Annotated in this window: 200 protein-coding genes, 4 tRNA genes and 5 pseudogenes (1 of these 209 running past the window's edge); 97 read left to right on the top strand and 112 right to left on the bottom strand. The window is 61.2% G+C overall.

The window, feature by feature from the left end:
- Positions 1-682, top strand: partial view of a bifunctional 5,10-methylenetetrahydrofolate dehydrogenase/5,10-methenyltetrahydrofolate cyclohydrolase gene (locus AC3EMP_RS11180; RefSeq protein WP_023804489.1) — the 3' portion only. It extends 239 nt beyond the left edge of the window; only the last 682 of its 921 coding nucleotides appear in the window; its start codon lies off the left edge, out of view; it ends in the stop codon at positions 680-682.
- A 4-nt stretch (positions 683-686) separates the two neighbouring features.
- On the opposite strand, the gene glcF is transcribed toward AC3EMP_RS11180, so the two are convergent.
- The 4 genes from glcF to AC3EMP_RS11160 form a co-directional block, all read right to left on the bottom strand.
- Positions 687-2,012 (bottom strand): glycolate oxidase subunit GlcF, encoded by a 1,326-nt coding sequence (gene glcF, locus AC3EMP_RS11175; RefSeq protein ID WP_352712742.1) that lies wholly within the window; start codon positions 2,010-2,012, stop codon positions 687-689.
- Positions 2,013-2,016: 4 nt separating this feature from the next.
- The gene (locus AC3EMP_RS11170; protein ID WP_023681833.1) at positions 2,017-3,228 is read right to left on the bottom strand and encodes an FAD-binding protein; all 1,212 of its coding nucleotides are present in this window, start codon (positions 3,226-3,228) and stop codon (positions 2,017-2,019) included.
- A gap of 217 nt (positions 3,229-3,445) precedes the next feature.
- A complete protein-coding gene (locus AC3EMP_RS11165; RefSeq protein WP_023701295.1) occupies positions 3,446-4,942 on the bottom strand; it encodes an FAD-linked oxidase C-terminal domain-containing protein in 1,497 nt (498 codons plus the stop codon).
- Positions 4,943-5,201: 259 nt separating this feature from the next.
- The gene (locus AC3EMP_RS11160; protein ID WP_352712744.1) at positions 5,202-6,524 is read right to left on the bottom strand and encodes a DUF3422 family protein; all 1,323 of its coding nucleotides are present in this window, start codon (positions 6,522-6,524) and stop codon (positions 5,202-5,204) included.
- Positions 6,525-6,729: 205 nt separating this feature from the next.
- Between AC3EMP_RS11160 and AC3EMP_RS11155 the strand changes: the two genes are divergently transcribed.
- Genes AC3EMP_RS11155 through AC3EMP_RS11145 form a run of 3 tightly spaced genes read left to right on the top strand, consistent with a single transcriptional unit; the run spans position 6,730 to position 9,499 of the window.
- Entirely contained in the window at positions 6,730-7,527 is a 798-nt protein-coding gene (locus tag AC3EMP_RS11155) for an FCD domain-containing protein (protein WP_023692349.1), read from the top strand.
- A gap of 12 nt (positions 7,528-7,539) precedes the next feature.
- On the top strand, positions 7,540-8,676 hold the full coding sequence (locus AC3EMP_RS11150; RefSeq protein ID WP_023815110.1) for an alpha-hydroxy acid oxidase: 1,137 nt from the start codon (positions 7,540-7,542) through the stop codon (positions 8,674-8,676).
- Between the two features lie 55 nt (positions 8,677-8,731).
- Complete coding sequence (locus tag AC3EMP_RS11145; protein ID WP_023686824.1) at positions 8,732-9,499, top strand: metallophosphoesterase family protein; 768 nt, start codon at positions 8,732-8,734, stop codon at positions 9,497-9,499.
- On the opposite strand, the gene AC3EMP_RS11140 is transcribed toward AC3EMP_RS11145, so the two are convergent.
- The gene (locus AC3EMP_RS11140; RefSeq protein WP_006206855.1) at positions 9,496-9,636 is read right to left on the bottom strand and encodes a hypothetical protein; all 141 of its coding nucleotides are present in this window, start codon (positions 9,634-9,636) and stop codon (positions 9,496-9,498) included. The two genes, AC3EMP_RS11145 and AC3EMP_RS11140, sit on opposite strands and share 4 nt — an antisense overlap.
- A gap of 276 nt (positions 9,637-9,912) precedes the next feature.
- Positions 9,913-10,611: a type 1 glutamine amidotransferase gene (locus AC3EMP_RS11135; RefSeq protein WP_023686823.1), complete on the bottom strand. Its 699-nt coding sequence runs from the start codon at positions 10,609-10,611 to the stop codon at positions 9,913-9,915.
- Between the two features lie 86 nt (positions 10,612-10,697).
- Between AC3EMP_RS11135 and AC3EMP_RS11130 the strand changes: the two genes are divergently transcribed.
- The 4 genes from AC3EMP_RS11130 to AC3EMP_RS11115 all read left to right on the top strand — a co-directional run bounded on the left by AC3EMP_RS11130 (position 10,698) and on the right by AC3EMP_RS11115 (position 14,754).
- A complete protein-coding gene (locus tag AC3EMP_RS11130) occupies positions 10,698-11,345 on the top strand; it encodes a hypothetical protein (RefSeq protein ID WP_023686822.1) in 648 nt (215 codons plus the stop codon).
- Positions 11,346-11,376: 31 nt separating this feature from the next.
- Positions 11,377-12,111, top strand: coding sequence for a 16S rRNA (uracil(1498)-N(3))-methyltransferase (locus tag AC3EMP_RS11125; protein ID WP_352712747.1), 735 nt, complete (start codon positions 11,377-11,379; stop codon positions 12,109-12,111).
- A gap of 114 nt (positions 12,112-12,225) precedes the next feature.
- Complete coding sequence (locus AC3EMP_RS11120; protein WP_023681841.1) at positions 12,226-13,599, top strand: glutamate--cysteine ligase; 1,374 nt, start codon at positions 12,226-12,228, stop codon at positions 13,597-13,599.
- A 90-nt stretch (positions 13,600-13,689) separates the two neighbouring features.
- Positions 13,690-14,754: a DUF937 domain-containing protein gene (locus AC3EMP_RS11115; protein ID WP_352712748.1), complete on the top strand. Its 1,065-nt coding sequence runs from the start codon at positions 13,690-13,692 to the stop codon at positions 14,752-14,754.
- 224 nt (positions 14,755-14,978) lie between these two features.
- Here the strand turns inward: AC3EMP_RS11115 and AC3EMP_RS11110 are convergent, their stop codons facing one another.
- Complete coding sequence (locus tag AC3EMP_RS11110) at positions 14,979-15,269, bottom strand: DUF1127 domain-containing protein (RefSeq protein ID WP_023670560.1); 291 nt, start codon at positions 15,267-15,269, stop codon at positions 14,979-14,981.
- 178 nt (positions 15,270-15,447) lie between these two features.
- Between AC3EMP_RS11110 and AC3EMP_RS11105 the strand changes: the two genes are divergently transcribed.
- Positions 15,448-16,404, top strand: a complete 957-nt coding sequence (locus AC3EMP_RS11105) for a LysR substrate-binding domain-containing protein (protein WP_023695095.1) — start codon at positions 15,448-15,450, stop codon at positions 16,402-16,404.
- A 6-nt stretch (positions 16,405-16,410) separates the two neighbouring features.
- Here AC3EMP_RS11105 and AC3EMP_RS11100 read toward each other — a convergent pair whose 3' ends face one another.
- A complete protein-coding gene (locus AC3EMP_RS11100; RefSeq protein ID WP_352712750.1) occupies positions 16,411-18,609 on the bottom strand; it encodes a bifunctional diguanylate cyclase/phosphodiesterase in 2,199 nt (732 codons plus the stop codon).
- Between the two features lie 91 nt (positions 18,610-18,700).
- Between AC3EMP_RS11100 and xseA the strand changes: the two genes are divergently transcribed.
- Positions 18,701-20,362: an exodeoxyribonuclease VII large subunit gene (xseA, locus tag AC3EMP_RS11095; RefSeq protein WP_027049002.1), complete on the top strand. Its 1,662-nt coding sequence runs from the start codon at positions 18,701-18,703 to the stop codon at positions 20,360-20,362.
- A gap of 8 nt (positions 20,363-20,370) precedes the next feature.
- Positions 20,371-21,489, top strand: coding sequence for a DmpA family aminopeptidase (locus tag AC3EMP_RS11090; protein ID WP_352712752.1), 1,119 nt, complete (start codon positions 20,371-20,373; stop codon positions 21,487-21,489).
- Positions 21,490-21,522: 33 nt separating this feature from the next.
- Here the strand turns inward: AC3EMP_RS11090 and AC3EMP_RS11085 are convergent, their stop codons facing one another.
- The 7 genes from AC3EMP_RS11085 to AC3EMP_RS11055 all read right to left on the bottom strand — a co-directional run bounded on the left by AC3EMP_RS11085 (position 21,523) and on the right by AC3EMP_RS11055 (position 29,051).
- Positions 21,523-21,765 carry a DUF768 domain-containing protein gene (locus AC3EMP_RS11085; RefSeq protein WP_023670565.1) on the bottom strand — a complete coding sequence of 81 codons (243 nt, stop codon included), beginning with the start codon at positions 21,763-21,765 and terminating at the stop codon, positions 21,523-21,525.
- A 621-nt stretch (positions 21,766-22,386) separates the two neighbouring features.
- On the bottom strand, positions 22,387-23,280 hold the full coding sequence (locus tag AC3EMP_RS11080; RefSeq protein ID WP_023692360.1) for a sugar phosphate isomerase/epimerase family protein: 894 nt from the start codon (positions 23,278-23,280) through the stop codon (positions 22,387-22,389).
- 66 nt (positions 23,281-23,346) lie between these two features.
- Positions 23,347-24,285 (bottom strand): ABC transporter substrate-binding protein, encoded by a 939-nt coding sequence (locus AC3EMP_RS11075; RefSeq protein ID WP_023710138.1) that lies wholly within the window; start codon positions 24,283-24,285, stop codon positions 23,347-23,349.
- 77 nt (positions 24,286-24,362) lie between these two features.
- On the bottom strand, positions 24,363-25,355 hold the full coding sequence (locus tag AC3EMP_RS11070) for an ABC transporter permease subunit (RefSeq protein ID WP_023740485.1): 993 nt from the start codon (positions 25,353-25,355) through the stop codon (positions 24,363-24,365).
- Positions 25,352-26,848: a sugar ABC transporter ATP-binding protein gene (locus AC3EMP_RS11065; RefSeq protein ID WP_050587408.1), complete on the bottom strand. Its 1,497-nt coding sequence runs from the start codon at positions 26,846-26,848 to the stop codon at positions 25,352-25,354. The genes AC3EMP_RS11070 and AC3EMP_RS11065 overlap by 4 nt, the downstream gene beginning before the upstream one ends.
- A gap of 44 nt (positions 26,849-26,892) precedes the next feature.
- Entirely contained in the window at positions 26,893-28,272 is a 1,380-nt protein-coding gene (locus tag AC3EMP_RS11060; RefSeq protein WP_023695088.1) for an FGGY-family carbohydrate kinase, read from the bottom strand.
- The gene (locus tag AC3EMP_RS11055) at positions 28,269-29,051 is read right to left on the bottom strand and encodes a DeoR/GlpR family DNA-binding transcription regulator (RefSeq protein ID WP_023686810.1); all 783 of its coding nucleotides are present in this window, start codon (positions 29,049-29,051) and stop codon (positions 28,269-28,271) included. The genes AC3EMP_RS11060 and AC3EMP_RS11055 overlap by 4 nt, the downstream gene beginning before the upstream one ends.
- Positions 29,052-29,243: 192 nt before the next feature.
- Here AC3EMP_RS11055 and AC3EMP_RS11050 point away from each other — a divergent pair, with 192 nt between their 5' ends.
- Genes AC3EMP_RS11050 through AC3EMP_RS11040 form a run of 3 tightly spaced genes read left to right on the top strand, consistent with a single transcriptional unit; the run spans position 29,244 to position 32,408 of the window.
- Entirely contained in the window at positions 29,244-30,287 is a 1,044-nt protein-coding gene (locus tag AC3EMP_RS11050; protein ID WP_352712755.1) for a class II aldolase/adducin family protein, read from the top strand.
- Positions 30,271-31,560, top strand: coding sequence for an FGGY-family carbohydrate kinase (locus tag AC3EMP_RS11045; RefSeq protein WP_352712757.1), 1,290 nt, complete (start codon positions 30,271-30,273; stop codon positions 31,558-31,560). The genes AC3EMP_RS11050 and AC3EMP_RS11045 overlap by 17 nt, the downstream gene beginning before the upstream one ends.
- Positions 31,557-32,408 carry a TIGR01459 family HAD-type hydrolase gene (locus tag AC3EMP_RS11040; RefSeq protein ID WP_352712759.1) on the top strand — a complete coding sequence of 284 codons (852 nt, stop codon included), beginning with the start codon at positions 31,557-31,559 and terminating at the stop codon, positions 32,406-32,408. Before AC3EMP_RS11045 ends, AC3EMP_RS11040 begins: the two co-directional genes overlap by 4 nt.
- A 75-nt stretch (positions 32,409-32,483) precedes the next feature.
- Here the strand turns inward: AC3EMP_RS11040 and AC3EMP_RS11035 are convergent, their stop codons facing one another.
- The 4 genes from AC3EMP_RS11035 to AC3EMP_RS11020 are packed head-to-tail and all read right to left on the bottom strand — an operon-like array spanning position 32,484 to position 36,417.
- On the bottom strand, positions 32,484-33,665 hold the full coding sequence (locus AC3EMP_RS11035) for a hypothetical protein (protein WP_352712761.1): 1,182 nt from the start codon (positions 33,663-33,665) through the stop codon (positions 32,484-32,486).
- A 30-nt stretch (positions 33,666-33,695) separates the two neighbouring features.
- A complete protein-coding gene (locus tag AC3EMP_RS11030; RefSeq protein WP_352712763.1) occupies positions 33,696-34,706 on the bottom strand; it encodes a succinylglutamate desuccinylase/aspartoacylase family protein in 1,011 nt (336 codons plus the stop codon).
- Between the two features lie 2 nt (positions 34,707-34,708).
- On the bottom strand, positions 34,709-35,053 hold the full coding sequence (locus tag AC3EMP_RS11025; protein WP_023804501.1) for a RidA family protein: 345 nt from the start codon (positions 35,051-35,053) through the stop codon (positions 34,709-34,711).
- 38 nt (positions 35,054-35,091) lie between these two features.
- Positions 35,092-36,417 carry an alanine racemase gene (locus AC3EMP_RS11020; protein ID WP_031201232.1) on the bottom strand — a complete coding sequence of 442 codons (1,326 nt, stop codon included), beginning with the start codon at positions 36,415-36,417 and terminating at the stop codon, positions 35,092-35,094.
- Positions 36,418-36,485: 68 nt separating this feature from the next.
- Here AC3EMP_RS11020 and AC3EMP_RS11015 point away from each other — a divergent pair, with 68 nt between their 5' ends.
- On the top strand, positions 36,486-37,427 hold the full coding sequence (locus AC3EMP_RS11015) for an amidohydrolase family protein (RefSeq protein WP_352712764.1): 942 nt from the start codon (positions 36,486-36,488) through the stop codon (positions 37,425-37,427).
- Here AC3EMP_RS11015 and AC3EMP_RS11010 read toward each other — a convergent pair.
- Genes AC3EMP_RS11010 through AC3EMP_RS10995 form a run of 4 tightly spaced genes read right to left on the bottom strand, consistent with a single transcriptional unit; the run spans position 37,401 to position 41,910 of the window.
- Positions 37,401-38,372 carry an ABC transporter permease gene (locus tag AC3EMP_RS11010; RefSeq protein WP_352597394.1) on the bottom strand — a complete coding sequence of 324 codons (972 nt, stop codon included), beginning with the start codon at positions 38,370-38,372 and terminating at the stop codon, positions 37,401-37,403. The two genes, AC3EMP_RS11015 and AC3EMP_RS11010, sit on opposite strands and share 27 nt — an antisense overlap.
- Entirely contained in the window at positions 38,369-39,334 is a 966-nt protein-coding gene (locus tag AC3EMP_RS11005) for an ABC transporter permease (RefSeq protein WP_352712766.1), read from the bottom strand. The genes AC3EMP_RS11010 and AC3EMP_RS11005 overlap by 4 nt, the downstream gene beginning before the upstream one ends.
- Positions 39,331-40,830 carry a sugar ABC transporter ATP-binding protein gene (locus AC3EMP_RS11000; RefSeq protein WP_198031475.1) on the bottom strand — a complete coding sequence of 500 codons (1,500 nt, stop codon included), beginning with the start codon at positions 40,828-40,830 and terminating at the stop codon, positions 39,331-39,333. The genes AC3EMP_RS11005 and AC3EMP_RS11000 overlap by 4 nt, the downstream gene beginning before the upstream one ends.
- Positions 40,831-40,857: 27 nt before the next feature.
- A complete protein-coding gene (locus AC3EMP_RS10995) occupies positions 40,858-41,910 on the bottom strand; it encodes an ABC transporter substrate-binding protein (RefSeq protein ID WP_023723360.1) in 1,053 nt (350 codons plus the stop codon).
- Between the two features lie 228 nt (positions 41,911-42,138).
- Here AC3EMP_RS10995 and AC3EMP_RS10990 point away from each other — a divergent pair, with 228 nt between their 5' ends.
- From AC3EMP_RS10990 to AC3EMP_RS10970, 5 genes and pseudogenes are all read left to right on the top strand, one after another.
- A complete protein-coding gene (locus tag AC3EMP_RS10990) occupies positions 42,139-42,945 on the top strand; it encodes an IclR family transcriptional regulator (protein WP_023723361.1) in 807 nt (268 codons plus the stop codon).
- Between the two features lie 1,095 nt (positions 42,946-44,040).
- Entirely contained in the window at positions 44,041-44,340 is a 300-nt protein-coding gene (locus AC3EMP_RS10985) for a hypothetical protein (protein WP_156939228.1), read from the top strand.
- A 91-nt stretch (positions 44,341-44,431) separates the two neighbouring features.
- A complete protein-coding gene (locus AC3EMP_RS10980) occupies positions 44,432-44,749 on the top strand; it encodes a hypothetical protein (RefSeq protein WP_031195897.1) in 318 nt (105 codons plus the stop codon).
- A gap of 68 nt (positions 44,750-44,817) precedes the next feature.
- A pseudogene (locus AC3EMP_RS10975) lies at positions 44,818-44,931 on the top strand (SDR family NAD(P)-dependent oxidoreductase); the annotation flags it as partial.
- A 181-nt stretch (positions 44,932-45,112) separates the two neighbouring features.
- A pseudogene (locus tag AC3EMP_RS10970) lies at positions 45,113-45,241 on the top strand (glutathione-dependent formaldehyde dehydrogenase); the annotation flags it as partial.
- 469 nt (positions 45,242-45,710) lie between these two features.
- Here the strand turns inward: AC3EMP_RS10970 and AC3EMP_RS10965 are convergent.
- Both AC3EMP_RS10965 and AC3EMP_RS10960 read right to left on the bottom strand, forming a co-directional pair.
- Positions 45,711-45,787, bottom strand: a tRNA-His gene (locus tag AC3EMP_RS10965).
- 346 nt (positions 45,788-46,133) lie between these two features.
- Positions 46,134-46,592, bottom strand: a complete 459-nt coding sequence (locus tag AC3EMP_RS10960) for a phasin (RefSeq protein WP_023834051.1) — start codon at positions 46,590-46,592, stop codon at positions 46,134-46,136.
- 324 nt (positions 46,593-46,916) lie between these two features.
- On the opposite strand from AC3EMP_RS10960, the gene AC3EMP_RS10955 reads away from it, so the two are divergent.
- The gene (locus AC3EMP_RS10955) at positions 46,917-50,921 is read left to right on the top strand and encodes a PAS domain S-box protein (RefSeq protein WP_023834052.1); all 4,005 of its coding nucleotides are present in this window, start codon (positions 46,917-46,919) and stop codon (positions 50,919-50,921) included.
- Positions 50,922-51,186: 265 nt separating this feature from the next.
- On the opposite strand, the gene AC3EMP_RS10950 is transcribed toward AC3EMP_RS10955, so the two are convergent.
- The gene (locus AC3EMP_RS10950) at positions 51,187-53,151 is read right to left on the bottom strand and encodes an acetoacetate--CoA ligase (RefSeq protein WP_023834053.1); all 1,965 of its coding nucleotides are present in this window, start codon (positions 53,149-53,151) and stop codon (positions 51,187-51,189) included.
- Between the two features lie 363 nt (positions 53,152-53,514).
- Here AC3EMP_RS10950 and AC3EMP_RS10945 point away from each other — a divergent pair, with 363 nt between their 5' ends.
- A complete protein-coding gene (locus AC3EMP_RS10945) occupies positions 53,515-55,368 on the top strand; it encodes an AsmA family protein (RefSeq protein ID WP_352712769.1) in 1,854 nt (617 codons plus the stop codon).
- Positions 55,369-55,410: 42 nt separating this feature from the next.
- Here the strand turns inward: AC3EMP_RS10945 and AC3EMP_RS10940 are convergent, their stop codons facing one another.
- The 7 genes from AC3EMP_RS10940 to AC3EMP_RS10910 form a co-directional block, all read right to left on the bottom strand.
- Positions 55,411-56,229, bottom strand: coding sequence for an ABC transporter permease (locus AC3EMP_RS10940; protein ID WP_352712771.1), 819 nt, complete (start codon positions 56,227-56,229; stop codon positions 55,411-55,413).
- Complete coding sequence (locus AC3EMP_RS10935) at positions 56,226-57,191, bottom strand: ABC transporter permease subunit (RefSeq protein WP_352513151.1); 966 nt, start codon at positions 57,189-57,191, stop codon at positions 56,226-56,228. The genes AC3EMP_RS10940 and AC3EMP_RS10935 overlap by 4 nt, the downstream gene beginning before the upstream one ends.
- Positions 57,192-57,200: 9 nt before the next feature.
- The gene (locus AC3EMP_RS10930; RefSeq protein WP_023697298.1) at positions 57,201-58,340 is read right to left on the bottom strand and encodes an ABC transporter ATP-binding protein; all 1,140 of its coding nucleotides are present in this window, start codon (positions 58,338-58,340) and stop codon (positions 57,201-57,203) included.
- Between the two features lie 82 nt (positions 58,341-58,422).
- Complete coding sequence (locus AC3EMP_RS10925) at positions 58,423-59,520, bottom strand: polyamine ABC transporter substrate-binding protein (RefSeq protein WP_023669323.1); 1,098 nt, start codon at positions 59,518-59,520, stop codon at positions 58,423-58,425.
- A 425-nt stretch (positions 59,521-59,945) separates the two neighbouring features.
- Complete coding sequence (locus AC3EMP_RS10920; RefSeq protein WP_023681873.1) at positions 59,946-60,899, bottom strand: DMT family transporter; 954 nt, start codon at positions 60,897-60,899, stop codon at positions 59,946-59,948.
- 161 nt (positions 60,900-61,060) lie between these two features.
- On the bottom strand, positions 61,061-61,960 hold the full coding sequence (locus tag AC3EMP_RS10915; protein ID WP_031199417.1) for a DUF2167 domain-containing protein: 900 nt from the start codon (positions 61,958-61,960) through the stop codon (positions 61,061-61,063).
- Between the two features lie 149 nt (positions 61,961-62,109).
- Entirely contained in the window at positions 62,110-63,537 is a 1,428-nt protein-coding gene (locus AC3EMP_RS10910) for a helix-turn-helix domain-containing protein (RefSeq protein ID WP_352712774.1), read from the bottom strand.
- 249 nt (positions 63,538-63,786) lie between these two features.
- Here AC3EMP_RS10910 and aceA point away from each other — a divergent pair, with 249 nt between their 5' ends.
- From aceA to AC3EMP_RS10895, 3 genes are all read left to right on the top strand, one after another.
- The gene (gene aceA / locus AC3EMP_RS10905) at positions 63,787-65,076 is read left to right on the top strand and encodes an isocitrate lyase (RefSeq protein ID WP_488494616.1); all 1,290 of its coding nucleotides are present in this window, start codon (positions 63,787-63,789) and stop codon (positions 65,074-65,076) included.
- 52 nt (positions 65,077-65,128) lie between these two features.
- Positions 65,129-65,371 carry an SMc00767 family acetate metabolism repressor gene (locus tag AC3EMP_RS10900; protein ID WP_023669318.1) on the top strand — a complete coding sequence of 81 codons (243 nt, stop codon included), beginning with the start codon at positions 65,129-65,131 and terminating at the stop codon, positions 65,369-65,371.
- A 276-nt stretch (positions 65,372-65,647) separates the two neighbouring features.
- Positions 65,648-66,109 carry a response regulator gene (locus AC3EMP_RS10895; RefSeq protein WP_488473750.1) on the top strand — a complete coding sequence of 154 codons (462 nt, stop codon included), beginning with the start codon at positions 65,648-65,650 and terminating at the stop codon, positions 66,107-66,109.
- A 30-nt stretch (positions 66,110-66,139) separates the two neighbouring features.
- Here AC3EMP_RS10895 and AC3EMP_RS10890 read toward each other — a convergent pair whose 3' ends face one another.
- Positions 66,140-66,847, bottom strand: coding sequence for an HAD family hydrolase (locus AC3EMP_RS10890; RefSeq protein WP_352498572.1), 708 nt, complete (start codon positions 66,845-66,847; stop codon positions 66,140-66,142).
- A 147-nt stretch (positions 66,848-66,994) separates the two neighbouring features.
- On the opposite strand from AC3EMP_RS10890, the gene AC3EMP_RS10885 reads away from it, so the two are divergent.
- From AC3EMP_RS10885 to AC3EMP_RS10875, 3 genes are all read left to right on the top strand, one after another.
- Positions 66,995-68,431, top strand: coding sequence for a glutamine synthetase family protein (locus tag AC3EMP_RS10885; protein WP_023669313.1), 1,437 nt, complete (start codon positions 66,995-66,997; stop codon positions 68,429-68,431).
- 127 nt (positions 68,432-68,558) lie between these two features.
- Positions 68,559-69,845, top strand: a complete 1,287-nt coding sequence (locus tag AC3EMP_RS10880) for an NAD(P)/FAD-dependent oxidoreductase (protein WP_352712776.1) — start codon at positions 68,559-68,561, stop codon at positions 69,843-69,845.
- Positions 69,846-70,120: 275 nt separating this feature from the next.
- Entirely contained in the window at positions 70,121-70,966 is an 846-nt protein-coding gene (locus AC3EMP_RS10875; RefSeq protein ID WP_023697306.1) for an SH3 domain-containing protein, read from the top strand.
- Positions 70,967-70,988: 22 nt separating this feature from the next.
- On the opposite strand, the gene AC3EMP_RS10870 is transcribed toward AC3EMP_RS10875, so the two are convergent.
- Positions 70,989-72,284, bottom strand: coding sequence for a Mur ligase family protein (locus AC3EMP_RS10870; RefSeq protein WP_023701813.1), 1,296 nt, complete (start codon positions 72,282-72,284; stop codon positions 70,989-70,991).
- Positions 72,285-72,369: 85 nt separating this feature from the next.
- Entirely contained in the window at positions 72,370-73,512 is a 1,143-nt protein-coding gene (locus tag AC3EMP_RS10865) for a Mur ligase family protein (protein ID WP_488494728.1), read from the bottom strand.
- On the opposite strand from AC3EMP_RS10865, the gene AC3EMP_RS10860 reads away from it, so the two are divergent.
- Positions 73,501-73,746: a hypothetical protein gene (locus AC3EMP_RS10860; protein WP_352638757.1), complete on the top strand. Its 246-nt coding sequence runs from the start codon at positions 73,501-73,503 to the stop codon at positions 73,744-73,746. The two genes, AC3EMP_RS10865 and AC3EMP_RS10860, sit on opposite strands and share 12 nt — an antisense overlap.
- A 99-nt stretch (positions 73,747-73,845) precedes the next feature.
- On the opposite strand, the gene AC3EMP_RS10855 is transcribed toward AC3EMP_RS10860, so the two are convergent.
- Positions 73,846-74,592: an SDR family oxidoreductase gene (locus AC3EMP_RS10855; protein WP_027049416.1), complete on the bottom strand. Its 747-nt coding sequence runs from the start codon at positions 74,590-74,592 to the stop codon at positions 73,846-73,848.
- 322 nt (positions 74,593-74,914) lie between these two features.
- Between AC3EMP_RS10855 and zwf the strand changes: the two genes are divergently transcribed.
- The 3 genes from zwf to edd all read left to right on the top strand — a co-directional run bounded on the left by zwf (position 74,915) and on the right by edd (position 78,970).
- The gene (zwf, locus tag AC3EMP_RS10850) at positions 74,915-76,384 is read left to right on the top strand and encodes a glucose-6-phosphate dehydrogenase (RefSeq protein ID WP_023669307.1); all 1,470 of its coding nucleotides are present in this window, start codon (positions 74,915-74,917) and stop codon (positions 76,382-76,384) included.
- The gene (pgl, locus tag AC3EMP_RS10845; protein ID WP_023701816.1) at positions 76,366-77,082 is read left to right on the top strand and encodes a 6-phosphogluconolactonase; all 717 of its coding nucleotides are present in this window, start codon (positions 76,366-76,368) and stop codon (positions 77,080-77,082) included. The genes zwf and pgl overlap by 19 nt, the downstream gene beginning before the upstream one ends.
- Positions 77,083-77,146: 64 nt before the next feature.
- Positions 77,147-78,970: a phosphogluconate dehydratase gene (edd, locus tag AC3EMP_RS10840; protein WP_023747208.1), complete on the top strand. Its 1,824-nt coding sequence runs from the start codon at positions 77,147-77,149 to the stop codon at positions 78,968-78,970.
- A 77-nt stretch (positions 78,971-79,047) separates the two neighbouring features.
- On the opposite strand, the gene AC3EMP_RS10835 is transcribed toward edd, so the two are convergent.
- The 4 genes from AC3EMP_RS10835 to AC3EMP_RS10820 all read right to left on the bottom strand — a co-directional run bounded on the left by AC3EMP_RS10835 (position 79,048) and on the right by AC3EMP_RS10820 (position 85,421).
- Positions 79,048-80,712 carry a vWA domain-containing protein gene (locus AC3EMP_RS10835; RefSeq protein WP_023697312.1) on the bottom strand — a complete coding sequence of 555 codons (1,665 nt, stop codon included), beginning with the start codon at positions 80,710-80,712 and terminating at the stop codon, positions 79,048-79,050.
- A gap of 149 nt (positions 80,713-80,861) precedes the next feature.
- Positions 80,862-81,860 carry a GlxA family transcriptional regulator gene (locus AC3EMP_RS10830; RefSeq protein ID WP_032888631.1) on the bottom strand — a complete coding sequence of 333 codons (999 nt, stop codon included), beginning with the start codon at positions 81,858-81,860 and terminating at the stop codon, positions 80,862-80,864.
- A gap of 17 nt (positions 81,861-81,877) precedes the next feature.
- Positions 81,878-82,777 (bottom strand): bifunctional methylenetetrahydrofolate dehydrogenase/methenyltetrahydrofolate cyclohydrolase FolD, encoded by a 900-nt coding sequence (folD, locus tag AC3EMP_RS10825; RefSeq protein ID WP_023669302.1) that lies wholly within the window; start codon positions 82,775-82,777, stop codon positions 81,878-81,880.
- Positions 82,778-83,132: 355 nt separating this feature from the next.
- Entirely contained in the window at positions 83,133-85,421 is a 2,289-nt protein-coding gene (locus tag AC3EMP_RS10820) for a GumC family protein (RefSeq protein ID WP_023692390.1), read from the bottom strand.
- 198 nt (positions 85,422-85,619) lie between these two features.
- Between AC3EMP_RS10820 and AC3EMP_RS10815 the strand changes: the two genes are divergently transcribed.
- Positions 85,620-86,915, top strand: coding sequence for a lipopolysaccharide biosynthesis protein (locus tag AC3EMP_RS10815; RefSeq protein WP_023669300.1), 1,296 nt, complete (start codon positions 85,620-85,622; stop codon positions 86,913-86,915).
- Here the strand turns inward: AC3EMP_RS10815 and AC3EMP_RS10810 are convergent.
- From AC3EMP_RS10810 to AC3EMP_RS10800, 3 genes are read right to left on the bottom strand one after another with little or no spacing between them, the layout of a single operon-like run.
- Positions 86,912-87,835: a DUF6492 family protein gene (locus AC3EMP_RS10810; RefSeq protein ID WP_023669299.1), complete on the bottom strand. Its 924-nt coding sequence runs from the start codon at positions 87,833-87,835 to the stop codon at positions 86,912-86,914. The two genes, AC3EMP_RS10815 and AC3EMP_RS10810, sit on opposite strands and share 4 nt — an antisense overlap.
- Positions 87,832-88,626 carry a WecB/TagA/CpsF family glycosyltransferase gene (locus AC3EMP_RS10805; RefSeq protein WP_023715617.1) on the bottom strand — a complete coding sequence of 265 codons (795 nt, stop codon included), beginning with the start codon at positions 88,624-88,626 and terminating at the stop codon, positions 87,832-87,834. Before AC3EMP_RS10805 ends, AC3EMP_RS10810 begins: the two co-directional genes overlap by 4 nt.
- On the bottom strand, positions 88,623-89,795 hold the full coding sequence (locus AC3EMP_RS10800; protein WP_023832762.1) for a glycosyltransferase family 4 protein: 1,173 nt from the start codon (positions 89,793-89,795) through the stop codon (positions 88,623-88,625). The genes AC3EMP_RS10805 and AC3EMP_RS10800 overlap by 4 nt, the downstream gene beginning before the upstream one ends.
- Positions 89,796-89,967: 172 nt before the next feature.
- On the opposite strand from AC3EMP_RS10800, the gene AC3EMP_RS10795 reads away from it, so the two are divergent.
- From AC3EMP_RS10795 to proC, 3 genes are all read left to right on the top strand, one after another.
- Positions 89,968-90,966 (top strand): glycosyltransferase family 2 protein, encoded by a 999-nt coding sequence (locus tag AC3EMP_RS10795; protein ID WP_352446451.1) that lies wholly within the window; start codon positions 89,968-89,970, stop codon positions 90,964-90,966.
- The gene (locus AC3EMP_RS10790) at positions 90,935-92,254 is read left to right on the top strand and encodes an O-antigen ligase family protein (RefSeq protein WP_352446449.1); all 1,320 of its coding nucleotides are present in this window, start codon (positions 90,935-90,937) and stop codon (positions 92,252-92,254) included. Before AC3EMP_RS10795 ends, AC3EMP_RS10790 begins: the two co-directional genes overlap by 32 nt.
- Before the next feature lie 88 nt (positions 92,255-92,342).
- Positions 92,343-93,158: a pyrroline-5-carboxylate reductase gene (gene proC / locus AC3EMP_RS10785; RefSeq protein WP_023669294.1), complete on the top strand. Its 816-nt coding sequence runs from the start codon at positions 92,343-92,345 to the stop codon at positions 93,156-93,158.
- A 22-nt stretch (positions 93,159-93,180) separates the two neighbouring features.
- Here the strand turns inward: proC and AC3EMP_RS10780 are convergent, their stop codons facing one another.
- From AC3EMP_RS10780 to AC3EMP_RS10750, 7 genes are all read right to left on the bottom strand, one after another.
- Complete coding sequence (locus AC3EMP_RS10780; protein ID WP_023827899.1) at positions 93,181-94,080, bottom strand: MBL fold metallo-hydrolase; 900 nt, start codon at positions 94,078-94,080, stop codon at positions 93,181-93,183.
- Between the two features lie 258 nt (positions 94,081-94,338).
- Complete coding sequence (locus AC3EMP_RS10775) at positions 94,339-94,731, bottom strand: type II toxin-antitoxin system VapC family toxin (RefSeq protein WP_023751972.1); 393 nt, start codon at positions 94,729-94,731, stop codon at positions 94,339-94,341.
- On the bottom strand, positions 94,731-94,973 hold the full coding sequence (locus AC3EMP_RS10770) for a type II toxin-antitoxin system VapB family antitoxin (protein ID WP_023689347.1): 243 nt from the start codon (positions 94,971-94,973) through the stop codon (positions 94,731-94,733). Before AC3EMP_RS10770 ends, AC3EMP_RS10775 begins: the two co-directional genes overlap by 1 nt.
- 71 nt (positions 94,974-95,044) lie before the next feature.
- Entirely contained in the window at positions 95,045-96,367 is a 1,323-nt protein-coding gene (locus AC3EMP_RS10765; protein WP_023751971.1) for an NAD(P)H-dependent oxidoreductase, read from the bottom strand.
- A gap of 153 nt (positions 96,368-96,520) precedes the next feature.
- Positions 96,521-97,915 (bottom strand): multicopper oxidase family protein, encoded by a 1,395-nt coding sequence (locus AC3EMP_RS10760; protein WP_023751970.1) that lies wholly within the window; start codon positions 97,913-97,915, stop codon positions 96,521-96,523.
- Between the two features lie 177 nt (positions 97,916-98,092).
- Positions 98,093-101,962: a caspase family protein gene (locus tag AC3EMP_RS10755; RefSeq protein ID WP_352597383.1), complete on the bottom strand. Its 3,870-nt coding sequence runs from the start codon at positions 101,960-101,962 to the stop codon at positions 98,093-98,095.
- A gap of 363 nt (positions 101,963-102,325) precedes the next feature.
- A tRNA-Thr gene (locus tag AC3EMP_RS10750) sits at positions 102,326-102,400 on the bottom strand.
- Positions 102,401-102,550: 150 nt separating this feature from the next.
- Here AC3EMP_RS10750 and AC3EMP_RS10745 point away from each other — a divergent pair.
- From AC3EMP_RS10745 to AC3EMP_RS10700, 10 genes are all read left to right on the top strand, one after another.
- Entirely contained in the window at positions 102,551-102,745 is a 195-nt protein-coding gene (locus tag AC3EMP_RS10745; RefSeq protein WP_023669287.1) for a hypothetical protein, read from the top strand.
- 142 nt (positions 102,746-102,887) lie between these two features.
- Positions 102,888-104,180, top strand: a complete 1,293-nt coding sequence (gene murA, locus AC3EMP_RS10740) for a UDP-N-acetylglucosamine 1-carboxyvinyltransferase (protein WP_352712780.1) — start codon at positions 102,888-102,890, stop codon at positions 104,178-104,180.
- A gap of 167 nt (positions 104,181-104,347) precedes the next feature.
- Complete coding sequence (locus tag AC3EMP_RS10735) at positions 104,348-104,782, top strand: DUF2948 family protein (RefSeq protein ID WP_023692404.1); 435 nt, start codon at positions 104,348-104,350, stop codon at positions 104,780-104,782.
- 134 nt (positions 104,783-104,916) lie between these two features.
- Positions 104,917-106,209: a histidinol dehydrogenase gene (gene hisD / locus AC3EMP_RS10730; protein WP_023729049.1), complete on the top strand. Its 1,293-nt coding sequence runs from the start codon at positions 104,917-104,919 to the stop codon at positions 106,207-106,209.
- Positions 106,210-106,215: 6 nt separating this feature from the next.
- A complete protein-coding gene (locus AC3EMP_RS10725; protein ID WP_023669283.1) occupies positions 106,216-106,701 on the top strand; it encodes a UPF0262 family protein in 486 nt (161 codons plus the stop codon).
- Positions 106,689-107,153 carry an arsenate-mycothiol transferase ArsC gene (locus tag AC3EMP_RS10720; RefSeq protein ID WP_081725519.1) on the top strand — a complete coding sequence of 155 codons (465 nt, stop codon included), beginning with the start codon at positions 106,689-106,691 and terminating at the stop codon, positions 107,151-107,153. The genes AC3EMP_RS10725 and AC3EMP_RS10720 overlap by 13 nt, the downstream gene beginning before the upstream one ends.
- A 185-nt stretch (positions 107,154-107,338) precedes the next feature.
- Complete coding sequence (infA, locus tag AC3EMP_RS10715; protein ID WP_006200926.1) at positions 107,339-107,557, top strand: translation initiation factor IF-1; 219 nt, start codon at positions 107,339-107,341, stop codon at positions 107,555-107,557.
- 19 nt (positions 107,558-107,576) lie between these two features.
- Positions 107,577-108,203 carry a Maf-like protein gene (locus tag AC3EMP_RS10710; RefSeq protein WP_352712782.1) on the top strand — a complete coding sequence of 209 codons (627 nt, stop codon included), beginning with the start codon at positions 107,577-107,579 and terminating at the stop codon, positions 108,201-108,203.
- Positions 108,200-108,391 (top strand): DNA gyrase inhibitor YacG, encoded by a 192-nt coding sequence (gene yacG, locus AC3EMP_RS10705; protein WP_023669280.1) that lies wholly within the window; start codon positions 108,200-108,202, stop codon positions 108,389-108,391. Before AC3EMP_RS10710 ends, yacG begins: the two co-directional genes overlap by 4 nt.
- A 214-nt stretch (positions 108,392-108,605) precedes the next feature.
- Positions 108,606-108,681, top strand: a tRNA-Phe gene (locus AC3EMP_RS10700).
- Positions 108,682-109,443: 762 nt separating this feature from the next.
- Here the strand turns inward: AC3EMP_RS10700 and AC3EMP_RS10695 are convergent.
- Positions 109,444-109,636 (bottom strand): annotated as a pseudogene (locus AC3EMP_RS10695) (class I SAM-dependent methyltransferase); the annotation flags it as partial.
- A 348-nt stretch (positions 109,637-109,984) separates the two neighbouring features.
- Positions 109,985-110,911 carry a class I SAM-dependent methyltransferase gene (locus AC3EMP_RS10690; protein WP_352712784.1) on the bottom strand — a complete coding sequence of 309 codons (927 nt, stop codon included), beginning with the start codon at positions 110,909-110,911 and terminating at the stop codon, positions 109,985-109,987.
- A 153-nt stretch (positions 110,912-111,064) separates the two neighbouring features.
- On the opposite strand from AC3EMP_RS10690, the gene AC3EMP_RS10685 reads away from it, so the two are divergent.
- The 4 genes from AC3EMP_RS10685 to AC3EMP_RS10670 all read left to right on the top strand — a co-directional run bounded on the left by AC3EMP_RS10685 (position 111,065) and on the right by AC3EMP_RS10670 (position 118,038).
- On the top strand, positions 111,065-114,442 hold the full coding sequence (locus AC3EMP_RS10685; protein WP_488494615.1) for a glycosyltransferase: 3,378 nt from the start codon (positions 111,065-111,067) through the stop codon (positions 114,440-114,442).
- Between the two features lie 359 nt (positions 114,443-114,801).
- Entirely contained in the window at positions 114,802-115,908 is a 1,107-nt protein-coding gene (locus AC3EMP_RS10680; protein WP_352712787.1) for an IS5 family transposase, read from the top strand.
- On the top strand, positions 115,905-116,231 hold the full coding sequence (locus AC3EMP_RS10675) for a hypothetical protein (RefSeq protein ID WP_352712789.1): 327 nt from the start codon (positions 115,905-115,907) through the stop codon (positions 116,229-116,231). Before AC3EMP_RS10680 ends, AC3EMP_RS10675 begins: the two co-directional genes overlap by 4 nt.
- 79 nt (positions 116,232-116,310) lie before the next feature.
- The gene (locus tag AC3EMP_RS10670) at positions 116,311-118,038 is read left to right on the top strand and encodes an adenylate/guanylate cyclase domain-containing protein (protein ID WP_352712790.1); all 1,728 of its coding nucleotides are present in this window, start codon (positions 116,311-116,313) and stop codon (positions 118,036-118,038) included.
- A 231-nt stretch (positions 118,039-118,269) separates the two neighbouring features.
- Here the strand turns inward: AC3EMP_RS10670 and AC3EMP_RS10665 are convergent, their stop codons facing one another.
- A complete protein-coding gene (locus AC3EMP_RS10665) occupies positions 118,270-119,295 on the bottom strand; it encodes a class I SAM-dependent methyltransferase (protein ID WP_352712792.1) in 1,026 nt (341 codons plus the stop codon).
- Positions 119,292-120,281 carry an acyltransferase family protein gene (locus AC3EMP_RS10660; RefSeq protein WP_032996874.1) on the bottom strand — a complete coding sequence of 330 codons (990 nt, stop codon included), beginning with the start codon at positions 120,279-120,281 and terminating at the stop codon, positions 119,292-119,294. The genes AC3EMP_RS10665 and AC3EMP_RS10660 overlap by 4 nt, the downstream gene beginning before the upstream one ends.
- 594 nt (positions 120,282-120,875) lie before the next feature.
- On the opposite strand from AC3EMP_RS10660, the gene AC3EMP_RS10655 reads away from it, so the two are divergent.
- The 5 genes from AC3EMP_RS10655 (at position 120,876) to AC3EMP_RS10635 (ending at position 122,969) form a co-directional block, all read left to right on the top strand.
- Positions 120,876-121,313: a Ros/MucR family transcriptional regulator gene (locus tag AC3EMP_RS10655; protein WP_352712794.1), complete on the top strand. Its 438-nt coding sequence runs from the start codon at positions 120,876-120,878 to the stop codon at positions 121,311-121,313.
- 29 nt (positions 121,314-121,342) lie between these two features.
- Positions 121,343-121,573 carry a DUF6894 family protein gene (locus AC3EMP_RS10650; RefSeq protein ID WP_488494727.1) on the top strand — a complete coding sequence of 77 codons (231 nt, stop codon included), beginning with the start codon at positions 121,343-121,345 and terminating at the stop codon, positions 121,571-121,573.
- A gap of 505 nt (positions 121,574-122,078) precedes the next feature.
- On the top strand, positions 122,079-122,282 hold the full coding sequence (locus tag AC3EMP_RS10645; RefSeq protein WP_023673385.1) for a CsbD family protein: 204 nt from the start codon (positions 122,079-122,081) through the stop codon (positions 122,280-122,282).
- Between the two features lie 159 nt (positions 122,283-122,441).
- Entirely contained in the window at positions 122,442-122,621 is a 180-nt protein-coding gene (locus tag AC3EMP_RS10640) for a hypothetical protein (RefSeq protein WP_023697507.1), read from the top strand.
- 54 nt (positions 122,622-122,675) lie between these two features.
- Positions 122,676-122,969 (top strand): helix-turn-helix domain-containing protein, encoded by a 294-nt coding sequence (locus AC3EMP_RS10635; protein ID WP_352712799.1) that lies wholly within the window; start codon positions 122,676-122,678, stop codon positions 122,967-122,969.
- A 529-nt stretch (positions 122,970-123,498) separates the two neighbouring features.
- On the opposite strand, the gene AC3EMP_RS10630 is transcribed toward AC3EMP_RS10635, so the two are convergent.
- A complete protein-coding gene (locus AC3EMP_RS10630) occupies positions 123,499-123,696 on the bottom strand; it encodes a hypothetical protein (protein ID WP_352712796.1) in 198 nt (65 codons plus the stop codon).
- A gap of 249 nt (positions 123,697-123,945) precedes the next feature.
- Between AC3EMP_RS10630 and AC3EMP_RS10625 the strand changes: the two genes are divergently transcribed.
- A complete protein-coding gene (locus tag AC3EMP_RS10625) occupies positions 123,946-124,179 on the top strand; it encodes a hypothetical protein (RefSeq protein ID WP_352907298.1) in 234 nt (77 codons plus the stop codon).
- A gap of 69 nt (positions 124,180-124,248) precedes the next feature.
- Here AC3EMP_RS10625 and AC3EMP_RS10620 read toward each other — a convergent pair whose 3' ends face one another.
- Both AC3EMP_RS10620 and AC3EMP_RS10615 read right to left on the bottom strand, forming a co-directional pair.
- Positions 124,249-124,494, bottom strand: coding sequence for a hypothetical protein (locus AC3EMP_RS10620; RefSeq protein WP_023670916.1), 246 nt, complete (start codon positions 124,492-124,494; stop codon positions 124,249-124,251).
- A gap of 80 nt (positions 124,495-124,574) precedes the next feature.
- Positions 124,575-125,348 (bottom strand): DUF2062 domain-containing protein, encoded by a 774-nt coding sequence (locus AC3EMP_RS10615; protein ID WP_488494614.1) that lies wholly within the window; start codon positions 125,346-125,348, stop codon positions 124,575-124,577.
- Between the two features lie 25 nt (positions 125,349-125,373).
- Here AC3EMP_RS10615 and AC3EMP_RS10610 point away from each other — a divergent pair, with 25 nt between their 5' ends.
- On the top strand, positions 125,374-125,625 hold the full coding sequence (locus AC3EMP_RS10610) for a GlsB/YeaQ/YmgE family stress response membrane protein (RefSeq protein ID WP_023699159.1): 252 nt from the start codon (positions 125,374-125,376) through the stop codon (positions 125,623-125,625).
- An 87-nt stretch (positions 125,626-125,712) separates the two neighbouring features.
- On the opposite strand, the gene AC3EMP_RS10605 is transcribed toward AC3EMP_RS10610, so the two are convergent.
- From AC3EMP_RS10605 to AC3EMP_RS10580, 6 genes are all read right to left on the bottom strand, one after another.
- Complete coding sequence (locus AC3EMP_RS10605) at positions 125,713-126,105, bottom strand: DUF4112 domain-containing protein (protein ID WP_352713168.1); 393 nt, start codon at positions 126,103-126,105, stop codon at positions 125,713-125,715.
- A gap of 55 nt (positions 126,106-126,160) precedes the next feature.
- Positions 126,161-126,655, bottom strand: coding sequence for a YidB family protein (locus tag AC3EMP_RS10600; protein ID WP_488492009.1), 495 nt, complete (start codon positions 126,653-126,655; stop codon positions 126,161-126,163).
- Between the two features lie 651 nt (positions 126,656-127,306).
- Positions 127,307-127,942: a hypothetical protein gene (locus tag AC3EMP_RS10595; RefSeq protein ID WP_023699163.1), complete on the bottom strand. Its 636-nt coding sequence runs from the start codon at positions 127,940-127,942 to the stop codon at positions 127,307-127,309.
- A 4-nt stretch (positions 127,943-127,946) separates the two neighbouring features.
- On the bottom strand, positions 127,947-128,357 hold the full coding sequence (locus tag AC3EMP_RS10590; RefSeq protein ID WP_023713090.1) for a phage holin family protein: 411 nt from the start codon (positions 128,355-128,357) through the stop codon (positions 127,947-127,949).
- Positions 128,358-128,374: 17 nt separating this feature from the next.
- On the bottom strand, positions 128,375-128,932 hold the full coding sequence (locus tag AC3EMP_RS10585; protein ID WP_245260344.1) for a hypothetical protein: 558 nt from the start codon (positions 128,930-128,932) through the stop codon (positions 128,375-128,377).
- A gap of 716 nt (positions 128,933-129,648) precedes the next feature.
- Positions 129,649-129,999 carry a hypothetical protein gene (locus AC3EMP_RS10580; RefSeq protein ID WP_352713161.1) on the bottom strand — a complete coding sequence of 117 codons (351 nt, stop codon included), beginning with the start codon at positions 129,997-129,999 and terminating at the stop codon, positions 129,649-129,651.
- Positions 130,000-130,384: 385 nt separating this feature from the next.
- Here AC3EMP_RS10580 and AC3EMP_RS10575 point away from each other — a divergent pair, with 385 nt between their 5' ends.
- Positions 130,385-131,422 carry a UDP-glucuronic acid decarboxylase family protein gene (locus AC3EMP_RS10575; protein ID WP_027049395.1) on the top strand — a complete coding sequence of 346 codons (1,038 nt, stop codon included), beginning with the start codon at positions 130,385-130,387 and terminating at the stop codon, positions 131,420-131,422.
- Entirely contained in the window at positions 131,422-132,501 is a 1,080-nt protein-coding gene (gene galE, locus AC3EMP_RS10570) for a UDP-glucose 4-epimerase GalE (RefSeq protein WP_488494613.1), read from the top strand. Before AC3EMP_RS10575 ends, galE begins: the two co-directional genes overlap by 1 nt.
- A gap of 64 nt (positions 132,502-132,565) precedes the next feature.
- Here galE and AC3EMP_RS10565 read toward each other — a convergent pair whose 3' ends face one another.
- From AC3EMP_RS10565 to AC3EMP_RS10550, 4 genes are all read right to left on the bottom strand, one after another.
- Complete coding sequence (locus AC3EMP_RS10565; RefSeq protein WP_488494612.1) at positions 132,566-133,135, bottom strand: DUF995 domain-containing protein; 570 nt, start codon at positions 133,133-133,135, stop codon at positions 132,566-132,568.
- A 229-nt stretch (positions 133,136-133,364) separates the two neighbouring features.
- On the bottom strand, positions 133,365-135,851 hold the full coding sequence (locus AC3EMP_RS10560; RefSeq protein WP_023699169.1) for a sulfatase-like hydrolase/transferase: 2,487 nt from the start codon (positions 135,849-135,851) through the stop codon (positions 133,365-133,367).
- Between the two features lie 275 nt (positions 135,852-136,126).
- Positions 136,127-136,645, bottom strand: coding sequence for a hypothetical protein (locus AC3EMP_RS10555; protein WP_352713158.1), 519 nt, complete (start codon positions 136,643-136,645; stop codon positions 136,127-136,129).
- A gap of 609 nt (positions 136,646-137,254) precedes the next feature.
- Positions 137,255-137,689, bottom strand: coding sequence for a hypothetical protein (locus AC3EMP_RS10550; protein ID WP_488494611.1), 435 nt, complete (start codon positions 137,687-137,689; stop codon positions 137,255-137,257).
- On the opposite strand from AC3EMP_RS10550, the gene AC3EMP_RS10545 reads away from it, so the two are divergent.
- Both AC3EMP_RS10545 and AC3EMP_RS10540 read left to right on the top strand, forming a co-directional pair.
- A complete protein-coding gene (locus AC3EMP_RS10545) occupies positions 137,678-139,546 on the top strand; it encodes a DUF6212 domain-containing protein (RefSeq protein WP_352713181.1) in 1,869 nt (622 codons plus the stop codon). The two genes, AC3EMP_RS10550 and AC3EMP_RS10545, sit on opposite strands and share 12 nt — an antisense overlap.
- A 201-nt stretch (positions 139,547-139,747) precedes the next feature.
- Positions 139,748-139,987 (top strand): hypothetical protein, encoded by a 240-nt coding sequence (locus tag AC3EMP_RS10540; protein WP_023670631.1) that lies wholly within the window; start codon positions 139,748-139,750, stop codon positions 139,985-139,987.
- 36 nt (positions 139,988-140,023) lie between these two features.
- On the opposite strand, the gene AC3EMP_RS10535 is transcribed toward AC3EMP_RS10540, so the two are convergent.
- Complete coding sequence (locus tag AC3EMP_RS10535) at positions 140,024-141,037, bottom strand: glycosyltransferase family 2 protein (RefSeq protein ID WP_027049390.1); 1,014 nt, start codon at positions 141,035-141,037, stop codon at positions 140,024-140,026.
- A gap of 128 nt (positions 141,038-141,165) precedes the next feature.
- Here AC3EMP_RS10535 and AC3EMP_RS10530 point away from each other — a divergent pair, with 128 nt between their 5' ends.
- Positions 141,166-144,468 (top strand): DUF6212 domain-containing protein, encoded by a 3,303-nt coding sequence (locus AC3EMP_RS10530; protein ID WP_023746382.1) that lies wholly within the window; start codon positions 141,166-141,168, stop codon positions 144,466-144,468.
- An 85-nt stretch (positions 144,469-144,553) separates the two neighbouring features.
- The gene (locus tag AC3EMP_RS10525; protein WP_023728133.1) at positions 144,554-145,330 is read left to right on the top strand and encodes an OmpA family protein; all 777 of its coding nucleotides are present in this window, start codon (positions 144,554-144,556) and stop codon (positions 145,328-145,330) included.
- A 342-nt stretch (positions 145,331-145,672) separates the two neighbouring features.
- Here the strand turns inward: AC3EMP_RS10525 and AC3EMP_RS10520 are convergent, their stop codons facing one another.
- The 5 genes and pseudogenes from AC3EMP_RS10520 to AC3EMP_RS10500 all read right to left on the bottom strand — a co-directional run.
- Positions 145,673-146,029 carry a M20/M25/M40 family metallo-hydrolase gene (locus tag AC3EMP_RS10520; protein WP_352713153.1) on the bottom strand — a complete coding sequence of 119 codons (357 nt, stop codon included), beginning with the start codon at positions 146,027-146,029 and terminating at the stop codon, positions 145,673-145,675.
- Positions 146,030-146,598: 569 nt separating this feature from the next.
- Positions 146,599-146,844 (bottom strand): hypothetical protein, encoded by a 246-nt coding sequence (locus AC3EMP_RS10515; protein ID WP_352713150.1) that lies wholly within the window; start codon positions 146,842-146,844, stop codon positions 146,599-146,601.
- A gap of 978 nt (positions 146,845-147,822) precedes the next feature.
- Positions 147,823-148,032, bottom strand: coding sequence for a hypothetical protein (locus AC3EMP_RS10510; RefSeq protein WP_352713148.1), 210 nt, complete (start codon positions 148,030-148,032; stop codon positions 147,823-147,825).
- Positions 148,033-148,284: 252 nt separating this feature from the next.
- Positions 148,285-148,473, bottom strand: coding sequence for a hypothetical protein (locus tag AC3EMP_RS10505; protein ID WP_352670758.1), 189 nt, complete (start codon positions 148,471-148,473; stop codon positions 148,285-148,287).
- Between the two features lie 249 nt (positions 148,474-148,722).
- Positions 148,723-148,980 (bottom strand): annotated as a pseudogene (locus AC3EMP_RS10500) (methyltransferase domain-containing protein); the annotation flags it as partial.
- A gap of 309 nt (positions 148,981-149,289) precedes the next feature.
- On the opposite strand from AC3EMP_RS10500, the gene AC3EMP_RS10495 reads away from it, so the two are divergent.
- The 3 genes from AC3EMP_RS10495 to AC3EMP_RS10485 all read left to right on the top strand — a co-directional run bounded on the left by AC3EMP_RS10495 (position 149,290) and on the right by AC3EMP_RS10485 (position 152,033).
- A complete protein-coding gene (locus AC3EMP_RS10495) occupies positions 149,290-150,555 on the top strand; it encodes an alpha-hydroxy acid oxidase (RefSeq protein WP_352713145.1) in 1,266 nt (421 codons plus the stop codon).
- A gap of 167 nt (positions 150,556-150,722) precedes the next feature.
- Positions 150,723-151,112, top strand: a complete 390-nt coding sequence (locus AC3EMP_RS10490; RefSeq protein WP_352713142.1) for a cupin domain-containing protein — start codon at positions 150,723-150,725, stop codon at positions 151,110-151,112.
- A gap of 348 nt (positions 151,113-151,460) precedes the next feature.
- Complete coding sequence (locus AC3EMP_RS10485; protein WP_023756171.1) at positions 151,461-152,033, top strand: recombinase family protein; 573 nt, start codon at positions 151,461-151,463, stop codon at positions 152,031-152,033.
- 24 nt (positions 152,034-152,057) lie between these two features.
- On the opposite strand, the gene AC3EMP_RS10480 is transcribed toward AC3EMP_RS10485, so the two are convergent.
- Entirely contained in the window at positions 152,058-152,210 is a 153-nt protein-coding gene (locus AC3EMP_RS10480; RefSeq protein ID WP_245263608.1) for a hypothetical protein, read from the bottom strand.
- Positions 152,211-152,408: 198 nt separating this feature from the next.
- Here AC3EMP_RS10480 and AC3EMP_RS10475 point away from each other — a divergent pair, with 198 nt between their 5' ends.
- Genes AC3EMP_RS10475 through AC3EMP_RS10465 form a run of 3 tightly spaced genes read left to right on the top strand, consistent with a single transcriptional unit; the run spans position 152,409 to position 155,756 of the window.
- A complete protein-coding gene (locus AC3EMP_RS10475) occupies positions 152,409-153,413 on the top strand; it encodes an ABC-three component system protein (RefSeq protein ID WP_352713139.1) in 1,005 nt (334 codons plus the stop codon).
- Positions 153,401-153,892, top strand: coding sequence for an ABC-three component system middle component 2 (locus AC3EMP_RS10470; protein ID WP_352713137.1), 492 nt, complete (start codon positions 153,401-153,403; stop codon positions 153,890-153,892). Before AC3EMP_RS10475 ends, AC3EMP_RS10470 begins: the two co-directional genes overlap by 13 nt.
- Positions 153,885-155,756, top strand: a complete 1,872-nt coding sequence (locus AC3EMP_RS10465) for a zinc ribbon domain-containing protein (RefSeq protein ID WP_488494610.1) — start codon at positions 153,885-153,887, stop codon at positions 155,754-155,756. The genes AC3EMP_RS10470 and AC3EMP_RS10465 overlap by 8 nt, the downstream gene beginning before the upstream one ends.
- A 1,168-nt stretch (positions 155,757-156,924) precedes the next feature.
- Here the strand turns inward: AC3EMP_RS10465 and AC3EMP_RS10460 are convergent.
- From AC3EMP_RS10460 to AC3EMP_RS10445, 4 genes are read right to left on the bottom strand one after another with little or no spacing between them, the layout of a single operon-like run.
- Positions 156,925-157,164 carry a DUF6074 family protein gene (locus tag AC3EMP_RS10460; RefSeq protein WP_352713178.1) on the bottom strand — a complete coding sequence of 80 codons (240 nt, stop codon included), beginning with the start codon at positions 157,162-157,164 and terminating at the stop codon, positions 156,925-156,927.
- Positions 157,165-157,192: 28 nt separating this feature from the next.
- Positions 157,193-157,804 (bottom strand): BRO-N domain-containing protein, encoded by a 612-nt coding sequence (locus AC3EMP_RS10455; RefSeq protein WP_352713133.1) that lies wholly within the window; start codon positions 157,802-157,804, stop codon positions 157,193-157,195.
- Between the two features lie 50 nt (positions 157,805-157,854).
- Positions 157,855-158,022 carry a hypothetical protein gene (locus AC3EMP_RS10450; protein WP_352713131.1) on the bottom strand — a complete coding sequence of 56 codons (168 nt, stop codon included), beginning with the start codon at positions 158,020-158,022 and terminating at the stop codon, positions 157,855-157,857.
- Positions 158,022-158,231 (bottom strand): hypothetical protein, encoded by a 210-nt coding sequence (locus tag AC3EMP_RS10445; RefSeq protein ID WP_352713130.1) that lies wholly within the window; start codon positions 158,229-158,231, stop codon positions 158,022-158,024. Before AC3EMP_RS10445 ends, AC3EMP_RS10450 begins: the two co-directional genes overlap by 1 nt.
- A 130-nt stretch (positions 158,232-158,361) precedes the next feature.
- On the opposite strand from AC3EMP_RS10445, the gene AC3EMP_RS10440 reads away from it, so the two are divergent.
- The 7 genes from AC3EMP_RS10440 (at position 158,362) to AC3EMP_RS10410 (ending at position 165,201) form a co-directional block, all read left to right on the top strand.
- A complete protein-coding gene (locus AC3EMP_RS10440; RefSeq protein WP_352713128.1) occupies positions 158,362-158,970 on the top strand; it encodes a hypothetical protein in 609 nt (202 codons plus the stop codon).
- 3 nt (positions 158,971-158,973) lie between these two features.
- A complete protein-coding gene (locus AC3EMP_RS10435) occupies positions 158,974-160,221 on the top strand; it encodes a tyrosine-type recombinase/integrase (protein ID WP_352713125.1) in 1,248 nt (415 codons plus the stop codon).
- A 43-nt stretch (positions 160,222-160,264) separates the two neighbouring features.
- Positions 160,265-160,325: transfer RNA gene (locus tag AC3EMP_RS10430), tRNA-OTHER, on the top strand.
- Between the two features lie 209 nt (positions 160,326-160,534).
- Positions 160,535-161,827 carry a tyrosine-type recombinase/integrase gene (locus AC3EMP_RS10425; protein ID WP_023727934.1) on the top strand — a complete coding sequence of 431 codons (1,293 nt, stop codon included), beginning with the start codon at positions 160,535-160,537 and terminating at the stop codon, positions 161,825-161,827.
- A gap of 330 nt (positions 161,828-162,157) precedes the next feature.
- The gene (locus tag AC3EMP_RS10420; RefSeq protein WP_352713122.1) at positions 162,158-162,985 is read left to right on the top strand and encodes a hypothetical protein; all 828 of its coding nucleotides are present in this window, start codon (positions 162,158-162,160) and stop codon (positions 162,983-162,985) included.
- Between the two features lie 273 nt (positions 162,986-163,258).
- Positions 163,259-164,344 carry a type IV toxin-antitoxin system AbiEi family antitoxin gene (locus tag AC3EMP_RS10415; protein WP_023727932.1) on the top strand — a complete coding sequence of 362 codons (1,086 nt, stop codon included), beginning with the start codon at positions 163,259-163,261 and terminating at the stop codon, positions 164,342-164,344.
- Positions 164,332-165,201, top strand: coding sequence for a nucleotidyl transferase AbiEii/AbiGii toxin family protein (locus tag AC3EMP_RS10410; protein WP_023727931.1), 870 nt, complete (start codon positions 164,332-164,334; stop codon positions 165,199-165,201). Before AC3EMP_RS10415 ends, AC3EMP_RS10410 begins: the two co-directional genes overlap by 13 nt.
- Positions 165,202-165,517: 316 nt before the next feature.
- Here AC3EMP_RS10410 and AC3EMP_RS10405 read toward each other — a convergent pair whose 3' ends face one another.
- The 21 genes from AC3EMP_RS10405 to AC3EMP_RS10305 form a co-directional block, all read right to left on the bottom strand.
- Positions 165,518-166,216 (bottom strand): helix-turn-helix domain-containing protein, encoded by a 699-nt coding sequence (locus AC3EMP_RS10405; protein WP_023727930.1) that lies wholly within the window; start codon positions 166,214-166,216, stop codon positions 165,518-165,520.
- Between the two features lie 277 nt (positions 166,217-166,493).
- The gene (locus tag AC3EMP_RS10400; RefSeq protein ID WP_023727928.1) at positions 166,494-166,844 is read right to left on the bottom strand and encodes a hypothetical protein; all 351 of its coding nucleotides are present in this window, start codon (positions 166,842-166,844) and stop codon (positions 166,494-166,496) included.
- A 105-nt stretch (positions 166,845-166,949) separates the two neighbouring features.
- On the bottom strand, positions 166,950-167,903 hold the full coding sequence (locus AC3EMP_RS10395; protein WP_023727927.1) for a ParB/RepB/Spo0J family partition protein: 954 nt from the start codon (positions 167,901-167,903) through the stop codon (positions 166,950-166,952).
- The gene (locus AC3EMP_RS10390) at positions 167,900-169,516 is read right to left on the bottom strand and encodes a DUF2130 domain-containing protein (RefSeq protein ID WP_084629728.1); all 1,617 of its coding nucleotides are present in this window, start codon (positions 169,514-169,516) and stop codon (positions 167,900-167,902) included. The genes AC3EMP_RS10395 and AC3EMP_RS10390 overlap by 4 nt, the downstream gene beginning before the upstream one ends.
- Positions 169,517-169,962: 446 nt before the next feature.
- Positions 169,963-170,223, bottom strand: a complete 261-nt coding sequence (locus AC3EMP_RS10385) for a DUF2274 domain-containing protein (RefSeq protein ID WP_023727925.1) — start codon at positions 170,221-170,223, stop codon at positions 169,963-169,965.
- A gap of 12 nt (positions 170,224-170,235) precedes the next feature.
- On the bottom strand, positions 170,236-171,453 hold the full coding sequence (locus AC3EMP_RS10380; RefSeq protein WP_352713116.1) for a TraB/TrbI/VirB10 family type IV secretion system protein: 1,218 nt from the start codon (positions 171,451-171,453) through the stop codon (positions 170,236-170,238).
- Between the two features lie 11 nt (positions 171,454-171,464).
- Entirely contained in the window at positions 171,465-172,493 is a 1,029-nt protein-coding gene (trbG, locus tag AC3EMP_RS10375; RefSeq protein ID WP_023727923.1) for a P-type conjugative transfer protein TrbG, read from the bottom strand.
- Positions 172,483-173,214: a conjugal transfer protein TrbF gene (gene trbF / locus AC3EMP_RS10370; RefSeq protein WP_023727922.1), complete on the bottom strand. Its 732-nt coding sequence runs from the start codon at positions 173,212-173,214 to the stop codon at positions 172,483-172,485. The genes trbG and trbF overlap by 11 nt, the downstream gene beginning before the upstream one ends.
- Positions 173,215-174,537: a P-type conjugative transfer protein TrbL gene (trbL, locus tag AC3EMP_RS10365; RefSeq protein ID WP_023727921.1), complete on the bottom strand. Its 1,323-nt coding sequence runs from the start codon at positions 174,535-174,537 to the stop codon at positions 173,215-173,217. It abuts the gene before it with no gap.
- Between the two features lie 36 nt (positions 174,538-174,573).
- On the bottom strand, positions 174,574-175,299 hold the full coding sequence (trbJ, locus tag AC3EMP_RS10360) for a P-type conjugative transfer protein TrbJ (RefSeq protein WP_023727920.1): 726 nt from the start codon (positions 175,297-175,299) through the stop codon (positions 174,574-174,576).
- A complete protein-coding gene (gene trbE, locus AC3EMP_RS10355) occupies positions 175,296-177,746 on the bottom strand; it encodes a conjugal transfer protein TrbE (protein WP_023727919.1) in 2,451 nt (816 codons plus the stop codon). The genes trbJ and trbE overlap by 4 nt, the downstream gene beginning before the upstream one ends.
- On the bottom strand, positions 177,740-178,012 hold the full coding sequence (locus tag AC3EMP_RS10350) for a VirB3 family type IV secretion system protein (protein WP_023727918.1): 273 nt from the start codon (positions 178,010-178,012) through the stop codon (positions 177,740-177,742). The genes trbE and AC3EMP_RS10350 overlap by 7 nt, the downstream gene beginning before the upstream one ends.
- Positions 178,009-178,320, bottom strand: coding sequence for a TrbC/VirB2 family type IV secretion system protein (locus AC3EMP_RS10345; protein ID WP_023727917.1), 312 nt, complete (start codon positions 178,318-178,320; stop codon positions 178,009-178,011). The genes AC3EMP_RS10350 and AC3EMP_RS10345 overlap by 4 nt, the downstream gene beginning before the upstream one ends.
- A gap of 11 nt (positions 178,321-178,331) precedes the next feature.
- A complete protein-coding gene (gene trbB / locus AC3EMP_RS10340) occupies positions 178,332-179,300 on the bottom strand; it encodes a P-type conjugative transfer ATPase TrbB (protein ID WP_023727916.1) in 969 nt (322 codons plus the stop codon).
- Positions 179,297-179,710 carry a hypothetical protein gene (locus AC3EMP_RS10335; protein WP_023727915.1) on the bottom strand — a complete coding sequence of 138 codons (414 nt, stop codon included), beginning with the start codon at positions 179,708-179,710 and terminating at the stop codon, positions 179,297-179,299. The genes trbB and AC3EMP_RS10335 overlap by 4 nt, the downstream gene beginning before the upstream one ends.
- A gap of 119 nt (positions 179,711-179,829) precedes the next feature.
- On the bottom strand, positions 179,830-181,860 hold the full coding sequence (locus tag AC3EMP_RS10330; protein ID WP_023727914.1) for a conjugal transfer protein TraG: 2,031 nt from the start codon (positions 181,858-181,860) through the stop codon (positions 179,830-179,832).
- Between the two features lie 255 nt (positions 181,861-182,115).
- Positions 182,116-182,970, bottom strand: coding sequence for a hypothetical protein (locus AC3EMP_RS10325; protein ID WP_023727913.1), 855 nt, complete (start codon positions 182,968-182,970; stop codon positions 182,116-182,118).
- Between the two features lie 368 nt (positions 182,971-183,338).
- Positions 183,339-184,559, bottom strand: coding sequence for a phosphorylase family protein (locus AC3EMP_RS10320; protein WP_023727912.1), 1,221 nt, complete (start codon positions 184,557-184,559; stop codon positions 183,339-183,341).
- Positions 184,556-185,023: a response regulator gene (locus AC3EMP_RS10315; RefSeq protein WP_023727911.1), complete on the bottom strand. Its 468-nt coding sequence runs from the start codon at positions 185,021-185,023 to the stop codon at positions 184,556-184,558. Before AC3EMP_RS10315 ends, AC3EMP_RS10320 begins: the two co-directional genes overlap by 4 nt.
- A complete protein-coding gene (locus AC3EMP_RS10310; RefSeq protein ID WP_488494609.1) occupies positions 185,001-188,408 on the bottom strand; it encodes a hypothetical protein in 3,408 nt (1,135 codons plus the stop codon). The genes AC3EMP_RS10315 and AC3EMP_RS10310 overlap by 23 nt, the downstream gene beginning before the upstream one ends.
- A gap of 863 nt (positions 188,409-189,271) precedes the next feature.
- Positions 189,272-189,661 carry a phage integrase N-terminal SAM-like domain-containing protein gene (locus AC3EMP_RS10305; protein WP_023727909.1) on the bottom strand — a complete coding sequence of 130 codons (390 nt, stop codon included), beginning with the start codon at positions 189,659-189,661 and terminating at the stop codon, positions 189,272-189,274.
- 378 nt (positions 189,662-190,039) lie between these two features.
- Between AC3EMP_RS10305 and AC3EMP_RS10300 the strand changes: the two genes are divergently transcribed.
- From AC3EMP_RS10300 to AC3EMP_RS10280, 5 genes are all read left to right on the top strand, one after another.
- On the top strand, positions 190,040-191,191 hold the full coding sequence (locus AC3EMP_RS10300; RefSeq protein WP_023727908.1) for a PIN domain-containing protein: 1,152 nt from the start codon (positions 190,040-190,042) through the stop codon (positions 191,189-191,191).
- 433 nt (positions 191,192-191,624) lie between these two features.
- Positions 191,625-192,359 (top strand): AlbA family DNA-binding domain-containing protein, encoded by a 735-nt coding sequence (locus AC3EMP_RS10295; protein WP_084629725.1) that lies wholly within the window; start codon positions 191,625-191,627, stop codon positions 192,357-192,359.
- 109 nt (positions 192,360-192,468) lie between these two features.
- Positions 192,469-192,657 (top strand): hypothetical protein, encoded by a 189-nt coding sequence (locus tag AC3EMP_RS10290; protein ID WP_023727906.1) that lies wholly within the window; start codon positions 192,469-192,471, stop codon positions 192,655-192,657.
- Between the two features lie 20 nt (positions 192,658-192,677).
- Positions 192,678-193,142, top strand: coding sequence for a hypothetical protein (locus tag AC3EMP_RS10285; RefSeq protein WP_023727905.1), 465 nt, complete (start codon positions 192,678-192,680; stop codon positions 193,140-193,142).
- A 98-nt stretch (positions 193,143-193,240) separates the two neighbouring features.
- On the top strand, positions 193,241-193,429 hold the full coding sequence (locus AC3EMP_RS10280; protein ID WP_352843173.1) for a hypothetical protein: 189 nt from the start codon (positions 193,241-193,243) through the stop codon (positions 193,427-193,429).
- Positions 193,430-193,643: 214 nt separating this feature from the next.
- Here the strand turns inward: AC3EMP_RS10280 and AC3EMP_RS10275 are convergent, their stop codons facing one another.
- Positions 193,644-193,793: a hypothetical protein gene (locus AC3EMP_RS10275; RefSeq protein ID WP_023727903.1), complete on the bottom strand. Its 150-nt coding sequence runs from the start codon at positions 193,791-193,793 to the stop codon at positions 193,644-193,646.
- A gap of 367 nt (positions 193,794-194,160) precedes the next feature.
- Between AC3EMP_RS10275 and AC3EMP_RS10270 the strand changes: the two genes are divergently transcribed.
- From AC3EMP_RS10270 to AC3EMP_RS10255, 4 genes are all read left to right on the top strand, one after another.
- A complete protein-coding gene (locus AC3EMP_RS10270) occupies positions 194,161-194,457 on the top strand; it encodes a DUF2604 domain-containing protein (protein WP_023727902.1) in 297 nt (98 codons plus the stop codon).
- A gap of 22 nt (positions 194,458-194,479) precedes the next feature.
- On the top strand, positions 194,480-195,067 hold the full coding sequence (locus tag AC3EMP_RS10265) for a putative metal-binding protein (protein ID WP_245274146.1): 588 nt from the start codon (positions 194,480-194,482) through the stop codon (positions 195,065-195,067).
- Positions 195,068-195,165: 98 nt separating this feature from the next.
- Positions 195,166-195,552 (top strand): hypothetical protein, encoded by a 387-nt coding sequence (locus tag AC3EMP_RS10260; RefSeq protein WP_245261414.1) that lies wholly within the window; start codon positions 195,166-195,168, stop codon positions 195,550-195,552.
- A 3-nt stretch (positions 195,553-195,555) separates the two neighbouring features.
- On the top strand, positions 195,556-197,112 hold the full coding sequence (locus AC3EMP_RS10255; RefSeq protein WP_023727900.1) for an E2 ligase fold family C protein: 1,557 nt from the start codon (positions 195,556-195,558) through the stop codon (positions 197,110-197,112).
- A gap of 198 nt (positions 197,113-197,310) precedes the next feature.
- Here AC3EMP_RS10255 and AC3EMP_RS10250 read toward each other — a convergent pair whose 3' ends face one another.
- The gene (locus AC3EMP_RS10250) at positions 197,311-198,726 is read right to left on the bottom strand and encodes a mannose-1-phosphate guanylyltransferase/mannose-6-phosphate isomerase (RefSeq protein WP_352713174.1); all 1,416 of its coding nucleotides are present in this window, start codon (positions 198,724-198,726) and stop codon (positions 197,311-197,313) included.
- A gap of 202 nt (positions 198,727-198,928) precedes the next feature.
- Positions 198,929-199,915, bottom strand: coding sequence for a nodulation protein NodZ (locus tag AC3EMP_RS10245; protein ID WP_352713102.1), 987 nt, complete (start codon positions 199,913-199,915; stop codon positions 198,929-198,931).
- Between the two features lie 972 nt (positions 199,916-200,887).
- Between AC3EMP_RS10245 and gmd the strand changes: the two genes are divergently transcribed.
- The 3 genes from gmd to AC3EMP_RS10230 all read left to right on the top strand — a co-directional run bounded on the left by gmd (position 200,888) and on the right by AC3EMP_RS10230 (position 204,671).
- Positions 200,888-201,958 (top strand): GDP-mannose 4,6-dehydratase, encoded by a 1,071-nt coding sequence (gmd, locus tag AC3EMP_RS10240; protein WP_023692482.1) that lies wholly within the window; start codon positions 200,888-200,890, stop codon positions 201,956-201,958.
- A complete protein-coding gene (gene fcl, locus AC3EMP_RS10235; RefSeq protein ID WP_023704110.1) occupies positions 201,958-202,902 on the top strand; it encodes a GDP-L-fucose synthase in 945 nt (314 codons plus the stop codon). The genes gmd and fcl overlap by 1 nt, the downstream gene beginning before the upstream one ends.
- Before the next feature lie 347 nt (positions 202,903-203,249).
- Positions 203,250-204,671, top strand: a complete 1,422-nt coding sequence (locus tag AC3EMP_RS10230; RefSeq protein WP_352514719.1) for a phosphomannomutase — start codon at positions 203,250-203,252, stop codon at positions 204,669-204,671.
- 163 nt (positions 204,672-204,834) lie between these two features.
- On the opposite strand, the gene AC3EMP_RS10225 is transcribed toward AC3EMP_RS10230, so the two are convergent.
- The 4 genes from AC3EMP_RS10225 to pdxR form a co-directional block, all read right to left on the bottom strand.
- The gene (locus tag AC3EMP_RS10225; protein WP_352713098.1) at positions 204,835-207,231 is read right to left on the bottom strand and encodes a transketolase; all 2,397 of its coding nucleotides are present in this window, start codon (positions 207,229-207,231) and stop codon (positions 204,835-204,837) included.
- A gap of 51 nt (positions 207,232-207,282) precedes the next feature.
- Complete coding sequence (locus AC3EMP_RS10220; RefSeq protein WP_352713095.1) at positions 207,283-208,233, bottom strand: PDR/VanB family oxidoreductase; 951 nt, start codon at positions 208,231-208,233, stop codon at positions 207,283-207,285.
- 6 nt (positions 208,234-208,239) lie between these two features.
- Positions 208,240-208,731: an MOSC domain-containing protein gene (locus tag AC3EMP_RS10215; RefSeq protein ID WP_023704114.1), complete on the bottom strand. Its 492-nt coding sequence runs from the start codon at positions 208,729-208,731 to the stop codon at positions 208,240-208,242.
- Between the two features lie 159 nt (positions 208,732-208,890).
- Entirely contained in the window at positions 208,891-210,387 is a 1,497-nt protein-coding gene (gene pdxR, locus AC3EMP_RS10210; protein ID WP_023704115.1) for a MocR-like pyridoxine biosynthesis transcription factor PdxR, read from the bottom strand.
- A gap of 83 nt (positions 210,388-210,470) precedes the next feature.
- On the opposite strand from pdxR, the gene AC3EMP_RS10205 reads away from it, so the two are divergent.
- Together AC3EMP_RS10205 and AC3EMP_RS10200 are read left to right on the top strand one after the other, a co-directional pair.
- The gene (locus AC3EMP_RS10205) at positions 210,471-211,703 is read left to right on the top strand and encodes a trans-sulfuration enzyme family protein (RefSeq protein ID WP_023697828.1); all 1,233 of its coding nucleotides are present in this window, start codon (positions 210,471-210,473) and stop codon (positions 211,701-211,703) included.
- A 52-nt stretch (positions 211,704-211,755) separates the two neighbouring features.
- Entirely contained in the window at positions 211,756-212,658 is a 903-nt protein-coding gene (locus tag AC3EMP_RS10200; RefSeq protein ID WP_352713091.1) for a dihydrodipicolinate synthase family protein, read from the top strand.
- 565 nt (positions 212,659-213,223) lie between these two features.
- Here AC3EMP_RS10200 and AC3EMP_RS10195 read toward each other — a convergent pair.
- Complete coding sequence (locus AC3EMP_RS10195; RefSeq protein ID WP_023704117.1) at positions 213,224-213,376, bottom strand: hypothetical protein; 153 nt, start codon at positions 213,374-213,376, stop codon at positions 213,224-213,226.
- Between the two features lie 444 nt (positions 213,377-213,820).
- Between AC3EMP_RS10195 and AC3EMP_RS10190 the strand changes: the two genes are divergently transcribed.
- The 4 genes from AC3EMP_RS10190 to AC3EMP_RS10175 all read left to right on the top strand — a co-directional run bounded on the left by AC3EMP_RS10190 (position 213,821) and on the right by AC3EMP_RS10175 (position 219,691).
- Complete coding sequence (locus tag AC3EMP_RS10190) at positions 213,821-214,279, top strand: (2Fe-2S)-binding protein (protein ID WP_023689394.1); 459 nt, start codon at positions 213,821-213,823, stop codon at positions 214,277-214,279.
- Between the two features lie 3 nt (positions 214,280-214,282).
- On the top strand, positions 214,283-216,490 hold the full coding sequence (locus AC3EMP_RS10185) for a xanthine dehydrogenase family protein molybdopterin-binding subunit (protein WP_352713089.1): 2,208 nt from the start codon (positions 214,283-214,285) through the stop codon (positions 216,488-216,490).
- A 355-nt stretch (positions 216,491-216,845) separates the two neighbouring features.
- Positions 216,846-217,298, top strand: a complete 453-nt coding sequence (locus tag AC3EMP_RS10180) for a hypothetical protein (RefSeq protein ID WP_352713086.1) — start codon at positions 216,846-216,848, stop codon at positions 217,296-217,298.
- A gap of 329 nt (positions 217,299-217,627) precedes the next feature.
- Positions 217,628-219,691, top strand: coding sequence for a carbamoyltransferase family protein (locus tag AC3EMP_RS10175; protein ID WP_352713171.1), 2,064 nt, complete (start codon positions 217,628-217,630; stop codon positions 219,689-219,691).
- A 642-nt stretch (positions 219,692-220,333) separates the two neighbouring features.
- Here the strand turns inward: AC3EMP_RS10175 and AC3EMP_RS10170 are convergent.
- Both AC3EMP_RS10170 and AC3EMP_RS10165 read right to left on the bottom strand, forming a co-directional pair.
- Positions 220,334-220,972: an FMN-binding negative transcriptional regulator gene (locus AC3EMP_RS10170; RefSeq protein ID WP_352713083.1), complete on the bottom strand. Its 639-nt coding sequence runs from the start codon at positions 220,970-220,972 to the stop codon at positions 220,334-220,336.
- Between the two features lie 49 nt (positions 220,973-221,021).
- On the bottom strand, positions 221,022-221,666 hold the full coding sequence (locus AC3EMP_RS10165; RefSeq protein ID WP_023704120.1) for a helix-turn-helix domain-containing protein: 645 nt from the start codon (positions 221,664-221,666) through the stop codon (positions 221,022-221,024).
- A gap of 88 nt (positions 221,667-221,754) precedes the next feature.
- Here AC3EMP_RS10165 and AC3EMP_RS10160 point away from each other — a divergent pair, with 88 nt between their 5' ends.
- The 3 genes from AC3EMP_RS10160 to AC3EMP_RS10150 all read left to right on the top strand — a co-directional run bounded on the left by AC3EMP_RS10160 (position 221,755) and on the right by AC3EMP_RS10150 (position 226,568).
- Positions 221,755-222,900, top strand: a complete 1,146-nt coding sequence (locus tag AC3EMP_RS10160) for a trans-sulfuration enzyme family protein (RefSeq protein WP_023685532.1) — start codon at positions 221,755-221,757, stop codon at positions 222,898-222,900.
- A gap of 548 nt (positions 222,901-223,448) precedes the next feature.
- Positions 223,449-225,095 carry an MFS transporter gene (locus AC3EMP_RS10155; RefSeq protein WP_352713080.1) on the top strand — a complete coding sequence of 549 codons (1,647 nt, stop codon included), beginning with the start codon at positions 223,449-223,451 and terminating at the stop codon, positions 225,093-225,095.
- 276 nt (positions 225,096-225,371) lie between these two features.
- Positions 225,372-226,568 (top strand): IS256 family transposase, encoded by a 1,197-nt coding sequence (locus AC3EMP_RS10150; RefSeq protein ID WP_488362089.1) that lies wholly within the window; start codon positions 225,372-225,374, stop codon positions 226,566-226,568.
- A 284-nt stretch (positions 226,569-226,852) separates the two neighbouring features.
- Here the strand turns inward: AC3EMP_RS10150 and AC3EMP_RS10145 are convergent.
- Both AC3EMP_RS10145 and rlxS read right to left on the bottom strand, forming a co-directional pair.
- Positions 226,853-227,070, bottom strand: a pseudogene (locus AC3EMP_RS10145) (nodulation factor fucose acetyltransferase NolL); the annotation flags it as partial.
- A 649-nt stretch (positions 227,071-227,719) separates the two neighbouring features.
- Positions 227,720-229,687 (bottom strand): relaxase/mobilization nuclease RlxS, encoded by a 1,968-nt coding sequence (rlxS, locus tag AC3EMP_RS10140; protein WP_352713650.1) that lies wholly within the window; start codon positions 229,685-229,687, stop codon positions 227,720-227,722.
- Between the last annotated feature and the right edge of the window lie 68 nt (positions 229,688-229,755).

The raw sequence follows: 229,755 nt of genomic DNA, 5'->3' as shown, positions 1-229,755 counted from the left end.
CGAACTCGAGGCGGCGATCCATGGCCTGAACGCCGACCCGCGCGTCACCGGCATCATCATCCAGCGGCCGGTGCCGGCGCATATCCCGATCAAGACGCTGCAGGCTGCGGTGCATCCGCTGAAGGATGTCGAGGGCATGCATCCGGCGTCGATCGGCAATATCGTCTACAACCAGCTCGACCTCGCGCCTTGCACGGCTGCGGCCTCGGTCGAGCTGCTCAAGGAAACCGGCCTCGACCTCAAGGGGCTCGAAGTTGTCGTCGTCGGCCATTCCGAGATCGTCGGCAAGCCGATTGCCTTCCTGCTGATGAGCGAAGGCGCAACGGTGACGGTGTGCCATCACATGACGCGCTCGGTGGCGGCACATGCGCGCCGCGCCGATGCGCTGTTCGTCGCCGTCGGCAAGCCGCGGTTGATCAAGGCCGACATGGTGAAGCCCGGTGCGGCCGTCATCGACATCGGCATCAATTCCGAGATCGGCCCGGACGGCGCGAGCCGCATCGTCGGCGACGTCGACACCGAGAGCGTGAAGGAAGTCGCGTCCTGGATCACGCCGGTGCCCGGCGGCGTCGGTCCGATCACCGTGGCGATCCTGCTGCGCAACACAATGGTAGCGCTCAGCCGCCAGCGCGCGCGCTACCAGGCGACGTATGGCGTGGTGGACCGGCTGGCAGCGGAATAGCTGCTTACTCGGCGGCGACCAGGTTTCCTTCGGAGACGCCCTCCGGCTTCGGACCACCATAGGCCCAGTCGAGCAGCTTGATCGTGTGCACCACCGGCAGCTTCGCGGCGGAAGCGATCTGGGTGATGCAGCCGATGTTGCCGGTGGCAACGATCTCCGCGCCGGTCGCCTCAATGTTCTTCACCTTGCGGTCACGCAACCTTGCGGAAATCTCCGGCTGCAGGATGTTGTAGGTGCCGGCGGAGCCGCAGCACAGATGCCCCTCGCGCGGTTCGCGCACGACGAAGCCCGCCTTGGACAGCAGCTCCTTCGGCTGGCGGATGATCTTCTGACCGTGCTGCATCGAGCAGGCGGAGTGATAGGCGACGACGGTGCCGGGTTTGCGCACCGGCTCGGGCAGGTCGAGGCTTGCGAGATATTCGGTAATGTCCCTGGCCAGCGCCGAGACCCGCGCGGCCTTGTCGGCATAGGCCGGATCGAGGCGCAGCATGAAGCCGTAGTCCTTGATCGTTGTGCCGCAGCCGGACGCGGTGATGACGATGGCATCGAGCCCGCCCTGGTCGATGGCACGCGTCCACGCATCGACATTCTGCCGGGCCGAGGCAAGGGCTGCTGCCTCGCGGCCCATATGATGGACCAGCGCGCCACAGCAGGCTTCGCCCTGCGGCACCACGACCTCGACGCCAAGCCTGGTCAGCAATGCAATCGTCGTCTCGTTGATGGCGGGGTCGAGTACCGATTGGGCGCAGCCGGTGAGGATGGCGACGCGACCTTTCTTCGTCCCCTTGCCAGCATGGACGCCGGGAGAGGCCATTGGCGAGACCGTCGGGATCGAGGCCGGTGCCAGCTTCAGCATCGCGCTGAGCGGCTTCAGGGCCGGCACCTTTTCGAACAGACCAATGAACGGCTTGCCCAGTCTCGCCAATTTCAGCGCGGCGCGAAAGCGCGCGGGATAGGGCAGCACGAAGGCCAGCATGGCGCGGGTGAGCCGGTCGAGCAGCGGCCGCTTGTAAGTTTCCTCGATATGGGCGCGGGCATGGTCGACCAAGTGCATGTAATTGACGCCCGACGGGCAGGTCGTCATGCAGGCGAGGCAGGACAGGCAGCGGTCGATATGGGTGACGATCTCCTTGTCGGCCGGGCGGCCGTTCTCCAGCATGTCCTTGATGAGATAGATCCGCCCGCGTGGCGAATCCAGCTCGTTGCCCAATGTCACATAGGTCGGGCAAGTGGCGGTGCAGAAGCCGCAATGCACGCATTTGCGCAGGATCTTCTCCGATTCCGCGACATGCGGATCAGCAAGCTGGGCAAGGGAGAAGTTGGTTTGCATTATCTTAGCCTTGGGCCATGCGGCCGGGATTGAGGATGGACTTGGGATCGAACTCGGCCTTGAGCCGCGCCGACAGTGCGGCCAGATGCGGCGCCTGCGGCTCGAACACCGGAACGGCGGCGCGATACGAAGGGGTGGCGCGCACCAGCGTCGCGTGGCCGCCGCGATGCTTTCTGATCAGCCCGCGCAGCAGGGCGGCCTCGGGATCGCCCTCCTCCATGCGCAGCCAGACCAGCCCGCCCTGCCAGTCGTAGAAGGCGCTGACACCGATCTGCATGCGCAGCGTCAGCACCATCTGATGGGCCTGAGACGGCGCCATGGAGACGCGCCAGACCGGCTTTTCGCTACGGTCGGCGAATGGCGTGCAGTCCCTTATGTCACGCCAGAGGGTATGCGATGTCTCACCTGCGATCTCCTGCAGCGGGCCGGCATTTTTCAGCAGGGTCTTCAGCGCCTCAATGCGATAGGCGACCGATGGGCCAAACCCTTCGACGCGCAGCAGCGTTGCAGCGTCAGTGCCTAGACTGCCCCCGGCAATGCGCGCGGCGATGCGTTCGGGCAGATGGGCCGCGCTCGACACTTCGGCGCTGGAGCCGAGCGCCAGCGCCATGGCGGCAGAGGCGGCATCGTCGAGTAGGCCGCGCATGGCAAGCGTCACCTCGGTCTCGGCCGCCGGCAGCACCTTGAAGGTGACATCGGTGAACACGGCCAGCGTGCCCCAGCTGTTGGCCATCAGCTTCGACAGATCGTAGCCGGTGACATTCTTGACGACGCGGCCGCCGGACTTGAAGGCCTCGCCGCGTCCGGCAACCGCATTGATTCCCAGAATATGGTCTCGTGCAGCCCCCGCCTTCAGCCGGCGCGGGCCGGACAGGTTCGCGGCGAGCACGCTGCCGATCGTGCCCTTGCCGGGCTCGCCGCCGAGTAAAGGACCGTAATCCATCGGTTCGAAGGCGAGTTGCTGGCCGCTTTCGGCGAGCAGGTTTTCGATCTCGGAAAGCGGCGTGCCGGCCTTGGCCGACAGTACCAACTCGGCCGGCTCGTAGAGGGTGACGCCGGTGAGCTTCGAAAGATCGAGCGTGTGTTCGCTCTGCTGTGGCCGGCCGATGCCGCGCTTGGAGCCGTGGCCGATGATTTCCAAAGGTGACTCTTCCGCCGCCGCCCATTGGACGGTGGAGAGGATCTCGGCCGATGTGGTGGGGGTGAAGGTCGTCATGGCGAAGATGGGTCGAGTTCCTTCGCGCCCCCCTCTGTCCTGCCGGACATCTCCCCCACTTGGGGGGAGATTAGCAGCTTTGGCGACCGCGCCTCTCTAGCAACGTCGAAGGTTGGCGAAGGCAGAGATGACTGGTGATCTCCCCCCTTGTGGGTGAGATGTCCGGCAGGACAGAGGGGGGCGCGAAGGATCGCCGACGTGAGACATTCCGCCCCCATCAAAACCTCGGAATATCCGGAAATGCCAGCTGCCCCCGATGCACGTGCATGCGCCCAAGCTCCGCACAGCGGCGCAGTTGTGGAAACACTTTTCCCGGGTTAAGCAGATGGTTGGGATCGAAGGCGCATTTGACGCGCATTTGTTGGTCGAGGTCGATCTGGTTGAACATCTCCGGCATCAAATCGCGCTTCTCGACGCCGACGCCGTGCTCGCCGGTCAAGACGCCGCCGACCTTGACGCAGAGCCGCAAGATGTCGGCGCCAAAACTTTCCGCCTTGTCGAGTTCGCCCGGCACGTTGGCGTCGTAGAGGATCAGCGGATGCAGATTGCCGTCGCCGGCGTGGAAGACGTTGGCGACGCCGAGGCCGTATTTCTCCGACAGTTCGCGCATGCCGGCGAGCACACCCGGCAATTCCTTGCGCGGGATGGTGCCATCCATGCAGTAATAGTCGGGCGAGATGCGGCCGACCGCCGGGAAGGCCGCCTTGCGGCCAGCCCAGAAACTCAGCCGCTCCTGTTCGGATTGCGAGATGCGACAGGTGGTGGAGCTGTTCCTATAGGCGATCGCTTCGACGAGACCGATCAGGTGATCGACCTCGACGCCCGGCCCGTCGAGTTCGACGATCAGCAGCGCCTCGACATCAAGGGGGTAGCCAGCATTAACGAAATCCTCCGCGGCATGGATTGCCGGCCGGTCCATCATCTCCATGCCGCCGGGGATAATGCCGGCGCCGATGATGTCGGCGACGCACTGGCCGCCCTGCTCGCTGGTCGGAAAGCCGATCAGCAGAGCGCGGGCCGTCTCCGGCTTTTTCAGGATGCGCACGGTGACCTCGGTGACGACGCCGAGCAGGCCTTCGGACCCCGTCATGACGCCGAGGAGATCATAGCCTTCCGAGTCCAGATGATTGCCGCCAAGCCGCACCACCTCGCCGTTCATCAGCACCATCTCGATGCCGAGCACATTGTTGGCGGTCAGGCCGTATTTCAGGCAGTGCACGCCGCCGGAATTTTCCGCGACATTGCCGCCGATCGAGCAGGCGATCTGGGAGGATGGATCGGGCGCATAGTAGAAGCCCTCCTGCTCGACGGCGGTGGTGATGCCGAGATTGGTGACGCCGGGCTGAGCGACGACGACGCGATCGGGATAGTCGATGGCAAGGATGCGGTTGAAGCGGCTCATGACCAGCAGCACGGCATCCTCGAGCGGCAACGCGCCGCCCGACAATGAGGTTCCGGAGCCGCGCGGCACGACACGGATGTTGCGGTCGTTGCAGTATTTCAGCACCCGCGACACCTGCGCCACCGTTTCCGGCAGCACCACGACCAGCGGCAATTGCCGGTAGGCGGTGAGGCCGTCGCTTTCGAAGGCGCGCATCTCATTGGTGGCGTCGACGACGCCCTCGCCCGGCACGATGATGCGCATGTCGGCGACGATCTCCGCCCGCCTTCGCATAGTGGCGTCGTCTGGCTTGGGCATGACAAGGCCGGACATCGGCGGCGTTCTCCGCTTGGCTGGTAAAAATCTTTTACCAATTACATTCGGATGTTGCAAACACCGCGTCGGGCAAAGAGCGTACTGCCCGCCTTCCGCAGCGGCAATCTGCCGCTATTCACCCTCCCCCTTGTGGGGAGGGTCGCGAACGCAGTGAGCGGGGTGGGGGTCCGCGCGACGAAAGCTCTTTACGAGCACCCCCACCCCGATCCGCTATGCGGATCGACCCTCCCCACAAGGGGGAGGGTAAAGTGCGCTCCTACTCCCCCGGATGTTTCGCCGGCTCGGAGTGCATCCGCCTCACTCGCCGCACGCCCCACCAGACCAGCACGATGGCGACCGGCACCGCCGCGGCAGTGACGATTTCGGGTGCAAAGGCATGGCCGAAGATCGATGCGCCCTTGGCGAGATAGGAGATCAGGCCGACGACATAGTAGGACACTGCTGCCACCGACAGGCCTTCCACCGTCTGCTGCAACCGCAGTTGCAGCCGGGCGCGGTTGTTCATCGACGCCAGCAGATCGCGGTTCTGCTTCTCGACCTCGACATCAACCCACGTGCGCAGCAGCGTCGTGGCGCGGGTCAGTTTTCGCGACAGGTTGGCCTGGCGCTCCTCGACCGAACGGCAGGTGCGCATGGCGGGTGCCACCCGCCGCTGCAGGAAGCCGCCCCAAGTCTCGTAGCCGGGCACGGCTTCTTCGTCCAGCGCTTCCAGCCGCTCGACAACGATGCCGTCATAGGCGCGGCTGGCGCCGAAGCGATAGAGGCTGGAGGCGGCATCGGCTTCCAGCTCGGCGGCAAGCTCGGTCAGGTCGGCGAGCAGCGTCTGGCTGTCGCGGGTTTCAGTGACCTTCATTTCCAGCGTGGTCTGCGCCAACCGGTCTTCGATGCGGCGGGCGCGGCTCGACAGGGTCAGCGCCAGCGGCAGGCCGAGCATGGCAAGCGTGCGGTAGGTCTCGACGTCGATCAGCCGCTGCGACAGCGCCCCGGTCCGCGCCGGCGTCAGGCCGCGATCAAGCACCAGGATGCGGGTCAGGCCGTCGCCGTCCTGGCGGAAATCGGTGACGATGGCCGCATTGCCGCGCTCGACCAGCGAATAGCAGAGGCTCGTCGGGTCGAAGGCCGCAATCAGCTTCTCGCTTGCCGGCGTCCATTTGCGGATCTCCAGCCTTATGCCTGAGATCACCGTTCCCGGCGGCGAGAACCCGTTGCCGAAAGGAGAATCCTCCTGCGCCCTGCCGCTTTCGGCAAGCGGCCCTTCCCAAAGATAGGTCGAGAATTCCGTATGCCGCTCCCAGCGCAGCGTGCCCTTGCCCCACTTCATGGCGTGGTGGCGGGCATGACGGTCGGGCGCCGCGATGCCGAGGCGCCGCGACAGTTCGGAGAGCACGGCCATGTCGACGCCGGAGCCGCCCTCGGTCATGAAGGCGAGTTGCACAAGCACGCGCGGCTTCTCGATCAGCGGATGCGGCCGGGCATGGACCTCGCCGATCGCGCCGGGCCGTCCCTCATGCGCGGGAAAGCCCATCACGCTGCCCTGGGCGCGCGGCTGGAATTCGAGGTTGGACGTCTCGTCCGACACGGTGGTCCCCCTGTTCTCGACCCTTCGTGTGATGGCGTCCTCTAAAGGCAATCCATGAGGCGCGTAAACACCAAAGTCTAGCATCGTAGGTCCTGCCGGCGCGACGCGCAGACCGACCCGATTGGGCAAATTGGATAAATAATTTGACCAGTTGGCGACGCTGGCTTTATCTTGCGCGACGCCGGTTCAATTTCCCAGGCCCCCGTTGAGCGATATTTTCTCCAGGATCGAGCATTCGCGCACCGCCGACGAGGTGGTGCAGCAGATCGAAAGCCTGATCCTTGAAGGCGTGCTGCGCACCGGCGACCGGCTGCCGGGCGAGCGCGAGCTGGCGCGCCAGTTCGACGTGTCGCGGCCGATCCTGCGCGATGCGCTGAAGGCGCTGGAAGGGCGCGGGCTGCTGATCACCAAGGCCGGCGGCGGCACCCATGTCGCCGACGTCATCGGCCAGTTGTTCACCAAGCCGGTGACCGACCTCATCTCGATGCACCGCAAGGCGGTGACCGACTATCTGGAATACCGCCGCGAGATCGAAGGTGTTGCGGCCGAATATGCGGCGCGGCGCGCGACAGCGGACGACATTGCGCTGCTCGACCGCATCGTGGCGCGCATGGACGAGGCGCACCGCACCGGCGATTTCGACGACGAGGCGGAAATCGACGTCGAGTTCCACCATGCTGTGTGCGAATGCGCGCACAACATCATCCTCTTGCACACGCTGCGCTCCTGCTACCGGCTGCTGTCTGAAGGCGTGTTCCAGAACCGGCTTCTGGTGTTCAGCGTGCCCGGAGCGCGCGAGGCGCTGCTGGCCCAGCACGGCGCGATCTACAAAGCCGTGAAGGCCGGCGATCCCTCAGCTGCCCGCCAAGCGGCGATGGACCATATCTCCTATGTCGAGCGCTCGATGCTCGAGGCCGAACGCAGCGGCGACTGGCAGCGCGTGTCGCGGCTCAGGCTTAAGCAGCGCTCCGACGCCGACGACGGCTTCAAGACGACTGGCTAACGAGGAACCACCATGAGCGACATCCTCACCATTGCCGATCTCAAGGACCTGGCGCGCCGGCGGGTGCCGAAGATGTTCTACGACTATGCCGATTCCGGCGCCTGGACCGAAAGCACCTACCGCGCCAACGAGGAGGACTTCCAGAAGATAAAATTCCGTCAGCGCGTGCTGGTCGACATGAGCAACCGCTCGCTGGAATCGACCATGATCGGCGAGAAAGTGGCGATGCCGGTGGCGCTTGCCCCAACTGGAATGACCGGCATGCAGCATGCCGATGGCGAGATGCTGGCGGCGCAGGCGGCAGAGGAATTCGGCGTGCCGTTCACGCTGTCGACGATGAGCATCTGCTCGATCGAGGATGTCGCGTCGGTGACGAAGAAGCCGTTCTGGTTCCAGCTCTACGTGCTTCGCGACAAGGATTTCGTGCTCGACCTGATCGACAGGGCGAAGGCTGCAAAATGCTCGGCGCTGGTGTTGACGCTCGACCTGCAGATCCTGGGGCAGCGCCACAAGGATGTCCGCAACGGGCTGTCGGCGCCACCCAAGATGACGCTGGCCAACATTGCCAACATCGCCATGCGGCCGCGCTGGCTGATGGGCATTGCCGGCACCAAGCGCCGCACCTTCCGCAACATTGTCGGCCATGCCAAGGGCGTCGGCGACGTCGCTTCGCTGGCATCGTGGACGACGGAGCAGTTCGACCCGCACCTGTCGTGGAAGGACGTCGCCTGGATCAAGGAGCGCTGGGGCGGCAAGCTGATCCTGAAAGGTATTCTCGACAAAGAGGACGCGCTGATGGCGGTCGAGACCGGCGCCGACGCCATCATCGTTTCCAACCATGGCGGGCGCCAGCTCGACGGCGCATCGTCGTCAATCATGGCGCTGGAGGAGATCGCCGATGCCGTCGGCGACAGGATCGAGGTGCATATGGACGGCGGCATCCGCTCGGGCCAGGACGTGCTGAAGGCGCTTTGCCTCGGCGCCAAGGGCACCTATATCGGCCGCCCGTTCCTGTACGGGTTGGGCGCCATGGGCAAGCAAGGCGTGACCCTGGCGCTGGACATCATCCGCAAGGAGATGGACATCACGCTGGCACTGTGCGGCAAACGGCTGGTGACCGAGATGGGCAAGGACCAGTTGCGGCGATAGGGTCTTGTTCACCGATTAGACCCTAGCCTCGCTGGATCACGGAGACGAAGCCGCCTTGACCGAGACCGGCATCCACTACCTCGACGCGCGCGCGCCCGATGGCATGCGCCTCTATGCGATCGGCGACGTGCATGGCCGGCTCGATCTGCTCGCCGCCATGCATCGCCGCATCGAGAGCGAACTCGAATACAAGCCGACCAGCGATTGGCGCGTCATCCACCTCGGCGACTATGTCGACCGCGGACCAGAGTCCAAGGGCGTCATAGACTTCCTGATCGAGGCACAGAAACGCGATCCACGGCATCTGATGCTCGCCGGCAACCACGATATCGGCTTCCTCGATTTTCTCGACGAGCCTGACCCGGAAGGGCTGTTCATCCGCTATGGCGGCGTGCAGACGGCACAATCCTATGGCGTCGACCTAGCGGGACACGCAAGCTGGTTCGGCAAGGCCGAGGCGTTACGGCGGGGACACCAGGCACTGGTCAATGCTGTACCGCAAGCCCATGTCGACTTCCTGCGGTCGCTGCAATTGTCACTGATATCAGGTGATTTCTTCTTCTGCCATGCAGGCGTCAGGCCTGACGTGCCGCTGGAGAGCCAGAGCCCGCAGGATCTGGTCTGGATACGCGACGTCTTCCACAACCATCCAGGGCTTTACCCGAAGGTGATCGTGCACGGCCACACACCGGTGCCGGAGGCGGAGGTGATGCCGAACCGCGTCAATGTCGACACGCTCGCCTGGCAGTCAGGCATGCTCAGCGCGCTCGCCGTGGACGGCGCGGACAAGCGTATCCTGACTGTGCAGGGAAAAGCGTTTTAGCGAAGCGCGGCGGTGACGCCGTAGCCGTCGACGGCCTGATGGTTGTTGGCTGCATCGGCGGAATAAATGCCGAGACCGCACAAAACGATGGCAGACAGCATGACAAAGGACAGAAGCGCTGCTTTCACGGACGTCATCTCTAGTTGAGCTTCCTGCATCTGGGCACGAGGCGGTTACCAATGGGTTGAAACCGAGAATTCGTCTCAAAGTTTCGACGATTTCGCGCTTGTAGGTCGATTCTGTATCGGCGGTGTGTCGCGCGGATCACACAAAGGTTCATCGCGGTTGCATTGCCGATGCATAGCGCGCGCCTTGTAGGATAGCGTTCGGCCACAAACCAAGGACGAAAGAAGTTGTCCCCGGCAGATTCCCCGCCGCGTGCCAATTATGCAACGGCCGCGCGTTGGCTGGGCTCAGATCGTCGCCACCCAGGCGCGGGCAATGGCCAAGCCCGCGGCGTCGGCCTCGGGGCCGTTGCGTGCCATTTCGCTGTCGAGGCGATCCTGCCAGTCGGGATGGCGATCGGCAATCAGCGGCGCGAAGGATGCGCTCCAGTCCCTCACCATCGGCTGGTCGGCCTCGAAATGGAACTGGAAGCCGTAGACGGCGCGGCCGATACGGAACGCCTGGTTCTCGGCAATTTCGCTGCCGGCAAGCCGCACCGCATTTGACGGCAGCGCGAAAGTGTCGTCGTGCCATTCGAAGATGGGGAAATCCTGGGGAAGTGCGCCAAGCACCGGATCGGTTCTGGCGTCCGGCGTCAGCGATACCTTGTGCCAGCCGAATTCCGAGGCGCCGCCGATCTGGTTCTCACCGCCGAAAGTGCGGGCAACCAACTGGCTACCCAGGCAGATACCGAGAACCGAGCGATCCTTGGCGGCGAAATCGCGGGTCAGTTCGAGCAGCGCCGGGAAATACGGGTAGTCATCGTCGGCCAGCGCATTCTGGCCGCCGCCCAGCATCACCATGGCATCGTGTCCGGTCGCGTCGTCCGGCAGCGCATCGCCCTTGTAGGGCCGGCGCAGGTCGAGATCGGCGCCGGCTTCGGCGAGCGCGGCACCAACCTGGCCAAGGCCGGTGTTGTCGTAGTTCTGGACCACCAGCACCCGCATCGCAAAACCCTGCTGACATGAAATGACGCGACGAGCGATATCATGTCGCCCGTATTGCAGCCAAGATGCGTATTCGGGAGAGAGCTATGCCACTGCAGAACCGGGTCGATCCGTTCGGCGCCATCCATGCCATATCCGAGCGCGGCCTGTTCACCGGCAATCGCGGCATCATCCACGATCCTGAGACCAAGACGCTGCTGAAAAAGCGTTGGGCCTTGCCGGCCTGGATCATCTGCGTCTGCCAATTCCGCAATGCGCGGCGCGAGCCGATGGGCAGGAACAGGCCGGGCGGCAGGGCCGGCTGGACCGAGTTGTTCTTCCTCGACGAGGTGACGGCGCTGGCCGCCGGGCACCGTCCCTGTTTCTATTGCCGGCGTGAGCGAGCCACGGATTTTGTCGGGCGTTTCGGCAAAGTCTTCGGTGTAAACGAACCGCGCGCGCCAATGGTGGACAAGCGGCTGCACAAGGAGCGGCTGGCTTCCGGCGGCAAGCCACCTGATGTCACCATGGGAGAGCTTGCCGAATTGCCGGACGGAGCGATGATCGCGGATGGCGGCTCGGCCTATGCGCTGCGCGGCGGCAACGCGCTGCCCTGGTCGTTCGCAGGCTATGGCGATGCGGCGGCCTTCGACAGCCTTGCCGGCCGGTCGCTGCGCCTGCTCACACCGGCCACGACCGTTTCGGTGCTGCGGCACGGTTTTGAACCGGTGTGGCATCGTTCCGCCGAGACTTGACGCCAGGCACCGCCTCGCCCATTCCTCGGCGATGCGCGCCAATTACAAGATGCAGCGGCTGTTCGTGCCGGACGACCTCGCGGCAGGCATCGAATTCGATGCCGGCCAGCAGCAGAGCCATTATCTCACGCATGTGCTGCGGCTCGGCGAAGGCGCCGAGATCCTGGTCTTCAACGGCCGCGACGGCGAGTGGTCGGCGGCGATTGCCACCAGGTCGAAAAGGGCGGTGCGGCTGAAGGTGCTGGCCTCGCAGAGACCGCAACCGCCCCTGCCTGACCTGATCTATTGCTTCGCGCCGCTGAAACAGGGCCGGCTAGACTATCTCGTGCAGAAGGCGGTCGAGATGGGCGCCGGCATCCTGCAGCCGGTGATCACCCAGCACACGCAAGTGGCAAAACCCTCCATCGACCGGCTGCGCGCCAATGTCGTCGAGGCGGCCGAGCAATGCGGCATACTGGCGGTGCCGGAAGTGCGAGAAGCCGAGAAATTCGAGCGTCTGCTCTCCGGCTGGGACAAGGAGCGGCGACTGATCTTCTGCGACGAGGACGCCTCGACCAACAACCCGCTGCCGGCATTGCAGGCGGTGCCGGAGAAGAAGCTGGCGCTGCTGGTCGGACCGGAAGGCGGCTTTTCCGACGACGAACGCAAGATGCTGCGGGCGCTCCCCTTCGTCACTGCCATCCCGCTCGGACCGCGCATCCTGCGCGCTGACACAGCAGCTGTAGCGGCGCTTGCGGTGATGCAGGCGACGGTCGGAGACTGGTAAGAAGCGTAGAGATCAATTCCTGTTGACCTGTGGCTCAGGATTTTTCGCTTGATCGGCTGCTGACATTTCGTCCATTTAGCGCCGGCGGGCTCCGAGAGCCGCAGAGGGGGCCCCATGGCGCGCGACACAACCGATTTCCGGCCAATCGAAGACATCGACGAACTGGTCGAGCATCTGGCCGAAGGCAACAAGCCGCGCGACAAGTGGCGCATCGGGACCGAGCACGAGAAGTTTCCCTTCTATGTCGACGGCAACGCGCCGGTGCCTTATGGCGGCGAGCGCGGCATCCGCGCCATCCTCGAAGGCATGCAGCAAAAGCTCGGCTGGGACCCGATCATCGATGACGGCCGCATCATCGGCCTGGTCGAGCCGACCGGCCAGGGCGCGATCTCGCTCGAGCCGGGCGGCCAGTTCGAGCTGTCGGGCGCGCCGCTGGAAACGATCCACCAGACCTGTCGCGAGGGCAATGCGCATCTGGCGCAGGTACGCGAGATCGCCGAGCCGATGGGCATCCGCTTTCTCGGCCTCGGCGGCAGCCCGAAATGGTCGCTGGCCGAGACGCCGAAAATGCCGAAATCGCGCTACGAAATCATGACCCGCTACATGCCCAAGGTCGGCACCAAGGGTCTCGACATGATGTATCGCACCTGCACCATCCAGGTGAACCTCGACTTCGAAAGCGAAGCCGACATGCGCCGCAAGATGCAGGTGTCGCTGAAGCTGCAGCCACTGTCGACGGCGCTGTTTGCCAACTCGCCCTTCACCGACAGCCGGCCGAACGGACTGCAGAGCTGGCGCGGCGACATCTGGCGCGACACCGACAACCAGCGCTCGGGCCTGCTCGAATTCTGCTTCTCGCCCGAGTTCGGCTTTGCCGACTATGTCGAATGGGCGCTCGACGTGCCGATGTATTTCGTCATCCGCGACGGCCACTATCACGACATGACGCACATCACCTTCCGCCAGTTCATGGCCGGCGTTGCCCGCAATGAAGTACCGGACGGACTGCCCACCATGGGCGACTGGGCGAACCATCTGTCGACCCTGTTCCCTGACGTCAGGCTGAAGCGCTTCCTCGAAATGCGCGGCGCCGATGGCGGGCCGTGGCGCCGCATCTGCGCGCTGCCGGCCTTCTGGGTCGGGCTGCTCTATGACGAGGCCGCGCTCGACGCCGCCGAGGCGCTGACTTCGAGCTGGACCTATGAAGAAACGCTGGCGATGCGCAATGCGGTGCCGGAACAAGGCATTTCCGCGCCGTTCCGCAACACGACGCTGCGTGAGATCGGCCGCGATGTAATGACGATTTCGCGCCTTGGGCTGAAAAATCGCGGCAGGAAGAACCGCGACGGCTATGACGAGACCTCGTTCCTCAACACGCTGGACGAAGTCGTGGCGCGCGGTACCACCAGTGCCGAGGAAATGCTGTCGGCCTACCACACGCGCTGGGGCGGCTCGATCGAGCCGGTGTTCATGGAATATGCGTATTAGCGTCGCGCCTTGAGCAGCGGCAAAAGCCGCTTCAATCGAACATCGAAACGAACTAGGTTCTCCCTCGAGGATTTCCCGGAGGAGAAACCGATGCCTACCTTGTTCGACATATTGGCGCAGGCGCAGAACGGCAACGGCATGCAGGCGCTTGCCCAGCAGTACGGGCTTTCCATGCAGCAGACGCAGGCGGCTGTCGCCGCTCTGCTGCCGGCCTTCTCGCAAGGGCTGCAACGCAACACCGCCGATCCCTATGGGCTAGGCGCCTTCATGACGGCGATGGCGAGCGGCCAGCACGCCAAATACTTCGAGGACGCGACCAGGGCTTTCTCACCGCAAGGCGTCAATGAGGGCAATGGCATTCTGGGTCATCTGTTCGGCTCGAAGGAGCTGTCGCGCGCGGTGGCCAGCCAGGCCGCGCAGGCGACCGGCGTCAGCCAGCAGATCCTGCAGCAGATGCTGCCGGCCATCGCTTCGATGGTGATGGGCGGATTGTTCAAGCAGACGACAAACCAGTTGACCGGGGGTCAGATGCAGGCCGCCGGTGGCTTCGGCGGCGGCGGCAGCAATCCGCTCGGCGAGATCATCGAACAGATGATGCGGCAGGCGGGCGGCGGGGCACAGCCTGCGCCGCAGCCAGCACCCAATCCTTACGGTGAGAACCCGCTGGGCAAAGTGCTGCAGGACATGTTCGGCGGCGGCGCCCAACAGCCGCAAAGCCAGCCGCAACAGGCGCCCAACCCATATGGCGACAATCCGCTGGGCAAGGTGCTGCAGGATATGTTCGGCGGTGGCGCGGCACAGCAACCGCAGGGCCGGCCGCAGCAGCCAACACAGCCGCAACAGACGCAGAGCCCTTACGGCGACAACCCGCTGGGCAAGATTTTTGAAGAGATGATGCGGCAAGGCGGTGGTGGCGGCTTCGGCCTGCCCGGTGGGCAGCCGGCGCCGCAGCAGCCGCAAGCACCCCAGCCGCCACAGGCACCGCAGGAGCGCCAGGCGCCGCAACCGCAGGCCAATCCGAGCGGCAGGCCACGCAATCCGTTCGACGATATTTTCGGCAAGATGTTCGAGACCGGCGCCCAGCAGCGCGACGACTATCAGAAGGGCGTGGAAACGATCTTCGACCAGTTCAAGCGGGACATGGACCGGCGGTAGTTGGCGGTAGTTGGGCGCTGACCTTCGCGGCTTCGGAGCAAGGAACGAAGCGACGCGGCGCAGACCGCACGATGACGACGGAGCTTTAAAAGAAAAGCCCGGTCCTGGAGGAGGACCGGGCCAGTGTGCAGGCTGGCCGGCGGGGAACCGGCAGGGAGTGGGGAGCCTGCTATACTCGTTGGTCGTAGCGAGCCTGAGAAAGGTTCACGGCAATGCGCCCGATATCACGCTATCTGGCGGGCGAGATCTTCGATTGTATCGGCGCGATCGCTCGCAATCGCACGCAGCTTCACGGTCGGATCGGCGCCGAACGGCACATCGATGGCGACATGGAGATCCGCGCGCGTCAGGCCGATATCGGCGAGTTCGGCGTCCGACATCTCGCCGAGGCGATAGAAGGCCCGGCGATTTTTCCAGGCCTGGTAGGCATTGAGAAGGGTGTTGGCCACGCGCGTCGCAACGGCCGGACGCGAGGTGATGCGCGAGGTCTCGGTGGCGAAATCAAACGTGGTCATGTCGGTCTCCTTCAGACTCGAACTGGACAAGACCAGGCGATCGGCGCTGGGGACAGCGGCCGTTCCGGTCTCGATTCACATGCCTTCATGTGGACAATGTGAATTTGCCACGCACCGATTGATTAATCCAACGAATGTTTCTAATCTTTAGCATCAACGCTACTGATGGATTGGACCGATGAAAGCGCCACTCGATCTCGACCAGTTGCAGACCTTCATCTCGATTGCCGATACCGGCAGCTTTACCCGCGCGGCCGAGGAAGTGCTGCGCACGCAATCGGCGGTGTCGATGCAGATGCGCCGGCTGGAAGAGCGGATCGGCAAGCCGCTGTTCGAAAAGGACGGCCGCACCAACAGGCTGACCGAGGAAGGCGACAAGCTGCTCTCCTACGCGCGCCGCCTGCTCTATCTCAACCGCGAAACGCTGGCCGCCTTCGATGACCAGCGGCTCGAAGGCACCATCCGCATCGGCACCCCCGACGACTATGCCGACCGGTTCCTGCCCGAAATCATGGCACGCTTCACGCGCTCCAACCCACGCGTCGAGCTGACCGTCATCTGCGAGCCGACACCAGGCTTGGTCGAGCATATCAAGCGCGGCAATCTCGATCTTGCGCTGGTGACGCACAACGACACGCGCGGCCAGTCGGAAGTGGTGCGGCGCGAGCCGCTGCTATGGGTGACCTCGGCCAACCATGCCACGCACGAACAGGAAGTGCTGCCGATGGCCTTCGGCCGGCCGAACTGCATCTGGCGGCGCGCCGCCGTCGATGTGCTCGACCGGCAAAACCGCGACTATCGAATCCTGTTCACCAGCTTCTCGGCCACCGTCATCACCGCCGCGGTGCTGTCGGGGCTGGCGATCTCGGTGCTGCCGGAATGCGCGCTGCGGCCCGGCATGCGAGTGCTGGGCGAAGCCGACGGTTTTGGCGCCCTGCCCGACTGCCGCATCGGCATCATGCGCGGCCAGACCTCGCGTCCCGAAATCGTCGACGCGCTGGCCCGGCACATCTCGGAAAGCCTCGACAATATTTCCGTGCCGCTCGGCGAAGAAACGGGAAGCTTCGATTTCGCCTCGCTCGCCTTCGCCAAGATGAAGCGGAGCAAGCCGAACCAGATCCTGCCTGGCTGGTAGGAACGATCAGGCCGACGCTGCCGCCTCCGTCGTTGCGTTGGCCGACGACAGGCCGGGCAGCGCCACCAATTGCGCCGGCTCCAGCGGCGGCGACAAGAGGTAGCCCTGCAGCTGCTGGCAGCCCATGGCGACCAGCAGCGCCTTTTGCACCTCGGTCTCTACGCCCTCGGCGGTGACCTCGACCTTGAGCGCGCCGGCGAGATCGATCAGCGCCTTGACGATGGCGCCCGAATTGCCGTCGCCGTCGAGAAGCCGCACGAAGGAGCGGTCGATCTTGAGCTTGTCGATGGCATGGCGGCGCAGATAGCTCAGCGACGAATAGCCGGTGCCGAAATCGTCGAGCACAATGCCGACGCCCGACTGGCGCAAGGCTGCCAGAGCCGCTCTGGTGGTGTCGTTGTTTTCCAGGAGAACGTTTTCGGTGATTTCGAGCTGCAGGCGCTTCGGCGCCAGTCCGGTTTCGGCGAGGATCGAGGCAACCTCTTCGGCAAAGCCGGCGTCGCGCAATTGCAGCGGCGAGACATTGACGGCGAGCCACGGCAGTTTGGTCTTTACGGCGAAGCGGCAGGCTTCCAGCAGGGACCATGCGCCGAGCTGCCCGATCATGCCGCGTTCCTCGGCGATGGCGATGAACTGCGCCGCCGGCAGTGCGCCATGGACCTCATGCGCCCAGCGGATCAGCGCCTCGGCGCCGACAATGGTCTTGCCGTCGCTGGCAAAGACCGGCTGGTAGGCGAGCTTGATACCGGTGCCGCCATTTAGCGCGCTGCGCAGCTCGCTCTCGACCTTGCGCTTGCGCAGCAAAAGGTCGTCCATGTCGCCGGCGAAGACCTGGTAGCGGCCACGGCCGTTCTTCTTGGCTTCGTAGAGCGCGATGTCGGCCTTGCGCAGCAGATCGTCTGCATCGGCATCAGGGCCTGTCGACAAGGCTATGCCGATGCTGGCGCTGATAAAGACCTGATCGTCCATCAGTTTGAACGGCTCCTGCAGTTTCTGCAGCACCCTCTCGGAAATATCCTCTGCGTTCCTGACGTCGCGGACATCGATCAGGATTACCGCGAATTCGTCGCCACCCAGTCTTGCCACCGTGTCGACGTCGCGAACAGTATGGTGAAGCCTGGCCGCCGTCTGGCGCACGAGTTCGTCGCCTGCCGGGTGACCAAGCGTGTCGTTGACATGCTTGAAGCGATCTAGATCGAGATAAAGCAGCGCGACCTTGCTTTCATTGCCGGAGGTAAGCAAGGCACGCCGCAACCTGTCCTCGAACAGTGCCCGGTTGGGCAGGCCGGTGAGCGTGTCGTGAAAGGCGAGATATTGCGCCTGGGCCTGGCTGGTCTGCAGCGCCGATGACGCACGGCGCAGACGCCGGAGCAGAAAGGCGAGCACGCTCGCCGCAACCAGCGCGGCCAGAGCCAGGGCCGGGCTGGCCTTGCCCACCAGCGTCAGGCCGGGCCGTTCCTGGTCCCAGGCAATATAGCCGAGGATGACACCCTGTTTGTCGATAAGCGGAATGGCAGCCGAGCCAAGCGGCTGAGCCATCGGCAGGAGATGCGCCCCCGCCAGAAGATATTTCTGCGCGATCTTGCCGATCACCGCGTCGTTGATGAACTCTATGGAGACATGCAGATATTCGCTGCCGGATGCCTGGGTGACGCGATCCGAACTCGGCACCAGAGGCATGACGCTGAGTATGGCAGGCTGACCGCCAAGCGAGACCAGATCGTCGGCAACGAATTTTGCGCCGGCCTGGCTTGCGTCCTTGCTCATCATCTGGCGCAACCTGGCGATTGTCGGCCGCAAAGCGGGTTCGTCCTCGCCAAAGACGGCAGGCGACACGACCTTCCCTTCGCGCATGGCGTGGACCGGCCGGTTGGCGTCGTCCAGCACATAGACCCGGTTGTGGCCGTAATACGAGGACATCCAGACGCTGAGATTCTCTGCCATCCAGGTCTGGTTGCCGGCCTTGGCGTTGATAACGGAATCATCCCAGACGGCGACGCTTTCCTGCTCGCGCTTTACCGCGGCGACCTGGTCCTGCAGGCCGTTGGCCAGGAAAACCTTCTGCCGCTCGAGCGAGACCCGGTCGGCCTGCATGGTGGCGTAAAGGCCGAAGCCGACAACGATGGCCAGTGCAAAAACGGCAAGCGTCAGCACCGTCAGGGTGACCTGGAACGTCAACGGGCTGCGTTGTCTGCGGGCGCTCATGCGTCCTCCTTGGCCCAGAGTCAATCAGGACAGGCTTAAGATCAAGTTATGGAATCTTGACGCGGAGCGACAACAGCCGCTCAATCGGCCGATGAGCGACGCAGAATCCGAATCACGAACCAATGCCACCGAATACACGGTGAGCGAGATTTCCGGCGCGCTGAAGCGTACGGTCGAGGATGTCTTCGGCCATGTGCGGGTGCGCGGCGAAATTTCCGGCTATCGCGGGCCGCACTCTTCCGGCCATGCCTATTTCACACTGAAGGACGACCGCGCGCGGCTCGATGCCGTGGTCTGGAAAGGCACGATGAGCCGGCTGAAATTCCGCCCCGAAGAGGGGATGGAGGTGATCGCCACCGGCAAACTCACCACCTATCCCGGCAAATCCAACTACCAGATCGTCATCGACAATCTAGAACCCGCCGGCGCCGGGGCGCTGATGGCGCTTTTGGAAGAGCGCAAGCGGCGACTGCAGGCCGAAGGGCTGTTCGATGCCGGCCGCAAGCGGCGGCTGCCCTTCATGCCGCGCACCATCGGCGTCGTCACCTCGCCGACCGGATCGGTCATCCGTGACATCATCCATCGCATCAAGGACCGCTTTCCGCTGCATGTGCTGGTCTGGCCGGTGAGAGTGCAGGGCGAGACGGCGGGGGCGGAAGTGACGGCGGCCGTCAACGGCTTCAACGCGCTGGCCTGGGATGGAGCGATTGCCCAGCCCGACCTTCTGATCGTGGCGCGCGGCGGCGGCAGCCTCGAGGACCTCTGGGGGTTCAACGATGAAGGGCTGGCGCGCGCCGTCGCTGCCTCGCGCATCCCGGTGATTTCGGCCGTCGGGCACGAGACCGACTGGACCTTGATCGATCTCGTCGCCGACATGCGGGCACCGACGCCGACAGGCGCGGCGGAGATCGCGGTGCCGGTGAAAGCGGACCTCGAAGCGACACTAGCCAGTCTTGGCGCACGGCTCAAAGCAGCTACCTTGCGCAATTTCGAACGCAAGCGGCAGGCCTCGCGTGCGGCCGCCCGCGCGCTGCCCTCGCCCGACCAGTTGCTGGCGCTGCCGCGACGGCGGCTGGACGAGGCGGCCAGCCGGCTTAGCCGGGGGCTGATGGTCTCCACCGAAAGAAAGCAAGCTCGGTTCTTCGCCGTGAAGCTCACTCCGGCAACGCTGTCGCGGCGAATTGCCGAGGCGCGACGCACCAACGACCGCAACCTTTTGCGCGCCCAGGGGGCGCTGCGCGCATTGGCGAGAGCCCGGCGCGCGGAGTTGAATCGTGCGGCGGATCAGTTGCCAAAATGTGCGAAAGCATCCCTGCAACGGCACAGGCAGCAACTGGCTTTGCTGCAAGGCCGCATTACGATCGAGCCAACGGCACGGCGGCAAACCGTGCAGAGGGATCTGCTGACAGCTTTGACGAGACGCGGCACGCAAGCGGTACTGCTCAGGCTGGAGCGACTGCGCGGCCGCATCGTCCAATCCGAGAGGCTGATGGCAACGCTGTCGCACAAGGCTGTGCTGGCCCGCGGCTTCGCGCTGGTCAAGGATGCCGACGGCGCGGTGATCAAACTGGCAGTTGATGTGGCGCCGGGCGCTGGCCTGCAGCTGGAGTTCGCCGACGGCATCGTAAATGCAGTCGCGACCGGCGACGCCGAGCGGGTGCAGGCCGTTGCCAAACCAGCGGCCAGCAAACCCGCCGCAAAGCCGACGGCCAGCAAACCGAAAGAGCCGGGCAATCAGGGCTCGCTTTTTTAGAGGACCGCATGACCGGACATGACCCGCATCTTCAAACGCCGGCGGGCAAGCCGCGCGCGCGTGCTTTCGGCATTGCCTTCGAGGGCACGCCGGGCGGCTTCAACGCCATCACCGATGTGCTCGGCGTATCGGTCGGCTATGCGACGCTGATTTCCGGCGAGGGTCTGCTCAAGGTTGGCACGGGGCCGGTGCGCACCGGCGTCACCGCCATCCTGCCGCGGCCGTTGGCTGAGCTCGCCACGCCGGTGTTTGCCGGTGTCTTCAGCCAGAACGGCAATGGCGAGTTGACGGGGTCGCACATTATCGAGGAAGTCGGCGCCTTCAACCTGCCGGTCACGATCACCAACACGCATTCCTGCGGCGTTACCCGCGACGGCACGCTGCGCTGGATGCAACGCGTGCTGTCGGCGGCGCTCGACAGCGGCTGGGGCCTGCCGGTTGCGGCGGAGACCTATGATGGTTTCCTCAACGACATCAACGGTCATCACGTCGGCTTCGAACATGTCGAAGCCGCGCTCGACGGTGCCGCCGGTGGAGCGATCGAGGAAGGCAGTGTCGGCGGCGGCACCGGCATGATTGCCTTTGGCTTCAAGGCCGGCTCGGGCACGGCATCGCGCATCGTCGAGTGGCAGGGCATCAGGCATACGGTCGGCGTATTCGTGCAGGCGAATTTCGGCAAGCGGCGCAATTTCACACTGCGCGGCGCCCGCGTCGGGCCCGATCTGGTGGAGCCGGCGATGCGCGAAGGCACGCCGCGTGCCGAAAAGGGCTCGATCATCGCCATCGTCGCCACCGATGCGCCATTTCTGCCGCACCAGATGAAGCGGCTGGCAAAGCGCGTGCCGCTCGGCATCGCCATGACAGGCGGCTTCGGCTACCACAGTTCGGGCGACATTTTTCTGGCCTTCACCACCGCCAATCCGCAAGCAGCACTTGCACCGTCGGGACGAACCGCAAACGCCGCTTACATCCCGGACGTCGATATCGATCCGTTCTTCGATGCGGTGGCGCAAGGCGTAGAGGAGGCGATCCTCAATGCAATGGTCGCCAATGAGGATATGAGCGGACGCGACGGCAATTTCGTGCCGGCGCTGCCCAAGGCCTGGCTGAAAGATCGATTTGGATAGAGGACAAGGCCTGGCGGCGCCAGGCCTGTTGCGTCACGGCTTGGCCGCGTTGCTCTGGTCGGCCTCGGCCGCCTCTTCGAGCCGCGATGCGATCAGTTCCTGGATGTCGCCGACTTCTTCCTGGATATCTTCCAGCGGAATGCCGACCTCAGCGGCCTTGGCCGCGCACTCCTTGGCGAGGGTCTCGGCCTGCTTCTCGATCTTTACCGGCGAGTGCTGGCAGTGGACCTTTTCACCGATCCATCCGCGCAAGAACTCGATCGCATGTTCACTCATACTGCTTTTCCCTGGCGGCTATGCCGGTTGGTAACCGTAAACGTCCGCACCCGGTAAAGGATGCATGCTGCCATTCGAACCGAGTCGGCTTCGCCCGGCAAGTTGATCTTGTCGGAGGTCCGAAGAGCCGAATGAAGGGAAGGGTTCAATGAGCACGTTCTGATTGTTTGATAGAGTGGTACGTTGGCCGGGATCGGCTTCGGCTCTATGCTGTTGTTCTTACGATCTTTTCCTGCTGTCGACGGCCGATTTGTATCACAATAGGGATCACAACGCGTAACACATTTTCTGCTGCTTCGTGGTACACCGCCACAGCTACACGGTCGAAGCCGCCGCTATATAGTGACATCATTATGCGATGTCGACTCTATCAGCCATCCTGCTTCTTTCCGCCGCGCTGTGTCAAACGTCATCCCCGTCCAGTATGGAGATTGGATGGCCCCGGAAGGCGTATGAAGATGTTGATTTTATTGCGTTTCGTGAGCCAAAATCAGAAAGCTCTCGTCAGCGTCACCCCGCTCGACTGCCTCCGCCACACTCAGCGCCTCCGACGTCGATTCCTTGCACGTAACGCGCGGGCCGGATGAACGACAACATTGGCGCTTTGGCAGCGCGCTCCTGCTAAGGACGATGTCTCGATGCGACAAGCTCTGCCTTGCGCTGCGCCGTCTCCAGCCCGATTGAGATGAAGGCGCGCGCATGCCGGGCCAGTTCCATATTGTCGGCCCACAGATTGCGCCAGATCGCGGTCTTCCGTGACAGGTTCTCGTCGACGATCTTCGACGAGAAGGATTCAAAGCTGAGGTCGTCCCTATAGCCGATTGCGGTCAGCGCATCGAAGATAGCGGCAAAGTCGATATTGCCGGTGCCGAGGAAACCGCGATGGCTCTCGCCGATATGGACATAGCCGATCTTGTCAGCGGCATGGCGGATAGCCAGTCCGACATCGGCCTCCTCGATGTTCATGTGGAAGGTATCGAGATGCAGGAAGATGTTGTCGGAGCCGGTGTCCGCGATGAAGGCCAGGCCTTGTGAAGCGGTGTTGAGCAGATTGCTTTCGAAGCGGTTGACGATCTCCAGATTGAGCGTGACGCCGGCGGACTTGGCCGTCTCCGCAACCTTCGCAAGTGTCCCCGCGCTGCGGTTCCACTGATCGCGCGTCGGCGCCTGCGTCTGCAAGCCGTGGCTGGTGCTGAGGATGCCGCCAATCTTCTGGCCGCCGAGATCGCGGGTGAGCGCGATCGTCTCGTTGAGGATCTCGACGCCGCGCGCGGCAACCGCCTTGTCGGCACTCGAAATGTCGCCGTCGGCCGGCAGGCCGATGCTGATCGCGACGCCGAGCTTGAGGTCGGCGATGCGCCTGGCCAACCCGCCAACGTCGACATTGGCCGGGTCAAGATAGGAGAACTCGATCAGGTCGAAGCCGGCCTCTCTGGTGTTGGCCAGCGTGCGTTCGAGGTCGCCTTGCGCCGAACTCGCCGACCAAACGAAGGAATGAATACCGATGCGCGACATGATCGTCTCCCGTTTCTGGAATTGAGATGCGGCCGGGTTGCCCCGGCCGCATCGGCCTTGGGAGGCTTAGCGGGCCGCGGTCCAGCCCTTGTAGTCTTTCAGGTTCTCGGCCGTGATCAGCTTCGGGTCGAGCAGCACGGTCGGCTCCGCCGGCTTCTTGCCGGCAAGCAGCTCAGCCGCCATCGTCAGCGACTGGCCAGCCATCACGTAGGGATCCTGCGAAGCCGAGGCCTTGATCATCGAGGTGCCGGAAGCGAGTTCCTTCTCGATATCGGGAGCGCCATCCACTGCGGTGAAGATGAACTCCGAGCGATTGAGCTGCTTGGCCGCAAGCTGGGCGCCGATCGCCGTCGGATCGTTGATGGCAAACACCGCATCGATCTTGTCGAAGCGGGTGAGCAGCGACTGGAAGACCTTCAGGCCGCCGTCGCGCGAGCCTTCGGCATTCTGGTCTTCGGAGAGGATCTTGATGTCGGGGTGTTTTGCAAGGACGTCCTTGCAGCCCTTCACCCGCTCCAGGATCGACGACGACGCCGGGCCGTTGAGGATAACGTAGTCGCCCTTGCCGCCGGTGTGGTCGACCAGATACTGGCAGGCCTCTTCGCCGGCCTTGACGTTGTTGGTCATCACGGTGACGTCGGCGCCTGGCGCCGAGACGTCGAAGGCGGCAACGACGATGCCCGCTGCTTGCGCCTTCTTCACCGCCGGGCCGATCGCCTTGGCATCGACCGCATTGAGCATGATCACGTCGACCCCGGCGGCGATGAAGGAATCGACCTGAGAGACCTGCTTGTTGAGGTCGTAGTCGGCCGACACTGACGTCACCTCGACCTTCGGGTTGATCTTCTTGGCCGCGTCCTCGATGCCCTTGATGGTGGCGACGAAGAAGGGGTTGCCGAGCAGGCCGACCGAGATGCCGACCTTGTTGAGGTCCTTGGCCGATGCGGGCGCGATGGCGGCAGCCGCGAGTGCGACGCCGCAGAGCAGTTTAGCGATGGTCTTCATTGCTTTCCTCCAATTGCCCCGCGCCTCTCACGGTGCGTTACCACAAACCGGTCGTTTACGCCGGCGACCAAGGTCAATCACGTTCTCGCTCCTGCCTGGAGCCTGTAGCGGTCGAGGGCGACTGCCACGATGATGACCAATCCCTTGATGATGTACTGCCAGATGTCCGAGACACCGGCTAAGATAAGCCCGTTGGAGAGCACCGCTATGATCAGGCCACCGATCAGCGTACCCCAGATCGAGCCGACGCCGCCGACGAAGCTGGTGCCGCCGAGAATGACCGCAGCAATGGCGTCGAGTTCGTAAGACTGCCCAAGCTGCAGCCCGTTGGCCGCATAGAGCCGGGCCGCTGACATGGCGCCGCCAAGGCCGGCCAGCAGGCCGGAAACGCCATAGACAAAGAGCAGCACCAGCGGCACCTTGATGCCGGTCAGCCGCGCCGCTTCGGCATTGCCGCCAACGGCATAGATCCAGGTGCCGAGCACGGTGCGCTTGAGCACCAGCCAGGACAGCACCACGACCGACAAGGCGATGATGACCAGCCACGGAATGCCGAACAGCGAACCGTTGCCGATGAAGTCGAACGGCAGGTCCGAGTTGAACACCGTGGTGTCCTGGCCGAGCAGGCGGGCGACGCCGCGCACAGCGGTCAGCGACCCCAGCGTGACGATGAAGGGCGGCAGTCTGATATAGGCGATCAGCAGCCCGTTGATGACGCCGAAGCCGAGGCCGACGAGAATGGCCGCCGGCACGCCCAGCAGTCCCCAATCAGGCACCAGCGACACCATCACCGCCACCATCGCCGAGGCGGCAAGTATCGAGCCAACGGACAGGTCGATCCCGCCGGTCAGTATGACGAAGGTCATGCCCGCTGCCAGCACGATGTTGATCGACGATTGCTGCATGACGATCAGCAAATTGGTCTGGGTGAAGAAGCGCGCGTTCATCAACTGAAAGCCGACCGCCAGCAGGATCAGGATCGGCAGCATGCCAAGGGCGGCGAAGGCGGTGCGCAACCGCCGGCTCCTGCCGACAGCCTGGCCACTGATCTCGGTCGCCTTGTCGGTCATCCCTTGGCCGCTCCCGTTGCAAGTTCCATGATTGCTTCCTGGCGCAGCGGCTGGTCTTTGGACGCCGTCACCTCGCCGGCGATCGTGCCGTCGCGCATTACCAGCACGCGGTCGGCGACGCCGATCACCTCCGGCAGTTCGCTGGAGATCATCAGGATGGCGATGCCCTTTTTGGCGAGATTGTCGATCAGCCGGTAGATTTCCGACTTCGCTCCGACATCGACGCCGCGCGTCGGTTCATCCAGGATGACCACTTGCGGCTCGGTCTCGAGCAGGCGGGCAAGCAACACTTTCTGCTGGTTGCCGCCCGACAGCGAACCGGCATTGGCCTGTACCGACCTGGTGCGGATGGAGAGATCCGAAACGGCCGTGGCAGCACGTCTCTCGGCGGCTTTGAAATCCCGCAAGCCGCCGGGCCGCGCATCCCTGGCCAGCACGCCCATGCTGATGTTGTCGGATATCGACATGTCGAGGAACAGGCCGAGCTCCTTGCGGTCCTCGGTGAGATAGGCGATGCCGGCATTCAGTGCCTCGCTTGGCGAGCCGATGGTTACTGGCTTGCCGTCGAGTTCCAGCGTGCCGGCGATGCGTCTGTCGGCACCGAAGATCAGTCGCGCGAGTTCGGTGCGGCCCGAGCCGACAAGGCCAGCCAGAGCCAGCACCTCGCCCTTGTACAGTTCGAAGGAGCAGTTCTTCAGGAGATTGCCGTCCGCCATGCCGCGCACCGACAAGGCGACCGCGCGCTTGCTATCCGGCGGGCGATGATCCTTCCTGTAAAAAGCCGACAGGTCGCGGCCAACCATCATCGAGACGAGGCGCGAGGCGTTCAGCTCGGCGCGCTCGAGTGTGCCGACATAGCCGCTGTCGCGCAGCACGCTGACACGGTCGGCCAACTGGTAGACCTCTTCCATGCGGTGGCTGATGTAGATGATGGCGATGCCTTGCGACTTCAGCGTCGCGATGACCTCGAACAGACGGTCGGTCTCGCGCGAGGTCAGCGAGGTGGTTGGCTCGTCCATGACAATGATGCGCGCGCTGGTCGAAAGCGCGCGGGCGATTTCGACCAGCTGACGCTCGCCGAGCGACAGGCTGGAAACCTGGGCCCGTGCGGAGAAGGACACGCCGAGACGCTTGATGATCTCATTGCTGCGCCGGTAGCACTGGTCGCGGTCGACGATGCCGAAACGCCTCGGCTCATTGCCGAGGAAGATGTTCTGCGCGACCGTCAGGTTGGGCGCCAGCGACAGTTCCTGATAGATAACCGCAATGCCGTGAGCCCGCGCCTTGATCGGGTCGCCGGTGGCGACCGGCACGCCGTCAATCAGTATCTCGCCGCCGGCATCAGGCCGATAGGCGCCGGACAGCACCTTCATCAAAGTCGACTTGCCGGCACCGTTTTCACCCATCAGCGCATGGACTTCTCCGGCATGGACGGTCAGCGACACGTCCTGCAAGGCGCGGACTGGCCCGAACGTCTTCGAGATGTGCCGCATTTCCAGCACTGGCTGGCGCGTGACTTCGGCCTGAGCAGCGACGATCACCGTGCGCCTCCCGCTGCCGCGCGGGGGATGCCCTGCTCGCCGATGAGGCCACGCCATGTGTCGCGATATCGGGCAAGTCCGGTGAAGCTTGCGGCACGCACGGGCTCCGGCACTTCCGCGGCAAATTCGCGGCCGACGGTCTCGAAGGCCAGCGCCGCCGCCCCGGTGGCGCTGCCCTCCAGTGTGGCCCCTTGCAGGAAGGCTTGGCTGGGACGCAGTTGCGCCACTAGCCCGGCGAGCAGGCCGCCAGCGTTCAGTCCGCCATCGACGATCACGGTGTTGTCCGAATGGATCTGGTCGAGGCAGAGGTCGACCATCAGCGCGACGTAGAGCAGCGCCACGGCTGCGCGTTCCTCGGCGCTTGGCATGCGGCCGACCAATTTGCCGGCGCGGCCGGGCATTGGGCCGCCCGGCGCGAAGCTCGGCAGCGCCATGCTGCCGGCGTTGATCACCCGCTGCACTGTCGCCGGCGCGATCGCGCCTTGCCAGCCGTCGCTGATCGTGGCGAATTCGCGCCCGCCCATAAAGCGGATGGTCGGCACAGGGCCGCCGTCGACATCGACATTGACCAGCATGTCGCGCTGGCCATCGAGCGCGTCGAGCAGGCAATCCGGATTAAGCACGACCACCCAGGTGCCGGTCGAGACGACGGTGACCGGGCCAAGCTCCTGCCGGCGATAGGCATGGAGCGCGGCATTGCTGTCATGGACACCATTGTGGATGGCGATCCGCCGCTTCGTATCGCCGAGGCGTTGCTCGCCGACAACCGAGCCCGCCCGCTCGAAAGCGGGCATCCGGTCGCGCCAGCCCTCAATGTCGACCAGCGAACTGAAGTCGCGCTTGCGCGGCGCCCATAAATGCGAGTGGCAGCCGAGATAGGACACTTCCGAGACCGCCCGGCCGCCAAACCGCCAGCTCCAGTATTGTGGATAGCCGAGGATCGATTTCGCGGCCGTGAATGCACCGGGTTGCACCGCCTGTAGCCACAGCATGTGGCGACCGTAGTTGAAGCCGAGCGGCAATCGCGGCGAGAAGGTCTCGGTGAAATCCGGAACGAGGCGATCAATTTGCGCGGCAATATCAGCCGGCGGCTCTTGCTCGTAATCGAGTATCGGATGCGTCAGCGCCGCCTCGTCGACCAGGGCAAAGGTGCAGCCATGGCCCGACACCATCACGCCCTCTACGCCATGGATGTCGGCGGCCTCGCTTACGGCGCGAACCGCCCAATCGTGAAGTGCTGCCTCATCAAGCACGCTGAAGCCATCTTTGCGCATCCAGTTCGGCCGGGTCCGGCGCTCGTCGACGATGCGCCCGTCCTGAGCGAAGACGAACAGCTTCGAATTGGTCTTGCCGAAATCGAGGACGGCCATCTTCACTGGATGGCTCCCGAAGCCGAGGCGACGCGCACCATGACGCCCGCGTCTTCCAGCATGCGCGCGTCGACGTCGGACAGGCCGTCATCGGTCACCAGCGTGCCGATGCGCGACAAGGGCAGCGCGATGTTACGGGCGTGGATCGACAGTTTGCGGCTGTCGGCCAGCACCACGATCTGGTCGGCACACAGGCTGAGATCGGCGATGGAGCGGACCAGCAGCGGGTGCGATTCCAGCACGCCCTCCTGGCCAAGGCCTTGCGCGCCGAGAAAGAACTTCGATGCGTAGAACGGCTCCGCCTGGGTCGGTGAATGGATGATGCCCGGCTCACGATGCAGATCGCCGCCGGCAACGGTCAGGCTGCAATGGCCGTGGTCGCTCAGATAGGCCGCGAGCGGCATCGAATTGGTATAGAGACGGATGCTGCGCTCAGCCAGCTTGACCCCAAGGTGGAAGCAGGTCGAACCGCCATGCACGATGACCGCATCGCCGTCGCGCACCATCGTGGCCGCGAGAGCGGCGATCTGCCGCTTGGCCTCGACCGCGAGGTCGCGGTTCTCGTCATAGGGTCTGGCATAGGCAACACCCGCCTGTGAAGCGCCGTCGAGCGCCGAGATGCCGCCATAGACCTTCCGTGCTTCACCGGCCTCGTCGATCTTGTCGATGTCGCGCCGCACCGTCGCCGCCGACACGCCGAGCTGCTCCTGCAGTTCGCGCACCGACGCGAAGGGACGATCCCGCAGCAACTCGACGATCTGACGCTGGCGGCCGGAGTCGCTCAATCGTTTTCCTCCCGGAAGCCGTTTTTGCCACGGCATTTGACGTAACTTACTCAACATCTTTCCGATTGCAAGAACCTTTGATGACATTAGATCACTATTGACGTAAGTCGCTCGCATCTGCGATACACATCAACATCCCACGACGGGTATCCGAAGCTGCGAGGCTGGCGGGGCTGATAGAGGAAATGCGCCATGGCGACCTATGCGGATGCGCAGGAAATGGCTGCCTTGCGGGCGCTTTCGGCCAGCATCGGGCGCAGCCCAAACCTGACCCAGGCCGCCGGCGGCAACACCTCGCTGAAAGCCGGCGACACGCTGTGGATCAAGGCTTCCGGCACATGGCTGAAGGATGCGCTCTCCGAAGACATCATGGTGCCGGTGGGGATGGCGCCGCTGCTCAGGGCTGTCGAACAGCGCGACAGCGCCGCCGACCAGCCGCAGATCTTCGCTATCGAGACGCTCAACGCCCGGCGCCTGCGCCCTTCGATTGAAACCACCGTTCACGCGCTGATGCCGCAGCGCGTCGTCCTGCATGTCCATTGCGTCGAAACCATTTCGCTGGCGGTACAGGCCAATTGCGAGGTGGAAGCCGCCAGACGCCTTGATGGTCTCAAATGGGCGTATGTTCCTTATTTCCGGCCAGGCCTGCCGCTTGCCCAGGGTATTGCCGAGCGGCTTCAGGCTGGGGTCGACGTGCTGATCCTTGCCAATCACGGGCTGGTCGTCGCGGCCGATACCGTCGCCGAGGCCGAAGTGCTGCTGCGCCGCGTCACGCTGCTTCTGGCGCGGCCGGCGCGCCAAGTGGCGGAACCGGATGTTGCGGGATTGGCGGCGCTGGCCGGGAAAACCGGTTACAGGCTGCCGGCGGAAATCGAGGCGCACGCGGTCGCCATCGATCCCGAAAGCCGCCGCATGGCGTCGGGGGGCAGCCTCTACCCCGATCACGTCATCTTTCTGGGTCGGGGGTCGGTGGTGGCAAAGCCCGGTGAGGATGTGCCGCGCGTCATCGAGCGGTGCGGTGCAAAGCCCGTGGCGATCCTGTTTCCCGGGCTGGGCGTGCTGATGCGCGGCGACGCCAGTGCCGGCGCCGACGCCATGCAACGCTGCCTTGCCGACGTGACGGCACGCATCGACATTGCAGCGCGGCTGAACTACCTCACCGCCGCCGAGAACGATGAACTGGTCAACTGGGACGCCGAGAAGTATCGCCAGAAACTCAATGCCGCCAGCCGCTGACACGCCGCTTGCCATAGGCATCGACATCGGCACGTCCGGCGCGCGCGCGGTCGCCATGCGTCCGGATTTTTCCATCGCCGCGCGTTCGGCCGTTTCGCTGGAGCGCTTTGGCCCGAACGCCCGCGACCCCGCGGCGTGGTCGTCAGCGGTTGGCGCAGCGCTGACGGAACTGCTTTCGGGTGTCGATCGCACTGCGGTCAGGGCGATCGCCGTCGACGGCACCTCGGGCACATTGCTGCCGGTCGACGGCACTGGCCGGCCATTGGCCGAGCCGCTGATGTACAACGACACCGTCGCCGACAACGCCATTCTGGCCACGATTGCCCGCCAAGCCCCAGCGACGAGCGCCGCGCTGAGTGCGACCTCGGGCCTCGCCAAGGCGCTGTGGTTCCAGCGCACGCCCGGCGTCGCCGCGGTGCTGCATCAGGCTGACTGGATCGCGGGAAGATTCAGCGGCCGCTTCGATGTCGCCGACGAGAACAATGCTTTGAAAACCGGCTACGATGTCGAGGCCCGCTGCTGGCCGGACTGGATTGCGGCGACCGGGATGCACATGGAATTGCTGCCCGGCGTCGTCAGGCCGGGCGACGTCGTCGGCAGGCTCACCGTGGATAGTGCCGATATGTTCGGCTTGTCGCGCGAAATGGCCGTGGTCGCCGGTACCACGGATGGCTGCGCCTCGTTCCTGGCGACAGGGGCGGCGGCGATAGGCGACGGCGTCACTGCGCTTGGGTCGTCGTTGACCATCAAGATCCTGTCCGATCGGCCTGTCTCGGCGCCACGCTTCGGCATCTACAGCCACCGGCTGGGCGATGCCTGGCTGGCCGGCGGCGCGTCGAACTCCGGCGGCAAGGTGCTGGCGCAGCATTTTTCGCTGGCGCGCATCATCGAGCTCAGCGCCGCGATCGACCCGGCGACCGCGACCGGCCTCGACTATTATCCGCTTCCCGCGACAGGCGAGCGATTTCCAGTCGCCGATCCCGCCCTGCCGCCGCGCCTTGCGCCGCGCCCGGCGAACGACGCCGACTATTTGAAAGCAATGTTCGAGGGCATCGCCGCGATCGAGGCGCTCGGCTATGACAGGCTTGCCGAACTCGGAGCGCCTGCGCTGACATCGGTCAGAAGCGTCGGCGGCGGTGCGGCAAATCCTGCCTGGACGGCGATTCGGCAGCGCCGGCTGGGCGTTGAATTCCTGCCGGCGCTTTCGGACGAGGCGGCTGCCGGCACGGCGCGGCTGGCGCTGATGGGCGCAAGCACGGCGGGACTTCTATGAGCGCGAAACCAGTCGAACACCTCAACGGCGTCAACCAGCTGGCCGAGCGCTATGATGTTTTCCTGCTCGATCAGTTCGGCGTGCTGCATGATGGCACCAGCCCCTATCCAGGCGCGGTGGAAGCGCTGTCGGCCCTGAAGCGCGCCGGCAAGACCATTGTGCTGATCTCGAACTCCGGCAAGCGGGCAGGCCCCAACGAGAGCCGGCTGCTAAAGCTGGGCTTCGAACCGGGAAGCTGGGACCATTTTGTCTCTTCCGGCGAGATAGCGTGGGAGTTCTTCCACGACATGGCGGCATCCGGAAGGCTGCTGCGAAACACGAAATGCCTGCTTGTAAGCCGCGACGATGACCGCTCGGCGATCGAAGGTCTGCCCTTCGCATTGACCAAGGACAGTGACGATGCCGGGCTGGTGCTGATTTCGGGCAGCGAGGGCGACCGCTACGATCTTGAACACTATCGCAGGCTTCTTGCACCGGCTGCAGCGCGGCAGGTGGCATGCTTCTGCACCAACCCGGACAAGATCATGCTGACGGAGGTGGGGCCGCGCTTCGGCGCCGGCCAGCTGGCGGATCTCTACGAGAGCCTCGGTGGCAGCGTCACGCGTATCGGCAAGCCTTACCCCACTATATTCGGCGCTGCGCTAGCGCTGGCAGGCAATCCAGACCGCAGCACTGTGGTCTGCATCGGCGACAGCGTCGAACACGACATCGCCGGCGGACTTGCTGCCGGCGTGGCCACGGTGCTGGTTCTGTCAGGAATATTGGCGGACACACCTGACCTGTTCGACCTGTTCGACACGATGGACGCATACCCGGATTACACCATGGATGGCTTCAGGTTTCGCTGATTTGATTCACCTGAAAGCGCTCGCGCCCGAATCCGTCCTAAACGCATTGTGGCCGACGAGCATTGGCCCGCTGGCTCAAGACCGCCGAACAGCGCCGATCCAGTCGAGCCGCGCGGCTGGAATGAGGCCGTAATTGTAGAAATTGACGCCGTCGACACCGGGCGCCAGCGCCGGCTTCACCTTGGCCGCAAGGATGTCGGGGCGGGCCATTTCCGGATAGAACAGCCGGTAGCCGGCGCCGAGGAATTTGTCCGCGCCCAGTGCCGCACGGCCGGCCGCCATCAGGCTGGCGACATCGCCGGCCTGCATGTCGTAGGCGCACAGGATCGCCCCGTCGCAGACCTTGCCCAGCGCTGCCAGATCGCAACCGCCAAGCCAGCCGTCTTTCAGATCGATAATGACGACCCGCGTCGTGGGATCGGCTACCTCGCGCAGTTCGGCGACCAGGCTGGTCACTGGCTCGAATCGCCACAAGAGATAGGCATGGAGCTCCGGCCACGGCGCAAAGGCGTCGAGGCCGCAGGCGGGGAAATCGGGAAAGCGCCGCTCAGGCACCGCGCGCTCGCAGGTCTCGACGATCCATTGCCTGGTGAGCTTGCGCGCCGCCTCGGCATCGATGCCGGCTTTTGCCGCACGGGCGACGCAGGACGGACAGAAGCACAGAGACAAAAGAAAATCGTCTTCCGGCGTCAGCCCGACACCGTCCTTCTCGTGATGGTATTCATGGGCAAAGCCCATGAAGGACGGGCTTTCAAGTTCTATCCGGTCCGGCCGGTAGCTGTGCGAGATGTCGGCGATCAGCGTGCGGACATAGGCGCGCGCATCGGGATGGGACGGGCAGAGATTGTAGTAATTGGCATCGCCGAAGGCGTTGCGGGTGACGGCCTGCGGATGCAGCATGCCCAGGCGGGTGTTGTGCAGGCAGACCGTCCAGCACGAAACGCCTAGTCCGCCCGCGTCGCGACGGCGGATGAGCTGACCGAGCACGTCGCCGCCCTCGGTGATCACGTCAGCCACCTTGGGCTGGATGGCTAGACTTCCCCAGCGCGCTGCGGTCGGCTTGAAATAGATGGTGCCGTCCTCAGGGAAATAGGCCTTGCGGCGCGGACTGCGCGGCTGCAGGAAGCGCCCGGCATGATAGGATGTCGCCAGGCTGATCATGTTGAGCCCGGCGCGCCCGACAAGATCACGTTCGACCGTCTCCAGGCCGAGATCCTGGATGTCCCAGGGATAGGTCCACATGGACAGTTGCTGCATGGAATATCCTCTGCCTGATCCGGGTTTGGCTCAGCCGTCGACCGGCTCTGCGATCTGCATTAGGCAGTCGCCCGCCTCACACATCGTGTGCAGCCGGCGCGACAGCACCAAGCCGCTTTCGGCGAAATGTAGGGCCTCCTCGGCAACATCGAGCCGCTCGAGATCGTGGTACCAGCCGGCCAATTGTCCTGAAGTGACACTGTCGCCGAGCCTGGCGGCGGGCTCGAACCAGCCGCGGCGGGTGGCATAGAGGCCCTGGCTGTGCCTGGACAGGGACAGCAGCCTTGTCGGCGCCGAATGCTTTTCGCTAGCGCCAAGAACCGGCGCGCCGACCACACCCATTGCTATCATCAGACGGTCGAGTGCGCGGGCCGTGATCGCCATCGAATCGACCGTTGCGGTGCCACCGCCGCCGAACTCACCGCTGACGCCGATGGCGCCGGCGCGGCGCGCTGCGCCCATCGAGGTCGGCGAGGCCTGGCCGTTGTCAGCGATAAAGCCGTAGGGCATGCCGAGCGTGCGCATCAGCTCGACGCCACGCCGGTGGCGCTCGGGATCGGCGTTGCGTTCGACCAGCGCGGTCGGCAGATGCTCCATCGACGTGCCGCCCGAATGGATATCGAAGACGACGTCGTGACGAGGAAACAGCTCCGTCTCAAGGAAATTGGCGAGCCGGCTTGTCGGCGTTCCCGAGGGATCGCCGGGAAACGCCCGGTTGAGATTGCCGCCGTCGAGCGGCGAGCAGCGCTTGGCGGCCATCACCGCAGGGGCGTTGGCCATCGGCATGATGGTGATGCGGCCCTTGATCCGCTTCGGATCGAGCCGGCGCGCCAGTTTTGCCAGCGACAGCTCGCCCTCATATTCGTCGCCGTGATTGCCGGCCATCAAAAGCAGTGACGGGCCGTCGCCATTGCGGATGAGGCAGATCGGCACCTTGACCTGAAAGTAGGGCGAGCGATCGATCGAGAACGGAATGCTTAGATGGCTGAGCGTCTTGCCGTGGCGGTCGAAATCGAGCGTGTGGGCGAGGCCGGTGTGCATGGTCAGACCGCCGCGACGGCGGTGATTTCGATGCGCAGATCAGGGTCGGCAAGCCGCGCCTCGACGCAGGCCCGCGCCGGCAGGCGGGCAGGATCGACCCAGGCATCGTAGATGCTGTTCATGGCCTCGAAATCACCGATCTGCGGCAGGAAGATGTTGACCGCCACCAGCTTCGACTTGCTGCTGCCGGCCTCGACCAGCAGCGCCTCGACTTTGGCCAGCACGTCGCTGGTCTGGCCTTCGATGCCGGCCTTGCGATCGTTGGCCACCTGGCCGGCTATGTGAACGAGGCCGCCATAGACGACTGCCTGCGACATGCGCGAGCCGGACTGAAAATACTTGATCATATCGGATCCTTTCGAGGTTCTCTTTTTGGGGGATCTGGTCAGCCGAACCAGGTGGGGAAAGCGTGGCGGACGTGGCCGGTCGCGTCGACGCCGAAGATCACGCGATAACGGTCGAGGCAGGTGCAGGGATGCGAGATGCCGAATTCGACGACGTCGCCGACGGCGATGTCGTCGCTCGGCGCAATCGACAGGAAGGAATGCTGGTCGTTGAGCTTGACCACCTCGGCGCGCGCCGCCGGCATCGGCAGCGGCTTGCAGGCACGAAAGACGGTGAGCGGCGTTGGAAAGCCCTGGTCGAACGACACGTCGCGCATGCCCATGCCGCAGATGACAAGGCCCGGCTCCGGACGCGACAGCACTTCGGCCCAAAGGCGTAGCGCAGGGCGAAAGGAATGCCGCGCCGAAGCGCTGATGCCGCCTATGGCAAAACCCTTGCGGGTATCGAGGGCGCCGAGCGAACGGTCATAGGTGCCGTGGTCGTGGAAGAAGATGGCGCCGCTGCGCAGCACCAGCGTTGCGTTGCCGTCGCTGGAAACGAGGGGTGCAAGCGCCGCGACCACCTGGTCGAAGAAGGCGGAGCCGCCGGCTGTGACGATCAGCGGTGCGTCGCCGCCGACGCGGGCACGCAGCCGCAGGAACATGTCGGCGGTCATTGCCAGCAGGCCGGATATCACCTCATCGGTGCGACCGGGCTCGGGTTGCGCCGCCGCCCCTTCATAGGTCGCAACGCCGGCGATCAGCAGCCGCCCGCCGGCAGCCGTGATCGCATCGGCGATGGCCTCGGCTTGCGCGGTGGTGCGGGCGCCCGCCCTGCCCGCACCAAGTTCGACCAGCACATGCAAAGGCGGCAGTGCCGCATTGGCGCGCCAAGCCTCGGAAAGCGCGTTCACGGCGTCGACCGAGTCGGCAAAGACATAGAGCTCGGCATCCGGCCAGGCACCAGCAAGCACGGCCAGCCGGTTGGCGCCGCCGGCTCCGCCAACCTCATTGGCGATGATCAGCCGTGTCAAGCCGGCCTTCAGCATCACTGTCGCTTGCCTGATGTCGGCGACCGTCGTGCCCCATGCGCCGGCCTCGACCAGCGACCGGGCAAGGTCGGGCGCCATCGGCGTCTTGGCATGCGGAGCGATCGCGACATTGTGTTCGCGCGCATAGCGCAGGAACAGGTCGCGATTGGCGGAGAAGGCCGCCTCGTCGAGGGTCAGCACCGGAAGCGCCATGCGTCCATCGGCCGGATGCCAGCGCTCGGCCGCGACAAGGCTGCTGTCAAGCCCGGTTGTGCCGGGAGGCACGCCGCGGATGCGGTCGTCGAGCCGAAAATTTTCGTGCACCGAAAGGGCTGGAACCGGTGAGTTTTCAGTCATCCGATGCTAACCCTTTCACCGTCGCAACGAAGCCAGATCGATCGCCGGTCACAGCCTGAGAGAGATACGTGCCAGAACCTTACGCCGGACCGATCATCGACGCCCATCATCATCTTTGGGATCTCAGCCTGGGACGGCATCCCTGGCTCGCCGCCACGGCCGGCGAGCGCGGCGGCCTGGGCGAGCTTGGCCCCTTGCGGCGGAACTATCTGCCTGGGGATTATGCGCGCGATGCCATAGGGCATAAAGTCCTCGCCACCATCCATGTCGAAGCCGGCTGGGCGAGTGGCGACTGCATCGGAGAAACGCGCTGGCTTGAAACACTCGACAAATCGCGCGGCGTCGCCGCTCGCTATGTCGTTCACGTGCCGCTCGCCGATCGCCAGGCGCCGGCGCTGATCGAAGCGCAAGCCGCGTTCGAGCGTGTCGTCGGCGTGCGCGACATATTGAGCTGGGATCCCGACCCTGCCCGCCGTTTTGCGACCCGTGACGGCATCATGGAGGAGCCGGCCTGGCGTGCCGGGCTTGCCTTGCTTGGCCAGCATCGGCTGGCCTTCGACCTGATGGTGTTTCCGCGCCAGCTCGCCAGCGCGGCTCGCCTTGCGGCTGCCTTCCCCGATCAGCAATTCGTGCTCAACCATTGCGGCAGTCCAATCGACCGCGACGCCGATGGCATGCAGGTGTGGCGCGACGGGCTGCGGCTTCTGTCGCAATGCGACAACGTCGCCATCAAAATATCGGATCTGGTCGCCTACGATCATGACTGGACGCTCGACAGTCTGGAGCCCGTCGTCCTGCATTGCATCGATTGTTTCGGCACCGGTCGCGCCATGTTCGGCAGCGACTTTCCGGTCGCCGGCCTGCATGCCTCGTTCGATGACATATATGACGGCTTCAAAACCATCACAGCGGACTTTTCCGCCGACGAGCAGACGGCGCTGTTCTTCGGCAACGCAAGGCGCATCTATCGGCTCGACGATGTGTCATCGGCGCGCCTGCTCCCGGCCTGAGAGCAGCAGCAGGCCGAGGATCAGCGAGCCGAACAGGATGCTGCGCCAGCCGGGCGATGCGTTGACGACGGTGATCAGCGCGGTGATGGTGACCAGCAGGATGGCGCCGGGGATGGTGCCGGCATAGGTGCCGAGCCCGCCGAGGATCGAGGTGCCTCCGAGGACCACAGCGGCAATCGAGGCGAGCAGATAGGGATCGCCGATGCCGACATAGCCCTGTCCGTTCATGCCCAACACGAGCACGCCGGCAAGTCCCGAGCAGAAGCCGCTGATGCCGTAGACCGCAAGCGTCGTGGACGTGACCGGAACACCGGACAATGCCGCGGCAAGTGGGTTGGCGCCCATGGCGAAAATCCGGGCGCCGAGCGATGTCGCATGCATCGTGGTCAGCACGATCACCGAGACGACCACCCACAACAATACGCCAGCGGGAATGCCGGCCGGCCGGCCATTGCCGAGCCAGTGGACCAGCGGGTTCTCGGCGGTCACGGCGCTGCCGCCGGCGATGATGATCAACAGACCCTGCAAGAATGTCGCCATGGCCAATGTCATGATCATCGGGTGGACGCGCAGCAAAGCGACGCCGAGCCCGTTGACCAGGCCGATTGCCGTGGTCAGCACCAGAACGGCAAGAATGGCGGTGATGCCGGTCGGATCCACCTGCCACGACAGCAGCGGCAGGCTGACGGCGCTGACCGTGACGATGGCCGCGACGGAAAGGTCGATGCCGCCGGCGATCACCACAAAAGTCTGGCCCGCGGCAACCAGGCCGATGACGGCGCCGAGCTCCACCAGATAGCGCAGATGGCCATAAGCGCCGAAGCCGCGCGAAACGAAGCTCGCCACGATCCAGACCGCGGCAACGATGGCAACGGTGAGAAACGGCCGGCTGAGCAGGACCGTCAGGGCGCGTTTGCCGCCCGCGCTGTCATTCCATGCTGTCATTGCTGTGCCTTGCGGAATTGCGGGATGGCGACCGCGCCGATGATGATCAGGCCCTGGGCCACATATTGTGCGACCGGCGTGAAGCCGAGGAAGAACATGACGCTGATCATCAGGCTGAGCAGCAGGCTGCCGGCAAGCGCGCCGCGCATCGTGCCCTGGCCGCCGAGGAAGCCGATGCCGCCGAGCACCGCAGCGGCAATCGAGTTCAGGGTAAAGGCGGCGCCGATGACCGGGTCGCCCGAACCGGTCTGTGCGGCGACGAACAAGCCGGCGCCGGTGGAGAGCAGACCGCTGATCGCATAGGCCGCAATCCGCGCGCCGTCGACCGGCACGCCGGAGCGATAGGCGCCGACCGGATTCTCGCCGGCGGCATAGAGGCTCAAGCCAAGCGGCGTGGCGAGATAGAGCTTCCACAGGAGAATGATGACCACCAGCAGCACGAATGCCGCCGGTGTGTTGCCGGCAAGCAGGTCGGACAGCCACGCCGGGATTGCGCCGCCGGGCCGCGGCAGGATCAGCAGTGCGGCGCCGCCGATGATGAACGACCCGGCAAGCGTCACCACGATCGCCGGCAGGCGAAGCCGTATCACGATGAAGCCGGTTGCCGCCCCGATGCCGAGGCCCGTCAGCGCCACCGCGGCAGTGCCCCCGGCGACGCCCAGCGGCCCGGCCATCGTCGTCGCGGCGATGACCGCGCCCAAGCTGACCGTCGCGCCGATGGCTAGGCTGATGCCGCCGGTGAGCATCAGGATCGCCTGCGCCATGGCGACCAGCGCCAATGGAAACCAGCTCTGGGTGAATTTGGCGAAGCCGGACGCCGTGAACAGGCCCGGAAAGAGGACGCCATAGGCGATGAGAAACATCAGGACGACGGCAAACAGGCTGCGCACGCCGACATTGCGACGCATCTGCACCGGCCAGTAGAGCGCATCGGTCTGCCGGGCGGAGGAAGATGTGTTCATGCCGCAACCTTCCGCTGTTCGGCGCCCATCGCCGCGGAGACGATGGCTTCCTCGCTCAGCGCTCCACGCGCCAGCATGGCGACGATGCGGCCTTCGCGGACGATGGCTACACGGTCGCAAAGGTGCACGAGTTCGGGCGTGTCGGAACTGAGCAGCACGACCGCCTTGCCGGCGGCGGCGAAATTGCGAAGCATCATGTAGATCTCACGTTTTGTTTCGACGTCGACGCCGCGCGTCGGATCGTTGAGCAGAAGCACCAGCGGGTCGTGCGGCATCCATTTCGCCAGCGCCACCTTCTGCTGGTTGCCGCCCGATAGAGCCTGCGCCGCCCGGCCGAGGTGACCCTTGATGCCGAGTTGGGCGGCAAGGCTTTTGGCCGTCTCGCGCTCTGCGCGGCGGCTGCGCAGCTTCAGCGCCGGCAGCCTGGCAAAGGCGGGCAGCATCATGTTGGTGATGATGGGATGGATCAGGTGCAGGCCCTCGCGCTTGCGATCCGCGGGCACATAGGCCAGCCCCAGCGCGTTGGCTTTCGGCACGCCGCCGGGCAGGCCGGAGGCGCCGTTGACGGTCGCCGACGCCGTCCGTGCCGGAATGGCGCCGTAGAGACCGAGCAGCAGATCTTCCTGCCCTTGCCCGACCAGGCCGCCAATGCCAAGCACTTCGCCCGTTTTGATATCCAGATCGACGTCGCGCATCAGGCCGGCCGAAAGATTTCGGACAGAGATAGCGTCGGCAGGCAAATTGGAAGGCTGCCATTGCGGAAAAAGATCACCGGGATCGCGGCCGACCATCAGCCGAACCAACCCGGCGGCGTCGGTGCCTTCCAGGGTGCGGTCGGCCGTGCAGGTGCCGTCCTTCAGAACGGTGACGTGCTGGCACAGCGCCATGACTTCGTTCAGTCGGTGCGAGATGTGGAGAATGGCGATGCCTTCGCCGCGCAACCGCTGCAGCAGATCGGTGAGAATTTTGGTTTCGGTTGCCGATAGCGACGATGTCGGTTCGTCGAGAATGAGCACGCGCGGCCGGCGGTAGAGCGCCTTGGCGATCTCCACCATTTGGCGGCGGCCGAGCGACAGATGCCCGACCGGCGTCGACAGCGGCTCGTGCAGCCCGACAAGTTCGCATGCGGTCCTCGCCCGCGCAGCGAGTTCGCGGTAGTCAATCAGGCCGAACCGTTTGGGATAGGCGCCGAGACCAATATTTTCGGCGATGGAAAGACTGGCCGTCAGGCTGAGTTCCTGCTGGACGACGGCGATGCCGGCCTGCCGCGCAACAGCCGGCGTCATGCGTGAGACCGCGCGTCCATCGACCTCGATCGTCCCGCCATCCGGTCTCAAGGCGCCGGACAAAAGGTTGATCAAGGTCGACTTTCCGGCGCCGTTCTCGCCGAGCAGCGCATGCACGCGGCCCGGCTGGAGAGCGATTGAAACGTCGCGCAGGACGGGGTTGCCGAAGAAAGACTTCGACACACCCCGCGCCGCGAGCAGCGGAGCCATGGTTGTCAACGCTACAACCCTTCAGGCTTATTTCTGAGCCAGCAGCTTCTTGAACAGCTCCTCATCGTAAGGAGAAAAGATGTAGCCGTCAGCCGGGAAGTCCTTGGCCCGGGCGAGGTATTCGTCGATGTTGGAATTGTCGATTACCGGCAGCGGAATCTTGACGAAAGCCGGCACATCCTTGCCTTCCAGCGCCTGGACGGCAGTGTAGGTGGCGAAGGCGCCGAGCCAGTTCGGCTGCATCGTCGCCCAGCTCTTCAAGCCCTTTTCTTTCCAGAGTTCCAAAAACTGCCGGGCGTTCTCACCGGTGATCGGCACCTGTTCACGGCCCTGCTTGTCGAGGGCCAGCACGGCGCCTGCCGACAGAGCGCCGCCGAGCGACAGGATGCCGTCGATCTCGGGGTTGGCGAAGAGCAGGCTGGTGACGGCTTCCTGTGCCGGCGCGACGTTGTAGGGCGTGTTGGTCTCGGCAAGCACCGTCACGTCGGGATGGGCCTTGAGCTCAGCGTCGGCGCCTTTGCGCCTGTCATCGCTGACCGAAACCCCGGCGGGGCCATTGAGGATCAGGATCTTGCCCTTGCCGCCGATGGCGTCGATCAGGAACTTGGCGGCCTGGTCGCCCCATTGCGAAGAATCGGTGTTGACCTTGGCGGTGACCTTGTCGGTATCGACGAGGCTGTCGAAGTTGATGATGGCGATGCCCTTGGCGCAGGCGTCGGCCAGAACGCGTGCCGGTGCGGTCGACGAACCGGCGATCAGGATGATGGCGTCGACATCGGAATCGATCATCGACTGGATCTGCTGGATCTGGACGTTGGCATCGCCCTGAGCGTCGGTGACGACGAGCTTGTCGACCAGTCCCTGCTTTTTCAGGGTCTCGACTTCGGCTTCGATCGTGCCTTGGGTCTGCTTCATCCAGGTCGGCACGGAATAGATGTTGGCCCAGCCGATCGTGTACGGCGCCTTGCGGTCGCCCTTGATGCAGTTGGCGGCGGCATTGGCTGCCGAGCCGGCGCCAAAGCTCAGCACGAGACCGAGGCAAAGCGCGCTGGCGGATGCGAAAAACGGTGATTTCATCATGACTGTTCCCTTCAGAGGTTGTGGCCTCGACGTGCAGAACAAGGGCGAGGAAACCCGTCGGTCCCGGATCTTGGGAACCGTGTGTCGCCTCGGGATTTGTCTGCGTCAGGCTCGTTAGTTTGTCTGGTATTTCAGACAATGTGTCTGTATATCGGACAAATTGGATGCTAGACCGAGCCTTGACATCTTTCAAGCGCCTTGAGACGAGAACCGAAATGATTTTGGCGGATGGTCATGAGCGACGGCACTAACGATGCGATCGGGAAGGAAGCCGGCGCGGAGCCGCGCAACGGCGAACGACGACGCGGCATTGACCGCGTCATCATGCTGCTCGAGGCGTTGCTGCGGCACCGCGCGCCAATGCGCGTCGGCGACATCGCCAAAATGATCGGCGCGCCGCGTTCGACCACCTACGAGATCGTCAACAGCCTGCTCGACGCCGAAATGCTCGAAAACGTCGGCGGTGAAGGTTACGTCTATTTCGGACGCGCCATGCATCTGTTCGGCTGGGCCTACTCACATCACAATGCCCATTACCGTCGCATCATCGAGACCTTGGATAAGTTGGCCGCCGAGACAGGCGAGACGGTCCAGCTATGCGGCCTGCGTGGCAACAAATACGTCGTTCTTGACTGCCGAGATTCCCCAGGCCCGTTCCGGATCTCAAGCGATGTTGGGGTTGAGGTGCCGATCCCATGGACGGCATCCGGACGGCTGCTCCTCGGCCATATGAACGAGCAAGAGTTGAGGGATTTCATCCCATCTGGCGACTACAGGCTTCCCGACGGCCGCATCATTGCACCAGCCGAATTCTTTGCCGATGTTGCCTTGGCCCACCGGCAGGGTTTCAGCGAGACCACAGCCTTGGCCGACCGTTTCACCTGGTGCATGGCGGCCCCCATCCGTGACGGCCACGGCGCCATCAAAAGGACCTTGTGTTTGGTGTTACCCGTCGACACGCCGGAGCCACGGCGCGACGAACTGCTTGCGTTGCTGCGCGAGCGCGCCCGTGGACTGTCTCTGGCGGGAGGCTGACGATCAGCCGTCGTGCCCTCAGGTTGAAGCCTCTTAAAGGCACATGGATTCCGCTCTTCCCCATTGGTTCCATTTAGGTTCCGGACCTTAGTCCCATAGTCGGTGGATAAGGTCCAAACCAGGGAACACGCAACCGGAAGCCACATTAGGAGAAGACCGTCGATCAAAGTCCCTTCATCGCCGGTTGAGGATCCCGCCGCTCTTACTGTCGAGAGCGCGGCGGGATCCTTACGCGCGGAGCGAGCACATGAGATTTGTCGAGATTTTCACAGATGTGCTTACGGCCCTGCTTCTCGCTTTATTCGTGTGCGGGATATTCGCTGTTTTCGGAGGCCATCTGGTTCCTCCACGCTACGCAAAGATGGTGTTGCTGCCGGACCTCGATAAGATGACGACTGCATCATCTACACCCAGCTTGCCCGATTCCATCGACTTGCAAGTTCAAAAGCGCCCAGAGGTGCAAAGGTCTACCGGCGTGACACAGCGCGCAGTCGGTCTGGAGCCGCCAGTGCCATCCAGCAAGCGGTAAGAATCAGCGGAGGTTTTGTGGCTCCCCAGCTATCAGAGAGCGCCGGCGATTATTGACAGACCCGGCTCTTGAAATTGGCTGAAATCGCCCTCCACATTTCCGCATCTGTTTGAATTGTGTTTATCAACTAGCGCGAACGCTATGGCGAAGCAGGTTGAGCTGGCGGCGTTCCTGGCTGATCCCCGCCAGTGCTTGATCGCGGCGTGGGATCCTTGTCGAGCTTGGGATTCCGGTCCACCGGTTCGCCATTCACATCGTCGGCCTTGGAGTTTGCAGGGTCCGTTTGGCCAGGATTTGGGCTGTAAGTATCTGGCGATGGAACCCGGCTGTTTTGCTGTGTCGCCGGTGTCTTAGCCTGCTCGCCATAGATTTCAGCGATCCCCCAGGCAACGAGCGCCAAGACAAGGCCTGCCAAGAGCACGCCAAGGACCGGTCGCCCCAAGCCACCCTGCCTGGCCCGCTTTTCCGGAATGTTTCTGCTCATGATCGCAACCTTGGGCTAAGAGGAGTGGCCCGCGCTCCAGGAGCGAAGACGCGGGCAGTCAAGAGCTCCGGATGTTGGCCATGTGGCGAACAGGGAACTCGCTGCACATACCGAACTCGCTGGCGCTGTTGATGTTCCCACGGAATCCAAACAGCGCGCCGCCGGGAGCCGGACTGGCAATTTGGGTTGGAGTGGCTGGAACGAGCCAGCTCAAGGTCAACGAGCGGCGGTGTGCGTAAGCGGGCATTGCGAGCCAGACTGGAACTTTGCCGAATCTGCCGCGTTGCCGACCATGGCCGACTACAACGAGACCACCAATCCGGTGCTGACCGGTTGCATGGCCCGCGTTGCCACCAGGGACATCTGTTTGAAGGCTATCTGAATTTGCTCCTCGTTGTTGGCGATTCCGCCCGATGGAACATCCTGATCCGCTCGCGGTTGGGGAAGCCCGGGCCAGCGGCAGGAGCATCATCATGAACGTCGAACGTAACCCGGCCGAAGACAGAGGCGATATTCAGTCTGGGGTGACAGAGGACAAGACGCCGGGATTCGACCCGGCGGCGGCGCCTATGGAAACCGATGCCGAAGCAGCAGACACCTGCGCCGTGCCGGTTCCCGCAGCGACGGGCACGCCGGCTTTCGCTAATCAAGCAAGCTTCGCCAATGCGATGCGGCGGCCGGACGACGAGCGCGCCCCGGCCCCGAGTAAAAACGGCCCGGTGCTGGCCATTGTCGCGCTTGTCGTCGTTGCCGCCGTCGTGTTCGTTGTCGCCGCGATTCTGGCGCGATAGCAGATCCTGCGCTTGCGCCAAACCTCTGCCCTGCGAAGCGATCAGGGATGCGGTCGTGGCAGCAGGCGATCAGCGGCTGGAAAAACAAGCTGCAGGTTGCAGCGGCGCATGGCACGCCGGCCGGCACCCTGACCGAGCAGCATTGCGGCATGGCCGAACCCGGCTCGGCCGCCAAGGGTTGAGGCCGGATGCTCGTTCGAAGCGGGAACATTTCACATCAAGCCAAGTTCGGGCTCGCAGAGCTTGTCGTCAAGGAACAGCACATGAAGGCCCTGACATGGCACGGCAAAGGCGACATACGTTGCGAACAGGTGGCCGATCCGACGATCCAGGATGAACGCGACATCGCTGCAGAAAGTTCACAACGGCGATATCGACCCGTCATTCGTGATCACCCATCGGGCTGGCCTCAAGGCCGGGCCCGCACTTTACAAAACCTTCCGCGACAAGGAGGACGGCTGCATCAAAGTCGTGATGCGCCCGCACGGCTGACCGTTCTGTCCAATGGCCCGACTTTGTTGTCCGGCCGTCTGCATGCTGAAAAGGCGAGAGTTGAAAATGGCCAAGGACAAACCCGCATCGACAAACCCGGCCGCCACACCTTCGGTCAGATCGCCTGAGGCCGCCGGCCTGCCACATCCCCCTCGCGATGCTGAAGACAGCGATTCCGGCGCCAGGCCGACGGCGCCCAAGACCGCTGGCGCCCAGCAAGCGTCCAGATCGCCGCTCGACAGCCGCGTTGCAAATCGCAATGCCGGCCGTCCTCGTCAGGCAGGCACGACGCCTCGGCCGACCGACGAACCGCTGGAGTAAGATGAAACCTAAGCTGCGGCGCGGGTATCCGCACCGCGGTGTGTGTGCGCAGTCAGGGTCTTCCTGCCCTGCCGAAAGGGCCATACAGGTGTCTTGATCTCTCGTGGATCGTCGGGATCGGCAATCAATACTTTAGCGGGAAATTCGGTGGTACCGTTGGCTGGGATCGAACCAGCGACCTCCGGATCCACAATCCGGCGCTCTAACCATCTGAGCTACAACGGCACGTTCGCCTGAGCCAGATCGTGGTGAAAATTCATTCTCCGAGATCCGCTCTGTCGTTCGGCGATGCGTCCAATACGGTCTATCAGAGACTAATTCAAGGCCTTTGATAAGGCAAAGCCGGTTCCGCCAACAGGCGCCGGTTTCTTCGGCAAAAGAAAAAGGCCGGCGGGAGGAGGTGCCGGCCTTTTCCTGTTACGAGCCAGCGGGAGGAGGTGCTGGCTGGTCACCCCGGAGAGCAGAGGGAGGAGGTTCCACTCGCCGGGTATTCATTTGGACAACTCTATCGCACACCTATTTGTCTGACGAAATGCGACGTTTTGATGCATCGCAGAGTTGTGCGCAATTATTAGGCGGCCTTGATGTCCTTCAGGGCCTTCTCGAAAGCGGTCTTGACCGGCTTGGAGACGTCTTCGGCAGCCTTCGAAGCAACAGCCTGGAAGTCCTTGGCCTGCTCGACCGTGGTCTCGACGCGCTTGCGCAGGAAGGCGGTCTGCAGTTCGACCACTTCCGACAGCGACTTGGCGCCGATGAGGGCCTCGAGATGCGAGAAGCCGGCTTCGGCATTGGCGCGCAGAGCGGCGATGGTCTTGAGCGACAGGTCGCTGGAAACGGTCTTGGCAGTCTCGAAGGTCGATTCCAGGACTTTCTGGGTCTCTTCGGCGCCGGTCTTCAGCTTGGAGTAGGCTTCCTTCGACTGCTCGACGCCCTTTTCGGCGAAAGCGCGGATCTGGTCGGTTGCCTTGGAAGCGTCGAAGCTCGGGAATTCGACGCTTTCGATGGTCTCAGCGGTCTTGGCCTTGGTCATTTTCCATCCTTTCGGGGTAGCGGCTTTGACAAAAAGCCGTCTCGTTCATGTATGATGGCAATATAGCGGTTTTTTTGTGCGATGCAATATGTTTGTTGCAGTGCACCATAAATTTCTTCCCATGCGTCACCCAAGAGGTTATCCAGGGACATTCCGAGAGGCTGTTAACCAAGTGGCCAGAGATTCCACCTGCTTCCCGCCATGGCTTGTGGACCTTCGCCGCGCGGGCTTTTATTAACAAAGCGTTAACTGCAAATTGCCCGCCTTGTAGGTTCGCCAAGAGGGGTTCGCCAAGAGGTTTCACCGAAAGGGTCCGCCAAGCGCATGCCTTCCGAGAACTACTCTTTCCTCGATGTCACCGTGCTTGATGCGGTTCGCCAGCGCTTCGCCGCCGGCGACGCGATCGCGATTCTGTCGGCCGACCTCGAACAGGTGATCTGGGCCAACGGCCCGGGCGCTGCGGTGTTCGGCTATCCCGATATCGAGGCCATCATCGGCGCCTCGGCTCAGCTGCCGCTGATCGCCAGGCGCCAGATCATGGCGACCGCGGGCTTCCCGCAGATCGGCAGCGACCGCGCCATTACGGTACGGCTGGCGACCGGCATCACCAGCCGCGCCGTCGGCTTCCTGGCCAGTGCGGTGACTATGCCGGACGGCGAAAGCGCCATTATGCTGGTGGTGCCGGCAGCGCAGGCCGGCTCGCGCAGTGCTGCCGACATTGCGGCCCGCGCCATCAGCGGCTTTACCGAAGACGGCCATTTCATCGCCTTTGTCGACGCCGCCGGCACTGTCGAGGCGGCTTCGGATGGCTTTGGCGCGCTCGCCATCCGGCCTGAGACGCTGGCCGCGCTTGTCGCCGACGTGGCGAGCCAGGACGACCGCATCGTCAAGCGGCTGGTCCCCGGCGGCGCCACGTCCTATCCGGCCGGCTTCGCGCGCCTGACCGAGTCCAGGCATCTGCTGGTGGTCATCGACGAGGATCAGCTCGGCGAGGAAAATCCTGTCGGCGAGCTGGATGCCGAACCTGCTGCAGCGCAGGTCGACGATGGCCCGGCGCAAGCCGCCGCGGAGAACGCGGTAACGGTGGATGCGGTGGCTGACCACCCCACCGCAAGCGGGAATCAGGGCGCCCCACTCGCGGCCGCGCCTGATGTCGGGGAGACAGGTCCGGCTGCCACCGAGCATGATGCTTCGGCGTCAACCGATACAAAGGCGGACCATCGCGAGCAGACGACCGGCCGCGAGCAGGCGGCGAATGACAGCGCGCCGGCGCAACATGATCATTGGTACTTCCATGCCGGTGAAGAGCCGCAGGCGGGCGAGCCGGACAGCCCGGCGCAGGCCGAGCCGGACTCTGTTTCCCCGGCCGAGAGTGCGCAGTTGGACAGCAGTGCCGCTGCGCCCGCCCTGCCGTCTGACGCAGCCCCACCGGCTACGCCTCCCGCCAAACGTGAGGTCGACCGCTCGGCGCCGCCGCTGCGCTTCGTCTGGCGCACCGACGCCGACGGCAAGTTCAGCGCGCTGTCGCCGGAATTCGGCGACATTGTCGGCAAAGCCGCCGCCGACGTGATCGGGCGCCGCTTCAAGGACGTCGCGACAACTTTCGGCCTCGACGCCTCGGGCGAGATCGCGGGCCTGCTTGAACGGCGCGACACCTGGTCGGGCCGCTCGGTACTGTGGCCGGTTGCCGGCTCCGACCTGAAGATACCGGTCGATCTGGCAGCACTGCCTGTCTATGGCCGCAGCCGCGCCTTCGAAGGTTTTCGTGGTTTCGGCGTCGCCCGCGCCGGCGATGCGGTGGTCGATCCGGAAGCAATCGGCATGGCGCTGGTCCCCAATGGCGCGCCACCGGCAGCAGCCGAGCCGGCCCCGGAACAGCCCGTGGCGGAAGCTCCCAAGGCGGCCGATCCGTTCGAGGGCGAAGTGCCGGCACTGACCATCGTGCCGAAGCAGGAACGTCGTTTTGCCGACAAGGTCATCCGGCTGGCCGAGCATCGGCAGCCCGCCAACGACAAGCAGCCGACAAGCGAGAGGGGCCTGTCGACGCTGGAGCGCAGCGCTTTCCGCGAAATCGGCGAGCGGCTGAAGAAGGACAATCCCCCGCCGGAGCAGCCGGAGACTGCCAAGCAGGCCGAACCGGCCAATCCGGATCAGGTAACGCCAGACCAGGCCAAGGCAGATGAGCCCAAGCCGGATCATGTCGAGGCGGACCAGCCTGAAACAGCCGCGCCAGCCCGACAACCCGCCGAGGTCTCGAGTCCGGACGAAGCCGGTCCGGCTGCCGTGGCTGAACCATCGGCAGCCGCACCCGAAAGCGAAACGGCTGTGGCCGAACCGCCGGAAAGCGATGCCGAGGACGAAAAGGACCTGACGCGGCTTGACGGCGAGCAGCCGGACGACGGCCTTGCGGACAGCGAAGCAGGCGAGGCGAAGGCGCCGACAGTGTCGCGCTCCCTGCTCGACTATGCCGATCCCGAACCAGGCTCCGTCACCGAAGACAGTACGGAAGCAACGTCGTCCAACGACGAACTTGCGCCGGCTTCCGAACCGGATGATACGCAAGCCCAAGAGATCGTCGAGGCCGCAGAGCCACAGCCGGTTGTTGCCGAGACGCCGGCCAATGCCGGTGAAGACGACAGCATGACGTCGGCCGACTTCCGCGATGCCGAGGACAATGAGGATTGGGCGCCGTCCGACGAGGCGACCGATTCCGCCGTGGAAGACGGGGACAAGGCCGGCGATGCGGACACAGTGCCGGCAGAACCACAGCGCCTGAAAGTGCCGCCGCTCAAGCTTGAGGGGTTCATGCCTTCGGCATTCTCGGCCGGAGATGAACACAAGGCCCCTGACACGTCGATCCTCGGCAAGCTGCCGGTGCCGCTGCTCATCCATTCGGGCGACGAGCTTCATTACGCCAATGAGGAATTCCTCGGCCTGACCGGCTATGACACGCTTGAGGACCTGAGCGACGCCGGCGGGCTCGACGCGCTGTTTGCCGATCCCTATTCAGAAATGGCCGGCGAAAGCGACCACACACTCAAACTGAAGACGCGCGAGGGCCAGGAATTTCCGATCGAAGCCATTTTGCGTTCGGTGCCGTGGCGCGCCGGCAAGGCGCTGATGCTGGTGGTGCGACGTACCGGCGACAACGAGCCGCCGATGGTTGCGCATCTCGCAGCCGACGAGCAGACGCAGCCCGATGTCTCCGAACTCAAAGCGCGCATTGCCGAGATGCGCACCATCATCGACACCGCGACCGATGGTGTGGTGTTGATCGGCCGCGACGGCGACATCCGCTCGATCAGCCGGCCGGCCGAGGCGCTGTTCGGCTTCGACAGCGACGACGTCACCGGTAAACCGTTCGCCTCCCTGTTTGCCATCGAAAGCCAGCGCGCGGCGCGCGACTATCTGAACGGCCTGTCCGAGCCCGGCGTGGCGAGTGTGATGAACGATGGCCGCGAGGTGATCGGGCGCGAGGCGCAAGGGCGCTTCATCCCGCTGTTCATGACCATCGGCAGGCTGCCCAATGACAGCGGCTTCTGCGCCGTGGTGCGCGACATCACGCAGTGGAAGCGGGCCGAAGAGGATCTGACCCAGGCGCGCGCGGTGGCCGAGCGCGCCTCCTCGCAGAAGACCGATTTCCTCGCCCGCATCAGCCACGAGATCCGCACGCCGCTCAACGCCATTATCGGCTTTTCCGAGCTGATGGTGGACGAGAAGTTCGGCCCGGTAGCCAATGACCGCTACCGCGACTATCTCAGAGACATCAACCGCTCGGGCAACCATGTGCTCGATCTCGTCAATGACCTCCTCGACATTTCGAAGATCGAGGCCGGCCAGCAGGAAATGGACTACGAGGCGGTGTCGCTCAACGATACGCTGGCCGAGACGGTGGCGATGATGCAGCCGCAGGCCAACCGCGAGCGTGTCATCATTCGCTCCAGCTTCGCCTCGCGACTGCCGGAAGTCGTCGCCGACCTCAGAAGCGTGCGCCAGATCGCGCTCAACATCCTGTCCAACGCCATTCGCTATACGCAAGCCGGCGGACAGGTGATCGTGTCGACCGCCTATGAAACCTCCGGCGACGTTGTCATGCGGGTGCGCGATACCGGCATTGGCATGAGCCATGCCGAGATCGAGCAGGCGCTGAAGCCATTCAAGCAGATCAATGCGCTGAAGCGCGGGCGTGGCGACGGCACCGGTCTCGGCCTGCCGCTGACCAAGGCGATGGTGGAAGCCAACCGCGCCCGCTTCACCATCACCTCGACGCCGGGCGAAGGGACGCTGGTCGAGGTCGCCTTCCCGTCGACGCGGGTGCTGGCCGAATAGAGCCGGCCATTCCCGGGCGAGAATCCCGGACAAAGAAAAGGCGTCCAACAGGACGCCTTAAATGGGATTTGCTGTCACAACGGGGGCTTGAGCGAATCTGATCCTCAGGGGACGAGGAACGGGATTTCTCCCTCAAGTTACGTGCGACTATCGACGCCGGGCCTTAACAACTCCTTACCGGCCGTCCAAAAAATTTACGAATGTGTACCACTCATGAAATCTAGGTAAATTCGACCGACATATCTGGTTAACCATCCCGGCCGCGTCACTCAGCCAGCTGCGGCAGGTTCCTGAACAGCTCCAGCGCCTCTGGATTGGCCAACGCTTCCTTGTTCTTGATGGCGCGGCCATGCACCACGTCGCGCACTGCAAGCTCGGTGATCTTGCCCGATTTGGTGCGCGGAATGTCGCTGACGGCGACGATCCTTGCCGGCACGTGGCGCGGGCTGGCGCCGCTGCGGATCTTGGAACGAATGCGCTTTTCCAGATCCTCGTCCAGCGTCACGCCGGCGGCCAGCCGCACGAACAGCACGACGCGCACGTCATTGTCGAAATCCTGGCCGATGCACAGCGCCTCAAGGATTTCCGGCATCTGTTCGACCTGATTGTAGATCTCCGCCGTGCCGATGCGCACACCGCCCGGATTGAGCGTCGCGTCGGAACGGCCGTGGATGATCATGCCGCCATGCGCGGTCCATTCGGCGAAGTCGCCGTGGCACCAGACATTGTCGAAGCGCTCGAAATAGGCCGCATGGTATTTCTTGCCCTCAGGATCGTTCCAGAAGCCGATCGGCATCGACGGAAACGCCTTGGTGCAGACCAGCTCACCCTTTTGCTCGCGGATCGGCTTGCCGTCATCGTCCCATACATCGACAGCAAGGCCGAGGCCGGGACCCTGGATCTCGCCGGTCCAGACCGGTTGCGTCGGTACGCCGAGCACGAAACAGGAGACGATGTCGGTGCCGCCGGAAACCGAGGCCAGATGCACGTCCTTCTTGATGCCGTCAAAGACGAAGCGGAAATCCTCCGGCGACAACGGTGAGCCGGTCGAGGAAATCGCCCGCACACTCGACAGATCATGGCTGCGGATAGGCTTGAGCCCGGCCTTGCGTACGGAATCGATGAATTTGGCCGAGGTGCCGAAAAAGGTCATCTTCTCGGCATCGGCGAAGCTGAACAGCACATTGCCGTCGGGGTGGAAGGGTGAGCCGTCATAGAGCAGCAGCGTGGCGCCCGAGGCCAGGCCCGACACCAGCCAGTTCCACATCATCCAGCCGCAGGTGGTGAAGTAGAAGAAGCGGTCGCCTTCGACGAGCCCGGCATGCAGCCGGTGTTCCTTGACGTGCTGGACCAGCGTGCCGCCGGCCGAATGGACGATGCATTTGGGAATGCCGGTGGTACCTGACGAGAACAGGATGTAGAGCGGATGCGCGAACGGCAGCCGCTCGAACGTGACCGCTTTGGCGGTAAAGGGTGACAGCGCCTCTTCGAGCGCCACGGCCTTGTCGATGATCGCTGCGATATCGCGCGAGGTACCGAGATAGTCGACGATCAGGACCTTGCGGACGGTTTCGAGCTTCGCCGCAACGGCAGCGATCTTGTCGGCTACCTCGATTGCCTTGCCATTGTACCAATAGCCGTCCGGCGCAATGAATATGACCGGCTCGATCTGGCCGAAACGGTCGAGCACGCCCTGCTCGCCGAAATCGGGGGAACAGGACGACCAGACCGCGCCGATGGAGGCGGCCGCCAGCATGGCGGCGACGGTTTCCGGCATGTTGGGCATCATCGCCGCGATGCGGTCGCCCTTTTTCACCTTGAGCGACAGGAAAAGCTGCTGAAAGCGCGAGGTCAGTTGGTGCAGTTCGCTCCACGACAGCCGCCGCTCGATCTTGTCCTCGCCGCGAAAGACGATCGCGTCACCGGAACCGGTCTTCTTCAGCAGGTTCTCGGCGAAGTTCAGTGTCGCATCGGGAAAGAACGATGCGCCGGGCATCTTGTCGCCATCGACGAGCACCGTCCCATCGGTCCCTTTGTCGCCGACAATGCCGCAAAAGTCCCACAGCAGGCTCCAGAAGCCTTCGCGATCCTCGACCGACCAGCGGTGCAGTTCGGCGTAGGAAGCGAAGGATGTGCCGCTTTTGGCCGCTGCTGCCTTCATGAACGCGGTCAGTGGTGCTGCGTCGATCTGGTCTTGCGTCGGGGTCCAGAGCGGTGCTTCGGCAGCCATGATCGATCCTCCTTGAAGCCCGTCGCGTCGCAAGATAGATATGCTTTTGTTTTGATGCACGTCGTTGTCCCGGAACCGCTGCACTCTTCCGGGCGACATGCACTAGCCTCAGCTTTACAGGCGTCGCTGCCCCAAAAACGCCGCGCCTCGTAGCAGGCTGAAGCTGCATCGCTTATGCCTACCACCGTGCGGCAGAGCAAGATTTTGTTCCGCTAAACTCGGCCATATGTGCGCAATTGCCATCGCCGGGCCATAAAGACTTGAAATGCCTCAGCCCTAAGTCGTAGTGACGGCTGGAAGGCGTGGTGACGACTGGCGGTTACACCCGTCAGGCGTTATCGGAATGAAAGCAACCGGGGCAATATGCCATCACCTTTGATCCGGCGCGGAATATGGGCGATCGGCGTTGCCGTGCTCGTCATCGCGCTGGTCGTCGCCGCTCTGCCGCTGTTTGCCTCGACCCGGATCGTGCGCGATCGCATCGCCTGGGAAATGAGCGCGTGGAGCGGTTTCAGGGTCACCATCGCCGGTTCGCCGCGCATCGAGGTGTGGCCGAAGTTCCGCGCCATACTGAGCGACGTCACGCTGTCGCAGTGGACCGAGACCGACGCGCCGCCGGTGATCGAGGCCGAACGGGTCGAGGTCGACCTTTCGGCCATGGCGGCGCTGCAGGGCGATGTGGTGTTTTCGACGGCGCGGCTGGTGCGGCCGACGATCCGGGTCCAGCGCGCCGCAAACGGCATATTCCTGCCCGCCATACCAACGGGCGGACGCATCACCCGCTCCATTGACACGGCGCGCGGCGTGGTCAACGCCGATCCGACGAAGCCGGATCTGAGCAAGCTGCCCGCCGATCCGTTCGGCACCGTGGAATTCAGGGACGGCCGCATGGTCGCCTCCGTCGGCGGCAAGGACGTCGAATTGCTGACCAGCCTGTCCGGCCAGGCGAGCTGGGCAGCGATGAACAGCAACGCGACCTTGTCGGCGACCGGAATCTGGCGCGGCGAGAGCGTCACCGTTGATGCCGCCTCGCCCAAGCCGCTGGTGCTGTTTGCCGGCGGCGCCGCACCGGTCACGTTTTCGTTCAAGGCAGCGCCGGCCAGCTTCTCGTTCGACGGCACGGCCAGCATGTCGCAAAACGCCTATTTCGATGGCCAGGCGAAATTCGCCGCGCCCTCGCTGCGGCGCGTGCTGGAATGGTCGCAGGCCGGCATTGCTCCTGGTACGGCGATCGGTTCGGTCTCGATTTCGAGCAAGATCACGGCGACCGCCGGCCGCGTCAAATTCGAAAACACCGCGGTGACGCTCGACAACAACCCGGGAATGGGGGCGCTGGATTTTTCGTTCGGCGACGCCTTGCCGGTGATATCAGGCACACTCGCCTTCGACACGCTCGACCTCAGGTCGCTGTTTTCGGCCTTCACGCCGCTGGGGCCGACCGGCGAGACCGGTCCCGGCGAAATCGACACCAGCTTCGCCGACCGGATCAATCTCGATCTGAGGCTGTCAGCGGCGCATGCCTCGGCCGGCGCAATCCAGCTTGCCGACGTCGCCGCCACGGCGCAGGTGAAGAACGGGCTTGCCGTCTTCGATATCTCCGATGCGTCGGCCTTTGGCGGCAACGTGCAAAGCAGCCTGCGTTTCGACCGTAAACCGGAGGGCTCGCAGGTCGAGATCCGGCTGCTCGCCTCCGACATTGACGGCGCCGCTTTCGGCACCGCGGCCGGAATGACGCGGCTGGTGCCGGCCAGCACCGGCACTGTCTCGGTCATTCTCAAAGGGCCGGGCAAATCCTGGGACTCGATCTTCGAGAACGCCGACGGCTCGGTCTCTGCGACGTTCGGGCCGGGCGCGCTGAGCGGGCTCAATTTGCCGGCATTTCTGAAGCACACGGAACAGGGCGGCTTCTTCGCGCTCGACGACGTCTCGGACGGGACACTGCCGATGGACGGCGCCGAGCTCAAGGCCACCATCTCGAAGGGTGTGGCAAGGCTGGACAAGGCCGAGGCCAATTCGGCGAAATACAAGGTCTGGCTGTCCGGCATCGCCTCTTACGGCGGACGCGGGCTGGCGCTTTCGGGGGGTGTCACCCAGGCCGACCCGGCAGCGGCACCGGTCAATGGCCAGCAGGGATCCAACCAGTCGTCATTCTTCGTCGGCGGCACCTGGAGCACGCCGTTCATCTCGCCGATCAGCCGCGGCGTCTCAGGCGAATAGGCGGACCCTTACCGGGACCGCCCTATCCCTCGTTTGACGCAATCAACCGCGCTGCGCGGCCTGTTCGTCGAGCTGGCGTTGCACCTCACGCCGCTTGTTGGCGACCGAAGCGATGATGACGCCTACCGCCACGACGGCGATCAGGATGGTGCAGGCGGCGTTGATTTCCGGCGTCACGCCGAGACGCACCTGGCTGTAGATCTTCATCGGCAGCGTGGTGGCGCCAGGCCCGGAGGTGAAGGAGGCGATGACCAGGTCGTCAAGCGACAGGGTGAAGGCCAGCATCCAGCCGGAGACGATGGCCGGCATGATGACCGGCAGCGTGATCTGAAAGAAGGTCTTTACCGGCGTTGCGCCGAGGTCCAAGGCAGCTTCTTCCAGCGAACGATCGAACGACACCAGGCGCGACTGCACGACGACAGCCACGAAGCACATGGTCAAGGTGATGTGAGCAAGCGTCACGGTCAGGAAGCCACGGTCGAGACCGACGGCAACGAACAGCAGCAACAGCGACAGGCCGGTGATGACTTCCGGCATGACCAGCGGCGCAAACACCATGCCGGAAAACAGGATGCGGCCGCGGAAGCGGGTGTAGCGGGTCAAGGTCAGTGCTGCCAGCGTGCCGAGCACGGTTGCCACAGTGGCGGAGATGACACCCACACGCGCGGTCACCCAGGTGGCGTCCATCAGCCCCTGATTGTGGAACAGCGAGGCATACCATTTGGTCGAGAAGCCGCCCCAGACGGTGACCAGCTTCGACTCGTTGAAGGAGAAGATGACGAGCAGCACGATGGGCAGATAGAGGAAGGCAAAGCCCAGCACGACCGAGGTGACGTTGAAGCGGCTCCAGCTGGTGTTCATTTGTCTTGCTCCTGGGCGCGCGCCTGGGCTCGCTGGAATAGCATGATCGGCACGATCAGCAGCAATAGCAGGATCACCGCCACCGCCGATGATACTGGCCAGTCGCGGTTGCTGTTGAATTCGTTCCAGAGCGTCTTGCCGATCATCAGCGTCTGCGATCCGCCGAGCAGGTCGGGAATGACGAACTCGCCGACCGCGGGAATGAACACCAACAGGCAGCCGGCAATGACACCGGGCAGCGACAGCGGGAAGGTGATTTTCCAGAAGGCTGATGTCGGCGGGCAGCCGAGATCCTTGGCCGCCTCGATCAGCGAATAATCCATTTTTTCCAGCGAGGAATAGAGCGGCAGCACCATGAATGGCAGGTAGGAATAGACGATGCCGATGAAGATCGCATAGTAGGTGTTGAGAATGATCAAGCGTTCGTCGATGATGCCGGTGGCGAGCAGCAGCTGGTTGAGCAGGCCTTCAGGTTTGAGGATGCCAATCCAGGCGTAGACGCGGATCAGGAACGACGTCCAGAACGGCAGGATCACCAGCATCATCAAGGTCGGGCGGATCGTTGCCGGCGCACGCGCCATGCCATAGGCGATCGGGTAGCCGACGAGCAGCGTAAGGACCGTCGATATCGCGGCGATGATGACGCTGGTCACATAGGCTTTGAAGTAAAGCGCGTCCTGCGCCAGCAAGGTATAATTGTCGAAGTTGAGTTCGCGGAAGCCGGCGAAGAAACCGGACATGCCGTCCCTGAAATCGAGCACGGGCGTGTAGGGAGGCATGGCGATCGCCGTCTGCGACAGCGAGATCTTGAAAACGATGATGAACGGGATGAGGAAGAAGAACAGCAGCCAGAGATAGGGCACGATGATGACGAGCCGGCTGACGAAGCCGGCGCCGAGCCGTGTCAGAAACGGTTTGGCCGCTGTCGATGGGCCGGTGCCGGTGATGGCGATGTTGGACATGCCCGCCCCCTACCGCGTCAGCACGACGCCGGCATCCGGCCGGAAGGAGACCCAGGCGCGGTCGTTCCAGGTCAGCGGGTCCTCGGTGACTCGCGCCGCGTTGAGCGCGCTTGCCCTGATGATCTGCCCGTCATCCAGCCGGATGTGGTAGACGGTCATGTCGCCGAGATAGGCAACGTCGTAGACCTCGCCCTCAAGCGCATTGACTGCGTCGGCCGGTTTCTTCGACGACACCTTGATCTTCTCCGGCCTGATGGCGAAGACGATGTCGGAACCGGCCTTTGTATCGGTGCTGTTTTCGACGACGATCTGGGCCCCTGTCGCGCCGGTAATGCGCGTGGTGTTTGCCGCACGCTCGGCGACCTTGCCTTCGAACATGTTCACATTGCCGACGAAGTGGGCAACGAAGCGTGAGCTCGGCGCCTCATAGACTTCCGCCGGCGTCGCCACCTGCATCACCTCGCCCTTGTCGATGATGGCGATGCGGTCGGCCATGGTCATCGCCTCTTCCTGGTCGTGGGTGACGACGACGAAGGTAAGGCCGAGATTTTGCTGCAGGTCCATCAGCTCGAACTGCGTTTCCTCGCGCAGCTTCTTGTCGAGCGCGCCGAGCGGCTCATCGAGCAGCAAGACTTTTGGCCGCTTGGCAACCGAGCGGGCGAGCGCGACGCGCTGGCGCTGGCCGCCCGACAATTGGTGCGGCTTGCGCTTGGCGAACTGCTCTAGCTTCACCAGCTTCAGCATCTCGGCGACGCGCTTTTCGATATCCGGTCCCGGCATGCCTTCCTGCTTGAGGCCGAAGGCAATGTTCTTTTCCACGCTCATATGCGGGAACAGCGCATAGGACTGGAACATCATGTTGACCGGGCGGCGGTAGGGCGGGATGCCGCGCAAGTCCTGGCCGTCGAGAAGGATACGGCCGGCGGTGGGCTCCTCGAAGCCGGCAAGCATCCGCAGCAACGTCGACTTTCCGCAGCCCGACGCGCCGAGCAGGGCGAAGAACTCGCGCTCGAAAATGGTCAGCGACAGATTGTTGACGGCGGTGAAGTCACCGAACTTCTTGGTGACGTTCTCGAATTGGATATATGGCTTGGCGTTCGGGTCGTTCCATGGCGCGAAATCCCTGCGGATGCTGCCAAGCGATTTCATGTCCCACTCCGTCCTATTTTTTGCTTCTTGCCCCAGAGAAGAATGGTCCCGGCAGGTGGCTGCCGGGACCATGTCGCATTGCTTACTGGCCGGTGACGATCTTGGTCCAGCTGCGCGTGATCAGGCGCTGGGTCTTGGGATCGTAGGGCTGGACCGTATAGAGTTTCTTCAGGGTCTCGGCGTCCGGATAGACAGCCGGGTCATCCAACAGTGCCTTGTCGACGAACTGCTGCGAAGCCTTGTTGCCGTTGGCGTACAGCACATAGTTGGACGACTTGGCGATCACTTCCGGCTTCATCATGTAGTTGAGAAATTCGAGTGCCTCGGCGGCATGCGGCGCATCGGCGGGAATCGCCATCTGGTCGAACCACATCTGGGCGCCTTCCTTGGGCACGGAATAGCCGATCTCGACGCCTTGCTTGGCCTCGACCGCGCGGTTGCGCGCCTGGAAGACGTCACCCGACCAGCCGACCGCCAGGCAAATATCGCCGTTGGCGAGCGCGTTGATGTATTCGGACGAATGGAATTTGCGGATATACGGCCGCACCTTCAGCAACGTCTCCTCGGCCTTGGCGATGTCGTCAGGTGAGGTGCTGTTCGGATCGAGGCCGAGATATTTGAGCGCCGCCGGGATGATGTCGGCCGGCGAGTCCAGCACATAGACGCCGCAGTCCTTCAGCTTGGCCAGGCTGTCGGGATTGAAGAAAACATCCCAGCTGTCGATCTTGTCGGTGCCGAGTGCAGCCTGCACCTTCTTGATGTTGTAGCCGATGCCGACCGTGCCCCACATGTAGTTGATCGAGTATTCATTGCCCGGATCGTATTTGGCGGTGCGCTCCGAAACCGTGTCCCACATGTTGGAAATGTTGGGCAGCTTCGACTTGTCGAGCTTCTGGAACACGCCGGCCTGGATCTGGCGGGCCAGGAAGTTGCCGCTGGGCACGACGACGTCATAGCCGCTGCCGCCGGCAAGCAGCTTGGTCTCGAGGATTTCATTGGAATCGAAGGTGTCGTAGACGACCTTGATGCCGGTCTCCTTGGTGAAGTCGTCAATGATCGAACTGTCGATGTAATCCGACCAGTTGAAGACGTTGACGACGCGATCCTCGGCATGGCCGCCAACGGCGAAAAGCGTCAGAAATGCCGAGGTTGCCGAAAGCCAGAGCGCTTTGCGGATCATGCTGTTCTCCTTTGATGAGTGTTCCTTCGCCAAGTCGTCGCTGTTCGAGCGCGATTGGGCATTTGCTTCAGAGTATTGAGCTTTCCGGGCAGCCACAAGCATGAACTGCCAGCGCCGTCCGGGCGGTTCGACGAGCGGCAGATGATGGCTCTGTGTGCCCGCATGGCGGGCGCGCTGACGCCGTCAGAGGCTTTCGCCGCGGCGCTGGCAGGGATACGACGCTGTGGTCCGGTCTTGGTCCGACCGGCGGGGACACTTGGCAAGATAAGCCTGTCTTGTTGTTGCCGTGCCCCAGCCTGCCCGTGCCGCAGTAAGGTTGTCAATGGCCCGCGCGGGGAAGCTCGGTCAATAGGGCGTGCGGCTTCGCTAATTGGGGAAAGACGGGCGTTATTAGGGAAGACGGGCTCAACCAAGGGAAAGGCGGGTCAATTAGGGGATGGCAGGCCAGTGGTCCCCGGCCGTGCAGGCCTCGCCTGGCGCTTGAATTCAAGCGCGATATGGACGAGCAGCGCGGCGACCACCACCGCGCCGCCGATGATGGTGCGCACCGAGGGCACCTCGCCATGAACGAGCCAGACCCAGATCGGTCCGAGGATCGGCTCGAACGTGCCGAGGAGTGCTGCGATCGCCGCCGGAACCAGCCTCGCGCCGGTGGCGAAGAAGGCAAGGCCCAGGCCGAGATTGATAACGCCGAAGGCAAACAGGAAAGCCATGTCGTGGGTCGACGTGGCAAACTGCGTGGCTTGCGATGCGGCGAAAGCCGCTGCCAGCATCGTGCCGAGGCACGTCGCCGGCGTCATGCGCACATGGGCGAAGCGCCGGGTGATGACGGTGGCAATCGAGAACATGACGGCGATCAGCAGCGACAGCCCGTCGCCGATGGGCGATACGGCGCCGTCGAGCGATTCCGACACCATGATGGCGACGCCGGCGATGACGGCGGCGATCGCCACCCAGGTCGCGACGGCGACGCGTTCGCGAAACAGCACCCAGGCAAGCAATGCCGCCAGCAGCGGCACACCGGCCTGCATCAACAGGATATTGGCAACGGTGGTGTAGGCGAGCGCGACAACGAAGCACGTCGATGCCGTGGCGAAACAGACGGCCACGGCAAGGCCGGGCAGGCCCATGTCGCGAAACAGCCGCAACATGCCGCGCCAGCCGTCGCGCCAGGCCATGAAGCAAATCAGGAACAAAGCCGCCCACAGCGAGCGCCAGAACACCACCGTCCAACTGTCAGCGGTGTCGATGAAGCGGGCGATGGTGCCGCCAAAGCTCCACATCAGCGCCGACAGGAACACCAGCAGCAAGCCGACCCGCTCTTCGCGCGGCGAGACGATCGGCGGTGCGGCGATTGGAGAAGATGCGGTATCGGTCATGAGGTGCGACTGTCGGCTATCTCGGGGCGGCATGATGCACAATGGACGACAGAAACGTGCCGTATTCGCCTAGCGCATAGGCTACCCCCGGACGTGATCCAGCCCGGCATTCCCTTTGGCGCACCGCCAACCGGCAGCCATACGGGCAAACACCGCCGTTTCTAGGACATGCCCTTGTTGCCGCGGATAAAGCGCCAAAGACCGGCCAACGGTACCAGCAGCAGAATGCCGAACTTTTTCAGGGCGATGAGCGCGACCGCAATCAGGCCGGCCTTTGCCGCGAGTTTTCCGGCGATGAGGCCGCCAATGCCAACCGCGGCGACCGTGTCGGTGCCTGGCAGAAAATCGGTGTATTTCTTGCCGGTGTTGAAGTCCGCCACGCCCAGCACTTCGTCCAGGCTCTGCTTGATCTCCGGCAATTGTTCGACCGTAGCGATGTAGCTCATCACGAAGACGCCTTCCCGGCCGAGGAAACGGACGTCGTAATTGAGCGTGTGGACGGTATCGTCTCCGAACTGCAGCTCCTTGGCCCAGTGCAGCCGCTTGTGGACGAAATCATAGACCGGCGGCGAGGCCCAGCCGATCAGCTTGATCGGGGGAAAGCCGCCCTTCACCCGCTGATCGTTGGCCGACAATGTGTCCGCCTGCATGCTGCTCAGCAATTCGGTGTAGTCGATGGATGCGGCGTCGGCGTCATCGACATGGCCGATCTTTTCATAGCGCAATTCGATGCCCCAACCGTTGCCGGCGATGGGCTCGTACTTGGCCGGGAAGATCATGCCGATTGCTTCGGACGCGGTATCAGGCGGATTGCCCCAGGCCTCGGTCAGGACGGACGTCGCGTCCTTCTTGCCCAGAAAATAGAACTTGTCCTTGAGATCGAGATGGATGCCTTCGGGAAGGTCGACCGCGCCGGTCTTTGGATCGATTTTGTCCAGGAATGCCTTGCCGTCGTCACTATACTGTTGATAGTCCTTGAAGAATTCCGAGGATTTTTCTGCCAGAACAGGCCCCGCCAAAAGGGCAAGCGCCACGCCAAGCCACAAAGCTTTCCTGTTCATAAGCCGTCCCCCCTTGGCTGCCCTGCAGCTCACTTTCGATAGCGCAGCGCCGATGCTTAATCAATATTTGGTTCGGCGATGGTTCGGGCCGCGCTGTATTGCTTAGCGCAAACAGCTGCAGTCTTCCGCGACCTCCAGCCCGAGAAGCATCACTGGAAATCGAAGGCGCTCAGGCCCGTCACCATCTCGTCGAGGCCCAGCGGACGGGTCACCGGCGGCTCGGCGCGGGCGAGGCAGCCGATGCGTTCGCACAGCCGGCAAGCGGGACCGACCGGCGTGGCGGCGCCCTGTCCGGCCTTTGCCGGCAGCCCGGCGCCATAGACGATCTCGTCGCGAAAGCCGATATCGCAGCCCAACAGCAGCGCAGTGCGGCGCGGACGCTCGGAGAACGAACCCTGCGGTCCCTCGAGCGTGCGTGCGATGCAGAGGAACTCGGCGCCGTCGGGCATTTCAACCGCCTCGACCAGGATTTGGCCAGGCGAAGCGAAAGCGGCATGGACCGGCAGTTTCGGGCAGCCGCCGCCAAAGCGGCTTTGCGGAAAGCCCTGGCCGCCGGCCTTGCGGAAGCGGTTGCCGGCATTGTCGACCTCGAGCATGAAGAACGGGACCCCGGACAAGCCAGGACGCTGCAGCATGGTCAGGCGGTTCGCCGCCTGTTCGAAGGAGACGCCGAAACGCGAGCGCAGCACATCGATGTCGTAACGAGCCCGCACGGCGGCGGCATGAAATGCCTGATAGGGCATCATCAAGGCATTGGCGGCGTAGCGGCCGAACTCGAAGCGGGCGAGCCGGCGGGCTTCGTCCGTACCGAGCTTCAGCGCCTGAATTTCGCCCGCGACAGCGACCGTCATGCGGATCAGGCAGGCCTCCATGGCGACTTCGCGCAACTGGTCGAACGGCGACAGCCGCTCCGATAGAAAAAGACGCTGCGAATGACGGTCATAACGGCGGCGCCAGTTCGGCATGGTGGCGACCGGCAGCACCTTGACGACGATGCCATACTCGCGCTTCAGCCACGCCTTCAGCGCGCCGAACAGATCGTCGCCGGGGTCGAGCACCGAGGTGAAGGCCTCGGCCTCCTCCTCGAGTGCTGCAAAATGGTTCGGCCGGCGCTCGAAAATCTCGTGCACTTCGTCGATCGGCAGCCGCGCACCGGACAGCGCCGTGGCGCGGCCCTCGCGCGCCAGAAGCTCGTTGAGATCGGACAGCCGCTCGGCCTGCTCGCGGTAAGCGCGAAACAGTTTTATCATCGCAGCCGATGCGTTGGGGGCTGCCTCGGCCAGTTCGATCAGTTCCTGGTCGCCCGGCAGCTCACCGGCAAGCAGCGGGTCGCCGAACACTTCCTTCAAGGCCGAGATCGACCCTCTCGCCTCACCCTGCAATTCATGCGGGTCGACCTTGTAGACAGAGGCCAGCTTCAGGATCAGCTGCACCGTCAGCGGGCGCTGGTTGCGCTCGATCAGATTGAGATAGGACGGCGAGATGCCGAGCCCCTCGGCCATCGCCGTCTGGGTCAGGCCTTTGGCGATGCGGATGCGGCGGATGCGCGGCCCGGCGAATATCTTCTGGTCGGCCATCGGCTTTCCTTGACAGGAATTTACACGACTTGCGAGCGATGAACGGCGCACCATCTTTTTACAATCATGACAGATTTACAGCGGCAAGCAGTCAAACACAACACAGGTTTTCTCTTATTTTCTACCGGAAATGGCGGTTTTCCTCGCTCTCGTCGCGGCGCAATGTAAATGATGTCACACACAGACGACGCACACCCTCCCAGGGTGCGGCATTTCAAGACACTGGCATCGATTGATCTGGAGTGACCAATGACTGATTTTTACAATCTTGTCCCATCCGCACCCGAAGGCCGCTTCGACGGCATCGAACGAGCCTATTCGCCGGACGATGTGAAGCGGCTGCGCGGGTCGGTCCAGATACGCCAGAGTCTTGCCGAAATGGGCGCCAACCGGCTGTGGAAGCTCATCCACGAGGAAGACTTCGTCAATGCACTCGGCGCCATGTCGGGCAACCAGGCGATGCAGCAGGTGCGTGCCGGGCTGAAGGCAATCTATCTCTCGGGCTGGCAGGTAGCCGCCGACGCCAACACCGCGTCGGCCATGTATCCGGACCAGTCGCTCTATCCCGCCAATGCGGCGCCCGAACTGGTCAAGCGCATCAACCGCACGCTGCAGCGCGCCGATCAGATCGAGACCTCGGAAGGCAACGGCCTGTCGGTCGACACCTGGTTCGCGCCGATCGTCGCCGATGCCGAGGCCGGCTTCGGCGGACCGCTCAACGCCTTCGAGATCATGAAGGCGTTCATCGAGGCCGGCGCTGCCGGCGTCCACTATGAGGACCAGCTGGCCTCTGAGAAGAAGTGCGGCCATCTCGGCGGCAAAGTGCTGATCCCGACCGCCGCGCATATCCGCAACCTCAACGCGGCGCGTCTGGCGGCCGACGTGATGGGCACGCCGACGCTAGTCGTGGCACGCACCGATGCGGAAGCGGCAAAGCTTCTGACCTCCGACATTGACGAGCGCGACCAGCCTTTCGTCGACTACGATGCCGGCCGCACGGTTGAAGGCTTCTACCAGGTCAGGAACGGCATCGAACCGTGCATAGCGCGCGCCATTGCCTATGCGCCGCATGCCGACCTGATCTGGTGCGAAACATCCAAGCCCGATCTGGCGCAGGCCAAGAAATTCGCCGAAGGCGTGCGCAGGCATCATCCGGGCAAGCTGCTCGCCTATAATTGCTCGCCGTCGTTCAACTGGAAGAAGAACCTCGACGACGCGACGATCGCCAAGTTCCAGCGCGAGCTCGGCGCCATGGGCTACAAGTTCCAGTTCATCACGTTGGCCGGGTTCCACCAGCTCAACTTCGGCATGTTCGAGCTGGCCCGCGGCTACAAGGCGCGGCAGATGGCCGCCTATTCCGAGCTGCAGGAAGCCGAGTTCGCGGCCGAAGTCCACGGCTACACCGCGACCAAGCACCAGCGCGAGGTCGGCACCGGCTATTTCGACGCCGTCTCAATGGCGATCAGCGGCGGCCAGTCCTCGACCGCCGCCATGCATGAATTGACTGAGCACGCCCAGTTCAAGCCGGCAGCGGAATGAACCGATCGACATAACCAACAGAGGAAACGCCCGAAGGGCAAGGGAGAAGAAAATGGCATCCATAAGCCGCGTCAAGGAACGTGCAGAAGAGCAGTCCACCACGATGAGTGTCGACCAACAGGCGACCATCCGCATGCTGGCCAACGACCTGCACCGGCTCAATCAATCGGTGATGAAGGCAGTGGAGGCCGGCGTCTCGGTGGAACTGGTGCGCTCGGCCCGGCATCATGGCGGCGACGGCAATTGGGGCGACCTGCTGATCCCGGTGATCGTCACGCAGAAGAGTCACGGCTGATCTTCCCTAACGGAAGCTTTGTGCTTGTGGAACCTATGGACCCCGCCGCTCACTGGCCGATTTCAACGTCACCCGCGGGTTTTCAGCGCGGGTGACTTTTGCTTTTGAGCGTAAACTTAACTACAGTTCGAAAACAGACCTTGTCTCCGGGGTTTAATATTTCCGGCTATATTTCGCAGGTCCGTCATTTCAGCTTGACATGGCGGGCGATCTCACGCCAATTGGCTCTCGGATTTCAACCCTGCATTGAAGCAGCGCCGAGTGCCCGCCCCGCCCATGTGCCCTGTGAACCGCGAGACCGACACCGCCAAACATCTGAATTCGTCAAGCAGGGACGCGAACTCCGAGATATCAACGGATTTCTCCCACGTGCTGGTCGTTGGAAAATCGCCGATCAACCGGGTGGTGGTGTCGAAGATCGTCGAGAAGTCCGGACTGAAGCCGATCTCCGAGTTGCCCGAAATGGCGGCCAAGACATTGCGAACCCTCATTCCGGGCGCCGTCGTTCTCGATGGCGGCCCCGACAACGAGGACTGCCGCGCGCTGATGGCGGCCATCGACGCCTTGCGGCGGACATCTGGGCGGTCGCTCCCCAAGGTGATCCTGCTTTCAACCAAGACCGGCACGCCCGACAGCCTGGGCCTGTCGAGCGTGGTCGATGTGGTGGTAACCAAGCCGATCACCACCGAAAGGCTGCAGCCGGTGGTCGACCGGCTGATCAGTCTCGGGCGCGGCTGATCGCAATCCGCCCGAACGCGTGCGGGGCGGTCAGCCTTCCTTGCCGATGCTCTCGATCAAAGCCGGCAGTTCGCCAAGATCGACAATCTGGCGGAAGCGCGGTGCTGCCACCGGCGGTTCGACATGTTCGAGCACCCAGGTCAGTTCGTGCGGGACGTACACACCCCAGCTCCCGGCCTCGATGGCCGGCACCACGTCCGACTTGAGCGAATTGCCGACCATCATGCTGTCCTGCGGGCTGCCGTGGCGGCCAAAGATCCTGGCATAGGTGGCGGCGCTCTTGTCGCTGACGATCTCGACGGCATCGAACAGGTCGCCAAGGCCGGACGCCGCCAGCTTGCGCTCCTGGTCGAACAGATCGCCCTTGGTGATCAGCACCAGATGGTAGGCGCCGGCGAGCTTTTCGACTGTCTCGCGCGCATGCGGCAGCGCCTCGACAGGATGGCCGAGCATGTCGCGGCCGGCGGCAAGGATTTCGGCGATCGTCGAGGCCGGCACGCGGCCCTCGGTCACTTCGATGGCCGTCTCGATCATCGACAAGGTAAAGCCCTTGATGCCGAAGCCGTAGACGGCAAGGTTGCGCTTCTCGGCCTCGAGCAGCCGTGCCGAGATGTGCTCGGCCTCGCCATGGTCGGCGAGCAGGGTTGCAAAATGCTTCTCGGTCAGGCGGAAGAACTGTTCGTTCTGCCATAGGGTATCGTCGGCGTCGAAGCCGATAGTGGTCAATTTGCCTGGCATACGGTGTCTTCTGCTACTCGATCTGCGGGAGTTTGACCCTAATCTGCGTGGCGCGATTTTCAACCGGGAAGGTGAAGACAGGCAGCTCCCCTTCCCTTCCATCACCGGCAGCAGCTATACTGTGAAAATTGCAACCCAAACTGGTGAATGATGCCGCCTGCGAAAAAGGAAGTCCGTCCGTCGACCCGCGGAGGACGCGTCCGAACGCCTGCCTTCGTGAAAAATCAACGCGGCGTGAAGAACTGGAAGGAAGTCAGCGCTTGGCTGGAATGGCGCGGCATCGAAGACATAGAATGCATCACGCCTGATCAGGCTGGCGTCGCGCGCGGCAAGATGATGCCGTCGAAGAAATTCACTTCCAACACCTCGCTGGCGCTGCCATCGGCAGTGTTCATGACGACGATTTCGGGCGGCTATCCCGAGGATGGCAACGGTTTCCACTATCCGGAGGATGATGGCGACCTAAAGCTGATGCCGGATCTGTCGACGTTGACCGTCGTGCCGTGGGAAGAAGACCCGACGGCCGCCGTCATCTGCGACCTCGTCCATCAGGATGGCCGTTCGGTCGAGTTCACGCCGCGCAACGTCCTGAAGCGCGTGGTAGCAGCCTATGACAAGCGCGGGCTGAAGCCGGTGGTGGCGCCCGAGATCGAATTCTATCTGGTGCGCAAGAACCCCGACCCGGATTATCCGCTGACCCCACCCGTCGGGCGTTCCGGACGGGCAATCGGCGGCGGCGCCGGCTATTCGATCGCCGGCGTCAACGAGTTCGACGAACTGATCGACGACATCTACCATTTCTCCGAAAGCCAGGGCCTGGAGATCGACACGCTGATCCACGAGGAAGGCGCCGGCCAGCTCGAGATCAATCTGCGTCACGGCGATCCGGTCGAGCTCGCCGACCAGGTGTTCATGTTCAAACGCACCATCCGCGAGGCAGCGCTGAAGCATGAGATCTATGCCACCTTCATGGCCAAGCCGATCCAGGGCCAGCCAGGTTCTGCCATGCACATCCACCAGTCGATCATCGACAAGAAGACCGGGCTGAATATCTTTTCGGCGAAGGACGGCTCGGAAACCGACGACTTCTTCCATTTCATCGGCGGCATGCAGAAGCATGTGCCGAACGCGCTGGTGATGTTTGCCCCTTACGTCAATTCCTACCGCCGGCTGACGCAGTCGGCCTCGGCGCCGGTCAACAACAAATGGGGCTATGACAACCGCACCACGGCGTTCCGCGTGCCGCGCTCGGATCCGGCGGCGCGGCGTGTCGAAAACCGCATCCCGTCTTCCGACGCCAACCCCTATCTGGCGCTGGCGGCCTCACTTGCCTGCGGGCTGATCGGCATCACCAACAAGATCAAGGCCGAGCCTCCGGTGCTGACCACCGCAAACGCCGATGAGATCGACCTGCCACGCGGCCTGCTCGAAGCCGTCGATCTTTTCGAAGGCGACGAGGAACTATGCGCTCTTCTGGGCAAGTCCTTCGCCGCAACCTATGCAGCGATCAAGCGGGCGGAGTTCGAGACCTTCATGGAAGTGATCAGCCCGTGGGAGCGGGAGTATCTGTTGCTCAACGTGTGAGCGGCGACTTCGTCGTGTGAATGGTGAATAGTGAATGGTGAGTAGTTTCATATTGGATGGATGAGCGCAGACGTCGTGCGTCTCGCAGCCATTCACCATTCACCATTCACCATTGGCTGGTGTCCCCATGCCTTACCAATCACCTATCTCCCCCGGTCGCTCCTGGTACGAAGACACAGCCGGACCACGCCCTGAGTACCCTGCCCTGGACGGCGACCGCAGCTGCGACGTCGTCGTCGTCGGCGGTGGCTTCACCGGGCTGTCGGCGGCCGCTCATTTGGCGAAGGCGGGAGCCCACGTCGTTCTGATCGAGGCGCATCGCTTCGGCGACGGCGCTTCAGGGCGCAATGGCGGCCAGCTCGGCACGGGCCAGCGCGCCTGGGCCGAAGAGATGGAGGCCGAATACGGCTTCTCCCGCGCCAAGGCGCTGTTCGACCTTGCCGAGGAGGCGAAAGCGCACCTGCTCGAATTCGCCGCCGTCAACCAGATCGACATCGACTATATGCCCGGCCAGTTGTCCGTGGCGCACAAGCCGCGTTATCTCGACGACTACAAGGCGCATGCCGAGATCATGGCGGGCCGCTTCAATTATCCGCACATCGCCTTCATGGATGCCAGGGAAACGGCCGAACGGCTGGGCTCCACACGCTACTTCGGCGGCACCCGCGACACCGGCACCGGACACATCCACCCGATGAAGCTGGTGATCGGCACGGCAAAGGTGGCGGCAGCGGCCGGCGCGCACCTGTTCGAGCAGACACTATCGACCGGTGTTACCTCCAGCGGCGGCAAGGTCAGGGTGACGACTTCGAGAGGAACCATCACCGCCCAGAAATGCCTGATCGGTGTAAATGCCTATGGCGGCACGCTCGAGCCGGTGAGTGCCGCGCACATCATGCCCATCGGTTCCTTCATCGGCGCGACGGTGCCGCTGGGCGTCGATTCGAAAGTGCTGCCGGACGGCGAGGCGGTCGACGATTCGCGTTTCGTCGTGCGTTATTTCCGCAAATCCACGGATGGAAGGCTGCTGTTCGGCGGGCGCGAGGTCTATGGCGTCAACGATCCGAAGGACATCCATGTCCATATCCGCCGGCAGATAGCCGAGCTTTATCCGGAACTGAGCGATGTCGAGATCACCCATGGCTGGGGCGGCTATGTCGGCATCACCATGCCCAGGAAACCGTTCGTGCGCGAGGTGATGCCCAATGTGATCTCGGCCGGAGGCTATTCCGGCCACGGCGTGATGCTGTCGAACTTCTTCGGCAAGCTCTATGCCCAGACCGTCGCCGGCAACCGCGACAGACTGAAGCTGATCGAGGACCTGAACATCCCGGCTTTTCCCGGCGGCCGGCGATTTAGAACGCCATTATTGTTCTTGGCACTGAACTGGTTTGCCCTGAGGGACCGAATATAGAGAAAGTATCTCATATCGGCCGTGGCTGGTACTGAGCTGATTCTATTGAGCTGTTGGTTGCCGCAGCGAGACGTTGCAGAATCCTTAACAAGAGCGCACAATTCCCCTGAGGGCGCACTGATGCCACAATCAAGGGCAAAGGATGCCGGTTCTGGGCGATTGAACGGGGATTTCTGCGGGCCTGCCCGCTTTGTTGTTGGGACCGATGCCGATCGAATGCCGGGCTGCCGGCGCCGATCGAAAGAACACCGGCTCATCTTTTGGAGGTGGCAAGAGTGAACGAGCCCTTCAGTTTCGGCGCGCCGGAACGTCGGCGCTTCGCCATGCAATTCGGCTATGACATGCGGCCCTCCTTCTGGCAGGGGGTGCGCACGAATTCGCATCTGGTGATCGCCGCGGTCGGCACCGCAGCGCTGCTTGGCGTGGCGGGCATAGCGCTTTGGCTGGCGTTGCCGGCCAGCGACCGGCAAGCGATCGCCAGCACACAGCAGAACGTTCCGACTTTTCCGGTCAAGACGACCAAGATTGCCCCGGTCGCGGCCACGGCTGCCGCGGTAGCGGCGCCACAAGCCGCGCGCAAGGGCGATGCGGTTTCATCGACGGTCGCTGCCGGTGGGGCTGCCATGCCGCCGCTGTCGGCGAACGATCCGCGCTGGACTGCGGCGCAATCCAACAGCGACCCTGCCGCGACGCCATCCGATCAGGCGCCTGCCGAGCAGGCTGCCGCCAAACCGTCTGATGCCGCGGCATTCGAAGAACCGGCGGCGCAGAGCGACGCCACGACGCAGCTGTCAAAGGTCGCTGCTCCCGCCAATGACGACGACGCCGAGACCGCCGCCATACCGACGCCAAAACCGCAACTTCCAAACGAGCAATCTTCCGCCGCAACGGACGATACCCAGGCCAAGGCCAAGCCACAGAAGGTGGCTGCTGCCGCCGGCACCGGACGCATCCTCAGGGCGGTGACAATGCGCAGCGGTCCGCAGAAAAACGCCGCCGCCATGGGGACCGTGCCCGCCAAGTCGTCGGTGCAGGTGATGAGTTGCAAGAAATGGTGCCAGATCGTCTACAACGGCAAGCGCGGCTGGATCTACAAGAGCTACATCAAGACCGGGGATTGAGACGCAAGCCGCCAAATTCTGGTCAGCCGCCGAGCAGCCATCTGAAACGGTGTCTTCTGCGAGCAAGTTTGCGCTTCGCCAGGAAATCCCTCTGTTCCTCGAACGGCACCTCGTAGAGGCCGCACATTTGGCAGCTTTCCGACTTGCGGCATATCGGGACCCAGCATTTGACGTCGTGTGTCCAGGCGAGCGCGATCCTTTCCAGATGAAGGTTGGACGAACTTTTCAGCAGAATCAGTTCTCCTGGGACTGCCGTCCGTTTGATATGATCCGAAACTTCCTTGGCAGTGCGAAGCTCAATGAAACGGCCGCTGTCGCGGTCGGCCTGGCTGGCGCGCGAGCGATGCGCATTGTCGCCGGTATAAATGACCTCATCGGCGATTTCGCGCGCGATGTTGTAGGCGGCGCCGTATTTCCTCGACGAGCCGGCGTAGTCGGATATCTGCCCCAGCACAATGCGCTTGCGAGCACCCTTGGCCTTTGCAATCATCTCCAGAGCAATGTTGAGCGAATGCCAGGGCGCTTTGGCCGTATCGACCAGGAATTTCGGACCCGCGGATACCTCTTGCACCGTAGAGCGGTTGGGCAGTGGTGCAAACGATGCCGTTCTCGCTACGACTTGCTCTGGCGGGACGCCAAGTTCCAAGGCGGCGGCAACAGCCGCTGCAGTCGGCAGCCAGAATTGCTCGCCGGGAAAAGGCGCTTGAATATTCAGGCTGCCATCGCGCCAATGAAGGGTGAACCGCAGCAATTCCGGATACGCGGCATGCACGTCACTCACGCGGTAGTCTGCCTCGCCGGACTGGCCGAAGGTCGCAATCCGGCATTTCGCGCCAGACGCCATGCCGATCACCAGTGGGTCATCGCAATTGAGAACCGCAAGTCCATCAGGTTGGAGTGCCCCGACCAGCGCCCGCTTCTCTCCCGCCACAGCTTCCAGAGTCTTGAACTTGCCGAAATGCTCCAGACGGATCATCGTAACCACCGCCACACTCGGCTTCAGCATCTGCGCCATGGCGCTGATCGTGCCGAAGTCGGAAGCGCCGGCTTCGAAAACGACGTAATCGACTTTGCCGGCCTTCCTCAGGCGCTTGTAAAGCGTTCGGATGAGCGCAGGCATTGTATTGGCCTGGGCCTGTAGATGCACCTTGCCTTGGGCGGCCAGTATGTGTGCAAGCAGGCTGGTGGATGTGGATTTGCCGGAGCTGCCGGTAATGCCGATGAACGTCGCCTTGTTACGCGCCCGCACCCAGCGCGCCTGCAGCCGTCGCAGCGCCCAGCCCAAGTCCTTGCGAATTTTCAGCAATTCCAGTTTCACACCCCGCCAGCTTTTAGCCCAGCCTAATATGCGTCGTGCCAAGTTCCAGAGTCAAACGGGCGCTGGCGTGCTTCAGCCAAAGATTCTAGCGGCCGAGGAGCCGCAGCAGTCTGTGCTTGCGGCGCTTCGATTTTCTCTGCGCCACAAACTCACGGTGCTGCTCAAACGGCACTTCATAGAGGCCGCACTGCTCGCATCCCTCGGTTTTGCCGCATACCGAAACCCAGCACTTGACGTCGTGGGTCCAGGCAAGTGCGACACGCTCGAGGTGCAGATTGGACGAGCTCTTGAGCAGGATCAACTCGTCAGGCTGCGCGGTTTGGGCGATGTAGTCCGACACTTCCCTGGCCGTGCGCAATTCGATGAAGCGGCCGCTGTCGCGATCTGCCTGGTTCGCCTTGGAGCGATGGGCATGATCGCCGGCATAAATCACCTGGTCTGCAATCTCGCGCGCGCTGCTGTAGGCTTGGGCATATCTGTTATTCGAGCCGGAAAAATCCGATAGCTGGCCAAGAACGATACGTTTTCGCCCGAATGTCGATCCGGCTACCATGTCGAAGGCAAGGCTCAGCGAATGCCAGGGCGCCTTTGCGGCATCCACGATGAAGTGGGGGCCACCCGCGGGGACGAGCACCTGGCCGCGATTTTCCAGAGGCTGGAACGTCGCGATCCTGTGCTTGACCATCTGCGCAGGCACGCCCAGCTCAAGAGCGGTTGCCACCGCCGCTGAAGTCGGCAGCCAGAAATGCTCGCCGGGGAACGACGTCTCGATATCGAGCACACCGCCGCGCCAGTGGAGCGAGAACCGCAACGGCTTGGGATAGGAGGCCTCGATATCGCTGACGCGATAATCCGCCTGCTCCGATGTGCCGAATGTGACGGAACGGCAATCGCTCGCCGAGGCCATGCCCATCACAAGTGGGTCATCGGCATTGAGCATCGCGAAGCCGCCCGGCTCCAGCGCCGCGACCAGGGCGCTTTTTTCTCGTGCGACGTTTTCGACAGTCTTGAAACTGGCGCGATGCTCCAGCCGGACCATTGTGACAACAGCCACGTTGGGGCGAAGCAATTCGGCCATGGGCTTCATTGTATCCGGGCCGAATGCAGCAGCCTCGAAGACGACGTAGTCGGTTTTGCCGCCCTTTCCCATTCGCCTGGATAGCGTCGAGACCAACAGTTTCATCGTGTTGGCCAGAACCTGTGTATGGACCGAACCATGACCGGCCAGGATGTGTCCAAGCAGGCTTCCCGCCGTGGTCTTGCCGGAGCTTCCGGTAATGCCGATGAAAATTGCCTTGCTTCGCGCCCGCGCACGCGTGGCCAGGTAAAGCCGCAGCCGCCATCCCAGATCATAGCGACTTTTCTGCTGCCTGATCTTCATCACCCGCCAACACTATCCACGATCCCGTTATGCCTTTCGGGTGATCGAGAAGTCAAACTGGGGTCCGGCGTGACGACGTGAACTGTTCGTTCCTCGGCCGGCCGGCGCGCCGATGCGAACTTTTGCCGACGTTGCTCTGTCTGCCGTGCATTGCGAACAGCGAGGTACTTCCCGAATTGCTCAAATGCAGCGGCCGCCGTCGACCTCCAGCGCCACACCGGTGATGAAGGCGGCTTCGTCCGACGCAAGCCAAAGCGCAGCGTTGGCGATATCGAGCGGCGTCGACAGACGGCCGAGCGGTATCGAGGCACGGAATTTCTCGCGAATCTCGGGCGTGTCAGTGCCCATGAATTTCTCCAGCATGCCGGTCTCGCCGGCGACCGGGCAAAGGCAGTTAACGCGAATGTTCTTGGGCGCGAGTTCGACCGCCATCGACTTGGTCGCGGTGATCGCCCAGCCCTTCGAGGCATTGTACCAGGTGAGCCCCGGCCGCGGCCGCAGACCGGCGGTCGAAGCCGTGGTCAGGATGACGCCGCCGCCCTGCCGCTCCATGATCGGCACCACGGCAAGTGCGGCGTGGTAGATCGCCTTCATGTTGACTGAAGTGATCAGGTCGAAGGTCGCCTCGTCGACGTCGAGCATGTCGCCATTGCGATGGGTGTAGCCGGCATTGTTGACCATGATATCGATGCGGCCGAAGGCGCTTTTTGCGGCATAGACCATCTCGTCGAATTCGGAACGCTGCGAAACGTCGGTCTGGGTCCAGATCGCGGCCTGGCCGATCTCTGCTGCAACGCGCTCCGCGCCCTTGGCGTTGAGGTCGGCGACGACGACCTTGGCGCCCTCTTCGGCAAAGCGCCTGGCCATGCCTTCGCCGAAACCTGACGCAGCACCCGTGATGACGGCAACCTTGTTTTCCAGACGCATGCTTTTTCCGCTCATTGAAGACCCACCTCGCAAGCGCATTTTTCTTTTTTGTTTGATGCGTGTCTGTCTCCCAGAACCGCTTCGCACTTCTGGGCGACACGCATTAGCTTTCGTCACATTCCCGCTTTATGTTGCAGGCGCGAAAGCCCCGGGACCATCGCTTGACGAAAAGCCTCCGGGTGGCAGCCAGTGTCAAGGCACATTTGGAGCGAATCAATATGCAGTGATTTGGCCTTGATGTGACACCATGGCACTGGATAGTTTAAATCGATTAGATTATATCCTGCCGCGTCACAGCGAGCGGCGTCAAAGCGGACAGACCATGACCAGCCAGATCATTCCCGTCGAGCCTTTCGACTTCATCATTTTCGGTGGCACCGGCGACCTGTCGGAACGCAAGCTGCTGCCCTCGCTCTACCACCGCCAGCGCGACCACCAGTTTTCCGAGCCGACCCGCATCATCGGCACCTCGCGCTCCAAGATGAGCGACGAGGAATTCCAGGCTTTCGCCAAGCAGGCGATTTCCCAGCATGTGAAGCCGGCCGACATCGACGCCGAGGAACTCAAGACATTTCTTGCCCGGCTGTCCTACGTATCGGCCGACGCGACGACGGGTGCCGGCTTCGACAAGCTGAAAAAGGCGATCGGCGAAAGCGACCGCATTCGCGCTTTCTATCTGGCGGTTGCGCCGGCGCTGTTCGGCGACATCTCGCACCAGCTGAAAGCCCACAATCTCATCACGCCGAATTCACGCATCGTGCTGGAGAAGCCGATCGGCCGCGACCTCGATTCGGCGCGCAAGCTCAACGACGTGGTTGGAGACGACTTCCACGAAAGCCAGATCTTCCGCATCGACCACTATCTCGGAAAGGAGACGGTGCAGAACCTGATGGCGCTGCGCTTTGCCAACGCGCTCTATGAGCCGCTTTGGAATTCTGCCCATATCGACCATGTGCAGATCACGGTGGCCGAGACCGTCGGTCTTGAAGACCGCGTCACCTACTACGACAAGGCCGGCGCGCTGCGCGACATGGTGCAGAACCACATGCTGCAGCTGCTCTGCCTGGTTGCCATGGAGGCGCCATCGTCGATGGATGCCGATGCCGTGCGCGACGAGAAGCTGAAGGTGCTGCGGGCGCTGAAGCGCATCAACGGCAATGAGGCACCCAAGCACACCGTGCGCGGGCAGTACCGCGCCGGCGCCTCTGCAGGCGGCGCGGTGAAAGGCTATGTCGAGGAACTCGGCAAAGACAGCTCCACCGAGACCTTCGTCGCCATCAAGGCCGAGATCGGCAATTGGCGCTGGGCCGGCGTGCCGTTCTATCTCCGGACCGGCAAAAGGCTGGCGACCCGCGTTTCGGAAATCGTCATCGAGTTCAAGCCGATCCCGCATTCGATCTTCGGCGACAGCGCCGGGCCGATCTCAGCCAACCAACTGGTGATCCGGCTGCAGCCCGACGAAGGCGTCAAGCAGTTCATCATGATCAAGGATCCAGGCCCGGGCGGCATGCGGCTGCGCCAGATCCCGCTCGACATGAGCTTTGCAACATCTTTCGACGGTCGCGCGCCGGACGCCTATGAACGGCTGATCATGGATGTTATCCGCGGCAACCAGACGCTGTTCATGCGCCGCGACGAAGTCGAGGCGGCATGGAAGTGGATCGACCCGATCCAGAACGCCTGGGAAAGCGCCAGGCAGGAGGCGCAAGGCTATACGGCCGGCACATGGGGTCCCTCGGCCTCGATTGCGCTGATCGAACGCGACGGACGGACATGGCACGAAAGCAATTGAGCGAGCCCGTCTATAACTGGAACGGCTTTGCCGGGCGCCAGGATCTGGCGGCAGCCCTTGCCGGCAATGTCGCGGCGCGCCTGACCAAGGCCATCGACGAGCGCGGCACGGCCCTGCTTGCCGTTTCCGGCGGCACCACGCCGGCAAAGTTCTTTGCAGCACTTTCGGCCATTCCGATCGCCTGGAACAAGGTGACGGTGACGCTGGTCGACGAACGGTTCGTGCCGGCCTCCTCGCCGCGCTCGAATGCGGGGCTGGTGGCGGCCAACCTGCTGCAGAACAAGGCGGCTGCCGCGCACTTCGTGCCGCTCTACCATGAGGCGGCAAGCATCGAGACCGCCGCGGCGGCCGACGATGCGGCGCTGAAGGCTCTGCCCTGGCCCCTCGATGTCGTCGTGCTCGGCATGGGCGGCGACGGCCACACCGCCTCGTTCTTTCCCGACGCCGAGAATCTCGGCGATTTGCTCGACCCAGCCTCATCAAGGATCGTGCTGCCGGTTCACGCGGCAAGCGCCGGCGAACCCCGGTTGACGCTGCCGCTGGCGCGGATCGTCGACGCCGGCTTCATCGCGCTGCATATAGAAGGCGAGGACAAGCGCACCGCCTTCGACGATGCGATGGGACCGGGCGCGAAAAAGCCCATCCGCAAAGTGCTCGAAGCGGCACCCACCCCGGTAGAGGTGTTCTGGGCACCCTGATTTCACGCAAAGTAGTCCCGGCAGACGGTGGAGGACGTTCTTCCGGGGCTCGAAAGGACCGACCATGACAGCCAGACGCGACATCGAAGCCATCACGGAACGCATCCGCCAACGCTCGAAAGCCGGCCGCGAGCGCTATCTCGGCCGCATCGCCGAGGCCTCCAGCCGCACCGCCAACCGCGGCGTCCTGTCTTGCGGCAACCTCGCGCATGGCTTTGCCGTCTGCAGCCCGTCTGAAAAGCTGGCGCTCGGCGCCGACAAGGTGCCGAACCTCGGCGTCATCACCTCCTACAATGACATGCTGTCGGCGCATCAGCCCTTCGAAACCTTCCCGGCGCTGATCAAGGAAGCCGCGAAGGAAGTTGGCGGCATCGCGCAAGTGGCCGGCGGCGTGCCCGCCATGTGCGACGGCGTGACCCAGGGACAGCCCGGCATGGAGCTGTCGCTGTTTTCGCGCGACGTCATCGCCATGTCGGCGGCGATCGGCCTGTCGCACAACATGTTCGACGCCGCCGTCTATCTCGGCGTCTGCGACAAGATCGTGCCGGGGCTGGTGATCGCGGCTCTCACCTTCGGCCATCTGCCGGCGGTGTTCGTGCCGGCCGGGCCGATGACGACGGGCCTGCCCAACGACGAGAAGGCCAAGGTTCGCCAGCTCTATGCCGAGGGCAAGGCCGGACGCGCAGAACTGCTCGAAGCGGAGTCCAAATCCTATCACGGGCCGGGCACCTGCACGTTCTATGGCACCGCCAATTCCAACCAGATGCTGATGGAGATCATGGGCCTGCATACGCCCGGCGCGTCCTTCGTCAATCCAGGCACGCCGCTGCGCGACGCGCTGACGCGCGAGGCGACCAGGCGAGCCCTGGCGATCACCGCGCTCGGCAACGCCTACACGCCGGTCGGCCGCATGATCGACGAGCGCTCTTTCGTCAATGGCGTCGTCGGCCTGCACGCCACCGGCGGCTCTACCAACCACACCATCCATCTCATCGCCATGGCCGCGGCGGCCGGCATCACGCTTACCTGGCAGGACATTTCCGACCTGTCGGAAGCGGTGCCGCTTCTCGCGCGCGTCTATCCGAACGGGCTTGCCGACGTGAACCATTTCCATGCCGCCGGCGGGCTCGGCTTCCTGATCCGCGAATTGCTCGACGAAGGCATCCTGCATGAGGATGTGCAGACGGTATGGGGCGAAGGCCTGAGGCCCTATGCGGTCGAGGCCCGGCTCGGCGAAGATGGCGGCGTCGTGCGTGAAGCCTCGCCGCTGCAGAGCGGTGACGAGAAGGTGCTGGCGCCGTTCAAGAAGGCCTTCCAGCCGACCGGCGGCCTGAAAGTGCTCGCCGGCAATCTCGGCCACGCCGTCATCAAGACGTCCGCCGTGAAGCCGGAACGCCGCGTCATCGAGGCGCCGGCCAAGGTGTTCGACAGCCAGCAGGGACTGAACGAAGCCTTCAAGGCCGGCACGCTGACCGGCGACTTCATCGCCGTCATCCGCTTCCAGGGCCCAAAGGCAAACGGCATGCCGGAACTGCACAAGCTGACCACCGTGCTCGGCATCCTGCAGGATCGTGGCCAGCGCGTCGCGCTGGTCACGGACGGGCGCATGTCTGGCGCTTCCGGCAAGGTGCCGGCGGCGATCCATGTAACGCCGGAAGCGGTCGAGGAAGGGCCGATCGCCAGGATCCATGACGGCGACATCATCCGGCTCGACGCCGATGCCGGCACGCTGGAAGTGCTGGTGCCGGGGCCCGAGCTCGCGCTGCGCCGCACGGCCGACATTGATCTCATCGGCAACGAGTTCGGTTTCGGCCGCGAGCTGTTCGCCGGTTTCCGCCAGCTGGTCGGCCGCGCCGACCACGGCGCCAGTGCTTTCGGCACGGCCTGAGGCATCATTGCCTATTTTGTAAAAAGGGCGGCTCGAGCTCGGTTTGAGGCCGCCCTTTGGTGAGGGATGGATGGCGATTACGGCTGAACCGTAATCTCGCTCCGTTCGCCGGCCTTGACCGTCACCGGCATTTCCTTGTCATGGCCTTGATCGGGCATGTGGCGGAGGACGACATAGTCGCCGGCCGGGATAGTCTGCTGCCAGGTGTCGCCATAGTTCAGGCCGAGCGCCTTGCGGTTGCCCTGGATATCCTTCTTCGACGACAGCACCTCGATCGAATAGGCGCCCGGCGCCGACATCACCAGCACGCCGGCATCGAGCGTCACCTTGACGTCCTTGACGTCGCCAACCTTGACGCTGAAAGGCTGCTCGACGGTTGCGAGCTCAAGCGAGGTGACCGCGACATAATCGTCCGGCGGCAGCCAGAATTTGCTGTCGGGCCCATAGGAGTGGGCGACATCGTCACGCGAGCCGTCGATCTTTTTCTTGGCCTTGACGATCTGGACGCTGATTCCCGAGGAGTCGGCCTTGTCGCCACCTGCAGTGTAGTAGGCGTTGACGGCGGCATGGCCGACGCCGACGACTATGTCTTTTTCCACAGTCTGCCCGGCGGCGAGCTGGATGTTCTCGGTCACCGAGCCGCTGCCGATCGCAACCGTCACCTTCTGCTCACCAGCCGGCACGATGATCCTGGTGTCGCCATAGTGGGTGGTGCTGCCGCCCGGGAAGGCGAAGTCGACATCGGCTTCGTCACTGATCTCGGCGCCCTGGCTTGGCTTCGGATGGATGAGCATGGTGCCGGCGTTCAAGGTGAAGAGCGGCTTGTAGACCTGGCCCGCCTCGATCTTGACCTTCTGTTCCGCCCGAGCTTCGTCGGCGCGCGCGACGACGACATAGTCGCCCGGCTCGAGATTGGCCTCGTAGTTGTTGTACTGGGTGGTGACGGCCTCGCCGTGCGTGCCATCGGCCTTGGCCTTGTAGACCTCCCAGGCATTGCCGTCGGTGATCGGATCGCCGCCTTCGGCCATGACCACGCTCGGGATGAAATTGAATTCGGGCTTTGCCGGTTCAGGGGCTGGAGCTGGGGCTGGCGCCGGTGCGGGTTCAGGTGCCGGAGCCGGCGCGGCGACGGTTTCGACCAGTGCTTCCTGCAGCGCCTTCTCGTCCGAGGCCTGGATATATTTGCCGCCGGTGTTGTCGGCAAGGCAGGCGATCTGCTTGCCCTCGTCAGCGGTCAGGCCGAAGCCGACGACGTCGACTGTGAAATCGACGCCTGAGGCCTCCAGTTCCTTGCCCAGCGCGCACGGGTCACCTTCGCAGGTTTCAAGCCCATCGGTGATGAGGACCACGGTCGCCTTGTCCTCGGTGTATTTCAGAGCTTCGGCCGCCTGCTTGACGGCTGCGGTCAGCGGCGTCTTGCCGAGGAATTTCAGGCTGTCGGCAGCGGCCGAAATGGCGCTAGCCGAGCCGGCTTGCGGCGGCACGATCAGTTCGATGTCGTCGCAGCTGCCCTTTTCGCGGTGGCCATAGGCCATGAAGCCGATCTCGTCGTCGCCCGGGACCGACTGCAGCACGGTCCTCAGCGATTCGCGCGCGATCTCGAGCTTCGGCTTGCCGTCGATCTGGGCCCACATCGAGCCCGAAGCGTCAAGAATGATGATGACCTTGTTGGCGGCAAAGCCGAGCGAAGTCATCGACAAAAGGAGCAGCGCCGCAGCGACGCTCCGCAAAAGTCCCGCCATGGAAATCTCCTTGAGACCGCCCTCTGATCCGCGCCGGAAGCTATTTGACGGCGCGTCCGGGCACAAGCCCCGGAGCGGGTTACGAACGGTTGCCGTGTAACAGGATCGGCGCCGGCCGAGGCCTGTTCCGAGGCCGGCTCAGCACCGCGTCAGTACGTGGTGCGCCGCTCTTCGGAAGGCGGACGGCCGAACTGCAGCCGATAGCTCTGCGCGAAATAGGAGTGCGAGGTAAAGCCGGTGGCAATGGCCACGTCGAGGATCGGCATGTTGGTCTGGCGCAGCAGTTCGCGCGCCCGCTCAAGCCTGAGCCGCATGTAGTAACGACCGGGCGTGACGCTCAAATGGCGCAGGAACAAGCGCTCGACCTGGCGCACCGACAGGCCCGCCGATTTGGCAAGCTGCACGGCTGATAGCGGCTCGTCGAGATGGTCGGCCATCAGTTCGACGATGCGCCTTAGCTTCTCCGACTTGCCGGTCAGGTCGCGCTCCGGCCCGACGCGCTGGCGGTCGCCGGCGGAGCGGATGCGCTCATGCTGGAACTGGTTGGCAACGCCGTTGGCGAGGTTCGAGCCGAAGTCGCCACGCACGATCTCCAGCATCAGGTCGATCGAGGTGGTGCCGCCGGCGCATGTGTAGCGCTTGCGGTCGATCTCGAAGACGTTGCCGGTGCAATTGATGTCGGGAAAGCGCTCGACGAAGCCGGCGCGGTTTTCCCAATGGATGGTGCAGCGATAACCTTCGAGCTGACCGGCTTCGGCCAGGAGGTAAGAGCCCACCGACAGCGCGCCGAGCGCATTGCCGCGCCGGCCCCAGCTGCGCAGCGCCGCCAGCACCTTGCTCTTGCCGGGGAACTCGACCGACAGGCCCACCGACACGAACAGGATATCGACCGGCGGCAAATCGGCGACGGCATAGTCGATCTTGAGCGGCAGGCCGTTGGAGGCCATGACGGGATCGCCGTCGGCCGAGACCGTCGTCCAGCCATAGAAATCGCGGCCGAGCAGGCGGTTGGCCGAGCGGAAGGTATCGATCGCCGCTGCCAACGAAAACATCGAAAACTTGTCGACCAGCAGGAACGCGAATTGCCGGCCCCCTTGAACGGGATCATCCACGACCGGCCGTTCAGAGGGAATAGTAAGGTTCGGCAAAGAAGCTGCTTTCTGGGTCAGAAGGAAGGCCGCTTCAAGCCGGCCGCAAGGTAGGCTGAGGCTAACGTATTGGCCATCAGCATGGCAATGGTCATCGGTCCGACACCGCCGGGCACGGGGGTGATGGCGCCGGCGGCCTTGGCCGCTTCGGCATAGGCTACATCGCCGACGAGGCGGGTTTTGCCTTCGCCTTTCTCGGGTGCGGCAATGCGGTTAATCCCGACATCGATCACGGTGGCGCCGGGTTTGACCCAGTCGCCCTTGATCATTTCGGGCCGGCCGACGGCGGCAACCAGAATGTCGGCTGTGCGGGCCAGCGCCGGCAGATCCTTGGTGCGGCTGTGGGCAATGGTGACGGTGCAGTTGGCGGCAAGCAACAGATTTGCCATCGGCTTGCCGACGATGTTGGAGCGGCCGACGACGACCGCGTTGAGGCCGGAAAGATCCTTGCCGCGCACGCGTTCGATCAAAAGCATGGAGCCAGCCGGCGTGCAGGGCACGAAGGCTGTTTCGAGTTCGCCGGTGCCGAGCTTGCCGACATTGATGAAATGAAAGCCGTCGACATCCTTTTGTGGCGCGATGGCCTGGATGATCTTGCCGGCATCGATATGGGCGGGAAGCGGCAGCTGCACCAGAATGCCGTTGATGGCCGGATCGGCGTTGAGTTCGCCGATGATCTTCAGCAGTGCCGCTTCGGACGTGTCGGCCGGCAGTGTGTGCTGCAGCGAATGAAAGCCGCATTCCTTGGCGGTGCGCGACTTCGACGCGACATAGACCTGGCTTGCCGGATCCTCGCCGACGATGACCACCGCCAAGCCGGGCTGGGCCTTTCCCTTGGCGACCAGGTCCTCGGTCAAGGCCTTGACCTTCTGAACCACGTCTGCGGCGACGATCTTTCCGTCAATCACTTCGGCCATGAACCATCCTCGACATCATTCCAGCCAAGGCGCGGCGCGCGCCTTGAACGTTGCTTCGTGCATGTCGTTGTTCCAAACGTTCCGCCCATTCGGGTAAAGCCCGACGGCAGCGTTTTTTGGGCGCCATGCTGCGCGGCATTGTCACGAAATTTGGCCTAAGCAATCCCGTCAAAGCGCCGTCACATGCCGTAAACTCGAAACCGGCAGCTTTTATTCTGTGCTGACGGGCTCAGAGCGACTCATCCTTTCACGGAAAGGCTGAACCGCTCTATTTCTTGTTTTGACGCAATTCCCAAGGGAAAGCGCGCTACGCGCTTTTCCCGGGAAAACCGTTTCACACTTTTCCTGGAATTGCTCAGAAATAGCGGCGGTGCGAACGGCTTTCGGTGAGTTCGCGCACCGCTTCGCGAAATTCGCGCAGGCTGGCGCGGATATCGTCGATTTGCGCCTGCTGGTCTTCCGGCGCCGCCCCAGCGGGCTGCGGAGAAGACCACGGCCCGGACGCCGCGGGCATCGGCTGAGCCTGCGAATAGGCATAGTCAGCCGGCTGACGAGGCTGCGCGTAGCCAGGCTGCTGCGCAGGGGAATTGGCGTGCGGAACCTCGTTCCGGAAGTCCGGCTGGCGATAGCCCACAGGCTCCTGCACCGGCCTTGTATATTCGGCGGCTGGTTGGGCGCGGTAGGTCTCGACGGGTTCGCCTGACGTCCCGCTACCCGGCGCGGCTTTGCGCATCGCCGAGAACAGTCCGTCGAACAGACCTGGGCTCCGGGCGGGAGCGGCCGCGGTCGGCAACACCGGAGGTGCTGCCGGTGGCGGCGCCACAGGCAGCGGCGCGCGATAGACCTTGTCCTCGACCGGAGGGGGGCGCTCGTCCATTCTGCCGCGCGAACGCGAATTGGCAGCGCCGCGCAGGCTGGCAAAGGCGCCGCGCATGGCGCCGACACCGATGCCCGAAGCAAGCCCGAGCAGCAGGCCGGCCATCGCTATTACAGCCCGCGACGGTCCGTTGGGTTCGAGCGGCGGTTGCGCGGGGGTCATCAGATTGATGTTGGTGGTGTTGATGTTTTGCTGTTCGCCGGTCTCCTTGGCGCGCAGAAGGTACTGTTCGTAGACGGAGCGTTTGGCCGTGGCGTCACGCTCCAGTTCGCGCAGGCTGACCAGATCGCTGTTGACGTCGCCGCTCTGGACCTTTGCCTGAGCCAGGCGGGAAGCGAGATCCTGCTCAAGCTGAACCGAGCGCTTCAAATCGACCTGCAGCGACGAGGCGATGCGGCGCAGTTCGCCTGCGATGCGCTCGCGCGAGCCGTCGAGCTGGGCGTTGAGCGCCTGGTATTCGGGATGACGCGGTCCCAGACGCACGGCGGCGCGGTCGGCCTCCTGCTTCAAAACTGCATATTGCGCGCGCAGTTCGCTCATCGTGTTGGAATTGATTTCTTCCGGCAAGGTGCCGTTGATGACCGAATTGACGTCCAGCGAACGCGCCGACGCGGCCCGGGCATTGAGTTCCAGCGTACGGGCCCGGGTGACTGAGAGCTGCTCGTTGAGCTTCAGCATCTGGTCGTCGCTGATCAGATGGCCCTGCGCGTCGACGAGATCATGCGTGGCCCTGAAATCCTCGACCTTGCGCTCCGCTGTCTCGACATTCTTGCGCAGGTCATCGAGCTTGGCCGTCAGCTGGTCCGTCGCGCGCCCGGCCATCCCGAACTGGTATTGGGCCGCCTCCTGCTGGAAAACGTCCCTGGTCGTATTGGCTATCTTCGCCGATTTGTCGGCGCTTTGAGTGGTGGCGCTGATGGAAACGACAAAGCTCTTGCCGCTGCGCTCAACCGACAGGCTCTTGGCCAGATTGCCGACCGCCAGCGCCTGGCGGCGCACTTCACCGCCGCCGCCAGGGCCATCCTGGCGCGACAGTATCGAGCGAATGAGCGACAGGACGCCAAGGCCGCCAGAGCCCTGTCCGTTGAATTCCGGATCGTCGACGAGATTGAGATCGGCCACGACCTTGTCGAGGACCTTGCCGGATGTCACCATCTTGATGCGGGTTTCGACAACAGCCAGCGCCGCATCGGGCTGCCCGACCGGTTGGGTGAGATCGTTGTCGGAAAGCTTCAGGTCGCCTGGCTCGATGACCATCTGTGTGGTGGCTTCGTATTTCTTCGGTGTCGAAACGGCGACGGCGACGCCGAGCACCGTGCCCAATATCGTAGTCGAGACGATCAGCAACTTGGAACGACTAATGCCGCGGACGACCTGGAGCGGATCGATCAGCGGCTTCCATTCCTGCCCGTCATCGTCGTCGCGGTCCGGTCGCTGCTCGTGGAAAGAGCGGAGCTCATAGGCGGCGTGCTGCTGACGCCGGCCGGAAACAGGCTCCTCACGCGCGCTGGCGGCCGAAACGGGTTCGCCGTCGGCCTGGAACTGCGGCGGCTCGGGCGGTGACGTTGGCGCCGGATTCGACCGCGCCTCGCGTTGCGAGCGGGCTATGCGGTGACGCGTGGCGGCGTCCTCGCGCCATGACGGATCCACCCGGTCACCGATCGAGACCGCCGACGCATCCGCCGCCTCATCGCCGCGCACGGCTTTGCCGAGCGCCAGGAGGGAGCGCTCGCGCCTCCAGTCTTCACGGTTTTCCCTGTCGACCATTGTCTCGAAACTTTACCTTCGACGGCGCAGGAGCGGCGGTCGGCCAATCGTTAAGTCACGCTAAACAGGCATGGGAAACAAAAGGTTAATTTCCGAAGTCTGCAAGTGAAAGTTTCTCGCTTCGCCACGCATTGCCGGGATCTGTAAAATGGCGTCAGAACCGCACGTTAAGCTTTGCGGCTTACGGCTTTCCTCGATATGACGCAGGCCAGCGACATACCGCAAAGGCGGACACTCGCCCGCATCGGCACCTTCCTCGCCGAAAGACGGGGGCTGGTTCGCGACTATCTTTCAGCCATCAGCGGCGCCGGCGGGCGGCTGGTGTTCTCGCTTGCCTATTTCATCGCACTTGCCAACACGCTGTCGATTGCCGAGTTCGGCATGTTCGCCACCGCCTCGGCGGCCGGCGTCATGCTGTCGCGCATCCTCGCTTTCGGCTTCATCTCGGCGCTTTACCGCACAGCCACCATCCGCCCCAATCTGATCGGCACCTTCACCGCCGGCTTCCTTTTGCTTGGCGCCGTGTCCTTACCACTGCTGGCGGCGGCCTCCTGGGGCGTCTACCTGATCTTCTTCGCCAGCACCGTTCCGCTGGCCGTCTTTGCCGCAATCGTCTTTGCAGAGGCGCTTTTGTGGCGGCCGGTCGAGGTGGTGCTGATCGTCAACAACGGGCTCGGCAAATTCGGCCGCGCCGCCGTGCTGTCGATCGTGGCCACGGCGTTCCGCGCGCTGGGCGCCGTGCTGTTCATGCTATCGGGCCAGCACAGCGTCTGGATCTGGTCGTTGTTCTACATCGGCGCCAACGCCGCCTCGCTGCTGCTGGCCTTCGGCTTCTATTATCCACGCCAGCGGCTGAGGCTGCGCACCGAGCTCTATCTCAGGCGGCTTGCCGATTCGATCTATGTTGCAGGAGCCGAAGTGCTGTTCTACCTGCAGTCGGAATTCGACAAGCTGCTCGTGCTGGCGATCGGCGGGCCGCATCTGGCCGGCATCTATGCCATCATCATGCGGCTGGTCGACCTGACGGCAATCCCGATCCGCACCTTCTCGATGATGCTGGTGCAGAGGATGATGCGGGCGCCGGAGCTGTTGTCGCGACTGCGGGTCAAGAGCGGTATCGAAGCCGGCGTGTTCCTGGTGTCGACATTGGCACTGGCCGCACTCGGCATCGTGCTGCATTTCTTCCCCAATGCACTTGGCCGGAATGTCGCCGAGGCGGCGCCCTTGGTGGCGTTGGCAATCGGCGTGCCGGGACTGCGCAACCTGGTCGAATACCAGGCCGAGCTGCTGTTCGCGCGCGGCCAGACCGCGCTCAGGGCGCTCAACCTCGGCCTGCTGGCGGGGCTGAAGGCGGTGCTGTTGACCTATGTGCTGACCACGATTGCCGACACGCCCAGGCTTGTCGTATCGCTCAATGTCGTCTTCCTGCTGCTCTATCTCGCCTCGGCGCTGCTAACCTATTCGGCGCTGCGCAAGCCCGCCAAGGCAATCTAAGCCAATCCGATCAGGCGGCGGATGCGGCCGATATCGGTGCCGATGAAGGATTGCATGCCGATCGCCACCTGCCCCGGTGCCATAGCGGCGACGAAGCTGCGGAATTCGTCATCCGACAGCGCCTCCCCGGTCCAGTGCACGCGGCAGAATTCCTCCGAGCCGTGGAAATGGCCGGCGCCCCCCAGCACATCGTCGACATAGCGGCCATAGATCATGCATTCGGAGAACCGGCGCACTGAAGCGATGACCTCGACCCAGCCGCGCGCGTGCACCTTCTCGATCTCGGCGCACATCGCCGTCACGGTCTGACGGCGCCAGGCGATCAGCGTCGAAATATAGTCGTGGTTCGAAACCTCGGATGCATCGATACCAATCGCCGAGGCCGCATTGCGCGACCAGATGCGATGCTCGTCGTGACCGTCGCTCGACAGCACGCCGTCGCGCCGGAACAGCCGCACCTTGCCGTCGCGCCAGAAGGCGCTCAGATCGAATGGCTTGAGGAAGGCGACGTCGGAATCGCAGAAGACCAGCACGTCTTCTCCAGCATGCGCAGCGATGGCGATGCGGCGCAGCTGCTGCACATGCCAGCCGCGCAGCGGCTGGGTCTTGAGACTGAGCCAGATGCGACGGCGAAAGAGGCTCATCGGATCGTCGAACACACGCAGCCAGCGCGGCAGCAGGTCGCGCTCGTCGACAACGCTGCGGCGGTCGTTTTCCAACTGGCGAAACAGCGCCACGTCGCGGTGCTCGACCAGAATGTAATGATGCGCCAAGCCGGAGACATGGCGGTCGAGGGTCTCGCACAACAGGCGGCAGCGTTCGAAATCCGGCGCATAGCTGGCGGTCACCACCGCCGCCGTCGGCGTTTGCGGCAGGGCACCGGTCTCGGCTGCAGGGCTCGGCACGACGCGGCTGTTCACCGCAACTCTCCGGCGGGCTCGGGCCGACGCGAGAATTTCTGCCTGACGACACGCAGCAGGAACACCGGATTGCCGACGACGTAGCGGCGCCACAGCCGGCCGGGCTCGATGCACAGACGGAACAACCATTCGAGCCTCAGCTGGCGCATCCACAGAGGCGCCCGCGGCACCGTGCCGGAGAGAAAATCGAGCAGCGCGCCGACGGCGATCGGCAGCGTGCAGTGGCGGGCATCGATATGACGGGCGATCCACAATTCCTGGCGCGGCACGCCCATGGCCACAAGCAGCACGTCGGGCCGCAATGCCTCGATGCGATCGACGATCGCCTGCTCTTCGGCGGGGGAGAAATAGCCGTCATGGATGACGACGAATTCGTGCTGCACCGCCAGAGCGGCTAGCCTGACCGACGCCGCCTCGGCGTTGGCGCGGGTGGCGCCAAGCAACCCGACGGTCAGCGGCCTCGCCGATGCCTGCAGAAAGGCCGGAATGAGATCAGTGCCGTTGAGATTGTCCGGGAACGGCGCGCCGTAGAGCAGCTTTGCCGCCAGATCGACGCCAACGCCGTCAGGCAGGATGAGGAAATCGTCGAGCGCCTCGGCAAAGACCGGATCGGTAGAGGCGATGTTGGCGTTGTGAGCGTTGAGAAAACTGACCTTGGTGAAGCGCCGCTCGGCAATCAGACGAGTGAGCAGCGCGATCGCGTCATCCCAGCCGATGGCAAGGACCGAAATGCCAAGGATCGTCTTCAGCGTATCGAGCCCGAAGGCGGCGCGGGCGGTGTGCATGTTCATGCAAACACCTCCTCCCCCACCGGCCCGAGCTTTTCCAGGCCGAGCCTGATGGCGGCATCCAGTGCCTTGATCTGCCGGCGATGGAAGGCGCTGCCATCGACATCCCTGACATCGGCCGCCGCTGCCTCCAGCGCGCCGGCGAAGGCGGCCGGATCGTCGGTGACGAAACAATTTGCCGGGCGATGATCGATGCCGCGCAGCGAACGGCTGGTGGCGACCGACGGCAGGCCGAGTTCGAAGGTTTCGATGGTCTTGAGCTGAACGCCGCTGCCCGCGGTTCTGATCAGTGGGATGACGGCGGCGCCGCGCACGAAATCCTGGGCGTCGGGCACGCGGCCGACAAATTCGACACCGGGATGGGCAGAGGTGATATCCGACGGCATGTTGCCGGCGACCCTGATGCGAAAGCTCCGGCGAAGATGCGGCACGACTTTTTCCAGGAACCAGTCGAGGCCGATGCGGTTCGGCTGCCAGGTCCAGGTGCCGATCAGCGCCGCGTCGCAATCGATGCGGCGCGGCTTGACCGGCTTTGGCGCCGTGGCAGTGGTCACCAGCGGCAGCACCGCCGAGCGGTCGTCGCTGGCAACGCCGAGTGCGGCGCGGTCTTCCTCGGCCAGCGTGAAGACGAAGCGAGCCCGGCGGCAGAGCCGCTCCTCCATGGTCTTGAGCAGCCTGGCCTCGCGGGCAAACAGCAGGCGCTGGAAGCGACTGTTTGCTGCTGCCGCATTCTCTTTGGCCGAACCATGTTCGACATTGTGGGCGACGAAAATCGAGGGACGGTCGGCGAACAGTTTTTCAAAGGCGCCGGCGAACTGCACCGAATTCAGGACATAGCCGTCGAAGGGACCGGCGCGCTCGATCGCGGCACGGACTTCGCTGTCGGAAACCGCGCGCAGCTTCACGGAAGCGAAGGTGAGCCCTGACAGCACCGCCTTGCCAAGCCAGGCGAGCTTCTGCCGCGCCGAGGCGCTTTCCGTGCGCACGTCGACGGCGCCGAGCACGAAGGTGTTTTCGGGGTCGCTGGGCGCCTTGCCCGGCCAGATGAAGCCAATGACGGTGACGCGCACGCCGGCGCGCCGCAAGGCGGCGATGATCGCAGCATTGGCGATCTCATAGCCCGAAGCGAGAGCGCCGTCGGGCACGATCGATGTGGCGAACAGCAGATGCATCTCACCTATCCAGGCGTCAGCCACTAGCAAAGCTGGGTGAACCCTTGATTAAATCACGCAACGCAACGGCTGAAAGGCGCGGACCGGCAGGCGCCGCTGCGAAAGGTGATTAACGAAACGTTATCGTCGCGGTGTTATCGAAAGCCAGATTCAAAACATGCGGCTGGAGCGGATGATCCCTTTGCCATCGGACGGTTCGGTTTCGATTGCGGGACGCTCTCCGGGGCTCGCCGCAGAGACGATGGAAGCCGTCGTCACGCTGCCGACCTTCAAGCGGCCGCAACTGCTGCTCGAAACGCTGGCGTCGCTCAAGGCACAGCAAACCAGCCGGCGCTTCGCCGTCATCGTCATCGAAAACGAGGCCGAGGCGCGTGAGGGCGCCCAGGCGGCCGTGCCGCTGTTCGAACGCGACGATATGAAGGGCATGGTCATCATCGCGCATGAGCGGGGCAATTGCAGTGCCTACAATGCTGGCTGGCAGACGGCGATCCTGCATTTTCCGGATTTCCGCCACCTGCTGGTCATCGACGATGACGAGATCGCCGACGCGGACTGGCTGGAGCGCATGTGCAGGACGGCGGAGACGCTTGGCGCCGACATTGTCGGTGGCCCGCAAGTGCCGGTGTTTACCGATCCTGCTCACGCCAAATGGGCCGAGCACCCGGTGTTTGCGCCGCCCTATCGCCAGACCGGGCGCGTGGCCGCACTCTATTCCTCGGGCAACCTTCTGGTCGGGCGCAATGTGCTCACCATCATGGGGCCACCCTTCCTCGACCTGCGGTTCAACTTCATGGGCGGCGGCGATTCCGACTTCCTCAGCCGCTCGGCGCAGAAAGGTTTCGTGCTTGGCTGGTGCGCCGAGGCAAAGGTGCGCGAAGGCGTTCCAGCCCGGCGCGTCGAGGCTGACTGGATCCGCGCCCGATCCTTACGCAACGGTGTAATCTCGACGCTGGTCGAAAAGAAGAAGCGCGCCGGCATGCCATTCGCCGGCGCCAAGGTGTTTGCAAAAAGCCTGGCGCTGCTGATAGCCTCGCCCGTGCGCGGCGCAATCAAATTGGCGCGGACAGGATCGCTGTCGACGGCGCTTTACCCCGTCTATGTCTCGCTCGGCCGCGTGCTTGCCGAATTCGGATACGCCAATGAGCAATACAGGCAGCCTGAGAAGAACTGACGAGCTGCTGCTGGGCGGCATCGTCACCCGCAACAGTGTGGCGACGGCGATTGCCGCGCTGTTGTTTGCCGTCGTCATCGTGTCGTTCCGGCCGTTTCAGCCGGCAGGCGCGGAACTGACCGGCGACGGCGGCGACATCGTCAACCAGCTCGGCTTCAGTTCGCTCGGCGCCATTTCGATCTTCTCACTGCTGACGTTCGCCGACCCCAAGGTGGTGCGCTCGCTGCTCAGCCCGTCCTGGATTCTGATGCTCGGCTTTTTCATGCTTTCGGTCATCAACGCGACCGACCCGTCCTCGGCCATGCGCGCGGCCTTCTTCACGCTGCTTGGCGTTCTGACGATAGCGACGGTCCTGGTGCTGCCGCGCGATGCCGACAGTTTTTCGAAAGTCATCATATTCTGCGCGATCGTCGTTATCGGCCTGTCCTATATCGGCCTCATCGTCTTTCCGCATGAGGCCCTGCATACGGCCGATTCGCAGGAGCCCGAACATGCCGGCCTGTGGCGTGGTGTGTTCGCCCACAAGAACATTGCCGGACCAATCATGGCCTGCTTCAGCTTCGCCGGCCTCTATCTCTTCCGGCGCGGCCAGAAATTCTGGGGCGTGGCGATCTTCGGCGCGGCGATGATCTTCATGCTGCACACCGGATCCAAGACGACGGCCGGCCTGGTGCCGTTCTCGATCCTGATCGTCGTGCTGCCGGGCCTGATCGGCATGCGGTTCGGCACGCCGATCCTGTTTGCACTGGCGATCATTGCGACGGCCATCGGTACCTTAGGCATCGTCTTCATCCCGCCGGTGAAAGAGCTGGCGGCCACCTATTTCCCCGACCTCACCTATACCGGGCGCACGACGCTGTGGGAGTTCTCCGGCGAGATGCTGGCGAAGAAGCCCTGGACCGGCTACGGCTATGAAAGCTTCTGGGGCACGCCGCTGCTGCTGAGCCAGGACCAGCCTTTCGACCGGGCCTGGGACATCCGGACCATCGTGCATGGCCATGACGGCTATCTCGACATTGCGGTGCTGATGGGCATCCCGGCGCTGTGCGTTGCCGTCTACACTTTCCTGATCGCGCCGCTGCGCGACTACATGCGCATCCCGCCGCGCAAGGAGAACATCTATCTCGGTGACTTCTTCATGATGGTGGTGCTGTTCACGGCGCTGAACGCGTTCCTGGAAAGCTTCTTCTTCCATCGCGGCGACCCGGTGTGGCTGTTCTTCGTGCTCGGCGTGCTTGGCTTGCGGCAAGTGTCGCTGCGGCCGATCGCGGTACGCCGGCGACCTTGACCGGCTGGCCTGGATCCAGCACCCCTTGAGGGGCTTTCCCGTCTGCCCGCTAGCGTCTAAGGAGAACCCTTGTCTCGGAGGGCTCTCAATGACGATCAGGCTTGTTCTCGCCGGTTGCGGCAATATGGGTTACGCCATGCTTGCGGGCTGGCTGAAATCCGGCAAGCTTGCCCCGCAAGCCGTGTTCGTGGTCGAGCCCAATGCCGAATTGCGCAAGCGCGCCGAGCACCTCGGTTGCAGTGTCGCCGCGGACGCGAACGGCATCCCCGCCGACGCAGAGCCCGACCTCGTCGTCATCGCCGTCAAGCCGCAGGTGATCCGCGACGTCACCGCCGCCTACAAGCGCTTCGGCGACGGCAGGACCACCTTCGTCAGCATCGCCGCGGGCACGCCGGTCGCCACCTTCGAGCACATACTCGGCCATCTCGCGCCTGTCATCCGCTGCATGCCCAACACGCCGGCCGCGATCGGCAAGGGCATGATGGTGGTCTATTCCAACCCGCTGGTGACCGACGACATCAGGCGTTTCGTTGCCGAGCTGCTGTCGGCCAGCGGTGTGGTGACGACGATCGACGACGAAGGCCTGATGGACGCGGTGACGGCGGTTTCGGGGTCCGGTCCGGCCTACATCTTCCATTTCATCGAGGCGCTTACGGTTGCAGCCGAGAAGGCCGGGCTGCCGACCGAGACCGCCAGGCTGCTGGCCATGCAGACCGTCTATGGCGCTGCTGCACTCGCTGCCGAAAGCGGCGAGGAGCCCGGCGTCCTGCGCCAGCAGGTGACCAGCCCCAACGGAACCACGGCAGCCGCCCTTGCCGTGCTGATGGGCGAAGACCGGCTGACGAAGCTGCTGACCGAGGCGGTGGAAGCCGCGCGGCTGCGGTCGGTGGAATTGGGGAAGTAGCCGAGACGCTCGCGGGGCCGTATCAGCCCCACTTCATCTCACCCTTGGCGACCTTTGCGCCCAGTTCCAGGGACGAGACGTCAAGAAGATCGGGATAGCGCCGCTTCATCGCTGCAATCAGCTCGACGCTGGATTTCGCTTTTTCGGCTTCCTTATTGAAAGCTTCGAGGTAGGCGCGGGTGAATTCCACGGCCGCCAGACCGTCCGGTGCACCGGCTACCTGATGGGACGGCACCACGATGTTGGGTTTGCGGGACGCGATTTCGTTGAGCGCGGCAATCCATTTCTTGCGGTCGTCTACGGTTGGCTCGTCGGCAACCCAGACATGTACGCCGGACGAGATCAGCACGCCGCCGAACACCGCTTCAAGGCTGGGCACCCAGAGATACCGCCGGTCTTTCAGATCGGCGACGGTGACGATCTCGATCTTGTTTCCTTCGACTTCAAGTGAGGTGATATCGGATGCCTCGGGAATGACGACATCCGCCAGGACCTTCGGTCCATTGTCCTTGAGCTGCGGGCCCCAGACATCCAGCTTGGCTTGCACATTGGCTTTGATGGCCGCCACCGTCGCAGCGGCCGCGATGATCTTGGCGCCGGGGAAAGCATCCGCGACGGGATGCAGGCCAAAATAATAGTCAGGGTCGCTGCAACTGACATAGATCGTCGTCAGGGTCTTGCCCGTCGCCTTGATCGCATCCGCGACCGCACGGCCATCGGACAGGGTAAATCCGCCGTCGAGGAGGATGGCTTCTTTTTCCCCGGTCAGCAGCACCGGCGTGCGGCGGAAACCATTCTCGTCAGCCTGAAAATAGGTCCATTCCAGCTTGGCGGCGGCCCTAGCTGCAAAAGCCAGAGGCTGAAGCATGGCAACCATGCCCGTTGCCAGAAGGGTTTTCATCGTCTCGCGTCTTGTCCAAATGGTTTGCAAGATTTCAATCCTCAATGGGGGTTCAACTGATCGTTCGGAGATTGGCATCTCGGCATCGTTTGAAAAACCCGGATCAAAGAGACAGACTGTATGAATGGATCATACAATGGCAGCCGATGGGTCTGCGCCGTCAGCACGAGCGCAATGACCAGGCGTGTTGCGCGAGCAGGTCAAAAGCCCCATGGCGCGACCGCGGCAGCATTTGGCCTGCTGGGCGGGAGCGGCTGACGAAGCTGCTGGGGAGTAGGATCAGGCCAGATCGGTGTGGGAAAAGCCCTTCCCTTTGTAGAGCAAGGGCATCCCACGGCTTTTTGCCGAGGCATATGACAGGCAGTCAGCGAGATTGAGCTGAGCCGGGTGGCCGCGACCTTTGCCATAGTTCGAAAAAGCCTGGATCGCGAGCTTGGCATCACCGATTTCGATCGGAACCACCTCGATCTCGGCCTCACGCAGGAAGTCCTCTATCGCCTTTTCGGCGAAGAGCGGCTCCACCACCAACTTCGATGAAAGCCGCATCGCCGCTTCGAGCACGACCAGCGGAGATGTGATCCGTATCGAGGCCTGCCCGATCCGGCGGCTCCAATCGGCGGCGTCTTCCTCTCCGGCGAGGACAGCGATCACCACCGAGGTGTCGATGAACATCAGGAATGTCCCCACATCTCGTCGATCTCATCCTTAGTCAAATCCCTGCCGCCGCTTCCCGCCTTGGCCTTCAGATCGTTCGATATGGCGGCCAGCCGCTCAGCCAGCGGAACTCGTTCACGTTCGCGCTGAAGCTCGGATTCGAGCGCTTCGATCACCGCTTCGGTCAAGGAAATCTTTCGCTTTTCGGCAAGCTGCCGGGCGAGGTCACGGGCGCGCGGGTCTCTGATCTGGAGATTCATTCTGGAAGACTCCGTTCGCTGTCACTACAATATAGTGATCTTGTCATGACAAAGCCAGAGAGCTGGCCTGTTCATGCCATCTCAGCCCCGTAGAGCATATCATCCTGCAGCTTCCGCAAAGCGAACAGCCTCGTCGTGCGGTCGGGCGTAGCATTGTCGGCGGTGAGCAGTTCGCCCTTCCTCACCGGTTTCAGCACCTTGCCGCCTTCGAGCAGGCCGACCGGCACTGCGCGATTGGCGCGCGCCTCTTCGACGGTCATGGTCCATGAGCGGTAGCAAGTCTCGCCGATGGCATCGAAGGTCTCGCCCATGGCGAGATCGCGCTTGGCCACCGCGCAGACCTCGGCCACCGGCCTCGGCAGCGGCACCATGTCTGGCCGGCCATAGAGCATGATGCGCGCCGCGGTCAGCGGCACTTCCAGCGAGGTCAGGTGATACGGCCGGAAGAAGCTGTAGTAGGGGCCGTGGCCTATGTGCAGGTCGTCCATGCGCTCGACGATGCGCGGATGCGTCGCCTCGACGATGACGAACACGCCGGGCGCCACGCCCTTGCCGATGGTGTAGTCGACAACGCCCTTCTTCGACAGGATGCCGCCATCCGCCTTCGGGATGAGCACATTGGCCAGCTGATCGCGGTCGGCCTTTGGGCCGTGCATGCCGGGAACGTCTGGGACCAGCCCGGTGGCGTTGGCGATGGCGCCCATCTCGACCATGGTTTTGGAACCGTCGACGAATTCGACCAGCATGCGCGGGTTCATGTTGCGGCGGATCGCTTCCTCGCGATAGTCGTCCGGAACGGCATCGTGGTTGAGCGGGTTGTTCTTGCCCTTGCCAGCCGAGACGATGGTGTAGCCGAGCGCCGACGCAAATTCGATCAGCTCCATGCAGCTCGACGGCTCGTCGCCGGCGCCGACCGAATAGACGACGCCGAGCCGGTCTGCCTGCTGCTTGAGGTAGCAGCCGATGGTGACGTCGGCCTCGACATTCATCATCACCAGATGCTTGCCGTGCTCCATCGCCTTCAAGTCGAAATCGGCGGCGACACCAGGCTTGCCGGTGGCGTCTATGACGACGTCGATCAGCGGATTGGTGACCAGCATCTCGTTCGTGGTAATGGCGATTTTGCCCGCCTCGATCGCCGCGGTGACTTTCGAGCCCCTGTCCGCCTCGACCGCCATCGCCTCATCGCCATAGGCGATGCGGATGGCGTCACGGGCGGTGTGCGGGCGGCGTGTCGAGATGGCCGCGACCGAGATGCCGGGCATCAGCATGCCTTGCGTGACCAGGTCGGTGCCCATTTCGCCGGAGCCGATGACGCCGATGCGCACCGGGCGTCCCTCGGCGGCGCGCCTGGCGAGATCGCGGGCCAGTCCAGTCAGGGCGACATTGGTCATGCAAGCGTGTCCACGGCTTCTTGATTTGCAGGCGGGAATAGCAGGGAACGGCCCCGCTTTGCCAACGAAACCAGCGGACGGCGGCAATTTCTCCGGCAACAGGCCCGACAGGTGAGGCCAACCCCGGTAGAGGCTGATTGACCCGCCTCGGCGTCAAACCACCCTGATATAGCTCGTCATCCCGGTTTTCTGATGTTCGATGATGTGGCAGTGCAGCAGCCAGTCGCCGGGATTGTCCGCGACGAAACCGAGCTGAACCTTCTCGTTGGGCTGCATGAGATAGGTGTCGGAGATGACCGGCTGAACCTGGCGTGTCGACGACGACAGCACCTTGAAGCTCATGCCGTGCAGATGCATCGGATGCGATTGCGGCGTCAAATTCTCCATGTCGATGACATAGCTTTTGCCGAGCTTCAGCTCGGCCAAAGGCGCGGTCGGGTCCGGCGTGTCGCCCGGCCACGGTACCTTGTTGATGGCCCAGAAGGAGTAGCCTAGCGTGCCGCATATGCTGTCGCTCGGCACGTTTTCCGCCGTGGCGCTGAGCGAGAGCGCTATGTGTTTCGCGCTGGCGAGATCCACCTCCGGCACCGGGTTGGCTTCCAGCGGTGCGAGGCCGCGCAGGTCGCGCTTGAGCGAGCTGCCGGTGGCGCGCAAGGTGGCGAGGACCTTGGGTTTGGTGCCCCTGATGTCGCCCAGGCTGACGATCGCGCCCTCCTGGTCAGGCATGCGGATGGCGAGCTCCATGCGCTGCCCCGGTCCGAGCAGCAAGGCATCGGGCGCAAAACGCTGCGGCACCGGATTGCCGTCGAGCGCGATGACCGCGGCCTCCGCACCCTCGACGCGAAACGCGTAGATGCGGGTGACATCGGTGATGGCGACCCGCAGCCGCACCAACCCGCCGGCCGGCGCGTCGAATTGCGGCTGGTCGAGCCAGTTGGCGGTGCGCACCGTGCCATAGGTTCCGGTTTTTGCGGCATCGCGCGGCCGGAATTGCTGGATGAACTGCGCGTCGTCGCCGAGGCGCCAGTCGCGCAGATTGACGATTGCCTCGGCGTCGAATTTGGGATCGTTGGGGTTTTCGACCACGATCACGCCGGTGAGGCCATGGCCCATCTGCTCCAGCGTGTTGCAATGCGGGTGATACCAGAACGTGCCGGCGTCGGGCGGCGTGAAGGCGTAGTCGAAATGATCGCCGGTATAGACGTAAGGCTGAACTAGGAAGGGAACACCGTCCATCTTGTTTGGAACGCGAATGCCGTGCCAATGGATGGTCGTCGGGTCGTCGATGGCGTTGACGAGACGCGCGGCAAAGGGCTCGCCTTTTTTCATCCGCAGTACAGGCGGCATGCCTGATTCACCATACGTCAGGACATCCCGGGTCTCGCCCGCATCCATGAACCTGGCCTGGATCTTTGCCGTCTTGAGCACCACCGGCTCAGGTGTGACAGCTGCCCAACCGCTGAGCCTGGTCATTGCTGCCAGCCCGACGCCGCCACCGCCGGCAACCGCAGCCGTTTTCAGAAGCCCGCGGCGGGTGAATAGGGTCATCTGGCGCTCCAACGGAATATGATTACCTGTCGTCCTGAATGACGGGTGGCGACCGGCGCACAAGCCGATACTGCCACATCGCATCTCTGTCATGCCATGGCGAGCCGGTGACATCTGCTTGCGCAACAGCGTGAACGCTGGCGTGCCCACCATTCGCCCGCATAGCGCGGGCTCGGATTAATGCAACTCGGCCAGCAACGCCTGTGCCTCGGCGAGGTTCTTTTCGGAACCGGCGGCGAGATCGTCCATCTTCTTGTCACGGAAGATGACGAGCGCGTCCTGGCATGCGGCGATCGCTTCCTGTGCCATCGCCTTGTCCTTGTGGGCGGCGCCCAGATCGACCAGCACGTCGCACAGGCTGTCCTGCGTGAAGGCGACAGCCGGCACCGAATTGATCTTCTTTTGCACCACGATCGCCTCGCGCAGGACCAACACCGCCTCCTCGAAATGCGCGACATTGTTTTCGGCGCGGCCGGCCATGGTCAAGGCATAGCCCATCTCGTTGCGCGCATTGGCCCAACGTTCGGGATCGCGGTCGCGACCGAGCTGCTCGGCAAGCGCCCGGTTGACGACAATCGCCTCCTCGTACAATTCAGCCGAAGGCTCGCGGGCCGCGATCATGCTCAGCGTCTGCGCGAGACTGGTCTGGTTGGTGATCCAGAGATCGGGATCGCGGGCGATCGTTCGCACCGTGGCGAGGTCGCGGTAGATCTGAGCGGCTCGTTTCAGCTTGCCGACATCGTTCGCCCAGTAACCAAGACTCGACAGCCCGCCGGCGAGATTGTTCTGATTGTTCTCCCAGACAGCCAGCGCATTCTCGCGCGTTACCACGCTGAGCGCTGCGTCATAGGCGGCAATCGCGCGGGTGAGCAACTCGACGTCCTTGCCGTCCGCGGCCATCAGCAAGGCATTGCCGATATCGCCCTTGGTGCGCGCCCATTGCATGCGGTTGGGAAAACCGTCGTAGATCCGCGCTGCCGTCTCGAAGCTCTGCACGGCCTTGGCGTAGAACGTGGCGTCGCCACCAATCCGGCCCTGGCTGTAGACGGCAAAGCCGAGGTCGTAATTGATATTGGCCCACTCCTCCGGGTCGGCGTCCTTGGAGTAGGCGGGGAGCGCGGCTTCCAGCATGTCGGCTGCTTGCGCCAGCAAGTCCAGGTTGGATGTATCGTCGCCCAGGATCGACAGGGTCTGGCCGAGCACGCGCCGCGTCTGGCCGATCTCCGTGACATCACCGCCTTTCGTCTGCCCGTCGAGCGCCGCCCGCAGCGCGTCGACCGATTGCTGCAGCAGTTGATCGTCAGAGGCCAGCTTGCCTGACATCATCAACGCGCAGCCGAGGCGGAATTCCGTCTTGGCCCAATTGGCTGGGTCCTTGTCGCGGGTGCGAACCCTGAGCACCTGACCGTAGACATCGATCGCCTGCCGCAGGGTCGAGATGTCCCCCGCGCGTTCGCCCCAGTTCGATAGCGTGCCTGCAAGGCTGTAACCAATCGAAGCGAACTCGCCCGGCGCGGCGGTTGCGGTATAGACCTCCCATGCCTGACGATACGCGGTCACCGCCTGAATGTAGTAATCGGTTCCCGTATCGAGATCGCCGAGCGTGTCGTTGACCGATCCCAGATTCTGCTGCAGCGAAGCCCAGTCAAGCGGCAGTTTCTCACGCGGATATTCGGACAGAGCGGCCTGGTACGCGGTGGCTGCCTGCAGCAGCAGTTCCTTGTTCTTCTGCTTGGCGCCGAGGCGCTGCAAGGCGTTGCCCAGCGTCAGCTGGCCGTTCGCCCAGCTCGCCGCGGCGTGCTCGCGCGTCCGAACCGAAAGCGCTGCCTCCGCCGCCTCCCGCGCGCGCTGCAACGCGGCGATATCGCCGTTGATCTCGCCGATCGACTCGAATGCGGTGCTCAAATTGTTCTGGATCGTCGCCCATTGCGCCGGCGCGCGTTCCCTGGTCATCTCCTCAGCCGCCGCCTGGAAGGCCGCGACCGATTGCTCAAGCGTCGGTACATCCTTTTCGCGCGCGCCGAGGCTCGCCAGAACGACACCCAGATTGATCTGGCTCAATGCCCAGTCGAGCGGTACGCGATCCCGGCGATATTCTGTCAGCGCGGCGCGATGCGCCGATATCGCTGCGCGAAAACTGTCCGATGTGGTCTGGCGTTCGCCGATCTCGGACAGCACGATGCCGAGATTGTTCTGCGTCGCCGCCCATTCAAGCGGCAGTTTTTTCGACGACTGTACCTCGAGCGCCGAGCGGAAGGCCGCGACTGCCCGCTCAAGCAGTGCCGTCCCGTTCTCGCGCTGGCCGAGCCGCCAGTAGACCGTGCCCAGATTGCCATAGGTCGATGCCCAGTCGTCAGGGTAGGCGTCATGCGTATAGACGGTCAGCGCCTGCTCATAGGCGGCAGCTGCCTTGTCGAGGTTGTCGCGGCCGGCTTCCCGTTCGCCCAAAGTAGCAAGCGTGGCGCCCATATTGTTCTGGGTGGCCGCCCAAAGCAGCGGCAACTTTTCGCGGGTGACATAGGTCAATGCCTGTTCATAGGCTGTCAGGGCCTGGGCGAGATACGCATTGTCGCCGGAGAAGTCCCCTTGTTCCGACAGAGCGTTGGCCTCTGCCGCCTTGTAGTAGAACGCATCTTCGTCGCTCCATTTCGCGGCCTGCTCATAGGCCTTGGCGTAGTCCTGAGCCGCCTCCTTGAAGTTGAAGGAAATCTCGTAGGTTCTGGCGCTGCTGGCGAAAACCTTTGCGAATTCGAGCCGCTTTGCCTTCAGCTCGGCCTCGGCCTGGTCGACCGTAGACGAAAGTTCGCCGATGCGGGCCTTGGCCTGCTCGTTGAATTTCTGCGCCGCTTCGAGCGCGCCTTCCTGAACCGCCTGTTCGGCGAGTTTCGATAGCCTGGCAATTTCGGGGTCCGGGTTTTTCAAAGTCTCGCGTTCGGCCAACACGTGTTTCAGCCGTTCGGTCTGGCCACGCAGCAGCTTGTCGAGCTCAGCCGGATCCTTGGGTATGTCGACCCCGAGCGCCTTCAGCATGGCGTAAAGCCCATCCATCGGCACCTTGCCGTCACGCGATATGGTTTCGATCTGGCGGCGCTCCGGATCGGGTAGCGTCGAGATGGTCAGCAGGAGCTGGCGCCGCTCCCTGAGGATTTCGCCCTCATCGCCTTTCGGTGCCTCGGCGGGGGTACCGAAATAGAGCAGCCGGCGCAGGCTCTCATTGACCCAGGGCCGCTGCTGGCCGTTGGTCTTGAGATAGACCTCCTCGCCGATCATGCGCAGAACGGTGCCGAATTCCTCGCCGCCCATCGTGTCGATGTGGCGCAGGATCGCTGCCGCATAGGGGCTGTTGCCATCGGCCGGACCGTCCAGCGCAACCTTGCCGGGCTCGGCGGCAAAGGCGATGACCTGGCCGAGGCTGCCGTCGACCGAGCCCTTGGCGTCGGCGCCGCCCTTCAGGGAAACCACGCCGCGCGTTTCCCCGAGACCGCCGGCGCCGATCGGCTTGCCTTGGTCGCCCGGCGCCAGCTTCAGGAGCGTGCCCGGCGGGAACGGATCGTTGCGGCAGGCGTCCAGCAGAACGATGGTGACCGGCACCTTGGCCTTCAGTTCGGCGACGATGGACGACAGCGGCACCAGCTTTTCGCCGGCATTGTCGAGCGCCGAGATATCGGCATCGACAGGGACCAGATAATTCTCGCCGCCGGCTTCGATGCCGTGGCCGGAATAGTAGATGATGGCGACATCGGCGCCCTCGGCATCGTCGACGAAGCCTTCGAGATCGCGCCGCAATTTGCGCGCGTCGCGGTTGGTGGCGACATTGGTCTCGAAGCCGAGCCTGTCGAACATCTCCTCGATGGCGCGGGCGTCGTTTTCCGGATTGGGCAGTTTGCCGACATGCTGGTAGTCGGACTGACCGATGATGAGCGCGACGCCTTTCAGCGCCTTCGGCTCTTCAGCCAAAGCGGGGCCAAACGCGCATAGGCACACCAGTGCTGCGGCAATTGCCGCGCACATGCGCCCTGTCGCACCTGCCGTTCGCCCAAAGAGCATTCTCTACCCCAAAACCCGACGCTATCTTCCGCAGGCGAGATGGCATCATGATGGCCGGCCGATGGCAAGTCCTTGGGCGAGCTGTGTTCTTGTCGTGGATATGCGTACGAGGAGGCTGGCTTTCAGCGTGCGAGCGGTAGTGTTCAGCATGCCGGATACGGCCAGACCGGCCTGTTCGTGAGTTGACAGGTCCGGACTTGTTGAGCAGTCGTCCGGCCCCGTAGAGCCTCTTTCTCTCAATGTTTCCGGGCGAGGCGCCACGGTTGGATGCGCGGGATTGGCACTTTTGCGTCAGCCGGCTTTTTTGGTCCGCAACGAGACCCGGACTTCGCGACTGCATCTTTTTAAATCAAAGGAATGAACTGGTGCTGCGAGAGAGGATTGAACTCTCGACCTCTCCCTTACCAAGGGAGTGCTCTACCACTGAGCTACCGCAGCCGCTGATGGCGGGGCTTCTGCCATATAGAACCGGCAAGCGCAAGGCGTCTGTGAAAGGCTTTGCCAGACAAGTTTCGCTGACATGGCGGCGCCACAATGCTAACTATCCCTTGAACGGCAGGCCCTGCCAGTTGCGGGCGGGACGGAACGATGGACGAGAAGACAATTCCACCGAAAAAGGCTGATCCGGAAAAAAAGGACGGGACTGACCGCAAGGACCGTCTGGCCGAGCAGCTGCGCGCCAATCTCATGAAGCGCAAGACGCAAGCGCGCTCGCGGCGCACCGGTGATCCTGACCAGCGGCCCGAAGGACTGCCGGCTGCTGAAAAAATGCACAAGGACTGACCGATATCAGCCACACTGGCCGGTCACCTTGGCCAAAGGGGCTCAGAAATCCTATTTCTTGAACCAAGCCGGCCAATGGTCTAGACGGGCCGATACTCAAACTGACGAAAACCGGCCTATCGGGCCGAGGGGACATTCTCTCATGGATCGCATCAGAATTGTCGGCGGCAACAAGCTCGCCGGAAGCATTCCGATTTCGGGCGCGAAAAACGCCGCTTTGCCGCTGATGATCGCCTCGCTGCTCACCGACGACACGCTGACGCTGGAAAACGTGCCGCATCTGGCCGATGTAGAGCAGCTGATCCGCATTCTCGGCAATCACGGCGTCGACTATTCGGTCAACGGCCGCCGCGAGAAGCAGAATGAGGGCTATTCGCGCACCATCAATTTCTCGGCCCGCAACATCGTCGACACGACCGCGCCTTACGAGCTGGTGTCGAAGATGCGGGCATCGTTCTGGGTGATCGGCCCGCTGCTGGCCCGCATGGGCGAGGCGAAAGTGTCGCTTCCCGGCGGTTGCGCCATCGGCACGCGGCCGGTCGACCTGTTCCTCGAGGGCTTGCAGGCGCTGGGCGCCGACATCGATGTCGACACCGGCTATGTGCTGGCCAAGACCAGGAACGGCCGCCTCGTCGGCAATCGCTATGTCTTCCCGAAAGTCTCCGTCGGCGCCACCCATGTGCTGATGATGGCGGCGGCGCTGGCCAAGGGCGAGACGGTGCTGGAAAACGCCGCCTGCGAGCCCGAAATCGTCAACCTCGCCGAATGCCTCAACGCCATGGGCGCCAGGATTTCCGGCGCCGGCACGCCTGTTATCACCATCGATGGCGTCGAGTCGCTGTCGGGCGCGCGCGTGCGCGTCATCCCCGACCGCATCGAGACGGGCACCTATGCCATGGCTGTGGCCATGACCGGCGGCGATGTCGTGCTCGAAGGCGCCCGCCCCGAGCTGCTGCAGACCGCGTTGGACGTGATTGCCCAGACCGGTACCGAGATCACGCCGACCAATTCCGGCATTCGCGTCCGGCGCAACGGCGCCGGCATTTCGCCGGTCGACGTAACGACGGCGCCGTTCCCGGCCTTCCCGACCGATCTGCAGGCGCAGTTCATGGGCCTGATGACCATGGCCAAGGGCAAGTCGCGCATCACCGAGACCATCTTTGAAAACCGCTTCATGCATGTGCAGGAACTGGCCCGGCTCGGCGCCCACATCACGCTGTCCGGCCAAACGGCGATCGTCGACGGCGTCTCCAAGCTGAAGGGCGCGCCCGTGATGGCGACCGATCTGCGCGCCTCGGTGTCGCTGGTCATCGCCGGTCTGGCGGCCGAAGGCGAAACGACGGTCAACCGCGTCTACCACCTCGACCGCGGTTTTGAGCGGCTGGAAGAAAAGCTGTCCAATTGCGGCGCGGTGATCGAGCGGATTTCGGCTTGACCGCACGGCAGTTGCTTCAGACAGACAGGCGTCTGGTGCTGCCTTCATTCGCTACCAACACTTCAAACCCGAGGCGCTAGCCTCGGGTTGAGTTTGTGTCGCGGTTGCACGGACCGGAAAGACCGCCTAACAGAAGGCTGAAACCAACTTTCAGGTGTGCATTCGGCATGGCAGCCCTCAAACTCATTGCGCTCGACGATCAGGATCTGAGCATCGTCTCGGCTCACGTCCAGGACGCCGTGATGAAGGTCTCGGATCTCGAATACCTGCCTTCGGCCAAGCGTTTCATATTGACCATGAACCGCTTCGTCTGGGAGGCGAAGTCCGGGCTGTTCAGCCAGCACAATGAGCGGCGCCAGGCGGTGTTGCATTTCGACCGCGTGCTCGGCGCCAAGACCAGCGGCATTGCCCGCGATCGGCCGGCCGAGGTGCTGTCGCTTCTGGCAATCAGCTTTATCGAAATCAGCAAGCCGGCCGGCATCGTCGAATTGGTCTTTTCCGGCGGCGGCGCGATCATGCTCGACGTCGAATGCATCGAGGCACGGCTTGCCGACATAGGCGGCGCCTGGGAAGCCACCTCGCGTCCGGTGCACAGGGTCTAGAGCATGATCCCAAAAAGTGGGTGCCGGTTTTTGTTGGACAAAACGGGAATCGTTTGTCCAGAGATCATGCTCCAACAAAGGGCTAGATCATGATGAGATTTCAAGCAAATCTCACCATGATCTAGACGCAGCCGATGGCCATTACGCTTATCCAATCCGATGCCGGTTTCGCGCAGCGTTTCGCCGCCTTCCTGACCACCAAGCGGGAAGTATCGGAGGACGTCGACACTGCCGTGCGTGCCATCATTGCGCGGGTTCGTGCCGAGGGCGACGCTGCCCTGGTCGACTACACGCTGAAATTCGACAAGGCCGACCTCAATAGCCTCGGCATCGCCGTGTCGAAGGACGACATCGCGCAGGCCTACAAAGACGCCGATCCGCAGACGGTCGATGCGCTCAAATTCGCGCGCGACCGCATCCGATCCCATCACGAGCGACAAATGCCCAAGGACGATCGCTATACCGATGCCGCCGGGGTCGAGTTGGGTTCGCGCTGGACGGCGATCGAGGCGGTCGGGCTCTATGTGCCGGGCGGCACGGCAAGCTATCCAAGCTCGGTGCTGATGAACGCCGTGCCGGCCAGGGTGGCGGGCGTCGAGCGCATCGTCATCGTCGTGCCGGCGCCGGGCGGCATCATCAATCCGCTGGTGCTGGTGGCCGCCGATATATCAGGCGTTTCAGAGATTTACCGCGTCGGCGGCGCGCAGGCGATCGCCGCTCTCGCCTATGGCACGCAGACGATCCGGCCGGTCGCCAAAATCGTCGGGCCCGGCAATGCCTATGTCGCCGCCGCCAAGCGCCAGGTGTTCGGCACGGTCGGCATCGACATGATTGCCGGACCGTCTGAAGTGCTGGTGGTGGCCGACGGCAGCAACGATCCCGACTGGATCGCCGCCGATCTTCTGGCGCAGGCCGAGCACGACGTGTCGGCGCAATCGATCCTGATCACCAACGATCCTGCGTTTGGAAAAGCAGTCGAACAGGCGGTCGAGCGCCAATTGCTGAGCCTGCCGCGCGCCGAGACGGCGGCTGCCAGCTGGCGCGATTTCGGCGCGGTGATCCTGGTGGAGACCATCGAAGCCGCGCTGCCGCTGGTCGACCGCATCGCCGCCGAACATGTGGAACTCGCCATCGACGATGCCGAGGGCTTCCTGGCCAGGATGCGCAATGCGGGCGCTGTGTTTCTGGGACGCCATACGCCCGAAGTCATCGGCGACTATGTCGGCGGCTCCAACCACGTGCTGCCGACGGCGCGTTCGGCGCGCTTCTCTTCGGGCCTGTCGGTGCTCGATTTCGTCAAGCGCACCTCGATCCTGAAGCTCGGGCCGGAGCAGCTGAGAGCACTTGCGCCGGCGGCGATTGCGCTGGCCAAGGCGGAAGGCCTCGACGCGCATGGCCGCTCCGTCGCCATCCGGCTGAACATGTAGGCGGCGATGGCGGACGGCGATCAAACCCGCGCAAGGCTGATCGATGTCGAGCTCGACGAGTCGATCGGCCGTTCGACGCCCGATGTCGAACATGAGCGCGCGGTGGCGATCTTCGACCTGATCGAAGAAAACAGCTTTCAGCCGGTCAATGATGACGGCGCCGGGCCTTATCGGCTGAAGCTCTCGCTGGCCGAATCCCGGCTGGTGTTTGCGGTCGCCCGCGAGGATGGTGCTGATGTCGTCACCCATATCCTGTCGCTGACGCCGCTCAGGCGCATCGTCAAGGACTACTACCTGATCTGCGAAAGCTATTACGACGCCATCCGCTCCTCGACGCCAAGCCATATCGAGGCGATCGACATGGGCCGGCGCGGCCTGCACAATGAAGGCTCGCAGACGTTGATGGACCGGCTGGCCGGCAAGATCGACATCGACTTCGACACGGCGAGGCGGCTGTTCACGCTGGTCTGCGTGCTGCACTGGCGGGGTTAGACCTGACTGGGGCGCCCCGCTCGATCCTGTTTTTGTGCGGCATGAACGCCGTGCGCTCACCGATGGCCGAGCAGCTGGCGCGGCGCATGCTGCCGCCGGCCACTTTCGTCGCCTCTGCCGGCGTGCACAGGGGCGAGCGCGATCCGTTCGTCGACGCGGTGCTGGCCGAAGAGGGCCTGACGCTAGGCGAGCGCCAGCCGCGCTCGATGGACGATCTCGAGGACGATTATTTCGACCTGATCGTCACCCTGGCGCCGGAAGCCCACCACGCCGCGCTCGAACTCACCCGCTCGCTTGCCGTCGACGTCGAATACTGGCCGATGCCGGATCCGACCGATGTCGGCGGCAGGCGCGAGCAGATCATGGCCAGCTATCGCGACGTGAGAGAACGGCTGAAAGCGCGCATCAGCCGACGTTTTCTGCTTCCGGAGGTAAAAAACGCGGCGGATTGATGCATGTCGCTCAAAAGCGGTCCCGGTTTTGAGACAACGACATGCATAAAACGAAAGCTTGGAGCGCGTCGCATATGACGCGATCTAAGCGTGTTCACAAGCGCACGATTATCATATAGGTTCCGCCGAAATTCCGGCCTGGGCGCTCCAGGGCGCCGGAACTGCAATCCAAGCAAAGGTATCGAATGCCGAAGGAAGAAGTCCTCGAGTTTCCGGGTGTCGTGACGGAATTGTTGCCCAACGCGATGTTCCGGGTGAAGCTCGAAAACGAACACGAGATCATCGCCCATACGGCTGGCCGCATGCGCAAGAACCGCATCCGTGTGCTGACCGGCGACAAGGTCCTGGTCGAGATGACGCCCTATGACCTGACCAAGGGCCGCATCACCTACCGTTTCAAGTAACAGTCCGGCGCGAACCGCGATGAGCATCCTGCAGAAGCTCGTGCTTGCCTCTGGTTCGCCGCGCCGGATCGAACTGTTGCAACAGGCCGGCGTCGAGCCGGACCGCGTGCTGCCAGCCGATGTCGACGAAACGCCGCTGCGCGCCGAACATCCGCGCTCGCTGGCCAAGCGGCTGTCGAAGGAAAAGGCCGAGAAGGCGCTGGCCTCGCTGAAAAGCGAGGAAGACTATGCGCCAAGTTTCGTGCTGGCCGCCGATACGGTGGTCGCGGTCGGACGCCGCATCCTGCCCAAGGCCGAGACGCTGGACGACGCCGCCAATTGCCTTGGACTGCTTTCGGGCCGTTCGCACCGGGTCTATTCCGGCATCTGCCTGATTACGCCGGGCGGCAAGCTGCGCCAAAGGCTGGTTGAATCCAGGGTACGCTTCAAGCGGCTTCCACGCGAGGAGATCGACGCCTATGTCGCCTCCGGCGAATGGCGCGGCAAGGCCGGCGGCTATGCCGTCCAGGGTCTCGCCGGTTCGTTCGTCGTCAAGCTGGTCGGCTCCTACACCAACATTGTCGGCCTGCCGCTCTACGAGACGGTGGCGCTGCTTTCGGGCGAAGGCTTCAAGGTCCACACCAGCTGGCATACCGCGCGGCCATGAGCCTGGACGATAAGGTCACACCACTGCGCCCGAAGCGCCCCTGCCCCGAATGCGGCAAGCCGTCGGCGCGCGAGACCTATCCGTTCTGCTCGAAGCGCTGCAAGGACATCGACCTCAACCGCTGGCTGAAGGGCGCCTATGTCATCACCGCGCGGGATGACGAGGACGAGAGCGACGAGCCGAAGTAGGGTTTGGGCGGTGCCGGCCGCGCAATTCCACTTCGCCGACCTTACGCAATTGCTGCTTTGCCGGCGTCGGTATTGTCTGCGACAATTGCCCCGGAAAATCAGCGCTTAGGCGCTGGACAGGCCGGATTCCCGTGCTATAACCCACGCGCTTTCAAGGGGTGCCCCACGGCGCTTTCCTGAAATCCGGTCAGGCGATGTCTCGTTTGCCGGCGAGGCCCAGATAGCTCAGTTGGTAGAGCAGCGGACTGAAAATCCGCGTGTCGGTGGTTCGAATCCGCCTCTGGGCACCATCTCTTTATGCTGATAAAGCAATTGGTTGGAACAAATCCTGGCAACTTGAATAGGCCGTTACATGTCGCGCCGTGTTGCAACTGGGTTGCATTGATTTTCAACGGTTTCCTGTGACAAGCGGCTAGTCGACGCGACATAGAATGCAACATGATCCACACGTCTCGGCCCGGAGGCACCGGTCTTGAAATTCGGTTGCGGCCGTCCCTGCCCTTCCCTTTTGGTACTGCGAAATCCTTGTCTGTAACGGCGTTGAGCCGCTCCCAAATACCGTTCCTGCTACGCTGTCCCGGTGCATACCGTAGCGTTGCGTTGCAAAAACCGTAGCAGTGTGTTCGCAACCTGTTCTGTCTCGAACTCCTAGTCTTTCTAGGCAAGATCGCCCGATAAAAAGGGCGCCAGACGGCGAGGCATTCGGCTGCGGGCCGCCCCTACGCGACGTCGGACCGACCTCGCGCGGAATGAGTGTGGTTGCGTGCTTCGGGCCGAGTCGAATAATCAGAGACAGGCTGAGAATGGTGTGGCTCAACAACAGCTAGGGCAACCGTGGAATGATTGGACTTTACGACGTATGGCCGGCGCTCCGTCTCCCGATGACGCGGCAAGCCTCAGCAAGTGGCGGGCGGCTCTACGTCGGAGAAATCAGTCCCCTAGGCGCCGCAAAGCATGAGTGACGTAGGGCGGTGGGGGTCCTGGCTTTCTCATTTTAGGCGCCGACTCACCTTCAGCCGCCCGAGCCTTCACCGCCGAGCGCTTACCCGCGAGCCGGCCGCCTCGACCTCCACCCGAACGGATGCAGGCTCAATTCGATGCAGCGACTCGGCGTCGTGAGTGCCCGCCCCTACGGCGGCGACGTGGTCGACGATGACGTAGGACCCACCAGGCCTCAGCCGATCGTAGACGTCTCGATTGAAGTCGGCCGCGGGCTTTCTTCTGAATTATCGCGGTGTGGAGATCGAGAGGCCACATCCGTCACGGTCAAGGGGCGTCTATACCCTGTCAGGCGAGCAGCCGATGAAAGGCGGTAAGCTAAAGAGGCGCGGGCTTGAAGCAGTTGTGGCATACGACCCGGGGGGCAGCGTGCAAGGACCAGCAGGATCCCCGACCGCAAGTGCGACGCGGCTCTATGCGGCCGCTGTTCAGCGGTCACTGCGCTCTCACCGTGGAAGCATTGAGGCTTCTCAACGAGGCCAGTCCCCCAACGACGGCAAAGGCAAGAGCCGTTAAATCACGCCTTGGCCAGCAGCAGATCCCGTCGGTATCTGCCGCAGCATTCGAAACCAGTCGTCGAACAAGGTTCCGCTTTTAGCATCGCTTCTTTGCCGCAATCACCACGAAGTCGCTTCCGATCGTACCGGCATCCATGAGTGCATCTTCAATCTTAAACAGCATGTCGAGAACCAGCATGGAGGACGCATCGTCTTCGCGGAAGTTTCCGGCGATGCCACTAAGCAGAAACTGCATAATTGTCCCGCCACACGCATTCATTGCGATGATGTCGAAATTGTCTGCGATAGCGGAAACGATGTCCTGCGACCGAATAGCTTCCGACGGATCGACACGCCGAACCTCGGCTGGATCCGGTATGGGTGCTTGAGTCGCCACTTGACCAAGGTTCGCAGGGATAAAACTCCGTCGATATTGGTGCGGGATCAAATGGAACGCATGTGAGATCGCCTCCCGTTGGGCAGGCGGAAAGCCGAAATGGTTCGCTCCGACATACTCGTTGACGAACAGCAGACCACCCGGCTTGAGGCTATTGTGGACACGTTCGAGCACGCGCTCAAGCGCTTGGATATGGTGAAGTGATCCGTTGAACCAAGCGGCATCATACACTCCCTGCTCTAGGCCCGCCGTTTCGATGTCTGCGCAGCGATAGTGGATGCCGGTGAACCCTTCTTGACGTGCTGCCAATATTGCACCCTGGATTGCCGCTGGCGCGATATCGAACGCATCGCACATTATACTGGCGTCAATTCGCATGAAGTGCCGCTCAAGGTCGCCGTAACCGCAGCCGATGCTAAGCATGCGAAGGTCGTGACCTTGCGGGGCGAATGACCCAAGGCAATACTCTACCCACGACCCATAATTCCCGCCGGCGCAAGCGCGACGCTGGTGACGCGCCATGACGGCTGGGACAGCAAGCCAGTAGACATTCGCCGAGAACTCGTCAGATCCGCTGCTTATATCAGACCAGCGCTCCGCGACGCGCGTTTTGTCGTCGTTAGTCATAGCGCCTTCTATCGGCATGCTAAGCTTTCTCCATCCTGTCATCCTGAATTTCGGCGTAGCCTGCTTCCACCGGCAATTGCGTTCAACCGGTATCTTAGCGTATCTCCCTCAATGGGGAACACTGGCGCCGCCAGCGTGGGATCAGGAGCTCTGATGTCGTCGCGTAAAGAGGCAGGACAGAAGCCACACGCTCCCATGAATAGTGAGACCTATTGGTCGCGCCGCTTCGAAACCGACTGGGTTGTCAATCGAGGTCGGGAGCAGTCGGTTTTCTTTGGCCGGATCATTCTCGATCATCTGCCGGAATGGCTGACCCGTTCGCTGCGTGATGAGCGCTGGACGATCTGCGATTGGGGGTGCGCTCTGGGCGACGGTACGGACCTCCTGGCTCAAGTGTTCCCAGGCCCGGTCACAGGGATCGATTTCGCCGAACCCGCGATTGCCTCGGCGCGCGCGACATTTAGCAAGCCGCATTTTTTGCGGGTCGACCTTTTTCGCGAACTGTTCGCTGAGCGTTTCGATGTGGTTGTCTCCTCCAACACCCTTGAGCACTTCGACGATCCTGTGGCCGTCCTCGAGCGTCTCGGGGAAATGGCAACCGAAGCTCTTGTGATCCTCGTCCCCTTCCGAGAGTATTTGAGGTTAGACGAGCACAAAAGTACGTTCGATCCCTCGAACATCCCGGCAACGCTTGCAGGCGGGGAACTAGTGCTGGCTACCTCGAAAGTTGTCGACGCTCGAGCGATGGAGCCGACGTATTGGGCAGGCGAGCAAATCCTTCTCGTTTATGCCCGAACACAACGTATCGCCGAGCGTGAATTTCGCCTCAGTGACCTCACGTTCGAGCATTGTCCGTCCGCCCCGATCGCGCGTAGGCAGATCGAAACTGAGGACGAGGCGCGGGCCAGGAGCTTCATGGACGAACGCGCGCGTTGGAACGTCGAGGTCGCCAGGCTGGCCAGGGAACTCAGCGACGTCAGGATCGAACACGCGGAAGCCGAAGTGGTTCATTCGGCGACCAAGCGTCGAATAGTTGAACTGTCGGAGGAAGTCGGGGCGGCGAACACACGAAGCCTTGAGACCGAGCGTATCCGCACGGCCTTGGCTGATGAGGTGGCGCGGCTCAACAACTCACTATCGGCTGAACGTCATGCCACCAATGTCGAACGGGTCAAAGTCGCCGAGCTTCTCGCAGCCGCCAACCTGGCTGCCCTTGATCACTCGCGGCAGATCCGGGCGCTAGATGAGGAGTTTCGGGTCGGTCGCAAATCCTTCCTTGCCAATGCAACACAAGGCCAGGAGTGGAGCAATTCCGCCAAAGACGAGGAGATCGCGACACTGCGAACTCTCCTCCAGGCGCGCGATGATGGTATCGCCTGGCTGCAGGGCGAGATACAAGTCCTAGCCGGCGAGTACGAGCGGCGACGTACCAGCTTCCGCATTCTCCTGGCTGACCTGATCATCCTGATCCGGCGTAGATGGCCCTGGCTCCGGGGCATCGGAAAGGTCCTCCTACCGCGTCCTCTACGTTTCAGGATATTATCCCGGGCGAATTCCTCGCCACTCCTGACGCTCGTAAATCGCGCCGGTGGTCAACCGCGGGCCGTCATGGCTCCAAGTGTTGCCAGGGCCGGGACACCGGGCGCGCCCGCGCCAGGAGCGGAGCACGCCGGCCTCCTAGACATAGTATGCTTCGCCAACATCGCTTGGTCAGCGCGTTACCAGCGTCCTCAGCAGCTAATGTCGAACCTCGCTGCCCGCGGCTACCGCGTGTTCTATATCGTACCCTCGCGCACGCCTCCATCGGGCCGGGATTACGACCTCATGGAGGTTGCGAACGGCGTCTTCGAGGTCTCATTGCGAGCCGACGGAGTGCAGGATTTCTACAGCAAATCTATGAGCCGTGGGAATCAGACAGCCTTCGGGGAAGCGATGTCGGAGCTCGCGCGCGATCTCAGGATTAAAACTGCGGTCACCGTCGTCCACCTCACATACTGGACGCCGCTAGCACTTGCGTTGCGGACGTCCCGCGGGTGGCACGTGCAGTACGATTGCATGGACGAGTGGGACAATTTCCCGAACATCGGCCGCGACCTCCTCCATGACGAGGAGACGCTGGTTCGTGAAGCCGACCTCGTGACCGTCACAGCCGCCCTGCTACAGGATAAGTGGCAATCCAAGGCGCGCCGTTGCGCCCTCGTTCGCAATGGGGTGGACTACGCGTTCTTCCAAGAGCGGTGCGTTCCGAATGATCTCTTGGCAAGCATGAAGGCTCCGATCATCGGCTACTATGGTGCGCTCGCCGAATGGCTCGATTTCGAGCTAATCGCTGCCGTGGCCCGCCAGCGTCCCGATTGGTCCTTCGTTTTGATCGGCGATGATTTCTCCACTGACCTGGCCGGCCTCGACAGCCTTCCAAATGTGCATCTGCTTGGACTGCGTCCCTATAGTGAGATGCCTCAATACCTCTACTGGTTCGACGCATGTTTGATTCCGTTCCGGGTTTACAACGTCACGCATGCGGTCGACCCGGTGAAGTTCTATGAATACATGAGCGCCGGAAAGCCTGTAATCGCGACGCCGACTGCTGAACTCCAAGTCTACAAGGACTATCTCTCATTCGCGGCCACTCCTGATGAGACAGTGCAGGCCATAGAAGCAGCGCTTGCCGATAGTGACCAGGCACTGTCCCGCCGCCGACGGGAACTGGCGAAAGCTAATGACTGGTCCGAGCGGGTGGACGCCACGCTCACGGCCCTCCGTCACGGCTTTCCAGTGGTGTCAATCATTGTTGTTACGTACAACAACATCGATCTCACTAAGGCCTGCATCGACAGCCTGATCCGGAATACCACTTACCCGAATTACGAGATCATCGTGGTCGACAACGCATCGGAAGACGGAACGCAGTCTTACCTACGGCAACTATCCGGCTTGGAGCTGCCCGTCAGGATCGAGCTCAATCGGGATAACCGCGGGTTCGCTGCCGCAAACAACCAAGGCCTACGTATAGCGACTGGCGACGTACTTGTTCTTCTGAATAACGACACCCTCGTGCCGAAGGGATGGCTCGACCCCCTCATTCGTTACCTGGAAAATCCATCTGTCGGCCTTGTCGGTCCTGTCACCAACGAGATCGGCAACGAAGCGAAAATCTCGGTGGATTATGTAGACACGGAAGGCATGGAGGCGTTTGCAGATAAGAATGCGGCTCGTCACGCCGGTCAATCCTTCGACATTCCAATGTTAGCGATGTTCTGCGTCGCGATGCGTCGTGACACGATGGAGGCTGTGGGACCACTCGACGAGGCATTCGGGCTGGGGCTATTCGAGGACGACGATTATTCACGCCGCATTCATGAAAAGGGCTTGCGCACAATCTGTGCCGAAGACGCCTTCGTTCACCATATTGGTGGGGCAAGCTTCACCAAGCTCCCACAGGCGGAATACGCCGAGCTCTGGCAGCGCAATCAAGCCCAGTTTGAAAGTAAATGGGGCGGGTGGACGCCTCACCGCCACCGTGATGTTTAAGAAAATAATTGGCGGGGTGTTGCGGCAGGAACAAATGGCCAAGATTTTATGCGTTATCGGGTCTCAGGACTGGCAATCTCCAGCACCCATTTCCGGAGGAGTAACCGAATGGCCACTTCGATAGTGGCGACTGTGCATTTCGCACCAACTGAGAAGGCTCAACGTCGCGCTACTGAACCAAGGGGTTGGGAGTTCGGCCATCAGCTTCCTGTTGCTGACGTCGGTCGCCTTATTGAGAAGGGGTATTGCTTGGCTGTCAGGCGCCTCGGCCTATTCGCGCTAGCAGGCTGTTGAAGAAGTACTGGCGCGGGTGTTTGGAGCGTGATTCACTGCTCCCCGGATGATTTGGGGATCAGTGGATGCGCGGTTCGGACGAACGGACAGGCTCTCTGTTTTCGTATATCGACCTTGAAGCGCGGGTTCGCCGCGACCATCCGCTGCGGGTGATACAGGAGATCGTGAACGCGGCTCTCGTTGCGATGGACGGCGATTTTGCTGTGCTTTATCCGCCTGGGCTCGGCCGCCCGTCGATCGCACTTGAACGGTTGCTGCGTGCGATGCTGTTGCAGGCTTTCTACGGTATTCGCTCGGAGCGTCAGTTGATGGAGCGGATGGAGTTTGATCTCCTGTTTCGCTGGTTCGTGGGTCTTGGTGTTGATGATCCGGCCTGGGACCATTCGAGCTTCACCAAGAACCGGGATCGGCTGTTGGAAGGTGAGATCGCGGCAAAGTTTCTACGCGCGGTGCTTGCGCAGCCAAGGGTGAAGCGGCTTTTGTCGTCGGATCACTTCTCGGTGGATGGGACGCTCATCGAAGCCTGGGCTTCGATCAAGAGCTTCCGCCGCAAGGATGGGGACGACAACAATTCCGATGGAACGGGGCGTAACGCCGAGCGCGGCTTTCATAATGAGAAGCGCTCCAACGACACACACCAGAGCACGAGCGACCCGCAAGCACGGCTCTATAAGAAGGGCGATGGGCAACCGGCAAGGCTCTGCTACATGGGGCATGCGCTGATGGAGAACCGTCATGGGCTAGCGGTTGACGGCGGCGTCACCCATGCGACAGGTACGGCTGAGCGGGAGGCCGCGCTTGCCATGGTGGAACGCCGGCCATCACGGCGGCGCATCACGCTGGGTGCCGACAAGGCGTATGACGTGCGCGCTTTCATCCGGGATCTGCGTGAGCGCAAGGTCACGCCGCACATCGCCGTCGACGGCCATTTGAGCAAAACCGGCAAGCCGCGCGTGACGGCCATCGATGATCGCACGAAGCGCCATCCGGGCTATGATGTCAGCCAGCGCTGCCGCAAGCAGATCGGGGAGGTGTTTGGTTGGATCAAGGCCTCGGCCGGCATGGCCAAGGTCAAGCTGCGAGGGTGCGCCCGTGTGGGCGCGGCCTTCACCTTGAACCTGGCGGCCTACAATCTGATCCGCTTGCCCAAGCTGTTGGCAGCGCCGGCATGAGCGTCATCGGTCGCTGGCGGATCGTCGCGATGCCCGACTATGTCGGGGACCATCGCGACATGATGGAGCCCGCCTACATTGAGTTCGCGGCCAATGGCTCCGGCGAATTCGCCTTCGGCTGCGTCACTGGGCAGATATTCGGCGCGGGCGACGGCAACAATGTCGCCTTCTTCTGGCAAGGCAATGACGAAATGGACGAAGCCCAGGGCAATGGCTGGGCTGAAATTCAACCAGACGGCTCTATCAACGGACAGATCTGCTTCCATGGCGGCGACGAAGCAGACTTCATCGCTCGCAAATGGACTTCTTCAACAGCCTGCTAGGGCTTTGCACCCCCCTTCCGGACACTAAGAATAGCTCGTACAGTCTAGCATTCCTCAGCCCATCGACTGTGGGACCGGTATGGTGGAACAGCAGACGACCCGCCGGCTTTCGGCCATTCTAGCAGCCGACGTTGTCGGGTACTCCAGCATGATCGGAACCGACGAGGCCGGAACAGTGGCGGCGCTGCGGGAGGTTTGGCGAGAAACTTTCAACCCCGCTGTCACCGCGCGTCACGGCCGCATTGTAAAGATGATGGGCGACGGAGCGCTGGTCGAATTTCCAAGTGTAGTGGGTGCGGTCGAATGCGCAGCGGCGATCCAGCGAGCGATGGTTGAGCGAAATCTCGTCTCCACTCCCTCAATTCAATTTCGCATCGGCATTAATCTTGGCGACGTCATAGTAGAGGGCGATGACATTTTCGGTGACGGCGTGAACATCGCCGCGCGGATCGAGGCTATCGCCAAGCCCGGTGGCGTGTCGGTGTCCGCTTCTGTTCGGGAAAATGTCGGCAACAAGCTCGAATTGGCATTCGAAGATACCGGCGAGCACAGCCTTAAGAATATCGAGCAACCGATACAGGTCTACAATGTCCTTTTGGACAGCACGTTGCCCAAGGGCGCCGCCAGCGCGCGCGCTTCGGAAACGCGGACCAAAGGCAGCATAGCCGTGCTGCCTTTCTCCAACATGGGAGGAGATCCGGAGCAGGATTATTTTGCTGAAGGCATCGCGGAAGACATTCTGACCGAACTTTCGCGCTTCAGAAACCTGTTCGTGATTGCCCGGAATTCATCGTTCTCGTTCAAGGGTAAGGACGTTGGTACTCAGGAGATCGGAAAGGCACTGAATGTCGAATATATCGTAGCTGGCGGCGTGAGGCGCATCGGCAAACGGGTCCGCGTGGCGGCACAACTTATCCACAGCACTACTGGTCAGGAACTTTGGGCCGAACGCTATGATCGCGAAGTTGAAGATATCTTCGTCGTCCAAGACGAAGTTGTCCGGACCATCGTTGTCACGCTCGAATCGCGCCTTCAATTGGCCATTGCCAATGATGCGAGCAAGCGGAATCTCCCGAGCCTGGCGGCCTATGAATGCGTTCAATTGGCAAAAAAGTATGTTGCCCTGCATGATGCTGCACGAGCAATGCCATTTGTAGAGAGGGCTCTCCAGCTAGATGCTGAATACGCCGTTGCTTATGCTATGCGAGCCGCGACGTTCTACGTGCAGTACCTCGAAAACGCGCAAGCGAATACGCTCGACGAAATGGCGGCGGCCTCTCGAACCGCCATCGCTTTGGATGAAGGTGATTCCATAGGGCATGCGCTACTCGGAATGGCCCTGATTCTCAAAGGGCAATACGAGTTGGCAGCGTCTCATCTGGAACGGGCCATCAGCCTAAATCCGGCCAATTCTGTCGCCGTCGCGTATCAGGCAGAGTTGCTCTTGCGAAACGGTGACTTCGCCATAGCGCTCAAGACGATGGATGAGTTGCTTCAGCGCGATCCAATTCCGGCTACATGGCATTGGGAAATCAGGGGCATGGCTCTACTAATGCTGCGACGATATCAAGAAGCGATCTTGGCATTTTCTCGGCAGATCCATCCATTTTGGTACATTCATGGCGACCTAGCGATGTGCCATGCGCGCCTCGGTCACCTGGGTGAGGCGAAGGCGGAGGTTGAGAAGCTCATATCGGCAATGCCCGATATAACGATCAGCCGGTATGTCGAAATCGACCCATATAGAAATCAGCAGGATCGCGACTTCATCGTAGAGAGCCTTCGGCTGGCTGGGCTGCCCGAGTAGCGATGCCAGATTAGCGCTCGCGCGCTGGATTGCCGACCGCCCCGCAAGCCTTGACGGGCGCAACCGGCCCCACAGGACCGACAGGAGCTACCGGTCCCGTCGGCGTGACGTTTGTGGCGACGCGGACGGCACTGAAGGCCGTCAACACCGGTACCACGATTCAGGTCTATCTGACCGAAGTCGGCCGCGAGGGTCGATTGAGGACGCTCTGCGCACCCACGGCCTCATCAACTAGGCCATTCCAACCAACGACAGGGCCTTTCGCTTGACGCGGCTTGCCAGAAGCAGCGCCACAGCTTTTGTTGACAGGATCGGTGGATGCACGGGTACCTCGATATGGACGGGTACCTCGATATAGATGGTCCTCGCCGGCATAGGCGGATTCCCGCTGCCAAACAGTTCTTGAGCCAACTCCGCGATCTGCCGTTGCGACAGTTCCAACCGCTTGGCATCGAAATCAGCCGATGACATCTTCGCAACCGGCGCGACCTTAAGCTGGACGATGAACTCGGATCCGTGGCTTTCCTCGAGACTTGTAATAGCTAGGCTGATCAGGCCCATTTGGCGCAGTTCAAGGACCAGCAATTCGAATGAAGCCGGAGTGAAGAACCAGGCGTGAGCATCGACATAGGGGCCATCGAGATTGGCGATGTCGGCCTGATAACATCCCCACGCATGGTCAAAATTCCCGGTAAAGCTCAGCGGCGCCTTCGACCCTGCAAGCCAAGAGCCCACGCCGTTTCTGTTAACGGAGCAGGCGCGGGCCTCAAAGAGAGTTTCCGGTGTGTGGCGGGTCCGCTTCTCTCGGTAGGCCGTCAGCACTTCGCGGATGCCGGTCGCCGGCTTCAGGACATCGAAGCACTTGCGCATGTCAGGTACGGCGAGAGAGACAATGCCCCCTGGCCGCAGAAGGCGTGATACCTGTTGCAAGAAGCTGACCAAATCGGGCGTGTGTTCAATGACGTGGCTGGCAATGAAAAAGTCGTAGCCGCCCGGCTTTCTAGAGAGTGCTAATGTATCTAGCGGCTCGCCTGACCAGACGATGTCGACATCTTCAATTTGATCGGCTCGCTTGCGTATGGCTTCGACTTTGTGATTGCGGGCCGCTGCGCGCAACGCTTCCCCATCCTGAAAATCGATTACCGTTGTTTTCCAGCCGTGGGCCTTCGGCGCAACGGGACTATAGAAAGGGCCGATCTCGACGCCGACCATAGTGCTCTTGTCGAGATTCCGCAGAAGCTCATCAAATCTCATCATGTTATCGCCACAACCTGATTGGTGTGGCGTTCTGTTCTCGTCATGATCAACCGTCGCGCCGGCTTTTCGATGCCGTAGTAGGTCAATGTAGCTGCCACGAGCGTACCGGCGAGGACCAATGAAGTGTAGAGGGCAGGATGTTCCGCGTAGCTGATCCAGCGTGACAACTGCGCCATGACAGGCCAGTGCAGCAGATAGATCGAATAGGATATTTCGCCTAAGTAACGCGCGGGGCGGCTGCCAAGCGTCCTGGTTGCCAAGGGGGCCGAGATTGCGGTTTGTACGAGAAGGGCGACTGCAGCGAAATTCAGAGGGGATTTCCAGAAATCGAAAAAGTCTATGCCGAGTCGTTTCGACACTGCTGGCATTGCGGCAAAAAATAGGGCGACGGCTACGGCAAAGCTGGCGTTTGATGACGTGCGCGGCAGCAGCGAAACGCCAAGCCCGACCATAAAGTACGAGACGAAAAAGAGCCGCCCGCCGAAGGTATCGGACATTATCACCAGCAGGGGGATCGCCGTTAGCAGCATTAGGATCGATGCTAGCCTGTTGATCGAGAACATCAGCCAGATGAGGCCGAAAAGAGCGTAGAATTGAACCTCGATCGGGACCGTCCACAAGACGCTCGTCGCCTGAAAGAAGGTCAGGTGGGCTGCCAGGTTGGAGTGGTCGACGGCATAAAGAACAGGGGTTCCCGTGAAGTTCATTATGACGAACGAAGCCAAAACTACCGCGAGATACATCGGAAACACCCGAGCGATCCGACGTCTGTAAAAGCCAGCCACTTCCGCCCCGCTGAACGGCAAGTTCAGGTACAGCATTCCCATAAGAAAACCGGAAAGGCAGAAGAAAAGTTGAACCCCGACCTGCGCACCACCGTCGCCGAAGACTCCAGGAAGGAAGCCGAGCACATTGCACACGTGGCCGGCGACCACCAACAGCGCAGCAAAGCCGCGCAGACCGTCAAGATTTTCTAGCCTTCCCATGCGTGTTACGTGCCCTGAATGGCGGTAACATGCCACAGGGTATAGGGATTACTTCGCTGATTTCAGGTTAGGCCGGCAAAAAGGTCACACAGAAGCTGACTAGGTAAGCCGGGTCACCGGCTTTTGGCTAGCCGCATCCACCGCAACTTCCGTTCGAGAGGATCGGAGGCGTGACGTAAACCGGGACTTCCACCACGATCGGTGTGTGTGTGTCTTAAGGCTCGGCATAAGAACGTATAGAGAACAAGGTTCTTGATCGTCAAGCCGATTTGTGGAATCCTTTCAACATGAGCGACGAACCATCACGGCTTGCCGAAGGCATTACAGCGCCCCCGCGCGATCGACGACGCGTCGACAATCATGCGTGCGAGCACCCCGGTTGCGGCAAGGATGCTGGGTTTGGCTTTGCTAAGCCGCGTCAGCCTTCGCACTGGTTCTGCCTGACGCACCGCGACAACGGCGAGCGATACCTGTAGGCAGGTGAATATCGGCATGACATACGGCGACTACGCGTGGACGTGTGGCAACTTCACCGCAGGCTTGCGCACGTAGGGTTGGTTCATTAGAGAGGTCTCAAAGACAAGGGACCAACACATGACCGACGAAGACAACCAAGTTGTCGAACTGGCGGAACTTACAGCGGACGTCGTTTCCGCATACGTAGCCAATAACCCACTACCGGTTGCCAACTTGCCCTACCTGATTGCATCTGTGCACGCTTCATTGTCAGGTTTGAGCAGCCAGATCGCACCGGCTGCAAAAGAGCCTGTGCCTGCGGCAAATCCAAAAAAGTCTGTGTTCCCGGATTACATCATCAGCCTGGAAGACGGCCGGAAATTCCAGTCTATGAAACGTCACCTTGGCCTGCTTGGCATGACACCCGACGAATACCGTGAGAAGTGGGGCTTGTCTCACGATTACCCCATGGTCGCGCCGAACTACGCCGCGAAGCGATCGGCCCTTGCGAAGGCGTCTGGTCTAGGTCGGAAGGCTGAGGTTAAGGCGCCGGCGAAACGGGCGAAGAAGGCGTAGTCCGAACCCCACATGACGCAACGTCAAGAATCAGCTATCGAAACCCGGATACCGAAGGCACCGAGCTTGCAAACTCGGCCGCCGCTGAAGATGAGGCGGCAAGGGCACTGTTTGAAATCGCAAAAGAACAGATGGGCGGCACATTCCGCCAAGTCGCCTTCCAAGTTCATGACGGCACCAGCATTTCGCTGTTTGAGGTGAAAGTCACGTGTGAGGTGACGCGGGCTGCACATTCCGATGACAGACCGTTGGAAGCCTGACGATTCATACCTCGAAAGCGCTCGCCGGAACCAACGCCGGGCGGTTGGCGAACTCAACTCCCTACGTACGACCATCGACGAGACACGCCGCGTCCTAGCTGCGTCACGGAAGCTCTTGGAACAGATGGCCGAACGCGAAGACCCCCAGCCGCCAGGTTAAGGCGCCTTCTATTGGAATCCGCTCATCTTGACGCGAGAGCTGGCAGGTCCATCAACCGGCTACCCGCAGAAGCAGTGCGACACCGATCCCATAAGGGATCAGCAGTGCCGCCAAGGCGACCCACAGGCCCGGATCGGCGAATACCTGCATCTGGCTGCGAAGCTGTTCCATTGCACCCAACGGCGAAAGGCCCGCTGTGTTCCAAAACTGAAAAGGCCGGCGCACTCAAGCGGTCGACGGGCATCAGGTTCCATTGCTAGATCACCAGCAAGCGCGCTCCCCTACAGCGGAACCTGACGGCCATACGACCGTTATTCGAAAGGACAACGAAAGGAGATCGCCATCATGGACTGGAACCGTGTCGAAGGAAATTGGAAGCAATTCAAAGGTAAGGTCAAGGAGCAATGGGGCAAGCTCACTGATGATGATCTCGACCGCATAGCCGGCAACCGCGATCAGCTCGAAGGTACGATCCAGGAACGCTACGGCATTGAGAAGGATCGCGTGCGGCGAGACGTCGACGACTGGTATGGTCGGCAAGACTCGTAGGATACCACAGTTGAACCTTTTCAAATAAAGGGCGCGTCACGAACCGCGCCCTTTTCGCGTTATGGCATCCGTGTGCCGTTCGGCTCGGCCTTGAACAAGCGATTTTTGGGAACGTGTCGGCTTCCAGCCGCGTTGATCTCCACAATGGAGGTCGTAGCAATGTCCATCCACAAAGAAGACTATCGAACGAACAAGGCTGACTACCTGATAGCGAAAAGGCCAGATCTGGTTGAGAAGACCAAGCCGAAAAAGAAGACGTTGCGGCGTGACGATCAGCGTTCCGCAAAGTTATTGGAAAACCCTGCCGCGTTACCCGAGAGGCCGGCCTCACGCCGTTAGAAATCGCAGAAGGTCAAGAGGAACATTTTAGCGATATTGAATGTTCGACTGTTTATGGACAGCCGAACCGTACTCTCAGCAGATCAATCTAAAGCAGCACGAGCCCTACTGAACTGGTCGCGTGTGCGACTTGCCGCAAAGGCCAATCTTAGCGAAATGGTGATCAGCGATCTTGAGAACGAATTCAGGAGACCGCGTCCCCACAACCTCGCCGCCATCCGCAAAGCGTTTGAGGATGCCGGAATCGTCTTCACCGTCGAAGGCACTCCATCGCTAGCCCGCTCAGAAGGTGATAGCGGCCTAGCCGCTGATAATAGACAGTGGCGCCGCCGGGAGAAAAAAGCATAAGGGGAAAAGCCCGGGTACACTCCGCAACCCGATCTCTAAAGCGGCCGCTGACAAGGGCGGTTGTTCACTGACTTTGTTCCGGCGCTCACCTTTCTAAGGTGCCGCTCGAATATGGCCAGCTTCTCTTCGTAGCCGAGCCGCACTTTGGACCTGCTGCTATCGCATTTGAAACCGGCAATCGTTTTGAGCCAGGATCCTCTTCTCACCATTGGGCACGAACAGGACGGGCATTGGAATTCTATAGCTACGTCGCGCAGTTCATTTGATAGAGGCACTGTGCATGTTCTCCTCAGTGGCACGGCCACTGCAACAAAGTGGAAGGAGAAATGTTTCGCGGCTCGGCCATTTACGCGAAGGAATCAGACCTAAGTCCAAATGTTGACGGGGGCAGGCAAGCTGTTCCTTGCCCCTCGATCCGTCGCCGTGGCCTCTCACCATACTCGGCCGCAGCTCAAACGCTCGTATCACCGGCCAGAACGCGCAGTTCAGCCAGTGGAATGGCACAGGACCGGCAAAGCCGCGCGACCGGTTAAGTTAAATCCGCACGAACTTGTCGAGATTCAGACGGATTCCGTTGGCCTTCCGCAAAGGCCAGGGCATAGGATTCAAGCTCGAATGATCGGCTGTCTTCCTTCCCCTTCTCTACCACGCGGACGAACCATTCTCCGCAGGCTTCGACCACCTCAACCACTGTCTGAGTTTCGGTGTTTTGAACTGTGCCGCCCATCGCAATTGCCTCCACCGCCAAACGGGACAATTAATGGATTTATAAGACCTGGGGAATCGATCTTTCAAGCTGGAATCCGCATTAGCGCTGGATGTTGCATCGCGGCGCGGAGGGGTTTTATTAGCTCCCCCTCATCTTGACGCCGGCGCCGGCTGCTCCAAAGTCTTGGGCATCGCTCGGGGAAGTATCAAAGTTGGCGACGAGGTCGCAGTCACGGCGATTGTGCGCGGCCGGGTGACGCCCGATCGCATGAGCGTGACGACCCCCTCCTACGACTTCCCGCATTCTGTTGTCGATTCGACTTGGAAGACTGTGATTGGCCAGCATATGGAATTGATCGGCCCTGTCACACGCATCGACGGGGACAAGGTAACCGTCAGCCTCCGGCCATTGGTGACTGTCGAGGCCGAGCACGTGCGCCTTGTCGAAAGACATGTGGCACTTCCACGCGGGCGAAAAAAGTCGCTGGTTGACAAGGCTTAAACTTCGTTGCCGACCCCAGGAACAGCCCACTGAAACTTTCTCCTTCACATCGGCTCTGGTCGCCTCCCGCTAGCTGCCGGCGCGTTGCGATATCGGCACAGTAGACGGGTTGGCATTTTCCGAACTTTCCGCCATGTCGTCGCGATGACGTTGGCGAAGGCGCTTCAGCAGATCGCGTGAGGCTTGAATCGCCCTGCGCGATTGATCCATGTTCTGACGAAACGTGGCGCGTTCCTCCATGGACTTCTGCCACTTCAGCAAGGTGGCCGTAGTCGCAGTAGCGGCTTGAGCGATTTCTATGGGCGTTGCAACCATCGCATCCTCCTAAAAAGGCAATGGTAAACGCCAAATATTGCCGGCGAGCGGAGGCAATTCACAGCTGTCCTACCAGCAATTCACCCCCCAGAACGGCGATGTCGAGCGGGCAGAGGGGGTGATAAAACGACGTCTTCCTGCTGCTGGAACTGGCTCCCCTTTTTGGCCAGTCGCTTGCGCCTCCGTTCCCGGAGGGCTGTCATGCCATAGCGAGTGATGCCGTACAACAACAGGCCAAAAATCAGCCCGAGTGGCACCGCACCGCACAGCATGGGCTTTAAGACCGGTGCCCACAATTGCGAAATTGAAAGGGTCTTCAACATCTCACTCAGATGGGCTGGCCGTTCGTAACTTTGCACGTGGACGTGCAACATGATCTTGCCGGTCTCCCAAGACGCTCCCACTACAAACGGGAGGGTCAGCGGGTTGCCAAAGACAAATGTTCCCAACCCTGCCGCCACCATGTTTCCTGAAATTAGCCAGCACACGATGGCGGCAATGGCGAAATGGGATCCTAGCGGAAAGAAAGACGCGAAAACCCCAGCCGCCACCCCAGCCGCGACGGCGTTTGGAGTGGCGTTCAGACGGAGAATGCGCTTTGAGACATACTGAAACGATCGCGAGAAGGAGCGGCGCGGCCACATGTAAATGCGCAATCGCCCGAAGAGACCATCAGGATTTCGCCGTCTAAAGAGCACTCTCTTGCCCACTTCAAACGCGGTCGGTTGAACGGATGGACCTCGTCTTGAAAAAAACGCAGCCTGTGCTGCTTTGTTCCGAATGGTTCCTTCGGCTACGAACGCCCTATGTGCCGGAACTTTACTGGTGTTTGGCACGTTTTCCCGTCGAACCAATTGCGGTTCCAGGAAAAGGGAAAATATGGAAGATCCAGGTGTGGGTTGGATAGCAGCGATCGTCATCGGCGGTATCGCCGGCTGGCTTGCCGAGATGTTCATGAAAAGCAACATGGGCGTGCTTATGAACATCATCTTGGGAATCGTCGGCGCTATCGTCGCCAATGTCCTTCTAGGGCTGCTGGGCGTTTCGTTGGCCGGCTGGCTCGGCTATCTTGTCGCCGGCTTCATCGGCGCGTGTATTTTGATTGCCGTGGCGCGAATGATTAAACGCTGAGCCTACAATCGAGTTGTGCACATCAGTATCGATAGGGGCGCGTGATCCTTAGGACCACGCGCCTTTCTTCAGAGCGGAAAATCGAGATCAAGCTGGTCGCGTCGCCGGAGCCTGTCCGCTGTACTTGTTGAGGTGCCGGAGTAGCAGTCTGACGTTGCGATTGTTCGCCTTGAAATAGACGTCGAAGATCGAGCCGAGAATTGGGACACTTCCTACGAGCGTATCCAGCAGCACGTTGCCTAGCATGCGAGCGACCAACCCATTTCCGGCACCGACGTTTCGAGCTCGCAAGACGATGTAGGCCGGGACAATGCCCGTCGCCGCATCTCCGAGTACGGGGACCAGACCTACGAGCGCATCCAGTCCAAAACGAATTGATGTGCCTGGAATGCGCCAGCGGGAATCGAGTAGCGCGGCCAATAGATCCAACTCGGCAAGTGCGTTTGCTGTATCACCACCGTGACCGCCCTGCCCGATCATGCCAATTCGCGCGCCAGTACGATTTAGTATCTCTCCCTGATGGATAGCCGTCACCTTAGATATCGCTTTGACCGCCTGAATTCGCTTGCGTCCTGTGCGATGGCACGTCGTCGAGCAAGGTCGTCTCACCGGAGCTTTTCGGCGCCTCAACGGGCAATTCACCAGTAGGCGTCATTTTGCTGACGGCCTCAGGCAAATCTCGCGTGATCCGGCTTATGAGCTCCTCGCGCGAAAGGCCGGTCTGCATCGAGAGGGAAGTCAGGGTGTCTTCGTCTATGGCTGCTTCCACCTCGCTTGGCTGGATCGGCTCGTTCGGCCCGGTGCCTACCCACGAATTGACCTTCGATCCGGCGCCTGCCCCTCTGAACCGGTCGAGAATATCGCCAAGCGCGGTCCCCGAAACGCCTTTTGAAAGCTGATCTAGAATCCCGCCTTGCGGATCATTTGGGTTGCGATCACCCGCTCCACGGATCATGTCGCCGATCTTGTCGCGATTTTGGTATGCCAAGACGCCGAGCATCGCGATCGCCAATTTTCCCAGGTTAGCCATTGGTACCTCCACTGTTCAATGGACAAGGGCTCAACATCACAAAAGTTCCGACTGGCGACGATCTAATTGAATAAGGGCTGGCGTATCGACACAGACGTGAGCGGTCGTCCCTAAAGCGGCGTGTTGTCGTTGGCCTGCCGGGCGGCTTCGGCCTCGGCGACGTCGATCGTGCAAAGCTCGTTGCCTGCCTGATCGCGCATCCGTACCAGCCATCCAGTCAAATCGTCGTCGCCGGGTTGCAGGGACGAGCAGGTCGATCGCGCAACGGATCGCCTCGGCGCGAGCAGCCTCAAAACTTGGCATCACGGCAGGCGGAACCTGGCGAGCCTGGTCGCCGTCGCGATATTCGAACGTATAGACATTGCTCTGCCGGCCGCGGACATTGCCGGATTCCGGTGTCCTATTGAAACCGCCAATTCTATCGACAGGCATTTCGAAGGTCGCGGTCTGACCAAGCAGGGCTTTTGCACGGTCGATTGCCCCCAGCGCGCCGTCGGCGACGTCGCCTCGCGCCATTTCGACCGCGATAGATTCACCCCCTGGCCCTCAAACACCACTCTAACAAGAGGCAGGCCGGAAGGCGCGGCCGCCTGTCCAATGTTGATTCCGACGATATGCATGGGGATACCTTTGACGCTCAGTTTCGCACTCTCAGTGCTTTCGCTGCTCGTGCTCATCCGCGCGGACGAGATAGTCGCTAGCTGCGGCCAGTACGGCCAAGAACGCAGCGGCATATCTGGCAAACCCGAAGGCCTGCGCGGCGGCCAATTTCGCACCGCGTGCATGCTCGGCGATAAATGCATCCGTCGCATCCTGAACTTCAGCTCCAGCCTTGCCGAATAGGGTGCGCTCCTTGGCTGTGGGCTCAAACGCCTTACCGATTATGTGGCCGAGCAGCAGGCCACCCGCAGATCCAGCGAGCACCTTGGCCCGAAACAGGTTTGTGATCGCCTTGCGCGGATGGGCTTCATAACGAATTGACGCGGCGTCGGAATGCGAGGCGCCGGCGACCTTATCTACAGCTATATCGTCGGCGCCTGCCGGGCCATGCGTGCTTCGCCTGCCGGCGTCAAACACCGCAACTGCACCCAGTGCGACCGCGGCAGCAGTGCCGCCATTATTCTTGACGGCGTCCGACACACCGCCTAGCGCCTTCGCCACCTTCTGCTTCGCGTACCGGGTGGACGCATCGACCAGATTTCGGGGCTGCAGGCGCCGGCTTATCTCGCTGACAGGTTCAAACAAAGCCTGCCGCTCTGTGCGGCTTTGCAGCATGATCTCGCGCATCTCTTCACTGGGTTGAGCCAAAACGCATCCCCTGTTTCAATGCCGCGATGTCAGTGCGCACCTGGTTGACGGTTTCGACAGGTGTGATGGTCCATCCCGCGAGCGCTCGTTTCGCAAGATAGAGAAACAGCACGCCGCCTACCCCCAGAAGCGCTGCGACGATTAGGCAAGCTACCATCGGACCGACACCAAAGTGGATCATAGCGAGGATCAGGAACTGGACCATGGCGAATGCAGCCAAGACAAAGAGCACCAGTGCGGCGATGCCGCACGCGCCTGACGAGACGATCGTAGACGTCTTAACCTTCATCTCGGCTTGGAGAAGACGAAGATCGAGGCGCATCAGCGAAGCGAGATGGCTATACCCTTCGCTGAAAACGCTTCCCAAGGGTCGGAGATTGGAACCATCATCCATCTGGAACGCTCTTCGTGTCAGGACCGATCGGAGCTTCGCATGATCCGGGTCAGCACAACGCCGGCCAGGATGCCTACGCCGAAAAAGGCCGCCGGTTGGCGCTGGGCGAATTTCGTGACCGAGTCGAGCAGTTCACCCACGTTGCGGTCCCTGATATCCGACGAAATCCGTTCGACACCTTCGGCCGCGCTCCGAACCATGCCTGCAACCTGCGGAGATTGCTTCTCGATTCCATCAGCCGCCTCCTTCACGGAATGGGCAATGTTGGCGATCGCGTCGGCGCCGGCGGTCTTGTTCGACTCCACCGCTTCCTTGAAGGCGCCCGCAGCATCCGACGCAACCGAACCGGCATAATTTTTCGCGTCAGTCGTCACCGAAGCGGCAGCGGTTTTGAGATGCCCTGCGGTTTCGGCAGCGCTCGACTTTAGTTTGCCGAGCGCTTCCTTGCTGCTGTCGGCCACCTCGGCATCGTTAGTGTGTAGCCAGTTCAGGTCGCTCGATGATCCAGTGGGGTCGTTGCTGATTGATGTGTTCACGGTTTTCCACTCCTGTTGTTGTGAAGTGAACTCGGCCAATGGCAACCTGTTCCTGCCTAGAGCGAATTTTCCTGCCGCGAGGTCTCACTAGTAGCTCTAACATGCTATTTTCGATTTGGCCTGCTGCCGGAACAGAGCAGAACTCGGGCATCTGCACCAACCGCTTCGGATCTTGCCGGGCTAACGTCAACGGACTTCCAACCAGCATCTGAAATCTGAGTGCGGAGAACTGCTCCAGCACGCGATGCAATCTTGGAAGCGACGTTCTTGGTGCACCAAAATGCCCGATCCAACGAAGCCCGCTATCGATTTCAGCTACCAATACCTGCCCTACGGAACGCAACTCGACAACGACTTGGCCGAGCTCGTGCGCAGCGCCGACGAAACAATCGACGCGCTGGCCGATGTGCGGCGGGCCGACGGGGCACTGCCGAACGCAAAGGTAACGGTCGACAGTCTTTCTCCGGCCGTCCTGGCGCTGCTGCGTGGCGACGGCCCGACTGGATCAACAGGGCCGACGGGACCGGCTGGCGTCGGCGCGATGGGGCCGAGCGGTCCCGCGCGATCGACGCCCCAACCGCAGCTTCTAAGGCGTTCGACAGAAGGGACGACGACCGTTTTCGCGCGGCTTCGACTGGATCTCTGCTTCCGACATCCGCAAACCATACGCGGATCGCTTCAGAATGGACCGGGTTATTGGGGTATGCTGCATCTGCCAATGAAGGCGCTGCGGCTGCGGAGAGCGGTTGTGTGCGTCAAGCCCGGGCCGCCGGTGAAAGAGATAGGCGTCCCGGGCGATCGGTTGCGATTACGCCCGCCTCGTCGCGCAAGATCTCGTCGGGCAGTTGAGGGCTGACCTGGCGGGGGTTCGGCACGCTTTGGGAACCAACCGCATTAGCTTGTAAGATTTTATTGACAAGGTCCCATGTACGAATATTTTCGATATTTTCAAATGCTAGACCTCTGTCAGTATAAGTTTTGCTAAAGTAAGTATTAATCTTAGATCTGCCTATTTTTTGCGGAGGTGAGAGTGTCTTGATGGCCAAATTTCCGCCGATCGGCTGTCGAAAAATCAGAAAAATGGTCTTTATATTACTGTGGTCCATTCAAATTTATAGCCCAATTCTCAGCTTTATGCGGCTGCGCTGCCGCCCCGCGATTAACCACTCCCGAATGAACACGGTTAACGATTCGCTAATTTAGTTGACTATGTTTTGCACAGGTATATTTTCGAAACGTTGGGATGTGCAATTTGGGCGAGCAATGGGCGATGGTGGCATTAGGCGCGTGACCGCGGTTTCGGGGCGTATCGGATGCTGAACGGCAGCTAATAGCCGCGTAGCACCGCCCAGCAACTCAAAAAGCAATCGACAGACAACAGGAGTGGACGATTCCGCGGAGCGGAAGGTTTGTGACGTTCTCAGGAACGTCGCCCGGCAACGCTATGGCCGGCAGTAGTGTGCGCAGTGCGTAAGGGCGAAGGGGTGGAGTATGGGTAGAACTGTCAATGTTCTGAAACTCGGGGCCGGGAACACCCGAAGGGGCGCGAATTCCAATCGGGGTCGCGCGCTGGTTGCCGGTGGGGCAGGATTCCTGGGTTCGCATCTGTGCGAGCGTCTTTTGCGGGATGGGTACGACGTTGTCGTGTTGGACAATTTCCACACCGGCAAAAGATACAATCTCAACGCCCTCGTGCGCGATCCGCGATTTACGTGCATCGAGCACGACATCGTCGACCCACTGCCCTTGGATCTCCAGGTCGATGAAATCTACAATCTCGCCTGTCCGGCGTCCCCGCCGCATTACCAGGCAAATCCGATCCATACGTTCAAGACAAGCGTGCTTGGTTCGCTGAACCTGCTCGAACTCGCGCGGCGGAACAATGCGAAGATATTTCAGGCTTCGACGTCCGAAGTCTACGGCGACCCCCTGGTACATCCGCAGCCGGAAGGCTACTTCGGCAACGTCAACCCGCACGGTCCGCGATCCTGCTATGATGAGGGCAAGCGTTCGGCCGAGACGCTGTTCTTCGATTATTCGAGAACGTATAGCCTCGATGTCCGCGTCGCACGGATCTTCAACACCTATGGCCGCCGCATGCAACCAGACGATGGCCGCGTCGTGTCGAACTTCATCGTCCAGGCTTTGCGCGGTGACGACCTGACCGTCTACGGCAGCGGCCGGCAGACCCGTTCATTCTGCTACGCGGACGACCTCATCGAAGGTTTTATCCAGTTGATGAACGCACCGAGCGCACCGCAGCACCCGGTCAATCTCGGCAACCCTGCCGAATTCACCATTCTGGAACTGGCGACACAGGTGCTCGAATACACCAACTCACGTTCGAAGATCGTGCATCGGCCGCTGCCGGTCGACGATCCCAAGCAGCGTCGGCCGGACATCTCATTTGCCCGGGAAAATCTTGGCTGGGAGCCAAAGATCAGCCTGAGCCAGGGGCTCGCGCATACCACGGCGTATTTTGACGCCCTTCTCTACCCGAACCGGCGCGTCAAAGAAGCTGCGATGTAATGAGCCGCCCGGCAATCCTGGTGACGGGTGGGGCCGGTTACATCGGCAGCCACACCTGCAAGCTGTTGTCAGCTGCCGGCTACCTGCCCGTCGTTTTTGACAATCTGAGCCGTGGCAATGAGAGATCCGTTGCCTGGGGGCCGCTTGTTGTCGGCGATATCCGGGACCGGGAGGCGCTACAGCAGGCGATCAGCACCTACCAGCCGCAAGCGATCATCCACTTTGCTGCGCTCGCTTATGTGGGCGAGTTTGTTCACGAGCCCGCAGAGTATTATTCGACCAATGTGTCGGGTACCATCGCGGTGCTTGATGCGGCACGCTCGAGTTCTATCGAAAACATTATCTTTTCAAGCAGCTGCGCGACGTACGGCGTGCCCGAAACACTGCCCATTCGAGAGACCTCGGCGCAAAATCCAATCAGCCCCTATGGGCGAACCAAGCTGATGGGCGAGCAGATCATCAGCGACTATGCCAGCGCCTACGGAATGAAATATGCGATCCTGCGTTATTTCAACGCCTGCGGCGCCGATCCCGACGGCGAGCTCGGTGAGTGGCACTCGCCTGAAACGCACCTGATCCCGCGCGTGCTCATGGCCGCATCAGGCACCATCGACGAGATCGAGGTTTTCGGCACAGACTACGACACGTCGGATGGCACCTGCGTGCGCGATTACATCCATGTCAGCGATCTGGCCCGCGCGCATCTGAGGGCTTTCATGCATCTGGAGGCGGGTGGCGAAAACCTGTCGGTCAATCTCGGCACCGGGCGCGGGGTTTCGATCAAGGAGATTCTCCAGGCGGTCACCCGGATGACGTCAAAATCGGTTCCGGTTGTCTTCCGGCCCGGGCGCCCGGGAGACCCGGCGGAGCTCTATGCGGACCCGATCAAAGCGCGCGAACACCTGGGCTTCGTGCCGGAACTTTCCGACATCGATACCATCGTCAGGACAGCCGCCCCGTTCTTCGGGCTGGAGGCCACCGCGTTCACAATTCCGATGCCGACGGCGAGGCGCCGCCGGTCAACTGCGCCAGGAATGCCAAATGCATTGGAGGACATCACCAGCTCGCAAAGCTGGTAGTCGTCCCTGTTTGTCGTTGTCGGGGACGTGGGCTCATTGAGGTGGGTGAGCTTCTCGGCGAGCCTCAACTTTTGGAATCGATCGAGGTACGGATCTTGTCGAACTGCGCGCCCTTTGTATCGCCTTCCTCGAACTTTCGTTGCTCGTCGGAAGGGTCTCCCGGAGAGTGCCGGAAACTGTACCAGACACCGTCCGGATCCTTGCGCTGTTCGAGGGTCCCACTCCGGAAGCGGTGGCTGAAACACGTGCGGATCGGCGCTGCGGCGTAGGTCTTGGACCGCCAGACGAGATCCATGCACATCTTGCCATCGTTGCTCAGATGCCATCTGCCTTCGCCGACAGAAGCCGTGTCTTGCTCGGAGGTCCAGGCCCGGACCGGTCGATCCTTCTGTCCGAAATAGGCCGCTCCGTTATCCCATATCCACGTGCGGTCAGCATAAACAAGCTGAAGTTGGAAAGCCGTGGGAACGGCAACGGCATCTGCAGGGCCGCTGTCTTTGGGACCAGCTGCGTGCGCGGCTCCGCAAAGCGCCATCTGGCACCAAATGGCCAGGACGGGCGCAAGCGAGATGGCAAGTCGATGGCGCCTCGCCCGGCTCGCTGACTTAAATGGCAATCCGGTCCTGTTCGTCATGCTGAGCGGTCGCATTCAATGTTCGCTTCCCAAGCGGGCGTCGACCAGCCGAGCATACCGCAAGAACGGGCCCGGTCCGTCCTGCGCTGACAAGTGGCTCCACGCTGCAACCGTCAGTGTTTCGCATGCTAGTGAGTACCCCTCGAAGATGTCAACCGGTAGGACGGTCAGTGTCTGTCGCGGCGCGCACGGGCTGCAAATCGAGGACGACGGTCTGCCACGCGGCACGCTATAGACATCCCTCGACGAACGGGCCGCTAACCCATAGCGAGCCGTTGCTGTACATGGCGGTCCCGTTGTCGTCGGTGTAGCCGTGCGATTGCTCGTCGACACGCAGCCTGGTGTTTGGCACCAACTGACCGTTCACCTTGACGCTCTTGATGAACAGATTGCGATCACCTGCCTTGCCGTCTCCGCCCCACAGGTCGTTGCTGTAGCGAAGCTCGATCGTCTTCGGGTTAGGCACGCTGCTGAGATCGATGTGGAACGGCTTGGCCAGGGTTGACGCCTGCATCAGCTCCGCCATGGCGGCTTCCGGCGTCGAAGCGACGCTTTCCTTGCCCGGGACGTCGATCTCGGCAGTGGTCTTTCCGTCGACCACGACGTCGAACCGAGGCGCGCCCCGGAGATTAATGCCGGCAGCGTCGACCTCCAGACTGGTGATGGCGCAACGTCCTGTCTCTTTCGCCGCGGCGGCCACCAGGTCGGCCACGCGCTCTCTCTGCGATTGCACCCATCCGGCGATGGGCTGCAGCAGCGCGTTTCGATCGCCGGCATCAGTGAAGAGGTTGGTTCGCTCATCGGAATCGGCCTTGAGGTCGTATTCCTCCACCTTGCCGGTGGTCGCGTTGAAGATGACCTTTCGATCGTTCTCGCGATAGCCGAACAGGAAACCGGCCCAGGGATTGAAGAAGAAGGTCTTGTTTGGCCGTTGCTCGCTGAACAAAGTGCGCCCCTGCCACTGCTTGGGCAGCGCAAGTCCGAGTATGTCGAAGATCGTCGGGGCGATATCGACGATGCCGCCGACCGGGTGAGCAACTTCATCATGAAAGAGATGCTTGTTGATCATGATGAGCGGGATGTGGATGTTTTCCTCGTAAATCGCGCTGGCATGAATGTAGTCGCCATGCTCCCCGAACGCTTCGCCGTGATCGCCCAATATGACCACCAGCGTCGAATCGAGCTTGCCAGACTGCTTGAGCGATTCAAGGATCTCGCCAAGGGCCGTATCGCCGACCTTCAGGGCGTTGAGATAGGCATTGAATTTCTGGTCGTCCGAGTAGTGGACCAGCGTGTTGCCATCGGAGGAAGGCGCCATCTTTGAAAACATCGGGCTGTCGGTGATGTAGGGATAATGGGTCATCGCCGTGAACATGATGCCGAAGAAAGGTTTTGCCTCGTCCTTGTTCATCCAATCGATGATCGACTGCGCCGTGCAAAGGTCACTGTTGTAGTCCATGTTTTTCCACTGCTCGGAGCTGAGCTTGAAGGTCGGGGTGCCGCATTTCTGCCCCCGGTAGTCCTGGACCACATCCAGTCCCTTGTTGAGGAAAAACTCATCGACCCGTTGGAATCGGGAATCCGCGCTCCAGAAAAACCCTGTGCGGAAATTGTTCTTGGACAAGGTGTTGGAGATCGAGTCCAGCGGCAGATAGGGATACCTTGCCGTCATGCCATAATATGAAATGTCGTTGTACATCGAGGTGAGCAGAGAAAATATCGAGTAATGCGTGGACGGTGCGTGCGCATATATGTTGTCGAATCGTATCGAGTCCTTTGCATACCTCTTCATATTCGGCGTGACCGGATACTTGCCGCCAAACGTCTCGATGTATTTGGATGGCACCGACTCCATCATGAAAATCAGCACGTTCTTGATTGGGTTCGGCGTCGGCGCCTTGAAGGTCGACGTTTCCGGCGGTCGCTCGCCGACGCTGGCGACATCCGGGTCATTGGTGCTGGCATTCATCGTCAGCACGACCGGCGTTGGATTGAGCAGGGCCGATTTAACAAAATACAGGATCGGATTGTCGATCTCGGCCGCCGGCAGCGCTTCCGCACGTACGTGGTGTCCACTACCGGCGATGGCAGCGCCGACACACACAACGAGCACGCCCAGGAAGGCCCCGTAGCCAGCGGCGCTCAGCCGCTGGCACAAACTGGCCGCGGCATAGCCAAGAATGAGCACCAGGATGACGGACCCGGAAAGGGTAGCGAAGTCCTTGATGTTGAGCGCGTCGCCCATCGCGTTCCTGGCATCGGCATTCTGCAGGAAGTCGCCATAGACCAGCCACTGGAACGTGAACGGTTCGCCCAGCATTTTGACGAGATTGATGTTGGCAAATCCCCAGCCCAGAGAGACCACGATAGCAACATAGAAGAGCAAGACGACGATTGCTGAGCCGAGACGGCTCGCCTTTGCCAGGAACAGCAGGATCAAAGTCGTCACAGTCAGGGACGTAACGACAATCAGGTCATAGTAGCTCGATGCCAATCCCTTGGGGACGGCCGCCAAAAGGCCTAAAACCGTGGTTTGCGGATCAATGATTGCGCCGCGGTAGACACCCAAAAGCAGCCACGACAACAGGCCCGTGCAGATGACCCGCAGGCTCCTGCGCCGGAAGCGCACATTCTTCGCCGAAGCGGTCCCCGCCTTCGACTGCGTAAGGCCGCTCTCAGGTCGGCTCGCCGACCCCCTACTGCCGCCGATGCTCATACAAACTACCCGCCGCCAGTTTGCGCTTCGGCCCCAAACAATGGCCGACAGCCTTCAAACCCCCACCCGCAGAATCGGCTTGCGCTAAAAAAGAGTCAATGAAATGGAGCTTGCGTTAACCACGTCTCTTGAGAACTGGTTAATCCACGCGATAATCGGCGAGGCGTTGTGCCCAGGTGAGCTGTTCCATCAACTGGGCACCCGCCATATGAATTGACGAACGGCGGGCGCCGTCGACCGCCCGCCGTCATGACGTTTCAGTACTGCGCAGGCAATCAGCCGCCGCGCAGACGCGTTGGGCTCAGGCTCGCGACGGTCATGCCCTGCTGTTGGGAAGGACACGTCGGCAGAAAGCGGCTCGCATCCGCGTATGTCATGGTCGCGATGGAGCTCTTTAGCCCCCCACGCTTGGCGATCCAGCCGCGAACCCAGCCAGGGTAGTTTTTCATCATGAAATTCGCGGCCACCTGATTGCCGCGCGCAGAAACGCCATACGGCAGGTGAAAGCCGAACGACGCGCTCTGCGTAATGCACACCTTGCTCTTGGGCATCGACAGATAAAGCGTGCAGGCCGAGTCGCACGAACCGTTGAACCGCACAAAAGTGCCACTGCGACGCATTTTTAGCGCACGAATGGCATAGTCGATCACATAGCCGCCGCGATCGCCACTGATGGTCTTGACGTTGGCCGTGCCAAGGCTGATGCGCGGAAGCAGCAATTCTCCTGCGGAGCTTGCCGAGACCAGTGCGCCGATCAAACCGAGCGCACCGAGAAACTTCATTGTCGTTTTCATTTGCGCCTCCTGCTATGCCGTCAATGACTAGCTGGGAGGCGTAAAAATTGAATATTCCGTGTCGCTAAATTTGAATCAGTCGATCGATTATGCAGTCGTTTTAGAACCTGATTGACGATTTGGTTTACCAATGACGCAGAAGCATGATCACTGAAAAGTAAACCTGTCGCAGGCATCATTGCAGATGACTGTGCTGCGTAGCGCAATCGGCGGATTTGGATCAGAGGAAGTCGGATGGCCGTTGGTGGCAAGGAGCGGAGGAGGTCAAAGGAAGGCAAGCCTCGCCGCGTCTGCGTCGTGACGAATGCAATCGACCATGGCGGCGAAGATGGCGCCATGGTCGAGTTGGCCAGGCTTTTTGCCGAAGAGGGGGACGACGTCACCCTGCTATGGGTTCCAGGCAGGGATGCTCCAACGGAGGAGGCCGCGCGCCACCGCGAGCTGGAGGCGGCATCGGTGCGGCTGGTCATTCTCGACAAGTCCGATCAGCTGCTTCCTTGGCTGACGACACCCGAGAGCCGGTCCGCCGCTGTGCTGCATTATCTCGAACGGTCCGGCCACGATTTGGTCTACGCGCCCCTTGAGGGCGGGCTGCCTTACTACACGCTGCTAGCTGTCGAGACTGCGGCTTTTGCCGCGCCGCCGATCGTGGTCGTCGCTCACGCTCCGGAAGAATGGGAACATGAAGCCGACAAGGCGTTCTTCGACAGCGCCGAGGTGATTGCCGTCGCCTATATGGAGAAATACTGCGCCGAGATGGCGAACCGGACGATCTGTGTGTCCGCAGCCTTGCGACACTGGATGTTGTCGAAGGGTTGGAAGGTGAAGAAGGCGATCGTGACGCCGATGTTGCCGCTGCAGCATCGTCTCGCTCCAGCCGGTGTGCGATCGTCGACGGGCGGAGAACTTGCCGTCTTGGCCGGATGGCGCTTCCGCGATGGCCTGACGCTGCTTTGCGACGCGCTCGACATCATAGCGCCAATGGCGCCAAAAGGGCTGACGGTCACCGCATTCGGTCCATTTGGAAAGATCATGGGCGAGCACAGCGGTGGACTGCTGCTGAGACGCGCCGAGCGGTGGCCGTTCAAGGTCAACCTGTTGGCGCACGCAAGCCCCGCCGCAAAGCTCGACTACGTCGTGCGGGCCGGCGCGATTGCCGTCATCCCCGCCCACGCCGCATCGACGGGCGGCACCGTTGCCGCATGCATCGAGGCGGGATTGCCTTTCGTTGCGACCAATGTCGACGCGAACGCCGAGCGCTGGAGTGCGCAGGCGAGGCAGCCGCGGCTGGTCGATCCTGACGCCGCCGCGTTGGCGCAGGCCATTTCGGCGGCGCTCGACGACCCGCCTCGCCCACTGCCTGTCGACAGCCTGAGCCAATGTCGGCAGTCCTGGCTGGATACGCGCAACTTGCCGACGCCAACTAGGCGCTGGCGCGTCGACAAAAGTGCCGGGTCGTCACCCCTGGTCTCTATTGTCATGGCCCATCGCAACCGGCCGCTCTATCTTAAACAGGCAATCGCTGCGATCGAAGCGCAAACCTATGATCACCTGGAACTGGTTCTGGTCGACGACGGAAGCGACCTGGATGAAGTCAGGCGATTGCTGGATACGCTGGAACCGACCTTCCGTCAGCGCGGGTGGAAGATTCTGCGCCGACCGCACAAGCACCTCGGTGCGGCGCGAAATGCCGGCATCCGCGCTTCGCATGGCGAGCTGATCCTGTTCGTCGACGACGACAACGCGCTGTTTGCGGAGGCCGTCGATCATTTCGTGCGTGCGATGGCTACATCGGGTGCCGACATCTGCACTGCGTTCCAACTGATCTTCTACGAGGATTTCGTGCCCGAAGATCGCGCCGACGGGCTGATCCAGTACCTGCCTCTGGGTGGTCCCGACGCGCTCGGCCTGATCCATAACGTCTACGGTGACGCGAATGCGATGATGCGCCGGTCTGTCTTCTCGCGGATCGGGTTCTTGATCGAAAAGCCGGGCTACGCCATGCACGACTGGGAATTCTTTGCTCGAGCCTCTCTCGCCGGTCTCAAGATCAGGACGATTCCAAAGCCGCTATACTGGTATCGCTCGAAACCGGATGGCATGTTTCGGACGTCGAACTGGTACGACAACCGGCTTCCCATCCTGGAGGCGTTCAGGTCGAGCCTGCCCGATGGCGCCCGCCTGCTGCATCATTTGGCCATTGCCCAGAACGCGCACCGGTCTGAAATTGAAAGTGCCCGCGAAAACCTGAAATATACCCCCGGCAATCGGAAATATCTGGAGCTTTGCGACATCGAGCCGAACAGCGATGCGGCCATAGAGAAGCTTGCCAGCATTGCTGGGTCGATCGGCCGCCCCGATACGGCTGCCACTTTGCTTGGGCGCCCCGCCACAGACCACAATGCCGCCGACCGTCCTGATGTCGGCGGCGGTTCTATCATTCTCGACTACGACATGCTGCGGAGTGCGCGGTTGCTTACACCCCGCGTCTCGGCTCTCCCGCTGCTGCTTGTCGCACCGGACGACGGCGGGGTGTTCTTGCGTCCGCATGCGGACGGCCCGGTCGCTGCATCGCTTGATCATCATTTTCCAGCCTTCTTCCGGAAGGTTGAAGCATCCGTCGAAATCGCTCATGCCGATGCGCCGGCGATGGATTTTGCTCTCGCCCTTGCTCGACCCGACCAGCCCATAGATTGGCAACAGGACATCGGCCAGCAAACGATCGCCTTCTCAGGCTGGATGAGCATCGAAGACAGATTTGTGCGTCATCACTTGGTGGCAACGCTTCGCACACGAAGGAAGATGCTGCTTTCAATCGTTCTCGCCGTTCGTTTCACCGCAACGTCCAACGGTTTTCCCACGAATGCGTTCTTCCGCACGCTGACACTGTTCAGCGACTAAACGTCGATCCAACCAGGCAAGGGAGATCCGAGCGCAAGCCAGGCCCGTTCATCGGTCGTGCGCGTTAACCACGTTGGTGGAACCTTCCAAGAATGGTTGACAAAACGTTAACAGACGCTAATGTTTCAGTGGGTTGAGTAGGTGGGGTGCGTTATGCGTAGGATTCATTCTCTACTGTTGGGTGGACTTAGTCTGCTGGGGTTGAGCGTCGCTTTTTCTGACGCGGCGCAGGCGAAGACCGAAGTTGGCGTCAAGGAAGCCGAGCTTGCCTGCGAGCAGGCCCTTAAAACCGGCACCATCGAGGCACTTGAGGATTATCTGCACCGGTACCCGAACGCTCCGACAGCCTGCAAGGCGCTTGCTCTCAACAGTTTGGGCCAGTTTGCGGGCGGTGAAGAGGGCAAAGGCCACGGTGAAGGCGGCGGCCGCTACGGCGGATAAGCATCAGCCGGATTTTCCCTCAGTAGTTCGAGCACATCAGGTGGCGTAGTCGCTGCGCTGGTGTTGCATGGCCAGGGTCGAAACGAAACCGGCGAAGGGCTCCGAGGTCTTCATCCAGCCGAGTTCGACGAGTTGCGCGCCGTCACCCCGATAGCAGACGGAGCTTTGGTTCCGAAGCGCGAGTTTCGGATTACGCTCCAAGGCTTCCATGTAGGCAGCGCGCTCCTCAAGCGTCTTTTCCTTGAGCTGCGCATTTTCACTCAGAGACGACGCTGATTTCTGGCGGAATCCCCAGACGAATTTGAAGTGCAGCAATGCGACGCGCAGTTCGCTGAATCGGACCTTGCTGATCGTGTGCTGTGCGACGTGATAACGCGTGCCGCGCCCCCATTTCACGATCGGCACCTTTGTCAGGCACGGGGGAAAAGTTTGCTTGAACCGGCCGTGCCAGAAGACCCGTTCCCTCACGCCACCGAACATCTGCTCGGGTGGGTACATACCGTCGCGCGGGCGCAGCCATCCCGGCTCCGGGTCGAAGTAGGGTGAAGCTTCAACAAGCGGGATCTTGCCATCATAGCTGTATTCGGCCAACGGGCCATCGGCGTACATGTCGATCATGGAGCCTATGACAGCATCGACGCCGGTCGAATCGAGGTAGCTGCAGAGCTGCTGGAGATTTGCCCGCTCAAAATCGGGATAGACGAGAAGTTCGTCGGCGTCGATCGAAAGGCACCAATGGCCGGTGCCGAACACATTCATGAGCGTGTTGATCCATCGCGGCGGATCGATGTTTTCAGCGAAATGCGATCCTTCCGTGTGGAAGCAGTGGCTGTCCGGCTGCTCCAGGATCAATTCGCGGGTCCCATCCGTGGAGCCATTGTCCAGGAAGAAGAACCGATCGACGCCCAGGCCGCGGTAGTGGTCGAGAAGTTGCCGCAGCAATTGGGCTTCGTTGCGCAGTCCGACAAAGCACAAGATCTCGCCATCGGTCACGTCAATGGGCCGGTCGTCCAGTCGCGCGAGATGTTTTGGGGATCGAAGTTCAACCATCCGAGGTCATCAACCAGTTTACGCGAAAGGCAGGTACGCTGCTGAGAGTCCCGCGAAACGATTATCAAAGTGTTATCCAACTGTTGGCAAGACTGTTTCGAACGAAGCGGGCTGACAAGGGGGGGGCATTGAGCATTGGTTCCAAGGCAGGCGCCATGCCCACGGGCAAGCGACAGGCAAGCCAGAAGCCTCGCAATGTGTGTGTCGTTTCGGAGGTTGAGTTCGGCTCGACGGCGACTGGCGATCACGGGTCGGTAACCTACGCGCTGGCGCAGCATCTGGCCGGAACCGGCGATACCGTGACGCTGCTTTGGGCGCCGAGCCCGCTCGGCAGCCAGCCCGATGATCAGGAAATAGTCAGGCTGGGCAAATGGTGCTTCGACAATTTCCTGGTGCGGCTCGAATTGTTGCCGCCCTCGCCCGAGTTGCTGCGCGGCACGGAGTCCTGCGACAAGAACTCATTGGCCGCCTACCACTACCTCAAGCAGAATGCATTCGACGTCGTCTATTTTGCGCTTGAAGGCGGACTGGCGCATTTCTCCACCCTTGCGAAGCGCACAGGTGTCTTTCCCGATCCTCCTACGATCATCGTGCTCGCACATGAGCCCCTTGTGTGGAAGCTGGAAGCCAATTCACGGGCGGTCGAACGCAAGGAGCAGATGACCGTCGCGCACATGGAAAAGAGGTCGGCCGAGACGTGCGACCATCTTGTCATCGCTGGCCAGTCGCTGCTCGACTGGATGGCCAAGGCGGGATGGAAGCTGCCCACCAGCCATCACATTGCTGCGCCCCTCGAGCCGGAGGAGTGGCGTTCCAACTTCGCTGTCGATCACTACAGGCCGCGGGATCGGCCAACCGCCGAAGTGATTCATTTTTCAGGCACAGAGGCGCGCGATGGGCTGACGCTGTTCTGCGATGCGCTCGATCGTCTGGCCGACAGCGGCGTCACCGATCTGACAGTGACGGTAGTCGGCGCGTTTGGTCATGTCCTGGGCGAGCATTCGGGTGGCATGATCGTTCGGCGTGCGCGGCAATGGCCGTTCAAATTGAAGCTCCTGCCCATTCGAGATGAGCCTGACATCTATAGATACCTGCGGCAGAGTCATGCTCTGGTGGCGATGACGCACTCAGCGGCTCAGCTGCCGCTGGAAGTGATGACGTGCCTTAACGAAGAGATCCCGTTCATTGCGACAGATGTCGGCAGCATTCGTGACGTGCTCCATCCGAAGTCGGCCGATGCCGTCCTGATGGATGCGTCGGCCTCCGCCATCGCGGCCAAAATTGCGTCTGTGCTGGAAAGCCGATCGTTTCGTCCGGCAAAGCCCCTGCAAAAGCGGGAAGCGCTCGAGAAAGCCTGGAGCGGGCTGCACGCGAAATTCTCCCGCGAACCCGGCAAGGTCTCCAGTCGCAGGCGGAGCCAACGGCCGCTCGTTTCGATCATCACTGCGCACTACAACCGGGTGCACCTGTTGCCGCAGGCGATTGCCTCGGTTCGACGCCAAGACTACCCCAACATCGAATTGATTGTCGTCGATGACGGCAGCACCGATCCCGATGCAATCAACCTGTTGGCGGAACTCGAACCGGAGTTCGAGCAGCGAGGATGGCGGATCATCCAGCAGAAGAACGGCTTCCTCGGCAAGGCGCGCAACACCGGTATCCGCGCCGCCAGGGGTTCGCTGATCCTGTTCCTGGACGACGACAACGTGCTGTTCCCAAACGCCGTCAGTACGTTCGTCGCCGGCATGCAAAATTCCGGCGCCGATATCTGCACGACCTTCGCCAAGTGGCTCAACGAGCCCTTCGTGCCGCCGGACACCAGGAGCGGCTATGTACTCTACTTCCCGGTCGGCGGGCCGACGGACATCGCCATGCTCAACAATCCGTATGGCGATGCCAATGCGATGTTCCGGCGTGAGGTGTTCGACAAGATAGGTTACCTCAACGAAGAGCGGGGGTTTTCCGCAAGCGACTGGGAGTTTTTCCTTCGCGCGGATCTGGCAGGCCTGGAGATCGTCCCTGTCCCGGAGCCGCTCTATTGGTACCGGTCGGCACCGACGGGCATGAATCGAAATGCCGAGTGGCTGAGGAATCGCAAGCCGATCATCGCTGTCTTTCGAAAGCATCGATTCGCGAAAACGGAAATGTTCGTGCAACTGGCCATCAGCTCGAACACCGACAATCATGAGAAGGAGCTCAATCTCTGGAATCTGGAGCTGCGGGTTAACGACGAGCGGTATCTCAGGTTGAGTACAGGTCCCGCCAATACCGCGGACGCCATGCAGTTGCTGGCCGAGATCGCGGCACGCGAAGGCAGGGCGGATACCGCAATTTCGCTTCTCGCCCGTGCAGGGCGAAGCGACTTTGCTGTGGGTGTGGTTGAAATACTCAACGCTGCGACCGGAGAGACGGTGCCCGAGTTGAATTCCTCGCTGTACCGCGAGCAGTATCTTTCCGCCGAGCCCATGCGCCTGGCTCATGTCGGTTCGTATCCGGATGCCGATCCGGACCTGCTGAGCTATGTCGAACAGTCTCCAGACCAGTTGTTCCTCGAAGCCAGGGGCAGCAATGTCACCATGGCTTTGCTGAAGGGAGTCTGCCCGCCGGGCACCGTAGGCGCGACGTGTTGGGTTTACCTCGACGAGGAACTGACGGGCTCTGCGCAGTTTCAGCTCGCGATCGTAGACGCAGAAAACCAGACCTTCAGCAATCTCGCCCGGCTGCTTGAGGTTGGCAGCGGGAGCGGTTGGGCTGATGTCAGCCGACGGCACGAGGCGCGTGAGATAGGGGCGATGGTCAGTTCGCCGGCAACCGGTCGACGCGATTTGTTGTTGGCAGTCAAATGCGGCGGCAGCCGCCCGGAGGCGCGCGTCCTCGGCGGCTTTTCCAGCGTCCATATCCGCCATGTCGTTTCGAACGATGCCAGGCGCCCGCGCCTCAACGCACCCCAACAGCGCCAACGCACGCGCCGAATGACCAATGATGATCTGAAGCGTGCGGCGCTTGTGACGGATTATCCCTCCGAGCTGCCGACGCTGCTCATCGCGGGCGACAATGGCGGTATATTCCTGCGGCCGAACACGCACGGTCCGGTTGTTGCCGCCCTCAATTCGGCGTTCCCGGCCTTTGCCAGAAGTGTCATCGCGACAGTGGAGATCGCCCACGATGAAGCATCCCCATTCGAGTTCGCCATGGCGCTCGGCAGGCAAGAAGAAAAACTTGTGTGGAAACACGATGCACCTGTCGGCGCGCTGTCATTCTCGGGATGGACGCGCGTCTCGAGACCGTTCGAACTGCATGACCTGAAAGTTTCGACCCGGGAGGTCGATCGCAAGTGGCTGACGATCTACCTGGCAATCCGGCTGCCATCCGGCTCGAAGCCGATGCCGTCCAATGCTTTCTGGCGCAAGCTGTTGCTGGTGTGGGACTGAGGGGCGCGGGTTGTCGGGACGCGGTCGCGCCTTGTCGACGTTTAAGTGCGGTAGTAGATTAAGTCCGCGTGGAGGCGCCAAGACAATGAAGAAATCGCTGGGCCTTGTTCTGGCATTTATTGTCATTACCGGATGCGCAATGTCTTTCGGCGCGGCCGCCCAGGAACGCGACATGGGGTCTAAATGCACGCAGTGGAATGCACATCGCGTCCTCTTCAAAAAAGGTGACGGCAAGATATCCGAGGAATCCGCGAAGGCCCTTGCGGCTTTCGTCAAGGATGCTGGGCACGATTGCGGCTACCGCCTCTACGCAACGGCGAGCAAGGAAGGCAACTACAAAAAAGCCTACGACATCGCTGGTCTCAGGCTCGATGCAACCGGCGATTTTCTCAAGGCGCAAGGCGTCAAGCCCGAAATGGTGCTGGTGCTTTCGCATTGGGTTGACGACGGCGCCGCCGACACCAATACGGCGCGGAGCGCGATACTGTACACGCTGCCAAAGCAAGGCATATCTTGCCGGCAATATGAGAAGCGCAGCCCTGTGCAGGTCGACCTGTTTTTCTATAGCCAGTCCTATGTGATCTCACCGAGGGTCAAGGCCGACCTCGAGAAGTTCGCCGCCAGCATCCGCAACTCACGTTGCAATGTCGAACTGACGGCTCTCGCGGCTACGGAATTCACCGGCGCCGACGCTGCAAAGACAAACAAGGAACTGGCCAAGCAGCGCCTGAAGGCGGTCGAGGATATCTTAACCGCAGCCGGGATCGAAAGCGATCGTCTGGTAGACACGAAAGTGGAGTACGTTGGCGACCAGAAGCCGAACGGCGTTCGCAATCGTCTGGCGACCGCATCCCTGATGTAAGCTTGCCAGATTAGCTGACCCGCAACGATGTGGGCTACGGCGCACCACACCCGACGCTGGACGGCTGGAAGGCCCTCCTCGACCAGTTACTCGCGATCGGCACGGGCAAGGTCTATGTCGGGCGTGGGGATTTCCTCCGGGTGGCCGAGGCGGCCCAGCAGATCGCCTATGTCGACAAGCCGACGAGATCGTCACCGCCTGCATCACCCGCGGCGTCAATGACGCCCCGGGGGTCTGGTGGGCTTTTCTGCTGGGTCAGGTGTTGAATGTGGGTCGATCGTACGTCCGCGATCAGTCCGCCGCCGCTCGGCATCCTTGACCACCCGCTGCAGCCCGCCGACGTCACGAAGTGATTGACGGGCACCAGGAACTCCTACGGGTTGCCTCTTCACGCCTGTGCCACCGTCGCCCCCAAGAGGCGGCGACGGTGGCCGCTTGCAGCAGAACCCGCGCGCCGGTAACCGCGTAGGCAGGCTCCACATATTCCGCCTCGTTGTGGCTCAGCCCGTCACGGCACGGCACAAAGATCATCACGGCAGGCGCCACCCGGGCGAGGAACAGCGCGTCATGGAAAGCACCCGAGATCATCTGTTTGTGCGGCAGCTGTAGGGTATTGGCGGCCTCCTCGACGGTTTTGACCATATCGGCAGAGAATGCCGCCCCGGCATGTCGAACGACCGACTGATCGTTACCGTGCAATGCTGAGCTTCTGCCTCCGCCGCGCACACCTGGCGCAGTTCTGCTTCGATGGCATCGAGCCGCTCTACCCGCGGATGCCTGATATCGACGGCGAAGACCACAGACTGCGGTATGGCGTTGATCGATCCCGGTTGGGCGGGAGCGGAACCTCTTTCCAGCCTTGGCCCGGCTGTCTGTGCACCCTGATGTTGGGCAGCCGGGCCGACGCCCTTCTGAATTCAATTATCGCCGGCGTCGCGGCTAACAGACGAAACCGTTATTTAGTCTGGTCATCCCTGCCTTGGTGATCTCGCCTTTACAGATTCCAATCCTGGACGCTAAGCCAGCAGCGGCCACTCGCTGCTGTCCAATCAACAAGCCCCAAACATCAGGTCGCGGTTATATACAAAAAAGCCGGCCACCTTTCGGCAGCCGGCCAGTGCAAACAAGGAAGGGAACGTTGCACTGATGGGGCAGTGCACCGTCCGAAGCGTTTCCAGGCGACAATGTTCCACCGATGAGAGAACAAAGAAGGCTTCACCGCCAGCGCACATTCCCCTTAGCCGCGCTGTGTTGCCGTCGCCTGGTGTCTAAAGGCCTTTAACCAGCCACGGATCGGTGTCGTATCCGAGGCGCGGCTTTTCCGGCGTTCCACCGGCCGGCAATTTAACGGTTCCGGTCGGCCTGCAGTCCAGCCCGAGCACCTGCTTCTTGGCCGAGTGCTTCGTAGAGCAAAGGTCCGTGGCGTGACTCACCACCACCTTCTTCTCCTTGGCAACAGCGACACCAGTCCCAGCGATCACGATCGCCGCGCAAAACACAGCTAATCTCATCATACTCCCCACCGTTGCTCCTCCCCAAAAACGCTGAGCATGACGTTACGGCACATTTAAATTAGCGCAAGCGAATATTAGCTGCCTAGTCCCTTCACATCGGCTCTGGTCGCCTCCCCCTTGCTGCCGGCGCCTTGCGATACCGGCAGCGCGATATGGTAGGATGGGCGCATGCCTGCTCATGATCGGAGGGCCGATGTACATGACTTGACCTACATCGCAGAGGACTGCAACCGTCAAGTTTCCCAAGTCGTCGTGGCGATGAACGATCGCGTCGAGGATCGCTTACTAAGCGGCGTTTACTAGGTTCCGCTGGTCTAGCCCTACGCGATCACACCATAACCACGTGATGACAATCAGCCATGTGTGTGGCGCGGCGGGCCTGTTCCGCTTGTGGCCGGCGCCTACCCACCCGGGTTCCCCAACCATGGCGTCGGCCATTTTCGTTCTCTCAGCTATTATAGGCCTTTGCTATCGGCCTATGTGTCGGCCTTGGATGGCGAGATCGCGGTTAGATCACCTCGTTCGTTTGGATGTTTCGCTGGCGTTGGGAGGAGGCGCATATGTTCGCCAGCCGGCGGATACCACACCGCCCCACCGGTCAGGCCCAGCGCGCCCGCTGCAAAGTCCCCGCAGACGGCTGCTGGGCCGCTGCTGGCAGCGGCTACTTGCTGACCATCCAATTTGAATGGGTCGAGCACACCTAGCTGTTCCTTGAAGAACGAAGGGAACGCCACCGGGAACTGGGTTCTAGCTAGCATGGCTAGGCTGAAGCGGCCCGCGCTACCCCACGAGGAAAGCGCGGGCCTGACCATTGCCGTCGGTCGGCAGCGGGAAGGCATTCACACCGAGCGCTGCGATGGACGAACTTTTCCATTTACGCGTCAGTTCAATAACAAATACTTGTTCAGAATGGGACGAGCCATCCTGGATGGGCAGTACCGAGGCTGGTTGAATGGCTAACTTGTCATGCCACCTTAGTCAGGCGAACCCTCCGGGGAACCTCCCATGAGATAGCCTCTGCTTCAGGTCGTTGGCATTCAGGATGGCTGCCAGCTCTTCGGCATACTCCATGTCGGGATGGTCGATAGATGGGTGGCCCGCTACAATAGCCGGCAGCCCGGTGAACACGTCGAACACCGTCCACGTCCCATCTAGTTCCCGCCTTACCTCGTACCGCAGAGTTGCCATGAGGGGATCATATAGGTCCGCGTTAGGGGTAGGGAATATTTGGTCCACGGTGGCGCCGGGCCGCCTGAAAGCACCGAGATGGTCGGCGCTCAGTAGCGAGCCCGCCCACCCGACATTTCGAATACCACGCCGGTATTGAAGTTGATGGCGTCCGAGCACAGCCAGGCCACCATGTCTCGCGCCGGCGCTGCCTCGAGTCGGATAGCCTCGAGCGGGCTGCACGAGGGAAGCGCGGGCGCATGACCGTGGTGCCTACATTCGTCGTGACCAGGCGCCCACCTCATATCGGCCGACCACCACGCTTCCGCTTGCATAAGCCTCGGCGCGAATTCGATCTTGCAGCGTTTCGGGACCGAGTTCTGAAGCTGCGATAACGCCCATCTGCTCCATGACCGGAGCCATGGTCGTTGCGAGATCGGAGATCAGATCAATGCCGCTCATACTGTCTGATCCACCTCCGGCGAGAGCACTTACCGCCATGCTAGGGGCCGGCAGCCCGGCTTTTACGAAGGTCGCATGGAGCTGCAGGCCCATGTTGGGGTTGGTCCCTACACGACGAAATGTCTCCACAATGCACCGAAAGCAGTTGTCGTACGTTGGGACGGAGGGAAACGAGGCAGCGCCAGTCCAGTCGACTTCGTGGAATACCATCACGCCCCCTTGACCAAGATGCCGCGCAACCCCCCTCAACATCTCGACCGGATCGGGCGCGAACATAAGGACGTATCGGCCAACAACTGCGTCGAACGCTATATCGAAAGTGAAGGTGGCAGGATCACACTGGTGGAAGATTACATTCTCCAAACCACGTTGCGCGGCTCTCGCCCGAGCAGCGTCAAGAGCCTCCGCCGACCTGTCAGAGCCGATAACAAGACCTGTGGGTCCGACAATATCAGCCGCGAGAAAGGCGACATCGCCAGCGCCGCTCCCCACGTCAAGGACATGCATTCCCGCTCGAAGGCCAGCTCGCCGCAGGTAATCCCGGGTCATCGGGTCAACCAATGCCGCCTGCGTCGCTAGCCTTCTCAGTTCTCTTTCCGAATGTCCCAACTCGTATTCGTGCTGACGTTCGCTTGTCATACTGGCGTCCCCCCGGATGAAAAAGCACAACAAATCAGGGCTTGAATGCAGGCCTTGGCGCGATCTGAAGCCGAGCGGCTCATGCCTACTTTAGAGATGTCTAACATAAATATCTGAAAGGGTGCCGTCTAGGCGCATCCTCAAACGAGAGAAGTCCTTCAGAGAGGGCGTGACGGCTTGGCCACCAGCACGGCAGACGACAAAGCGCGTTTTTGTCCGGCAGGGGCCTTCTGGCTTCTGGTCAGGCACGGATGGCCTCAACTAGTAGTCAGTCCGATCGAGCACGACTCTGGAAAGAAGCTCAAGATGCCGTGGAGCACGGGCGGCCGGTTGAACAGCGTAACAACTCAGCATAACGTCTTGAACACCGCAGCCGGGTGGCAAATGCCTTCTGATCTCGCAAATGAATTTCTTTGCCTGGCAGACTTCGAACCTGCTGCACGTGATCGTTTGCCCCATGCCGTCTATGAGTTTATCGCCGGCGCGGCTGGTGACGAAATTACGATGCGGGACAATGTAGGTGCGTTTGACCTGCTGCGGATCAGGCCGCGGGTTTTGCGGGACGTCTCGAAGATCGACACAAGCGTTACGCTCTTCGGTGAAAGGCTCTCTCATCCGATCTTTCTGGCGCCAACGGCATTCCAACGCATGTCACACCCCGAGGGCGAAGTGGCTGCCGCTCGCGGGGCGGGCGAAGCCGGTGCGATATTCACTCTGGGAACCAGCGGAACAGCAACCATCGAGGAATGCGTGGCCACAAGCCCTGTGCCGATCTGGTTCCTGTTGTATTGGCAGAGCGATCGAGGTTTCAACCGCGACCTTGTCGCCCAAGTCGCTGCGGGCGGAGCGAAGGCGATCTGCGTAACGGTGGATATGCCAACACTCGGCGATCGGCGAAGGCAAATGCGAGCCGGTTTCAAAATTCCCGATGCGCTCGCCACCCCTTATTTCAATGACCGCAATACAGGCCTCTTCAAGATCGGTGGTTCGCCAAAGCGTGCAATATTGACATGGCCGGATGTTGAGTGGCTCCGTTCTCTCACAGCTCTGCCTATCGTGTTGAAAGGCATCCTTGATCCTGAGGACGCTGAACTGGCGATAAGCTCAGGCGCGGACGCCATTGTGGTTTCCAATCATGGCGCACGGAACCTCGACACGCTGCCGGCAACGATCGATGCACTGCCGGCAATTGCCGAGCGGGTGGCCAGCAGGATTCCAATCATTATCGATGGCGGCATCAGACGGGGAACGGATGTTTTGAAGTCTATCGCTCTTGGAGCAACCGCGGTGATGATCGGCCGCCCATATGTTTATGCGCTTGCCTTGGGCGGATCGGATGGGGTCAGGCACTGTGTTGACCTGTTACGCCGGGAATTTGAAACGGCAATGGCGTTAACCGGGAGGACCTCAATTGGCGAGATTGATCGAAGTCTCATCTGGTGACAAGCAGGGGGATGGATGTCGCTGAGGGCTCCGGGGATGCCGACACGGGCCATCTACTTGTGCTCTGGCCAAGGTTGGGACGTTGCTTCGATGTGCATTTCAGAGTGGCGGGCGGGTCCTTACAGGAGAAGAACATTTGCTTGAAGTGAGAGGGGTCCACAATCATCATGAAGATAATCTCACATGCGGAACAGCGGCGGGAGGAATGGCGAGTTGGAGTAGAAACCCGGATGCTTATATCCGCTGAGAACGGCGCGCTTCAGCTGTGCATTTTCGAGCAATGGGTAGCGCCGGCTATGGGCGCCCCGACGCACAGTCACCGTGTTGAAGAAGTGCTCTCTGTGGTCGCCGGCAAAGCAGAGATTTGGATCGACAACGAGTCGGTTAGCATAATCGAAGGGCAATCACTTGTTGTTCCGGCTAATCGAAAACACGGGTTTCGAAACGTCGGCTCTGAAACCCTTCACATATGTGCCGTGCTCGCATCATCAATTTTCGAGGCGGTCTTTGATGATAGCGAGCCTGTCCGTCGCTGGCTACCATCAGCGGCAGACTGATCCCGAATTTCGACGATTATCGAGGCGCGCAGTACGCGATCCGTGCCGTGGGCAACGAATGGGTCAAAGGAGTTCTGCACTCTTTGATCGACAAAATGATAGCCTGCCCCAAAGAAGGTCATCGCACGCTCGCTGAGCGTATTGCTCGCCTAAATCGCATCCTGGATCGGACCTTAGAGCCCGGATAGCGCGTTAGTCTGTACGCGACATCGCCATGTCCGGAAATCGACCGTTTTCCGAACAGCAGGCCGAGACCCTCCAGAGAGGCAGGAACCGAAGCCGCATGTGTCCAGAAATTATGTACAGAATTCTATTGTGTGGATAACCCTTTCATGAAACAATCCGCACATGCTAGTTGGCTACGCGCGCGTTTCGACCATCGATCAGAACCTTGACCTGCAGCGTGACGCCCTCACCCGTGCCGGCTGCACGAAGATTTTCGAGGAAAAGAAATCCGGCAGGTCCGGTACCAAGCGGCCGGAGTTCGAGGCTGCCCTCGCCTTCTTGCGGCCCGACGACGTCCTGATCGTCTGGAAGCTCGACCGACTGGGGCGATCCCTGGTCGAGATGATGCGCACCATCGACACGCTACGGCGCAGCGAAGTGGCTTTTCAAAGTCTCACCGAACATTTCGACAGCGAGACCGCTCATGGGCGTTTCGCGTTGCAGATGCACGGAGCCATGGCCGAGTATTTCCTCGACCTTAACCGCGAGCGCACAATGGAGGGACTCAAGGCAGCCCTTGCCCGCGGTCGCAAAGGAGGACGTAAGAAGAAGCTCACTGACGGGGACTTGGAGGCCGCGCGCGCACTTTTGAGGGCGGGCACAATCCCCGTCGCAGAAATCGCTCAAAGGCTAGGAGTGTCACGCACGACGTTTTATTCTTATTTCCCGTCCGCTCGCGCTAGCTCGTTGCGTTGACCGAATTCGTGAGTGCTCAAAGCTTCAATGACAGGCCGCGTCACGCTGATTACGACTCACGATGCGTGCCGAGAACCCGACCGTCGGCTCCACCTGTGTCTCGGCAAAAGCCGGTCGAGTGAATACCAGCCTGCTGCCCAGCCCGAAGGCGGCAGCGGCGATGGCGGATTCGACCAAGTGCGGCTCGGCGGTTCAGATCTGCTGGCTGGCAGATGGAAGGAACCGACCAAGTCTGGAAGTTAGTTCCATTGCTGCCGCGCCAGGATCATCCCAATTGGCGTATGGTCTGACGAGACGGGCGTTGCCAGTAATATGAGGATATTGACTTGCAATGCAGCAAGCTGTTCAACGGCACACTTGAGCGGTGGGCCGGCAGTGAAAAGCAATCTCTCCTACAGCCGGAGCATTCTGGCGATGGAAGACAAGGAACTCGAGGTCTTTGTCCACCGCTGGGTTGCTCGCCAGATCAAGAAGTACCCAGATCACCATCTTTTCGGGAACGTGAATGACCTGGGCCGCGATGCCGTAGGATTTCGCACGCTGGACCGACATGACGGCGAATGGGACAACTACCAGTGCAAGATGCTCAGCAAGCGCGTCGACGACGCCATGATGTATGAGGAAATCGCAAAGATCCTCTTCCATGCCTCGGGAGGCGAGTTTACGCCGCCGGCGGCCTATTTCTTCGTCGCTCCGAAGGGCTTTAACCGCAAAGCCGAGAAGCTCCTCTTCAGCCCCAGCTCGTTCAAGCAGCAAATGCTGGACGAATGGGACGCACGCTGCGCTCGACGCATCCGCACGGGGCCGCCCGTTGTCCTCACCGACAAGCTCCGTGCAGTCATCGGAGCCTACCCCTTCCAGAACATCGCCGGCATTGACCTGCCGAAGATCCTCACGATGGACGATATCAACCTTGTCCTCGCCGACGCGTTTGGAGACGATCCGGGTGAAGCGCCGTCTGGCATCGTTCCAACCAATGTCTCGTCTGACGAGGACTACGTGCAACAACTCATTGGTGTCTACTCCGATAGCGAGGGCCGCCCCTTCGCCGATGCGGCTGAAGTCCTTCGCCACGCGAGTTATGGCCCTGACCTGACTATGCAGAGGCGGCGGTACTTCGAAGCGGATGCCTTCCGCCGCCACTTCCGCGACAACATCGATCCGCAGCACGTAGAAAAGTTCACCGACGAAATCCTCTACGGCGTTTTCGGTGTGCATTCGCAGACGACGGGCCTGGGACGAGTGCGGGATGTGATGACTGCGGCCGGCTCGCTTCCAGTCTCCGGCATCTTTGGCCGGCACAATCGAGCCAACATTTTGGTCAAGCAGGGTACCTGCCATCACCTCGCCAACGATGGGGTACTGTCGTGGAAACGCTGAGGCATATCCCAACGCCGGTCTTCAACGGTTCGGTCGAGACCGGTCTTCGTTCGCTCATCTTGCTGGAGGCGTTCTATCCGGAAAAGCTCGATCTCGATGCGCTGGCGCTGCTCGATTACTTCGTCGTCCACACCGCCGATCTTGGCGGCCCCGACAGCCTTCACCCGGCGCTGCCGGAGCGTGTCGGGGAGTATCGGGTTCGCCGCACGCTGATACAGGAAGCGTTGCACATGCTGTTGCGGGTGAGCCTGATCGAGGTTGTTGAGGCCGTCGACGGTATCAGCTTCGTGTCGGGCGATGACGCACCGGCCTTCGTGAAGCTCCTGAACTCGGACTACAATCGGGACCTTTCGGACCGCGCGAGCTGGCTCGCCGGCCGCGTCCATGACGACGGCGCAGCCGCCTTTGCCTCGATGCGGGACCTGATTGATCGGTGGAGCCTCGAATTCCAGACAGAAGTGGGGCTGCCAAATGGCTGATCGATCGCCATTGATGCAGCTCGAACACCTCACCTACACCGGGTCCGGCCTCGCGACGGTCGGAATCGCGTTCAACGACGACCTGACGATCCTGTGGGGTGGCTCCAACACCGGTAAGACCTATACCGTGGCCACGCTCAACTTCATGTTCGGCGGGGAAACGCCTGAGACGCCGCCCGAAGGCGACAAGTATAAGTCGGCCTTGCTCGGCATTGCGTTTGCGGACGGCACTAGCGTCACGCTGCGACGTGCGCTGCGCGGGGGTGACATCGAGGTTTTCGAGGGTCTGGCTCCGGATGGCATCCTGGACGGTCGAGAAGGCCAGATCCTCGATTCGGTTCATGGCAAGGGTGGAAAGTCCAAGGACGGCAGCCTGTCGGAGTTCCTGCTCGCCAAAGTGGGTTTGGGGACGATCAAGATCGCCTCGACCCAGGCGGCCAAGCTCGACACCTTCAGCTTCCGCTTCTTCATGCCCTACGTGCTGGTCACCGAAGACCGGATGCTCAGCGGCAAGACGCCTACCGAGATCAATCCCAAGAGCAGCGATACGCTGAACAAGAACACGTTCAGGTTCCTTCTGACCGGCCGGGATGATTCCGCCATCGCCAAGATTCCGGACAAGAAGACGCTCGACGCGGGCAAGACGGGCAAGCTCCAGCTGCTCGACGAGATGATCGCCGACCTTGATCGCGAACTGGGTACCCACAATGTAACCGAACTGGTCGCACAGCGCGATCGCCTGCAATCTCACCTAGAGACAATCGGCGAGGACTTGGCGGACGCCCAGGAGCGGATTGACGACTTGTCTGTGCTGCGACGTGAAGCCCTAAATGCCCAGGGCGAGACCGAAGCCCACGCCGCGCAGTTGAGGGCAATGCGGCAACGGTTTCTCGACCTCAAGAGTACGTATCAGACCGATATCCGCCGACTCGAGGCGATCGAGGAAGGCGGCTTCCTGTTGCAGCGGTTCGAAGACCAGCCGTGCCCGCTCTGCGGAGCGTTGCCCGGTCACCAGCACAAGCCTCACCCGCTGGGGGATGTGGACCTGCAGCTCACGGCCGCGCGTGCGGAGATCGCCAAGGTCCGACGGGACATGAGTGGTCTCGAAGTCACCCTCGCCAGTTTGACTGCCGAAGCCGAAGGGCTCGAGAACCGCGGCCGCGCACTCAGCGCCGAGGCCCGCGGGCACTTCGAGGAAATTCAACGCCTCAGGCCAAAAGAGGCGAACCTGCGCACAGGCTACACTGGCGACGTTACGCTGTTCGAGGAAATCGATCGCGTCATTGCCCTGTCGGTTCGCCGCAGCGATCTCGACGCCAAGCGGGCGGCCATTGCGGCGGTCAAACACGGCAAGCAGAAGGCGGCCGGGCTCACGATCGGGATCGACGGGCCAACTGGGCACAAGTTTGCCCAGACCGTTCAACAGGTGCTGGACGTCTGGGGGTATCCTGGGCTCGAGGCGGTCACTTGGAATGACAAGACCTACGACATTGCTGTCAATGGTAAGGCTCGCGGCCGCAATGGCAAGGGCGTCAAGGCGCTGCTGCATTCCGCGTTCTCGGTTGCCTACGCGGTCTATTGCAAGGCCGAGGCGCTGCCTCACCCTGGGTTCTTGGTACTGGACTCGCCGCTGCTCACGTACCGGGAAGAGCTGGACGACGACGATGAGCCGCTGACCGACGAGGAGCGAGCGATCGCCGCGACGTCGCTCGACGAGCGCTTCTACAAGCATCTCGCTTCGGTTTCGAGCTTTTGCCAGATCTACATCATCGAGAACAAAACGCCGCCCAAGGAGTTCATGCCCCGGACGATCGTGTTCTCGAAAGCCGGCAGGCGAGCGCTTTTCCCGGTGTTGGGTACCTGACACTTTCGATGCTGACCCGCTACGGCGAATAACTTACCCGCGTGCCTGTCCTGCGGCCTCTACGACTTGCGGCAAGCAGCCTGTCAGCGAACCCCGCGAACACACGCAGCTTAGCTTGCTCCAGTGCTACTGCCTGTTCGTAGAGCCTCTTATAGGTCCGCCAGTGCATTCCAATTGGCTTGTCCAAAAGTTCGAGCGGGAGGTTTGCGGATCCTCCTAGGCGCTGGCGCAATTTCCGGGCGCTGGAGAGGCATCGAAAGCGAGGATCTTCGCTCTGGGAGCGGTAACTGAGGTCCAAACACAAACGGCAGCGAAAGCCGGTGCCGTCGTGAAGAACTGCGCATTTACGATTGCAGCACGGGCAAATGAACCAGCGTCGCTCGCCGCCGAAATGTTGCCTCGTGGAAACAAGAGCGATCACTTCGCGCACGTATCGCCACTCCTGGGCTGGCCCTCTGCGTTCACACGTCAACTCCAGGCTGTCTGCTTCTGTGAAAATTCTGATGGAACCGCTAGAACGGCCGCCGACATTCCAGGTCAACTCCCCTCTCCGCCCCGGCGCCAGCAGACCGCCCTTGCGCAAGTCCGAGATGCGGAGATCCAGCAGGTCCTCGCACTTCTGGCGGGCTCCGTTTCTCCACCGATTTCCCGATCCTGCGCCGCCCATGGCCTTCTCTGATTTTCCCGCAATAATGTGCAAATCTGAGCAGCTCTTACAACGCACAGCCATAACGAACTCTGACAGCGAAACCCGTATGACGCAGTTCCTTCCTGGTCTGCAGCGCCTTCTGCAATCTGCCTGCCGACTAAGGCAGAGATCGAAGAGCCTTCAATCCGGCAGAAGGATCGCAGAACGGTTATGAGGCGTCGTTCCAATTTACTCCTGGCAAACGGGCGCCCTTGCACACGCGTTTGGAGTCGCAAAGGGATCTTGTCTGCAGAGGATAATTTTGGTCTTACGTGGGGCATCAGATCCATCTCTCACCCCTGCCTTTCTCACGACCTTCTGGCCAGTAGCGCGGCATGCGAAGCTCGAGCACCGCAGGTACTAGCGGCCGACGGCGACAGCGGCGCGTCAGGGAGGGTGCCCTGATGCTCAGCCAGCGACGACGCCCCCGAGTGTGCTCGACCGCTTTCGAGAGGCAGCCAAGCGCTGCGTCGCCCAAGATCATATACGCTGACCATGATACGTCCGCCGGGCGATCTCCCCCTGCACAGCCGACCAGAATGCGCAGAGTTGCTCATCTCGCTCGGCCTCGCCGATGCCGGCATGGGACATCTGCTTGACGAGGGCACCCGTCACCTGGTCGCGGTAGGACTGAGCCGCGCGGAGCGTCGGTTTAGCGAGCATCTTTCCTGCGGTTGAGCGGATGCGGCCGACCCTCCGGACCATTGGAAAGACGATCACCCTACATGGCGGGGTCCAGGTGAAGAGATCAGGCTCTCGCACGGCCGGCTCCCCCGTACTGCTGTGCACCGACGGACCGATCCAGAGCGCCCTCGTTGGCTCCCTCAGTGGTAGATGTATATGCAGGTGACGTGGTCACCCCATTCATGTTGCTGTTTCGGGCTTTATCAGGTGAAGCGGTAACCCGACTCGGGTGATCTGATAACCCCATCGCTTCCGGAGTCGGGTGACCAGGCCGCCCGATTGGGGTGATCTCGTCACCCCGCGTTTTTTTCTTGATAGGGCTAGCTGGGATCGTTTCTGCGCGCCACCGCATGAACTCTTTAGTCGCCGGCATGGCGCTGCGCTCAGGGTAGTCGAGCGAATATTCGGTGAGGATCCAGGTGCTCGCCCTGGTGCGGTTTTCAGCCCGCGCCTTCCAATCAAAATGCCCCTTCTTGGCGAGCTTTACGAAGCCGAGGGCGACGAGCCGTTTGCAAGCTCGATCCGCAGGCACGTTGCTGCAATTCAAAGCTTCGGCCATCTCCTTACCGCTGAAGGAAATATCGCCATTATTCGCGCCGGTAAAGCGCGCCTTGAACTCGACGTAAAGCGCCCGCTCGTAAACATCGAGCGAGCGCCAAGCCGGGCTCTGCGTCATCCACGCATACAAGCGGACGTGTCTTGGCTCTGAACCAGCTCTGCCCTTCATCAGAGGGACCTCGCAAGAATCAGCCGGGATTCGCGAAGTGCCGCGACCGCGTCAGCGGCGCTCAGACCGAATTTCTCCCGCAGCTGTGGGACCGCGGCGCGGTTCTTGTCGCGATCGCCGGTCGCCAACCAGAGGGCTGCCTTCGCGATGGCGCCGTTCTCGGGCATCACGCAGCATCCCCGTGAACCGCGCGGCGCCAAGCCCGGATGCTCAGGCCCCAGGTGCGGCCTCGCTTGAAGGCGCCGGGAATGTGGCCGCGTTCTAGGGCGTGATAAACTTTGCGAACGTCTGGTTCATCGATAGACCTGGCAATTGCATCGGCGCCATAGACAACCTCGGGCTTATGGTCGATCGGAGCATCAGACTTGTCGTTCATGGTGGTTCCTGCTGTTCGCCATTTTCGAAAAAAAAAGTAACAAATGGATCCTAATTGCGCCACGTCGAAAACACTGGTAAGCACCCATATAACGATTACTCGGAAAACTCCGTAACAAGGCAAAGCTCCAATGATCTCTATCCGCTTGCAATGGGAGCGCCCTGCCGATGGTGTGGAATTGGCGTTTGACGGTGATGCCATTCGGGCACGGACGCCTCGAAGTATTCCGGTGACCTATGAAGTCACGGACCTCGAAAATCCGATCGTCCTTCACCTGATCAACTGCAGGACTAATGAGGACCGGGTTGCGTTTCTGTCACGGTTCGGGTTCCTTAGGCAGGACAAGGGCTGGCTTGGAATGACCGGCGTTGAAGTCGAGCAAGACAGGCTGGCAGCGAGCCTCACAGAACCGTTGCTTAGCTTTATTCCGCTCCCCCAAATAGAATACGCAAACAAGCTCATGAATGAGCAGGGCTATCAAGTCTCGCTTCGGCCAGCGTTTGAGGAATTCGGCGGTGAAGGTTTGCGCCTAGTCTTGCATCCAGATTCCCTCTCTAGTTTCATGGCAATGGAGGTCGCATTGGCGCATGAGGCCGGAGCGGCTTTGACGATGTGCGAGCATTGCGGAAAGTCTTTCCTGACAGGGCCTTTGACTGGCCGTCGATCACACGCCAAGTACTGTTCAGATAGATGCCGCGTCGCTGCCATGCGCAAGCGAAACGCGGCAAAGGGGGAATGATCGATGTCCATCCGAAAGCGCACGTGGGCTACCGGCAAAGGTGAGGAGAAAACAGCCTGGGTGGTCGACTACGTCGACACGAAGGGCACGCGCCGGCTCAAGACGTTCTCCAAGAAAAAGGAAGCCGATCAGTTCGAGGCAACGGCCAAGGTGGAAGTCCGGGAAGGCGTCCACGTCGCCGACAGCGCCAGCGCCACGGTGAAGCAGGCGGGCGCCTTCTGGATCGCCAGCGCCGAAGCTGCCGGTCTCGAACGATCGACGGTAGATCAGTACCGGCAGCACCTTGATCTTCATATCGTTCCACTTATCGGCGAAACGCTGCTTTCAAAGCTGTCAGTGCCGGCTGTCAGGGCCTTCGAAGACGACCTTCGCGCCAAAGGTCGATCGTCCGCAATGGTGCGAAAGTTGCTCGTCAGCCTCGGCTCGCTGTTGGCAGATGCGCAAGAACTCGGCCTTGTGACGCGTAACGCTGTTCGGGAGAAGAGTCGGTCGAAGCAGAGGGGAAAGGACAGGCGCCACGAGCGGCGCCAGAAGGGCCGCCTGAAGGTTGGGTCAGACATTCCGACACGCGAGGAGGTCAAGGCCATCGTGGCCGCCCTGGCTGGCCGGTGGAGGCCGTTGTTGCTTACCGCCATCTTTGCCGGCCTGAGAGCATCGGAACTGCGTGGCCTGCGCTGGCAAGACGTGGATCTCGACAAGCGCGAAGTCCACGTTCAACAGCGTGCCGATCGCTTTAACGATATCGGCAAGCCAAAGTCGGAAGCTGGCGAGCGCACGGTTCCGATTCCGCCCATGGTGGTCAACGCGCTGAAGGAATGGAAGCTTGCCTATAGGCGGCCGGTCGTTGGCAAGGACGATGAGGGCAAGTCGATCAGAGAGGATGCGAAGCCGGAGCATCTGATCTTCGCCAACGGCGCCGGCAACGTGGAAAGCCTGGCCAACATCATCAACCGCGGTCTTTTACCAGTCCAGCTCGCCGCCGGTGTCACCATCGCAACGGACAAACAGGACAAAGACGGCAATACGATCATGTCTGCGAAGTACACCGGCATGCACGCGCTGCGGCACTTCTACGCCTCGTGGTGCATCAACCGGCCCCAGGATGGCGGCCTCGGGTTGCCGCTGAAAGTGATTCAGGAACGCATGGGGCATTCCAGCGTGACCATGACGGCCGACGTCTACGGCCACCTCTTTCCGCGAGGTGATGACGCCGAAGAGATGGCCGCGGCGGAGCGGTCCTTCTTGGCTTGACGCGACATAGGCGCGACATAGGCTGCTGAAAGTCTTGTGTCGCATGGGTTATGTTCGGACTGAAAATCCGCGTGTCGGTGGTTCGAATCCGCCTCTGGGCACCATCCCCTCCTCTCCCCATACTCCGTTTTGCCGAAGCTTCTACGCTTCCGTCTTTGCAAGCGGTTGAAATCACTTATTTTTTCGGTCCTAGTGGCGCACTTGGACGCATCTCGACTGCTTTCAGCGTATTTGGTCCAACGGGGCGCGGGGATGGTATTTCCGTTGGTATTCGGCATCCTGATGGTATCGAAACAGCCAAAGGAGATGTCGAATGGCCCTTTCCGACGTGAAATGCCGAAACGCTCGCCCAGGTCCCAAACTCGTGAAACTGTCTGACGGTGGCGGGCTCCAGCTATGGGTGCAGCCCACAGGATCTCGCCTTTGGCGGCTCGCCTACCGCTTTGACGGCAAGCAGAAACTTTTGGCGTTGGGCAGCTATCCCCTTATCTCCCTAGCCGAGGCACGTAAGGCCCGCGATGATGCTAAGCGTCTTCTGCTGGCTGGCATCGACCCCGGACAGGAACGCAGTTTGCGCAAGGCCGGTTCGGCAAAAGACTCCTTTCGGTCAATCGCGGACGAATACGTTGACAAGCTGAAGAAGGAGGGGCGTGCCGATCGGACGATTACCAAGGTCAAATGGCTGCTCGACTTTGCCTATTCGGCCATCGGCGACAAGTGCATTCGGGAGATCGATACGGCCACCGTCCTTACTGCCCTACGCCGCGTAGAGGTTCGCGGTCGATACGAGTCGGCCAGACGATTGCGCTCCACCATTGGCACCGTGTTTCGATACGCAATCGCGACCGCACGTGCCGAAGCAGATCCGACGATCGCACTCAGGGGCGCACTCATCAGTCCGACGGTCACGCCGCGCGCCGCGATTACCGATCCGAAGGCCTTGGGAGGCCTGCTGAGGGCGATCGATGCATTTGACGGACAGCCTACGACCCGAGCGGCCCTGAAGCTGATGGCGCTGCTGTTTCCCCGGCCCGGCGAACTGCGCGCGGCCGAATGGCACGAGTTCGATTTCGAAAGCTCGGTGTGGATCATCCCTGAAGCACACATGAAAATGCGACGGCCGCACCGCGTACCACTTTCAAGGCAAGCTGTTAGCGTCCTGACCTTACTCAGAGAAATCTCTGGCGGTGGATCGCTGCTGTTTCCTAGTGTTCGATCGGGTTCGCGCCCGATTTCCGACAACACGCTTAACGCCGCCCTGCGCCGTATGGGCTACGGCAAGGAAGAAGCTACCTCGCACGGTTTTCGAGCAACGGCATCAACTCTGCTAAACGAATGCGGAAAGTGGCACCCGGACGCCATAGAGCGGCAACTGGCCCACGTAGAGAACAACGACGTTCGTCGCGCCTACGCTAGGGCGGAGCATTGGGAGGAGCGCGTCAAGATGATGCAATGGTGGGCCGATTATCTAGATGAACTGGAGAGCAAAAAAACGCGGGTGATCTCAATCGGGGGACGCGGCAAGCCTACTCTCCATATACCATCGCGAGGGTCTGCGTTGAAACCAAACAGCGACGGTTCGCCAAAGGTCGAGGCGAACCTCTAACCTCCGAAAATCGAGCTGACAATCAAGAGACGAACGACCGTATGATAGACCCGAGGCTCTGCCGTATTCGAGCGAAATCAGCCGCAGCGCGAAAACCCCGTTTATTAGAAATCAATGGCTTTGCAAACGCGCCTCACTTTTTCCGACCGCCTCCGATCCGGCGACCAGTGACCGGCCAAGGCATAGCCTGACTTGCGGAGTTCACCGTCCGCACGTCCGAGGCCTCGAGGGGACGGAAAACCGTGCATGTATAGCATTTGTCGGCAGGTTACATCTTGACAAAGGAATGCGGCATTCTCGTATAGGTTGGGACCTAGGGGGATTCGCAGATTGTTGCTAGAGAAAAATACACGGCGGCGGAAGAACGATAGACCGCATTTAGGTTGGCTAAACCCCTACACGGGAATAATTAGCACCGTTTCCGCCATAGTTGTTTCTCTTGTGAGTGTTTACAATATTTATCTCACGACTCGCCAATCCGAAATTGCTGAGCGTGCGATCAATTTGTCCAACCGTAATACTGAGATGGCAAACCTCCTCGTATCACTTCGAAAGACTTGCCAATCTGCTGCAGCACTACGCGCTGTATTTTTCGGAAATACTAGCTTTTACTATAAGCCAGACTTTAATATGAGGGACCCGCAAAAACCGACCGATGGAGAAAAACTCAAGATCACATTTGTGGAACCTCCAAAATACCCAAAACCTAGTACACCACAAGTTTTAAAGATCGGAAAAGAATACTTGAGTTTTTCGGAAGATACTCTTAGCCGTTTTCAAGTAGTTGAACTGTACCTTACGGACCAGGAAGCGGCCGAAGAGGAAGCTAAAAACCTCCGATATGCTTTTGAAGAGCTGGTTGACGTTGCCGATATGGTGACCAACGAGGAAGCCAGTACACAGGACCTAATCGGCAACATGATAGTCGCGTCATCGATGTGCCGGCTGTTACCGGAAAAGCTTTCGCCTTGGTTTCGGAACTCTCAAGCCAACAGGCTCGGATACATTTTTACCGAGAGCGACGTCAGGTTTGAATGGATTAAAGAACCGGAAGACTTTGTCGCTACCCGCCAATCTTGGGGCCTAAGCCTTGAAGACCGGACAGAGAACGAAGGCACCATGCGTCAACGATTGCTGAATCCCCCGTCTGAATTCTGAATTGTCAATGAAACCGGCGACAACTTTCATAACCCAGGACGAGGGGCAGATCCATTACCGAACTGCCATGAAGCTCAGGACCGCCGATCGACTCCAAGCCACCGGTCGTAGACGTGATCGCTGGGCGTACCTCCTCCCCTCGATTACCCTTAGTGACGGATCGATCGAAACTGCCGATATTTCACTAAAAGTAAGCGTTTCAGCATACGTTGAAATTGCCATTTTTGGTGAAAGTAGCTGTACTTGTTTTAGTGAAAATGCTATTTTCAGCAAATGCTGAAAGCGCCAAACTCATTGAAAGAGGTGGAAGAGCAAGCCGCGCAGGCCTTGAAAAGCCTGCTTGGGTCGATTCCTCCGATCAAGATCGATAGAATCGAAGAATTCCCTTCCGGGCCCGACCGCGGCGTCGATTTGATCGCCCACATTCGCGCTTTCGGGTCCAGACATGTTCTCCTCTGCGAAGTCAAATCGACCGGACAGCCTCGCCACGCCAGGGACGCCATCACACTGCTTCATCGAGCAGCGGCTGGGTTGAACGAAAAACATGCTGTTCCGGTTTTCATTGCTCCGTTTCTGATGCCGCAGACGCGGGATATCTGCACCGAGGCCGGCGTCAGCTTTTTAGACTTTGAGGGTAATTGCCGCCTTGCGTTTGATGGAGTCTTTGTCGAGCGCGTCGTCCCCACCAAGCCCGCCACCGAACGGCGAGAGGTCAAGTCGATCTTCAAACCGAAGTCGGCGCAGGTCTTGCGAACCATGTTGCGCAACCCGGGCCACTTTTGGCGTGTAACCGAGCTCGCAGAGCGCGCTCAGGTGAGCCTCGGCCATGTAAGCAACATGCGCACCGCGCTCGTAGCGCGGGAATGGGCAAAGATCGGTGAAGACGGGATATCGCTGACGGAGCCGGATGCTCTGCTCGACGCCTGGCGGGATGTCTACGAACCACCCGCTGGACGGCGAATGGGCTTTTACACGACATTGCACGGGAAGGCCTTCGACGAAGTCATTCGGCGCAACGGCGAGCCTGATCCATCATTGAGCCAGATGGCGCTGGCGTCGTTTTCGGCCGCGCAGTGGCTAGCTCCGTATGCGCGTACCGGAACACATTTTTTCTACGCAAGTGGCAATGGTCTCGAGCGGGCTCGTACCGCCCTCAATTTGAGTTCAGCCGCACGCGGCGAGAATGTTGTGGTTACGGTCTTAAAGGACACGGGCCCGCTGCTCGATGCCATTGAACCCTCCCCAGGGATCTCCACCACCAGCCCAGTGCAGACCTATCTTGACCTCTGGGTGGCGGGAGAACGCGGCAGGGAAGCGGCGGAGTACTTGCGGAAAGAGAAACTCAAATGGCACGTGTAACCGTTCCGGAAGCGCAGTCTGCCGCTGAATATGATGACCGCACCACCCAGGCGGTGAAATCCGTGCTACTCGAAATCGGCCAGATCCTCGGCAGTTTCAAAGGCAAGTTTGCCGTTATCGGTGGCGCGGTGCCCTGGCTCCTGCTTGAGAACGATGAGATGCGGCATGTCGGTACGCTCGATGTCGATCTCGGGCTCGATGCGGAGGCGCTAGGCGACGGCGAGTATGCCAAGCTCGTCGAGTCGCTGATGGAAAACGGCTACAAGCAGAGCGAGGAGTTGCGAGCCTTCCAGCTCGTCCGCAATGTGCCTGCCAAAGATGGCGGTGAAGCCATCGACGTGGTAGTCGATTTCCTGCGGCCGATCGACGCCAAGATTGTCAAGAACCGGCCGCCGCTTATCGAGAAATTTGCGGTTCAGCGAGCTGACGGCGCGGAGCTTGCTCTTCGCTTTTATCTGTACGTCGCAATAACAGGCGACATGCCTGGCGGCGGTACCAATCAGGTCAAGATCGCTGTCGCATCAATTCCCGCCTTGCTCGCGATGAAAGGCTTTGCCATCCAGAACCGGCTGAAGCGCAAGGACGCCTATGACATATATTATTGTGTGCGCAATTATGGTGGAGGGATCGAAGCCCTGGCCAAGGATTGCGAGCCCGTCCTCGCAGTGAAGGAAGGCCAAGAAGGATTCGGATATATCAACGGCAAATTCGACCAGGTAGACGGGTTTGGTCCGACAAGTGTTCGCCAGTTCGTTGAAGAGACAGATCTACTCGGAGAGCGGACCCCTGATCAGTGGCAGCAGGATGCATTCGGTCAGGTCGATGCCTTGCTGCGGGCGCTAGGGTTGAGGAAATAGTCCAGCCACGGCCATTTCGGTTGCCGGCACCAGCGGCGCAATCGTCAGGTGGTGCTGCGCGGGACAAGTCGAGACTGGCGCGGCATTGAAGCGAGAAAACATTGCTCGATGAGAGCTGCCGCGGCGTTTAAAGCGACTCGCCGGCCTCTTGGTTGGCGCAATGAAAGATCAACTCAAGGCCAACATGCACCGGGCAGAGGATGCCGTCAGCGGCATCCTACGCTCTACGAAGCCATCGGCCGCGAGCTCGATACCGCCCCAATGACCGACATTTCATTTGGCGGGCTGTCATCGAAGCCTCTACATCGCTACGGATCTAAGAACCGCGGCGTGGGACCATCATCTCGGACAGAACCTTCTCGGAAGGAACAACCGTCAGGTAACCGATCGTGAAAGGCAGCGGCGTTTTCTCGACCCAATTGGCGCCTACCAACTTGGTCGCGCGAAATGCGAGGTAGCAGGCCGCGCCAAGCTCCTCGAGTTGCCTGAACAACCCGTCGACTTCCTGCTGATAGGTGCGCTTTTCGGAAAACGAGATGTCATCGGCAATGTCGCCAAGGTCGCGCAGATAATCGAACATGGATGCTGCGATCTCCTTCGCCTCTGCAGCGATTGCGTCATCGGTATTGAACAGATAACCGTCCGCCTCATAGGCTATGCGCGCCAACGCCTCTCCGGAGACGGCTTTCGTCACCGGCACGCGGATATGGTCGGGAAACTGCTTCTGGACCTCGTCGTCTTGAATCTTCCGAAGGCCTTCAAACAGCTCGTGGACGCCCTTGATAAATTCCGGGTCGTCAAACACGTCGGGATTGTCATAGCCAAGACCCCGAGCCAAGGCCCGGCGTGTCGTGACGCTAACTGGGTTTCCGGCTTCAATCCTCTGGATCGTGCGCACGTCAAGTCCGGACGAGGCGGCAAGCGCTTCTTGCGACCAGTGCGAGGTTTCGCGGATGCACTTCGTCCAGAAGGCAAGAAACTTGGGATCCTTTGTATCGATGCTCGGTGCGTTCATGTCGCGTTCCTCAGGTCAATGTTCCGAGTGAGGACGCTATCTTTAACGGAGCTAACGCACCACGACAGAACCCCGACAACAAGCCGTCACCAGGCGGCTGGATGCACAGGCGCGCCGTACAAACCGGCCTCCCCGGTGCGGTGCTGCTCAAGAAAGGCTTCCGTCTCGATGCCTTGCTGTGGACGGTCACTGGTAAACTTCCCGGTCTTGGCCACGGGCCTGTTGGAACAGTGGATTCCGGTCGTCGGCGCGGTATTAGCCGGTTCGATGATGCTAATCAGTCGTCCCATTCGGTGCGACGGCCAGGTGGGCGCGTGTCAGCGGTTCGCCAGACTTTGCTCCCTCGCTCACCACGCAGCTTGTGCTCGCCATCAGGCGTCCAGGCAATCACCGTCCCGCGGTCGATGTTGCGGTATTTCTGGTTCTCACTCCACTGCCATTCGAAGCTGACCACTTCGTTCTTGTAGACGAACTTACCTGACCAGGGTGCAAGGAACGAGTATGTTTCCCCAGCAACGACCAAAACATGGCTGTGCCAGGCATGCTTGTTCCCACTGCGGCTCGGGGGGCGGGATTTGTCCTTGAGATAGACGTCGTAGCTTTCGACTTCCGCTCGCTCGACCTTCACCGGCTATTCCTTTTCGAGGCGTCCCTTTGTGCCGGAACCTAGCCAGCACAGCTTCCTACCCCTAGACGCTGTGGCCGCCCGTTTTGGACGAGCATCGACACCGCGTTACGAAAGCGCTTTGCGCAGTGATCGCAGCAGGGCCTCGGCGTCATCAATTTTTTTGAGAATATCCGGGTCGCCTTTGAGTTCCTGCAATGTGGTCCAGGGAAGTGTTTTCATCGCTTCCACGACTATTTCGAGATCGCTGGAAAGGCCACCCTTCGCTTTCTTGTCGGAGGCTCCGAGACGCAGCATCGCGGATTCGAGATCGCCTGCGTCGCTCAAGAAGTGTGCCCTCGCCACCGGGTCGGGCAGGATCGTGCGCAGCTTGCGAAGATCCTTGGAGTTGGTAATGCGCTTCTGGTTGACCTTCTTGACGACGGCTTCGACGACGCTTGGTGTCAGGAGCTTCTTGCTGACGCCCATCATTTCCCGAGCCCAAGTGATGGCGGCACTCGGATCGCGAAGACTCGTGAACTTTTCAGAGAGCTCGAACACGTCCACCAGCTTGTCGAGTTCCCGAACCGTGATGCCAAGAATGTTGGCCGCACTGGCTCTGCCCATCAGATCGACCAGCCGATAGGCGACCATTTCCTTTTCCTTGGCATCCCATTCCTTGCGCTGGCGGTGAATGTAAATCCATACGCGCAGCCGCTCCTCCTCACCTAGCGTGCCGTCGGTCACCTCAATAGGCACCTGCCGAAATTCGTCCTTCCCCTGCTCTACCAGAGCGCGCGAGTTGGTCCATCGCCGGTCGCCGTCGATGATGCGGAACTTCCCAGGCAGCGTCGGATGAGGCTCGACCAGCAAAGGTTCGAACAAGCCTCCATTGGCCTCGATCTGCCGTTGCAACTCCTCGTCCAGCTTTGGCCCCATGCGCGGCTGCTTGTCGTTCGGGACAATGTCATCGATGTCGGCCTTCCTGCGATAGGTACGCAGCACGGTGCGGTCGAGCCTGCGCTCCTGCAGGTTGACGACGACATTATTTTCCCGATCCGGCTTGGCGGCAGCGCTGGTCATTGCAAGTCCTCCAACGCATTCTCGGAGGTGCCGACGATGGCGTCGATCTCGCCAGTCAACTCGCCGCGTACCCGTTGCACCGAGCGGATGAGTTCACCTTGCCGCCGCCAGGTCGCGTCGTGCGCCTTTTTCTCCTTCACTTGCAGGTCAAGCAGGTCCTCGGTGTGCGTATCGATCCTCGCCAGCATGCCGGCGCAACGTTCGGAGGTGATGAAGTCGTAAAGAGCCGCCGTCTTTTGCGTCCGCTCTTCGGTGCTGAGCCTGAGCTTGTGAGTCTGAATGAGGTGCTGGCGGACAATCTGAACAATCGCGACAACCCGTGCCGGATTGGCGAGAATGACGCCGTCCTGCAGCTGCAAATGGCGGACCTTGGCCGGGAACACACGCGTCGACAAAATGGCATGGTCGGCTTTCGCAGCCATCTGGTCGGAAGCCAATTTCGTCACAAAGTCAAAGCGCCATTTGGCGTGATTTTTTGAGTCGTAGATGATAGTGCCGCATTCCTTGCCGTTGTGCATCACCGTGTGGAGGATGTCGGCACCTGGCTGACCGCGATTGACCCGTTCGATCTTGTCTCCCTCAAATTCTCTCTTCAAATCCTCGTAGAGGTCGACTTCGGCTCCCTCGCCGAGCTCGTCGGCGGTTTTCTTGTCATAGGCGCGCTTCAGCTCCTCGAATTTGGTCTGAAGCTTCAGCCTTTCCTCGAACGCCAACGATTTCTCCGCATTCACCGCCTCGTCCCTCGCCTTCTCCAGCACTTCGCGTTGTTCCTGTAATTGCGCTTCGTGGGCATGGTGGAGCGTCTGGACTTGCTGAACGGCCGAAGTCGCCTTTGCTTCGGCCTGTGCCTTCGCTTCCTCAAGCCCGGCGACCTTTTCCTGAACCGCAGCTGCGGCAGCCGCATCGGCCCGCTGCCGGTATTCAGTTTCGCGCGTCACCGCGTCCGACTTCACCTTCTCGATCGCCGCCCCGTGATCCAGCTGTTGCTGCTCCAGCTTGCCTTCCAGCGTCACACTGGCGGCTTCGGCGGCCGCCTTTCCGGCTTCGATCGACTCGATCTTCAGATTAAGGGCGGCCTCGCTATCTTTGCGCTGGCGCTCGCTGTCCGCGAACTTATCCAGCATTGCCGCCTCCGCGGCGCCCATGGCCTCGGCGCGGATGGTCTTCTCCTTGTCGGCCATCTCCTCTTTGAACTTCTCGATCTTGGCTTCCGCACCTGCCTGGGCTGCCTGCGCATCATCGAGTTTCGCCTGCAGCCCGCCCAGTGCCTCTTTGCCTGCGCGTTCGGCAACCGAGACACGCTCGTTCGCCACAACCTCAAGTGCGCGGCGCTCATCTTCACGGGCTGCGGCGATCCTTGCTTCGGCTTCCTGCCGCGCCTGTTCGAGCGCCTGCGCTTTCTCACGCGCGTGCTGCTCTTGCAGTTCTTGCAGTCGGCCGGCGATCTCTGCCAACTGCTCGCGTTGGCGGAGCTCGATCTTCTCTTTGATCTCCTCGTAATGATCGTGCGGAATGGGCTGGTCGCAAGTCGGACAGACCTCATCGGCGAAATGCAGATGCGGCGCAGCCTGACCGGGGCCGGTTTTCAATAGTGGGGCATGGGATGCGGGCATAAACGCTCTCCTCAAGAAAAACTAGGTCCTATTTTCTCCTACTTGATCCCAATGTCAATAGCTGATATAGAGTCTCGCACAGGGCGAGAACGCTAGATGTTGTGGCCTTGATCAAAACTTGAGGTATTGAAATGACAAAATCGTATAAGCCGGGGCAGACCGCGCCTCGTTCAGGACAATATGGAATTATCGGAACGAGGGGTGGCAATACCGGCCAGGAGAGGACCGTGACGAGGGGCGAGCCGCTGCCTCCGACGCCGAGGGCAGGGCAGACCTACAAGCTCAACGACGCCACCAAAAACAAAAGCGGGCGCCCTTAAAGGGGCCTGAGAAAAAAGAACGAGGCGGTCCGACCGCCTCGTTCTTTTTTCATGAAATCGCCGATGGAGGCGACGGTTGGTCGGTCGCGCGATTCGAATAGCTCCGTGCTGGAACTCGATGTAGGTTTAAGCTGATTGCTGTGGTGGCTTCGCCGACGCTCGGACGCCCGGCAGGCCTTCCTTTCTGGCCTTGGCAAAAGCTCGGTCGCTTTCGAGGAACTCGGACAGCATGAATGGGATAAGTTCAGCCACCGTCTCCGACTCACCATAGGTCTGGCGGTAAAGCGCTGCATAGTCGTTGAGTGCCTGGCTCAGGTCGGCGCTAATGGTGATGGTGATCTTCGAAGGCGTCCGTTCCGGAAGTTTTCCGAGCTTTAGATTGGCCATGACTGCTCCTGTTCAACCCGTGTATGGCCGGAGCACAATGTCCTTGTGCACGATGACGCGCAGCGGCCAACCCGGGCGGACGGTGATGGTTGGTTGAATATCGAGGTTCTTCTCGGTGATGCGTTGGCCGGCTCGGCTGACATTCTGCTGGGTGGATTCCCGGATCGCCTTGACGAGGTCGCTCTCATTGTCTCCAAAACTCAGCTCAGTGCCAACGCCCAGCAGCGTAGCCAGAGCAACTCCCTTGATCAGCTGCCAGGTGTGGAAATCCACCTCGTCCTCCAGACCCGCATAACCGGCAGTATCTGTCGCTGGCAGATTGTCGATTTCGATAGATGAGCCGTCCGGCATCACGATGCGTTGCCACATCAACAGAGCGCGCCTTTGGCCAAAGGCTACAACGCTATCGTAGGTGCCGATCAGCCGTGAGCCCTGCGGGATGAGTAGGATACTGCCGGTGACGCTGTCGCGCACATTCTCGGTAACCTGCGCGACGACGAGGCCGGGCAAGTCGGAATTGATGCCGGTGATCAGGCTTGCCGCAATCACGCTGCCGGCCATGATCTGGTACGGCGAGGCCGGCGTCTGCAGCGCATGCGGATTGTAAATCCCGCCGGTGTTCCGTTGATCGATAAAATCGAGCTTGCGCTGTTGGTTGTTCTGGTCGCCCTCGGCCGGTGCCACGGAAGCTCGCATACGCTCAGCATCGGATCGGGCCGGCAGCGCTTCAAGCGGCGGGCGTGCTCCTTGCCCATTACCGGCGGCGTCCATTTGCCGGGAGCGGATCTCGATGCGGAAGAGGACTTGCGACTCTCGCGCCTCGATCGCCTGCTGAGCAAGACGCTGCTCTTCGGCGGAAACCTCCTGCCCTGGCGCGATACCAAGCTGGCGCTGGTGTTCCAGGATAGGGCGGCCGAGATCGCCAGGCAGGGGCGGCCCAAGCACTGGGGCCTGCGGTTTGATCCCGGAATAGTCTTTGGGGAGCGCCTCGAGTCCCTCGGCGGTCGGGTTGCGGTCGGTGCTGTAAAGCTCTTCAGCCTGCTGCTTCAGGCGCAGTGCCGGCCCCTGCAGCGCCATCATGGTGACGCCAAAGATGGTGCCTGAACCAACAGCTGCAATCCCAACGATTATGCCGCGCCTGAAGCGCACGGCCCGGCGCGGTGAGGCCCGCAGCTGCAGCTGTTCGGGATCGAGTTTGGGCGGAACATTGGAGCGGGATGTGTCGGTCATGAGCATTCCCCTCACCTGCTAAAACGGGAAAAGAGGGACACCCGCCGCGGCGGTTGCCTGCCGTCAGTTCTCGTAATGCGCACCACCTGCTGCTGCTTCGTGCCTAAACGCAGTTCGGCGGCGGCAAAGAGGCGATCGACGATGTAGTAGTTGCCGCGCATGCGGTAATTGACGAGCTGGTTGTCTCCGTCGGCACCGACGATGAAAAGCGGCGGCGCCTCGCCTTGATCGATACGCCCTGGGAATTCGATATAGACTTTGCGGCCATCGTCGAAGGCGCGCGCCGGCCTCCAGGGCGGCGTGTCACCAGTGATGGTATAACGGAAGCGGATGTTTTCGAGGGTGACATTTGAGGCCAGCGGCGTCGCCGACTCGGCCTCAGCGTTGCGGCGGCGGAGCGCGATGATCTGGTCCTCGCTATAGGTCCAGGAGATCGCCGCCATTGCGGTCTTGTCCGTGCTTTGAAGCTGTAGGTGATAGCTCCGCCTATCCGTCGTGATGACCAGATTGGTGGCAAGTCCCGGCGCGAAGGGTTTGACCAGGACATGGGTACGCTGGTCGTCTCCAGATCCGCTCGTGGTGTCGCCAATCACCCAGCGCACCGTATCGCCGGCGGATACCGATGTGAGTTTCTCGCCTGGCTGCAATGAGATATCGGTGACGCGCTCCGGCGCGGCATAGAGCTGGTAGAGCGCGCCATCGGCAAAGGGGTAGACCTGCACCGCGTTGACATAGCCAAACTTCGTGGGTTGCTGCGTCGCCGCCTTGTTGGCATCGGCGACCCGTCCTTCGGGCGAGCGCTTATCTTCAGCGGGCTTGCCGGGTGCGGGTATCAACTGACCGGGCAATGGCAAGGGTTTTGGCACCTCCAGGACCTTGACCGGCTTTTCCGGCGCCTTCTCGATCGCGGCTGGTTTGAAGTCTTCGTAGTCATAGGAAATCTGAGGCGGTGGCACTGGCTTCGAGGCGCAGGCCGAAAGAACCGCAGCCGAGGTCGACAGGATCAGGACCGTTCGAAGCGATGAGACTCTATTTGTCATTGGCGGGCTCCTTTGGGGAAACGGGCGTCGGCGCAGCACTGTCGAGCTCGCGCGACCAGTCGATGGCGTTGACGAAGACGCCGAGCGGGTTTTTGCGCAGCTGCTCGGTTGTCCTCGGCGGTCGGATGACGATGGTGAGGATCCCGGTCCAGCGCGTCGTGCTGGCGAGGCTGCCGCGCTCGAACACCTGCTCGGTCCATTTGACCTGGAACGAGCTGTCGGAAGCCCGGACCACGCTGGTCACCTGCACTGACACGCTGCGCGTGCCGATTTGGCCGAAAGGGTCGTTCGCCTTGGCATACTCGTTGAGGAAGAACGCCGCTCGGTCGGTGGCAAAGTCGTAGGCCGACAGCCAATTCTGCCGCACCAGAACTGCATCGGTGGAAACCGAACGGACATTCTGGATGAAGCGGCTGAGATGCCAGGCGATCTGGGCATCGTCAGGCTGGTAGTTTTGGACTGCCGGCGCGACCGCGTGCGCCTCGCCAAAGCGGTCGACCTCGACGACATAAGGCACGACGCGGCCCTGCATCGACTGCCACAGAAGCCCACCGGAAAGCCCCGTCGTCAGAGCCAGGCAGCCAAAGGCCATGAAGCGCCAGTTCTTGGCCTGGACGCGCGCCGCGCCGATGCGCTCATCCCAGAGTTGGCTGGCCTTCTGGTAGGGTGTTACGGGTTCGGACGTCTTTCCGTAACGCTGAACGGGTCGCTTGAAGAGCATCTAGTCTTCCTTGTCATTTAGGGAGGGATTGACGCCACTTCCGCCCCGATCTCCATCGCGCACCGCCTGTGTAGCGGCGTGGCGATGGGCACGGGCTGTCTGTTCGGAACGCAGGCGCTTTGCCCAGGCAGGCGCCGAAGCGGGAGCTGCAGTGGGAGAGCTTCCGGTCATCGAGCTGGTCGGCGTGCCGCCGCTCGCTGTCCAGGCGGCCTCGCGACCGGCGTCAGCGCTACGGCGGAAGGGTTCTGCGGTGGATCGCACTCCAACCATCGCGGCGCCGCCGGCGGCACTCGCAACGCCGTGCAGGCCAGCAGATAATCCCGAGAGGCCGGACTCGGGCGAGGTTGCTCGGCCCATTTGCCATGCTGTGCTGGTGGCCGACCCCATGGCCGTGCCGGCCCGAACGGCGGCAAGACCGCCACCGGTTGCCAGGCGCACCCCGGCGAACGCGGTGCCTCCGGCGACGAGCGCTGAACCGCCGGCGGCCGCAGTGGTTCCAAGCGCGGCGCCGGCGCCAAGCTGCGGCGCGCCGGAAACGAGACCTGAGGCAATTCCTGGCCCAAAAATGCCGAGACCAAGCAGGGCAAGCGCACTCAACACCTGCGACATGGCTGCGGCGAGGTCCGGCTCCTTGCCCTGCAGCGCGGATGCAAATTCGCCGAACAGCGTCGAGCCGATGCCAAAGATGACGGCAAGCACCATCACCTTGATGCCCGAGGAGATCACATTGCCAAGCACGCGCTCGGCCAGAAACGCCGAACGGTTCCAGAGCGCGAAGGGCACCAGGACGAAGCCGGCCAGTGTGGTCAGCTTGAACTCCAGGATGGTGATGAAAAGCTGGATGGAAAGAATGAAGAAGGCGATGAGGACCAGGAACCAGGCGAGAAGCAGCACGAAGATGGTCAGCGCGTTGCCAAAGATCTCGGGGAAGCCGACTAGCTGGCTCGCTTGATCGAGCAGAGGCCAGGCGCCCTCGAAGCCGGCCGCGGCAATGCGGCCTGGCCGCAGGAGATTGTCGGCGGACAGGTTGCCGGCGGAGGCATTGATGCCCAGACCAGCAAAGGAGCGGTAGATGATGTCGGCGAGATTCTTAAAATTGTTCAGGATGAAGGCGAAGGCGCCGACATAGAGCACCTTGCGGACAAGCCGGCCAAGAATGTTTGGTTCGCCGCCGAACGCCCAGACCAGGCCGGCCAGCGTGATGTCAATGCCAATCAGGATGGTGGTGAGAAAGGCGACGTCGCCCGAAAGCAGACCGAACCCGCTATCGATAAAGCGGGTAAAAGTCTCCATAAAGCGATCGATGACCCCCAAGTCGTTCATGCCGCCGCTTTCCTCGTCGTATTGAAAAACTGCTGATCAGTTGCCGGGATAGGCCCTGCCGGTACCCAGGAAACGCTTCGTCGTCTCGCGGGCGGCTTCCTCGGACTGCGCCTTACGCGCAGCATCCTCGGCCTCGGCCCGGAACTGCGTCGCAAGCAGCGTCTGGATCTGCATCTGCTGCTTGGTCGAAAGCGCGATCAGCTGATTGGTGGCCTGGCTTGCCTCTAGCGCGCCGGCCGCCCCCTGGCTGCGGTTGACGAGATCGGTAAGCAGATCGCCGTCGGCCTGCACGTTCTCGACGATCTGCGACTGCGCGCTCATGGTCTGGCGGAACGCCTGCATGGCGCTCTGCCAGCGCTCGCGCGCGGCGCTCGCCACATCGCTGACCTTGATCGTGGCGTCGTAGCTTTCCGGATATTGCTGGCGCCACTGGTCCTGGAGCTTGTCGAGATCGAAGCTCAAGCCGCTCGCCTGGGTCATCAAACCGTCGATCCGCTGGAGCGAACCGGTAAGCTGGCCCACGGAAGAAAAATCCAGGCGCTGAAGGTTGCGCGCCATGTTCTGCAGCATGGTCGCTTGGTTCTGAAGCGATTGGATTTGGTTGTTGATCTGTTCCAATGCGCGTGCTGCTGACAGCACATTTTGCGTATAGTTGGACGGGTCAAACACGATGAGCGCATAGGCCGGCTGGACGTAGTCAGCCATTGGTTTGGCGATCAGGGAAACGGTGACCAGGCTAGTAAAAAGGCGGCGTCCGATCATGACGATTGCTCCTTGTTAGGTTGAGGAAATTGCTGGAGAAGCTCGGCAGCCCACTGAAGGCCGCGCGCATTGAAGAAACGGGCGGCAAAGCTGCCCTCCCCTTCTTCGGAAAGGACATTGTCGATCAGGGTCTGGGCGGCCGGGTCGGAGGCGCCGCAAAGCGCAAGAGCGATCGGGCCGAGTCCGAGCTCAAAAAGCCGGTTGCCGCGGCGCGACTGAAGATAGTAGTGGCGCTTCGGCGTCGCGCGGGCGACCAATTCGATCTGTCGCTCATTAAGACCGAAGCGCTCATAGGCTGCTCGTGCCTGCGGCTCCACCGCACGATCATTGGGGAGAAATATGCGCTGCGGGCAGCTCTCGATGATTGCGGGTGCAATAGAAGAGCCGGCGATGTCGGCAAGCGACTGCGTAGCGAAGATCACCGACACATTCTTCTTGCGCAGTACCTTCAGCCATTCGCGGATGCGGGCGGCAAAGAGCGGGTTGTCCAGATAGACCCAGGCCTCGTCGAGCATGAGCAGCGTCGGCCGCCCGTCAAACCGGTCCTCAAGACGATGGAACAGATAGGTGAGCACAGGCAGCACAGCGCCTTGGCTGTGCATCAGCTCCTCGGTCTCGAAACACTGCACATCCGAGATGGCCAGCCGGTCGTCATCGGCATCGAGCAGCCGGCCGAATGGACCGTCGAGCGTGTAGGGCATCAACGCCGATTTGAGCGCATTGGACTGAAGCAGGACCGACAGCCCAGTGAGCGTGCGTTCCTGCGCCGGCGCGGTGGCGAGGCTGGTGAGCGCCGACCAGATTGTCTCCTTCACCTCCGGGGTGACGGTGACATTCTCGTGGGCAATGAGGCCGGCGATCCATTCGGCTGCCCAGCCACGGGTTGCCTGGTCGTCGATGTTGCGCAGCGGCTGAAAGGCAAGCGCACCATCCGCACCCAGCGCATGGTGGTCGCCGCCCATGGCAAGCGTGGCGGCGCGGGCCGAATTGCCTTTGTCGAAGACATAGATTTGGGCGCCAGCGTAGCGCCGGAACTGCAAGGCGATCAGGGCAAGCAGAACCGACTTGCCGGCACCGGTCGGCCCGACAATCAGCATGTGGCCGACATCGCCGACATGGGTGGAAAGCCGAAACGGCGTCGATCCGCTGGTCTCAGCGAAAAGAAGCGGCGGCGAAGCTGATCCGGTGACCTTTGTTAGATGCTCATTATCCGCAGGACCAGCCCACACCGACGACAGCGGCATGAGATGGGCAAGGTTCAGCGTGTGGACGAGCGGCTGGCGAACGTTGGCGTAGACATGACCCGGCAATGAGCCGAGCCATGCCTCGACCGCATTGATGCTTTCGCGGATGGTGGTGAAGCCGAGCCCGTTGGCGATGCGCTCGACCGCCCGAAATTTTTCCGCGGCCGCTTCACGGTTCTGGTCCCACACCGTCACCGTTGTGGTGAGATAGCCGAAGCCGACATGATCGCCGCCCAACGCCTGCAGTGCTGCGTCGGCATCAAGCGCCTTGTTATCGGCATCGCTGTCGACGAGAGGCACCGGTTCGTTGGTCACCACCTCGCGCAGAATAGCCGCGATCGATTTGCGCTTAGCAAACCACTGCCGGCGCAAGCGCGTCAGCGTCTTCGTGGCTTCCGTCTTGTCGAGTGGAATGAAGCGCGTTACCCACCGATAGGCGAAATCCTGGTGATTGAGCGCATCCAGGATTCCTGGCCGGGTGACGTTCGGAAAGCCGAGAACGGTGAGCGTGCGCAGATGCTGGTCGCCCAGCATCGGCTCTAGGCCGCCGGTCAGCGGCGCGTCAACCAGGACGCCGTCGAGATACATTGGCGTTTCAGGCACGGCGACCGGATGACGGCGGGTCGAGATCGTGCCGTGCAGATAAGTCAGCGTCTCGGCGTCATCCAGCGCACGTATTTCAGGCATGAAGCCCGACAGAAGATCCAGAACCCGGTCAGTCTCATCGCCAAACCACGCCAGTTCCTCGCGCCAGTTTCTCGCGGCTCCTGAATGATGCGACTCGACGAGGGCGCTTTCGGCCCGCGCCTGACCATCTGGTGGCGGCATGAACAGCAGGGTCAGATGGTGAGAACTCTCGAAATGCGCGACCTTGCCCTCGAAGGCAGCGCCGCGTTCTTCTTCAACCAACCATGACGCGGCATCGGGAAAACGCGAAGTCGGATAGTCCAACGCCTCAACGCGCTCGGCCTCGAAGAACAATGCCCAGCCAGAGCCAAGCCTCCTCAGCGCATTGTTCGCTCGCGCGCAAACGCCGATGAGCTCAGCTTCCGTCGCGCTTTCAAGGTCGGGGCCACGAAACCGCAACGTCCGCTGGAAGCTGCCGTCCTTGTTGAGCACGATGCCAGGCGCAACGAGTGCTGCCCAAGGCAGATGGTCGGCAAGCCGGTCGGCTTTGCCGCGATATTCCGAGAGCTTCAGCATGCCAGCCAGCCCTTCTGGCGAAGATGGCGGACAAGCACGCTGGCAAAGTCCGGATCGCGCCTCGCGGCAAAAACCGCGAGCGTGTGTCCAGCGATCCAGAGCCCGAGACCGGCGATCCACTGCTGCAGGCCAAGCCCGATGGCCGCTGCCACCGTGCCGTTGAGAATCGCTACCGCCCGTGGCGCACCGCCCAGCAGAATGGGCTCGGTCAACGCCCGGTGAACGGGAACCTCGAACCCTTCGATATGCTGCTCTCCAGTGGTCATCCGACGAGTGCCCCGCCACCAAAGGAGAAAAAGGAGAGGAAGAAACTCGAAGCCGCGAAGGCGATCGACAGGCCGAAGACGATCTGGATCAGCCGGCGGAAACCGCCCGCCGTGTCGCCGAAGGCAAGGGTGAGGCCAGTGGTGATGATGATGATCACCGCAACGATCTTAGCGACCGGCCCTTGCACCGATTCCAGGATCTGCTGTAGCGGCTGTTCCCACGGCATTCCGGAGCCGGCAGCGCGAACAGGGGTGGTGAGAAGAAACGCCAAGGCTGCCGACGAAAGAAATCGAAGTTTTTTGCGCATGAGGTGACCTTTCAAAGCTGCTGGAGTTGCGGAAGGGTGAGCTGGATAACGGCGTAATCGCCATTGCCGTCGAGGCCCGTGACCTCGGCAATCGCGTCGATTCGGCGCGAGGATCCCCGGCCAGCGATGAAGACAATCAGATCTATCGCCTCGGCGATGAGTCGGCGGGGGACGGTGACAACAGCTTCCTGGGCGAGCTGCTCGATGCGATAGAGGCCCGAGCGCGCCGAATTGGCGTGTACCGTGGCGATGCCGCCGGGGTGACCGGTGTTCCACGCTTTCAGCATGTCGAGGGCTTCCGCGCCTCTGACTTCGCCGACGATGATGCGGTCGGGCCTTAGCCGCAGGGTCGAGCGCACAAGATCGGCGAGCGTGACCGAGCCTCGCCTCGTCCTCAACGCAACGCAGTCTTTGGCTGCGCATTGCAGTTCGCGCGTGTCCTCGATCAGGATCACCCGCTCATCACCTTCGGCGACTTCCGCCAGCAGCGCATTGGCAAGTGTGGTTTTGCCCGACGACGTGCCGCCGACGACCAGGATGTTGCTCCGCTCGCGGACTGCCTTCTTCAGCGCCTCGGCCTGAAGTGGCAGCATGATGCCGTCGGCGACATAGTTGGCCAGGGTGTAGAGTTTTGCCGCCGGCTTGCGGATTGCGAAACACGGCGCCAGAACGACAGGCGGTAGCAGCCCCTCAAACCGCTCGCCCGATGGCAGTTCGGCGCTGACAATCGGATTGTCAGCATGTGCCTCGGCGCGCACGTGGGAGGCAACGAGGCGGATGATGCGTTCCGCCTCGGAAGGGTGCATATGCACACCTGTATCGACCCGGCCGTCTCCCAACTTGTCGAGCCGCAGCGCGCCGTCGGGATTAACCATCACCTCGATGACGGTCGGATCGGCAAGGGCCTCGGTGATCGCGGGGCCCATGGCTGTGCGCAGCATGGCGCGGCGGCGATGGTCGGCCTCTGGATGAGAGCTCATCCTTCGCCTCCGTTGCCATTGCCGTTGCCAAGCGAGCGCTTCCCGGAGGCGATCTGGCGACCGACCTGCTCGACGAATTTGTCAAAGCGCTCTTGGGCAATCGCCTGTGTCGCCCGATCCGGGACTGGCGTGTGGGCATGAAGCGTGATCGAAAAGCGTATGAAGAGCGCTAGGCTCTCTAGGATCACCTCGATATCGGCTCGGATATGGTCGAGGTCGCGGAAAAGACGGTCGAGCCGCCTGCCATAACGATTGTCGAGCTCGTTCTCGCCACGCCGCTCGATGAAGGCCTCGACCGCTTTCGCGACGATCGCCGATTTTGTGGTCGACGGGTTGCGGCTGAGGGTTTCCAGCTTCTCGCTTAACGCGGGTTCGAGCAGAAACTGGTGGCGAATGCGGTGGGGCTTCATATGTCTCGTTCCGACTGGCCGGCGCTGATGCGCCGGCGGCGGGAACGAACATCGTCGAGATCGGCAAAATCGCTTATGGGCGTTATCTACGCCGAGATACGCCTGAGCTGCGGAAGCACTTAGAAGCCGGGGATGATGTCCTTGTCGTCGCCCCTTCCCTCGTTGATACCGTAGGCGCTCGCCGCGGTAGAAACCCGGTCCATGACGCGCTTGTCTGCGAGTGCCTCGGCGTCATCATCCGCCGGATTGAAGAGGTCGTCTTGATCAGGCTCCTGAGAGACGACGACGTGTTCTTCAGGCAGGCCGGGATGACGCTGCTGTTGCATGCCGCCCTCTTCTTCGATTGCCGCGCCGGCGTTTTCGTCATCGGCAGCGAGACGGCGGTCAACATTGCGGACTTGTCCGCTCCAATCGTCGGGGCGCGACGCAGGACAGTCCGCGTACAGACCGTCGCGCAACACCGGCGCCGGCAGCACCCGTTCGGTGAAATTCGGATCCTGATAATAACGCAACTTCTGGGCGCGGATCGGCGGCAACCCCGAAACAAGGATTAATTCGTCAGCTTGCGGCAACTGCATCACCTCGCCAGGCGTCAGCAGCGGGCGAGCGGTCTCCTGGCGACTGACCATGACGTGCGAGAGCCAGGGCGCCAGCCGGTGGCCGGCGTAGTTGCGCATGGACCTGAGTTCCGTCGCCGTACCGAGCGCATCCGAGATGCGTTTGGCCGTGCGCTCGTCGTTGGAGGAAAAGGCAATGCGCACATGGCAATTGTCGAGAATGGCGTTGTTCTCGCCATAGGCTTTGGAGATCTGGTTCAAGGATTGCGCGACCAGATAGGCGCGGATGCCGTAACCCGCCATGAAGGCGAGCGCGGTCTCGAAGAAGTCGAGGCGGCCAAGAGCCGGAAATTCGTCCAGCATCATGAGCAGTTGGTACTTGCGGCTCTTCTTCGGGTCACCTTCCAGCCGCTCCGTCAGTCGCCTGCCGATCTGATTGAGCACCAGTCGCACCAGTGGCTTGGTGCGCGAGATATCCGATGGCGGCACCACTAGATAGAGCGACATCGGTCGTTCCGCATCCATCAGGTCGGCAATGCGCCAGTCGCAGGCCGATGTTGCCGCGGCCACGGTCGGGTCACGATAGAGACCGAGAAACGACATGGCGGTCGAGAGAACGCCTGAGCGCTCGTTCTCTGATTTGTTAAGCACCTCGCGAGCCGCCGAGGCCACGACGGGATGGACCCGAGGTTTGTCCGCCGTGCCGAGGTGGTTGGTGGTCATCATCCGCAGCAGTGTCGTGGCAAACGAGCGTTGCGGATCCGACAGGAAAGTGGCGACGCGGGCGAGCGTCTTTTCTTCTTCGGCGTAGAGCACGTGCAAGATGGCCCCGACCAAGAGTGAATGACTAGTCTTCTCCCAATGATTCCGCCGCTCCAGCGCGCCTTCCGGATCGACGAGAATGTCGGCGATGTTCTGAACGTCGCGGACCTCATCTGAGCCCCTGCGCACTTCCAGCAGCGGGTTGTACCGCGCCGACCTTGGATCGGTCGGGTTGAACAAAAGGGAGTACGAGAACTTCGACCGCCAGCCGGAGGTCAGCTGCCAGTTCTCGCCTTTGATGTCGTGAATGACGGCCGAGCCGGTCCAGGAAAGAAGAGTTGGAACGACCAATCCGACGCCCTTGCCCGAACGTGTCGGCGCAAAGGCCATGACGTGTTCCGGCCCGTCATGGCGCAGATAGTGATCCCTCAGTTTGCCAAGGAAAACGCCGGTCGGCTGAAACAGGCCTGCTTTCTCGATTTCCCGAGCCGCGGCCCATCGTGAGGAGCCATAGGTGGTGACCAACCCCCTCTGCCGCGCGCGCCAGAGGGAGCCAGCTATTGCGGCCGCACAGCCCAGGAACCCGCTGGCTCCGGCAAGCATGCCGGCCTTGTCGAAGACCTCAGGGGCGTAGGCGTCGAATTGAAACCACCATTCGAACAGTTTCCACGGCTTGTAGATCGGCCAGGCCGCCGCGACAAACCATGGCGCGCCAAGCTGCAGCTGATTATCCAGCATGTGGGCGCACCATTGAGTCGCTGTCCATACGCCGAGGATGACGATGGCGAATACAACTACGATCTGACCGACCAGGAGCTTCGTCGGTGTCATGGGCGCAGCCTCCGAGGTTTGTTAAACGGAAGCAGCATGGCGTGACGTTTCAGAGTATCGAAGATACCCAATATACGCGCCCGTGCGATCCAGCGAACGTTGCAGGCTTGGACGGTTGGGTTCGCCAAGAAATGTCATCGCGAAGGTGACCAGCGAATGACTTGTATGGGGCCGACAGCAGAACGTCCGGTTTTCGGAGCGCCCGGCGGCAAGCTGCCATTCTGGTTCCGCCGCGTCAGGCTATGTTCGCCCCGCTCAATTCGGGATCATATCGATTGCTTGGTCGCCGATGGTCCCTGTGACTGTCTCCGGCGACTTCCACCACGCATCGTAAGCCGCCGCCCCGGATTGCACGATCCCCACGACGATCAGAACTACCGTCAGCCAGAAGATACGGTTCTGCGTATTTTTGTTGTCGGTGTGACGCTGTTCTTCGAGGTCGAAACTGGTGATCGTGTTCAGCGCCTGCGGCTTGAGCTTGTAACCATGATGCTGCGTTTCTTCGAGATCTTGCACGTCCTTCATCGAGTCTAGGAGGAGCGTATAGTAGGTCATCAGCTCTTCTTTATCAGGCCGATGAACCCATCGGACCGTATAGAAGTGGGTCAGCAAGCTGGTCGGATGCGTCTGGAAGGCCCGATCCTTGACGGTCTCTGATAGGATGTAGCGCAGCACCTTCATCCGATCCTGACGAGGCAGCTCCCGCTTATTGAAACGCAACTGCAGGTATCTGTCGTATGTCACCTGGATCCAAGGCCAGCAGCTCCATCGGTAGCGGAGGAATTTCGGGAGCCCGATCGTGTAGAAGGTCCAGCCTCGATAGTAGTGCTGGATCCATGGCTGGAAGTCGGCCAGTTCGCTAATGTCGAGGGATCGTTCTTCAGTGAAATTCTGGCCGTCGAGCGACCACTTCCCCTGCACCTGATCATCCACGAGGTCGTAGACGAGGAACCTTGCCACACCCGCGCTGTCGAGCAAATAGACCAGATAGATGTCGTTCTTCCGAGCCTCGTCACCAGAGGTCGGTATTGTCAGTCCGCTTCGTTTCACCAACGCCATACGAAGGACGCGCCGCATGGCAAACTGCCGAATCCCCGCACGTAATCCCATCCCGCCTCCCATCGATGCTTGAGGGAGATATAAGTCATAAATTGTTCTGTTTCTCTCTGTTCCTTTCGGCTATTTTGAATAGTGGCGACGAATGGCATGCGGTGAAGCCGCAGCGTCTAGCGACACGCAGAACAACCGGGTCGCCACCCTTACAAAATCGGAGAGCTTCTTTGTCCTGGTCGATGGCTATGTCGAACCTCTACTCGGCTCCGGCAACCGCGGTGCCCGTCAATGTAAGAGACTAATTTTACACTGAACGCTCCTATCCACCCCACCGACGCTCCGCGCAGGCCGCTATCTGACGATGTCAGCACACCTTTGACCTGATGATCGAGAACGCCTCTCGTCACCAGGCTATCCTTCCGCCCTCAAAGGTCGAAGAGTTCGCACAGGGCAGTCATCGCTCGAGCGCTAGCATAAGCTGCGTAGTGCCGAACCTTGTCCCCTTTATCCACGTCGGCGAAATCTGAAACCCCTTTGAGCACCAGACAGTCTGGCTGAGGCATGGGAAGCTCGCGACTCGCCGCCATTACACCATAAGCCTCCATATCCAGCCCGATTAGCTTACGATGCTGCTGTGTTTGAATCTTGGTGAACAACGCTTTGTTCGCGACTACAGCCGCACCGGAAGCGAAAGGGCCGACATGCAAGCGCGGTCTTGACGATGGTTTGCTTCCTGGAAAATCATTCCATACCTTCTCCAACAAGTCATGACGTTCATCAAGACGTTCCAAGAGGCCTCTAAGTCGAGACGATATCTGAATCTGATAGGGTGCCGGTTCAAAGGTGTCATTGGACTCGTCCCCAACATGTTTTCCGCTTCCGTAGTCCCATACTGGGCTAGCCGCGATGAGGTCTCCCAACTGCACTTCAGTAGAGTCGCCCGCGCAAATCCCCGTCATGACGAGTGTGCGGGGACGAAATTGGTAACCGAGTTTTGTGGCGAGCACAGAGGCAGCTGACATGCCCATCAAAGGAGCTTTCGCCAAAACCGCAGAACCCTTGCTGCCGTCCAATCGCGGAAATTCCGCCCTGTAGTAGAGCGCGGCGTCACCCGGAACATCCTGGCTCGACCATTCCCACCCATTCCTTTTGACCTGTTCAAGCTCGTCCCCTACAGCAACTATTATCGCAACATCGACCTGGTTCGGCTTAGTAGAAACCCTAGAACTCTCAGCAGCTAAGACGTGACGGACCTTCCGCGCAATTCTCTCCAGCCAACTGTCCGATGTAACGTCGTAGTAAATCAAAGACCAAGTTTCAGTTGAAAAACGATCCACTGCCAACTCGTATACGTCAGACTTTGCTGTAAGTCCGATGACATGTCCTGGTCTCTTGTAAATCGTCCTAGCGAGAATCTCTTCGAGAAGTTCTATGCCCCCTTCTGGGCGAACCTCGTCGCCAGGCCTAAGCGGCAAAGCAATATCCAAAATCACTAGGTCGAAATAGTCGGCTCTCAACGCCCTTTTCGCAGCGTTAGCATCGTCAGCGACGATCAACTCGTAACCGCCCTCGGGGACTTCGTCATGAAGCCCACTTCTAACTCGATCCGCCTTTTCTGCAGAGTCCTCAACCAGAAGTATCTTCACTCTACCCCACCTTGAATTTCTTCACTGATCAAACGTGTTAGTTCCCTGCTCCACTCATCGATCGATGCATGATAGTATACCGCTCCTCTATAGAACGGCGAAAAGCTGTCACGCATTTCCGCATCTAGTTCCGGTAGGTCCTTTACGTCTGGAGGCTGGCCAAACGTCTCGAACTGAGTAATGACTATGACCTTGGTTGGTATTTTAAGGCGCCTAATCTGCTTTAGATATTCGACACCACCAAACGCATGCATACCGCCCCCGGTTTCGCCATCACGGAGATCGTAGTTTGGAAGCGTCATATCTAGGAGGACGAGATCAGGTCGATCAGCCCTAGTCTGCCTAACTCCCGCCATCAACGACGCAGCAGTCTTGACCTCCAGATCCGGGAACGCAGCACTGAGCAGTGCTAGAACTTGGGTCCGCTTATTCTCGTCATCCTCAATCAGAAGCAACTTGCTCATCATCCACCTCATCTGACATGCCGAAGATTCGAGCCGGGAGACTGAATTCCAACCAAAAGATTCGCGCGTCACAGTCCAGGGCGAAATCGAGCTCGCCCTGGCCAGATTTGTACCCGACCAGCTTCGCAAGTTTGGGTAACCCGGTACCGCCTTCTCTATTAACGTCGCTCAAGTACCCACCGGTTGCGATGCGCTCTCTCGAGCGTGCAACACGCTCAACATTCTCCGCCCCGCACCTTTCCGCAACCATGGAATTTTCGACGCGAATTGAAAGCGATCTATCCCCCATCACGGCAGTTATCCGCACATCTGGGCTTGATGATCCGCAATGCGTGTAGATATTCTCAAGTACCACAAAGAACATATCCGAAAATAAATTCAAAGCGCCGATCAATTGGGGGATGTCGTCAGCAGGCATAACTAGGGTCGGCAAGAAGTCCCTGTGAAAACTCTTGATCGCCTCGAGGGCAACCTCGATCAGCTGGTTCAGAGTAAAAGTCAGAGTTGCTGTCGCAGTTGGGAGCTCGAACCAGTCCCGAACGCGATCCAGGGACAGTTCGACGTCATTTCGAGCGCGAATAACAGCGTCTGCAAGAGGTGCCAAGGCAGGCTCCCAGCGCAAATCGATCTCTAAGTTGTTGAACAGCGAGCGGAAGCGTAGTCGAGCGTCTCCGTCTAAGAATTCCCTCACCTCATTAAGACTGCGCTCAACCAGACCCCAGAAAATAACGAGCGTTCGAGTCAACATTTCATCGAATGACGTTTCGTCGTCGATCTCCGTTGCCAATCCATAAATAGAAATTGGATTTATATCGACGTTAAATAGCCCCTTTGGCTTCTCCTCACGCTTAACCTGAATGTAGTCGTTGGTAATTTCACGAACCAATCCGTCGAAATCACCGGAGAACTTCGAAAGACGATCTTGTGTCAATTGCCATGCATCGTCGTCTAATTGATCAGCCGTGGCTGTCCGCCAAAACGAATTCTCCCGATAGTCTCCCGTCTCCGTCGCTCGGCGGGTAACAACGCGCTCCATCTCCGGTGCGCTACGCATCACGCCTGAGAAGGTCCCGTGCCTAATTCTCAGACTTAGATAGCAATCTAGGCCGTGCTCGGGGTCAAATGCACATTCTCGGACGAACTGCACTACAATCTGGGTGAATAACGCGCCTGCCTCATTCTGCGGAACATCGTACAGAGATTGGCTTATCTCACCACTTTCAAGCGCCTGGAGCAATGCCTCGCGATACGCCTGATCGACAACTACCAATCCACTCGCGTAGAGGGATTGATACCGGGCGAAGTCTTCGCGAAGGTTGCGCGTGCCCCACACACGAATTGCGTCTTCATCAATCGATATTTTACTTGCCTGTAGCTGTTTTATTGCTTCCTTTACCAATCTCGACGTGACAATGCTTCTAGCCTCATCTTCATACTTGCCCCTTCGATTGCTATCCAAACGAGAGAGCAATTGACAAATTGCAATTCGCTCTTCCTCGAGTTCTCGCTCTGACTCAAATGCTGTGAACAACCTTAGCGTGGCCGGCGTGCAGACCTCCGCCAAGAAGTGTACAAGCAAGGCATCGTCGCCGGTTGACAACTGCCACTCGACCCTAGACGGTCTATCAGCATCTTTCGTCAATATGAAGTCTTCAGCGGTATAGGACACGTACGACGACAATTCCTGATCGACGTGCTTTGACGCAAAGTCAAATAGTATAGGCGTCTCAATATCACCCGCAAACTCGTTCTGGTCATTGCGGTAAACCAACCTGATTAGATCTCTAACCGGAAGCCAGGTGATATAAAGTGGGTCGCTGACCAGCAACTCAACGGCATTCGATAGCGCATCTCGAACTCGGCCAAGCTCCAGCAGCGCTCCTTCCCTGAAGAAAAGGGCTTCTCGGGTTCGACTCAGTTGAAGCATTTGGCTCGCAGCATCGAGAACTGCGTCTGCATCCTTCTGTAAAACGGCCCGCTGTAGCGCCAGGCTCATTTGGGTTGCCTTGGACAAGTTGGCCAATGCCGCCTCTGCGATCGGCTGACCAACCAAGATTCTGGCTGCAGCAGCCACGGGCGATGGGCCATAGATCTTTTCGATCTGAAGTGCAAAAGCGGCCGCACACTCTGCGGTCAACGCAGAAAAGGCTTCGAGCAAGCCATCACTTGCAGCGACAAACCTTGCGCCGTCAAAGCTGGGATCGAAGGGGTTTGCTCTTGGCGCGTACGCCTGCGCGACTGACGTCGCCCACCGACCGACCGACGTATGGCCTAACATCAGCCCTAGCTTCCACAGAGCGATCGATGCACGAGCACCTTCGTCGCCTGGCTGGTCTATTGCCCTTAAAGCTCCCTCGAGCTTTGAAACTAGCTCGTTGGATGGAGTTCTCGCGATACCTTGCAGCACCGCAGCGTTTAGTTCTTCTAGGCTTTCTGCGCTACCCTGTTGCGCATTGCCAATTCCGGACAGCCGCGCATCCAGGTAAGTGGTCGACTTCCGTGATAGCTTGGCAGCACTATCAAGGCTTCCGCAGAGCAGAAGAATCTTGGTGACCCTTTCGTCGCTTATTCGAGTTGCGATCCTACTCATTGCCCTCTTGAACAAGTTTGCCGTCGAACGCTTCTCCGCAGCTGCGACTGTTGCGATGCCAATCAACATTTCGTATGTATCGATCACGCCACTTGAAGTCGCGGCTGTCAAAAGGTTGCTCTCACCGCCCTCCGATGGATATTCTTTCAGTAAGAAGTAGCTTATGTGAGCCCTGGCTTCTGCGTCGACCTCCCATGAGTTCATCCTTCGACGGATTTCCTTAGCGAAATGTTCGGCGGATGTTCCGTCTTCGGCCAGAACGCTCCACCAGAACGTATAAAATAGTGCCATCGGCGACGCACTATTCTTTCGGAGCCCGGAAACAAGGTCTTTTTGAGCCTCCAAACCCTCAGAGAGTTGGGTTAGCGCAATGCGCGTCGACAACGACTGGAATGATTGTCCAACCTGCTCATCCAGACGATCAAGTTGCTCAATCGCCTCCGCCAAAGAACTTCTGTTCAAAAGTCGGTCGAAATCTCCTTTGCGCTGGAGATACCGCTCAATTGCCTCAGCCTCTCTTAGAATGGCAGCGGTAGCCCACTCTATGTCGCGGGAAAGGCCGATTGATCGAAGAGGTGCATTTGCGCTCAAGTCGGCCAGACGTTTTGGAGTCAGCCGTCCTAGGACCCCTAGCGTTGGCAACCAACTGAAGCTCCACCTAGCGAGTGGGTCTAAGACCGAAAGGTCTGCATTCCGGCCTTTCTCCAGAAAAGCGACGACCTTATTGTCTGCTCCCCTGATACTATTTTTAATTTTGGTAAGAGGATCTTTGGATTTTCGGCGTCGTCTAGGCATTTGAACTCTACCAATGAAACGGCGACACGAATCACCGCTAGGGGTGAGATTATAGCTGCAATCCGGGAGTCAAAGCGGCACAACAATAGAGCTGTTAACAGAAATGACGCAAAACGAGCGGAGGATTTGCATCGTGGTGACGCTACTTGACCCAGGTTACTGAAGGTGGCTGAGAAATGGCGCGATTGGCTTGCTCTAAGGCTGATTGCAGCGAACGAGGCGCGGTGGCAAAGGCCAGTTGGCGACCTTAGCGGTCGCCCGCGATGGCGAGCGCAGCAATCCCGCGTTGCACAAGGGGTAGCAGCAGACGGTGATAGCGGCAACCTGACCGATCGACAGTGAGTAGCATCGTGAGCGCGCGAACCTCACGACGACGGCTGCAGCGTGAAGCCGGTACAATGACTGGCCATTTTACCCTTGGTAACCTGCGCAAAGGGGTTCCGCGTCAAATTGGCGGGTGGATAACGCCGTTGGCGAGCCGTCTACCCATTTTACACTCTCGGTCATTCGCAGAAATTGTGAGTCTGCTTTTAGGAACCTGAACAACAGTCTCAATGACCGATATGCTCAAGGGTTTCGGGTGCCGTCAGGCGTACGAAAGTCTCTCATGCAGGAACCCGCGGGCCGCACGCGGTGAGCTATGGGGATTTGTTTCGGGGTGTGCCAGCGCCTGTCGCGAACTTCCGAATAGGGTGCGAGGGGCATGTCGTGGAAGCGGCGTCCGGGCCAGGTCGCGGCGCCAGTAGCGTTAATTCCCGCGGGATTGGTGTGCGTGACGACCGGCGCCACGGCAACGTGCACATGACATCCCGTTGACCGGCGCCAGCGTGACGCGGCCGTGTGTGCAGACGGACCATGCCGGGTCATGGGGCGTTTTCCCGGTTCGGCGGTTCGAGCAGCCGCGCCGCTTCCTCCACGCTCAGCACGTCGGGCAGCTTGCGCGGATACCGGGTGATCACCAGCGCACGCGCCAGATCCCGACGCTTCAGCGTCACCAGGAACAGGAACCGCAGTGCCGAGACCGCGCCATTGATCGTCGCAGGGCCGACGCCGCTCTCATGCTGATGCAGCTGGAATCGACGGATGTCCTCAGCCGTCGCCGTGTCGGGCGAGCGGCCAAGGAACACAGCGAAGCGCCGGACGTGACGAACGTAGTCCTGCTGGGTATGGGAGCCCAGGCCACGCATGAGCATGACGTGCTGCATGCGCTGGCGAAGCGGAGAGATTGGTGCATCGGTCGACAGGGTAGCCATGGCGAGTTCCTCTCGTTGAAGGGAACTCCATGGTCAGATCGACGCCTCTACCCGCTCAAATCAAAATGGCAGTCGCGCCATCTCAGGCCGAGGCGCCCCTCCCGCGAAGCGGGTTGGTGCATGAGGCGCGTAGCGGACGGCCCAGATTACCAGGCCTGAACATCTGCTCTCAGATGGACGCAAAGTTTGGGGCGCGGAGCCATCGAGGCAAATTCTGCTTGAATCGGGATCGAGCACAGACTTTCTGGTATTGGATAGAGGCGGCGCTTGATCAGGCGCTGCGATAGCAACCGCCCGTTCGAACGATCGGCTTGTGATATCTCGCAACCCGCGCTACCGCAGAATTACTGTCGTAATTTTGTGGTTGGCTGCGAGACGATGCCAGAACTTACTGAGCAACAGATCAAGGAAGGTATCGCTGATCATTCGATCGCGGCCATCACGCTCGATACCAATGTATTCGACCGGTATGGGTGCAGCCTCGGATTTCCCGTGCTGCGCAAACTCGATCAGTTCCGCGGCAGCGATATCCATTTCGTCCTTTCTGATATCGTCAGCAACGAAGTTATCAATCATATCGCCACCGAGGCCGAGGAAACCGGGCGCCTTCTGAAGAAAGCCTTTAAGGACCACGGACGGCGGTGGGCGCTACCTGCTGTAGACCGTGTTCCTGCGCCCGGCCTGCGGCTTGACGATGAACCCCGCCAACTGGCTGCAACGCAGATGGCCAACTACATTGCATCAACGGGGTGTGAGGTGATCGCGCCGACCGGTATTAACGATGTCACGGCCCATGTCCTGCAGCGCTATTTCGCGAGCCAGAGCCCATTTGAATCAGCCCTCAAAAAGAAGAGTGAATTTCCGGACGCCTTCGCGCTTTGCTCGCTGGAATCCCACGCGCATCATGAGAACATTCGCATTCTTTGCATCAGTGCCGACAAAGGATGGCGTGACTTTTGCGCCGCTTCTGCGCACCTGGTTTGCGTCAATGATCTGGAGCGCGCGCTTTCTTACTTTAATGAAACGGGGGCAGCGTTTGCTGCGACCGTGGTCGGACTTCTTCGGCAAGGCGCTTCGCAGGAGCTCATCGATTCCGTTGGATCTGCACTCGAAAGCCGGCTTGACGATCGCGACTTTCATGCCGATGGCTGGTCCAGCGTTGAGTTCGAAACCGAGCCGCTTGGCGCGGTGGCTCAGCTGATCCGCTGGGATACCGCAACACCCCCTGTTGTCGTGGCCGCCGACGAGGATGTCGTTACATTTTCGACCCGGCTTGAGGCACGCGTGGCTTTCGAAGCGTCGTTCTCATTCTCAATCCGCGATGCGATCGATGAGGATTATGTACCGCTGGGCTCGGAGGAAGTGTCTACTGAAGAAGAAATCACCTTTGAGGTTGTGATCACCGTTGCCCGAAATATGGACCAAGGGCTCGACGTCGCTGAAGCCGACGTCGCGTTGAGCCAGGTGACGGTCAATTTTGGCACGGTGGAGCCCTTTCAGAGCGAAGATCCTACACACGAGAAATACTAAGCAGGGTGCGGCAGGAACCGAGCCACGCGGACGAACAACGGCAGCGTTCGGTTCATATAGCTACCGCATAGTCATCGGTCCGCAGCCTCATTTGTGCCTGCCACATCGAGGAGAGGAAGGCACCTTTTTGGAAACATAGGGCGGTTCCTCAATGATAGAATATCGGGGCGCATTTCTGCTCTTCTTGTCGATAGCCCGAATGTCCGCTTCTGGCCTAAGCCAAAGTTGCCTGAACGACTGAATTGAGGCGCATTGCCGCCCGGCAGCATTGGGCCGTTACGGTCTGGCAGCTTTGGGAAACGGGATCTAGGAAGCAGACTTGATAGCCCCACGATGCTATGCAGCGCCATGATCGAACGCCCCTTGGATCAGATCACGCTTGACGAAATCGAGGCGCTGGTGACTTTCCGGCGTAGCGAGAGCCGAACGCTGGATTTCAAGGAAAGCGCTCCCGGCAGGCGACCACAAGGGCGTCCGGGATTTCCTCGCCGATGTGACCGCGTTCGCAAATACCGATGGCGGCGATATCATCATCGGCGTGCGCGACGACAAGAACGGCGTCGCCGCCGAAGTGGTCGGGATCGGCCGGATCGGGCTTGACCACGAGTTGAGGCGCATCGACGATCAGTTACGCACGCTCGTTGATCCCCGTGTCCCGCAGTTCGCGCTTCGGGAACTAACGCGGCCCGACGGCACGGTCGTACTCGTGATGCGCGTCTGCGCCAGCCTCGTCGCCCCCCATAGGGTCACATACGACAAGAGCAGCCGCTTCCTCCGGCGCGCTAACAGGAGCAATTTCGACATGAGCACGACCGAGCTCAGGCAAGCCTTCGCCGCATCTCAAGATTTCCCGAACCGCGTCCGGGATCTCCACCGCAAAGCGGTCGAGGCGATTACAGGCAAGGACATGCCGAGACGCATCGTCGATCGGCCAACGCTCATCCTGACCATCGCGCCGCTGTCTGTGCTTCGCGAGGCGCGGGATATCTCTGTCTCACGGGACTATGCCGTCCTTCCGCTAGAGCCCATGGGCGGCATCCACTACATGGTTGGGCTAGACGGACTGATCGTCCTTGTCGATGTCGATCAGGAGCAGGGCGCGCGCCTGGTCGGTCAATCACGGGATCGGCTATGTCGACCTTGCCTGGGCGATTGGCCGCGAGGTTGATGGGAAGAAGATCATCTGGCCAAAGTATGTCGTTGATCACCTGCTTGGCGCAGTGGTGAGCTTGATCGCGAGACTGCGGCCTCATGGGATCGAAGGACCGTGAATTGTTATGGCGACGATGACGAGGATCAAGGACTACCGTTTGATCCTCGGCGACGGCTATTCTGTCGGGCCCGCCTGGCAGGATCCGGCCTATCTTAGTGAGGTCGTTGACGACGCGATGGCGGAAGGCGCGCTGCAGCCCCTCACCGAAGGATTCTGGCGCCTATTCGGCGTCGACCAGCCATCAAAGCTCTAACGGTAGATCGGAAGGCTCGGATGGACGCGCGCTATTTCCTGAAAAGCCGCACGGCGTTCGTCCACTTCTTCTATTCGGAGAGCGCAAAGGCCTTCGTCGATGTGCAACATCGCATCGAGAACCAGCTCCCACCGTTCGACAATCCGCCCTATAGCGAGGACGGCGAGCCCGCCTTCCTTGAGGAATGGATGGATGCCGACACAGTGCTGGAGGTGCTCGGCCTCGCCTGCATCTCGATGCTGTCCGACGCGCTGAAGCTCTATTTCAACACGCTAGCGAACCGCGTGATTGGCTTTTCGTTCCAGAACAAGAAGGCTGCGTTCCGTGGCGGTTTCGCGCCGGCCTATTTCGAGGCGTTGGGCGAGATTCTCGATACCGATTGGAGCGATTGTCCCGCCGATCGCGCGCTGATCGAGCAGATCGCTCTACCTCGCAAATCGCGGCCAGCATGGCGAGGATCTGACGTCATTCCTGGTGACCCATGACAAGGCGACGCTCGATAAGCATCCACGACCATTCTTGTCAGCGACATAGAGCTGTCGGCGCTCACCTCTCTGAAGAAGGTTCGCTCGCATCGTTGTTGATGCCGACGATCAAGATCAGTTCGACCGGGCTGGAAAAGGCGATCGATGAGGTCAACGTGCTTGCCGAATGGATCGAGGGGGGATCGACCACGCCCATGACTGGCGGCGCGCAGCGGCTTCGCTGCGCATTATTCCGCACCCTTTGCGTCCGATACCGAGCGGCACGGGCTGGCCGGTCAGGTGTTTGATGTCCGATTCGGTGACACCCGCGCCCGAAAACTGTCAGGTCGCTTCCGGCCCATTGCTGCCAGGCAGCAAAGCGCCGATCCAAGTCGTTCCCGCCACCTTCCCGCGACGCTAAAGCGCTCACTGGCCCGCGAACAAAGGCTTCAGCTTTGTGGCTTGCTGTGTTGGCGCATGCGTTTCGGGTCCCGCCAACGTGTAGCCGATTGGGTAGCGCAGCTAGCCCGGTTCGGCCAGGATTCGGGCACGCGAACCCTCGGCCCAGGCCACCTCGATCGCCAGCCGGGCCTTGCGAACATAGAAATCCGGTACGTCATGCTGCGTCCCGCGCGGCCGCGCGATCGTCCGGGTGATTACGCGCTCGTGCACTGCGTGCTGCCCATCGGGAGCATCGATTTCGCAAGTACGCGAGAAGACTTGAAACTTGCCTTTTCGAGCGCACGGGTCGTCGCAAACGAGAAGCTGGTCCTGCCAAGCCGGTGGTTGCGCAATTAGGTACGGCGCCAATATTTTATCAATGCTCTAATCGATTATAGTTGTGAAGAGCAGTTTCGGCCATTTACTTGCCGCTCAAGTCCCGCATAAAAGAAGACAGCACCGATTCGGTAGCTTGTCCCTGTCTTTCGCGTACTCGCGGTTCGTGGTGCCGAGTGGACGATTGAAGACCGCCAGCCCGCTCACCAGCAGGTCTGCACTGGCGCCTTGGGGGCCGTTGGTAAGCCACAGGAGTAGGGCAATGTCGAAGGATTCGGGCAAGGGCGAAAATCACGGCGGCGGCCCCGGGAAGATCGAGATCACGGTGGTGGTGAACGGGCAGCCCACCCAGGTCGAAGCCAATCCCAACCAGCCGCTTCACGTCGTTCGCACCAAAGCACTTGAGAATACGCAGAACGTCGCCCAACCGGCCGAGAATTGGGAATTCAAGGATGAGGCCGGCACCTTGCTCGACGTCGACAAAGAAGTTGGCGATTTCGGTTTCGCGACCCCTGTGACCCTGTTCCTCAGCCTGAAGGCGGGTGTCGCAGGTGCCTGAACTCCAAACTGTGGACCCTGGGGTGTCCCGAGCGAAGTTCGATCGGCAGATCGGCTGGTTCCAAACACAAGCAGGTATTTACCGGGCTCAGGGTTGTTTCCTGATCGAGGCGAGCTTCCCGACGGCCTTCTTCATCTTCGCACCGCCGAAGATAAAGCCACAGATCATCGGTGCAGCTGTCGAGATCGACTTCTCCAATTACGACCTCCGACCTCCGTCGGTGGTCTTCGTCGACCCCTTTATACGCCGGCCGATTGCCCGGAAAGATTTGCTGCTTAGGATGCTGAGACGACCGCATCTACCCGGAACCCCACCGGATATGATTTTGGTCCTCATGCAGCAGAACGCTCTGTCGCTGTCGGACTTCATCCAGGCCAACAGTGCGGAACACACGCCATTCCTGTGCATGGCAGGCGTCCGGGAATACCACGACAATCCAGCCCATTCAGGTGATTCATGGCTTCTCCACCGGGGTTCTGGCGAAGGCTGTTTGGCCTTCATCCTGGACAAGATCATCAAGTACGGGACCGGTCCCGTGGAGCAGCTTCAGTATCAGTTCCAAATCTCAGTGGGAGCCATGATAGCCCCCCTACCCGCCATTCCAGAATGACCGAGCTCAAGGATGTCGGGACAGTCGCTCTTCCCCGAGACTGTCTTTCAAGTGTCCAGGCGCACCTGCGCTCAGTTGGGCGACAGGGCCATGAGGGGATGGCGCTCTGGGTCGGCGTTCAGCAAGACCAACACTTTGGCGTAACAGAGACCGTTATCCCGGCACAGCGTCACATTCGGACGGGCGACGGCGTTTGCGTGATAGTTCCGGCCGAAGAACTACACCGGCTCAATGTCTGGCTCTACAAGAGCAGCCTTAAACTCTTCGCCCAGATCCATAGCCATCCGGGCCGAGCCTACCATTCGACGACCGACGACGCCTACGCGGTCGCTACCACGGTTGGGTGTCTGTCGCTGGTGGTGCCCAATTTCGCCCGCGAGCCTTTCGATCTTGCTCGGGTCGCCGCCTATCGACTTGACGCGAAGGCGAACTGGAATGAGGTCCCATCCGCGGCACTCAGGCGGATGATCACGATAACGGGTTGAACGATGGCACTCGCTAACTTCATCGACCGCGCCGCCACGGCAGCTTCTCAGGTGCTGGCCGACTTTCATCTATGCGACTTCAAAGCAGCCCTCGAAAAGCAGGTCGTGGCTGTGGCCTTCGACAGCCAAGCCGCTTCGTGTGCCGAGGGCCAGGCGACGCTTGACCTTACGGTCAGGTTGCTTGCCAGACTGTATCCGGTTCTGGCCATACTCCCCCTGGATATCGCCGCGAGCTCTCAAGCCCAAGCGCTCGAGCGCTTGGCAAAGTCGATCAATCCAAAAATCAGCATCCGGCGTTCCGGCAAGTTTGCGACGGTCTGTGTAGCTGCAGGCGCGGTGCGCCCATCACTTCGGTGCCCAACGTTTTTCATGGGATCGCAGGGTTGGGCGGCAAAGCTGTCGCGTACGGACCCGGTGGGCTCTGGCTCGAGCTTGCTGCCCTATGGAGCTGGCGCCGCAAGCTGCTTCGCCGCGGCCAACGTCTTTCGAACCATCTTTGCTTCCCAGCTGACCGGCGCCGAGCTGGACGAGAACATCGGCCTCTCTTTATGCACCTACAACAAGAGCAACGCCGGCGATTCCGGCCCCTTAAACTTCCCTGTCGACCTTGGCGAAACGCACCTCGTTGGGCTCGGCGCGATAGGCCATGGCTCGCTATGGGCGCTGGCGAGGCAATCCGGTCTGTCGGGGCGCCTGCATGTAGTTGATCACGAAGCTATCGAACTCTCAAACCTGCAGCGCTACGTGTTGGCAGGTCAGGCGGAGGTCGGCCTCTCTAAGGCGGCCCTCGCAACCAACGCCCTTCGGTCCACCGCCCTTGAAGTCGAGGCGCACCCTATGAAGTGGGCAGAATATGTTGCGCGCCGGGGCGACTGGGTATTCGACCGAGTGGGTGTGGCGCTTGACACCGCCGCCGACCGTCTAGCTGTCCAAGGTGCTCTGCCCCGATGGATCGCGAACGCCTGGACTCAGGAGCAAGATCTAGGCATCTCGCGGCATGGTTTCGATGACGGCCAGGCTTGCCTTTGCTGCATGTACATGCCGACCGGGAAATCCAAGGACGAACACCAACTGGTCGCGGAGGAACTCGGAATGCCGGAAGCACACGAGGAGGTAAAAACGCTCCTGCAGACCAATACCGGAGTCCCCAATGAGTTCGTAGCTCGGGTGGCTACGGCGATGGCTGTGCCGTTTGAGCCGCTCGCCGCGTTTGTTGGTCAGCCCCTCCGTTCCTTTTATCAGCAGGTTATCTGCGGCGGTCTGGTGTTCCAGCTTAGCGATGGAAGTCGTCTCGTTCGAACCGTGGTTCCGATGGCCTTTCAATCAGCGCTTGCCGGGATCATGCTTGCCGCAGACCTGGTCAAGCATAGTGCGGGTTTTCCGATGAGTCCGACGACCAGCACTCGCGTGAATCTACTGCGCCGCCTTGGTTCTCACCTCCATGATCCGAAAGCCAAAGATTCCAGTGGCCGCTGCATCTGCAGCGATGAGGATTTCATTGCCGCCTACAGGCTGAAATACGGCTGTGCCGTTGAACAGCTGAGCAACGGGTCCGCCTAAGAAAGATCTGAAGTCTTCGTTACCGCGGACGGCGCGCTGTCAGGCGCTCACCGATGTTTTCGACCACGATCGAGTGCCTGATGAGAGTGCGGGGCGGATTATGACACGCTCGGCCCGCTGCTTGCCAATGTCAGGCCCAGAACCCACGACAGAGATCCTTGAGGGACGGCTCGCCGTTAACGTTTTTTGTACTGTTATCTACGTTCGACCATATTCGTCGTCGAAGCGAACGATATCATCCTCGGCGAGATAATCGCCGCTCTGCACTTCAATGATCACCAGGTCAATTCTGCCTGGGTTCTCGAGCCGATGCTTATGGCCGCAGGGGATGTAAGTAGATTCGTTTGTCCCCAGGAACAACTCCTGCTCGCCATTGACGATTTTAGCGGAGCCGCTGACCACGACCCAGTGCTCCGAACGATGATAGTGCATCTGCAGGCTCAACTGGCGACCGGGCTTCACCTCGATGCGTTTGATCTTGAAGCGCTCGCCTTCCTCCAGAACCGTATACGTACCCCAGGGCCGGTGTACCGTGCTATGGACCAGATGAGCTTCATGTCCGGAAGCCTTGAGGCCCTCGAAGAGCTTCTTAACGTCCTGAACGCGGTCGCGGGATGTGACAAGCAAAGCGTCCGGGGAATCCACGATCACCAGATCGCTTACGCCCACCGTGCCGATGACGCGCTTGTCGGAGCTCACATAGGTGCCGGTCGTGTCGACCATGTGCACATCGCCGCGTATCCTGTTCCCGCTTTCGTCGGGGGCGATCAAATCGGCCATTGCGTTCCAAGATCCGATGTCGTTCCAATCCATGTGGCAGGGAATCACGGCAAGTCTGTTAGTCTTCTCCATGACAGCGTGGTCGAGCGAGATTCGCGGCGCGGAACCGAAATGCTCAGGCGCGAGTTCGATTTTGGCAAAGCCTTGGCATTGACTGGCGCGGCCGTTCTCGTAGCTGTCGGCGACGGCCTGGAGCACCTCGGGACAATGCAAAACCATCTCGTCGAGCATGGTTTGCGCACTGAAGCAGAAGATGCCGGCGTTCCAGAAGAAGCGTTGAGACGCGACATAGGCTTTGGCTGTATCCAGATCCGGTTTTTCAACGAAACGGACGACGTTCTCACCATCTGCTTCGATGTAGCCGAATGCTGTGTCCGGTCTGGTTGGGGTGATGCCCAATGTGGCGATCCGCCCGAGCTTCGCATGTTCCATGGCCAGGCCCATGACGTCTAGAAACGCAGGCAGGTTGCCAATCAGGTGATCGGCCGGGAAGACGCACAGGATCGCGTCAGGGCCTTGCGTTGCCCTCGCATGGATCGCGGCTGCAGCCACGGCGGCGGCCGTATCCCGAGGTTCGGGCTCGAGCAGAAAGGTGCGTGGCAGGACCACGGAATCCAGTTCGTCAAATTCGTCCTTGGTCAGGAAGAGGTGTTCCCCGGATGTCACAGCGACGAGTTCCACGACACCTTCTATCGAAGCGACGCGCAGCACAGTGTGCTGAATGAGAGAATATCCATCCGCTACTTTGAGGAAAGGTTTGGGGTGCGATTGCCTTGAGGCGGGCCATAGCCGCGATCCGGCTCCGCCGCTGATGATCACGGGAACGACTTTCATAACCAACCTCAATCTCGTCTCTGGAGTGATCGCCCGCGTTGTTTCGAGCGTCAGCGTCACGATCGCCGTCGCTCTGGCTTGTCTGCGGCCCCGCGTAACAGCGAAGTTCTGGTGCGTTGCAGGCGGCGTCAGATGACGACGCTAAATGCGCATTCAACTATGCCTGTTGGTTGCCTCTGCCGAATTGCGCAGGTGGCGGGTCTTAACTGAGATCAGAGACTTGGCTGTCTTCTATCAAAGTCAAACGACTTGGCTCCTTCAGATCGAATTCAATTACCCGTGGTGCGAATAGACGTGCATATCGTGTAAAGGCGCTCGTCGGGGGAAACCGAATTACGGTATCGCAGCGCCCGAGAAGATACATCTCAACGAGGGCGGAAATTCCGCCGTCAATCCCGAGTGCTGCAGTGTGTAAGGGGCCACCTTGATTGGATCCGAAGTGCTTCGGGACAGTGAGCAGATCGGGAAACCTGGCCGACAGAAGATCCAGTATCCGCGCGCTGTCCGTGCATAAGAACAGCCGCACAGGCCTGGGGTGCGGTAACGCCTTAGCCTTGTCAATTGCAGCGCACACTTGCCGAACGGCGAGCTCCGGATCGGCCCAGTAGGGCGCATGCTCCATGATGTCTTCACCGTTACCGTGCCGAACATGAATCCCGATGATGCTGTGCCCCTCAAAACATTCCTGATAAATGGCATCTATGCGGCCTTGAATTTCTGGCCGAGGCTGGACACTCTGGAACACCTGCCGCTCTGCATCCTCATCGCACCGCCACATCAGACAAGCGTCACACACTACTGTGTTCGCTTCGACATCGTGTTCGGCCTGAAAGAGCTCGCCCAACTCATCGCGCTCTTGGAAAATCTGCTCATCTGGCCGGTAAAGGCACTCGATCGCCGGCCTGTTCCACCACTCCGGGAAGAATGGACCAGGGAAGGAAACGTCGTTGACCCGGTCGTCGGAAATAGCCGGCACGCCAGCGATGTCATTGATCGGCTGGAAGAACACCGGAAACGCATTTGTGAAGGGTTGGTCGAGGTAGCAGGCCCCCCGCCAGTCGATGACTAGAGTTCGTCCCGACCGCTGCGCGTAGCGCCAAGCGGCCGCCAACGACCACAGACAATCACCGAACCCCGTACGCCTCCGAGAGACGACGAACCGGCGCTTTTCCACTCCACTAACATGCATTTTCGGAAATCTCGTTCAGAGAGGAGGTTGCATCCGGTTTGGAATCCTTAGTCGACACGTAGACCCTGACGCCGGGCGCTTGGCAGAGGCCGGGCCATAGGGCAGAAGAGCTCACTCAGCACTGCCCACTAATCCCGTGACGCTCGCACAGCTTGAAGCCGATGCCCTCGCTTCCGGTTCAGCCTTCTCTACTGGGCCTCCGCGGCATATGTAAAATCTATTGAGTGGATGCCGGCCATCCATGCGTTGGATGCCATGATGAAGGGGCTCGGCTGACGCGGGCCCGGCCAATAGAGCCGAAACAGCCGGGGAACGCTGCGACACTGCCTGCCGGAGCAAATCGTTCCGTCGACGCCATACGCCAAGGTGCAAGGCTGCATACAGCAACCGTACCGGGCGAGATGAGGTCGACAGCTCGACGCGCCTGGAACCAGCTGATCGACAGAATCTGCAGTCTGCTCCCAAAGTTCTGCACGACCTGTGCCGGATGCTGTGGTGAGGGCTCGCGGCCACGAACTTTGTCCTCGCCCCGAACGGAAGCTCGCGCCTACGACTCCGGGCCGGCGATGCGCCCCCGCTGCTCGGTCAGACCATCCATTCTGTGGATGCACTTTATCCAAACAATCGATTTCACTGATCCAAACAATTCCCATTAGAAGACGCTGAAGCAAGAAAGAAAGGCGTCCTCACTCGCTGATGGATGAGCAAATCAGCTGCAAGGTGCTGGGAGTACATGTCGCTCACGGCGTGAGCTGAGCGGCACTCAGACCGCATGTACGAAGCCGACGGTTAGCGGCGCAACTCTATTTTGCTGTGACTCCAAGCAAGAGGTGTGCTCGGCTGGCGGACTGTCAATGACGAGCTTCGCGCCGCATCTGTCGAAGTGCTCCATAGCGCACGGGGCTGGCCGCACATTGTGTCGGCGTGGCGAGCCGGAGCCGAAACTTTAAACTTTAATAGAGCAGGAATAGAATGGGCGATAGCAGGAAAGTTGCTCTTATTACGGGCATAACTGGACAGGATGGTGCCTATCTTGCCCGTCTTCTTCTCAAAAAAGGCTACATCGTTCATGGGATTAAGCGACGTTCCTCTTCCTTCAACACGGGTCGTATCGAAGACCTCTACCAAGACCCGCACGAATCCGATCCGCGCCTGATCTTGCATTACGGTGACCTCACTGATTCGACTAACCTCATCCGCGTGGTTCAGGAATCTCAGCCAGACGAAATTTACAACTTGGCTGCTCAGAGCCATGTGCAGGTGTCGTTCGAAACACCTGAGTACACAGCAAACGCGGACGGTATCGGTACATTGCGACTTCTTGAGGCGATTCGCCTCCTCGGTCTGACGGACAAGACCCGCTTCTATCAAGCCTCGACTTCGGAGCTATACGGCCTCGTGCAGTCCGTACCGCAGAACGAAACGACGCCCTTTTATCCGCGCAGCCCTTACGCCGCCGCCAAGCTCTACGCCTACTGGATGGTCGTCAATTATCGCGAGGGCTATGGTATGCACGCTTCTAACGGCATTCTTTTTAATCACGAAAGCCCCCTTCGTGGCGAAACTTTTGTGACGCGCAAGATCAGCCGCGCTGCCGCTGCTATCTACCTGGGCAAGCAGGACAAGCTTTATCTCGGCAATCTCGATGCTCAACGCGATTGGGGCCATGCGCGTGAGTACGTGCGAGGTATGTGGATGATGATACAGCAGGATCAACCGGATGATTACGTGCTGGCTACGGGCAAAACGACTCCTGTCCGCCAATTCGTCGAGTGGGCTTTCGAAGATATCGGCGTCGAGATCGAATGGCGTGGCAAGGGTGTCGGCGAAAAGGGTTATGATGTAGCGAGCGGCAGATGCCTAGTCCAAGTGGACCCACGCTACTTCCGCCCCACGGAAGTCGATCTTCTCCTGGGTGACGCTACCAAGGCGAAGGAGAAGCTCGGCTGGGTGCATGAGACATCCGTGCGCGAGCTTGCTGCGGAAATGGTCCGCGAAGACCTGAAGGTCATGCAGACATCTGTAGTCATGAAGGAAGCGTAATGTATGATCTGAACGGAAAAACCGTGTGGGTCGCTGGCCATAAAGGTATGGTGGGCAGCGCTGTTGTACGCCGCCTCGCGTCCGAAGACTGCAAAGTTGTGGCCGCCCCTCGGGGAGAGCTAGATCTCAAGCGACAGACCGAAGTTGAAAACTTCGTGGCAGTGATGAAACCGGACGCTATCGTTATGGCGGCGGCAAAGGTAGGCGGCATTCTCGCGAACGCCACCTATCCGGTCGACTTTCTTTACGACAATCTGATGATCGAGGCCAATATCTTCGCGGCAGCCCACGAAAACAATGTCGACCGCGTCCTCTTCCTCGGCTCGTCTTGCATCTATCCGAAGATGGCACCACAGCCCATTCCTGAAAGCGCGCTTTTGACCGGCCCACTAGAGCGCACCAACGAATGCTACGCCGTCGCCAAGATCACCGGCATCAAAATGGCTCAAGCCTATCGCGAGCAATATGGGCGCGATTACATCTCCGCTATGCCGACGAATCTCTACGGGCCAGGCGACAATTATGACTTGCAGTCAGGCCACGTCGTCCCAGCGCTGATCCGGAAAGCGCATGAAGCTAAGCTCATAAGTGATAAGCAAATCACCATCTGGGGCACGGGCACACCACGTCGGGAATTCATGCACGTCGACGACTGCGCCGACGCATTAGTCTTCCTTCTGAAGAACTACTCTGACCATGATCACGTCAATCTCGGCTGCGGACAGGACATCACGATCCTAGAGCTGACAAGAATGATCTGCCGTGTAGTCGGATTTACTGGGGAGATTGCGCATGATCACTCTAGACCTGACGGTACACCGCGAAAGCTGATGAGCGTCGACAAGCTGCGCACTTTGGGATGGGCAGCAAAGATCACTCTCATGGAAGGCATCGAGAGTGCCTATCATGCATTTCTGAACGGGAGCTACACCGAACGGCGATAAATAAAAGGATTTGCTGCGTCTCAGGCCTGTACGCTTTCGGGACCCAGAGCTAATGTGGACTGAGACAATCACTCGATGGCGAGCGCTCATGTGAGCCAGCCGCGAGGAGCCCTGCCGGATCTCAACCCCATCCGCTCCAACCTCGTCGCCATGAAGGTCACGGTGCGCTGCCCACGACGACGCCGACCGCGCAATCCTCACAAGGGTAACCGTACAGAACCGAACGCGTCTACGCTAACGGAATGTACTTCTTGTTCTTGTCCGAGGGATCTGTCGATGGGCATTCCGGACGAGCCAAGATTTGAGCATGTCACCTTTAAAAACCAGTTAGCAACGTCGGATTTGGTATGAAATTCGGAACAAGTGGATTACGGGGCCTGGCGACAGAATTGGCAGGAGCCGCCTCTGCTCTATATGCAACGGCATTCGCGACATTCCTGCTGGAATCCGGCCTGGCCAGAATTGGCGACGAGATACTCATAGGGCGCGACTTTCGCGCCTCGAGTCCGGCCATCGCCGCCGTCTGTGCGGCGGCACTGTCTGCGCTCGGCTTCATCGTAGTCGATTGCGGCGCAGTCCCCACCCCTGCCCTGGCACTGTATGCTCAGGCGCGTAAGAGTGGTTGTTTGATGATCACAGGCTCGCACATTCCGGCCGACCGTAATGGAATAAAATTCTATCGACCCGACGGTGAGATCGACAAGGGTGATGAGCGGGAGATAACGCGCATCGCCTTGCAGTTGGAGAAGCGCGGATACGTCCTTGAAGGTGCTGTTGCACGTCGGCAGCACCGGGAGGCCGAATGCAAGGCCTTTTTCATGGCGCGCAATCGAAAGCTTATGGAGATTAATGCTCTAAAGGGCTTAACGGTGGGCGTATATCAGCACAGCACAGTCGCGCGCGATCTCTTGGTTGACATTCTCTCATATCACTGTGCGACGGTCGTAACCCTGGGACGTTCGGAAGGTTTCATTCCTGTCGACACTGAAGCGGTCTCTGACGAGACTGCTCAACAGTTCAAGCTCTGGGCCAAAGAGCATCGGCTTGATGCGGTCGTCTCGGCAGATGGCGATGGTGACCGCCCACTGGTAGCTGACGACCACGGAGACCCCCTTCGCGGTGACTTGTTAGGCCTGATTACGGCGAACTTCCTGCAAGCGAAGGCAGTCGTCACGCCGGTCACATCAAACTCTGGTATCGAGACCGCAGGTTCTTTTAAAGTCGTGCGTACCAAGGTTGGATCGCCATTTGTTATTGCTGCCATGCTCGATTTGGTTGCGTCGGGTCACGAGCGCGTGGTTGGTTTCGAAGCAAACGGTGGTTTGTTGACCGGCACGGACTTTGACCCGAACGGAACTAAACTGCCAGCGCTCCCTACACGCGACAGTTTTCTCCCCATCCTTGCGGCACTTTCCCTTGTTAGTACAAGTGGGCAGCCACTGTCGGAGATTGGCAGTTCCTTTCAATTGCCGGCAGCGGCGGCGGATCGCTTGGAAAATTTTTCCGTCGAAAGCAGCACTCGCCTCATGACATACCTTCGTACAGCGGAAACTAACATCGCCGCCTTCGTCGGGTCGATTGGAGTGGTAAGCAAGGTTAGCGATGTTGACGGACTTCGTATCACTCTCGCGGATAACCGTGTCTTGCATTTGCGTCCATCCGGAAATGCCCCGGAAATGCGGTGCTACGTCGAAGCCGAAAATCGGGAGGACGCGGAGCTTTTGCTCCGGACTGGATTGGATCGAATTCGTAATTGGACGCAAGGCTAAATAAAAGCCGCCTCCATTCCAGGCGACCCTGGGGGTCGCACGAGCTACTCTAGCGCGATCAGAACGTCCACAGTGTCCCTGGCCCTGTCCGCTTTGAAGCGAACCGGAACGCCCGTGGAAACAGCCGATCCGTACCGGCCACTGACCGTCCGGTAGCTCATGGTCAAGGCAGCGCCTTCCGGTAGCGAACAGCCGGTCCCGCACTCACCGCCTGTGCCGCATGTACGATGGCGTTGGTGTCCAGGCCGTGGTGACGGTAGAGGTCCGCAATAGTCCCCGTCTGGCCGAACTGCTCGACCCCGAGCGCCTTCACGCGATGCCCGTGAACCCCACCGAGCCACGCGAGCGTCGCCGGGTGGCCGTCGATCACGGTGACGATGCCGCAGTCACGCGATAGCGGCGCGAGCAGCCGCTCGATATGACTCAGGGCGCCAATCGCGCCACGCTGCCGGGCTCGTTCCGCCGCCTGCCAGCCCGCATTAAGCCGGTCCGCGGAGGTGATCGCGAGCAGCCCGACATCGCGCCGGTCCTCCGCCAGAAGACCCGTCGCGGCAATCGCCTCCGGCGCGACAACGCCTTGATAAGCAATGACGACACTCGCGTTCGGCCCGGGCGGACGCAGCCAATAGGCGCCATTGACGATGTCCCGCGCGAGCGCCGGGTTCATGTCGCGCAGCGGCTGCTCGAGCGGCCGGGTTGACAGGCGAAGATAGACCGATCCTCCGGTCTGATCACGCAGCCACGTCGTCTCATCCGGATCCCCCTCGCCATTACGTTGCATGTAATCGAAGGCAAAGCGCATGATCACGGACAGTTCGTCGACGAAGGCCGGTTCGAAGGCGCAAAGCCCATCCTGCGCCATGCCGATCAATGGGGTGCCGATCGACTGGTGTGCCCCGCCCTCGGGCGCCAGCGTCACGCCCGAGGGCGTTGCGACCAGCATGAAGCGCGCATCCTGATAGCAGGCGTAGTTTAGCTGGTCGGCCGATCGGTAGATGAAGGGATCATAGACTGTCCCGATCGGCAGCAGACGCACGCCATTGATCGAGTGCGAGAGACCGAGCGCCCCGAGCATGATCATCAGGTTCGACTCGGCGATACCGAGCTCGAGGTGCTGCCCCTTCGGCCCAAATTCCCAGGTAAAGGTCGACGGAATGCGTTCGGCCCTGAAGGTGTCCGCCATGGTCTCCCTGGCGAAAAGGCCGCGCCGGTTGACCCAGCCACCGAGATTGGTCGAGACCGTCACATCGGGCGAGGTGGTCACAATGCGGTCGGCAAGCAGACTGCGCTCGCGTGCGATGTCGTTCAGGATCTGGCCGAAGCCCATCTGGGTCGAGAGCGGCTTGCCGGGCTGCCCCGGTGACGGAAGGGTTTCGGGCACCGGCACCGAAGGCGCAGACAGCCTCCTACGCCCCTCACTGAAGAACGGCGCTTTTGCGAAGAAGGCGTCAAGTTCCGCTTCCGGCAAGGTGGCGGCCGCCCATTTGTCCCACTCCTCACCCCGCTTTACGCCCATCTGCAGGCGGTAGTCTTCCATCTGCGTGGGCGTCATCTGCCCCGCGTGGTTGTCCTTGTGTCCGGCAAGCGGCAGACCGTAGCCCTTGATGGTGTAACAGATGAAGCAGACGGGACGGTCATGCCTGGACGCCGCCTCGAAGGCTTCGAGGAGGCTCGGCATGTCATGCCCGCCAAGGTTCGTCATCAACGCCTGCAACTCGTCGTCGGAGCGGCGTTCGATCAGAGTGGTGACCGGCCCTTGGTCTCCGATCTCGTCGAGCAGCCGCTTGCGCCAGGCAGCCCCCCCTTGGAAGGTCAGCGCCGAATAGAGCTGGTTTGGACAGCGCTCTATCCACTCGAGCAGCTTCTCGCCCCCCGGCTCGGCAAAGGCAGCCTCTTGCAGAGCGCCGTGGCGCAGGACCATCACGTCCCAGCCGAAGTTGCGAAAAATCTGCTCGAACCGCTGCCAGAGGCCCTCCCGGATCACGGCGTCGAGCGACTGGCGATTGTAGTCGACCACCCACCAGCAGTTCCTGAGCCCGTGCTTCCAGCCTTCGATCAGGGCCTCGTAGATGTTGCCCTCATCCATCTCGGCGTCGCCGATCAGGCTGACCATTCGGCCCTCGGAACGCTCCTTCATCCAGCCGTGACCCGAGACGTAGTCCTGCACCAGCGACGAGAACAGCGTCTGAGCAACGCCGAGACCCACCGACCCGGTCGAGAAGTCGACATCGTCGACATCCTTCGTCCGCGAAGGATAGCTCTGCGCGCCCTTGTAGCCGCGGAAGTTCATGAGCTTTTCATGGGTCTGGTTGCCCGCCAGATACTGAAGTGCATGGAAGATCGGCGCCGCGTGGGGTTTGACCGCCACCCGATCCTGCGGGCGCAGGACCGAACCGTAGAGCGCGGTCATGATGGTGCTCAGCGACGCGGACGAGGCCTGATGCCCCCCGACCTTGATCTCATCGCCCTCGCGGAGGTGGTTGGCGTGGTGGATCGTCCAGGCTGCGAGCCAGGAGACGCAGCGCTCGATCTCGTTCAGATATTCCAGTTTCCTCGTCATTCAGTTTCCCGCAAATCAGCTGCCGGTCTCACAGGACCCCCGCCCAAATGGTCAAAGATCGAGCTTCAACACACCTGTCGCGCGCGACACGCAGGGGATGAAGCGGTGGCCGCGAGCCTCTTTGGACAGGACGGCATCCCGATGGATCGGCTGTCCCGCCAGCATTGCGCATTCGCAGGTCCCGCACACCCCGTTCTCACACGAGGCCATCAACGGCACACCGGCCGCACGCAAGGCGGCCAGTGCCGTGGTCTCAGCCGAAACCTCAACCACCCTGCCCGCACGGAGTTCTATGACGAATGGTTCCGGTGGCGCGCCATCAAACTCGGGAGGCTGGAAAGTTTCGAAATGAACAGTACCCTCGGGCCAGTGTTGAGCCGCGCGCCCCACAACCGCCATGAACCCAGGCGGTCCGCAGTAGTATGTCTGCGCGTCGTCCGAACGGTTCGCCAGCAGCGCGGCGATGTTCTGCCGGGTCTGAGGCTCGTCGTCGAAATGGATCCGCACATTGCCGCCAGGAAGATCGCTCCCGATCGCCGCCAAGAGTGGCGTGAGCGCCCGGCTGCGGGTGAAATAGTGCAACTCGAAGGGCTTGGCCTGCCGGGTGAGCGCGCGCGCCATGGCCAGAATCGGGGTGATTCCGATTCCCCCTGCCAGCAGCAAAGTCGGCCCCTCGCCTGGCTTGAGCGCAAAATGGTTGCGTGGCGCGGAGACAGGCAGTGTGGAGCCGACGGCAATGGTTTCGTGGATCCACGCCGAGCCGCCACGGCCGTCATTCTCGCGCTTCACCGCGATGGTGTAGCGGCCAAGCTCGGTCGGGTCGCCGCAAAGTGAATACTGACGCACCTTCCCTTCAGGCAGATGGACGTCGACGTGAGAACCCGCTCCGAACGCCGGCAGCACAGGTTTGCGTGGGTGTTTCAGGTCGATGACCAGCACGTCGCCCGGCTCCTTGCGGGCGGCGGTCACGGTCAGCTTCATGATGATGCGCGGCGAGGCCATGGCGTTTCACTCGTCGATGGGCAAGATCAGATCACCGGGGCGGATCACGCCCCCGACCTCGATTGTGCAGTTCAGGCCGGAGCGGTTCAGAAGCCCCTCGTAGAGACCCGGAAGCCCGAGCAACTCCTCGATATACTTGCACGGCACATTCATCCGGGCGGCCCTGAGAATCGTTTCCCCGACCCGGAAGCGTTTGCCGACAAGATGGCTAAGCGGAACGCCTCGTGTCGTCAGATTGCGCCGGTGATCTTCGGGTGCGAGCTTGGCCTTGAAGCCCGGAATTCTGGGTTCGCCCTGCGCGATGGCGTCCAAGACTTCAGCTTCGATCAGCGTCACTTCGCGAACGTCAGGACGCGCGGAATAGGTCCCCGTCCCCAGGTAGTAGCGGTCTCCGACAACGCCTTGGCCGGCAATAAGCTGCGCCTGCGCCAGCTCCTCCATTTCATAGGAGGCGGCAGGCGCGATATGGACGTGAAGCAGCTTTCCTCGCCAGGTCATCATCGCTCTCGGAAATTCGTCTCGTGGAAACCTGCTGCAAAACTGGCCTGATCAACAGCGCCAGTTGCATGGCATTTTCCCGGTCCAGTTGGCTGTTTGGAAAGAAATACGGGGGGCCCTCGGACCGTTTTCAGCGCCAGCTTTCGGCGTCGCCCCGGCTCAGTTGTTCCGCGCCGGCATCGCGTCTTGCACCTGCTTGACAACCTCTCGCAGGACCTCAACGCCCTTCCCGATCTGCCGAATGCTCAAGGCGGCATAGCCCATGACAAGTCCGACGCGATCGGTGCGGCCTTCGTCCGATGGCCGTTCGTAGAGCGGCGAGATCAGGTGTAGCCCCAGGCCAGCGTCGCGGGCGGATTCGACCAAGGCCGTTTCCCGCGATCGTGGCAGGTCATTGAACCAAACCGCGACGTGCAGTCCCGCATCTGCTCCCTGGACAGTGATGCGATCCCCGAAGCTGTGCTGCAAGGCACCCAACAACGTTTCCCGACGCTCGCCGTTCAGCCTGCGCACACGGCGCACATGGCTTTCGTAGCCGCCGCTCTCGATCAACGATGCCAGCGCTTCCTGTTCAGCGACCGGCGAATGCCGGTCTGCGAATTGTTTGGCGGTTGCGAAGACCTCCTGCAATTCGGGCGGGAGGACGAGGTAGCCGATGCGCAGCATCGGCGAGAGCGTTTTGGAGATCGTGCCGAGATAGATGACAGCCCCGTGGTCCTCGAGACTGTGCAGCGGAGGGACCGGATTGATGTCGTAGCGATATTCGCTGTCGTAGTCGTCCTCGATCACATAGGCGTTGTTGTGCCGCGCCCATTCCAGAAGCTGATGGCGGCGCGCGATCGGCATGACGCCGCCCAGCGGAAACTGATGCGATGGCGTCACATAAGCCAGTCGTGCTCCGATCCCCGCCAGCAACTCGGTCCTCATCCCGTCTTCGTCGACGATGACCGGGATGGGTGAAGCACCCGTACTGGCAAAGACCTGACGCGCCATCCTGTAGCACGGATCCTCGATGACGAAGCGGTCGGCGGGATCGAGAAGCAGGCGCGCGCACAGATCAAGGCCCTGCTGCGAACCGCTGACGATGACGATCTGGTCGAGGTCGCAGCTCAGGGTCCGGGCGCGCCAGAGATATCCCTGAAGCGCCTGGCGGAGCCGGCGCGAGCCGCGAGGATCGTCATAGGCAAGACGCAGCGGGCGCTGCCCCATCGCCTCGTTCATCGCGCGTTTCCAGACCAATGATGGGAAATCCGACGGTGCCAGGTCCCCATAGCGGAACTCGACCTTCAGCCCAGTCGGCAGATAATCTGACCAGGGTGACGTCGCGCGCAGCCGCTCGCCATATGCGGACAGGTGGATTGGGCCGACCCGTTTCGCGTGAGTGCGGCCCGTCTCATGGCCGATCAACGAAGACGCAACGCGAGGTCGCGCGCCTTGACGGGCTTCGATGAAACCCTCCGCAGCCAGTTGTTCATAGGCGACCGTCACCGTGGTTCGCGAAACGCCGAGGTCATTTGCCAGGGCCCGGGAGGATGGCAACTGACTGCCGGTTTCGTAGACGCCGCCGAGGATTTGCTCGCGAAGGGCTTCGTATATCTGGCGTGCACCCATCGCGTGCGAGCGCGCTGCAGACCCGGCACTTGAAGACTGGACCATCTCTTTCATCGCCAACTGGATATTTCACATTGGCCAGGTTGCCGTCAATCTTTCGGAACCCCAAGAGAGATCGCAGAGGCCGAATGACCAGCTCCCATCAATCCGAAACCGATGCTCCCACGGGATCGCTCAACCGCACCAGCCCCGGATTTGCCACCCGGGCGATCCATCATGGCTACGATCCGGCCGGATTTTCCAATGCCGTCCAGCCGCCAGTGTTCCTGACGTCAACCTATGGGTTCGAAAGCGTGGCAGCAAACGATGCCGCCGCCGCCCTTGGTGGAAGGCTCTATGCGCGCGAATACAATCCGACGACCGAGATCCTCGAGCAGCGGCTCGCGAATCTGGAAGGAGCCGAGGCGGGGCTGGTTGTTGCCTCGGGGATGGCGGCCTTCGGCACTCTGATCCTGTCGCTCCTGTCCCAGGGCGATGAACTCATCGTCCACAAGACGCTTTATGCGAACACGCTTGCCATGGTCGAACAGGCGGTCCCCCGCTTCGGCATCAAGGTCGTCGCGGTCGATCTGTCAAATCCCCACAATCTCGATGCTGCGATCACCGAGCGGACGCGGCTGGTTTTCTTCGAGACGCCGGTGAATCCGCTGAGCCGCATCCTCGACATAGCGGCAATTGCCGAGCGCGCTCACGCGCGCGGTGTAAGGGTTGCAGTCGACAGCACCTTCGCCTCGCCCGCGCTCCAGCGACCGCTTGAGCACGGGGCGGACATCGTGCTCCATTCGATGACCAAGTACATCAATGGTCATGGCGATGCCCTTGGCGGGGCGCTTCTCGGCGACGCCCAAACGCTCCGTACGCTGCATGAAACGGGCCTGCGCTACATCACCGGCGCAGCGCTCTCGCCCATGTCAGCTTTCCTGATCCTGCGCGGTCTCAAGACGCTGACGCTGCGTATGGAACGGCACAGCGCCACAGCCCTTGCGGTGGCTCGGGCGCTGGAAGCGCACCCGGCGGTGGCATTTGTGAGTTATCCCTTCCTCGACTCGCACCCTGATCAGGTGACGGCGCGAAAACAGATGTCCAACGGATCGGGCATGTTGGCCTTTGGCCTCCACGCTGGATACGAAGGAGCGCGCCGGATGATGGACCGGCTCAACCTGATCATTCGCGCCGTCAGCCTCGGCGATGCCGACAGCCTCATCTATCATCCAGCAAGCCTCACCCGTGCTCGGCAGCCGATCCGCAAGGATGCCCATTTGGCCGATGGAGTCGGCGAGGATCTCATGCGTCTCTCGGTGGGGCTTGAAGACGCTGATGACCTGATCGCCGATCTGCGGCGGGCTTTGGACGTCTTGTAATGACCTGGCGTGCGGCCACCTCTGCGCTCACACATAGATCTGGAGCCTTGCCATGGCATTCCTGAGCGGTCTTTCCGCGTTCCTCATCACCCCGACCAATCGTGACGGCCGCGTCGATAGCGTTGCCTTGCGCAGGCTGATTGCTCGGCTTGGCATTGCTCAGGTCGATTCCATCGGTCTTCTCGGCAGCACCGGCACATACATCTATCTGTCGCGCGAGCAACGGCGGCGGGCGCTCTCCGAGACCTTGGACCAAACGGCGGGGCAAATGCCGGTCGTGGTGGGTGTGGGCGCGCTGCGCACCGATGAAGCCGTGGGGCTCGCGCAAGACGCCAAGGCCCTTGGAGCAGCTGCGGGTTTGCTTGCCGCCGCCTCCTACACCCCGCTTACTGATGACGAGGTGTTCGATCATTTCTCCACTGTGGCGCGCGAAAGTGGCCTGCCGATCGTCGTCTACGACAATCCAGGAACGACGCATTTCCATTTCAGTCCAGCCCTTGTCAGCCGCCTGGCAAAGGTGGCTGGGATTGTCGCCATCAAGAATCCGACAGACAAAAGCGATGCGATCAAGAACCACCTGACCGCCCAGAGGCGCACACTGCCGGAAGGGTTCTCGATTGGTTACAGCGGCGACTGGAACGCCGCCGAGGCCATGATCGCCGGCGCCGACACATGGTACAGCGTCCTCGCGGGCATCCTGCCCGAGGTCTGCATGACGATCGTCACAGCGGCGCAACAGGGCGATGCGGCCGAAGCGCGACGGATCAATGCCGCGCTGGTCCCGATCTGGAGCCTCTTCAAGGAGTTCTCGAGCCTTCGCGTCGTCTATGCACTCGCTGAATTGCTCGACGTTTGCAGTGCCGAACCCCCGCGTCCCATCCTGCCTCTGCCCCCAGCAGCGAAGCGCCAGATCGCCGCCGCGTTGAAAGGTTTGCCATCGGATGCCAGCCGGTGAACAGCAAACCCCGTTCGGCAAGTGAAAGGTATTTACCCGCTCATTTCGAGAACTGATCGAAAACAACGCACTCGGCGTGCTGATAGCCATGGCTGGAGCGGTCTCGACGCCAATCACACCCCCTTCGAACTCGACAATCGACTGCGGAGGTACAGACTGCGCAGGGCACTCCGCCCATGCCGCACCGTTCGCCTTCAAACTAGGAATCGGTGGTTTATCCATTGGAATGGCATCGAGCCGGCGCTTTACTTCCGGCCCGGTGCGCGCATTGAAGCCGGTGCTAATGCCGCCGGCGAACACCAGATTTCCGTCCTCGACATTCGCCAGAGCACGCTTCCCGACCGCCGTAACTGTTGCCGGGTTCGCAGCCGATGACGATGAACTCATCACTCAGCGCGCATTTTGTCTCACCCATTCTTGGCGCCGGCCGGATCGATATGGACTGACACGCAGCTTGGAGACGATGCCCTCGAGGCCGAACTGGGAGACTTGCGCGAGAATGTCGCTGCCGCCGCTGATCTCGTCGCTCAGAACGATGCCGTTTGGCGGCGTCTCAGCAGGTTAACTAGCGCTTTGCGCCGATCGACAGTGGCCGATCGCGAAGACCCTCGCCGTCGATCTTGAGCAGGTCGAAGCCGGCAAGCACGGTCCTGACGTCTCCCGCCGCGGCCAAGAGCCCGCTGAAGACTGGGAAATGCGCGACAAGCCTTCTGGTCAACGACGAACGCCTCACCGTCTATTATCGCGTCCGAGGCGCCGAGCTCGGCCACCGCCCGGGACGATAGCCGGAAACCTGAGGGTCCAGTCGTGGAGGTTGCGGGTCGAGGTAGGCCCCCATCGATAGTAGTCCCATTTCATTTCGTGTAGCCAATCAGGGCCCTGCCGGACGCGGCCGACCAGCGGTCGATGTTCGCGACGACCCGAATGTCCAGTCTCGTGTAACCCAGCCTAAAGCGGCCTGTCCGCCCAAAAAATGACATTCAGTTGCCTCCAGCCTTTCGACACGACCCACTTCACGATCTCGTAACTCGCCAACCTAGCGGCTTGTTGCTTGAGCTGCGCGTTCCTACGGTGTGGTCGCTAGGCCTCAGCAACAAGAGCTCGGTTGCCAGGCGGGCGGAGGCTCAACGAGATAGCCAGCTCAGGACAAGGAGAGCAAGCAATGGTCGCTTTTACCCTCAATGGCGAGGCGCGAACACTCGATGTCGATCCAGAGATGCCGCTGCTCTGGGCGGTCCGTGACGTCATCGGACTCACGGGAACGAAATTCGGTTGCGGGCTTGCCCAGTGCGGCGCTTGCACGGTTCACGTTAACGGCATGCCGACGCGCTCGTGCCAGACCGCAGTCGGCGACATCGAAGGAGCCTCGATCACCACCATTGAGGGTGTGTCGGGCAAGATAGGCGAAACGGTCCAGGCCGTGTGGGCCGAGTTCGACGTACCTCAATGCGGCTATTGCCAGTCTGGCCAGATCATGTCGGCCGTGGCCCTCCTTACAGAAACGCCTAAGCCGACGGACGATGATATTGATTCGGCGATGAGCGGCAACCTCTGCCGCTGCGCCACCTATCATCGCATCCGCGCGGCCATCCACGAGACCGCCAACCGGCTGGAGACTTGAGGCATGTCGCAGTTTCTCTCGAAGCATAACTCCGTGCGGCCCACGCGCCGCCGGTTCCTCGTCGGCGCGGGCGTCACCACCGCTGGCCTCGCCGTAGGCTACCGGCTAGTGCTGGCGGCGTCCGACATCGCACAAACGACTACTGCAAAGGTTCAGGCGAACCCCTTCCAGACCTATGTCGAGATCACAAAGGAGAACCGAATCATCATCTACTCCTCGCAGTTCGAGATGGGACAAGGCTCCTATTTCGGCATCGCCACCCTGGTTATGGAAGAGCTCGACGGCGACTGGGCGCAGGTGGACGTGGTCGGCGGATATGGCAATACCGCGCTCTACGGCAATCTCGCCTGGGGCGGGGCCGCACAGGCAACCGGTGGCTCCACGTCGATGAGTTCGTCGTGGGAACGCTACCGCAAGGCGGGTGCTGCCGCACGGGCCTTGCTGGTGGCGGCCGCGGCGCAGCGGTGGGATGTGCCAGCCGGCGAGATCAAAGTCGCTTCCGGGGTCGTGTCGCACGCCTCAGGGATGCAGGCGCGCTACGGTGACCTGGCTGAAGCCGCAGCGGGAATGCCGGTGGACGACGTGCCGCTAAAGCCGCGCGACAAGTGGGCCCAGATCGGATCGGACAGCCTCAAGCGCTACGATTCCGCGGGCAAGACCAACGGCGCGCAGACCTACACGATCGACCTCATGATGGAGGGACTCCAGACGGCCGTTATGATCCATCCGCCGAAGTTCGGCGCCGAGATCGAGAGCTTCGACGCAACCAAGGCGAAGGCACTCGACGGCATTGTCGATGTCGTCCAGACGCCGCGAGGCATTGCCGTGGTTGGCAGGGACACCTGGACGGCGCTCAAGGGCCGCGAACTCGTGGAGGTGACCTGGAACGAGGAGAAGGCCGAAGGGCGCGGCACGGCCGAGATCATGGCCGAATACAACAAGGCAGCAGACGATCTGGGCGCGGCCACCGCGCGCGACGACGGTAACACTCCCGCAGCGTTCGCCAGTGCTGAGAAAATCATCGAGGGGCACTACGAATTCCCCTATCTTGTCCATGCTTCGATCGAGCCACTCAACGCGGCCGCCCGAATCAACGAAGACGGCACCATCGACGTCTGGGGCGGACACCAGATGCCCGACCTTTATCAGGCGGCTGCCGCTCAGGTAGGCGGCACCACGCCGGACAAGGTGAGGCTGCACGTGATGAAGACCGGCGGCAGTTTCGGCCGCCGCGCGGTCTTTGATGCAGATGTCATTATCGAAGCTGTTTCCACAGCGCGTGCACTGGGACGCGGCAAGCCAGTGAAGGTGCAGTGGACCCGCGAGAATGACATGCGGGGTGGGCGGTACCGGCCGGCCTATGTGCATGCAGTCAAGGCGGGGCTCGACAAGAAAGGCAATGTCGTCGCTCTCCATGACCACATCGTGGGCCAATCGGTCTTGGGCGGTTCGACCTCTGCGGCGATGATCAAGAACGGCATCGATCCAACCTCCGTAGAGGGCGCCACCAACCTGCCCTATGCGATCCCGAACCTGAAGGTCGAGCTGACCACCACGGACGTGAACATCCCGGTGCTGTGGTGGCGTTCGGTAGGCTCCACCCACACCGCTTACGCGGTGGAAACCCTGATCGATGAGCTCGCCGCCGCTGCGAACCGTGATCCGGTCGACTTCCGCTTGTCAATGCTCGGTCACCATCCACGGCATGCCGCCGTGCTTAAAGTGGCTGCTGAGAAGGCAGGCTGGGACAAGCCTCTGCCGGAAGGCCGTTTCCGCGGCGTGGCCCTGCATGAAAGCCTCTCGACCTATGTCGCCGATGTGGTGGAGATCACCCTCAACGATGAAAATGGTTTCAAGGTCGACCGCGTCGTCTGCGCGGTAGATTGCGGCACCGCGATAAATCCTGACCAGATTCGCGCTCAGATGGAGGGCGGTATCGGCTTCGGGCTAGGCGCGATCCTCCAGGAGGAGCTGACCCTGAATGGCGGTGTCGTAGACCAAGAGAACTACGATACCTATACACCGCTCAGGATCGAGCAGATGCCGCGAGTCGAGGTGCACATTGTGCCGTCCGAGGAGCCGCCCACGGGAGTTGGTGAGCCAGGTGTGCCGCCTATCGGCCCGGCCGTCGCCAACGCGCTACGGGCGGCGACGGGCAAGACTATCCGCAAGCTGCCGATTATAAAGAACATGTCAGGAATGACACCATGAAACAGCCGCGATGAAGATCGCGCCGTTTTCGAAACGCCTCCTGACAGGCGCTCATCTCCATGGGTCAAATTCCGGCGGCTGCCCGCTCCAATATCCGGTTTGGAGACGGCACCCCGTGTTCTGAACGACCACAGACGGGCCTTGGCGCCGGTTCCACTGAAGAACCGCTTTCGAGACGAAATGCGTCCACTCCATGAAGAGCACAACCGTATAGCACCAGGAAGGCTAGCTACCTCCATCGCTTCGGAGACCCAGGCCCTCAGAAAACCGAACCTCCCGAGCTCAGAGGCGCTCGTGATCACAATCGCGCTGGTGCGTGGATCATTGTTCAAGGGTTTGCCGATAGGCAGGCGAGATGGCCGATCGACATGATCTTCGCCCGATGCTCTACAAACACAATGCCAGCCGCTGTCACGGAGTCGCGAAGACGAAGGCAATGAGGGTCGACGCCGATACTCATCGTTTGGTTGACAGAGCGCTTGGAATGCCATGCGCTTCACATCGGAGTAGCCATCCGGGAAGCCTGAAGCGCTTTGAAAACGCATGTGCTGCGGCTGTTATTCATAGCGTGGATGACTTTGATCAAAACAATCGATTTCATCAGTCTTCCGGAATCGTGCATGGACAAAAAAGAGCCTCACGCACCAATCACACGCTGCTCTATCGCGTGACGAAAGCTGCCTTAGGAACAATCCAAAGGAGAAAATCTTCGATGCGCCCTGACGTGCAGTGGAGGTCGTGCCGAGAAAGTGAGTTGCAACTGGCCGACAATGTCGGGCGGTGCGACCATGGTCGCTTCGGAGAATGAAATCGGGCCAGTTCACGGGGGCGGTACTGTTATTCGTCGACGGCCGCCCTTCCCAAGACAGGCGGCATCGCAAGTTGGTTCTGCCGATGAAAACAACATCGCCGGATACATGTCAGCAGCCGCTCAGGATTGGATGATCCAGCCAAGCTCTCGGCGTGATGGCACCGTAGGCCTCACAGTCGAAGCATCTCATTGATCGTTTATGAGGCTTTCTTCGATGCCGCTGATGCCTGACGGGCAGTCGCAGCTGCAGGCGACAACACGGCCTATTTAGTTGGAAACAGTCGAGGTAAGCCAATTTGGCTTCCCGTTACTATCTGGAGAAAGAAATGCTGTGCCTAGGAATCAGCGGCGGACTTGACCAAGTCCATGAAAACCGATTCGAGCGTCCGAACGCCTTTATGCACGATGGCGCCGCGGTGCTCGTCCGAGACGGAAAGGTGATAGCCGCCGTAGAAGAGGAACGCCTCAATCGAATCAAGCACTCGAACAAGCTGCCAAGTGGTTCGATTCAATACTGTCTTTCGACGGCCGGGGTTCAGCTCAGCGACATTGATCGTGTCGCGGTCTACGCCAGCGAGCCCTACGCCAACGCCATGCTTGAAGGTATGTCCGCTTCCCAACCAGACATTCTCTCCACTCCGTTGGATGCTAAAATGTTGGTGCAGAACCTGTTAGCGCGTGAGTTCGGCACTAAGTTGGACAGTTCGCGTATTTCATTCGTAGGTCATCATCAGGCGCACGCCGTGAGCGCCTTTGCAATGTCGGGCTTCGAACAAAGTCTCATTCTAGCGATTGATGGCTGTGGTGATTTCCTGTCGGGCCTTGTGGCGATAGGGTCTGGCACAGAAATTACGCAAATCGAGGCTTTCCCGGAGGACAATTCTCTTGGGCTGTTTTATCTCGAGACGATCCGCTGTCTCGGCTACGGCATGTTCGACGAGTATAAGGTAATGGGACTCGCGCCCTATGGCGACCCCGCTCCCTATCGCGAGCTCTTCGAGCAGTTCTACGAGCTCTCCGCCAACGGTGGCTACCGTGTTCACCTCGACCGCATCGGTCCGGCGTTGCTCCGCAACATCGAGATCAGGCGAAAGGGAATGCCTTTCACCCAGCAGCATCGAGATGTGAGTGCGTCACTGCAGGAAGCGCTTGAGCGGATCGTGTTCCACATTCTCCGGCACCACCGTGAGGCCACCGGCATGAAGCGGTTGTGTCTGGCGGGAGGGGTAGCCCACAACTGCACGATGAACGGCAAGCTGCTGTATTCAGGGCTTTTCGAAGACATCTTCGTGCAACCCGCGTCTCACGACGCTGGCTGCGCATTGGGAGCTGCGCTGATAGTCTCTAACGAGATGGGCCGCCCCGCGCCGCGTGAGCGACTGCAGGAGGTCTATTGGGGTCCTGATCTCGGGAGCGACCGCGCCGTGGAACAGGAACTGAATGCATGGTCCGGACATCTCGAGGTTGAACGCTCTTATGACGTAGCGAGCAGTGCAGCCCACTGGATCACCAACGGCGCCGTGATCGGCTGGGTGCAGGGTCGTTCGGAGTTTGGGCCACGTGCGCTGGGCAACCGCAGCATTCTTGCCGACCCTCGGCCCGCTGCAAACAAGGACCGGATCAATGCCATGGTCAAGAAGCGCGAAGGCTATAGGCCTTTCGCACCATCTGTGCTGGAAGAGGATGCCAGCGAATTTTTCGACCTCCCGGACGGTAAACACGAATTTCCATTCATGAATTTCGTCGTTCGCGTGCGTGACTCAAAGCGCGCCTTGTTGGGTGCCATTACGCACGTCGACGGTACGGCTCGGCTGCAAACAGTATCGCGCGATGCCAACCCCGCTTACTGGGAGGTCATCAATGAGTTCAAGAAGCGGACAGGCACTCCAATTCTGCTCAATACGTCCTTTAACAACAATGCTGAACCGATCGTGGATACGGTTGCAGACGCGATTGCCACATTTTTGACGACAGAGCTGGATGGACTTGTGGTCGGGCCCTTCCTGGTTAAAAAACGGGCTGCAACGCTGCAGGATTGGACTGCGCTTGCGATTTCATTGCCTCCCTCAGTCTCCCTCCATCAAACCCGTGCTTACACAGCGCGAGATCATCAGGAGACTGTCTGTGAGATTATTCCGAACCACTCCAGCATTGACAGTGTGCGAATTTCAAACGACTTGTTTAATCTACTGATGCGGATCGAGGGCGAAGCCGTGTTGCGAGATCACCTCAATATGATTGAGCCGGATCAGGCCAGGCATGCAGCTCTAATGGAGGGCCTGCGAAGACTGTGGGAGCAGCGCCTGGTTCGGTTGCATCCCTCACAAGCTGGTCGGATGGATCATGCGTCCGATCAAACGCTGGACCAGCCCAATAGGCAATCAGCCTGATAGAGATGCACCTCAAGCTCGGCCAATCAAGGGTTTTTGTCGACCCCGCCTGCGAGCTCCCGCTGTGATTACGGGGTCGTCGCCTACGCGGCGGCGCCCACCACCATCTCCATCAGTCGCTTCGGCGACAAAGCCAATCATCTCCCGTAAGAGAAGTGCTTTCGGGCAAGGTCTGCAGGTTCAAGGAGTTCGTTGAAGGCGCCGCCAGCTGGAGCTGCGTCGAGCGCATCATCGCGCATGGTCGAACTCGGCGCCCAAGGGAAATCGCCCAATTCGACACGCGTGCGTTTGCGCCTCATTCAAAACCGCTGCGCGGGTGGTCGAGGTGAAATCGGAAGTCCGTCTGTGCCAGCCGACGACGTTCCCGCAGCGCATCCTGCACATCGCCCTCGATCGCATTCCTCAACTCGCGACATACGACGGGCGCAGGCGCCGGAAACGAACCCGCCCACCGCAACCTGCAAACTCCCGCCTGTCCTCACGACGGAGCAATCCTGTCGCCTGACCAGGCGCGTGGAAAAGCATCACAAGGGTGACCACAGCGTCGCTTCAGGCCGTCAAACGCTATTGCCGTGCGTCAAGGCGGACTAGGTGACCCGTCGGGAAGCCGGCACCAGCGGCTTTGTCGGGACAAGACACATGCTATTGGGATTTGACCGCCGCAGCCGCGAGCATCGCTTCTCCCATCGCAATGGCCCCTTGGGCACGCAGCATTTCGCCAGGGTTCTGAATGTCACGCAACTCTTTGTTCTGGCTGAGTTTTGATTTTCCAACCAGGCCGGTGATCTCGATCTCCAAGGCGACGATTGCCCTGACCATCGTGTCGATGAAGTCCTTCGGCGCGTCGCCCATCTTCCATGGGACCGGCTGCGAGGCTTCTTGCATGTGAGTGAGCTTCGCCACGTTGCGGCGCACATACCGCTCATCATCCCGGACAGTGATGCGTCCGTGGGCATGGACGACGAGATAGTTCCAGGTCGGCACCTGCTTGTGGAATTCATGCTTGCTCGGATACCAGTTCGGCGAGATGTAAGCGTCGGCCTCACGGAAGATTACGAGAACCTCATCGCCATTGGCGACTTCCTCCCAGACTGGGTTCTTGCGAGCGACATGGCAATTGAGAACGCCCTTGTCTCCCTTCGAGCGGTCAAGCTCGAAAGGGAGGTGGTTCGCGTCCAGCGTGCCTTTGCTTTGGGTGACGAGGATACCCAGCGGGTGTCTCTCGATAAGGTCAAACACGGCATTCTGATCAGGGACGGCAAAATGAGGCGGAACGTACAACGGTTTATCTCCTGTCGCGAATGTGCGGTTGTTAGTAATCGGCGGGGCCTTACGGAACGTGCCCCTGAATCTTCGCTGCCGTCGACGAGTGCCCCGGATTTCGGTGTCCACCACGCTCAAGCACCGCCATCGTGAAGTGGGCGGGCACATCAGATGCCGCCGCATATGAGTGAGGTTGGTCAGTGACAAGCCGCGCACTCTCGCCTTCGCTTAAAATTTCCACGTGGGTACCTACCACAACGCTCAGGGCACCCTGACTGACCGAGATCAGCTCGCGCGTATCCGGACTATGAGCGTCCGCGGAAAACACATCGCCCGGCATCATGACCCAGCTCCACAGTTCGAACATCGTGCGTCCCGAGGTCGACGAATGCAGTTGCGCAGAGCTTCCCTTGGCGCTCGTCCAAAGCCTCCTGGTCTCTGTCCGCTCGATGGGAAGGCGCACCGTGGAAGGGTGCTCGTTCAACAAATCGGCCACCGAGAGCGAAAACGCCGCCGCCAGCCGACACAGTATGCCGATACTGGGGTTCGCCCTACCCTGCTCCATCGCGACCACGGTTCCCTTCGATAGGCCACTTAGTTTAGCCAGGCGATCCAGGGTCAGGCTTTGGTCACGCCTCAAGTCTCGGATCCGGGCTGCTATCGCTTGCCCAAGCGCTTGCTCGGCATCAAACGCTTCCGTAACATTGGTCATTATATTGACTTGGGTCCTCGGCTCACGTATTGCGGTCAGTATAATGACCGGCACGAAATTGCAACTGCCCGTTAGGAAGGAATAACCGATGCGTTTTGAGACGAAGGCGATCCACTGCGGCCGAGGTGTCGACGCGTCCACGGGGGCCGTATCCATGCCGCTGCACACCAGCACGACGTTCGAACGAGGCGCCAACGGGTCATTTCCGTCCGGCTTCGAATACACAAGGGATGGAAATCCGACACGCAATGCGTTCGAGGCGGCCATGGCGACGCTTGAGGGAGGGGGAGACGGCATCGCCTTCGCTTCGGGCATGGCCGCAATCGCTGCAGTTTTCGAGAGCCATCCGTCGGCGGGTCGGATCGTTCTGCCGGATGACATGTATTTCGGCATTCGTTCGCTGATCGAAGAGACCGACATTGGGTCTCGCTTCGACTTTGCCCCCGTCGACATGCGCGATTTGGACGCTTTGCGCGCCGCGGTGACATCGAAGCGGACTGGCCTCGTCTGGGTCGAGACGCCGTCAAACCCGATGATCCGCGTTGTCGACATTGCGGCCATCTGCGCAATCGCGCACGAGGCAGACGCCTTGGCGGTGGTGGACAATACGTGGGCCACCCCAGTGCTTCAACTGCCACTCGAAATCGGGGCAGACGCGGTGATGCACTCGGCGACAAAGTACATTGGCGGCCACTCGGATTTGATGGCCGGTGTCGTCATTGTCCCAAACGCGTCACCCCTCGGTCGCCCATTGCGGATGGTCCAGAAACACAAGGGCAGCGTCGCAGCGCCCTTCGACTGTTGGCTGGCGTTGCGGGGCCTGCAGACATTGCCGGTCCGCATGCGCGCCCATTGCGAAGGCGCCCAGAAAGTGGCCGAGGCCCTGGCGTCTCATCCGCGCGTCGAAAAAGTGCTCTTTCCTGGTTTGCAAACTGATCCGGGACACGATCTTGCTACGCGGCAAATGAGCCATTACGGAGCGATGCTATCCTTTATCGTCGAGGGCGGAGCCGATGCTGCAATGGCCGTGGCCGGCCGCCTGAAGATTGTTGTCCGGGCGACAAGCCTTGGCGGGACGCATTCTCTGATAGAGCATCGCGCATCCGTTGAAGGTGCGAAGTCCAAAGCGCCAGGCGGATTGCTGCGAATTTCTGTAGGGCTTGAACATCCTCAGGACATTATAGATGACCTGATGCAGGCCCTAGGCGAAACCTGCAAAGCGGGAGTCCAATGACGGGTGCAAGAACTCTGGCGCCGCTTTAGGTGACGGCTGGCGCAGCCGACGATCGGCAGAACAATGTTCCTGCTGAGTAGAACGCACGTCCTCTGGTGAACCGCTACCGCCGTGTCGCATTGTCTCGGGCGTGGTGGTCGCCTGGGTGATGAACGTCTTCGGGTTTCCGGACGATGGCCACGCGCTCGACCGGATAGCGGAAATACCCAGATTTGCCGTTGACCTACTGCTGCTCGACCTCGTCGGAGATCGCGGTCAACAGATGGGATGGATGTGCTGGCACTACGGCAGTTTGACAAGCCGGCCATCGGGGCGCTAGCACCGTCCAAAGCCAAGAGTCGCAGGGCAGAACTGATCGCACCCAGCGGGCTGCGGGACCCATCAGCTAACGGCCAGGTTGGTACCTCAAGGCGCATCAGCACCATGGATGTCACATTGTCCTTGTTGCGAGCGCGATTTCGGAACTTCGTTGTGACGCAGTCTGTGCACAGAGCGCACCGCTGTAAGCAAATGAGCGGACGAACGACACCCAGTGGAGGAGAGAAGTGATGCGGCGTCAAGATCCTCCGCGCTTTGCGGCAAACACACTGATCCCTCTTCACAACCCGGTCTTTCGTTCTATCTGGACAGCCACGCAGATATCCAGCCTTGGCTGGCTGGTGCAGAGCGTGGCTATAAGCTGGCTCATGGCGACGATTTCAGCCTCCGATCTAATGGTTGCGCTCGTACAGGCTGCATCGACACTGCCCGCGTTCTTCTTGTCGATCCTTGCTGGAGCCATTGCAGACAGCTTCAGCCGCCGCGGCGTGATGCTTGCCGGACACTGCCTTATCGCACTGGCATCCACGGCGCTGGCACTCGCTGTGGGACTGGGCTTTGTTAGTCCATGGCTGATCCTGGGACTGAGTTTCTTGGCCGGATGCGGCTTTGCCTTGAACGATCCAGCATGGCACGCGTCGGTAGGCGATATCCTGGAAAAGCGCGACATACCCGCCGCAGTGACGCTGATGTCGGTGGGCTACAACGTGGTTCGGAGCATAGGACCGGCGCTGGGCGGTGTAATCTTAGCTTTGCTAGGCCCCCTTACGGCTTTCGCCCTCGCTGCGCTGAGTGACCTGGTCCCGTTGAGCGCTGTTCTGCGCTCAAAGTGGCAAGTTCGCTTTTCGCCTCTTCCGCGCGAGCGGATGACTACGGCCATTCATGATGGCATGCGATTCACGGCAATATCCTCAGAGATCAGAGTGGCGATTGTGCGTGCAACCCTGTTCGGGCTGTCAAGCATCTCGATCCTTGCTCTGCTCCCCCTCCTGGTTCGCGACCAGCTGGCGGGAGGGCCAATTGTTTACGGGGTGCTATTGGCTGGCTTCGGCACAGGCGCCTTCATAGCCGGCATTGGCAGCAGCTACTTGAGACGCATTACGTCCCAGAACCGATTGATCACGCTCGCATCCGTTGCTTGCGCAACGTGTTGCCTTTTGATGGCCCTCACATCGTCGGTGGCTGTGGCGGCGATCGCGCTTGCAATCGGTGGCGCTGGCTGGGTTGTCACCTGGACCGGAACCGACGTGTGTGTGCAGTTGGCAAGCCCAAGGTGGGTCGTTGGTCGGACCCTGTCCATCTATTACGCCCTGACCTACGGCGGCATGGCAGCGGGCAGCTGGATCTGGGGTGCTGTCGCGCAGTACTATTCGCTGACGTGGGCTTTGGAAGGTGCTGCAGCGGCACTGTTGCTGGTCGCGGCTGTGGGAAAGCTATTGCCAGTGCGGCTATGGGAGGAATCGGATCAAGCGGCCGTCGACTTCAGGCCACCAGAACTGGCCCTCCCTTTGAAGCCCAGGAGCGGTCCGATCGTGATCAAGGTGGAGTACTCGATACCCGAGGAGAGTATCGATGAATTTCTGAGCTGCATGCGCGAAAGGCGGCGCGTTCAGAGCCGCGCCGGTGCGCGGGACTGGACCCTCCAGCGCGACCTTCAGAAGTCGACGCTTTGGACCGAGACATTCCGCACGCCGACATGGACGGACTATCTTCGTCTAAACCATCGGCTGACGGTGAATGACAGGGATGTAGGCGAGCGCCTTGCCGCTCTGCACATGGGTGATTCTCCGCCTCGCATCTCACTTTCAATCGAGCGGTCGACAAGCCCCGCCCCCGGCAGCCAAGTCCAGCCTGTGCCTTTTGTATCGCGCCCGTGAGATAACCAAGACTTGTCTGGGCTTGGACACGGAACGAGCTACTCCTTGATTTGTCGAGCCTGCCCGGATTGCAAATCGTTCCGGCCGGTTAGGCGAGCATGAGGATTCGCGCGGCAATTATGTCAATCACGGGTCCCATGTTCAGCCCGCCCCCCCTCTGCCGCCAGATCGGCTTGAGGGTAGTGTGCTGAGAGTTCTGCAAATTCGCTGAGAGGGGGCGGTCATGGCAGGCTGGTGATGTTCAACGTCACCTGATTCCCGCGAAGGAACGCCACCATGACCAAGACAGAAGGTAAGACCGCCAGCGCCGCCGTCAAAGACATTCTGCTTTCGAACCCGGATGGATTGCACGAAGTGCTCCGTGCGGTGATGCAGGAGGTGCTTGAGGCCGAGATGGACGAGGCGCTGGGTGCCTCGAAGAGCGAGCGCACGCCCGAACGGCTTGGCTATCGCTCGGGCTATTACGGCCGCACCCTTGTGACGCGGGTCGGCAAGCTCGAGCTGCGGGTTCCGCAGGATCGGGCCGGGCGCTTCTCCACCGAGCTGTTCGAGCGCTACCAGCGTTCCGAGCGGGCCTTGGTGGCGACACTGGCCGAGATGTATGTCCAGGGCGTGTCGACCCGCAAGGTGAAGGCGATCACGGAAGAACTGTGCGGCCATGCCTTCTCGGCCTCGTCGATCTCGGCCATCAACAAGCGGCTGGACGAGAGCCTCGCTGCCTTTGCCAGGCGCCCCCTTCAAGAGCCGTTTCCTTACCTCATCCTCGATGCGCGCTACGAGAAGGTGCGTGAAGCCGGTGTTGTCATGAGCCAGGCGGTGCTGATCGCGGTCGGTATCGAATGGGACGGAAGGCGCCAGATCCTGGCCGTGGAGATGGCCAATCGCGAGAGCCGCTCGGCCTGGAGGGACCTCCTCGTCGGCCTCAAGGCGCGCGGCCTCAAGGGCGTCGAGTTGGTTGTGTCCGACGATCACGCCGGCCTGGTGGCAGCGATCGGCGAGGTGATCCCCGAAGCCGCCTGGCAACGCTGCTACGTGCACTTCCTCAGGAACGCGCTCGATCATCTGCCGAGGAAGCACGGCGACGACTGCCTGCAGGAATTGCGCTGGCTCTACGACCGGCGCGATCTCGCACAGGCCAGGGCTGATCTTGCCGCATGGCTTGCCAAATGGTCGGCACGCTATCCGCGCCTGACAGGCTGGGCCGAGGATGCCATCGAACAAACCCTGACCTTCTTCAGGCTGCCGAGACAGCACCACAAGCATCTCAAATCCACCAACATGCTGGAGCGGCTCAACGAGGAAATCCGCCGGCGCACCTATGTCGTGCGCATCTTCCCCAATACCGAAAGCTGCCTGCGCCTGGTCAGGGCGTTGGCCGTCGAGACCAATGAAAACTGGATGGAGGCCAACCGATACATCAACATGGACGACCTGCGCGAGCACAAGAAGCTCGCTCTGCGCCAAGCCGCATGACCAGCATCATGGCCGCCCCATTTTGCAGAACTTGACGCACACAACCGGCTTGAGCACGGATTCAGGTCGCCCGTCCTTTGCATAGCGGCGGGCAACGAATAGCAAGGGGGCGCAGGGTATCCCCGTCTGCTAAGCGGGCAGAGGAGGAATCCGCAAGGCGGGTTGCTGGGGAGAGGGGTCGCGCGCCTCTTTCCGCCTCACTTAGAAAACGTGCGGCCAAGCACGTTCATGTCGGCCGTGGGCGGCCGCAACAATTGCCTACAAGGCGCAAGCGTCGTCACATATTAAGCGTAGCCGCGCGACAACCATCCGTGGTCACGCGCAATCCTGCGAATTGTCAAGCGGAGACAACGATCGCGGCACCAAGCAAAGTGGCGAACCCGATTCTGCTCGGGAGATCCCAAAGCTCTCCGAACCCTATTAGATCCATGAAGCGAAACACGGCGCCCTGAAGCAGGTAAAGCAGCAGTGTGCTCTGACCAAGCTCCACCGCGATTGAACGGGTCTCATGCCCAAAGCTGCCTCGGTGCCCAGTAGCGGCACCGCATGACCCACCCGGCGCTGCTCGAAGTAAACCGCGGCCAGCCAACATCCGAAGGTGCGCCAGACCCGATGTCGCGGCGGCCTGATGGCTCCGGCGCCGTGCCGCGGCAGAAAGCTGCCGATCTCGTCTGGCATGGTCGCTGACCGCATCGTCACCCGGGCCATCGCAGCGACTTTTCTCCGTTACAAAGTCCCCGCGGGACGGACTGCCAGTTCACGCCAGGGCCAACAGCACCCGCAGGGGCGACCGCCGCGTCTGCCGGTCCTGCGAGCAGAATAAGATCGGGAAGTGCGGCTTCATCCTCGATGCCAGAGCTCGCTTCGCCGTACCGCGGCCGCCATAGCCCCTTGCGCTATCACGAGTCAGCCCACCTTTCTAGCTGGCAGCCATCGGGAGCCGATCCGCAACCACAGGGCGGCACCTGTCGGCCCGGCTTCCGTGTCAACGCAGAACATGATGCATATTCCCAGCGCTTTTTGACAGAGCGAACTACAAAATGCAGAACACTGACTCTCCGCCAAATGAATGCTGCGAGCAAGCAGCAGGCGGAGGAACTCCGTCTGGGCTGAGTACCTGTTTCAACGTGAACAAATAAATTGTAGCCAGTTCACGAAACGCCAGGCCCGCTCCTCTGCCGTCCGATCGTCCAGGAAATCCCCTCGGCGCGCACCACGCCAGACACCTCCTTGCCGATATGATGCTCAAGCACCGGCCGCCAGGGCACCAGCGTGAACTCGCGCGATTTCTCGATGACAGCGTATTTTCCGCCGGCGAGCTCGACGCAGCGGCGCAGCGTACCGTCTATTCGATTGCCATGCTGCGCTTCAGAATACGAGAGCCCGAGTTCGTCCGAGAGCTGACTGGCAACACGGTTCAGCTCTCGTTGGCGCAGCATTGAAAGCATGTTGGCGCGATAGATGACTCGATCCTGCGCATCATGGGCAAGACCTTGCGCGATCAGCCACTGCTGTCGGCGGGCCTGGACCTGACGTACTTCTCGACCGAAGCCAGAGTCGCGCAAGGACTCAGGGTGGGCTGATACCAGCTCCTGGTCGATCCAGGTGGCGCCGTCAAAGCCTACTTGGCTCTCCAGCGGCATTGATGAGAGCTTGTCGACGACAACAGGCTGGGCCCTCGCTCGTTGACGCTCGTAATCCGCGACGCGGTTGAGATGGTCGGGCGCGACTGTCCATGTGCCGTCCGGCTCGCGCTCGACGCCACCGGTCGCACGGCGGATCGCCTCCAGTCGCCGCACGTGCGTTTCGGCAAAGCGTTCGGTGGCCGAGGGGTCATGCTTGAGATGGATATCGATGCTGTAGCGCCCGTCGTTGACCATGGCGATGCCGGCAATTGTGCGGTCGACTTTTCTTGGCCCGGTGTCCCTCGGCCTGATCCGCACTATGCAGCCTTCTGGTGTCGGTTGGGTGGCCTCGCCTTTGCCGATATCAAAATAGTGGGTTTTGCCGTCCACGCCGTCGACGACGAGGTAATGGCGGTCAGTGATTTCGTCGGCCAGCCCGCGCCCGACGACACGTCCGACCACGGTTTGGGCCGACCCGTCGGATCGATCGTGGATAAGATAGTCGGCGGCACTGCGGACGAGCCCCTTGCCGGTCAGCTCGCGATGGATGGTCTTGACAATGTCGCCGCGCTCGCCGATGCGGCGTAGCGTGGCTTCGAGATCATCCTCCAAGCGCCAGCGACCCGAAGGCATCTCCTCGGCGAGGCCCATCCGCTCGAGCTTGCGCAGGCGGCCCTGGTGCAGCGTCTGGCGAAAGGTGTCTCGGCTGGCTGGTGAGACATGCCCCTCGTCGCGCATGCGCATCAGCTGCCGGTCGATGCTGGTGAAGCGTTCCTGCTCCATCTCCTGGCGCAAGCGCTGCTCGATCTCGCGGTCGGTGCGCGGGCCAAGGTCGAGGCTAACCAGTTCGGCTGCGCGCTCGCGCAGGCCAGAGGAGATGTAGTCCCGCGCGATGACGAGGTTTTCGCCGTGATCGTCCCTGCCGCGCACGATGATGTGGGTGTGAGGATGGCCGGTGTTGAAATGGTCGACGGCCACCCAGTCTAGCCTGGTGCCGAGGTCTTCTTCCATTTGCGCCATGAGGCGCCGGGTGAGCAGCTTCAGGTCATCATACTCGATACCGTCTTCAGGGGCGACGATGAAGCGGAACTGATGACGGTCACCGTTCGCGCGATCGAGAAAGGCCCTGCCGTCCGCGTGGTCTTTGTCGGCAGCGTAGAGCTCGCCACGCTCGCCTTCCCGGGTGACGCCGTCGCGCTGGAGGTAGCGGAGGTGCGCACGAGTTCCATCGACTCCCTTGCCGGCCAGCTTGACGATGCGTGCCTTGACGACTGCGCGCCGCTGCCGAAACGCCGCGTGGCGGTCGCGTGCTCTAAGAACGGCGGCAGCAGCCCCGCCGCGCCCCACCCGGCTTCCGATGAAGCGGCTGCCGCGTCCGCTCCTGCCGCCTGCTCGGTTGACCGCGGCCTGGACCTGGCCAGCGTAGCGTTTGCCCGCCTTCGAGCCGCGCGAGCCAATTTTGCCGAGCCTCGGCGTGAATTCGTCATCCTGCATGCGGCCTCCGATGAACCAGCAGCAAAATCAGAGGCTTGCGCGCCAGACCCTCCTGGACCCGCAGGCAA

The organism is Mesorhizobium sp. P160219, from assembly GCF_057786095.1.
Note: the sequence above shows the minus strand (reverse complement) of the source record. Positions and strands in the feature narration are given on the sequence as shown.

Coding starts and splice junctions, on each gene's coding strand:
- glcF (WP_352712742.1), bottom strand. CDS start 2,012: ATGCAAACCAACTTCTCCCTTGCCCAGCTTGCTGATCCGCATGTCGCG.
- AC3EMP_RS11170 (WP_023681833.1), bottom strand. CDS start 3,228: ATGACGACCTTCACCCCCACCACATCGGCCGAGATCCTCTCCACCGTC.
- AC3EMP_RS11165 (WP_023701295.1), bottom strand. CDS start 4,942: ATGTCCGGCCTTGTCATGCCCAAGCCAGACGACGCCACTATGCGAAGG.
- AC3EMP_RS11150 (WP_023815110.1), top strand. CDS start 7,540: ATGAGCGACATCCTCACCATTGCCGATCTCAAGGACCTGGCGCGCCGG.
- AC3EMP_RS11140 (WP_006206855.1), bottom strand. CDS start 9,636: ATGACGTCCGTGAAAGCAGCGCTTCTGTCCTTTGTCATGCTGTCTGCC.
- AC3EMP_RS11135 (WP_023686823.1), bottom strand. CDS start 10,611: ATGCGGGTGCTGGTGGTCCAGAACTACGACAACACCGGCCTTGGCCAG.
- AC3EMP_RS11130 (WP_023686822.1), top strand. CDS start 10,698: ATGCCACTGCAGAACCGGGTCGATCCGTTCGGCGCCATCCATGCCATA.
- AC3EMP_RS11125 (WP_352712747.1), top strand. CDS start 11,377: ATGCGCGCCAATTACAAGATGCAGCGGCTGTTCGTGCCGGACGACCTC.
- AC3EMP_RS11120 (WP_023681841.1), top strand. CDS start 12,226: ATGGCGCGCGACACAACCGATTTCCGGCCAATCGAAGACATCGACGAA.
- AC3EMP_RS11115 (WP_352712748.1), top strand. CDS start 13,690: ATGCCTACCTTGTTCGACATATTGGCGCAGGCGCAGAACGGCAACGGC.
- AC3EMP_RS11110 (WP_023670560.1), bottom strand. CDS start 15,269: ATGACCACGTTTGATTTCGCCACCGAGACCTCGCGCATCACCTCGCGT.
- AC3EMP_RS11105 (WP_023695095.1), top strand. CDS start 15,448: ATGAAAGCGCCACTCGATCTCGACCAGTTGCAGACCTTCATCTCGATT.
- AC3EMP_RS11100 (WP_352712750.1), bottom strand. CDS start 18,609: ATGAGCGCCCGCAGACAACGCAGCCCGTTGACGTTCCAGGTCACCCTG.
- xseA (WP_027049002.1), top strand. CDS start 18,701: ATGAGCGACGCAGAATCCGAATCACGAACCAATGCCACCGAATACACG.
- AC3EMP_RS11090 (WP_352712752.1), top strand. CDS start 20,371: ATGACCGGACATGACCCGCATCTTCAAACGCCGGCGGGCAAGCCGCGC.
- AC3EMP_RS11085 (WP_023670565.1), bottom strand. CDS start 21,765: ATGAGTGAACATGCGATCGAGTTCTTGCGCGGATGGATCGGTGAAAAG.
- AC3EMP_RS11080 (WP_023692360.1), bottom strand. CDS start 23,280: ATGTCGCGCATCGGTATTCATTCCTTCGTTTGGTCGGCGAGTTCGGCG.
- AC3EMP_RS11075 (WP_023710138.1), bottom strand. CDS start 24,285: ATGAAGACCATCGCTAAACTGCTCTGCGGCGTCGCACTCGCGGCTGCC.
- AC3EMP_RS11070 (WP_023740485.1), bottom strand. CDS start 25,355: ATGACCGACAAGGCGACCGAGATCAGTGGCCAGGCTGTCGGCAGGAGC.
- AC3EMP_RS11065 (WP_050587408.1), bottom strand. CDS start 26,848: ATGCGGCACATCTCGAAGACGTTCGGGCCAGTCCGCGCCTTGCAGGAC.
- AC3EMP_RS11050 (WP_352712755.1), top strand. CDS start 29,244: ATGGCGACCTATGCGGATGCGCAGGAAATGGCTGCCTTGCGGGCGCTT.
- AC3EMP_RS11045 (WP_352712757.1), top strand. CDS start 30,271: ATGCCGCCAGCCGCTGACACGCCGCTTGCCATAGGCATCGACATCGGC.
- AC3EMP_RS11040 (WP_352712759.1), top strand. CDS start 31,557: ATGAGCGCGAAACCAGTCGAACACCTCAACGGCGTCAACCAGCTGGCC.
- AC3EMP_RS11035 (WP_352712761.1), bottom strand. CDS start 33,665: ATGCAGCAACTGTCCATGTGGACCTATCCCTGGGACATCCAGGATCTC.
- AC3EMP_RS11030 (WP_352712763.1), bottom strand. CDS start 34,706: ATGCACACCGGCCTCGCCCACACGCTCGATTTCGACCGCCACGGCAAG.
- AC3EMP_RS11025 (WP_023804501.1), bottom strand. CDS start 35,053: ATGATCAAGTATTTTCAGTCCGGCTCGCGCATGTCGCAGGCAGTCGTC.
- AC3EMP_RS11020 (WP_031201232.1), bottom strand. CDS start 36,417: ATGACTGAAAACTCACCGGTTCCAGCCCTTTCGGTGCACGAAAATTTT.
- AC3EMP_RS11010 (WP_352597394.1), bottom strand. CDS start 38,372: ATGACAGCATGGAATGACAGCGCGGGCGGCAAACGCGCCCTGACGGTC.
- AC3EMP_RS11005 (WP_352712766.1), bottom strand. CDS start 39,334: ATGAACACATCTTCCTCCGCCCGGCAGACCGATGCGCTCTACTGGCCG.
- AC3EMP_RS11000 (WP_198031475.1), bottom strand. CDS start 40,830: ATGGCTCCGCTGCTCGCGGCGCGGGGTGTGTCGAAGTCTTTCTTCGGC.
- AC3EMP_RS10995 (WP_023723360.1), bottom strand. CDS start 41,910: ATGATGAAATCACCGTTTTTCGCATCCGCCAGCGCGCTTTGCCTCGGT.
- AC3EMP_RS10990 (WP_023723361.1), top strand. CDS start 42,139: ATGGTCATGAGCGACGGCACTAACGATGCGATCGGGAAGGAAGCCGGC.
- AC3EMP_RS10980 (WP_031195897.1), top strand. CDS start 44,432: ATGAACGTCGAACGTAACCCGGCCGAAGACAGAGGCGATATTCAGTCT.
- AC3EMP_RS10960 (WP_023834051.1), bottom strand. CDS start 46,592: ATGACCAAGGCCAAGACCGCTGAGACCATCGAAAGCGTCGAATTCCCG.
- AC3EMP_RS10955 (WP_023834052.1), top strand. CDS start 46,917: ATGCCTTCCGAGAACTACTCTTTCCTCGATGTCACCGTGCTTGATGCG.
- AC3EMP_RS10950 (WP_023834053.1), bottom strand. CDS start 53,151: ATGGCTGCCGAAGCACCGCTCTGGACCCCGACGCAAGACCAGATCGAC.
- AC3EMP_RS10945 (WP_352712769.1), top strand. CDS start 53,515: ATGCCATCACCTTTGATCCGGCGCGGAATATGGGCGATCGGCGTTGCC.
- AC3EMP_RS10940 (WP_352712771.1), bottom strand. CDS start 56,229: ATGAACACCAGCTGGAGCCGCTTCAACGTCACCTCGGTCGTGCTGGGC.
- AC3EMP_RS10935 (WP_352513151.1), bottom strand. CDS start 57,191: ATGTCCAACATCGCCATCACCGGCACCGGCCCATCGACAGCGGCCAAA.
- AC3EMP_RS10930 (WP_023697298.1), bottom strand. CDS start 58,340: ATGAAATCGCTTGGCAGCATCCGCAGGGATTTCGCGCCATGGAACGAC.
- AC3EMP_RS10925 (WP_023669323.1), bottom strand. CDS start 59,520: ATGATCCGCAAAGCGCTCTGGCTTTCGGCAACCTCGGCATTTCTGACG.
- AC3EMP_RS10920 (WP_023681873.1), bottom strand. CDS start 60,899: ATGACCGATACCGCATCTTCTCCAATCGCCGCACCGCCGATCGTCTCG.
- AC3EMP_RS10915 (WP_031199417.1), bottom strand. CDS start 61,960: ATGAACAGGAAAGCTTTGTGGCTTGGCGTGGCGCTTGCCCTTTTGGCG.
- AC3EMP_RS10910 (WP_352712774.1), bottom strand. CDS start 63,537: ATGGCCGACCAGAAGATATTCGCCGGGCCGCGCATCCGCCGCATCCGC.
- aceA (WP_488494616.1), top strand. CDS start 63,787: ATGACTGATTTTTACAATCTTGTCCCATCCGCACCCGAAGGCCGCTTC.
- AC3EMP_RS10900 (WP_023669318.1), top strand. CDS start 65,129: ATGGCATCCATAAGCCGCGTCAAGGAACGTGCAGAAGAGCAGTCCACC.
- AC3EMP_RS10895 (WP_488473750.1), top strand. CDS start 65,648: ATGTGCCCTGTGAACCGCGAGACCGACACCGCCAAACATCTGAATTCG.
- AC3EMP_RS10890 (WP_352498572.1), bottom strand. CDS start 66,847: ATGCCAGGCAAATTGACCACTATCGGCTTCGACGCCGACGATACCCTA.
- AC3EMP_RS10885 (WP_023669313.1), top strand. CDS start 66,995: ATGATGCCGCCTGCGAAAAAGGAAGTCCGTCCGTCGACCCGCGGAGGA.
- AC3EMP_RS10880 (WP_352712776.1), top strand. CDS start 68,559: ATGCCTTACCAATCACCTATCTCCCCCGGTCGCTCCTGGTACGAAGAC.
- AC3EMP_RS10860 (WP_352638757.1), top strand. CDS start 73,501: ATGACCGGCCAGGATGTGTCCAAGCAGGCTTCCCGCCGTGGTCTTGCC.
- AC3EMP_RS10855 (WP_027049416.1), bottom strand. CDS start 74,592: ATGCGTCTGGAAAACAAGGTTGCCGTCATCACGGGTGCTGCGTCAGGT.
- zwf (WP_023669307.1), top strand. CDS start 74,915: ATGACCAGCCAGATCATTCCCGTCGAGCCTTTCGACTTCATCATTTTC.
- pgl (WP_023701816.1), top strand. CDS start 76,366: ATGGCACGAAAGCAATTGAGCGAGCCCGTCTATAACTGGAACGGCTTT.
- edd (WP_023747208.1), top strand. CDS start 77,147: ATGACAGCCAGACGCGACATCGAAGCCATCACGGAACGCATCCGCCAA.
- AC3EMP_RS10835 (WP_023697312.1), bottom strand. CDS start 80,712: ATGGCGGGACTTTTGCGGAGCGTCGCTGCGGCGCTGCTCCTTTTGTCG.
- folD (WP_023669302.1), bottom strand. CDS start 82,777: ATGGCCGAAGTGATTGACGGAAAGATCGTCGCCGCAGACGTGGTTCAG.
- AC3EMP_RS10820 (WP_023692390.1), bottom strand. CDS start 85,421: ATGGTCGACAGGGAAAACCGTGAAGACTGGAGGCGCGAGCGCTCCCTC.
- AC3EMP_RS10815 (WP_023669300.1), top strand. CDS start 85,620: ATGACGCAGGCCAGCGACATACCGCAAAGGCGGACACTCGCCCGCATC.
- AC3EMP_RS10805 (WP_023715617.1), bottom strand. CDS start 88,626: ATGAACATGCACACCGCCCGCGCCGCCTTCGGGCTCGATACGCTGAAG.
- AC3EMP_RS10800 (WP_023832762.1), bottom strand. CDS start 89,795: ATGCATCTGCTGTTCGCCACATCGATCGTGCCCGACGGCGCTCTCGCT.
- AC3EMP_RS10795 (WP_352446451.1), top strand. CDS start 89,968: ATGATCCCTTTGCCATCGGACGGTTCGGTTTCGATTGCGGGACGCTCT.
- AC3EMP_RS10790 (WP_352446449.1), top strand. CDS start 90,935: ATGAGCAATACAGGCAGCCTGAGAAGAACTGACGAGCTGCTGCTGGGC.
- proC (WP_023669294.1), top strand. CDS start 92,343: ATGACGATCAGGCTTGTTCTCGCCGGTTGCGGCAATATGGGTTACGCC.
- AC3EMP_RS10775 (WP_023751972.1), bottom strand. CDS start 94,731: ATGTTCATCGACACCTCGGTGGTGATCGCTGTCCTCGCCGGAGAGGAA.
- AC3EMP_RS10770 (WP_023689347.1), bottom strand. CDS start 94,973: ATGAATCTCCAGATCAGAGACCCGCGCGCCCGTGACCTCGCCCGGCAG.
- AC3EMP_RS10765 (WP_023751971.1), bottom strand. CDS start 96,367: ATGACCAATGTCGCCCTGACTGGACTGGCCCGCGATCTCGCCAGGCGC.
- AC3EMP_RS10760 (WP_023751970.1), bottom strand. CDS start 97,915: ATGACCCTATTCACCCGCCGCGGGCTTCTGAAAACGGCTGCGGTTGCC.
- AC3EMP_RS10755 (WP_352597383.1), bottom strand. CDS start 101,962: ATGCTCTTTGGGCGAACGGCAGGTGCGACAGGGCGCATGTGCGCGGCA.
- AC3EMP_RS10745 (WP_023669287.1), top strand. CDS start 102,551: ATGGACGAGAAGACAATTCCACCGAAAAAGGCTGATCCGGAAAAAAAG.
- murA (WP_352712780.1), top strand. CDS start 102,888: ATGGATCGCATCAGAATTGTCGGCGGCAACAAGCTCGCCGGAAGCATT.
- AC3EMP_RS10735 (WP_023692404.1), top strand. CDS start 104,348: ATGGCAGCCCTCAAACTCATTGCGCTCGACGATCAGGATCTGAGCATC.
- hisD (WP_023729049.1), top strand. CDS start 104,917: ATGGCCATTACGCTTATCCAATCCGATGCCGGTTTCGCGCAGCGTTTC.
- AC3EMP_RS10725 (WP_023669283.1), top strand. CDS start 106,216: ATGGCGGACGGCGATCAAACCCGCGCAAGGCTGATCGATGTCGAGCTC.
- infA (WP_006200926.1), top strand. CDS start 107,339: ATGCCGAAGGAAGAAGTCCTCGAGTTTCCGGGTGTCGTGACGGAATTG.
- AC3EMP_RS10710 (WP_352712782.1), top strand. CDS start 107,577: ATGAGCATCCTGCAGAAGCTCGTGCTTGCCTCTGGTTCGCCGCGCCGG.
- yacG (WP_023669280.1), top strand. CDS start 108,200: ATGAGCCTGGACGATAAGGTCACACCACTGCGCCCGAAGCGCCCCTGC.
- AC3EMP_RS10690 (WP_352712784.1), bottom strand. CDS start 110,911: ATGACTAACGACGACAAAACGCGCGTCGCGGAGCGCTGGTCTGATATA.
- AC3EMP_RS10685 (WP_488494615.1), top strand. CDS start 111,065: ATGTCGTCGCGTAAAGAGGCAGGACAGAAGCCACACGCTCCCATGAAT.
- AC3EMP_RS10680 (WP_352712787.1), top strand. CDS start 114,802: ATGCGCGGTTCGGACGAACGGACAGGCTCTCTGTTTTCGTATATCGAC.
- AC3EMP_RS10675 (WP_352712789.1), top strand. CDS start 115,905: ATGAGCGTCATCGGTCGCTGGCGGATCGTCGCGATGCCCGACTATGTC.
- AC3EMP_RS10670 (WP_352712790.1), top strand. CDS start 116,311: ATGGTGGAACAGCAGACGACCCGCCGGCTTTCGGCCATTCTAGCAGCC.
- AC3EMP_RS10665 (WP_352712792.1), bottom strand. CDS start 119,295: ATGATGAGATTTGATGAGCTTCTGCGGAATCTCGACAAGAGCACTATG.
- AC3EMP_RS10660 (WP_032996874.1), bottom strand. CDS start 120,281: ATGGGAAGGCTAGAAAATCTTGACGGTCTGCGCGGCTTTGCTGCGCTG.
- AC3EMP_RS10655 (WP_352712794.1), top strand. CDS start 120,876: ATGACCGACGAAGACAACCAAGTTGTCGAACTGGCGGAACTTACAGCG.
- AC3EMP_RS10645 (WP_023673385.1), top strand. CDS start 122,079: ATGGACTGGAACCGTGTCGAAGGAAATTGGAAGCAATTCAAAGGTAAG.
- AC3EMP_RS10640 (WP_023697507.1), top strand. CDS start 122,442: ATGTCCATCCACAAAGAAGACTATCGAACGAACAAGGCTGACTACCTG.
- AC3EMP_RS10635 (WP_352712799.1), top strand. CDS start 122,676: ATGGACAGCCGAACCGTACTCTCAGCAGATCAATCTAAAGCAGCACGA.
- AC3EMP_RS10630 (WP_352712796.1), bottom strand. CDS start 123,696: ATGGGCGGCACAGTTCAAAACACCGAAACTCAGACAGTGGTTGAGGTG.
- AC3EMP_RS10625 (WP_352907298.1), top strand. CDS start 123,946: ATGAGCGTGACGACCCCCTCCTACGACTTCCCGCATTCTGTTGTCGAT.
- AC3EMP_RS10620 (WP_023670916.1), bottom strand. CDS start 124,494: ATGGTTGCAACGCCCATAGAAATCGCTCAAGCCGCTACTGCGACTACG.
- AC3EMP_RS10610 (WP_023699159.1), top strand. CDS start 125,374: ATGGAAGATCCAGGTGTGGGTTGGATAGCAGCGATCGTCATCGGCGGT.
- AC3EMP_RS10605 (WP_352713168.1), bottom strand. CDS start 126,105: ATGATCGGGCAGGGCGGTCACGGTGGTGATACAGCAAACGCACTTGCC.
- AC3EMP_RS10600 (WP_488492009.1), bottom strand. CDS start 126,655: ATGGCTAACCTGGGAAAATTGGCGATCGCGATGCTCGGCGTCTTGGCA.
- AC3EMP_RS10595 (WP_023699163.1), bottom strand. CDS start 127,942: ATGCGCGAGATCATGCTGCAAAGCCGCACAGAGCGGCAGGCTTTGTTT.
- AC3EMP_RS10590 (WP_023713090.1), bottom strand. CDS start 128,357: ATGGATGATGGTTCCAATCTCCGACCCTTGGGAAGCGTTTTCAGCGAA.
- AC3EMP_RS10580 (WP_352713161.1), bottom strand. CDS start 129,999: ATGGACCACAGTAATATAAAGACCATTTTTCTGATTTTTCGACAGCCG.
- AC3EMP_RS10575 (WP_027049395.1), top strand. CDS start 130,385: ATGGGTAGAACTGTCAATGTTCTGAAACTCGGGGCCGGGAACACCCGA.
- galE (WP_488494613.1), top strand. CDS start 131,422: ATGAGCCGCCCGGCAATCCTGGTGACGGGTGGGGCCGGTTACATCGGC.
- AC3EMP_RS10565 (WP_488494612.1), bottom strand. CDS start 133,135: ATGACGAACAGGACCGGATTGCCATTTAAGTCAGCGAGCCGGGCGAGG.
- AC3EMP_RS10560 (WP_023699169.1), bottom strand. CDS start 135,851: ATGAGCATCGGCGGCAGTAGGGGGTCGGCGAGCCGACCTGAGAGCGGC.
- AC3EMP_RS10555 (WP_352713158.1), bottom strand. CDS start 136,645: ATGAAAACGACAATGAAGTTTCTCGGTGCGCTCGGTTTGATCGGCGCA.
- AC3EMP_RS10545 (WP_352713181.1), top strand. CDS start 137,678: ATGGGCGAGCACAGCGGTGGACTGCTGCTGAGACGCGCCGAGCGGTGG.
- AC3EMP_RS10535 (WP_027049390.1), bottom strand. CDS start 141,037: ATGGTTGAACTTCGATCCCCAAAACATCTCGCGCGACTGGACGACCGG.
- AC3EMP_RS10525 (WP_023728133.1), top strand. CDS start 144,554: ATGAAGAAATCGCTGGGCCTTGTTCTGGCATTTATTGTCATTACCGGA.
- AC3EMP_RS10515 (WP_352713150.1), bottom strand. CDS start 146,844: ATGATGAGATTAGCTGTGTTTTGCGCGGCGATCGTGATCGCTGGGACT.
- AC3EMP_RS10510 (WP_352713148.1), bottom strand. CDS start 148,032: ATGGCAACTCTGCGGTACGAGGTAAGGCGGGAACTAGATGGGACGTGG.
- AC3EMP_RS10505 (WP_352670758.1), bottom strand. CDS start 148,473: ATGAGCGGCATTGATCTGATCTCCGATCTCGCAACGACCATGGCTCCG.
- AC3EMP_RS10490 (WP_352713142.1), top strand. CDS start 150,723: ATGAAGATAATCTCACATGCGGAACAGCGGCGGGAGGAATGGCGAGTT.
- AC3EMP_RS10485 (WP_023756171.1), top strand. CDS start 151,461: ATGCTAGTTGGCTACGCGCGCGTTTCGACCATCGATCAGAACCTTGAC.
- AC3EMP_RS10465 (WP_488494610.1), top strand. CDS start 153,885: ATGGCTGATCGATCGCCATTGATGCAGCTCGAACACCTCACCTACACC.
- AC3EMP_RS10455 (WP_352713133.1), bottom strand. CDS start 157,804: ATGACGCAGAGCCCGGCTTGGCGCTCGCTCGATGTTTACGAGCGGGCG.
- AC3EMP_RS10450 (WP_352713131.1), bottom strand. CDS start 158,022: ATGCCCGAGAACGGCGCCATCGCGAAGGCAGCCCTCTGGTTGGCGACC.
- AC3EMP_RS10445 (WP_352713130.1), bottom strand. CDS start 158,231: ATGAACGACAAGTCTGATGCTCCGATCGACCATAAGCCCGAGGTTGTC.
- AC3EMP_RS10440 (WP_352713128.1), top strand. CDS start 158,362: ATGATCTCTATCCGCTTGCAATGGGAGCGCCCTGCCGATGGTGTGGAA.
- AC3EMP_RS10435 (WP_352713125.1), top strand. CDS start 158,974: ATGTCCATCCGAAAGCGCACGTGGGCTACCGGCAAAGGTGAGGAGAAA.
- AC3EMP_RS10425 (WP_023727934.1), top strand. CDS start 160,535: ATGGCCCTTTCCGACGTGAAATGCCGAAACGCTCGCCCAGGTCCCAAA.
- AC3EMP_RS10415 (WP_023727932.1), top strand. CDS start 163,259: ATGCTGAAAGCGCCAAACTCATTGAAAGAGGTGGAAGAGCAAGCCGCG.
- AC3EMP_RS10410 (WP_023727931.1), top strand. CDS start 164,332: ATGGCACGTGTAACCGTTCCGGAAGCGCAGTCTGCCGCTGAATATGAT.
- AC3EMP_RS10405 (WP_023727930.1), bottom strand. CDS start 166,216: ATGAACGCACCGAGCATCGATACAAAGGATCCCAAGTTTCTTGCCTTC.
- AC3EMP_RS10395 (WP_023727927.1), bottom strand. CDS start 167,903: ATGACCAGCGCTGCCGCCAAGCCGGATCGGGAAAATAATGTCGTCGTC.
- AC3EMP_RS10390 (WP_084629728.1), bottom strand. CDS start 169,516: ATGCCCGCATCCCATGCCCCACTATTGAAAACCGGCCCCGGTCAGGCT.
- AC3EMP_RS10385 (WP_023727925.1), bottom strand. CDS start 170,223: ATGGCCAATCTAAAGCTCGGAAAACTTCCGGAACGGACGCCTTCGAAG.
- AC3EMP_RS10380 (WP_352713116.1), bottom strand. CDS start 171,453: ATGACCGACACATCCCGCTCCAATGTTCCGCCCAAACTCGATCCCGAA.
- trbG (WP_023727923.1), bottom strand. CDS start 172,493: ATGACAAATAGAGTCTCATCGCTTCGAACGGTCCTGATCCTGTCGACC.
- trbF (WP_023727922.1), bottom strand. CDS start 173,214: ATGCTCTTCAAGCGACCCGTTCAGCGTTACGGAAAGACGTCCGAACCC.
- trbL (WP_023727921.1), bottom strand. CDS start 174,537: ATGAACGACTTGGGGGTCATCGATCGCTTTATGGAGACTTTTACCCGC.
- trbJ (WP_023727920.1), bottom strand. CDS start 175,299: ATGATCGGACGCCGCCTTTTTACTAGCCTGGTCACCGTTTCCCTGATC.
- trbE (WP_023727919.1), bottom strand. CDS start 177,746: ATGCTGAAGCTCTCGGAATATCGCGGCAAAGCCGACCGGCTTGCCGAC.
- AC3EMP_RS10350 (WP_023727918.1), bottom strand. CDS start 178,012: ATGACCACTGGAGAGCAGCATATCGAAGGGTTCGAGGTTCCCGTTCAC.
- AC3EMP_RS10345 (WP_023727917.1), bottom strand. CDS start 178,320: ATGCGCAAAAAACTTCGATTTCTTTCGTCGGCAGCCTTGGCGTTTCTT.
- trbB (WP_023727916.1), bottom strand. CDS start 179,300: ATGAGCTCTCATCCAGAGGCCGACCATCGCCGCCGCGCCATGCTGCGC.
- AC3EMP_RS10335 (WP_023727915.1), bottom strand. CDS start 179,710: ATGAAGCCCCACCGCATTCGCCACCAGTTTCTGCTCGAACCCGCGTTA.
- AC3EMP_RS10330 (WP_023727914.1), bottom strand. CDS start 181,860: ATGACACCGACGAAGCTCCTGGTCGGTCAGATCGTAGTTGTATTCGCC.
- AC3EMP_RS10325 (WP_023727913.1), bottom strand. CDS start 182,970: ATGGGATTACGTGCGGGGATTCGGCAGTTTGCCATGCGGCGCGTCCTT.
- AC3EMP_RS10315 (WP_023727911.1), bottom strand. CDS start 185,023: ATGAGCAAGTTGCTTCTGATTGAGGATGACGAGAATAAGCGGACCCAA.
- AC3EMP_RS10310 (WP_488494609.1), bottom strand. CDS start 188,408: ATGCCTAGACGACGCCGAAAATCCAAAGATCCTCTTACCAAAATTAAA.
- AC3EMP_RS10305 (WP_023727909.1), bottom strand. CDS start 189,661: ATGGCTACCCTGTCGACCGATGCACCAATCTCTCCGCTTCGCCAGCGC.
- AC3EMP_RS10300 (WP_023727908.1), top strand. CDS start 190,040: ATGCCAGAACTTACTGAGCAACAGATCAAGGAAGGTATCGCTGATCAT.
- AC3EMP_RS10290 (WP_023727906.1), top strand. CDS start 192,469: ATGGCGACGATGACGAGGATCAAGGACTACCGTTTGATCCTCGGCGAC.
- AC3EMP_RS10285 (WP_023727905.1), top strand. CDS start 192,678: ATGGACGCGCGCTATTTCCTGAAAAGCCGCACGGCGTTCGTCCACTTC.
- AC3EMP_RS10280 (WP_352843173.1), top strand. CDS start 193,241: ATGCCGACGATCAAGATCAGTTCGACCGGGCTGGAAAAGGCGATCGAT.
- AC3EMP_RS10270 (WP_023727902.1), top strand. CDS start 194,161: ATGTCGAAGGATTCGGGCAAGGGCGAAAATCACGGCGGCGGCCCCGGG.
- AC3EMP_RS10260 (WP_245261414.1), top strand. CDS start 195,166: ATGGCGCTCTGGGTCGGCGTTCAGCAAGACCAACACTTTGGCGTAACA.
- AC3EMP_RS10255 (WP_023727900.1), top strand. CDS start 195,556: ATGGCACTCGCTAACTTCATCGACCGCGCCGCCACGGCAGCTTCTCAG.
- AC3EMP_RS10250 (WP_352713174.1), bottom strand. CDS start 198,726: ATGAAAGTCGTTCCCGTGATCATCAGCGGCGGAGCCGGATCGCGGCTA.
- AC3EMP_RS10245 (WP_352713102.1), bottom strand. CDS start 199,915: ATGCATGTTAGTGGAGTGGAAAAGCGCCGGTTCGTCGTCTCTCGGAGG.
- gmd (WP_023692482.1), top strand. CDS start 200,888: ATGGGCGATAGCAGGAAAGTTGCTCTTATTACGGGCATAACTGGACAG.
- fcl (WP_023704110.1), top strand. CDS start 201,958: ATGTATGATCTGAACGGAAAAACCGTGTGGGTCGCTGGCCATAAAGGT.
- AC3EMP_RS10230 (WP_352514719.1), top strand. CDS start 203,250: ATGAAATTCGGAACAAGTGGATTACGGGGCCTGGCGACAGAATTGGCA.
- AC3EMP_RS10225 (WP_352713098.1), bottom strand. CDS start 207,231: ATGACGAGGAAACTGGAATATCTGAACGAGATCGAGCGCTGCGTCTCC.
- AC3EMP_RS10220 (WP_352713095.1), bottom strand. CDS start 208,233: ATGGCCTCGCCGCGCATCATCATGAAGCTGACCGTGACCGCCGCCCGC.
- AC3EMP_RS10215 (WP_023704114.1), bottom strand. CDS start 208,731: ATGACCTGGCGAGGAAAGCTGCTTCACGTCCATATCGCGCCTGCCGCC.
- pdxR (WP_023704115.1), bottom strand. CDS start 210,387: ATGGTCCAGTCTTCAAGTGCCGGGTCTGCAGCGCGCTCGCACGCGATG.
- AC3EMP_RS10205 (WP_023697828.1), top strand. CDS start 210,471: ATGACCAGCTCCCATCAATCCGAAACCGATGCTCCCACGGGATCGCTC.
- AC3EMP_RS10200 (WP_352713091.1), top strand. CDS start 211,756: ATGGCATTCCTGAGCGGTCTTTCCGCGTTCCTCATCACCCCGACCAAT.
- AC3EMP_RS10190 (WP_023689394.1), top strand. CDS start 213,821: ATGGTCGCTTTTACCCTCAATGGCGAGGCGCGAACACTCGATGTCGAT.
- AC3EMP_RS10185 (WP_352713089.1), top strand. CDS start 214,283: ATGTCGCAGTTTCTCTCGAAGCATAACTCCGTGCGGCCCACGCGCCGC.
- AC3EMP_RS10180 (WP_352713086.1), top strand. CDS start 216,846: ATGGCCGATCGACATGATCTTCGCCCGATGCTCTACAAACACAATGCC.
- AC3EMP_RS10175 (WP_352713171.1), top strand. CDS start 217,628: ATGCTGTGCCTAGGAATCAGCGGCGGACTTGACCAAGTCCATGAAAAC.
- AC3EMP_RS10165 (WP_023704120.1), bottom strand. CDS start 221,666: ATGACCAATGTTACGGAAGCGTTTGATGCCGAGCAAGCGCTTGGGCAA.
- AC3EMP_RS10160 (WP_023685532.1), top strand. CDS start 221,755: ATGCGTTTTGAGACGAAGGCGATCCACTGCGGCCGAGGTGTCGACGCG.
- AC3EMP_RS10155 (WP_352713080.1), top strand. CDS start 223,449: ATGCGGCGTCAAGATCCTCCGCGCTTTGCGGCAAACACACTGATCCCT.
- AC3EMP_RS10150 (WP_488362089.1), top strand. CDS start 225,372: ATGACCAAGACAGAAGGTAAGACCGCCAGCGCCGCCGTCAAAGACATT.
- rlxS (WP_352713650.1), bottom strand. CDS start 229,687: ATGCAGGATGACGAATTCACGCCGAGGCTCGGCAAAATTGGCTCGCGC.